Origin of the sequence: Moorella sp. E306M, from assembly GCF_006538385.1 — a bacterium.
In the GTDB taxonomy this organism is placed as follows: Bacteria; Bacillota; DSM-521; order Neomoorellales; family Neomoorellaceae; genus Neomoorella.
Genome location: NZ_BJKO01000001.1, coordinates 1,730,197 through 1,960,882 on the forward strand (window position 1 = coordinate 1,730,197; position 230,686 = coordinate 1,960,882).

The window sequence follows — 230,686 nt, forward strand, 5'->3', positions numbered from 1 at the left end:
CTGCTCAGAACTTAGCTGGTAAAGTGGCTATTTCTGGCCAGGATGCGGACCTTGCTGCCTGCCAGCGTATTGTTGAAGGAACACAATCTATGACTGTTTATAAACCTATTACGGCTCTGGCCACCCGGGCCGCGGAGGTTGCGGTAGCTCTGGCCAAGGGTGAGGATGTTAAACCTAATAGTAAAGTAAACAATGGGAAGATAGATGTGCCGTCCATTTTGCTGACACCCATTATGGTAGACAAAGATAATATGGTCCAGACCGTAATTAAAGATGGTTTCCACAAACTTGAGGATGTTTACAAAAACATCCCCAAAGAAAAGTGGCCGAAGCAATAGACAATCAAGAATACAGATGGGCAAGAGGCCACTATGGCCTCTTGCCTGTTAAATTTAAACGGCTGATTCTATTGGGAAAGAAGGGGTCTATTATGGACCACTATATCCTGGAGATGCGGGAAATTACAAAGCAATTTCCCGGCGTCAGGGCACTAGACAAAGTTGATTTTAAGGCCAGGAAAGGTGAAATACATGCTTTATGTGGCGAAAACGGGGCTGGTAAATCTACCTTAATGAAAGTCTTAAGCGGTGTATATCCTTATGGCACCTACCAGGGAGAAATTTTGCTTAACGGTCAACCCCAAAAGTTCTATACCATTAAGGATTCAGAAAGAGCCGGAATAGCTATTATTTACCAGGAACTGGCTTTAGTTAGCGAATTATCTGTAGCGGAGAACATTTTTCTGGGCAATGAGCCTGTGCATCATTACTTGATTGATTGGGAGAAAATGTATATGGAGGCGGCGAAATGGCTCAAAGAGGTGGGCCTGGAGGTAAGCCCGGGAACTAAGATTAAAAACCTGGGGGTAGGGCAACAGCAGCTGGTCGAGATAGCCAAAGCTTTAGCGAAGAACGCCAGTATTCTTGTTCTAGATGAACCTACCGCCGCTTTGACGGATAGTGAAGTAGAAATTCTGATGGGTATTTTACGCCAGCTAAAAAGTAAAGGAGTCACTTGTATTTATATTTCCCACAAGCTAAATGAAGTCTTTGCAATTGCCGATAATATTACCGTCCTTCGTGATGGGAGAACCATTGGTACCGTGAAAAAAGACGAAACGAACCAGGATAAGATCATATCAATGATGGTTGGCCGGGAACTGAACAGCCTTTTCCCCTCTACAAAGCATAGTCCTGGAGCAATTACTTTGGAGGTTCGTAATTTTAGCGTCTACAGTCCAGATAACCCCCGCAAAAAAATAGTAAAAGATGTCAGCTTTTATGTCCGCCGGGGAGAAATCTTAGGTATTGCCGGACTTATTGGCTCGGGCCGCACGGAATTAGTTACCAGCATTTATGGCGGTTATCCAGGTAAAAATGAAGGAGAAATATGGCTGGATGGGAAAAAGGTAAAAATAAAGAATTGTGAAGACGCCCTTTCGAATAGGATAGCTCTCGTGCCTGAAGATCGCCGGCGTCAAGGGCTGGTACTGGATATGGATATCCGCAGAAATATAACCCTTGCCAGCTTAAAAAGATCATATAATATTATGCTTAATGAAAGCGCGGAAATCAGAGATGCGGAATTCTATGTTGATAAATTGAAAATAAAGACCCCCTCCGTAGAAGCTTGTGTAGGAAACTTGAGTGGTGGCAATCAACAAAAAGTAGTCCTGGCTAAAGCCATGATGACTAAACCCAGGGTCCTAATTCTTGATGAGCCAACCCGGGGTATTGATGTGGGGGCTAAATATGAAATATATAATCTCATTAATAGTTTAGTTAGTCAGGGTGTAGCCATTGTTATGGTGTCATCCGAGTTACCTGAGATATTGGGTATGAGCGATCGTATCCTGGTGTTATGTGAAGGAAGAATAACAGGCGAGTTTTCCCGTGAAGAAGCCACAGAAGAAAAAATAATGGCCTGTGCAACTGGAGGTAAGGCAAGTGCTTAAAGTACAATCTAACCCTAAAGCAGGCGGGTTTTTAAGTAGAATAGATGTGCGCGCTTATACAATGATATTAGCCTTGCTGGGTATATGGGCTATTTTCACTTATACTACCCAGGGTGCTTTTTTAACTTCCCGTAATCTATCAAACCTCTTCAGGCAGATGTCAATGACTTCTATTTTAGCGATTGGTATGGTCTTTGTTATAGTCGCCGGTCATATTGACCTTTCCGTAGGTTCGCTCATGGGACTGACCGGAGGGGTAGCGGCAATTTTACAGGTCTGGTACGGGTGGCAGACCATTCCCGCCATTTTGGTAAGCCTTTTAATCGGCTTGCTGGCCGGCTTATGGCAGGGCTGGTGGGTAGCCTATAAAAAGGTTCCTGCTTTTATTGTCACTTTGGGCGGTATGATGATATTCCGGGGAATTCTTATAGGAATTAGCCATGGCGAAACTGTATCGCCTCTCATGGATAGTTTTAAACAGATAGGCCAATCTTATGTACCTGAAAATATAGGCTTCTTGCTAGCAGCACTCGGCATTATTTATGTGACCTATGTTACTGTAAAGCAACGGTATACTAGAATAAAGTACGGTTTTACTGTGCCTTCTTTAACTCTGGAAATAATGCGCACTACTTTTTATGCCGTTCTTATTGGCCTCTTTGTCTATCTACTGAATGATTACCAGGGTATACCTGTACCCGTCCTTATCGTAGTGGTGATGGCACTTATTTTTACGGGTTTGGCGACGAAGACACGCTTCGGGCGTTATGTCTATGCTATTGGTGGCAACAGTGAAGCAGCACGCTTATCCGGTATTAATATTCGCCGTAATGTCCTGGCTGTTTTTGCTCTCAGTGGGTTAATGGCTGCCCTGGGCGGCATCCTGTTAACAGCAAGATTGAACGCTGCTTCAGTAGCTGCGGGTCAAATGGCTGAGCTTGATGCTATTGCAGCGTGCGTTATTGGTGGTACAAGCCTCATGGGCGGCACAGGTAGTATTGGTGGGGCGATTATAGGAGCACTTGTTATGGCCAGTTTAGATAATGGCTTGAGTATGATGAATACCCCGCCTTTCTGGCAGTTTATAGTTAAAGGCTTGATTCTCGTGCTGGCGGTATGGATCGATATTGCAACTAAAACTAGAGCTCAAAATTAAGGGAAACAGATTATATTCCTCAAAGAAAGCCGGAGCATCTCCTGGAAGAATTAAGGGCCTCAATGGCAGCTTGCTTTGAGGCCCTAATTTATATTTTTCATTCCGGTCAGGAATTAACTGCCCAAGATATCGCGGCGAGTTATCTCAAGACCGGATCATGGTCAGGACCATCTTGAAATTTGTTAGCGCCCGCAGGGCGTGGGGCTGGTTGGCGGGCATGATTACGGCCTCCCCCGTCTTTACATGGAGGGGCCTGCCGGAGATGGTAATTTCCACTTCCCCGTCCAGCACGTACACCAGGGCGTCGTAGGGCGCCGTATGTTCGCTCAGGCCCTGGCCGGCAGCGAAGGCGAAGAGGGTTACCGTACCTGTCTTTTTATCAATAATCGTCCGGCTGACGATAGAGCCCTCCTGGTAACCGACCAGCTCGCTTAAAATGGCCGCCTGGGCTTCAAGGGGCTTGCTGTCAGCCTGTTTCTTATCCGGCTCCATTTCCTTCACCTCTACTTTGTTGTGAGATTTTTACTTGTTTATTATACCACCGGGAAGGAAGGAATAAAATAACAAAATAGTGCGAACAGTGCCCGGCGCCGACCTTGGCGTGCAAGTAAAGAGGGCTTTTTTGAGTGCGAAGATGTATAACCCGGACTTTGACCGGGGAAACATTAAATATATATATAACGCGAAAAGGAGAAATGGTCGTGAGTGAACTGCTGGATGCCCGGGAAGAGCGTCAGGAAATTTTAAAGGGGATTATCCGGGATTTACATGCCGGTAAGGACCTGGAAGAGCTGAAACAACGCTTTGCTAGGCTGATTCGTAACGTCAGCCCGGGTGAAATTGCGGCCCTGGAAAGCCGGCTCATAGCCGAGGGCATGCCGGAAGAGGAGATCAAGCGCTTATGCGATGTTCACGTCGCCCTGTTTAAAGAATCCCTGGCCGAACAGCAGGTGGATACCACCCCGCCCGGCCACCCCGTCCACACCTTCCGCCTGGAGAACGAGGCCATACGCAGCGTGGTGGAGGCCCTGAAGAAGCTCCTGGGGGAAATTAAGACGGCAGATAAGGAAGGCTGGGAAGTTTTCCGGCGGCGGAAGGAAGAAATTAAAAAAGAGCTGGCCCGCCTGGCGGAAATCGACAAACATTACCTTCGCAAGGAGCACCAGCTGTTTCCACTGCTGGAACGGCGGGGAGTATACGGCCCGCCCAAGGTCATGTGGCAGCTCCACGACGACATCAGGGCTATGTTGAAAAAGGTAACCCGTGCCGTGGATGAAGATGATCTGGCTACTGTTATCAACCAGGGAAACGAACTGCTCACGGCTATAGCGGAAATGATTAATAAGGAAGAAAGCATCCTCTTCCCCATGGCCCTGGAAAAACTTACACCCTCCGACTGGGTTGAGGTACGCCGGGGTGAAGAGGAAATAGGCTACGCCCTGGTTTCTCCCGGGAACGAATGGCGGCCGCGCCAGGCGGCCGGGACCGCCCCGGATGCGCAGGAAAAAGAAGGCCCGGCAGGGGCAATCGAGTTAGCTACCGGCAAGTTGACCCCGGAACAGGTGAACCTCCTTTTAACCCATTTGCCTGTAGATATCACCTTTGTTGACGAGAATGACAACGTCCGCTATTATTCCGCCGGTAAGCACCGCATTTTTACCCGCAGCCCGGCTATCATCGGCCGTAAAGTGCAGAACTGCCACCCCCCGGTCAGCGTTCATGTGGTGGAGAAGATTCTGGCCGAATTCCGGGACGGTACCAAAGACCAAGCTGAATTCTGGCTAACCATGAACGGCCGTTTCATTCATATTCGTTATTTCGCCGTACGCGATGCTGAGGGTCGCTACCGGGGCGTGGTGGAGGTCACTCAGGACGTGACGGACATCCGCGCCCTGGAAGGAGAAAAGCGCCTGCTGGACTGGTAGGGAAGAAAAAACTCTGGCTTAGCCAGAGCTTTTCTGTGTACGCCCGGTATGGGCGTTGACTTGGTGGTGAAAGTCCGCTGCGGGCGGGGGAGCGCCAGCCTTCTAGAGATAGGCAAGGGTGCTTTTAAGCAACCAGGACCACTCCTTGCACGAGGGCCGGTTTTTGATGGCCATCTCTCCATCTAAGGAAGGATAGGCGAGGATATGGGAACTATGGTCAGCATATTTTAGGTATTTTTTACTCCGGGTTTTTGCCAAGAGCTTTTTACCGTTGATATACTGGAAAGTAGGTGTTTTTAACTTGACTATTCGTTTTAAATAATAATGATGATGAAAGGGGTGAATTGGGGATATGACAACCAAGGTGTCGGCCCAAAATATATATAAGATATTTGGACCTAACCCCGAAAAGGCTTTGAAGTTGCTGGAGCAAGGAATGAGCAAAGAGGATATTTTCCGTAAAACTGGCCACACCGTGGGGGTCAATAATGCCTCTTTCGATATTGAAGCCGGTGAAATCTTTGTTATTATGGGCCTCTCCGGAAGTGGGAAATCTACCCTCCTTCGCTGCGTCAACCGCCTTATCGAGCCAACCCGGGGTAGGATGCTCATTGATGGTGAAGATATTCTCCAGATGAACGAGGATCAACTACGTACCATCAGGCGTAAGAAGATGGGCATGGTTTTTCAACGGTTTGCCCTCTTTCCCCACCGGAATATCATTCGCAATGTAGAGTACGGGTTGGAGATACAGGGGGTTGATCCCGGCGAACGGCGTCGGCGTTCCATGGCGGCCCTGGAACTGGTGGGGCTGGCAGGGTGGGCCGAGAGCTATCCTCACGAATTGAGCGGCGGCATGCAGCAGCGGGTTGGATTAGCTCGGGCCCTGGCCAACGATCCCGACATCCTGTTGATGGATGAAGCTTTCAGCGCCCTGGATCCATTGATTCGTAAGGAGATGCAGGATGAACTGTTGGATTTGCAGGCCAAGATGAAAAAGACAATTCTTTTTATAACTCACGATTTGGATGAAGCATTAAAAATCGGCGATCGTATAGCGGTGATGAAGGACGGTGTAATTGTTCAAATCGGCAGACCGGAAGAGATATTGACAAATCCCGCTAGCGACTATGTGGCGGAATTTGTTCAAGATGTAGACCGTAGCAAAGTATTGACCGCAGGCAGTATCATGAAAAAACCCGAAGTGATGATCTCGACCAAGGACGGCCCCCATGTAGCGTTACGGAAAATGAGGGAGATGGGCCTTTCCAGCGTCTTTGTGGTAGATAAAGAACGGGAACTGCGGGGACTGGTGACGGTCGATAAGTTGATTCGCCGGGAAAACCTGGAGAAAAAAGATCTAAGTGAATTGATAGAAACAGATATTCCAACCACTTCACCGGAGACGCCGGTACGGGACCTCTTTGGGATGGCGGCTGAAACCAAAGTCCCTATTGCCGTGGTGGATGAGAAGAGGCGCCTGCTGGGTATAATTGCCAGGGTGCACATCCTGGCAGCCATGGCCGGAGAGGAGGTTGGTTCATGAGTATGATAGGTTGGGAGTTTCGTTTGCCCGTAGGCCAAGCCTTTGAAATCCTGGTTAACTGGCTGAATGCTAATTTAGATGTGGTCTTTAATCTTATTACCGTGGTTCTAAATACGCTGGTAGTGGCTTTGGAAAATGGCCTGGGGCTGATACCTGTTCCGTTGATGGTGGCTTTAATGGCGCTCCTGGCATGGCGGTTGGCCGGCCGGGGTCTGGCTATTTTTACAGTCATTGGTTTTACAGTTATAGCTGGCATGGACCTATGGACCGAAACCCTCCAAACCCTGTCCCTGGTGATTATATCGACCCTGGTGGCCCTGGGCATTGGCATACCCTTAGGCATCTGGGCCTCCCGGAGCAATTTGTTAAACAATTTGCTGCGCCCCATCCTGGATTTCATGCAAACACTGCCGGCTTTTGTTTATCTTATCCCTGCTATTCTTTTCTTTACCGTCGGCCGCGTGCCGGGAGTGATTGCCACCGTCATCTTTGCTATGCCTCCTGCTATCCGCCTTACCAACCTTGGTATTCGTCAGGTGCCGCAGGATGTCATCGAGGCGGCCCACGCCTTTGGTTCCACCAGCAACCAGCTCTTAACCAAGGTGCAGCTCCCCATGGCCCTGCCGACAATAATGGCCGGGATTAACCAGACAATTATGCTCGCCTTGTCCATGGTAGTAATTGCTTCTATGGTCGGGGCTCCTGGCTTGGGAAAGGAGGTGTTGTACGGTGTAACCCAGCTGGACATTGCCACTGGCTTTGAAGGCGGCCTGGCCGTGGTGCTGGTGGCGATGTTTTTGGATCGGGTAACCGAATCGCTGGGGAAGGGCGGCCATTCTAAAGGCAACGCCAATCAACACTAAAGGAGGTTATTTTATTGCGAGCTTTTAAAAGGAGTGTCATTTTAGTCGTTGTTTTAAGCTTAATAGCCCTGGCGGTGGCCGGGTGCAACAAGCCCGCTCAAAAGAAAAAAATTACGTTGGGGTATGTAAGCTGGGCGGAAGGGATTGCCATGACCCACTTGCTGGAGGCTATTATTGAAGATAAACTGGGGTATGAAGTAGAAACGGCCCAGGCGGATGTAGGTGTTGTATTTACTGGGGTAGCCAAAGGGGATTATGATGCCTTTGTCGACACCTGGTTGCCGGTAACTCACGAGAGCTACATGGCTAAAGTAAAAGATCAAGTGGACAACTACGGCACAGTTTACGAAGGGGCCCGTATTGGTCTGGTAGTGCCTGCTTATGTAAACATTAACTCCATCGAAGAAATGAACCCTGTGAAAGATAAGTTTAAAGGTAAAATCATAGGCATCGACGCCGGGGCAGGTATTATGAAGGCCACCAACAAAGCTATTCAGGAATATGGCCTTGATTACGAATTGGTCGCCAGCAGCGAGGCGGCCATGACAGCCAGCCTCAAAGACGCTATCGACAAAAACGAGTGGGTGGTAGTTACCGGCTGGACTCCCCACTGGATGTTTGCCCGCTGGGACCTGAAGTTTTTAGAAGACCCGAAGGGTGTCTATGGCGCAGCCGAGCGCATCGACAAGATAGCCCGCAAAGGTCTGGAGAAAGACGCCCCGGAAGTAGCCAGGCTATTAAAGAACTTTAAAATGAATGACCAGCAGCTTGGCGTACTGGAAGGTTATATTAACGAAGGCATGGAGCCGGTGGAGGCCGGTCGCCGCTGGATGAAAGAAAACGCGGACGTGGTTGAGAGCTGGTTGAAATAAACGGGGGTAAGATAAAATCTACTTCACTGGACCTACTAAAAGCTAGTAGGTCCTTTTTAATGTATGCCCGGGATAGTATTGAACCTCATGATGTGGACCCGCATGCCGGGTGGAAGGAGGGGCGGGGATAACCGCCCCGTCAAACTCGATTTTCAGGTGGGTTGAGGCCCATCTTTAGGACCTGGGCCAGCATACGGCCGGTAAACTGCTGGAATTCCGGGGTGCGAATGAGGTTCCACACTAATTGTAAGGATGAAGCCGGCAGCTGCATAGAAGTGGTGCTGGTGGTACTGGTGGCCGGAGTCAGGCCCAGTTCCTTTTCCAGGGTGCCTTTAGCGATGTTAACAATGTTACCGGTTGTCTCGATACCGGTATCAGCATACAGCAAGAAAGCCCGGATTTTTTCGATCCAGACCCGCAACTCATCCAGCAACTGGTTAACGGTGCCGTTTAAAATAGCTTCCCGGAATAGGGCCTGGCTGTGGGCGGCCAGGGTCAGGGGCTGGCCATGGCCTGGCGTTGGGCAGGGCGGCTCTTCTTCTGCGGGTGCAGGAGTACTGTCTGCCAGCTGGTTGGAGACGCTGGCATTTTTACCGCCTTCCTGGTAATCTTCTTCCAGGCCGGTCAGTGTAGCCGCGATGTCTTTCTCTTGCTGAGGAGCATTCAGGCGGAATACTTGCTTCTCTGCGTCCCTTATAAACAATTTGTTCACCTCACATATACTTTATTATCTTCTGCATTATATGCAGCACTGTCCTGGATGGAGAGAAAGAAAAGAACCGCGTAGCAGGTTTTTTATCTATCGGGGCGAATATAAGTTATGTTTAGGAGTGTGAAGATCTTGGCAGACTTTATGGCCTTGCTTAACAAGCCCCAACAAGAAGCCGTAAAGCACCGCGGTGCGCCCCTCCTGGTGCTGGCCGGTGCCGGGAGCGGCAAAACCAGGGTTTTGACCTACCGGGTAGCCTCCCTGATCCAGGAAGGGGTGGCACCGGAAAATATCCTGGCGGTGACCTTTACCAATAAAGCGGCTCAGGAAATGAAGGAACGCCTGGAGGGGCTGGTGGGTAACGCGGCCCGGCGCCTCCAGGTCAGCACCTTCCACTCGGCCTGTGTGCGCATTTTAAGGCGGGATGCCCACCTGCTAGGTTACCGGTCCAATTTCACCATTTACGACACCGATGACCAGCAGGCGCTCATTCGCGAGGTATTAAAGGAGTTAAACCTGGATGAGAAAAAGTTCCCGCCCCGCTCGGTAGCCCATGTTATCAGCAATGCTAAAAACTCCTTGCAGACACCCGAACAATACCTCGGCTGGAGTGCCACTGTAAAAGAACAGCAGCAGGGCACTATCTACCGTCGTTATCAGGAGAGGCTTAAAGCCGCCAATGCCATGGATTTTGATGACCTCATCATGCAGACGGTGGCCTTATGGCAGAATAACCCCCTGATTTTGCGTTACTATCAGCAGCGCTGGCAGCATATCCTGGTGGACGAGTACCAGGATACCAACCATGCCCAGTATGTCCTAGTGCGCTTGCTGGCCGGTAAAGGTGAAAACCTCTGCGTCGTCGGCGACCCGGACCAGGGCATTTACGGCTGGCGCGGGGCCGACATTGGTAATATCCTGGCCTTTGAAGAGGATTTTCCCAATGCCCGGGTAATCCTCCTGGAAGAGAATTACCGTTCCACCCAGCCCATCCTCAAGGCGGCCAATGCCGTTATCCAGCATAATGTGGGCCGCAAGGAAAAGCGCCTCTGGACGCGGCGGCGGGAAGGGGAACTGCTGCACCTCTACAGCGCCGCCGATGAGCGCGATGAAGGCAATTATATCGCTGCTGAAATTTACCGCCGCCACAGCCAGGAAAGCCGGCCCTTCAGCGATTTTGCCGTCCTCTACCGTACCCATGCCCAGTCGCGGGCTTTAGAAGAGGCTTTCCTCCAGGCGGGTATTCCCTATGAAATCGTCGGCGGCCTGAAATTCTACCAGCGGAAAGAGATAAAGGACATCCTGGCCTACTTGAGGGTGATAGCCAACCCCGATGACGCCACGAGCCTCTTAAGGATTATCAATGTCCCGCGGCGGGGCATCGGCGAAACTTCCCTGGCCCGCCTGGAAGCCTTTGCTGCCAGCAGGGCCTTAAGCCTTTACCGGGCTTTACAACAGCTGGAGAACATCCCCGGTATTCCCGCTAAAGGCCGGCAGGCACTCCAGGAAATGATAACCCTCCTGGATAACCTGCGCCAGCAGCAGGAAAACTTAACAATAACGGCTATGGTGACTGCCATTTTGCGGGAAACCGGTTACCAGGCGGAGTTAGAAGCGGAGAAAACGCCGGAAGCTCAGGCGCGGCTGGAAAACCTAAAGGAGTTCCTGACGGTCACCAGGAATTATGACCAGGGTAGTGAAAAACCTGAGCTCGCCGATTTTCTGGCCCAGGTGGCCCTGGTGGCCGAAAGCGATACCTACAGCGGCGGTAACGCCGTGGTCTTTATGACCATGCATACGGCCAAGGGCCTGGAGTTCCCGGTGGTCTTTCTGGCGGGCCTGGAGGAAGGGGTCTTCCCCCACTTTCGCTCCCTGGAGGACCCGGAGGAAATGGAGGAAGAACGCCGTCTCTGCTATGTGGGTATGACCAGGGCGAAAGAAGTCCTCTACCTGACCCATGCCTGGACCCGCAACCTTTACGGCAATACCATGAGCAACCCTCCTTCCCGTTTCCTGGCGGAAATACCGCCTGATTTAATCGCCAGGGATGGACAGGCGGGGCCGGCAAGTCCCGGGGGTGGTATGAACGGCAGCCAGCAGAGCCGGCACGGGAACGAGACGGCTCCCCGGGTCCAGTATGACTGGCAACTGGGGGATAAAGTCCAGCATAATAGTTTTGGCCTCGGCGTTGTTGTAAAAATCAGCGGCGAAGGCGAGGATACAGTTATCAGCGTAGCCTTTCCCGAAAAAGGTATCAAGCACCTCATGGTCCGCTACGCTCCCGTTAGGAAGGTGTAAGGGGAGGTAATACATGGATATCCAGACTGCCCGGCAGAGGGTTGAAGAACTGCGGCGCCTGATCGAAGAACACAATTACCGCTACTACGTCCTTGACCAGCCGGTGATCAGCGACCGGGAATACGACGCCCTGATGCAGGAATTAATAGCCCTGGAAGAGACCTACCCGGAACTCCTGACACCGGATTCCCCCAGCCAGCGGGTAGGCGGGGCGCCCCGGGAGGATTTCAATCCCGTCCGGCATCCGGAAGTTTTATTGAGTTTAAATGACGCCTTCAATGAGGGCGATTTGCTGGATTTCGACCGCCGCGTGCGGGAAATAACCGGCGGCGAGGTGTCCTATCTTATCGAGCCCAAAATAGACGGCCTGACGGTTGCCCTCACCTATATTGACGGGGTTTTTAGCCTGGGGGCCACCCGCGGTGACGGCCAGGTAGGGGAAGAAGTGACGGCGAATCTACGGACCATCCCGTTGCTCCCCCTGCGCTTGCGGCGACCCCTGCCCCACCTGGTAGTGCGGGGGGAAGTTTACATGCCCAAGGCAGCCTTTGCCCGCCTGAACGCCGAGCGGGAGGAGGCCGGGGAGCCCCTTTTCGCCAACCCCCGCAATGCCGCGGCCGGTTCTCTGCGCCAGCTGGATCCAAAAGTGACGGCCGGCCGCAATTTAAGCCTTTTTGTCTACCAGGTTATCAGCGTCACCGGGGCACAAGTTACTACCCAGGAAGAAGCCCTGGAATTTTTGGCCGGACTGGGCCTGCCCGTCAACCCCTACCGTTTTCTGGCCCGGGACATTCAGGCTGTGCTGGCAGAAATAAAGGCCTGGACGCCGGAGCGCCGTGCTGCCTTACCCTATGAAATCGACGGCCTGGTGATCAAGGTTAACGACCTGGCCCTGCATCCCGTCCTGGGCGCGACGGCCAAAGCGCCGCGCTGGGCCGTGGCCTATAAGTTCCCGGCCGAGCAGGCGACGACCCGGGTGGAAGGGATTATCCTCCGGGTAGGGCGCACGGGCGTCCTGACACCAACAGCTGTATTAACGCCGGTGCGCCTGGCCGGAACTACCGTCAGCCGGGCTACCTTGCATAATGAAGACTACATCCGGGAAAAGGACATTCGCATCGGCGACACGGTGGTTATCCAGAAGGCCGGCGACATCATCCCGGAAGTGGTGGAGGTTCTGCCCGAACATCGTACCGGAGCGGAAGAGGTTTTTACCATGCCGGAGAAGTGCCCGGCCTGCGGCGCGGCAGTAGTCCGCCCGCCGGGAGAAGCGGCCCACCGCTGTACCGGGGGTTTAGCCTGCCCGGCCCAGGTCCTGGAAGGGATCATCCACTTTGCCTCCAGGGGAGCCATGGACATCCAGGGCCTGGGGCCGGCCATCATTTCCCAGCTCCTGGAGGCCGGCCTCGTCCGTGATGCGGCCGACCTCTACTACCTGAAAAAGGAAGACCTGTTAAAACTGGAGCGCTTTGGCGAGCAGTCGGCCAGCAACCTCATTGCGGCCATTGCCGCAGCCAAGGACAGGCCCCTGGAACGCCTGCTTTTCGGCCTGGGCATTCGCCATGTGGGCGAGCGGGCGGCGCGGACCCTGGCCAGCCACTTCGGCTCCCTGGAGAAGCTAATCGCGGCTTCAGAGGAGGAATTGACTTCCCTGCCCGATATAGGCCCCCGTATTGCTGAGAGTATCCGGGAATTTTTTGCCGAACCAAGAAATCTGGCCGTCCTGGAGAAGCTGAAAAAAGCCGGGGTACGGATGGAAGCTGAAAGAGCGGCCGCTCCGACCGGGCCTTTAAGCGGCAAGACCTTTGTTATCACCGGCACCCTGCCGGGCATGACCCGCCAGGAGGCAGAAGAGCTCATTACCCGCGCCGGGGGCAAGGTTGTAAGCAGCGTGAGCAAAAAGACCGATTACGTGGTAGCCGGCGAAAAGCCGGGTTCCAAGTACACCCGCGCCCTGGAACTAGGGGTGCCGGTGATAGATGTTACAGAGTTAAAGGAATTATTGAAGGAGGTATAGTTGAATTAGCAGATAATGTATAATATAATGTACAAGCGAAAGAGGTGAAAAACTAATGGAACGTATGATACGTAAGCAGTTATATCTCAATGCTGAACAGAATTTTATTCTAAAACAAAAGGCCAAGGAAATGGGGATAACAGAAGCGGAACTGGTCCGCCGTGCAATTACCAGTCATATAAGTACCGCTAAATGGCAAAAAAAAGATGTTAGAGCGTGGGAGGAAGAAAAAAAATTTATCCAGCAATTAATTAAACAAGGACCGGCTAAAGGACAGCGCACATGGAAGCGGGAAGAACTGTATGAACGCTAGCATATTTGTTGATACCAATGTTATGGTATATGCCTATGATCGTTCTGAACCAGAAAAACAAGTAAAGGCCCTACAAATCCTTGATTTATTAGCGACCAGGAAGATAGGTGCCATCAGTGCGCAAGTTCTGGCAGAGTTTTTTGTTACTGTAACCCGTAAAATTAAAGAACCATTAACTTTAGAACAGGCACAAAAACGGATTCAAAATTACCTTGCTTCTTGGACCGTTTTAGATGTAACGCCGTTAATTATAATTGAAGCCGTACGGGGTGTTCGCGAATATCAACTATCATACTGGGATGCCCAGATATGGGCTACGGCCCGTCTTAATCAAATTAGTACTGTTTTTAGTGAGGATTTTGCCACTGGTTCTATTTTAGAAGGCATTTCTTTTGTTAATCCCTTTGCAGCAGATTTTGATCTCGCCTCATGGCTTTAAAACTTTTAACTCGGAGCAATTGCTCCCTGATGCTCCGTTTGTTATAATTAGGCAAAAACCTTAACTTAAAAAGGTGGTTATATTATATATGCCTATCACGACAGCCGAGGTAGAACACGTCGCCCTGCTGGCCCGCCTGAAACTCACTCCCGAAGAGAAGGCGGCCTACACCGAACAGCTAAATGCCATCCTGGAATATATGGATAAATTGAACGCCCTGGACACGAAAAATGTGGAGCCTACAGCCCACGTGTTGCCCTTGCGCAATGTATTCCGCGATGACGTAGCGCGGCCCGGGCTACCCCGGGAAAAGGCCCTGGCCGGGGCACCGGCAGCCAGTGAAGGGCAGTTTAAAGTGCCGCGGGTAGTTTAGACCGGGAGGTGTGGAAGATGGATTTACACTATTTGACCGTCCATGAGCTGGGCGATCTTTTACAGCGCCGCGAAGTGAGCGCCGTAGAGGTTACCGAAGCCATGCTCGAGCGCATCGAGGCCGTCGATGGCCGGGTGCAGGCTTATCTAACCCGGACGGCCGAAGAGGCCCTGGAGCAGGCTAAAGCCGTTGATGCGGCCCGCGCCCGGGGCGAGGACCCTGGTATTCTAGCCGGCGTGCCTATGGCCTTAAAGGACAACCTCTGCACCGAAGGAGTGCGGACGACCTGCGCTTCCCGGATGCTGGCCGAGTGGGTACCGCCCTATGACGCCACCGTGGTCCGACGCCTCAAAACGGCCGGGGCGGTAATACTGGGCAAGCTCAATATGGACGAGTTTGCCATGGGTTCCTCCACGGAAAACTCCGGCTTTTTCCCGACCCGTAATCCCTGGGACCTGGAGCGGGTGCCGGGGGGGTCCAGCGGCGGTTCGGTAGCGGCCGTGGCCGCCGGGGAGGCCTGTTATGCCCTCGGGTCCGATACCGGCGGTTCCATCCGCCAGCCAGCCTCCTTCTGCGGCGTCGTCGGTATGAAGCCGACCTATGGCCGGGTATCGCGCTACGGCCTGGTGGCCTTCGCCTCATCCCTGGACCAGATCGGCCCTATTACTCGGGATGTCACCGACTGCGCCCTGGTCCTGGGGGTCATTGCCGGTCATGATCCCTCTGATTCCACCTCGGCCGACCTGCCGGTACCTGATTACCGGGCGGCTCTGCAACCGGAAATTAAAGGCTTAAAAATAGGTGTACCGCGGGAGTATTTCGGCGCCGGCATAGAACCAGAGGTTGAGAAGGTCGTCCGCCGGGCCATTGCCAAACTTGAGGAAATGGGGGCCATTTGCGAAGAGACTTCCCTGCCCCATACGGAATACGCCCTGCCGGCCTATTACCTGGTGGCCCCGGCGGAGGCTTCCTCCAACCTGGCCCGTTATGACGGTGTCAGTTACGGCCTCCGGGTGCCGGGCAAAGACATCATTGAAATGTATATGAACACCAGGAGCCAGGGCTTTGGACCAGAGGTAAAGCGGCGTATTATGCTGGGCACCTACGCCTTGAGTTCGGGCTACTACGACGCTTATTACCTGAAAGCCCTGAAAGTAAGGACCCTTATTCGCCGGGATTTCGAAGCCGCCTTTAGCAAATACGACCTGCTGGCAACACCGACATCGCCTACAGTCGCCTTCCGTTTAGGAGAAAAAGCAGGGGATCCCCTGGCTATGTATATGTCTGACCTCTGCACTATTCCTGTTAATATGGCCGGGTTGCCGGCCCTCTCCATCCCCTGCGGCTTTAGCCAGGGGCTGCCCGTTGGCCTGCAGTTGATCGGTAAAGCCTTTGATGAGGCAACCCTGCTGCGGGTAGCTTACGCCTTTGAACAAGCTACCGAATATCACCGGCGGCGGCCGGAGCTGGGAGTGGCTTAAAGTGGAATACGAAGCAGTAATTGGCCTGGAAGTCCATGTGGAGCTGAAAACCAATGCCAAGGCTTTCTGTGGCTGTACCACGGCCTTCGGCGGTGAACCCAACACCCATGTCTGCCCCGTCTGCCTGGGTCTGCCGGGAGTGCTGCCGGTCATTAACCGGCAGGTGGTGGAGTTCGGGCTAAAGACGGCCCTGGCGCTGAACTGCCAGGTGGCAACCTTCTGCAAGTTTGATCGCAAGAATTATTATTACCCGGATCTACCCAAAAACTACCAGATATCCCAGTACGACCTGCCCCTGGCCAGGGGGGGCCATTTAAAGATTACCGTTGACGGCGAAGAACGGGTTATCGGCATCACCAGGGTGCATATGGAAGAAGACGCCGGCAAGCTAATCCACGTCGACGGTCCCGACGGGGGCTATTCCCTGGTAGATTACAACCGGACGGGGGTGCCCCTTTTAGAGATCGTTTCCGAGCCGGACCTGCGCTCACCGGCCGAAGCCCGGGCTTACATGGAAAAATTGCGAACCATCCTCCAGTACCTGGACGTGTCCGACTGCAAGATGGAGGAAGGATCGTTACGCTGTGATGCCAATGTGTCGGTACGGCCCCGGGGTAGCCAGTCCTTCGGTACCAAGACGGAAGTAAAGAATCTGAACTCTTTCCGCTCTCTGCAGCGGGCCCTGGAGTATGAGATTGAGCGCCAGATTGCCATCCTGGAAAGCGGCGGCCGGGTGGAGCAGGCCACCATGGCCTGGGATGAGAATCGCGGCGTGACGTATGTCATGCGCACCAAGGAAGAAGCCCAGGATTACCGCTATTTCCCTGACCCCGACCTGGTGCCCTTAGAGATTGATGCCGCTTGGATCGAGCGGGTGCGCCGGGAGCTTCCCGAGCTGCCCGACGCCCGCTGCCGCCGCTTGATTGACGATTATGGCCTGCCGGCCTACGATGCCGGGGTGATTACCAGCTCGCGGGATCTCGCCGATTATTTTGACCGGGTGGTGGCCCTCTATCCCGACGCCAAGACCGTCAGCAACTGGATCATGGGCGACTTCCTGCGCCTTTTAAATGCCGGCAACCTGGAACCGGGACAATCTCCCGTACCGCCGGAAGAAATGGCGAGTCTCTTGCAACTGCAAAAAGAAGGGACCATCAGCGGCAAGATTGCCAAGCAGGTCCTGGAAGAGATGTTTGCCACCGGTAAAGGGGCGCGCCAGGTAGTCGAGGAAAAGGGCCTGGTCCAGATCAGCGATGTGGCCGCCCTGACGCAGATTGTCGAGGAAGTCCTGGCCGCCAACCCGGGTGTGGTTGAGGATTACCGCAACGGTAAAGACAAGGCCCTGGGCTTCCTGGTGGGCCAGGTGATGAAGGCCACCAGGGGCAAGGCCAACCCCGGTCTGGTGAACCAGCTGCTGAAGGAACGGCTGTAAGGGGGGAGGGTTTTGTTCGCCGGCGTACTTTTTGATTTTGACGGCACCCTGGTGGATACCTCCGAACTGGTGATCAAGTCCTTCCAGCATACCCTGGCGCCATACCTGGGACGGACGGTAGCCCCGGAAGAGATTTACCCTTATTTTGGCATCCCCCTGCGGGACGGCTTGAGCGCCTTTGTACCCGGTCAACCCAATCTCGTAGAAGAGATGATCCCCATTTACCGCCGCTTCAGCGAGGAACATTTTGCCACTCTGGTACGGCCCTGCCCGGGGGTGCGGGAAGGCCTGGAAGAGCTCCGGGCGGCAGGTATCAAGCTCGGTATCGTTACTTCTCGCGTGCGGGATACCACCCTCTATGGCCTGCGCCTTTTCAACCTGGAAAAATTTTTCCCGGTAGTTGTTACCATGGAAGACGTGCGCAGCCACAAGCCGGCCCCGGAGCCGGTCCGGCGCGGTCTCGAGCTATTACAGCTTGCTCCAGCTGATGTAGCAATGATCGGCGACAGCCCCCACGATATTCTGGCAGCAAGGGCGGGTGGGGTAACGAGCGTGGCAGCAGGGTGGAGCAGGATCCCGCGGGAACGCCTGCTGGCCGCCCGTCCGGACGCTTTCGTAAATACCATGGCGGAGTTTGTAGATTTTTGCCTGGAAGGCAATTTGGCAGCGGCCGATGTTTGCGGCCGCCTCTCTCATGAAGGCTGACCATGAGCCCCCCGGTAAGCGGAAAATGTTTTGGGAGTCAGGTTAAGAGGCCTGCAAAAGTTTAGGTTGACGGAGGAAGGAGAGCAGCCATGGATAAATTGGCCTTTTTCCGGCAGCTGCTGGCGGCCCTGGAGGGTCAGCAGCCGGGGGTAGCCGCTATGGTAGTTAAAGTAGAAGCAGGCCTGCCGGGAGTGGCACCTGGCAACCGTTTCCTATGGACTCCGGAGGGTCATTACGGCAGCCTGGGATCGGTAAATCTGGAAGCCGCTGTAGCTGAACGGGCCAGGGAGGTTTTAGCCGGGCGCCGGCCCCGGTTGGAAACCATAGACCTGGATGCGGGTAGCGTAACCCTTTTCCTGGAACCGGTGCTCCCCGAACCGGAAGTTATCGTCCTGGGGGGCGGCCATGTGGGCCAGCAGGTTGCTGCGGTGGCCAAACTGGCCGGCTACCGGGTAACCGTAATTGACGACCGTCCTGACTTCGCAAATCGCGCCCTTTTCCCAACAGCCGATAGAATAATTTGTAATAACTTTACGGCGGCCCTGCAGGATATTAAGATCACTCCAGCCACTTTTATCGTTATCGTCACCCGGGGGCACCGCTATGATTATGACTGCCTGCGGGCCGTAATCGCCTCCCCGGCGGCCTATATCGGCATGATCGGCAGCCGGCGGCGCGTCCAGGGGGTTAAAGAGCGCCTGCTGGCCGAGGGTGTAAGCGAAGCGGCCCTGGAGCGAATTCATGCTCCCATCGGCCTGGACATCGGTGCTGAAACGCCGGCGGAAATCGCCGTCAGTATCCTGGCGGAGATTATCCGGGTCTACCGGCGTGGAGCTTAAATCTACCGCCCCTCTTTAAGAGCCGGCGGTTATTTTTTGGCAGCGAAAAAATAAGGATAAAGATCGCCGGCGAAGAAGGAAAAGAGTTAAATATGTTGTAATAAATACTTAATGAGTTCAGTTGCCTTAAGCGGGGGAGCCCAGAAGGTGGACCGGGAACTTATTCGAGGGGCGGTTAAATTAATAGAGCAGGGAAAGCCTTGTGCCCTGGCTACTATAATCCGGGTCAAGGGTTCGGCGCCCCGGGAAGCCGGCACCCAGATGCTGGTTACCACCGGGGGCCAAACCCTGGGAACCATCGGCGGCGGTTGTGCCGAAGCGGCCGTTCGCCAGCGGGCTTTGCTGGTCCTGGAAAAGGGGGAGCCGGAAATATATCACCTGGACCTGACGGCCGACACGGCTGCCGACGAAGGCATGGTCTGTGGCGGGATTATGGATGTATTTATCGAGCCACTGGGAGGGTAAAGAGTGCTTGGAGAGAAGATACGCAACTTACGCCGGGAGCGAGGCATGAGCCTCAAGGAGGTAGCGGAAAAAACCGGCCTTACTTCCAGTTTTTTGAGCCAGGTGGAACGGGATCTGGCCGATCCCTCTATTACCTCTTTACGCAAAATTGCCGAGGCTCTCGATATCCCTATTTTTTATTTCTTGTTAAACCATGAAGACCACAGCCCGGTAGTGCGGAAAGACCAGCGCAAGGTCCTGCGTTTTCCCCAGTCCCATTTGACCTATGAACTCTTGTCGCCGGATTTAAACCGTAAGATGGAAGTGATGATGGCCCGCCTGGAGCCGGGAGCGGCCAGCTGCGACGAGCCCCTGGCGCACCCGGGGGAAGAGTGTATTGTCGTCCTCGAGGGAATTATGGAAATCGACATCGGCGGGGAAGTATACCGGCTGGAAGCGGGGGACAGCATCTACTATTACGCCTCCATCCCCCACAAGCTGTGGAGTGTCGGCAACGAAGACCTGGTCTTTATTTCGGCCATTACGCCCCCCCAGTTTTAGAATCCCTGATGGAGGCCGGCGCCCTTAGCTGTTTATAATGCCGGTTTATTATTTATGTAAGTGTTCTTTTTGGGGGATTTTTTCGATGCGCTTATACCAGGCCCTGGGGTTGCAGGCCAGAGAGATCATTACTGTTGTCGGGGCAGGGGGTAAAACCTCGGCCCTTATTTGTCTGGCCCGCGAACTGGCAGCCGCGGGGCGCCGGGTTGTTGTTGCCCCGACCACAAAAATGCTTTTAAGCCAGCTCCGGCAGCTGGCAGAACCGGTCATTACCAGCGATACCGCCAGCCTGGCAGCAGGTGTGGCAACCGGTCTAAAGAGGGGGAATCTGGTCACCTGCGGGTCTGGGGTTACTGACCAGGGCAAGGTTAAGGGCCTGGACGCGGCAGGCGTAACTGCGCTGGCAGAACTGGATATTGATTACCTCCTCCTCGAGGGAGATGGAGCGGCGGGAGCCCTCCTCAAGGTCCCGGCGGGCCACGAGCCGGTCATCCCGCCGGTAACAACCATGGTGGTGACGGTGGCCGGCCTGCCGGTGCTGGGGCGGCCCCTGGCTGCCCCCTTTGTCCATCGCCCCCGGCTGGCAGCAGGGCTGCTGGGACGGGAAGAAGGCTTCCTGGTGACGGCGCATGATGTGGCCCGGCTCCTGGTCCATCCTCGCGGCGGGCGTAAAGGGGTGCCACCGGCAGCGCGATGGGTGGTTTTGTTAAACCAGGCTGAAGATTATGAACTGCTGCGGGCGGGCAGGTCCGTGGCCGGGGCCGTCTTCGCCGCCGGCGGCGAGAAGGTTATCCTGGGTGCGGTGGCCACCCCGGCGCCGGTGCGCCAGGTAATACTGCGACAGGCAACGAGAACGCCCGCGCCGGTGGGATTAGTTGTCCTGGCCGCCGGGGCCGGGGAGCGCTTTGGCGGCGGCAAGCAACTATTGTCAATAGCCGGCCAGCCTATGGTACGACGGGTGGTAGCCACGGCCCTGGCAGCTTTACCGGGGAATGTTGTCGTGGTCCTGGGTCACGAGGCCGGCAGGGTGGTAGCGGCCCTGGAAGGCTTACGGGTAAATCTGGCTTACAACCCCGGCTACCGCCAGGGCCTCAGCACCTCCCTGCAGACCGGGCTGGCCGCCCTCGGGCCGGAAAGCCGGGCCGCCCTTTTTGTCCTGGCCGACCAGCCGGGAGTCACGCCGGAAGTCATCACCCGGTTGTGTGACGCTTACCGGCAGGGAGGGAAAAAGATTATTGTCCCCGTTTACCAGGGACGGCGGGGCAATCCGGTTCTCATCGACCGCGCTCTCTGGCCGGAAATTATGGCCCAGCAGGGAGATGTGGGGGCCAGGGAGATTATCCGGGTTCATCCGGAGGAAGTGCTGGCGGTAGAAGTGGACTGCCCCGGAGTGGTGCAGGATATCGATACCCCGGCTGATTACCAGGACTGGCTGGGGAGGCAATAACTTTTGCCAAAAAGCGGGTCGATGTTTCTACCAACACCTCTGATTTCTAATTTACAGGGGGCAGGAAAGTGCGGCATCTGGTGGTTATCAAAGGGGCGGGGGACCTGGCCAGCGGGGTGGCCCACCGTCTCCATCAAGCCGGTTTTCCGGTAATCATGACGGAGATACCCCGGCCAACGGTAATCCGCCGGGCCGTGGCCTTTGCGGAAGCGGTTTATTCCGGCGCCGTTACTGTAGAGGGAGTTACGGCCCGCCTGGTGACCGGCCCGGAGGAGGCCCTGACGAAAGCCACGCGGGGAGAAATTGCCGTGCTGGTGGATCCCCGGGCCGGGGTTATTGCGACCCTCCGGCCGGAAATTGTCGTAGATGCCATCATGGCCAAGACCAACCTGGGGACAAGTATGGAGCAGGCTCCCATTGTTATCGCCCTGGGGCCTGGCTTTACGGCCGGCCGGGACGCCCACGCGGTAGTGGAGACCAGGCGCGGTCATTATCTCGGCCGGGTCATTTGGCAGGGCGAAGCCCTTCCTAATACCGGTATCCCGGGTGAAGTCATGGGCTATACCGAAGAAAGGGTCTTGAGGGCGCCGGCAGATGGAATATTTATGGGTTGCAAGGCAATCGGTGACTTGGTAACCACCGGCGAAACAGTGGCCATGGTTGGCGAAGTGCCCTTGCCGGCGCGGATCAGCGGCGTGCTGCGGGGTATCCTCCACGACGGCCTGGAAGTCACCAGAGGAATGAAGGTCGGCGACATCGACCCCCGCGGTGAACGGGACTACTGCTTCACCATTTCCGATAAAGCCCGGGCCATCGCCGGGGGTGTGCTGGAGGCTATTTTGCACCTGCGGGAAAAGCTGCGGTAAAAATAATGAATTTATGTTATAATAGGGTTACTTCTTATAACGAGGGGGGACAGGAGTAGTGAGTGTGGCACAGCCGAAGGAAAATCAATATGCCAGTTCCCTGCTGCTCAAGCAGCTGGCCATAACCTGGATGGAACGGCGGGGGGTATCGCTGGAAGATATCGCCTGCCTGGTATATGAAGTCCAGCAAAAATATATTCCTAACCTTACCATGGCCGCCTGTCGCGAAAGCGTTGAGCGGGTGCTGGAAAAGCGGGAGGTCCAGAACGCCGTTTTTACCGGCATAGCCATTGATGAGCTGGCCGAAAAAGGGCAACTGGCCGAACCCCTGGCCACCATGCTAAAGAGTGACGACGGCCTTTACGGCATTGACGAGGTGTTGGCCCTGAGCATCATCAATATTTACGGTTCCATCGGTTTTACCAACTTCGGTTACCTGGACAAGGTCAAGCCGGGCATCATCGGCGTGGTCAACAGCAAGAAAAACGAGAAGGTCAACACTTTCCTCGATGACCTGGTGGCCGCCATCGCCGCCGCCGCTTCCTCCCGCCTGGCCCACCGCGACCGGGACGGGCTGCTGAAGTGAGGATGAAAAAAACCCTCCTTTTTAGCAATAAAAGGAGGGTTTATTTTTTCCACGTCGAACTATACCATAAGTATGAGTGAAGTTTTTTGCACTCAGTAATATTACATTTAACTGGAGGGAACCATATGGCGGGTAAAATTCCCTTTGGCCCGACCTTCACGGAGATGTGCGACCCGGCGCAAATTGACCCGGCAATAAGACAGCGAGCCTTAAAAGCCCTCAAGGAGGATGAGCTGGACCCCATTAACCTGTTCAACATCACCTGGAAAGACGAAAACAACCAGGTGCGGAAAATGGTGCTGCCCCCGGAAGTAACTGGGGTGGACGCCAATATCGTTGTCCTCCTGGGCCGGGGCTTCCCATCCGGCTCCCACAAGGTGGGCCCGGCCTACGCTACCCTGATTGAAGGCTGCGTTGACGGCGTCATCAAGCCCGGTGAACATACCATCCTGGGGCCCTCAACGGGTAATTTCGGCATCGGCGTGGCCTATATCTGCAAGCTCCTGGGCTTCCGGGCGGTAGTCATCATGCCCGACAACATGAGCAAGGAACGTTATGAACGCATCCGCAAGTACGGCGGCGAGCTGGACCTCACTCCCGGCACGGAGTCCGACGTTATTTTGACCCTGCAGCGCACCTATGAGCTGAAAAAAGATCCGAAAAATTATGCTCTGGCCCAGTTTGAGCTGTTGCCCAACTACCGCTTCCACCGCCACGTTACCGGCAATGCCGCCATTGAGGCCGTCCGGGGTATCGGTAACGGCCGTATCGCCTGCTTTATTTCGGCTCCCGGTTCGGCGGGGACGCTGGGTGCCGGCGATCAGATTAAAAAGGCTTTCCCGGAATGTAAAGTGGCGGCCCTGGAGCCCTATGAGTGTTCCACCCTGTATAACGGGGGCCGCGGCCAGCATCGCATTGAGGGTATCGGCGACAAGATGTGTACCCTCATCCATAACGTCCTCAATACGGATTTTATTGTCCTCATCCACGATGAAGATACCGTCCGGGGCTTGAAGGTCTTTCAGGATGGTACCGAAGTCCTGATGAAGAATGGTGTCAAAGAAGCCGATGCCCTGGCCTTACGCGACAATTTCGGTCCTTCCGGCATTTGCAACATCCTGGGCGCCATTAAGATGGCCAAATACCTGCGTTTAGGCCCCGGCGATAATGTGGTGACCGTTGCCACCGACGGTTTTGACCGCTATCCTTCCGTGCTGGAGGATCTGGCCCGGCGGACCCTGGAAATTGAGGACTTTGTCCTGGAACGCTGGTTTAAAGATATTTTCCTCAAGGCCCATACCCATTATATTCTGGACACCCGCAGGGCGGAGGCCAAGGAACGGCTCTTCCAGCAGAAGGAGAAAGACTGGTTGCCCTTCGGGTACACCAGAGAATACCTGGACGCCATGAAGAGCCCCTCCTTCTGGGATGACGAGTACGCCAAAGTTGAATATTACGACGCGAAAATAAAAGAGATGCGTTAAAATCCCTTTTACCTGCAGGAGGGGACTGCACCTAGCAACCGGGAAACCAAGCCGAACGGGGGGAACGGCATGCGGCTGGAATTGCAGGTTAATGGCCAGCGACGGGTGGTTGATGTTCACCCGGACGCTACCTTGCTGGAAGTGTTACGGGAGGATTTACGGCTAACGGGGGCCAAAAACGGTTGTGGCGAAGGTACCTGCGGTGCCTGCACTGTACTCCTGGGGGGAAAGGCGGTTCGGGCCTGCCGGACGCTGGCCGCCAAGGCCGCCGGTCGGGAGATCATTACCATCGAGGGCTTGAGCCCGCGGGAAAAGGAGATTTATACTTTTGCCTTTACGGCGGCCGGGGCCGTGCAGTGCGGCTTTTGTACGCCGGGGATGGTCATGGAAGCCAAAGCCCTCCTCGAACGGCAGCCTTTCCCAAGCGAAGAGGAAATCCGCCAGGCCTTCAAGGCCCACCTCTGCCGTTGTACCGGTTACCAGAAGATAATTGACGCTGTACTGCTGGCCGGCCGCGCTTTAAGGGGCGAGATTGAGCCCCGGGCAGGTGAACCGGCCGGTATGGGCAAAGCCTTTTTCCGGCCCGATGCCAGGGCCAAAGTCCTGGGGGAAGCCGTCTTTGTCGACGACATGCAGGTGCCTGGCATGCTTTACGGCGCCGTTTTTCGCCTGCCCTGTGCCCGGGCGAAGGTAAAGGCCATTGATGTCACGGCGGCTAAGGAGCAGCCCGGAGTGGTGGCCGTCCTCACGGCGGACGATATCCCGGGAGAGCGCTATCAGGGGCATATCTTTAAAGACTGGCCGGCACTAGTGGCGGTAGGTGAGGAAACCCGCTATGCCGGCGATGCCCTGGCCCTGGTGGCGGCCAGAAGCTTACAGGAAGCCCGGGCGGCACTGGACTATATTAAAGTTGATTATGAAGAATTGCCCCACCTGACTTCGCCCCAAGACTCCCTGGCGCCGGGGGCGCCGGCCCTGCACCCCAAAGGTAATTTATTAAGCGAAACGGTGGTCAAAAAAGGTGACGCTGAGGCAGCCTTAAAGTCTTGCGCCCACGTGGTAACCAATACTTATACCACGCCCTTTACGGAACACGCCTTCCTGGAGCCGGAGAGTGCCCTGGCGGTACCGGAGGACGGCGGCCTGACGGTATACACTAGCACCCAGGGCGTTTACGAGATCCATACCCAGCTGGTTTCTCTCCTGAACTTACCGCCGGAAAAGGTACGGGTTGTCAACAAGTGTGTTGGCGGCGCTTTTGGCGGCAAAGAGGACCTGAGCGTCCAGCACCATGCCGCCCTGCTGGCCTGGGCAACCAAGAAACCGGTGAAGCTCACCTGGACCCGACGGGAAAGTATCCTCTGCCACCCCAAGCGCCATGCCATGACCATTACCATGACGACAGGGTGCGATGAGAAAGGTAACCTGGTGGCCCTGGTGGCCGATCTGGTGGCCGACACCGGCGCTTATGCTTCCCTGGGGGCTCAGGTGCTGGAGCGGGCTTGCACCCATGCTACCGGTCCCTACCGCATCCCCAACGTGACCATTCGCGGCCGGGCCGTCTATACCAATAACCCCCCGGCCGGGGCTTTCCGCGGTTTTGGGGTACCCCAGTCCAACTTTGCCATGGAGAGCCAGATGAACCTCCTGGCAGAAGCTGCCGGCCTATCCCCCTGGCAAATCCGCTGGCAGAACGCCCTGGAACCGGGCGACACCCTGGGCACCAGGCAGGTAGTCAGCGCCGACATCGGCTTGAAAGACACCCTGCTGGCCGTCAAGGAAGCCTTTGAAAGCAGCCCTTACGCCGGCATTGCCTGCGGTTTTAAAAATGTCGGCCTCGGTGTTGGTACTCGCGATGTGGGCCGGGCCAGGCTGGCGGTCAGCGGCGGAAGGGTAAAAATCTACTCCGGTGCGGCCTGCATGGGTCAGGGACTGGAGGCGGTCCTCATCCAGATTGTCGCCGAGACTACCGGACTGCCGGCAACGCTCATTGATTGCGTCCTTGCCGATACGGCCCGGACTCCCGACGCCGGCTGCACCACGGCTTCCCGCCAGAGCCTCTTTACCGGGGAAGCAACCCGCCGGGCGGCGGCGGACCTGGCGGCAGCCTTGAAAGGCCGAACCCTTGCCGACCTGGAAGGCCGGGTTTTCCAGGGCGAATTCTACGGCGCCACTGATCCCCTTAATTCCAACAAGGAGCACCCTGTAACCCATGTCGGCTACAGCTATGCCACCCAGGTAGCCATTCTAGATGAGGAGGGACGCGTGGCTAAAGTAGTGGCTGCCTATGATGTGGGCCGGGCCATTAACCCCTTAAACCTGGAGGGTCAGATTGAAGGGGGCATTGTCATGGGCCTGGGCTATGCCCTGACGGAAGACTTTCCGGTACAGGATGGAATACCTGTACGCCAGACTCTCGGCAGGCTGGGGCTCTTGCGGAGCCACCAGGTACCGCAGATGGAGGTGCACCTGATTGAAAAGGGCGGCACTCCCTATGCCTATGGCGCCAAGGGTATTGGCGAGCTGGCGACCATTCCCACGGCGGCGGCCGTCGCCGGCGCCTACTACCGCCGCGACGGCAAATTGCGCCTGCACCTGCCCCTGGAAGGAACACCGTATGCGCGAAATGGGAAGTAAGATTGATCAGTTATTTTCGTAGGAGATGACCTGAGGTGAGCAATATAACCCAGTTGCGCTGCATTAATTGCAGCCGGACTTATCAGCCCCGGCCCGGCTTTTATACCTGCCCCATCTGCGGATCAACTGACGGTATCTTAGACGTGGAATATGATTATGACTATATTAACAAATATATTTCTAAAGAGAGCCTGGCCGGCAACAGGGAGCCTTCTATGTGGCGCTACCGTCCTTTCCTGCCGGTGGCCCAGGAGGGACCCCTGCCGCCTTTAAGGGTAGGCTGGAGTCCTCTTTACCGGGCCGGGCGCCTGGCGGCCGAGCTGGGTTTAAAGGAGTTATATATTAAAGATGATGGGATTAATCCTACTGGCTCCCTGAAGGACCGGCCCTCGGCCGTGGCCGTGGCCCGGGCCCTGGCTGAAGGGGCGGGGGTGGTGGCCTGTTCTTCCACCGGCAATGCCGCTTCCTCCCTCGCCGGAGCGGCGGCTTCCGTGGGCCTGAAGGCCGTGATCTTTGTCCCCGGCCGGGCACCCCAGGGCAAGGTGGCCCAGCTCTTGATCTTCGGGGCTACGGTCATTAGCGTCCAGGGCTCCTATGAAGACGCCTTTCGCCTTTCGGCGGCCGCCATAGAGGAACACGGCTGGTATAACCGCAATGCAGCCATTAACCCCTACCTGGTGGAAGGCAAGAAGACCGCTTGCCTGGAGGTGGCCGAACAGCTGCAATGGGAAGTACCCGACTGGGTAGTGCTTTCAGTGGGTGATGGCTGTACCATGGCCGGGGCCTGGAAGGCCTGGGTGGACCTGAAAAAAGCTGGCTGGATTGAGAAGCTGCCACGGATGCTGGGGGTCCAGGCCGAAGGCTGCTGTCCTATTACCCGTGCCTTCCGGGAGGGCACCAGGGTGCGTCCTATGGAAGAAAATACCCTGGCAGACAGCATTGCCGTCGGCGTACCCCGCAATCCCGAAAAGGCCCTGCGGGCCGTTCGTGATTCCCGAGGGACTATGATTAATGTTAGCGATGAAGAAATACTGGCGGCCATGCGGGTCCTGGGCCGGACGAGCGGCGTTTTCGGTGAACCGGCCGGGGTGGCCGGTACGGCCGGCCTCATCAAAGCCGTCCGGGAAGGGATTATTAAGCCGGGGGAAAGGGTAGTCGTCCTGGTAACCGGCAATGGACTCAAAGACGTGGCCAATGCCATCAAGGCTGCCGGGGAGCCCGTCCGGGTGGCACCCTCCCTGGAGGCCCTTCATAAAGCACTGGGGGATTTAAAATTGCCCAATTATGGGTAGGGATATGTCCCGGAGCTTCTGAGCGGCGCAGGGTCATATCCCCACCAGAAGGTACATTTCTGGCAGAACCCTACTTTTGGGGGAGGGGTTAAAGTGGACCTCTTGCTGAAGGGCGGGTGGGTTGTCACCGCCGAACGGGTCGAGCAGGCCGACGTGGCCATTAAGGGAGAAAAGATTGCCGCCGTAGGTGCGGATTTGACTGCGGAAGGTGCGGTAGTCCGGGACGTAACCGGCAAATATATAATGCCCGGAGCCATTGATGCCCATGTCCATTACCAGATGCCCATCGGTGAGCTCATGACGGCCGACGACTGGTTTACCGGGACACGGCTGGCTGCCTGCGGTGGCGTCACTACCGTCATCGATTATGCCGAGCCGGCAAGCCCGGCGGAATCTTTGACTGCATCCCTGAACAAGCGCCTGGATGAAGCCAGGGAACAGGCCTGCGTCGATTACGGCCTGCACCAGGTGGTCCTGCCCGGCCAGGAGGAAGATGAAGCGGAACTCAAGGCTGTCGTTGACAAGGGTGTTACCAGCTTCAAGGTATTTACCACCTATGCCCAGCGCCTGAGCCTTGCCGCCATAGGCCGCCTGCTGAAAATAGCGCGCCGGCTCGGGGCCCTGGTCACGGTTCACTGTGAGGATCATGAAATAGTTACAGCTAAGAGGGAAGAGTTAATCGCCGCCGGCCGGACGGACCCGGCCTACCATGCCTTGAGCCGCCCGGCAACGGCAGAGGTCAAGGCCATCCAGGACGTTATTGCCCTGGCCGGGGAAGCCGGAGCACCTGTCTATATCGTTCACGTCTCAACCATGGGCGGCGCGGAAGCCATTGCCGCCGCCCGCAGCAAAGGCCAGCAGGTCTACGGCGAAACCTGCCCCCATTACCTGCTCCTGACCGGGGATAAATACGCCGGACCGGACAGCCGCCTTTACCTGATGTGCCCGCCTTTAAGAACAGCAGCCGATAACGAGAGCCTCTGGCGACACCTGGCCGCCGGCGCCCTCCAGGTGGTGGCTACCGATCACTGCAGCTACAGCCGGGAGCAGAAGGCCGCCGGTACGGCCTTTTATAACACTCCCTCCGGCGTACCTGGGACGGAAACTTTATTACCCCTGCTTTATTCCTTTGGGGTCCGCAACGGCTGGCTGACCCTGCCTCAGCTGGTGAGGGTGCTATCCACCAACCCGGCCCGCCTTTTCGGCCTTTACCCGCGCAAGGGAAGCCTCAGGCCGGGGAGCGACGCCGACGTGGTAATTTTTGATCCCCGCCGGCAGATTACCCTGACGGCGGCAAACCTTCATTCGGCGGCCGGTTACACTGTCTTTGAAGGTTTTAACCTTCTGGGCTACCCGGAAGCAACCTACCTGCGGGGCCGGCTTATTTATGATCACGGACGTTTCCTGGGTCAGGCCGGCCAGGGCCGCTTTATTCCCGGCCGTGTTTAAAATTTTTTCTTTACCCGGCAGGATTTTACTAAAAAAAGTTGAATTGGATTAAACGTGATTTAATTAATTAAGCAAAATTTAGCTTAACGGGGGGAACAATATGCAGACCGATTTACGCGGGAGACACCTGATTACCCTGCAGGAGTGGACCAAAGAAGAAATCGATACGGTGCTGGATATTGCCTTTGATCTAAAAAGGCGTAAAGCCTTAGGAGAAAAACACCGCCTTCTCGAGGATAAAACCTTTTATATGCTTTTTTTTGAAAACTCCACCCGTACCCGTAACGCCTTCGAAACCGGTATGACTCAACTGGGCGGGCATGCCATTTTCTTGACTCCCTCGGCAACCCAGATTGGCCATGGCGAGACGGCCAAGGATACGGTAGAAGTCTTAAGCCGCTTTGGTGATGGTCTGGGCGTACGTTACTGCACTTACAAACAAGGAAACGCCTATATCCGGGAGCTGGCCAAATATTCCCGCATCCCCGTTATCAACATGCAGTGCGATTTATACCATCCCACCCAGGCCCTGGCTGATATCATGACCATCCAGGAGAAGTTCGGTAAAAACACGCGAGGCCTCAATTTCACCATTAGCTGGACTTACGCACCTAATTATATCCGGCCCCTGTCCATGCCCCAATCCCTTATCCTCCTGATGAGCCGTTTTGGCATGAATGTCACCCTGGCCCATCCGCCCGAGTTCCATTTATTACCTGAAATTGTAGAACAGGCGAAGAAAAATGCGGAAGAAAACGGCGTCAAATTTAATATTGTCCATGACATGGACGAAGCCTGTAAAGATGCCCATATTATTTATGCCAAGAGCTGGGGCCCCATTGCCTATACCGGCAGCAGGGAGGAAGGCCTGGATCTGATTGAAAAATACAATACCTGGGTAATGGATGGCCGCCGCATGAAGCTCGGCCATAAGGATGCTATTTACATGCATTGTATGCCGGCCGACCGGGGCGTTGAAGTGACGGAAGAAGTTATGGACGGCCCGCAATCGGTAATCTACGATGAAGCCGAAAACCGTCTGCACACCATCAAGGCCCTCCTGGCGGCAACGATGAGGTAAAGGCTGCAACTACGCCGGAGCCGCCCGGTTTGCTGGCTGCGTGGCTCTTACCCGGCAGCGAGGCCGCCTTGCTTCGAGAGCGAAGCGAGGCGGCTTTTTTCTATCTAGAAAGCTGGTATGCCTACTTCATCACCTTAAAGGTTACATAATCGCCGCAGGTAAAAAATGGCTGTAAGACCTGCGGATTTTTTTGCGCCCAGCGGTAATAAAGGGAGGTAGTTGTTGTTAAGAAATACTGGCTGTCCCAGGCTTGCAGTTGGGCCAGCATGTCCGCTTCCGAAGTAGCAATGACGCGGTAGACCCGGTTTTCCAGGCGGGGGCCAAACAGCAGGTAGGGGAAGGCTGTTTCCGTAAAAGCGATGCGCGAACCAGGAGGCACCCGATCAACCCAGGCCAACTCATCACCCCAGGGTGTGATCTGGAAAAAGGTACGTTGCTCCGGGGGCAGGGCCAGGAAGCGGGCTATTACCTGGGGGGTGAAATAACCGTGGGTTAAGCTGCCGGCCAGGGAGATGAGAACCAGGGCCAGGGTAGCGGCCCGCAAGGGCTGCGCCCAAAAACGGGGCAACCTCTCCTCCAGGTAAGCCAGGCTCAAAGTCCCGGCGGCGACAATGAAGATGGTATAACGTGTCCACCAGCTGGACGGCTGGAGCGAGAACAGCAGGGTCAGAGGCAGGAGGATGAGCAGGAGGCGCCGCTGCCTCTCGACCAGCGCCAGGATAAGGGTCACAAGCAGGGCCGGCGCTTCCAGGTAGAGCCACTGAGGGCCGAAGCCTCCCAGGCGCTGGTCAAAGGTGTAGGGACCACTGGTTTCCTGCCAGGAACGCAATAACTGCTGCCAGAAAGGCAGGCCTGCCAGTTCCGGAGGCGTATTTTTTACCATAACCAGGTCGGTTACGCTGCCCTGGCCTGGCCAGAGGGTATACCCCAGCACTTTAAACGTAAAGGGGAAAAAGGGGTTGCCGTACGCCAGCCAGTTACGCAGGTACCAGAAACTGCCCCACACGAGCAGGGCTCCGGCAAAGATAACCAGGGAAAGGAGCAGGTTTTGCCTGTAAGGCTGGTTGGCTGCCCGCCTGGCCGCCCGGTTGCCCGCGATGATAAAGAGAAAAACTACCGCCACATAGGGAGCGGCGGAAGCCTTTATCCCGAAAGTCAGGCCGCCGGCCAGGGCGGCCAGGAGTAAATAGGCGCGCCGCGGGTCATGGTAATAGCGGTAAGCAAAGTAAAAGGCCACCAAGAACATGCCCGCAAAGGCGACATCCACATAGCAGGTCTTGCTCTGGACCAGGACAATGGGCGTCAGGAAAAAAAGGCAGGCTGCTACGGCGCTGTTGGTCTGTCGCAAACCGGTTGCGCGCCCCAGGGCATAGACGGCCACTCCTCCGGCCAGGGCAAAGGGCAGCTGGGTCAGGTCAACCAGAAGGTCGCTGCCGGCAAGCAGCATGTTCCAGGCAAAGATAAGCTCGGTATTCATGGGATACACGTTGGCCCAGATGGTATAGGGGCTTAAAACAATCCGACCGGCCTTTAGCCAGGTGGCCACTGCCGTCAGGTGATAATAGAGGCTGTCCCAGGCATAGGGGGGAAACAGGTATCCCAGGAATACGAGCCAGATGGTTTCCAGCAAGGCCAGGAAAAGTAAAAGCCTGGCCCAGAAATTATGGCGCCAGCAGGCATAAAGCCGGAATTGGTAAGGATACCGGGGGCCAGGGAAGAGGCGCTCCATGAGGATTGCAGCGGCAAGCAGAATTAAATTTAACACCAGCAGGTTGGCAGTTGTCAGGCGCAATACGGTACCGGCCAGGAGCATGGTGAATACGATTTGCCCTGCAGCCAGGGTAAAAATAGCCAGAAACTTTTCAGCGGGGGCCAGACTCCGGCGACGGGTCAAGAAAAAGGCCGTGAGAAGAACTATTAAATTGCCGCTAGTAAAGGCCATCCAGTTCAAATACCAACCCTCCGGTTGCCGCTCGCTGCTGCTGTTTTTATTTTAGGTATCAGAGGCTTCACAACCTTATAACCAGTACAGGATGACAAAGCAGCTGGCCGCCCAGAGGAGGATGGTGGCTGCCAGGGGCTTATCTTTGAGGACCAGGCTTTCCGGCTCGCCGCCGCCCTGGCGGTGGTAGGTCAGGTACAGGTAGCGGCAGATGCCAAAGAGAACCAGGGGTACGGTATACATTAGCTGGGGCCGGGCAGCGCCGATAAAGGTGTAAATGGCATAGACGACAACGGTGGCCGAGGTAACTGTGGCGATAAGCTGGTCCAAGAGTACCAGGGAATACTCAGCCAGGATTCGCCGGTGGGCGGTAGCGTTGTCCAGGAGGACTAATTCATGGCGGCGTTTACATAAAGCCAGGAAAAGGGCCAGAAGGATAACAGCAATGAGCAACCAGGCCGAAACCGGTACCATGATGGCCGCCGCGCCGGCCGTCACCCGTAGGACGAAACCAAGAGCGACGATGAAGACATCAATGAGGACCATATCCTTTAAATAAAAGGAATAGGCCAGGGTCTGGAGGGCATAGGTGAGGCTTATTAGGCCCACCTGCCAGCTCAAAGTGAAGGCCCAGGTGAGGCTACCGGCCAGGATGATGACGGCTGCCGCAGCCGCCGGTAGGGGAGCCAGCAGGCCGGCGGCAATGGGGCGGTGCTTCTTGCGGGGATGGCGGCGGTCCCTTTCCCGGTCGACCAGGTCATTAACCAGATAAGTGCCTCCGGATAGGAGGCAAAAAATGACAAACACCTGGATGGTGCGTACCAGAAGGGGAAAATCCAGCAGGTGGCGGGAAAAAAGGATGGGGGCAAAGACAAAGGCATTTTTCGTCCACTGTTTGGGACGCAGGCTTAAAAAAAGATAACGCCAGAAGTAGCGGCTCATTATAGCTTGCGCCCTGCCGGAGGTTTCCAGTAAACTCATATGTCTTTTGACCTCCACGTTACGTGCTGTGTCCCTACCTATTTTATCCTAATTTACATGGGCATAACAACACCCTTGGTATACTGCTGCCTTAAAAAACGTATCCAGTTGCCGCTGATAATAATGGAAATGAAAAGGGACAGGTGGAAACCTGTCCCCGCTATAACCTGTAAAATTAGCTCTGGCAACCCCTTATCCCAGCACTTTCTTCTTGACGTAAGGAATGATAATGGGCATGGTAATAATCATGGTCAAGATGAAAACCCATATCGTTCCGCCTATACGGGCCACAGCCGTATAGGTTCTCCCGTCAAGGAAGGTGATTACCAGGAAAAGCAGGGCCAGCGCCAGCGAGATACCGGTGTAAATTGTCGCCGCCTGCCTTGCGGCTTTCGCTTCCAGATCTTGCATCCTGTTTTACCTCCTCATTAACCCATTTGGTGGGCCAGCTGCCTATGATGTTCTGCTTTGGCGGCATCTTTCCGCAGGGAGGGCTGGAAGCGCTTTAAAAGGAGTGTATTTAGTGTAACCGAAACCGAACTTATGGCCATGAAGAACGCCGCCAGTTCGGGGCTGACAATCAGCCCGGTAAAGGGGTACAGCAGGCCGGCTGCAATGGGAATACCCGATATATTGTAGATAAAAGCCCATACCAGGTTCTCCTTGATCTTGCGCATGGTGGCGCGGCCGATTTCGAGGGCTCCCACCACATCGCGAATATCGTCTTTGATGAGGATGATGTCACCTGTTTCCTTGGCCACATCGGTTCCGGAGCCAATGGCAATCCCGACGTCAGCCTGGGCCAGGGCCGGAGCGTCGTTAATGCCGTCACCCACCATGGCCACTTTAAGACCCTGGGCCTGGAGTTTCTTTACTTCCTCGGCTTTATCCCGGGGCAAGACCTCGGCCAGGACGGTCTTGATACCGAGCTCACGGGCAATAGCCTGGGCCGTACGTCGGTTATCACCGGTAATCATGGCCACCTTAATGCCCATCCTGTGCAACCGTTCAATAGCGACTTTCGCGTTTTCCTTCAGGGTATCGGCCACGGCAATAATACCGGCGGCTTTACCGTTTACGGCTATCAGCATAGCGGTTTTGCCCTGCTCTTCAAGTTTTTCCATCTGCGCGGTCAGATCGCCCACATTGATGTTATGCTGCTGCATCAAACGGCGGTTGCCTAAAAGGATTTCCTGACCCTGGTAAGTGGCTCTGACACCATGGCCTGGAATGGCTTCAAAGTCCTGTACTTCCTCTAATCCTAAGCCTTCCTCCCCGGCGCCGCGGACAATGGCCTCGCCCAGGGGATGCTCGGAGGGTTTTTCGGCCATGGCGGCCAGCCGCAGGACCTCGCGTTTCTCAAAACCCGGGGCGGCGATCACATCGGTGACCGAAGGCTCGCCTTTAGTCAAGGTCCCCGTTTTATCAAAAACAATGGCATTCAGCTTGCTGCACGCCTCCACAGCATCGGCTCCCTTAAAGAGGATGCCGTTTTCAGCCCCCTTACCTGTACCGGCCATAATCGCACTGGGGGTGGCAAGACCTAAGGCACAGGGGCAGGATATGACCAGAGTGGTTACCGAAAGCAGAAGGGCGAAACCGAAGACGCCGATTTCAGCCAGGCTATAGGGCGAGAGGATAAAGCGGCTATCGGGCAAGAAGAAGGCGTTATAGCCAATAAAGAACCAGAACAGGAACACGATCAGGGCCAGCACGTGGACACCGGCGATAAAGTGGCCGGCCACAAAATCGGCCAGTTTTTGAATGGGAGCTTTGGAAGCCTGGGCTTCCTCCACCATCTTGATAATCTGGGCCAGGGCCGTTTCGCTCCCGACCCGGGTGGCCCGGAACTTGAAGGAACCGGTCTTGTTGATAGTCGCCCCCACGACCTGGGAACCAGGACGTTTTTCTACCGGAATACTTTCGCCGGTAATCATGGATTCGTCCACGGCCGAATAACCTTCGATGACTTCTCCGTCCACCGGGATGCTTTCACCGGGACGGACCACGACAACATCTCCTACCTCGACTTCATCGGCAGCAATCTCCATTTCCCGGCCGTCCCGGATAACCCGGGCGGTTTTGGCCTGCAGGCTCATGAGCTTGCGGATGGCCTCGGAAGTACGGCCGCGGGTAATAGCTTCCAGGTAACGGCCCAGGACGATGAAGGCGGTAAGCAATGCGGCAGACTCGAAGAAAGTGGCTCCGCGCCCCCCGAAACCGGCCTCAGGCCAGAGGGTATTGATGGTGGCGATGATATAGGCCGCACCAATACCCGTCGCATAGAGGAGGTTCATATCCGTAGTTCCACGTTTAAGGCCGTTCCAACTGTGAACGAAAAACTGCCAGCCGGGGATAAAAGTGACAGGTGTGGTTAAAGCCCACAGCACATACACGTTCCCCAGCCATTCTGGTATAAAGTAGGGGAAAATCCATACATCGCGGAACATACCGAGCATCACCAGGGTTGCCAGGGGCCAGGCAATCCACATATTGCGGCGCTGGAACCGGATCTCCCTCTCCCGGGCCTCTTTCTCCTGGTCCAGGGCGGCCTGGCCGGTGAGCTTCTCCGTAGCTTCATACCCCAGGGCGTTGATTTCCTTTTTAATGCGCCCCTTGTCCACGGCCCCGGGGTAGAACCGGACTCTGGCCGATTCTGCTGGCAGGTTCACTACTACTGAAGTTACGCCGGGCAGGGCTTTAACGGCTTTTTCCACCTTGGCCACACAGGCGGCACAACTCATTCCCCTTACTGTCAGGAGGACTTCCTCTTCCGGTACCTCATAGCCGAGGGCCTGGATGGTCTTGGCCATCTGAGGCACGCTGACCTGGTCCGGGAAATATTCCACGGTTGCCTTCCCGGCAACCAGGTTGACACGGGCGTCCACTACACCCGCCATATTTTTTAGAGCCTTTTCCACTTTGGCCACGCAGGCCGCACAGGTCATACCATGGACGGCGAAACTTACCTTGACAGGGCCAATCTTTTCACTGTTAGACACTATTTTTCACCACCGGGTAAGTGATTATAAAATATCAGATAAAATGAGTCTTGCCGGCTAGGTCAACATTTAATCTACCCCCCACCGGTATCTTTATCTTGATTATATTTTGATGGCCACATACTGTCAATGAACTTCACAAAAACTACAAAATTTTTTTGGGCGTTTTTCCCAACCGGCGTTACAATTTCCCGGGCGATTAAGTCTATTGAAATCTATTGCAAATAACACCTTCCTTTTTGGGTGATTAGCCGTCCTGTCCGGTGCATTATAAAAGCCTTCCCCTTTCTTTTAGGGAAGGGGAAGGCCGGCTCCTTGGTTTCAACTGGGCAGTTTAACGTCATGCCCGGGACTAAATTCAGCAGCCTTCTTTGCAATGGGCAACTGCCCTCAGCATCCAGCGCTTCCTGGTCAATTTTGATCCCTCCTCGTGGTGGTAGCCTATATAAAATTGTACTAGAACATGTTTTATCCTGTCTATAGTTTGCGGCATGGAGATCTTATGGTCCCAGGCTATAAAAGACTGTGAGGGACAGACCAATCAGCAAAACCAGGACTAAAAGTTGCACCGCAAGCCGGTCTTCTATAGCTGCTACCAGACCCCGAAGTTCAGCTGTGGCGTCCACCACGGGAGCGCCGGAGTTTTCCGGCGGTCTGGTACGTTTCTTCAAGATCATACTGGCCAGGGCGGCAGTAGCAATAAACACCAGGCTGGTCACATGGGCTACGGACAGGGGGCCTAACACCAGCGGGTTGTAACGTACAAACTCTACTAGTCCCCTGATGGCAGCATAGAGGATAATAAAGTGGATAAAGAGCTGGCCCTCATAGGTAATTTTCTTCCTTCGCCGCCACAGGTAGAAGAGAAGGAGGTAGTCGAGGATAAACTCATAGACCTGGGCCGGGTGGAGCAGTTGCCCGTTGACCATAACCCCCCAGGGCCAGGCGCTGCCCATTGGGCGGCCGAAAACGTCACAACCTACCCTGCCAATAGCAATTCCCAGGGCCAGTCCTGGTGCAACAATATCGGCCAACCGCCAGAAGGGTATGCGCTGGCGTCGGCAAAAGATTAGGCCCGCTAATACGCCCCCGACCAGCGCTCCCTGGATGGAAAGACCGCCAGCCTGGAGGTGGAAGAATTGCCATGGATTTTGCCAGTAATAGACGGGATCGGCAATAACTACGTAGCCGACCCGGGCGCCGATAATGCCTAAAATAAGGGCCAATAAAGTAAAATCAAGGACCTTATCTTCGTTTAATCCTTTCCGCCTGGCCTCCCGTAAAATGATAAAGACGGCTGCCAGGACGCCCAGAGCGATCATAAAACCGAAAGTGTTTATTGGCAAGGGACCTAAAGAAAAAAGTACCCGTCGCATTCGCTACCCCTCTAACTTTAGCATCTTCGTGCCGGCATCTAAATGTTTCTCCCTGTTACCTCGTTACCGGGCCACTTTCTGGTGCGATCCCTGGGGCAACTTTCGTCCTACGCCAGTTTTCTAACAGGTGATCTCTCCAGAAACGCTCCATTCAGATCGATATACTCGTTAATACCACCATGAAGAATAGCAATTCTATATCCTAACAGGGTTAGCAGAGACCCTATCAGTGAGGCTCTCTGTCCGGTATTACAGACAAGTAGCAAAGTCTTGTCTTGAGGAATGGATTTCAGGGCAACGCCAATTTGATCCCAGGGTAGATTCCAGGAATATCTTATTCTTACTGCTTGGAAGGCTTCAGCATTACGGATATCCAAGATGACCATATTTGCACACGGCCCGTTCTGCAAAAGTTCATCCAGTTCATCAGCTTCAATATAAATCCGTTGGGAAGTAATTTGTTCTAAGATTTCCATGACTTTAGCTGGTTCCACTTTGTATACCCCCATCGCTTTCGACTACCCACCACCGGTATCCTATGCCGATTATATTTATCAAGCTATCCGGTGTCAAGGAACTTCACAAAAACTACAAAATCTTAGCACATCATATCGGTCCCGCCGGGTGGGTTCATTTTAAAGGCAGGGTTAATTCCTTTTACCGTTGTAAGGAGTCTTTATACTATCTTCTATTTTACATCAAAAACATATCACAATTAGCAGCTACAATAGAGGCAACAATATTACTACAGGGGGCGGTTGAATGAGTGCAGCTAAAAACTTGGGCTTAAAATCAGCAGTAATAACCGGAATCATAGCGGCCCTCGCCTTAATGGCTTTCTATTTTTTGCTGGTTGGTATCAGCTCCCGTTCATGGCAACATAGCCTTGAACTCCTGAGGCAGGATCGCTTTTATGTTGGGGCCATTGCGGTCGGGTTTGGGATTCAGGTAGGCCTTTTTGTCTATATCCGGCAACTACAAAAACTGGTGCGGGTAGGTGGTGCAGGTGCAGTGGCTGCTTCGGGCACCGGTACCTCGACAGTTTCCATGCTGGCTTGCTGCCTGCATCACGTTGGGGACTTGTTACCTGTTATTGGTGCTTCTGGGGCGGCAATCTTTTTTGAACAGTACAGATATCCTCTTATGTGGCTGGGTATCAGTATCAATTTGCTAGGTATTTATCTTATGTTACGGATCATCGCCAGAAATAACCTCTGGCCATCACGGGTGGCGGCCAAAATTACGGTACCTCCAGTTGCCAGGTAGAGGAAGGTGGAGCACGCAATGAAAAAGCACAGAAGCCTATTATTTATAATTTTTACTAGTACCGTTATCGTGATAGCTGTCTTCCTGTCTGGCTGCGGACAGAGCAAAAAAGAAGTTAAAGAAGTACCCCGGGTTTCCCAGGAGCAGGTAAATACTGGAGGAACAAATGCCCCGGAAAATTCCCGGACAGGTCAGGCCGGAGAAGAAAAGACAGCGGCCACCGCAAGCCAGCCGAAAACTAACCCCGACCAAAATAACCAGGATAAGAGTCAAAAGCCGCCAGGTAATCGGTCGCCGCTACCCGGCAGGCCTTCTGATACCAGGTTTTATGAACGTCAGGATTTCCAGGGCGGGATTGAGGTTGAAGTTATCTGGTTAACACCTGAATATTTGCAAGCCCTTGGACAAAAATTGACTCCAGAGGAGGAGAAGGACCTGGCTACCAACTTTGTTTTTAATATAGCTTTGACAGCCCATTCCGGCAACCTGATGGAATTTAACTTTAGCGGAAACACGTCTTTAAAGGTCAACGGTCGCGATGCCGGCCAGGGCACCTGGGAATTTGTATACCAGGATTTCCATCATCCGGAAGGCATGATCCGTTTCAAAGTTCCTGCCAACGAACCTGTAAGAGAGTTAACCTTAAGTATCAATAACCTAGGTGGTGTACCAGTACGCGAGTTTAAATGGGAATTATAGGGCCAGTTGTCCTTTTAATCCGGACGGAAAAGCAGACCACCGGTTTTAAGATAACAATATTGCAGGCAATTAGCAGGCGTATTGGCAACTGCTTACGCCTGTTTTTGTTTTAATCCCGTTCTGGAATACTCGGCTCCCGCCCACAAAATAACTTTTCAGGTATACCCATTATCATACCTGCTCTCGACAAGTCGCCCCTTAAATAAAAGTGTTTTTACCGGATAACTTGACATTGGCAGGAGTGGTAAATATAATTAGTAACGTAAAGAATGAAAATCATTATCAATGAGGGGGTGCCCTTTAGGTTGAGGCTCAAGCTTTATATTTTTTCAATGAGAATGGGAATCAATATCAATCGGGTGGGCCGGCTTGACCGTGGTCGGCCGGCTTAAGGGCTCTACGGGCAATAGTAAAGAATCTTGACAGAAAGTGGGTAGGGATAATGCGTCGAGTGTTGCTAACCATTCTGGTGTTACTGATACTTATCCTGGCCTGGCAACGCACGGGCCTGGCGGCAATAGCATGGAAAAAAGTTGCACACGATATAGAGGATGTGATGCAGCATTCCCTCAATGCCTACCGGCAGGGAGATATAGAGAAGGCCAAAGGACTGGTTAACGATGCGTACTTTGACTTATTTGAAAAGGAAGGCATGGAAAGGGCGATACTATCCAACATTTCAGGTCGCCGGGCTGCCGTGCTGGAAGATGAGTTTAGCAACATTAAAAAGATGATGACTAACCAGATGCCCGTTGCCCAGGTTGAACGGGCCATCGGGGAACTGGTTGTGATGCTGCGGGAAGATGCTGCCCGGCTGGACGGTACGGAACAAAACCCATTTGAGATATTCCTTTCATCCTTTCTTATTTTAATCCGCGAAGGCTTTGAAGCTATCCTGATCATCGGTGCCATAATCGCCTACCTGATCAAATCAGGTAACGGCCACAAAGTAGGTACTATCTACTCCAGCTCCGTCCTGGCTGTGCTGGCCAGTCTCGTGACGGCCATAGCCTTACAAATAGTCTTTCGAGTCAGCAGTGCCAGCCAGGAAGTCCTGGAAGGCATAACCATGCTGCTGGCAACAGTAGTCCTTTTCTCCGTCAGCCACTGGATGGTAGGGAAGGCCGGAACAAAAGCCTGGCAACGTTATATTGAAGATAAAGTTCAGGACTCTTTGAGCAGTGGCAGCACCCTAGCCCTGGGGGCCGCTGCTTTCCTGGCCGTCTACCGTGAAGGAGCGGAAACGGTTCTCTTCTACCAGGCCTTATTAAGTAACACCGGTAGCGCTACAGGTATGATTTGGCTGGGCTTTGCCCTGGGTTGTGTGGCCCTGGTCGCCGTCTTTCTGCTGGTCCGTTACGGGAGTTTAAAGATACCCATGAAGCCTTTCTTCCTGGGCACCAGCCTCCTGCTTTACTACCTGGCTTTTGTTTTTGCCGGCGATGGCGTTAAAGAACTGCAGGAAGCCGGATTTGTAGGCGTAACGCCTGTACCGGGCGTTCCAGCAATAGACCTCCTGGGGATTTACCCCACCTGGCAGACCCTTTTCCCACAAATAATTCTCCTGGCGATGGCAATAGGCGGGGTGATGTATCAACGGCGGAATGACCGAAGCTTCTCGGCAAGGGAATAACATTATGGCTATGTATTTAACGTGAGCGGCGTGAAACTTCACGGCCGGCGTGATATATACCCGGCCAGGAGGAAAAGGTTCCTCACTGGCCGGCATTCTCCTGGGTTCAGGCCTGGCGTTAATGGCCGGCTTGGCTGTTCTCCGGGTGGCACCTGCCCTGCCGGAAAGTATATTATTAGCCGTCATTACGGCAGGCTTCATGACTTAGCAGCTTGCTCCCGGAGTTGACGGGTATTTTTGTGTATAAATTAACCTTTAAAGGGTATTCTATCTCTAGCGGAGGAGGTGATAGTAGTGCCCCGTATCAAGTGCTCGGTAGACGATTGCCTTTACCAGGAAGGAAGCGAGTGCAAGGCCTCCAGTATCCAGGTTCGCCCGACAGCTATGGATCACATGATTACTGTATCCGACGATACGGCATGTGGAACTTTTGTCCCCCGACATACTATTACCATGAAAAAGTAAGAGTTAAAGGCTCCGCCACCAGGGACGGAGCCTTTAATCTTAAAGTGCACCGGTATACCACATTACAGGCGTTCAGATATAGTATTCCAATTCTTCCTTGTGTTTCATCTGGAAGGCAGTGAAGATCTGGTCCCGCAGGTCAGCAAAATCTGAGCGGCTGCGATCCCGGGGCCGGCTGATATCAACAGGGATTATATTTTTAATCCGGCCCGGGTGGGCGGTAAAAAGTACTACCCGGTCCGCCAGGAAGACCGCCTCGTCAATATCGTGGGTGACGAAGACGATGGTCTTTTGTTTTTCCTGCCAGATACGCACCAGTTCCTCTTGCATTTGGATGCGGGTGATGGCATCCAGCGCGCCAAACGGTTCATCCATAAAAATAACATCGGGGTCTACCGCTAATGCTCTAGCGAGGGCTACCCGCTGCTGCATGCCCCCGGATAGCTGGTGCGGGTGGTGGTAAGCAAATGATTCCAGTTTTACCAGGCGAATATACTCCATAGCTGTGGCGCGCCGCTGGGGGGCGGGCACCCCTTTTACCTCCAGGCCGTATTCCACGTTGCCCAGCACCGTGCGCCATGGAAACAGGCCGTAGTTTTGAAAAATGGTGATGTAACGAGGGTTCGGTCCGGTTACCGGCCGCCCGTCAATCAGCACCTGACCCTGGTCGGACCGTTCAAACCCGGCCATGATGCTTAACAGGGTGCTTTTACCGCATCCGCTGGGACCCAGCAGGCAGAGAAATTCGCCGTCCTGCACCTGAAGTTGGATGTCAACCAGTACCGGACGGCGTTGCCCCTTACTGTCGGTGTAGGCCTTGTTTATATGCTGGACATCGATCTTTACTGCTGCCAAATCCCTTACCTCCTATCGCGCTGCGCCCCAGCGGCGGTGGGCCTTTCCCTCCAGCCAGGCAAACATCCGATCAATGGTGAGACCCAGCAGGCCGATAATTAGCATGGCGGCCACCACCAGCCCGGTTTCCATGCTGTTGCGGGCATCAATAATGAGAAAACCCAGTCCCGATCTAACCCCCATCATTTCCCCGGCTACCAGGAACACCCAGGCAGTACCCAGGGCGATGTGCAGTCCCATGGTAATGTAAGGGAAGGCGGCCGGAATGACAACCCGCCACAGGATGTGGCGCCCGGGGGCACCGAAGTTCTGGGCCACCTTCAGGTACACCGGGTCAACATTTTTGACCGCCGTTACAGTGCCCAGCAGGATGGGGTAGAAGGCGGCCATGAAAATGATGACCATAGCCGGCAGATCGCCGATACCGAACCACAGGGTGACCAGCGGCAACCAAGCGATGGGGGATATCGGTCGCAGCACCTGCACCAGCGGGTCAGTAGCAGCCCACAGCCGCCGCGACCAGCCCAGCAGGAGCCCCAGGGGCACACCTGTTGCCGCGGCGGCCAGATAGCCCCCGGAGAAACGGTACAGGCTGACACCGATATGTTCCCAAAGAGCACCGTTTTTGATTTGCTGGGACAGGCCCAGCACCACATCCGCCGGCCAGGGGAAAAGGTACCTGGGATAGATGCCGGACCAGGCCACTGCCTGCCAGATGATTATGGCGGCTGCCGGGCCGGCCAGCGGCAGCAAAAAGCGTTCGAGGCGTGTCAATCTACTTCACTCCTCCGGCGGCCTGCCGGGCAAACCGGTCGTTGACCAGCTCTTCCACTTTGATTTCAGATGGTAACAGGCGCCCCGGGTGACCGTCCCAGGGGATTTCCCGTAGGTTTTGCTGGATAAGATCCAGATCGGATACTGCCGGTAGCAAATTGTCGTAGTCGATCCACTCCAGGGATTGCTCCCAGGTCTCCTTGGATACGGGCATGTATTGCTGGGCAATGGCGATGGCGCCGGCTTTATTGGTCATGATGTAGCGGCCGGCTTCCACCAGGCGGCTTACCAGCTCCTGGACGGCGGCAGGATTATCCCGGGTCAGCCGGGGGTTGAGCACCAGCCCGCAGCAGGCCCAATCAGGGATAATGTCCTGGGCTCGTTTCAACACCCGCGCCTTTCCCGCCACCACCGACTGGGCGCCGAAGGGTTCAGCGACAATGTACGCTGCCACTTCCCCCCGGGCCAGGGCAGCTGGCATTTCCGGCGGGGCCATCTCTATCTTTTCCACGTCCTCATAAGCCAGGCCGGCCTTTTGGAGGGCTTGATGGAGGAGGATGTTGTGGCCGGACAGGCGGTGCGGGATGGCTACCTTTTTCCCTTTCAGGTCCTTAACCTCGCCAATGGACGGATCCGCTACCAGGACATCGCCGTTCCTGTGGCTTAACAGCACCACTTCGGTAGGAATACCTTTCCCTTTGCTCACCAGAGCCAGCTCCAGCATGGTGATGGCACCCTGAATCTGGCCGGAATTGAGGGCTTCGGTCAGGTCCGGCCAGGAGCCGAATTTGACCAATTCCAGTTGGAAATTTTGAAAACCGGCTTTATTCTGGGCCTCCGCTACTAAAAGTGGCAGGGAATGGGTAATGGGCAAGTAGCCTATTTTAATCGTCAGTTTTTGGCCCTGGGCCGTGTCCGGCTTGTTGCCTCCACACCCGGTCACCAGGCCGGCTACCAGTAATAATACCAGTAACAGGAGGATGATTTTTCTGCCTCCCATAATCTTCGCTCCGCTCCCTTCGTTCGTTGCAGCCGTTATATCCTCCAACTGCCGACCGGTTTATTGGCCGGTTACCGCCACCCCAGGCCCAGGCGCTGGCGACGAATTAACAATCGGATGGTCTGAGCAGCCAGCTTCGGGTAAGGCTCGGTATAAATCCGCGCCCCCACCTTTGCAAACAGGCCGTCACCGGCAAAAAAGTCGGCTACTTCGTTGCTACCGCGCTCATATTCATCGGGTGCCGCCCCCTCTTTGGGCCGCGGCTGGGGGACGGGGATAGGCCCGGGAAAGCCGATGACGTTGGATACCCCGTGGGCCAGGAAAGTAACCCCCTGCCCAACCGTCTTTTCGTTGCCGGGTTCCGGGCCGACGAAGACAAAGGGCATTTGTTTGACGGCTACACCAGCTGCTGCTGCCAGATCGATAAACAAGCGCAAAGTGCGAGTATTATCTACACACCCACCTACTGCCAGAACCGGCGGGATGCTCCTGGTACGGCATACTTCCTTGAGGCCGGCACCGGCCAGGTCTGCCGCCTCCGGGTCACAAAGTCCGGCATTTAAAAGAGCGTGAGAACAGCATCCGGTGGTGGTTACCAGGATGTCAGCCTCGATGAGGCGCCGGACCACCGTTACGTGATTATATTCATACGGGACCTTCGGGGTATTGCAGCCTACCACTGTAGCAATACCTTTAATTTTCCCTTCCCGCAGGAGGTTAAGCAAACCTGTAATACCGTCAAATGTATCGACGATGGCTTCGTAACTCCAGCCAACCATAGCTCTGCTAGTGACCCTGGGGATACGAATTTTACTGCGGTCCCGGCGGGCAAAAGCTTCTACCGCCAGCCGCGCAACTTTTAGGGCATCTTCCTCCAGAGTTTCCGGCCGCTCCGCGTCAAAGGGAATGTGCACCGCCCCGGGGATGCGGTTGGAGTTGCAGGTGGTGATCACCTGGGTGCCGAAGCAGTCGGCGATGATCTTCATGCCGGGAATAACGCATTGCATGTCCACCACCACCGCATCCACCGCCCCGGTGCCCAGGGCCAGTTCCTGGCCCATAATATTGGTTACGGTGGGGATGCCGTAGCGTGCCAGCAATTCGTCGCCGGTGCAGCACATGCCGCCAATCACGATGCCTTTGGCCCCCAGGCTCTTAGCCAAACTCTGGATTTCCGGGGTGGCTATTTTCTCCAAGATTTTTTCCACCATCACGGGGGAGTGGCCGTGCACCAAGATGTTAACGTGGTCTTCCCGCAGGATGCCGTAATTCACCGTGGCCAGTTTGGGCCGGGGGATGCCGAACAGCATCTCGGTGGCCAGAGAGCTGCCGAACAGGGTGCTGTAGCAGTATGCCAGGGCGGAGCGGAGTTCCTGTTCCGCCAGTGACATCCAATCACTGGTACCGCCCAGGGTGGTCATGTGCAGGGTTTCCATGATCTCATAGGCGGCCGAACGCGGCAGCACGCCGAGGGTTCGCCAGGTCTCCAGCCTTTCCGCCGGGGCGTAGGCTTCCAGGGTGCGCAAGGGGCCCATGGTCATCCGGCCCAGGTCGTCCAGCAGCACCTGGGCCACCTCACGGGCTACTTCCTCCGGCTTTCGCCCTTGTGTTTGAAGCCCCAGCCGCCGGGCCAGGTCCCACACCCGTTCTTCCCCTTTGAGGGGGAGGTGGGCCTTACCCTCCGCCGCCGCCATCACCGCCAGGATAACTTCATGGGCGTGCCGGCCGTGTGCCGCCATGCCGGCCACCAGTGCCCGCACCAGGTTGGCCATAATGACGGTGCTCATATCCCGGCCGCAAATGCCCCGGGGGCGTTTGTCACTGAGCCGGCAGGGACCCCACTGGCACATGCGGCAGCAGAGTCCCCGAAGGCCGAAACCGCACATGGGCTGCTGGGCCTCATAACGGTCCAGCCAGGTTTCCACCCCCTGCTGGTGCAGGTGCTGCAGCAGGTCTTTGCTGGCCGGGTTGGGGGTCAGGTTCAGGACGTCTTCCCGGTCCGGCATTTCGGCATTTAATTGGGGATACTGGTACTTCATGGACAAGACCCTTTCTGCAAAGTTTATTTAAATGTCCTGGAATAGGGAGGTTGACAGGTAGCGCTCGCCGGTATCCGGCAGCACGGCCAGAATTCTCTTGCCGGCATTTTCCGGCCGGGCCGCGAGGCTCAGTGCCGCGTAACAGGCGGCCCCGGAAGAGATGCCCACCATCATTCCTTCTTCCCGGGCCAGGCGCCGGGCTGTTTCAATGGCATCTTCATCGCTGACCTGGATGATTTCGTCGAAAACCTCGATATTCAAAACCTCCGGTACGAAACCGGCTCCGATGCCCTGAATCTTGTGTGGTCCGGCCATACCTCCGGAAAGGACCGGCGAGGCGGCCGGTTCCACCGCCACCACCCGCAACCCGGGAATGCGCTCCTTTAATACTTCACCGGCACCGGTAATGGTACCGCCGGTCCCTACCCCGCAGACCAGGACATCCAGCCGGCCGCCGGTATCGGCGTAAATTTCTTCTGCCGTAGTGCGGCGGTGGACAGCCGGGTTGGCCGGGTTTTCAAACTGCTGGGGGATAAAAGCCTTGGGATATTTGGCTGCCAGTTCTTCCGCCCGGCGGATGGCACCTTTCATGCCTTCTGCCCCCGGTGTAAGTACCAGCTCGGCGCCGTATCCCTTTAGAAGCTTGCGCCGCTCCAGGCTCATGGTCTCCGGCATGGTGAGGATTAGCTTGTACCCTTTGGCGGCCGCTACCATGGCTAGGCCAATCCCCGTATTGCCGCTGGTCGGTTCGATAATAACCGTCTCCTTATCCAGGAGTCCCCTCGCTTCGGCGTCTTCGATCATGGCCAGGGCAATCCGGTCTTTGACGCTGCCACCGGGGTTAAACAGTTCCAGTTTCACCAGCACTTCTGCCGCCGTTTGGTTAATGCGGTTGAGCCTGACCAGCGGCGTTCCTCCGATGAGGTCGATTATGTTCTGGTAAATGCGCTCCATGAAAATCCTCTCCTTAGATAAGTATTTTTCCAATCAAAATACACGGAATTAATGTCATAGTAATTTTATCATTTTAATATACTTTAGATCAAGGGGATTTTAACGCCTGCTCCAGGTCGGCCTGAAGATCCGCGGCATCCTCCAGGCCTACCGACAGGCGTACCAGGTCAGGGGTAATCCCCAGGCGCTTTTTAAATTCTTCCGGGAGGCTACCATGGGACATGGTAGCAGGCAGAGAAATGATGCTCTCTACTGCGCCCAGGCTGGAGCCGATGATCGGCAGGCGCACCTTATTGATTACCTGGCGGGCCAGCTCTGAAGTTGACAGGCGGAAGGAGAATACACCTCCGGCGCCAAGGGCCTGCCGGAAATGAACCTCCCGGCCAGGATGGCCTTCCAGGCCAGGATAATAAACGGCCTTTACTTGCGGGTGCCCGGCCAGCCATGTTGCCAGGGCCGTGGCGGTTTGCTCCTGCTGGGCCAGGCGTACTTTTAAGGTCTTAATACCGCGCAGGATTAGCCAGCATTCGTGGGGTGCCAGCACTGCTCCCAGGGTGTTCTGGAGCAAAGCCAGTTCCCGGGCAAGACCAGCATCCCTGGTGACTGTTAGGCCGGCCAGGCAGTCGCTGTGCCCGCCCAGGTATTTGGTAGCGCTGTGGACCACCACGTCAATTCCCAGTTCCAGGGGTCGCTGCAGGTAAGGCGTCATAAAGGTGTTGTCAGCTATGGTTATGAGCCCGTGCTCCCTGGCCAGGGCGGCGGCCCGGGCCAGATCGGTAATTTTCATCAGCGGATTGGAAGGGGTTTCGAGGTAAAGCCCTTTGGTAGAAGGGCGGATCTGGGCAGCTGCCTTCTCCAGGTCCGTAGTATCGACAAAAGTAATTTCCAGGCCAAAGCGTTTGAAGACCCGTGTCAGGGCACGGTAGGTGCCGCCGTAGATATCCTGGGAGACAAGGAGGTGGTCGCCGGCGGAAAAGAGGCTTAAGGCTGCCGTGATGGCCGCCATGCCGGAAGCAAAAGCAAAGCCGTAATTACCTCCTTCGAGATCGGCGATGGCTTCTTCCAGGGCCCGCCGGGTAGGATTGCCGGAACGGGTGTATTCGTATTCGCCCGGTTGCTCAAGACTCTCCTGGGCAAATACCACGCTCTGGTGGATGGGGATACTCACCCCCCCGGTGGCAGAATCCATAGATAAGCGGTGATGGACCAGTCGCGTTCCCCTCTGCATACTTTGTTTACCCCTCTTCTTTAAAGTCCTTGCTTACCTGGCGTTGATTGCCAACCGCCGCCCAGGGTAAAAAGGATTTCCTTTTCGTCCTGGCCGGCGGATTAACAGGCAAGGGCCTGCTCCAGGTCGGCCTTGAGATCGTTTAAATCTTCCAGTCCCACTGACAAACGTAATAAACGATCATTGATGCCCAGTTTAAGACGCATCTCACTAGGGATTTCGGCATGGGTCTGGCGCTCCGGAAAAGTGATCAGGCTTTCTACCCCGCCCAGGCTTTCCGCAAAGGAAATAATTTTTAAGCGGTGTAAAATCTGCTCGACCAGTTCGGCATGCTTGACCTCAAAGGAAAGCATGGCCCCAAACCCGCTGGCCTGTTTCTTACAGATTTCGTGACCGGGATGATCGGGTAGACCCGGATAATAAACCCTGGTCACCAGGGGGTGTTCGGACAGCCACCGGGCCAGCTCTAAAGTGCTGGCCTGAGCCCGCTCCAGGCGTACGGCCAGGGTTTTCAAGCCCCGGATTACCAGCCAGCAATCCTGGGGACCGGGAATCGCACCGATGGTATTTTGGATAAAGGCCAGCTTTTCGCCGAGGTCCTCCCGGGCGGTTATCGCTATCCCCATAACTACATCATTGTGGCCGCCTAAATATTTGGTGGCGCTGTGGACCACCAGGTCCGCTCCCAGTTCCAGGGGTCGCTGCAGGTAAGGGGTCATAAAAGTATTATCCACAATAGTCAGCAGGCCCCGCTGGCGGGCCAGGGCGACAACGGCGGCAATGTCGGTGATTTTCATTAAGGGATTGGTAGGGGTCTCCAGGAAGATGCCCTTCGTATTGTTTTTAATAGAAGCAGCCAGGGCAGCCAGATCAGTGGTGTCTACAAGGGAAAATTCCAGCCCCCAGGGAACCGCTACCTGGTTGAGCAGCCGGTAAGTACCGCCGTACAGATCTTCAGAGACTAGCAGGTGGTCGCCGGGCCGGAAAAGGCAGAGAACGGCGGTAATGGCGGCCATGCCGGAGGCAAAGGCCAGGGCGCGGCAGCCTCCCTCCAGCCCGGCTATGCCTTCTTCCAGGACCTGGCGGGTAGGGTTGCCCGTCCGGCTGTAGTCAAAACCGGTACTTTGACCCAGGGCCGGGTGACGGAAGGTAGCAGACTGGTAGATAGGCGTACTGATAGCTCCTGTTTTACTATCATACCCCACTCCCAGCTGGACCAGCTCTGTAGCCAGACGCATTTTATCCAACTCCCCTCATGACAAAATAAAAGCCCTTCGCAGAAGAAGAGCTTTTTTCAACTCTCATCTGCCAGGAGAAATCCTGCAGGAATTGGCACCGTACCTGGGTTCTAACAGGCCGGTTGCCGGGCTTCATTGGGCCAGTCCCTCCGCCAGCTCTTGATAAGAGTTTCCGCATATTTATTTTTTAAGTTTTTCAATCGGTTTAGTTATATTTATTATATCCTCTATATCTCAAGCGTCAAGGGGAGCTTAGAGAAACTTTTTCCGATTTCGGGGTTAACGCCGGCTTAAACGGGCGACAATCCGGTCACCTACAACCTGAATGATCTGGACCATAATGATCAATAAAACGACGGTAATAACCATAACGTCATTTTGGTAGCGCTGAAAGCCGTACTGATAAGCAAGGGTACCCAGGCCGCCGCCGCCGACTACACCGGCCATGGCGGAATAGCCAATCAAGGTAATGGTAGTTAAAACAAAACCGGATACCAGGGAGGGTGTGGCTTCCGGAAGCATCACCCGGACGATAATTTGCCATGGAGACGCTCCCATAGATTGGGCCGCCTCAATGACTCCCCAGGGTATTTCCCGCAGGGAAGTTTCCACCAGGCGGGCGACAAAGGGTATAGCGCCGACAGACAGGGGGACGATAGATGCCGTTGTACCGATAAAGGTACCAACGACCAGCCGGGTAAAGGGTATTATGGCGATTAATAAAATGATAAAAGGGAAAGAACGGCCGATATTGATTACCGTGCCCAGGATACTGTTGATTAAGGGACTGGGTTTGATATGCTTTTCACTGGTGATAAGCAAGATAACGCCCAGGGGGAGGCCAAAGAGATAAGCTATAAATACCGATACAAACACCATATAAAGGGTTTCCAGAGTTCCCATGGTTACCATGGGAATTATTTGGTCGAGCCAGTTACTCATGGTCTTTCTAACACCTCAATACTTAATTGTTTGCTCTGGAGGAAAGCGAGGGCCCTCTGCAGGGCCTCAGGCTGACCTGATAATTCCAGGGTCAGGGTACCAAAGGGGGTATCTTTAATATGGTCAATCTTACCGTAAAGGATGTTGGCCTGAACGTTGTACTCTTGAATCATGCGGGAGATGATGGGTTCACCGGCAGAGTGACCAATGAAAGAAAGCCGTACCAGCAGGCTCGTTCCGGTAGGTTTGTACCCTGCCAGCACCTGTTCCGGGACGGAGGTATCGAGGATACTCTTAATTAACTCCCTGGTAACAGGATGACGAGGAGCAGTAAAGATATCCAGTACGGAACCGGCTTCGACAATACGGCCCTGGTTAAGGACGGCCACCCGGTCGCATATTTCCTTAATTACCTGCATTTCATGGGTGATTATAATAATTGTTAGCCCCAGGTTTTTATTGATATCCCGGAGCAAACTCAGGATGGAGGCAGTCGTCTGGGGATCCAGGGCTGATGTCGGTTCGTCGCACAAAAGCAACCGGGGTTCGCTTGCTAAAGCCCGGGCAATTCCTACCCGCTGCTTTTGACCGCCCGACAGTTCCGCAGGATAATGCCCGGCCTTATCGCTCAACCCCACCAGTTCCAGGGAGCGTTTGACTTTCTCCTGGATAACCCGGCGCGGCTGGCCGGCAATTTCCAGGGGAAAGGCCACATTACCGGCGACGTTGCGGGCTGAGAACAGGTTGAATTGTTGGAAAATCATGCCTATCTGCTGGCGCGCCCGGCGGAGCTGCCTTTCAGAATAGGTAGTAAGATCCTGCCCGTCAATAATTACCCGGCCGGAGGTTGGCTTTTCCAGCATGTTGATACAGCGGACCAGGGTACTTTTTCCGGCCCCGCTACGCCCGATGATGCCAAAGATTTCCCCTTCGGCAATATCCAGGTTGATATTTTCCAGGGCCTGTATCAGTTTGCCATCTTTGGTTGTAAAAGTTTTACTAAGGTTTTCGATTTTAACCATAATATAACACCTGAAGGGGGTAATTAATAAAACACTCGTATCTTTCTTGTCGATGGTAACAAAGGGGTTGGTATAATGTCAATAAGATTGAATTCGGGAAAAAATTTTCCCTCCGAATCCCTTGACAAAAAAATCAAGTAAACCTATTATCTTAATAAGCTATTTCAAAGGGGGTTGATAGACTTTGAAAAAGATTGTTGTTCTGGCTCTCGTTTTATTAACACTGGGGGCAGTTTTAACAGGATGCGGCCAGCAACAGAAAGCATCCCCGGGGGAAGCGGCCAAAAAAGAAATTACTGTCGGTGCTACCGCTCGTCCCCATGCCGAAATCCTGGAAAGGATTAAACCGGTGTTGGCCCAAGAGGGAATCACCCTGAACATTAAAGTTTTTAATGATTATGCCCAGCTCAACCCGGCCCTGGCGGATAAGCAAATCGACGCCAATTTTTTCCAGCATATACCATACCTTGAGGATTACAACCAGAAAACAGGGAATAAACTAGTTTATATTGCCAAAGTACACATCGAACCCATGGGGATTTATTCCCAAAAAATTAAGGGTGCCGGCGAATTGACAAACGCCAGAACTATTGCCATTCCCAATGACGCCACCAACGGCGGCCGGGCTCTGATGTTACTGGCCAAGGCCGGGGTGATTAAGTTAAAGGAAGGCGCGGGCATTTTGGCAACCAAAAATGACATTGTCGAGAAACCCGCCGGGCTGACTATCAAGGAGTTGGACGCCGCCATGCTGCCGCGGGCCTTAACAGACGTCGACGCCGCGGTCATAAACGGCAACTATGCCCTGGAGGCTAACTTGAATCCAGTCAAGGATGCCCTCGTTCTCGAGGATAAAAGCTCTCCTTTTGCCAACGTCCTGGTGGTACGTCCCGAGGATAAAGACAATCCAGCTTTAAAGAAACTGGCAGAAGCGCTAAATACGCCCGAAGTCAAGAAGTTTTTAGAAGAACAATATCAGGGAGCAGTTATCCCGGCTTTTTAAGGCACCCTACGGGAAGGCCGGAGGCGGGTAATTTGAATTACAGCAAATCGGCAAAAAAGAAAGGCCCCTTTCCTGTAAAGGCAAAGGGGCCTCTTTATCCTTCCGGAACTGGGGCTCTCTCCCCGTCAGGGAAACATTTATGTAAACATAAAAATCGTCTTGACCACCCTGATGCTCCCTGATATAATCTAAAGAAAACCGATAAATTAAGTGTAGATTGGGGGGGCTAATAATGGTCTTAACCAACGAAGAAATAGAACGTTACAGCCGGCAGATTATTTTGCGCAACGTCGGCGGCCGGGGTCAGGAAAGGCTTAAAAGAGGCAAAGTATTGATCGTTGGAGCCGGCGGGTTGGGTTCCCCGGCAGCTTACTATCTGGCGGCTGCCGGTGTAGGTACAATCGGTATAGTTGACAGTGACGTAGTAGACATATCGAATTTACAGCGCCAGATCCTTCACAGTACTGAACGCCTGGGGCGGCCTAAAGTAGAATCGGCCCGCAAGACCTTGCTGGCCTTAAATCCTAACCTGACAATTAATACTTACCATTTACGTTTGGGTAAAGATAATATTCTAGACATCATCCGTGACTATGACGTGATTGTTGACGGCGTCGACAACTTTCCCACCCGTTATTTACTAAACGATGCCTGTGTCATGACCGGCAAGACCATGGTCGAGGGCGGGGTGCTGCAATGGGACGGGCTAGTCATGACCATCAAACCCGGACAGGGGCCGTGTTACCGCTGTATTTTTCCCGACCCGCCCCCGCCGGGAGCCGTACCTAGTTGCCAGGAAGCAGGGGTTATCGGTACAGTACCGGGACTTATCGGGGCAATCCAGGCCACGGAGGTAATCAAGATTTTACTTGGGGTTGGGGATACCCTGACCGGCCGGCTCCTGATTTACAATGCCCTGGAGATGCGCTTCCGGGAAGTTAAGGCCGAACGCAATAGTAATTGCCCTGTCTGCGGCGACAGCCCGCGCATTCGTGAACTGGAAGAGTATACCTTTGTCTGTGCCACAAAATGCGAAAGGTGAAACACCATGAACCTGGATTTTCATGAACTCAAAAAAGGCGGCTTTATCAAGCAGCAAGGCCGCGATCTTTTCCTGATGCGCCTGCGGACCATTGGCGGGTATTTAACCTCAAGGGATCTGGAGAATATCGCCAGGATTGCGGCTAAATATGGCCGGGGGGAGGTCCATTTGACCACCCGCCAGGGGGTGGAGATACCCGGGGTCAGGCTGGAGAAATACCAGGAGCTGATTGCCGAGATCAAGGCCTTGCACCTGCTTCCGGGGGCCTGCGGCCCGCGGGTACGATCGATTGTCGCTTGCCCGGGCAAGGAAATTTGTTCCAACGGGGTAGTTGATACCCGGGCTATTGCCGGCAAACTGGACCGGGCCTTTTTTGGCCGCGATGTCCCGGTAAAACTAAAAATTGCTGTAGCCGGGTGTTATAACGCCTGTACCAAACCCATGGAAAATGATATCGGTTTACGGGGTGTTGTTTACCCGGAATTGGCGGCCGAGCGCTGCAGCCTTTGCGGATTGTGCCAGTCCATCTGTCCGGGTGGTGCCATTAAAATAATTAATGATCGGGTAAGCATAGATAAGAAAAGATGCAACGGCGATGGTGCCTGTATAGCATCCTGCCCGAACAATGCCTGGGTAATGGCGGCTACAGGATTTGTAGTTTATGTTGGTGGAAAAATGGGCCGCAATCCTCAGCTGGGGTATAAAATGTTTGACCTGGTCCCGGAAGATGATATAGTCCCCTTGATTAATTCTATCCTGGCGGTTTATGAAGAGAAAAGGAAGGGACAGGAACGCCTGGGTGATGTTGTAAGGCGCCTGGGACCTGAAGTGTTTCGGGAATTAATCCCTTACCCCGGCCGGAAGGAGGTCGCTGCCGGTGGCGGAAATTAAAGCGACTAAACGACTGGATATTACCGGGGACTGCTGCCCCATAACCTTCGTTAAAACCAAGCTGGCCCTGGAGGAGATGCAGCCAGGGGAAATCCTGGAGGTTTTATTAACCGAAGGAGAGCCGTTAAGTAATGTGCCCCGGAGCCTGAAGGCAGAAGGCCATAAAATTCTCCAGGTAAAGAAAATCGCCGCCAATATTTATTCATTAATTGTTGAAAGGGGAGAGGATCAATGAAGATTATTTTAAACCGGCAGGAAAAAGAAGTCCAGGAAGGTATTAACGTAAGGGAATTAGTGGAGCAGCTTAATTTTGACCCCGTTGCCGTGGCGGTTGAGGTAAACGGGCGTTTGTTACTAAAAGAGGAGTATAGCAATCCCCTGCAAGAAGGTGATAAAGTAGAACTTGTCTTAAATATGGGCGGGGGAGTATAATGAAAAATGTAAATGCGCAAATCAATCGCGGAATCAAGGTGACCCCCTGTTGGTAGAAAGAGATTACTACCTGGCAGAAGCTGAAAACTTGAAACCGCAGCTGGTCGCCTGGCGGCGGCAGCTGCACCAGTACCCGGAACTGAGTTTTGAGGAAAAAGAAACAGCCGCCCTGGTGGCCGGGGTGTTAGAGCAACTGGGTTTGAAGGTCAGGACCGGTATCGGTGGTACCGGGATTATCGGAATCCTGCACGGGGCGCAAGAAGGCCCCGCCGTGGCCTTAAGGGCGGATATGGATGCCTTGCCCCTCCAGGAGGCTACGGGGGCGGAATATGCTTCCCGCTGCCCGGGCCGGATGCATGCCTGCGGCCATGATGCCCATATGGCCATCGTTTTAGGGGCGGCGACGCTGCTAGCAACCCACCGCCGGGAACTACCCGGCCCGGTGGTTTTCCTTTTTCAACCGGGGGAGGAATTACCCCCTGGCGGGGCTCGCCTGCTGATTGAAGCCGGAGCCCTGGCCGACCCGCCGGTCAAGGCTATCTTTGGCCTCCATGTAACTTCAGCCCTGCCGGCAGGTACGGTGGGCGTCAGATCGGGAGCTGCTATGGCCTCGGCCGATAACTTTACCATCAGGATCAAGGGGCGTACCAGCCACGGTGCTGCACCCCACCTGGGCGCGGATGCCATCGTCGCTGCCGCCCAAGCGATTCTGGCTTTACAGTCTATTGTCGCCCGCCGCATTGATCCGGTGCAGCCGGCTGTTCTGACCATCGGCACTATTAATGGTGGTGAGAAAGAAAATATTGTTGCTGGTGAGGTAACCATGACGGGCACTACCAGGGCCTTAAACCAGGTTACCAGGCAGCAGCTGGAAAAAGATATGCGGGAGATTTTGGCCGGGGTGGCCGCCGCCAGCGGGACGGAGATTGAACTTGATTATCTGCTGGGCTACCCGCCCCTAATAAACGATGCCAGGCTTACCGAACTGTTTCGCCGGGTAGCCGGAGAACTCCTGGGACCGGGAAAGGTATTCGAACTAGCAGCCCCTTCTATGGGTGCCGAGGATTTTGCCCGCTATGCCGAAAAGGTCCCGGCAGTATATTTTAACCTCGGGGCAGCCATCCCGGGAGAGCCTCCCTATCCCTGGCACCATCCCCGGTTTAATATCAACGAAGATTGCCTGCCCATTGGCAGTGCCCTGCTTTCCTGGCTGGCCTTCAAAGCCCTGGCCGATTTCTAACAGCTTACATCGGCCGCTGACACCCTGTACAAAAAGCGCAGCAACCTCGTGATGCGGTTGTTGCGCTTTTTGTTCATCCTGCGTTGTCACCCCCAGGCTACAGTCCTGAACACCCTTCAAACTTTCTCCTTTTTTTCTTCATGATGTCTTCACAGTTGAAAGCTAGAATGGAATGGAAATCATGTTAAGGGAACTGTAGTGAGAGGCGTTCACTCGAATAATAAAGAATTTATTAAGAAAAGAAATTGCACCTGATTTGGAAGCCAGGATAACCCCCTTGGCTTTCAACTGTTTTAACTTGAGTTTAAAGGGAGAGAAAAGATGCACAAGTTTATGAGGTTGGGAATTTCTTTATCGGCAGTGTTCGTGGTCTCAGGGGCTCTCTTTATGTACGAGGTTATCCTAACCCGGATATTCTCGGCGATAATGACCTACCATTTTGTCTTCATCGTTGCTTCGGTGGCCATTCTCGGTCTGGGTCTGGGGGCCATGGATATTTATAAAAAAGTGAAGGAATTTCCGCAAACGGATGGGCAACAAATATGGGACATAGGAATTCGATCCGTAGTTTTCTTGGGGTTTACGCTGCCGCTGCTCACGTTATTTTTTTACAAATTGCCCTTTCAACCCCTAAATTTCTTTGTTTACATTGCTTTAGCCGTACTCCCCTTCATACTGGGCGGTAGGTTTTTGTCTTGCTCGTTCAGTGTACTCAGCAAGTACTCTTACCTGCTGTATTTTGGCGATCTCGTTGGCGCCGGGCTGGCTGCCTTTGGCGTGGTTACGCTGTTGAACACTGTTAACCTCATCAGGTTGACAGTTTACCTTGGCGAAGCTATCTTATTGATTTACCTGTTGTTAAACCTTGCTATTATTAAAAAGCGCTCCCGGCGAAAGGTTTTGGCTGCTCTCGGCGGGGTTGCCCTCCTTGCCGTCCTGGCCGTATCCCCCCTACCTGAAGTACTGGCGAGGGATTTTTCCGCCTACAGGGGCATACCGAAGATGATCGGCCTTCTCAAACTCAACGGCGAGCAGCCGGTTGTTGAATATTCTTCGTGGGATGCTTTTGCCAGAACAGACGTAGTCGCCACTAAAGACCCGAACGAAAAATTGGTACTCATTGACGGCGGTGCTGCTGCTCCCATGGTACGCTTTGATGGCAACCTGGCAGGGGTCCAGCAACTGAAAAAAGAAGCCGGCTACCTCGCTTTTGTACCCGAAAAGCCGCGGCGCGTGTTAGTAATTGGCAGTGGAGGAGGCATTGACATTCTCCTTGCCCGCCTGGGGGGCAGTGAAGATATCACTGCCGTGGAGATTAATCCAGGCAGTGTCGCGGCTGCGCGTAAGTTCAGCGATTACAACGGGAGTATTTATGATTTGCCGGAAGTACGCACCTTTATCCAGAATGGCAGAACCTTTATAGATACTACCAGCGAACAGTTTGATGTAATCTATCTCTCGAAGGTCATGACCCAGGCCGCGGAAGGTACGGGATACGCCCTTTCCGAAAACTATATCTACACCCGCGAGGCCATACGTTCATACTTAAATCATCTAACACCTGGCGGCCGGCTGGCGTTCGTCCTGCACGGCCCTGATGATTTAAGCAAGGCGCTGGCAACGGTCATGGCTGTTTTAAAGGAAAGCGGGGTGGCAGATGAAGAAATAGCCAGGCAAGTCTTGATTGCCGGCACACCCGCGGAACATCATGACCAGGAAGTTAACTACCCGCTTCTCCTGGTTAAAAAGACACCATTTGCCCCGGATGAGCTGGCGGCCATCACTGCCCGGCTTAAGGAGGCGCAATTGCAGTTGGAGCAATTATTGCACTATGGGAAAGTTGGTAAGACGGCGGCAACCGTCGTCACCGATGACCGGCCCTTTTTCTATAATGTCGATAATACCATACCCTTCGAACTGTATATTCTCCTGGCCCTGGTCTTGCACCTGGGTTGGCGCTGGCTGAAGCATGCCACAGACGGCACCGTGAAGAATAAAAAATCATTACTGCTGTATTTTGGTGCACTAGGTGTGGGTTTCATGCTGCTTGAGATCGCCCTGGTGCAGAAATTCGTTTTGATCCTTGGTCATCCAACCCTTGCCTTTACAGTAGTTGCTGCTACCCTCCTCATCGGCGGTGGTCTGGGTAGTTTGCTCGGCCAGGTGGCCGCTGTTCAAAGAGTTTTAATGAGGCGAAGGTGGCTGCCGGCTTTTCTTGTGGCCGTGCTGGCTATACTGACCGGTGTTGCTGTACCCTGGATTTTTTCGACAGGCGCAGCTCTAGCGAACAGTAAAACAATCCTCACCGTCTTCACCCTTTTTCCTTTAAGCGTAACCCTGGGTTTACCATTCCCGACCGGCCTGCGTGCCTTAAGGGAGGAGGGAAGGGAGGATTTTGTACCGTTAGCCTGGGGCATAAATGGTTGGTTTTCTGTAATCGGGTCGATTATCGCCATGATGGTTGCCATTACCGCCGGCTTCCGAATGGTCCTTTTTGCCGGGGCGACAATATATGCGCTGCTTGCTTATCGCTGCCGCCGGGGATTAGTTGGTCTATAAAAGAAACGAACGACTGAACCCTGTTAAGCCAGGAGCCCTTAAATCCCGACTACTATTCGCCTTGTTATAATTATAGAAGTGATAGACGTGCAGAGTTTCGCTTAGTAATAATTCATGGGGTTTGTTGGCTCGCCGCGGAGTAAAACCATGTAATCGAGGTGGGGGCCTGTGCTCAGGCCTGTTGACCCGACCCGACCGATTACCTGACCCTTTTTCACTTCCTGGCCCTCTCGAACCAGGATTTCCGATAAATGGTTATACTGGGTTGATAACCCGCCGCCATGATCAATGACAATAAGATTACCAAAAGCGCCGCGATAGCCGGTGGCGATAACCTGGCCGTCCAAGGCGGCAATGACTTCCGTACCTGTAGGAGCCGGGATATCAACACCCATATGGAAACGCCTGGTCTTTAGCAAAGGATGGATGCGCCAACCGAAGGGGGAAGAAATCTGGGTATAACCCGGTAAGGGCCAGAGCATCCCCTTTGTTCCCTCCGGTGGTAGCTGGCGGTTGTTTTTGGCTTGGATACTCCGGATTTGAGCAGCTATTTCGCGTGCCAGAGATTCTTCTTCATCTAAAGCTTGAGCAACTCGCTTTTTTTCCTCCTCAATCTTGGCCAGGAGCCGACGCTGGCTTCCCTGGCGGGAAGCTAGCTGGACCCGCTGCTCATCCGCCTGCCGGCGGAGCATGGCAACCTTATCCCGCTCAGCTAACAGTTGGGTCTTTTTGGCGGCAATTTTTTCCCGTTCTATTTTAATTTCTTCGATCAGTTTCATATCACCCCGGGCAACCCTGGACAGCAGTTCCAGCCGCACCAGGAAGTCTTGCAGGCTAGTGGACTGGAGCAGTACCTCCAGGTAGTTGGCCTGGCCCGCAAGGTAGATATCCTTTAGTCGCGTGCGTAAAATCTGCGCACGTTTTTCCTGGGTTGCTTCCAGCTGTTTTAATTCACTGGTAACTTGTAAAATATTGCGCTGCGCTTCGGCCAGTTCCCCGTCAAGCTTGCGTATTTGTTGTTCTTTTTGCCGGATTTCTTGTTCTATTGCTTGTAATTGCTGGAGGAGGGCCTGTCCTTCATCGTTTTTCTCCTCTAAAATCCTTTTGTGCTCTTGAATATTTTGTTGTAACTGTTGTTGCTGCCTGTTCAATTGTTCCAGGGTCGCACCGTATGCGGGCATGGTACTTACAGCTAATATTAACATAAATAGAAGCAACTTAGCTCTATAACGCACAATACCACATCCATGCCAACCAAATTGTCTCTTAATATTGACAGGAGCGGCTTTTAACATGGCCGCTCTTCTCCTTATTTTTATTCTAGCTTATTCTATCTGGGTTTTTCCTGCTTGGGACTGATCGTCTTTGCTGGTAGCCTTTTGCTCCCCATGCTGACATTCACCATGATTATGACCGCGCATCATGAAAAGGTGCATCAGGGGACAAAGTAAGAATAACAACCACAACCAACCCCCACCTGCAGTGCCATCGCTTGCAGTTGCACCGCGGGTCAGTAAGAAAAATACAGCGACTATCATCAGGCCACAACCAAGAAGCATTAGCAAGCCGTGCCTTCTGTGATTCATTCCCATCTCTCCTCTTGGAAGTGAATAAGACATAAGTCTAGTCCCAGCATATTACCCTATGCGGGTATGTGTCAAGGCGGGTATGCGATCTTTCAGATTTTCTTCATATTTTCTTCATAATGTCTTCACAGCCGGTGTTGGCGGCCAGAGCCAGAAGAATGGGAGTATAAACGACAGCTAAAGCGATCGACAGAAGAGTATTTAGCGGGTAGACACGTCTCGGTACGTGAAAGGAAAGTACTTGAAAGGCGTATGCTATTCGAATACCATTATGTTAATAGCTTGCGCGTTCAGAGCAGGGGGGGGTAAACTTCAGCGGTGGAAAAAATCCTGTCGTTATGGAGCAAGGTGCGGATTCCCGATTTTTTAAACCAAATATATTTTAGGCCCCAGGGCTTCTTCTGGAACACTGCAGCAGCGATCATCGTCTTTCTGCTGTTTCTTGGCTTAAGAAATGTCTTTGCAAGACATCTGTATAGTACGATCCTTAGAATAACCCAGCGGACGGCTACTGACCTGGATGATCAAATGGTGAAGTCCCTGGAAAGGCCGTTGCAGAACTTCGTTGCGGCCCTCGGGATCTACCTGGCCTTGACCATACTACCCTTAAGCCAGGCTCAGCACCTCTGGGTCCTCAAAGTGTTCCGCTCTTACCTTATTATCCTCATCGCTTGGGTGCTCTATATTCTGTCTGGCCCGGATTCGGTCGTCTCCCGGGAGGTCAGGAAGAAGTTTGATATCAATAATATTTTAGTGCCCTTCTTGTCCAAAGCCATAAGGTTTATTGTGTGCGCCTTGGCCCTTATGGTCGTCGCTGTCGAATGGAATTATAACATCAATGGCCTTATAACAGGCCTGGGCCTGGGCGGACTGGCCTTTTCTCTGGCGGCCAAGGATACGTTGGCTAACATGTTTGGAGGTATGGTTATTTTTCTCGACAAACCCTTTACCATAGGAGATTGGATAAGTACTCCCAGCGTGGAGGGAACGGTGGAAGATATAACTTTTCGCAGTACGAAAATACGCACCTTTGCGCATGCTCTGGTCACGGTCCCCAACGCGACCCTGGCCAACGAGCCCATCACCAACTGGTCGCGGATGGGAAAACGCCGTATAACATTTCACCTGGGGGTTACTTACACTACCAGCCGGTCTAAACTGGAGAAGTGCGTTCAAGCTATAAGGGCCATGTTGGAAGAGCACCCAGGAATTCATAAAGAAACGATATTTGTCTATTTCGAGAGGTTTAATGAGAGCAGCCTGGACATCTTTCTCTACTTTTTTACCAATACGACCGACTGGAAGGAATATCTAAGCATACGGGAAGATGTAAACTTTAAAATCATGCAGATTTTGGAACAGGAAGGAGTTTCCGTGGCCTTCCCCAGCCGGAGCATATATATTGAGAAGGTCGACGGGCAATCGGAAAAAGCCGAAAAATAACCGCGCTTGCACCATGACAAATGGTAGGAAGCTTTATCTAAGGCTGCAGAGCTGCTTTCTAGAGACGGATATTACTTTACAACCGGCCCCAAATCATAACAAAATGGAATATATATTATAAAGGATATTCAAGATAAAAAGCGAAAATATACCAGGCAAAAATTACTTGGAGGAGCTGATCCCTTTGAGCGATGCTTGCCGGGAAATGTGGCGGGATTTAGGGCTGGACCTGGAAAGGCATGATGCTTTTTTAGCGGCATTGCCCGAAGCCTTTAGCGAGGTTTTTTTACAACAAGATAACCGGCCGGCGGGTATGGCCTATTTTGATAACCTTTTAGGCGAGGCCCATGGCAGGAGGGTCGAAGAAATTTTGGCCCATAAAAGAGCCGGGCGGCTGGTGGCCGGTACCTTTTGTGTTTTTGTGCCGGAAGAACTTATCTTTGCCGTCGATGGTGTTAGTGTGGGGCTCTGTGCGGGAACCCACTTTACCGTTCCTGCCGGGGAACAAATTTTACCGCGTAACCTGTGCCCCTTGATTAAGTCTCTGGTTGGCTTTAAACTGGAGCGGATTTGCCCTTACTTTCAGGTCGTCGATTTTCTTGTTGGCGAAACTACCTGTGATGGGAAAAAGAAGACCTGGGAAATTCTGAATGATTATGTTCCTACTTACGTAATGGAATTGCCCCAGCGTAAGGAAGCGGCCGACCTGGCCCTCTGGGAAGGGGAAATTTACCGATTTAAAGAAGAAATTGAACGACGGTCGGGACAAAAAATCGATAGCGAGAAATTAAATGTCGCTATCAAGAAGGCCAATGCCCGCCGTGCGGCCCTGCAGCGCCTGTATCAAGCCCGCCAGGCCGACCCGGCTCCTATCAGCGGAAAAGACGCCCTGCTGATTTCGCAACTGGCTTTCTTTGATGACCCGGAACGTTTTACTGCTCAAGTTAATGCCCTTTGCGAAGAACTTGAGGAAAGGATTGCCCGGGGTGAAGGTGTTACCAGTAAAGGAGCACCGCGCCTCCTGGTAACCGGGACACCTATGCCTTTACCTTACTGGAAGTTACACCACCTGGTAGAGAAGTCAGGGGCGGTGATTATCGGTGAAGAAACATGTACCGGCAGCCGTTATTTCGCCGGGATAGTGCCTGAAGACGGTGAAACCTTATCCCAGCAGGTAAAAAATTTGGCCCGGCGATTGCTGGGCATCAACTGTGCCTGCTTTACTCCCAATACGTCCCGGGTGGAGGACATCCTGCGCCTGGCCAGGGAAGGAAAGGCCGACGGGGTGATTTATTATTCCCTCCAGTTCTGCCAGACTTATGCCCTCGAAGCCCGGCAGGTAGAAAAAGCCCTCCGGGAAGCGGGGCTACCGGTTTTATGCCTGGAAAGTGATTTTAGTGAAAAAGACGCAGCCCAGCTGCAGACCCGGATTGAGGCTTTTTTGGAGATGGTTGCCTCTTAAAGGTGGTTTAATATGTTACGGAAATCCTGGTTGAAAACGCTCCTGCCTTCCGGGAGGGGCAGAGTACCTTTTTAGAACGGGGAAGGGAAGGCGCCCGGCCTTCCCTTCCCCGTTTCTGGCAACTATTTTTCCGGATGCAGCCGCAGGAGCCGCATGCCGTTCAGGGTTACCAGCAATGAGGCTCCCATATCGGCCAGAATGGCGAGCCAGAGGGTGAGCCACCCGGGGAACACGGCGGCCACAGCCATGGCCTTAATGGCCAGGGAAAAGCCGATGTTCTGCCGGATCACCCCGAGGGCCGCCCGGCTGAGGCGGATGGTGAAGGGTAACCTGGTCAGGTCATCGGCCATGAGGGCAATGTCCGCTGTTTCCAACGCTGTATCCGTCCCTGCCCCGCCCATGGCGATCCCAACCGTAGCCGTAGCCAGGGCCGGGGCATCATTAATACCATCACCTACCATGGCCACCTTGCCGTATTGCTGCAGCAGTTCCTGAACGGCTTTAACCTTGTCCTGGGGCAGCAGTTCAGCGCGAAATTCATCCACCCCGACCCGGCTCGCAATGGTGCGGGCTGTCGCCTCGTTATCCCCCGTCAGCATGACTGTGCGGCGGATGCCGGTTCGCTTCAAGGCGGCAATTGCCGTTGCACTTGTTTCCCGGACCTCATCGGCCACGGCGATGATTCCCAGAAAATCTTCAGCCGTGGCCACGACTATGGCTGTCTTGCCTTCCTCTTGCAGCAGGCGGATCCGGCCGGCCACCGCCTTGGTCTCCATACCCAGCTCAGTAAAAAGGCGAAGGTTACCTATATAGACGGTCCGGCCGCTCACGACCCCTCGCGCCCCGCGGCCGGTAAGGGCACTGAAATCCTCCGCAGGTTTTATTGCTAGCCCGCGGGCTTCCGCCGCCTTAACAACAGCTTGCGCCAGGGGGTGCTCGGAACGTGTCTCGAGGCTGGCGGCAATTTGGAGCAGTTCCTCCTCGGTCAGACGTCCCAGGGGAATAATGTCGGTAATGGTGGATTCGCCTTTTGTCAGGGTTCCGGTCTTGTCAAAAGCGACAGCAGTGAGGGCACCGGCCTGTTCCAGGTAGACCCCGCCCTTGATCAGGACCCCGTTGCGGGCGGCGTTACCAATGGCACTGACAATGGCTACCGGAGTCGATACCACCAGGGCGCAGGGACAAGCAACTACCAGCAGAGCCAGCCCCCGGTAGATCCATGGACTCCACGGGTAGCCCAGGAGCAGGGGCGGTACCAGGACAATGCCGGCGGCCAGGGCCAGAACAATGGGGGTATAAATGGCAGCGAAGCGTTCTACAAAGGCCTGGGATGGCGCCCGCCGGGCCTGCGCCTCTTCCACCAGGTGAATGATCCTGGCGATGGTGGTATCCCGGACCAGCTTGGTGACCTCGACCTCCAGGGAACCATGGGTGTTGAGGGTACCGGCATAAACTTCGGCCCCGGGGCCTTTTTCCACGGGTACGGCTTCACCCGTGATGGCGGCTTCGTTGACGGCCGACTCGCCTTTGATGATACGCCCGTCCATGGCGATCTTCTCGCCAGGGTGGACGATCATCACGTCACCCACCTGGATCTCTTCGACCGGGACTTCTATTTCTTCCCCCGCCTGGCGGCGGATTCTGGCCACCCTGGGGGCGATATCCATGAGCGCGCGGATAGACCGGCGCACCCGTTCCATAGTCCAGGACTCTAGCATCTCGGACACGGAATACAGGAAGGCCACAACGGCTCCTTCCTCCCATTCACCAATGGCCACGGCCCCGATAACGGCTATGGTCATCAGCACGCTCATATTAAAGTCCAGGCGCGGCAGGGAGTACCAGGCCTTGCGGGCGTTACCCCATCCGCCGGCTATTATAGCTATTAAGTATAGCGAGATGAATAAGGTAGCTGCTCCACCAGCCCGTTCTACGATATAGGCAGCCAGCAAGGCGCCGGCAGCGATCACCGTGCGCAACAATTCCCAATTAACCATGGGCCTGGCCGGTTTTACCTCGTCTTGCCTGGCGGGGAAGATAGCATAGTTTTCCTTCCTGCCTTCCCGCCGGATGGCTTCCAAATCGGCTGCGCCTTCAACAACTAGCTTACCGGTGGTAGCGTTTAAACTGGCCCTGGTTACACCAGGGAGCGCCGCGACATTTTTTTCAAACTTGGCGGCGCAATCCAGTCAAGTAATCCCTTCAACTCGGAAGTCTGCAGTCTTGCCGGGCCTACCCGGGCTTTCAGCCTGTGCCATTTGCTATCACCCTTCATGTGTACGGTCTTATGCGATGGGGGGTCATATGACAATCTGGTTATCGTCCCGATGTCCTGGCCAGGTGCTGCAGGACCTCCCGCACCAGGTTGCCGATATGCGGGTCAGCCAGGCGGTAGTATACTAGCTTGCCGGCTTTGCGATACCTGGTCAGCCCTATATGGTACAGCAAGCGCAAGTGATAGGAAGCAGTCGCCTTGCTGCTGCCGATTAGTGCCGCTACATCACAGACGCAAAGCTCGGCCTCGCTGAGGGCGTAGATTATCTTCACCCGGGTATCATCGGCCAGGGCCTTGAAGATAGTAGCGACGCCCTCTGTACGATCCACCTGGGGCTTGAGCCGCTTCACCTTCTCCTCGTTGACGCAATTGACCTGACAAACGGGGGGATCTCGTTCCAGTTGGCTTGCCATGGGCTGTAACTTCACTTTCGGCCGGCTCCTCATTCAAATAATCAAAAATACTTTTGACTATAAGTTTATGCCAACTTCCTGAGAGTGTCAACCCCGGAAGTCGTGCAAAAAGTATTTAGCGGGCAGAACCGCTCCGGGGCCTGGCGTCCCCTAAACCCAGATTAGCAGGGGTTGGCGGAAAACGTGCCTTTCTAAAAACACCGGTACGGTACCAGCCTAAAACCAGACAACCGGAACAGAGGTAGATTAGGATAAAATGTCCCCCTGGCGAAAGGAAACCCGGATTAAAGCAGAACCTGCTATTCGCGCAAAGATAAAATTTTTTAGCAGGATTTAAGTTGCCTTTGCCGAATATAAATTTAATGAACTCGTATAGCCCCGGCGATGGGGCCGGGGGTTTCTACCAGGTGACCGGAATCACCCGACTACGAGGAGGGCCGTCAGCTGGTTTCTTTTATATATTACTGCGATGAAACTACCAGGGGGTAGGCAAGATGCCCGGTTTGAAACTTAAAGTCAACGGCCAGGAGTACCAGGTTGAGGCCCCGGCAGATATTACCTTGCTGGAACTCTTACGGGAAAATTTAGGCCTCACCGGTACCAAGGAGGGGTGCGGCAAGGGGGAATGCGGCGCCTGTACGGTACTCATGGATGGCCGGGCGGTCAACTCCTGCCTGATTCCCGCCGCTAAGGCCGATGGGGCCGAGATTCTCACTATTGAAGGCCTGGCCTCACCTGAAGGCAGGCTCCATCCTTTACAGGAAGCCTTTATCAGCGAGGGGGCTGTCCAGTGCGGTTTCTGTACCCCCGGGATGATCATGAGCGCTAAAGCCCTGCTGGACCAGAACCCCCACCCAACACGGGAGGAAATTAAGATCGCCCTGTCGGGCAATTTATGCCGCTGCACCGGTTATGCCAAAATTATCACCGCCGTAGAAAAGGCGGCCGCTGTCATGAAGACGGGGGGTGGAAAGGAAGAAGGGTAGCCGCCGTCCCTGTCCAGGGAAGAAGGCTGTGGCGATATTCTTAGGGCCGGGTCTTGCGGAGCGGGTATCTCCACTAGAAACGGAGGGGGTAAAATGGCTTCTACAGTAGTGGGAAAAAGCATAAGCCGTGTTGATGCTGTTGCCAAAGTTACCGGGAAAGCAAAGTATACCGCAGACTTTTTTACAAGAGATATGCTGGTAGGAAAAATATTAAGAAGCCCTTATGCTCACGCCCTGGTTAAAAACATTGATGCCAGCAGGGCTAAAGCTTTACCTGGTGTTGAAGCGGTTCTGACTTATAAAGACGTCCCGCAAATTAAATTTGCCACTGCAGGGCATCCCTATGCCCTTGACCCGAAGCACAGGGATAGAGAAGACCGGACTATTTTAACCGACAAAGCACGCTTTGTGGGGGATGCTGTTGCGGCAGTAGTGGCCACAGACGAGTTGACCGCCGCAGAAGCCCTGAAATTAATTGAGGTAGATTATGAAGTATTAGAACCCCTGCTCACCCCGGAGGCGGCAATGAGGGAAGGGGCGCCTTTAATCCACGACGACTGTGAAAGAAACATCCTTAGTTCTCAGGGTTATGAAATTGGCGATGTTGAAGAGGCTTTTCAAGAAGCTGACTATATATTTGAGGACGAGTTGGAAACAAGTATTGTCCAGCACTGCCAGCTTGAAAACCATGTATCCTACGCCTATGTTGACAGTGACGGCCGCATTGTGATTGTAACCTCCACGCAGATCCCGCACATTATAAGGAGAATCGTCGGACAAGCGCTGGGTATCCCCTGGGGAAGGGTACGGGTAATCAAGCCTTACGTCGGCGGCGGCTTTGGCAGCAAACAGGATGCTTGCCTGGAACCTCTAAATGCCGCAATGACCCTGGCCGTAGGCGGCAGGCCGGTAAAGTTAGAATTATCCAGGGAAGAATGCATGATCGATACGCGGACCCGTCATGCTATCAAATACAAAATTAAAACGGGTGTTTCTAAAGACGGAAAATTAATTGGCATGCATATAACGGCCATCTCCAACACCGGGGCCTATGCTTCCCACGGTCATTCCATCGCTATGGCTGCGGGCTCGAAGTTCAGGGCCCTGTACCCCATGAAGGCCTTAAAATACGAACCCTTAACTGTGTATACCAACCTGCCTGTCGCCGGTGCCATGAGGGGTTATGGTTCGCCCCAGTTAACCTTTGCCGTGGAAAGCCATCTGGAAAATATTGCAAAAAAATTAAATATCGACCCTATTGAATTCCGCCTGAAAAACCTGGTTAAAGCAGGCTATGTCGATCCCTTGAACGGCAATACGGTGAGGAGCTGCGGCATTCGCGAGTGCATTGCCAAAGGTAAAGAATTAATCAAATGGGATGAGAAAAAAGCGCGGTATAAGAATCAAACAGGCACAAAACGCAGAGGGTTAGGAATGGCGTGCTTTAGCTACGCCTCCGGCACCCATCCGGTAGGGCTGGAAATGGCGGGAGCGAGAATTGTTTTAAATCAGGACGGCTCCGTCCAGCTGCAAATCGGCGCTACCGAAATAGGGCAGGGAAGCGATACAGTTTTTGCCCAGATGGTAGCCGAAGTGCTGGGTATTCCTGTAGACATGGTGCATGTCATTTCCACCCAGGATACCGATATTACACCTTTTGACACTGGTGCCTATGCTTCCAGGCAGACTTATATTACCGGCATGGCGGTGGCCAAAGCGGCATTAGAAGTAAAAGAAAAAATCCTGGATTTTGTCTGGGGTATGACCGACATACCCTCCCACGCCTTAGATATTAAGGATCAAAATATTGTCTACAAACACTCGGGAGAGGTGGTCATGCCCTTAGCCGAAGTGGCATTGCACACTTATTATGATACCGTTTTTGCCAGACCGATAACAAGCGATACGTCCAACAATGCCAGGATCAATGCCTTTGTTTTTGGTGTTACTTTTGCAGAAGTTGAAGTAGACCTTAAAACCGGAAAAATAGAGGTCCTGGAAATATATAATGTGCATGATTCAGGTAAAATTATCAACCCCCAATTAGCAGAAGGACAGGTGCATGGCGGCGTAGGCATGGGAATTGGCTATGCGCTTACAGAACAGATGCTGTTTGACGAAAAAACCGGCAAACCCCTGAATAATAATTTGCTGGACTATAAAATGCCAACGATAATGGATATCCCGGATATTGGTGTGGCTTTTGTCGAAACCTTTGAGCCCACCAGCCCCTTTGGTTGCAAGGCTTTAGGAGAGCCGCCGACTATTCCCGTGGCACCGGCCATTCGCAATGCCGTTTTCGACGCGACCGGCGTGGCCTTTAACAGGCTACCCATGAACCCCCAGCGGGTCTTTGAAAAGTTCAAGAAAACCGGCTTAATATAGGAAGGTGGTGAAGTATGGTGTACAACATCCAGGGTTATTTTGAGGTGGAGTCCGTAAATGAAGCTACTGCGCTGCTGGCGGCTGCCCCTCACCTGCTCGTCATTGCCGGCGGGACTGATGTTTTGATTAAAATGCATCATGGCCAAATAGAGAAAGCAGAGTTGCTGAGCATTCGCAAAATAAAATCCCTCCAAGGTGTTGTTAAACTTGAGGATGGTACTATTCTAATCGGGTCGTTGACAACTTTCACGCAGATTGCTAACGATCCTGTAATCAAAGAAAATATCCCCGTCTTAGCGGAAGCGGCCCTCACCATGGGGGGACCGCAGATCCGCAACGTTGCCACTATCGGCGGCAACATTTGCAACGGCGCCACCTCGGCCGACAGCGCTTCCACCTTGTTTGCCCTTGATGCCAGATTAAAATTACAGAGCAATCAAGGTGAGCGGGTTGTTCCCATCCAGGAGTTTTACCTTGGACCCGGAAAGGTTGATTTAAAACCTGGTGAACTCCTTACTCAGATTATCATTTCTCCGGAGAATTACCGGGGCTATGGTGGGCACTATATAAAATTTTCCATGCGCAAGGCCATGGATATTGCTACTTTAGGTGTGGCGGTGATTTGTAAAGTAAAACAAGGCAACATTTTGGAAGACGTCAGGATTGGACTTGGAGTTGCCGGGCCAACGCCTCTAAGATGTCCCGAAGCAGAAGCCTTTGCGAGAGGCAAAACCATTTCTCCTGAAACCATTGCGGAAATTGGGAAATTAGCGGTTAAAGCGACGCAGGCGAGAACTTCCTGGCGCGCTTCCAAAGAATACAGGGAGCACCTGGTGGAGGAACTTACCCAGAGGGCCCTGAAAGCGGCCATTGTCAAGGCTGGGGGTGAGGCAATTGCTTAAAAAAATATCCTTTACCGTAAACGGGATCCAGGTAAGTATGGAAGTAGACATTCGCGAATCGTTGCTTGACGTTTTGCGCGACCGCCTGGGATATACGGGTGTTAAAAAAGGGTGTGGCGTCGGTGAATGCGGCGCCTGCACTGTTCTCATCGATGGAACTCCCATTGACTCGTGCATTTACCTGGCTGTCTGGGCCGACGGCAAAGATATAGTCACGATAGAAGGTATAGCTAAAAACGGGGAGCTTTCCAAGGTGCAAAAAGCCTTTATTGAAGAGGGAGCCATCCAGTGCGGTTTCTGTACACCGGGTTATGTTCTCACGGCAACGGCTATGGTAGAAAGCGGCAAAAAATATACGCGGGAGGAGATTAAAAGAGAATTGTCCGGTCATCTCTGCCGCTGCACCGGTTACCAGAACATCATTAAAGCGGTGGAAAAAGCCCTGGCAGATTAGTTAAATCCTGTAAAGAAACATTTTGGAGGTATAATTATGCTCCTTATTGGTAACGGCCGCCTGTTGTCCCTGGTGCCGGAAAATCCCTACCAGGAAAATGGAGCGGTGGCTATTGACGGCGACCGGATTGTCGCCGTCGGACCTACAGCTGAATTAAAGCGGCGCTACCCGGAAGCTGAATGGCTTGACGCCCGGGGCATGGTGATTATGCCCGGGATGATTAACACCCACATGCACCTTTACAGCACCTTCGCCCGGGGCATGGCCCTGAAAGACGCGCCGCCGGGCAACTTTCTGGAAATATTGCAGCGCCTCTGGTGGCGCCTGGACAAGGCCCTTACCCTGGAGGACGTCTATTACAGCGCCTTGATTCCCCTCATTGACTGCATCAAGAGCGGTACCACCACCATCCTGGACCACCACGCCAGCCCCCGCGCCGTTCGCGGCAGCCTGGAGATGATCGCCCGGGCGGCTGTCGAAACCGGTGTCCGTACCTGCCTGGCCTATGAGGTTTCCGATCGTGACGGGGAGACCATTATGCGGGAAGGTATTGAAGAGAACATTGCCACCATCAAAAAATACCGCGGCCAGGAAGGTTTGGTTAGCGCTACCTTCGGCCTCCATGCCTCCTTTACCCTTTCCGATGCCACTTTGGCCGCCTGCCGGGAGGCAGCGGCCGAGGTTGGCAGCGGCTTCCACATCCACGTGGCGGAAGGCATCCAGGACGTAGAAGATGCCCTGGAACGCGAGGGTAAGCGGGTGGTGGAACGTTTGGCTGACCACGGTATCCTGGGCCCCAGAACTATCGCCGCCCACTGTGTCCATGTGACCGAAAGGGAAATAGCCATCCTCAAGGAAACCGGCACCCTGGTGGTCCATAACCCGGAATCCAACATGGGCAATGCCGTCGGCTGCGCACCGGTAGGGGATATGCTGGCGGCGGGAGTGGTGGTCGGCCTGGGGACGGACGGCTATACCGGTGATATGTTTGAATCCCTCAAGGTGGCCAATGTTTTGCGCAAGTTTGTCTCCGGCGACCCCAACGCTGGCTGGGCGGAAGTCCCGGCCATGGTTTTTGCCAATAACTCTCGCATAGCAGGGCAGTTCTTCGCCCATCCCGTGGGGCGTTTGCAGGAAGGGGCCTATGCCGACATTATACTGGTGAATTATCATGCGCCGACCCCTATAACGACGGCCAACTGGTTTGGCCACCTCCTCTTCGGCTTTAACGCCGGGCTGGTGGACACGACCATTATTGGCGGCAAAGTCCTCATGCGGGAACGGCGGCTCCTGCACCTGGATGAGGCGGCCATTGCCGCCAGAGCAAGGGAACTGGCGGTTAAAGTGTGGGAGAGGTTTTAGGGTTAAGGAGAGATAACATGCCCCAGCAGTACCTTTTTGCCACCTCGGCGGCCGAGTGCCTTACCATGCTGGCCACCCACCCGGGGGCGCGCCTCATTGCCGGGGGCACCGACCTGGTAATCGACCTTAAAGAAGAAAAACTCCAGGTCAATACCCTGATCGATATTACCCGTATTCCAGAACTAAAGATAATTGCGGAAGAAAACGGCAAGATAATACTAGGCGGGGCCGTCACCCACAGCCGGGTGGCAACGTCAGAACTTATCCGGGAGAAGCTGCCGGCCCTGGCGGCAGCCGCTGCAGCCGTCGGCTCGCCCCAGATACGCAATGTCGGCACCCTGGGCGGCAACGTAGTAAACGCCCAGCCGGCGGCCGACACGGCTGTGGCCCTGGTGGCCCTGGGAGCCGTAGCCACCATCCTGGGGCCGGAAGGTGAACGCCAGGCACCGGTCGCAGACCTTTACGAAGGCGTCGGCCGTTCCAGGGTAAACGCCGGCCGTGAGATCTTAACTCGCTTTACCGTTGACCTGTGGGGAGAAGGCGAAGGGTCGGCCTTTGCCCGCCTTTCACCACGGCGGGCCCTTTCCCTGCCCATGCTCAATGTTGCCGTCCGGGTCCAGGTGGTAGAGGGAAAGTGCACCAGGGCGCGTATCTGTATCGCCCCGGTGGCACCCCGGCCTTTCCTGTGTGAGGAAGCGGCCAGGGTCCTTATTGACCAGGAGCCTGGCGCGGGCGTGATCGCCAGGGCCGCGGCGGCGGCCAGAGAAGCAGCCCGGCCCCGGGACAGCCTTCTCCGGGGTTCCGGCGCCTATCGCAAAGATATGACGGCCGTCCTGGTTACCCGGGCTTTGACCGCAGCTTTTTTCCGGGCCACCGGCAGGAAAATAGAGATTGACGTCGAATAGTAAAATTCCCAGAGGCGAAGACGTCTACAGGGGGGTTAACAAACCCTCAGGTAGACGTTTTTTTAAGGCCTCAAAAACCCCGGCCTTTATCTATAGCTCTTTGACAACAGCGGCAATTTATCCAGGGCCTTTTCGATGTTCTCCACCTTGTTTAACCCGGTCATTTAATCCCAGCAGGATTTTAAAAAATTGCGGCGAACTTAATTATATAAGCTTAATTATATAAGTTGGAGCCTTCTCCTATAGTCTTTGCATAGTTGCGGTAGTGGGACCGGGAGTATATACCAGGTGACCGGAATTTCTTGGCTACAAAGGTGATTACCAATTGTCGCGCTGCGGGAGCCTGGTTTTTAATTTGCCCCAAAACCTGGAGGTAGCCCGGTCCGAGAGAGTTCCCGGGGGATTAGCCGTCCCGGGAGTTACAGTACAAGGGGGTGGGAGTTATAGCAGGAAAAAGTAAAGCAGCAACGGCCTCAATGAAAAAACATCAAAAAGGAGGTGACGTCCATAGTTTGCTGGACAAGCTATGGACACATGATGCGTAAAGGATGGCGTTTCATACCAGTGCTGCTCCTGGTCCTGGCGGTAGCTGTATTTGCCGCCGGCTGCGGCGGCCAGAAAGAGGCCGGGAACAGCCAGAGCGGGGAGAAGTCGGCGGCCGGCGAACAGGCTGCAGACGAGAAAATGAAGGTCGCCTTTATTTATGTGGGACCGATTGGTGATGCCGGCTGGACCTGGGCCCATGAGCAGGGACGCCAGTACCTGGCAGAAAAATTGCCCTGGGTAGAAGCCTCTTATGTAGAAAACGTCCCCGAAGGGGCCGATGTGGAACGGGTATTAACGGAACTGGCAGAAAAGGGTAATAAGGTCATATTTGCTACCAGCTTCGGTTATATGGATTATGTAATTAAAGTGGCCGAAAAATATCCCGACGTTGTCTTTATGCACTGCTCCGGCTATAAGACGGCCAAAAACGTCGGGACCTACTTTGGGGCCATGGAAGAACCTCGTTACCTTTCAGGTATGGTAGCCGGCAAAATGACCAAATCCAATATTCTGGGTTATGTCGCCGCCCATCCCATTCCGGAAGTAATCCGCGGCATCAACGCCTTTACCTTGGGGGCGCGTTCAGTTAACCCCGATGTCAAGGTTAAGGTGGTCTGGACCAATACCTGGTACGACCCGGCGGCCGAAAAGCAGGCAGCTTTGAGCCTCTTAGATGCCGGGGCCGACGTCATTGCCCAGCACCAGGATACGCCGGGGCCCCAGCAGGCCGCCCAGGAGCGGGGCAAGTATGGTATCGGATATAACAGCGATATGCGTCAGTTCGCTCCCGATGCCAACCTGACCTCGCCAGTCTGGAACTGGGGGCCGTACTATGTTAAAACAGTAGAAGCCGTCAAGAACGGGACATGGAAATCAGAAGACTACTACGGAACCATGAAGGATGGTGTTGTTGACCTCGGGCCCTTCAGCGACAAGGTACCCCAGGAGGTCCGCGACCTGGTAAACGAGAAGAAGCAGGAAATTATTGACGGCAAGTTCTACGTCTTCCAGGGACCCATCAAGGACCAGAGCGGTAAAGTGCGGGTACAGGAAGGACAAAAGATGAGCCACGAAGAAGTTCTTGGTTTTAACTGGTTTGTAGAAGGGGTAGAAGGCGAGATCCCCAAATAAAATAAAACGAGTTGACAGGAGGCCGTGGGATTTATTTCCACGGCCTTAACTATAAGTTGGAAGTTAAATAGTATAGTATTTAGAAGGTCAAAATTTAATTAAAATTATATTATGGGGAAGGAATTTTATCTCGGGGTAGCGAATCATTTAACGATAAATTTATAGCCAAACGAAGGGGGGCATTTTTTATGGCAGTACCCCTGGTAGAGATGCGGGGAATAACGAAGGTTTTCCCCGGCGTGGTGGCCAACGACGGGGTTAATTTATCCATCCAAGCGGGGGAAATTCATGCCCTGCTCGGGGAAAACGGTGCCGGTAAGAGTACCCTCATGAGTATCCTTACCGGGCTGTACCGGCCCGATGGCGGGGAAATCTATATTGATGGGCAAAGGGTGAATTTCCGTTCACCCCGGGATGCCATTGCGGCGGGAATCGGTATGGTCCACCAGCATTTCCGCCTGGTGGCGCCCTTTACGGTGACGGAAAACGTGGCCTTAGGTCTTAAGGGGGGCCTCAGACTCAACCTGAACAAGCTGGCCGGGGAGATAGCCGCCCTTTCTAAAGAATACGGTCTCCAGGTAGATCCCCAGGCGCGTATCTGGCAGCTGTCGGTAGGCGAACAGCAGCGGGTGGAGATTATCAAACTCTTATACCGCCACGCCCGGGTGTTGATTCTGGATGAGCCGACGGCGGTTTTGACTCCCCAGGAAGCACGGGACCTGTACCAGACGTTGAAAAAGATGGCCGCCCGGGGTTGCGCCGTAATCTTTATTACCCATAAACTGCAGGAGGTGATGGATGCCGCCGACACCATTACCATTTTACGGGGCGGGAAAACCGTGGCTACTGTCAAAAAAAGCGAAACAAACGAGAAGGAACTGGCCCGGATGATGGTGGGCCGGGAAATCCTGTGGCAGGTTAGTAAACCTGCGGGCCGGAAAGGCGATAAAGTCCTGGAGATAAAGAATTTAAAGGCTTTAAACGATAAGGGACTGCCGGCCTTAAAGGGCATAAACCTGGCGGTTTATGCCGGGGAGATCCTTGGCATAGCCGGGGTGGCCGGTAATGGCCAGCGGGAACTGGCGGAGGTTATTGCCGGCTTAAGACCCTGTCAGGAGGGGACTATCACCGTCGCCGGACAGGAGCTGGGCCAGTGCGACCCCTGCCGGGTAATTAACGCCGGGGTGGGTTATATACCCGAAGATCGCCTGGGTATGGGTCTGGTACCCAACCTGGGCGCTGTCGATAACCTGCTCCTGAAAGAATACCGCCACCCTCGCTGGGGGCGGGCCTTTCTCAACAGGCAGGCGGCGCGCGAGTGGGCCAGAGAGCTGGTAGAACGTTTTCAGGTTAAGACGGCGGGTCTGAATGCCCCGGTGAAGATGATGTCCGGCGGTAACCTGCAACGGTTGCTCCTGGCCCGGGAAATTTCCAATCGGCCCCGCCTTCTGGTAGCCGTTTACCCGGCCCGGGGCCTGGATGTCGGCGCTACTGAAACCGTACACCGGTTGCTCCTGGAGCAAAGGGCAGCCGGGACGGCTATCCTCTTAATCTCCGAAGACCTGGAAGAGCTTTTCCGCCTGGCCGACCGTATTGCTGTCATGTATGAAGGAGAAATTACGGGCCTGATGGCCGCCGGAGAGGCCAGGATTGAGGAGTTAGGCCTGATGATGGCCGGGGCGAAAAGAATGGAGGTTAGTGCCTGATGTTTGGATCATCCTTATCGGGCCAGGTACCCTTTATTACCTGGGAAAAGCGGCTGGAACCTTCGCGGGTGATGGCTATTATAGTTCCTGTTGCTGCTGTCATCCTGGCCCTGGGCGTAGGTGCCATTTTTTTAGCCGCAACCGGTTATAATCCTTTAAAAGTTTATCAAAATATGCTGGAAGGCGTGATCGGTTCCAAATACGGCCTTTCGGAAACCGTCGTTAAGGCCATTCCTCTGATGCTGGCGGGCCTGGGCGTTTCCGTAGCCTTCCGCATGCTCCTCTGGAATATCGGGGCGGAGGGGCAATTCTACATGGGGGCTTTTGGGGCGAGTTGGGTAGCCCTGACCTTTCCCCATTTACCTGCCTATATCATGCTGCCGGCCATGTTTGTAGCCGGTATCGCTATGGGCGGCCTCTGGGCCGTGTTGCCGGCATTGCCCAAAGCCAAGTGGGGTGTTAATGAAGTTATTACTACCCTGATGTTAAACTATGTAGCCATCCTCTGGGTAGATTACCTGGTTTACGGCCCCTGGAAGGACCCCAAAGGATTTAATTTTCCCCTGACCGCACCCTTTAGCGAGGCGGCAACCCTGCCGACCATTGCCGGCACCCGCGTCCACTTGGGCCTTATTTTCGCCTTGCTGGCCGCTGTTATGCTGACAATTATTCTCTGGCGTACTCGCTGGGGATATGAAATCCGGGTTATTGGTGAAAGTCCCCGGGCCGCCCGCTACGCCGGGATTAAAATTGAAAGGAATATTATCCTGGTGATGCTGTTGAGCGGCGCCCTGGCCGGATTGGCGGGCATGAGCGAAGTGGCGGGCATTACCCACCGCCTGCAACATGGTATTTCCCCGGGATATGGTTATACGGCAATTATAATTGCCTGGCTGGCCAAACTTCACCCTGCGACCATCATCCTGGTATCATTTCTTTTTAGCGGCCTCATTGTTGGTGGATACAGCGTTCAGACGTCCGGCGTGCCAGCGGCGACGGTATCCATGCTCCAGGGTGCCATCCTTTTCTTTGTCCTCGGTGGCGAGATTTTAACCCGTTACCGCCTGCACATTGGCCGCAGGGAGGTGAAATAGTATGGAAAACTCTGTCTGGATTGCCACCCTGGCGGCAGCCATAACTGCCGGTACGCCCATCCTTTATGCCGCCCTGGGAGAAATCCTGGCCGAGCGGGCCGGGGTTTTAAACCTGGGGGTGGAAGGCATGATGCTGGTGGGTGCCGTGACCGGTTTCATGGTAGCGGTACGCACGGGTAACCCCTGGCTGGGCTTTTTTGTGGCCCTGCTGGCGGCAGGGTTGATGGCAGCCGTCTTTGCTTTTTTAACTATCACTTTGCGCGCCAACCAGGTGGTGACCGGCCTGGCCCTGACCATATTTGGCACCGGTTTAAGCGGCTTTCTGGGCAAACCCTATGTTGGTGTTCCCCTGCCCTTGAGCTTTAAACCGGCAGCCGTACCCATCCTGGCGGATATTCCCATTATTGGTCCGGTTTTTTTCAACCATGACCCCCTGGTTTACCTGACCTATATCCTGGTGCCTTTACTCTGGTACTATTTTTACCGTACCCGGCCTGGCCTGAACTTACGGGCCATAGGAGAAAACCCGGCGGCGGCCGATGCCCTGGGGGTCAATGTCTTTGCCCTGCGCTATATTTATGTCATCATTGGCGGCATGCTGGCCGGTGCCGGCGGCGCCTTCCTTTCCCTGGCCTATGCCCCCAGCTGGCTGGAGAATATGACGGCCGGACGGGGCTGGATTGCCGTTGCCCTGGTGATCTTTGCCGTTTGGGACCCCGTTAAAGCGCTCCTCGGTTCCTATCTCTTTGGCGGCGTGGATGCCCTGACTTATACTCTCCAGGCAGCCACCAAAATCGCCATTCCCTCCTTTTTCTTAAAAATGTTGCCCTACATTCTGACCCTGGTGGTCCTGATCATTGCCACCCGCCAGACCCTGGTCAAGCACATCGGGGCCCCCGGAGCCCTGGCCATTCCCTATGACCGAGAGGAAAGGTAGGGTCGTGATCCGGTGAGCAGTTTTTTCATGAGGACCTGGATTGCATTTTCACATGGGGGGATAGCCAATGGGTAGCGTAATGCGTCCAATACCGTTCAGGAAACTTTTATCCTGGATACTTGAGGAGAGGGAAAAATACAGTAGCGTTTTTGGCATATCGCAAGTAAAATTTTTTAAGAAGAAAACTGATGCCTCCCTGCAGTTATTCGGCGAATATCTCGATACTCCTATCGGGCCGGCTGCCGGTCCCCATACGCAGCTGGCCCAGAATATAGTCGCTTCCTACCTCTGCGGGGGCAGGTTTTTTGAGCTGAAAACGGTTCAAGTTCTGGACCAGTTAGAGATACCCAAGCCCTGTATTGACGCCGGGGATGAATGCTATAATGTGGAATGGTCAACCGAACTAACCGTTGAGGAAGCCTTTGCCGAGTATGTCAAGGCATGGTTTTTATTACACATTTTACAAAAGGAACTGTGGGATTTGGAGCAGCGGGGCTTCATATTCAATATGAGCGTTGGCTATGACCTAAAAGGAATAAAATCCCCCAAGGTTGATAAATTCATCGAGGGGCTTAAAGACGCCTCACAGACCAGTATATTCCAGGAATGCAAAACAGTTGTAAAAGAAGAAATTAAAAGGTTTACCCGGGTGGATGAAAGATTTATTGACAGTATTTCGCCAAATATATGCAACTCCGTCACCCTTTCGACTATGCACGGTTGCCCTCCGGCGGAAATAGAAACAATTTGCCGGTATCTCCTGGCGGAGAAAAAACTGCATACCTTTGTCAAGCTGAATCCGACCCTGCTGGGCTATGCATTTGTAAAAGATGCCCTGGCCGGGATGGGATACAATTACATCTGCCTGCAAGAGGAGTCTTTCAGCCACGACCTGCAATATGACGACGGCCTCGCCTTGTTAAAGAGGCTACAAGGGTTTGCCCGGGAACACGGAAGGGGTTTCGGCGTCAAGCTTTCCAATACCCTGCCGGTGAAAAACACAAAAGGCGAATTGCCTGGCGAAGAAATGTATCTCTCAGGCAGGGCTCTGTACCCGCTGACCATCAATCTTGCCGCCAGGCTGGCGGCCGAATTCGCCGGCCGGCTGCAAATTTCCTATGCCGGCGGCGGGGATGCTTTTAACGTTCCGCACATTTTTGCGACGGGAATATGGCCTATTACCATGGCTACGACGCTCTTAAAACCCGGCGGCTACTTGCGGTTAAAGCAAATAGCCGAGGAACTGGAGCCGCACCTGCAGGACATGACCACAGATACTGTAGATGTGGAAAAGCTCACCGCCCTTGCGGCCGGTGCCTTTAAAGATTCCGCTTACCTGAAGGAAAAAAGGGGGCTCAAGAGCCGGAAGCTGGGCAAGAAATTACCCTTAACGGATTGCTTTATAGCGCCCTGTACCGCTGGCTGCCCCATCGGCCAGGATATCCCGGAGTACATCAGGCTGGTGGGAGAGAAGAGGTATCGCGAAGCGTATGAACTTATAGTTGCTAAAAACCCGCTGCCCTTTATCACGGGGTCTATTTGCCCCCGGTATTGTACCGCCAAATGTACTCGTTTAGACTATGATGAGCCGGTATGCATTCGCGAAATCAAGAGGATGGCTGCCGAAAATGGCTACCGGGCTTACCTGCAAAAGAGGGGAAAAACAGAGGGAAAAAGTCCTGTCAGGGTGGCAGTTATCGGCGCGGGGCCCGCGGGCCTGGCTGCGGGTTATTTTCTTGCCAGGGCCGGTCTGGGTGTCACTATCTTTGACAAAAGGGAAAAACCCGGCGGTACCGTTCAATATATTATTCCCCCATTCCGCATTGCCGGGGAAGCAATTGCCAGGGATCTGGAGCTGATTAAGGGGGCGGGCGTCGAATTTAAGCTGGGTGCCAATCCGGACTTTTCCGTCGAGGAGCTGAAAAGGGACGGCTATAAATACATCTACCTGGCCATAGGGGCAGGAAAATCTAAAGCCCTGGATCTAAAGAGCGGCGCAGAAAAAGTATTGAGCGCTATTGAATTCCTGGAGAGGTTTAAAGCGGACAGGAATACTGTGCAACTCGGCAAAAAAGTGGCCGTCATCGGCGGCGGGGACGTGGCTATGGATGCCGCCAGGGCGGCCCTGAGGGTGGAAGGGGTTGAAAAAGTTTATATAATCTACAGGAGAACCAAAGAGTATATGCCGGCGAGGAGGGAAGAGCTAAAAGCTGCCCTGGCGGAGGGCATAGTCTTGAAAGAGCTTTTGTCTCCCCATTCCTGGTCCGGTGGTGTATTGCAGTGTCAAAAGATTAAACTTGGTGAACCGGATGCCTCCGGAAGGCGTAGTGTAGTTCCGCTAGAGGGTGAGTTTGAAAATATCGCAGTTGATGCCGTTATCTCAGCCACCGGCCAGGGTGTGGACTATAGTATTCTGCAGAAGAACGGTATAGAAGTTAACGCGCAAGGGGACATTGCTATTAATCCCGCTACCAATGAAACAAATGTGGAAAATGTATTTCTCGGCGGCGATGCCCTGCACGGCCCGGCGACAATAGTGGAGGCCATTGCCGATGGCAGTAAGGTTGCCAGGGCCATTCTGGCGCGGGAAGGTATTGATTTCCCAAACTGCACAGATGTTTCCTTTGAAAAGGCAAAGAGGCTGCAGCAAATTAACCTGAAAAAAGGTACACTCCAGGCTGCTGCCCCCGATCTGGAAAAAGAACATGAGAGATGCCTGGAGTGCGGCTTTGCCTGCAATATTTGTACGGAAGTATGCCCTAACAGGGCCAACATTGCTGTTGAGGTAGCCAGCAGCAGTTTGCAGCAGATAAATCAGGTTATCCATGTAGACGGCATGTGCAATGAATGCGGCAACTGCGCGACATTTTGTCCCTATGACGGCGCTCCTTATAAGGAAAAGTTAACCCTATTCTGGAGGGAGGATGATTTTACCAGTAGCCGGAACAGCGGTTTTCTCCTGCTGGCAGGCGGGGAGAAACCTGTTTTCAGGGTCCGAGTTGGCGGCAGGGTACGGGAGGTAACTTTTGATACTTCTGGAAAAGCTGATGTTGATTTAGAAAAGAGCATTTTAGACATTATATGGGCTGCCTATAAGGGTTATAAGTATTTGTTTTAAAAGCTAAAGAGAACGACGCCTGGGACGGTGGAGTTTAGCAGGGGTGGTAAAACCACCCCGTTTTAATTTTACTTAAAATCTATTAAAACCGGCAGGAATAAATAAATCTATATTGAATAAATAAAGAGTGATAAAACAGGAGGGAGTATGATGCCCCAGACCGTAGTCATGGCCTTTGGTGGCAATGCCATTACCCGCCCGGGGGAAAAGGGGACCTTTGCTGAGCAAAAGGCCAATGTTACTGTCACCTGCCGGCAACTGGTTGACCTTGTCCGTAACGGTTACCGCCTGGTCTTAACCCATGGCAACGGGCCCCAGGTAGGGAATTTGTTAATTAAAAATGAACTGGCCAAGGACATCGTTCCGGCAATGCCCCTGGATGTGCTGGTATCCAACACCCAGGGTTCCATAGGGTATGCCATCCAGCAGGTCCTGGGCTATGAACTTGCCCGGCAGGGCCTCCATGTGCCGGTGGCTGCGGTCATTACCCAGGTAGTAGTTGCCGAAGATGACCCGGCCTTTCAAAATCCCACCAAGCCCATAGGCCCCTTTTACTCCCTGGAAGAAGCCAAAAAATTGATGCAGGAACGAGGTTACCAGATGGTGGAAGACAGTAACCGGGGCTGGCGCCGGGTGGTACCATCACCAATCCCCCTGGAGATTATCGAGAAAGATGCCATCAAGGCATTAACTATGGCTGGAGTTATTGTTGTCGCCGCGGGCGGTGGAGGCATTCCGGTGGTGCGCCGTCCCGACGGCAGCCTGCAAGGGGTAGAGGCTGTCATTGATAAGGACCGGGCGGCCACAATTCTGGCCAGCCAGGTGGGGGCTAATGTCCTTTTCTTGCTGACGGATGTCGAGCGGGTTTGTCTGGATTACGGCAAGGCAACCCAGCGAGAGGTCGAGGAAATGACCGTCAGCGAAGCCCGCCGTTATCTTGCCGAAGGCCAGTTCCCACCGGGTAGTATGGGGCCAAAAATTGAAGCTGCTATAGCCTTCGTTGAGGCGGGTGGTGAGAAGGCTATAATTGGTTCCCTGGCCAGGGCCGCCGAGGCTGTAGCCGGCCGTTCGGGGACCAGGATTATCGCAGGGTAGCCAAGGTAGGAGCAGGTTATAATACTAAGGAGTGGCGGTCGATGGATGCCTTTCAAATTATCGGCCCGGTAATGATCGGTCCTTCCAGTTCCCATACGGCCGGGGCTGTCCGTATAGGTCGCCTGGCCCGGGCCATCCTGGGTGAAGTGCCCTGCCGGGCGGAAATTTTGCTCCATGGTTCCTTTGCCCGTACTTACCGCGGCCACGGCACCGACCGCGCCCTGGTGGCCGGCCTTCTGGGATTTAATGTCGCTGATGAACGGGTGCGGGAGGCCTTGGAACTGGCGCCCCGTCAAGGGCTGGAAGTAAGCTTTAGCGAAAAGGACCTGGGGGATGTTCACCCCAATTCCGTGCAGCTAAACTTAAAAGGAAAAGAACGGGCCGTCCAGGTGTTAGCCTCTTCCCTGGGTGGCGGCCAGGTCGTAATAAAAAAAATCGATGCTTTTACCGTAGAGATGAACTGCGAGTTGCCGACCCTGGTGGCGGCCTACCCGGACCGTCCGGGGGTGATAGCCACCGTTACGGCCCTGCTGGCCGGGGCCGGGGTGAATATCGCCGGCATGCGGGTTTCCCGCCAGGCTGCCGGCCAAGAGGCGTTGATGGTCGTGGAAACGGATCAGCCGGTTCCGCCGGGACTGGTAGCGGCTATGCGGTCTTTACCAATTATTGAGCGGGTGATATGCATTGACCCGGTATAGCTTTCGCAACATGGCCGAACTCCTGGAACTGGCCAGGACTGAAAAATTAACCCTGGCCGGGGTTGTTATCCGTTATCAGGAGGAGCTGGAAGGCAAACCCCGGGAAGAGGTCCGCAGCATGATGGCCGATCGGCTCCAGGTCATGCGGGCTGCGGCCCGGAAGGGATTGACGGAGGATAACCGCTCCCCCAGCGGCCTGGTAGGCGGGGGCGGAAAACTTCTGGAGGAGTGGCGCCATAATGGTAAGAGTCTTTCCGGTACCACCACCGCCCGGGCTGTAGCCATAGCTATGGCCATAGCCGAAGTCAATGCCGCCATGGGCCGGGTGGTGGCGGCGCCTACGGCCGGCTCCTGCGGGATACTACCGGGGGTGCTCCTAGCCCTGGAAGCCGAAAAAGGCCTGACAGAAGACCAGCTGGTGGACGGTTTATTTACAGCCGCCGGCATCGGTATGGTAGCGTCCCGGCAGGCCTCCCTTTCCGGGGCGGCCCTGGGCTGCCAGGCGGAATGCGGGGTAGCTACGGCCATGGCGGCGGCTGCAGCCGTAGAAATGGCCGGTGGGGAACCGGAACAGGCTGCTGCCGCCGCCGGCGTGGCCCTCCAGGGCCTGATGGGCCTGGTCTGTGACCCGGTGGGTGGCCTAGTGGAGATCCCCTGTGTCATGCGCAACGCCATCGGGGCGGCCCATGCCCTGGCGGCAGCCGACATTGCCCTGGCTGGCGTTCAGTGCTATCTACCCTTTGACGAGATAATAGCCGCCATGGTCCAGGTGGGCCGCGCCCTGCCGGCATCATTACGGGAAACCGGTACCGGCGGGGTAGCTGCCTGCCCTACCGCCCGGAGGCTGGTGGAGCAAGCCTTCCGCCAGGGAGAGATTTGTGATTGCTAATGTGCGCTTATATCTTACATCACCGGTGTCAGGGTAAAATTACCTGAAAAATGTTGCTAGGCAGCAGGATTTTATACCGGCAAAGCGAATATATTTCTTAAAAGAAAATTGCATAACGGGTGGATGAAGGGAGTGGAAGAGACCCTTTTCCAGGGCGCCGAAGGAGCAATTTCCCCCGGTTGGGTGACGGGGGAAGGAAACTCTCAGGCAAAAGTACTACTCCCGGACCCAACTCTGGAGAGTTCCTTTAAAGCCGGTATTGAAACTGCTGGGGTCTTCAGGCAAGCACCTGGCAGCCGGGTCTGGAAACAGCAGCCAGCTTTAAGGGACACCAAAGGGGAAGGCAGGTAGCTGCCTAATCTCTCAGGTATCAGGACAGAGGCCATCACCGCATAATGCGGCGATGGCTTTTTTTATGGACATACTAACAAAGCGAGGTGGATTAGGTGGCGGAGTTAAAAAAGACACCTTTGTATGCAGAACATATAGCTGCCGGAGCCAGGATAGTGGAATTCGGCGGTTGGTTGATGCCCGTCCAGTACACCGGCATTATCGAAGAACACCAGCAGGTGCGTAACTGTGCCGGTCTCTTCGATGTATCCCACATGGGGGAGATTGTCATTAAAGGACCGGATGCCTTTAACCTGGTGCAAAAATTAATCACCAACGATGCCGCCCGGGCTACCGGCAACAGGGTGGTTTACAGTCCCATGTGTTACCCGGACGGCGGTATTGTCGATGATCTCCTGGTCTATCCCCAGGGAGAAGGCGAGTACCTGCTGGTGGTCAATGCCGGGAATATCGATAAAGACTTTGCCTGGATCCGGGAGAACGCTGCCGGCCTGGCAGTGGAGGTAAGCGATATCTCAGCGGCTACGGCCCAGCTGGCCCTGCAGGGTCCCCGGGCCTTAGGGATCCTCCAGCCCCTTACGGATGTGGAGCTTGCTCCCCTGGGCTACTACCGCTGGACGAAGGGCCGGGTCCTGGGGGTGGATTGCCTGATTTCGCGCACCGGTTATACGGGGGAAGACGGTTTTGAGATCTATTTTGCGGCGGCTGACGCCCCCGCCATGTGGCGCCAGCTCCTGGTTGCAGGCCAAGAGGCGGACCTGGTTCCCGCCGGGCTGGGGGCGCGGGATACCCTGCGCCTCGAAGCAGCCCTGCCCCTGTACGGCCATGAGCTGGGTCCGACCATTAGCCCCCTGGAGGCGGGCCTGGGCCGCTTTGTCTGCCTGGAGAAGGGCGAATTCAACGGCCGGGCAGCCCTGGCGGCGCAAAAAGAAGCCGGTATAAAACGCCGGCTGGTGGGCTTGGCCATGGTTGACCGGGGCATCCCGCGGCCGGAGTACCCCGTCCTGGCGGGTGGCCGGGAAATAGGTTATGTTACTTCCGGTTCCTTTGCCCCCACTTTAGGGAAAAATATTGCCCTGGCCCTGGTGGCAGCAGGAACTGTTAGCGCCGGCGCCGAAGTAGAGGTGAGCATCCGCAGCCGTTTGCACCGCGCCGTGGTGGTGGATCTCCCCTTCTACCGCCGGCCTAGAAAGTAAGAAGGAGGAATGGGAAAATGGAATTCCCTGCAAACCTGTATTACAGCAAGGATCATGAATGGGTGGAAGTAGAGGGCAACCGCGCCCGCATCGGCATTACCGACTACGCCCAGGAATCTTTGGGGGATATCGTCTTTGTCGAGTTACCCCAGGTAGGCGACGAGCTGGCTGCCGGTGACAGCTTTGGCGTCGTCGAGTCCGTCAAGTCGGCCTCCGACGTCTACGCACCGGTAGGCGGCAAAGTCGTCGCCGTCAATGAAGCCCTCCTGGATTCACCCCAGGACATCAACGCCGACCCTTACGGCAAGGGCTGGATGATTGAACTGGAAATGAGTGACCCGGATGAAATAGAAGACTTGATGGATGCCGGCGCTTACCGGCAACTGGTGAAGGAGGAGAAGGGGGAGTAAGGGGATGACGTACATTCCCACCACGGCAGCGGAACGGCAGCAGATGCTGGCGACCTGCGGTGCCAACCGGATGGAAGAGCTTTTTAACGACATACCGGCGACTGTCCGCCTGGGCCGGGAACTTGATCTTCCCCGGCCCATGGCGGAAGCCGAGTTGTGGCGCCACCTGGAGGAACTGGCCGGGAAGAATAAAAGACTGATCTCCTTCCTGGGCGCCGGTGCCTATGAGCACTACATTCCCAGCGTTGTTGGTAACCTCCTGGCGAGATCGGAGTTTTATACCGCCTACACGCCCTACCAGCCGGAGATTAGCCAGGGGACTTTACAGGCCATTTTTGAATTTCAATCATTAATGTGCGAGCTGACAGGCCTGGATGTAGCCACGGCGTCCCATTACGACGGGGCTACGGCCACGGCCGAGGCAGCCCTGGTGACCTGCAACGCCACCCGGCGCCAGAAGATTTTAGTTTCCCGGGCCGTCAATCCCCAGTACCGGGCTGTCCTGGCTACCTATACAAAAGGCCAGGGAGTAGAGCTGGTGGAGATACCCATGGCTAATGGCCAGACGGACCTGGCTGCCCTGGAAAAAATGGCCGGGAAGGACGTTGCCGGGGTTATTCTGCAGAATCCCAATTTCTTTGGTCAAATTGAACCAATGGCTGCCGCGACGCAACTGGCCCATAAGGCCGGGGCTTTAAGCATTGCCGTCGTGGATCCCATTTCCCTGGGGCTCCTGGCGGCACCGGGGGAATATGGGGCCGACCTGGCCGTAGGCGAGGGCCAGGGCCTGGGTAATCCCCTGAACTTCGGCGGCCCTTATCTGGGCTTTATCGTCGCCAGGGAGAAACTGGTACGGCGGTTGCCGGGGCGCATCGTCGGCCAGACCACGGATGTTGAAGGTAAACGGGCCTTTGTCCTGACCCTCCAGGCGCGGGAGCAGCATATCCGCCGCGAGAAAGCTACTTCCAATATTTGCTCCAATGAAGCCCTCTGCGCCCTGGCAGCCACCATATATCTCGCGGCCCTGGGTAAGGAGGGCCTGAAAGAAGTGGCCCGCCAGTGCCTGCTTAAGGCCCATTACGCTTTCAACAGGCTGGCCGCCCTGCCGGGGGTGACGCCGGTCTTTAATGGCCCCTTCTTCTGCGAGTTTGTCCTGAGGACGAAACTCACGCCCGGCCAAGTGGCGCAGAGCCTGGCAGCTAAAGGTTTTGCCGCCGGTTTTGACTTAAATCCTTTCTACCCGGAACTCGAAGGCGCCATGCTCTTTACTGTCACGGAAGTGCGGACCAGGGCCGAAATTGACGCTTTTGTGACGGCCATGGGAGGGATACTGGCATGAGGACGGAACCGTTGCTTTTTGAACTGGGGGGTCCCGGCCGGCGGGGTTATACCCTGCCGGAGTGCGACGTGCCGGGGAAGGTAGAAGACTACCTCCCGGAAGCGGCCCGCCGCCGGGCTGATGCCGCCTTGCCGGAGCTGAGCGAAGTGGAAGTCGTCCGCCATTTTACCCACCTGTCGAGCATGAACTATGGGGTGGATACCGGCTTTTACCCCCTGGGCTCCTGCACTATGAAGTACAACCCTAAGGTCAATGAAGCGGCCGCCAGTTTACCCGGGTTCACCAGCCTGCACCCCCTGGTGTCGGTTGAGGCGGCCCAGGGCGCCCTGGAACTCATGTACAACCTGCAGGAGTATCTCGCGGAAATCACCGGTATGGACGCCGTTACCCTGCAGCCGGCCGCCGGGGCCCACGGCGAGTATACCGGTCTGGCCATTATTGCCGCCTATCATCAGAGCCGCGGCGACCTGGAACGCCGCCAGGTGCTGGTGCCGGATTCCGCCCATGGGACCAATCCGGCCAGCGCCGCCATGGCCGGCCTGGAGGTAGTCCAGATACCCTCGGACGAGCGGGGCCTGGTAGACCTGGAAGCATTGCAGGCAGCCGTCGGCCCCCGGACGGCGGCCCTTATGCTGACCAATCCCAACACTTTGGGCCTTTTTGAAAGCGATATTGAAGCTATGGCCGCCCTTATCCACGCGGCCGGCGGGCTCCTCTATTACGACGGCGCCAATCTGAACGCCATTATGGGTATTACCCGGCCGGGGGATATGGGCTTTGATGTGGTGCATTTGAATCTCCATAAGACCTTCTCCGCCCCCCACGGCGGCGGCGGACCCGGCAGCGGCCCGGTGGGGGTGAAAAAGCACCTGGCGCCCTTCCTGCCGGTACCGGTGGTGGCCCGGGATGATGCCGGTCGGTATTACCTGGATTACGACCGGCCGCAGACCATCGGCCGGGTACGTTCTTTCTATGGCAATTTCGGCGTCATGGTCAGGGCCTATGCCTATATCCGTACCCTGGGAGCTTCCGGCCTGAAAGAAGCCAGCGAGCAAGCCGTTTTAAACGCCAACTACATGCTGGCGCGGCTCAGGCCCTACTTCAAGGTGCCCTTCGACCGGGTGTGCAAGCATGAGTTTGTCATCGCCCCGCTCAAAGAGGTAAATGACGCCGGCGTTCATACCCTGGATATCGCCAAACGCCTCCTGGACTACGGCTTCCACGCGCCGACCATCTATTTTCCCCTGATTGTCCATGAGGCCATGATGATTGAGCCGACGGAAACAGAGCCCAAGGAAACCCTGGATGCCTTCTGTGATGCTTTGATAGCTATCAGCAAAGAGGCAGTCGCCAATCCGGACCTCCTCCACAGCGCGCCCCATAACACCCCGGTGCGGCGCCTGGACGAGGTGGGCGCGGCCAGGAACCCGGTTTTACGCTGGCAGGGAAAATAGTTGTCCCTGGCGAAAGATAAACAAAGCCGGCAGCTCAAGACTTGCCGGCTTTGCTTCCCTATACCTTATTAAACCATCGGATACCGGGACGTTCACTAATTGCTGTTCGCGCGGGAAGTACATAGCAAGGCTAGAGTGGGATGGCGTTTTTTAAAAGTTCCCTGGCAAACCGGCTGTTTTTAAGCTCTTCGGGAGTATATACAAAAAGGTCCAGCCCCACGGGAAATTTGCCGGGCAAATAATCCGGCACTCTCTCCCAGGGTTTTCTATCGTCATTTGTAATCAGGATCAAAAGGTCGATGTCGCTGTAAGGGGTGTAGTTCCCCCTGGCCCAGGAGCCGCAAAGGTAAACGGCCAACACCTCCGGCCTTGACTTCAACCTTGCCGCCAGGTCTTCCAGGGCATTTCTGACAACTTTCTCCTCAACGGAGATGATTCTTACAGAATTCAATGATTTCACCTGCAATCTTGATGGCGGTGTCGGCCTCCCCGGCAGTGTAAAAGTCGGTGGGCGCTCCGATTTCGAAACCGTTCGGATAGCGGGCCGGGATATAATGCTTGTCGATAACCTTAGCTTTATCAATCAAATCTTCAGGAACGGCAATTTCTGCCGGTAGATTTGCCAGTAAAATGGATACGGTATGCCCCCAGGCGTCGAGGTGCAACTTTTGAAATAATGCTTTTACTGCTTTTTCCGCCGCCTGCTGGGCGGCAAAACAGGTCCATTCAAAATCCCCGGCGTTAAACGAATTAATGGCATGCCTTAAGTCTGCTTCTGCTTGCCGCAGCCAGTCGCTGCTTCTTTCAGGCATTTTCAACACCTGCAATATTATTACATATTTTCCCATCTGTTTACAGGATAGCATTACATGAGTGGTATGTCAATATCGGGGTAATTGTAGGGGGGATATATATGCCAGTTGAAACCTGGCGGCTGTTAGATACCGGCGTGGCTGACCCTTACACCAACATGGCCGTGGACGAGGCCATCCTGCTGGAGCACCGGGAAGGCAAAACACCGCCGACCTTACGTTTTTACGCCTGGTCGCCGCCAACCATTTCCCTGGGGTATTTCCAGCAGTTAGAAAAAGAAATTGACCTGGAGGCCGTGAAAGAACGGCGCCTGGGGTTGGTGCGCCGCTTAACCGGCGGCCGGGCCGTACTTCATGATAATGAAGTCACTTACAGCGTGGTTGCCCGGGAGGACCACCCCCTCATGACCGGCGGGATTCGCCCTTCTTACTTACGCCTGGCAGAGGCCCTGGCCCTGGGGTTAAAGGAACTGGGAGCGCCGGTGGAGATTGCTTCCGGCCGCAAAGGAGCCCAGGATGAGCATACTTCGGCCGCCTGCTTTGATGCCCCCTCCTGGTATGAGATAACCAGCGGCGGGCGCAAAGTCGTAGGCAGTGCCCAGACCCGCAAAGGGGGCGTCGTCCTCCAGCACGGATCTATAGTCATCGCCTTAAATGTTGACGACCTTTTTGCCGTCCTGAAGATGCCTTCGGAAGCCGTACGCCAGCGCCTCAAGGATAAATTTTACCACCAGGCCTGCGGCCTGGAGGAAATTTTAGGCCGCAGGGTTGAAGCAGGGGAAATAAAGGCCGGCATTGTCCGGGCCTTTACCCGGCTCTACGGCTTAGAGTTTATACGGGGAGAGCTTACAGATGGCGAAAAAGGGCGCCTGGAGGAGTTAAGGGCGAAATATGCCAGTAGGGAATGGTTGGAACGGCGTTAGGAGAAATCCTGGCGGGTTTATAGAGGCCTTAAGAAGGGATTATGTTTGTGGGGTGGTAGAGATACGGCTGGTGCAGTCATCAGGGCGGCAGTAAGGTATAGCCCGGCCTTTTCCCAGAGAAACTAATTTTAGCAACTTCTCCTGGGGAGGTAATAAATGTTGGGTGATAAAAACCGCAGCCGTTTTGTGAGTGATGAGCGGACGCGCCTGCAACAGATGCGGGCGGCTGAATATCCCGGCGGGGTGGTGGTAGACCCGGTACCCATTACCGCCGGCGACGAAGTAACCATCCTTTACCACGGCCTCCTGGATGCCTGCGGCGCCGACCAGGTATGGCTGCATACCGGTTACGGTGACGCCAATAACTGGCAAAATATCTATGATTACCGCATGGAGCGTACCGGCTACGGCTGGGTCAAAAACATCCGGGTGGAAGACGGCAGCCGCCTGAACATCTGCTTCAAGGACAGCGCCAACAACTGGGACAACAACAACGGTCTCAACTGGAGCTTTGAAATCCACAAGGGCAATCTGCCGGGACGCAGGTAAAAGAGTATAATCTAGCGGCCCCTGGACTTAACCGGGGCCTTTTAATTTAGGAGACAGTTTGGTTGAAGCAGGAATTATCAAATAAATAGAGAATAGTTGTATAAACGACAAATGTTCGCTGGAATACGGTATTGCTTCCCGGCGTCCTGACATTGGAAAAACGGGCCCGGGCTTAAGATATACCAGCTACTCTTAGCTATAACTGATCGAGGTGATTAAAATATGGCTATAGACAAAAGCTCTTTTGTACCTCCTTACTACCAGCTGGCACAGATCCTGGAACGCCAGATCAGATTAGGAGAATACCGTCCGGGCGAGGCTTTACCCTCCGAAGCGGAGCTGAGTGAAAAATACGGGTTAAGCCGCATGACCGTCCGCCGCAGCCTGAGCCAGCTGGCCAGGGCCGGTCTCATTCGCACTGAACGAGGGAAAGGTACTTTTGTCTCCCGCCCCGAGCTGGATCGCGCTGTTTTTGTCATGGAAGAATTTCACAAGGAGGTGGCTGCACGGGGTTTGACCTCCAGTGTCCGGCTGCTGGAAGCCCGGCTGGTTCCCGCACCGGAAAAAGCGGCCGGGAAATTACAAGTTCCGGCAGGGACGAAGGTGCTCTATATCCGCCGCTCCCTTTTGGCTGGCGGGGAGCCCCTCGCCTATGACCGGAAATACCTTCGCTACGACCGGGGGCGACCCATCCTAGAGAACGAGCTCCAGTACCAGGCGCTTCCGGACATGGTGGAGAAACATGCTGAAGCCCTGCCCGTAAGCAGCAAGATGATCTTGCAGGTTACATCCCTGAATGATGAAGAGGCCCGCGCTTTACGTGTGGCACCGGGTTCGCCGGCCTTCTTGCTGGAGCAGGTACTTCTGGCCGGGGATGGCCGGCCGGTGGGGTGGGGATGGTGTTTATACCGTGGCGACAGGTATCAATTAACCTCCGTCTCCGCGACAATTTAGATCTGATTAACAATCCTGCTACCAGTCTAACAAAAAAAAGAGGTGGTTTGTGTTGGGGCCCTTAACGATGGCTATGGCAGAATTAGAAGAAAAGAAGGTCCTTGAACTGGTCGGACAAGCCCTCCGCGAGCAGAAACCACCCCTGGAAATTGTAGAAGAATGCCGGCAGGGACTTAAAATCGTAGGGGAACGTTATGCGAGTGGAGAATATTTCTTAAGTGACCTGGTAATGTCGGCAGAAATATTTCAGGAGGCTCTCCGGGTTCTAGAACCCTTTCTGTCTATTTCAGCAATCTCTCAGGAGCAGCCGGGCAAAGCCGATATCGTTTTTGGTACGGTAGAGGGTGACATCCATGACATCGGCAAGAACATAACTATCTCCCTGCTTCGATGTGAAGGATTTCGCGTCTACGATGCGGGGGTGGACATTCCACCGGACATTTTTTTGAATATTATCCGGGAAACAGGCGCCCGGGTTTTGGGGTTATCTGCTTTGCTGACTTCTTCTTTTGAATCCATGCGCCGCACCGTCCAATTGGTCCGCATGCTGGCTCCTAAGCCTGCGGTTAAAGTTCTTATAGGAGGTCTGGTCAATGAGCGTGTCTGCCAGTATGTAGGTGCCGACGCCTGGGTGCGGGAGGCGGGGGAAGGAGTGGCCATCTGCCGGCGCTGGCTGGGGATGAGGGTTTTAATTTCGAAGGAATGATAAAGAGGAGAAGTCAATGAAACCGGAAGAAAGGCAAGAGCAAATGTTCTTTTCGTGGCTTTCTGGTCAAGGCATCGAATTTGCGAGTCCGGAAGCAGAAAAGTCGTATAAAGAGCGAGTAATGCGTCTAAAAGACGCTATTCAATTAAGAAAGGTACCTGACCGGGTACCGGTTTGTCCTATAACGGGACTTTTTCCGGTTTATTACTCAGGTATAACCGTTCAAGATGCGATGTATGATTATGACAAAACTGCGGTTGCTTGGAAGAAATACGTTTTAGATTTTGAGCCCGATGCATATCTAGGAACAACTTTTGTTCCGCCAGGTAGATTTTTTGAAATTCTTGACTACAAACTGTATAGGTGGCCAGGTCATGGTGTCCCGCCGGATACCTCATACCAATGCCTTGAGGCGGAGTATATGAAGGCCGATGAGTACGACGCTTTGATCCACGATCCTTCTGACTTCTGGATAAGATTATATTTCCCCCGCATTTTCGGTGCACTTAAACCCTTCGCAAAACTGGCTCCTCTTACCGACGTTCTGGAAATTGTAATGACTTGTGGTAGTTTTATTCCCTTCGGTTTTCCCGAAGTACAGGCCGCCTTCAAGGCCGTTTTCGAAGCGGGAGATGAAGTTCACCGTTGGGCCAGTATGGTTCGCGCAGTGGACCGGGCACTTCAAGGGAATGGATACCCCTCCTTCGTTGGAGGAGTAAGCAAAGCACCTTTTGATATCATCGGCGACACTCTCAGGGGTACCCATGGAATCATTATTGATATGTATAGACAGCCAGAAAAACTGCTGGAAGCCCTGGAGGCGGTTGCCCCCCTGGCCATAAGGATGGGGGTATCTTCCGCCAAGACCGCCGGCCACCCGCTAGTATTTATGCCCCTGCATAAGGGAGCTGACGGTTTCCTGTCAGGCAAACAGTTTAAGACCTTCTATTGGCCGACGCTAAGAAAAGTTATTACTGGTTTAATTGAAGAAGGATTGGTTCCTTTCTTATTTGCTGAAGGAGGCTATAATTCCCGGTTAGAAGTCATTCGTGACCTGCCCAAGGGCACGACGGTATGGCTTTTTGACCAGACCGATATGGCTAAAGCTAAAGAGGTACTGGGGGATATAGCTTGCATTGCCGGCAACGTGCCCATTACTCTGTTGACCTTTGGGACACCGGAAGAAATAAAGGATTACTGTAAACAACTTATCAAAATTGCCGGTAAAAATGGTGGGTTTATTTTGAGCTCCGGGGCGGTAATCGATGACATAAGACCTGAAAACATGCACGCCCTGATAGCATCCGCAAGGGAATACGGCACCTACCGGTAAAAGCAGATTACCAAGGCAAGAAGATATTTTTTCTATGCTTTGCGGGGATCATGAGAACATCTGTTATTGCAGGTGCCTGTCAGGACGCAGGCAAAAAGCCCCCTCTTTTCCCGACCGGGGAATGAGGGGGCTTTAATTTTTTTGCAAGAGAACCACCTCATGGAGGTTCATGATAAAATGGCAACCCCGCCCCGAGAAGAGTCATATCAGGCTACCAGCTGGGAATAATACTTTTGCTACCGGAAGTGGTGGATAATAAAAACTCCTGCTCCTGATGCCACGATGATAGGAGATTTGTTGGCCGTGACAGGATTACAGATCCGCCTGCTGCACCGGCTAGCCCGGTTATACGGCGTGGAAACTGCCTTTTACGATAATGCTGGTCGCCGGCGTCTGGCTTCGCCGCAATCGTTGCTGGCGGTACTGCAGGTCCTGGGAGCACCGGTAGAGCGTCTCGCCGACGTTTCCAGTGCCCTGCGGGAAGGCATCCAGAAGCAATGGCGGCGTTGTTGTGAACCGGCGGCCGTAGCTTGGAATAGGGAACCTGTTCGTCTCCAACTGCGCCTGCCTGCGGAACTTACGGGAGGTATTGCTGATTGCCGGTTGGAACTAGAAAACGGCAAAGTATGGCGCTGGAGCTGCCATTTAGCCCGTTTACCCGTACTCCAGGCAGTTGTCGTGGAAGGCATGAACTATGAGGTCAGGCAGCTTAAACTGCCGTCCGGGTTACCGTTGGGATACCACTGGTTGACAATAACCTTGCCGGCTCGTCACCATAAAATCTTGCTTATTTCTGCCCCGCGCCAGGCCTATGGCCCAGTTACCAGTACGAAACGCCTCTGGGGGATCTTCGTACCCCTCTACGCCCTTCATTCCGGGCGAAGCTGGGGTGCGGGGGATCTTACCGACCTTGAGACCCTATTAGGTTGGGTCCACGAGCAGGGAGGCGATCTGGTTGGTACGCTACCGCTTCTGGCGAGCTTTTTAGACGAACCTTTTATCCCGAGCCCCTACGAACCAGTCACTCGCTTGTTCTGGAATGAATTTTACCTTGATGTTACCCGCGTGGAGGAATTAAAAAGGTGCCGTGAGGCAAGGGAGTTACTAAATTCCCCGGCGTTCCGGCAAGAGATAGCGGCCCTGCAGGCCGCACCACTGGTGGACTACCGCCGCGGGATGGCAGTGAAACGCCGGATACTCGAACTCTGCGCCCGCCACTTCTTTGCTGGAAATTCCGGGCGGCAGGCCGCCTTCCGGGACTGGGTGAAAAAGAACCCGGTGGTGCAGGATTATGCCCGTTTTCGGGCTACCGTCGAGAAACGGCGCACCAGCTGGCAGGTATGGCCTGGCCGGCTGCGGGACGGCATCCTTCGGGAAGGGGACTATGATCCGAGGGTCGAGGGTTATCACCTTTATGTCCAGTGGCTGGCCCATCGCCAGTTCCAGGACCTCGCCGCCCGGGCCCGGCAAAACGGGCAAAGGTTATATCTTGATCTGCCGCTGGGAGTTCATCGCGATGGGTACGATGTCTGGCGCGAGCGCTCCGTCTTTGCCCTGGAAGCCAATAGTGGCGCCCCGCCTGATGCGTTTTACAGCCGGGGACAGGACTGGGGGTTTCCTCCCCTCCATCCAGAGGGAATCCGGGAACAGGGTTATCGCTACTATATCGCCGTCGTGCGCCACCACCTCCAACATGCCGGCATCTTACGCCTCGACCACGTAATGGGGCTGCACCGTCTCTACTGGATTCCCCGGGGTCTATCCGCGCGCGAGGGGGTTTATGTGCGCTACCGCGCCGAGGAGTTCTATGCCATTTTAGCCCTTGAATCCCAGCGCTACCGGGCACTACTCGTGGGCGAGGACCTTGGTAACGTACCCGGTTCCGTTCGCAGCGCCATGAAGGGGCATAATATCAACCGGATGTATGTGCTGCCCTTCGAATATACCGGTAATACCCGGAGGGTACTGCGCCCTATCCCCGCCAGGGCCCTGGTATGCTTAAATACCCATGATATGCCACCCTTCGCAGCCTTCTGGTTAGGAAAAGACGCCAGTGAACGGGTGGCTTTGCCCGTCTTTCTTTACCACCAGGGTCGGCTGGCGCTACCCACCAATAAAACCGGGGACGTCACCCGCGCTTGCCTGGCTCACCTGGCCGCCAGCCGGGCCCGGATTCTCCTGGTTAACCTGGAGGATTTGTGGTTAGAGACTGCTCCGCAAAATATCCCCGGGACAGTCGATGCCTATCCCAACTGGCGGCGCAAGGCGCGCTACACCGTGGAAGAGTTTAGTCAGAAGCCGGAAGTGCTGCAAGTACTAAAGGAGATCAGTTATCTAAGGAATACTAACATCTGCGGCCCTCTTATCTGCAAAGGCGAGGTGGCAAACCATGACCTATAATGTTAGCCTGGGGGCCACTTACTTGGGGGATGGCCGCTGCCGCTTCCACCTCTGGGCACCCCTGGCCGAAAGTGTGGCGGTACAGATCGTGGCACCTGAAGAAAGACTTGAACCTTTAACCCGGAAAGAACGTGGGTACTTTCAAGGCGAGGTAGAGGGGGTCGAACCTGGTAGTCTCTATTACTACCTTCTGGACGGAAGGCAGTTCCCTGACCCGGCTTCGCGCTACCAGCCACACGGTGTCCACGGCCCTTCCCAGGTTGTAGATCCCCAGGCTTTCGTCTGGTCGGACGACTCCTGGGTGGGCTGCACCCGAGAGGAGCTAATCTTCTATGAACTGCATGTAGGGACTTTCACCCCGGAGGGCACTTTTGACGCCATCATCGCCCACCTGGACGATTTGCGCACCCTGGGGGTTACCGCCATTGAATTAATGCCCGTGGCCCAGTTCCCGGGAAGCCGCAATTGGGGGTACGACGGCGTTTTCCCCTTTGCCGTCCAGAACTCTTACGGTGGACCGGAGGGGCTCAGGCGGCTGGTGGATACCTGCCACAAGTACGGCCTCGCCGTATTTCTCGATGTGGTCTACAACCACCTGGGCCCGGAAGGAAACTACCTGGCCAAATTCGGGCCTTATTTTACCGACCGTTACCATACCCCCTGGGGACAGGCCCTCAACTTTGATGGACCCGGTAGCGACGAAGTCCGGCGCTTCTTTATCGAAAACGCCCTTTACTGGTTAACCGAGTTTCACCTGGATGGCTTGCGGCTGGACGCCATCCATGCCATTATGGACAGGTCTGCTTTACCTTTCCTGGAGGAACTGGCCGCTGCCGTGAAGCTTCAGGCCGAACGGCTGGGACGCCGGGTTTATATTGTTGCCGAGAGTGACCTGAACGACCCCCGGGTAATCCGGCCGCAAGAATTGGGGGGATATGGCCTTGATGCCCAGTGGTGCGACGACTTTCACCACGCCCTGCATGCGCTGCTGACGGGGGAAAGAAACGGCTACTACCGTGACTTCGGCACCCTCGGCAACCTGGCCCGGGCCTTCCGGGAAGGTTATGTTTACACCGGTCAGTACTCTGCCTACCGGCAGCGGCGGCACGGCCGGCGGCCGCATCCGTGCAAGGGTAACCAGTTCGTGGTTTTTACCCAGAACCATGATCAAGTAGGCAACCGGGCCCGGGGTGAAAGGTTAAGCACCCTGGTTCCCTTCGTCAAACTCAAACTGGCCGCCGCCGTAGTGCTCCTCTCCCCCTTCGTACCGCTGCTCTTCATGGGCGAGGAATACGGTGAAACGGCACCCTTTCAATACTTTACCAGCCATTCCGATCCCGGGCTCATCGCAGCGGTACGCCGGGGGCGGCGGGAAGAATTCGCCGGCCACAACTGGACAGGCGAGGTGCCTGATCCCCAGGATGAGGCTACCTTCCGACGTTCCTGTCTTAACCACGGCCTCAGCCTTCAGGGAGAGCACCGGGTACTCCGGGACTTCTACCGGCAGCTAATCCAGTTGCGCCGGGAACTACCCGCCCTGGCGGATCTAAACCTGGAAAATATGGAGGTTATCACCTGCGAGGAGGACCTGGTCCTGTTCGTGCATCGCTGGAGCAATGATAGTGAGGCGGGCATCATCTTTTCCTTTAGCGATGCCGAATCAACCCCCACCCTGCCCCTGCCGGCAGGGCGCTGGCGCAAACGATTGGATGCCGCTGAAGAGCGCTGGTTGGGCAACGGTAGTACCATACCTGCCCTGCTTGTATCTCAGGGAAAAATGCAGATGCCTTTAACCCCGGGAGCATGTCTGTTGTTTGAAAGAATAAAGGAGGCTCAGGCTGACTAATGGAACGGTACATTTGCATCCACGGCCATTTTTACCAGCCACCACGGGAAAACCCCTGGCTGGAGGACATCGAGCTCCAGGACTCGGCTTACCCCTACCACGACTGGGATGAACGGATTACCGCTGAATGCTACGAACCTAACACCGCCTCGCGCATTCTTGATGGTGACGGGTGGATCAGGAAAATCGTCAACAACTATAGCAAAATCAGTTTCAACTTTGGTCCCACCCTCCTTTCCTGGATGGAAACCAATGCCCCGGAGGTTTACCGGGCGATAATTGAAGCTGATCGGGAAAGCCAGCGGCGCTTTTCGGGGCACGGTTCAGCCCTGGCCCAGGCCTATAACCACATGATCATGCCCCTGGCCAACACGCGTGATAAATACACCCAGATAATCTGGGGGATTAAAGATTTTGAGCACCGCTTTGGCCGGCGGCCGGAAGGAATGTGGTTACCGGAGACCGCCGTTGATCTGGAAACTCTTGCCATGATGGCACAACAGGGCATCCGTTTCACCATCCTGGCCCACTGGCAGGCGCGTCGCATCCGACCCCTGGGTAGCGATAACTGGCAGGAGGTCCACGGTGGCCTCGATACCACCATGCCTTATCAGGTTCGCCTGCCCAATACGGACCGGACGATCAATGTCTTCTTTTATAATGGCGAAGTCGCCCGCGCCGTAGCCTTCGAGAAACTGCTCGATAACGGTGAACGCTTTGCCAAACGTCTACTGAGTGTCTTTAACGAGGGACGCAACGCGCCCCAGCTTGTCAATATTGCTACCGACGGCGAGACCTACGGCCACCACCACCGCCACGGGGATATGGCCCTGGCCTACGCCCTGGATTATATTGAAGCCAATAAACTGGCACGTCTAACCAACTACGGCGAATACCTGGAAAAACACCCACCCACCCATGAGGTGGAGATAAATAATAATAGCTCCTGGAGCTGTGCCCATGGAGTGGAAAGGTGGCGGACTAATTGTGGCTGTAACACGGGTATGCATCCAGGGTGGAGCCAGGCCTGGCGGGCACCCCTGCGCGATAGCCTCAACTGGCTGCGGAACACCCTGGCACCCAAGTTTGAGGGAAGGGCGCGCCAGTTTCTAAAAGATCCCTGGGCCGCGCGTAATGACTACATCGCGGTCATCCTCGACCGTTCACCGGAAAACTTCGACCGCTTCCTCGGACAACATGCCACCCGTATACTAAACCAGGAAGAAAAAATCACGGTGTTGAAGCTGTTGGAGCTCCAGCGACACGCCATGTTAATGTTCACCAGCTGCGGCTGGTTCTTTGACGAAATCTCAGGCATTGAGACAGTGCAGGTTATTAAATACGCCGGCCGTGTGATTCAATTAGCCCAGGAATTATTTAACGAGTCGCCAGAGCCCCGTTTTATGGAGATGCTGGCCCAGGCCAAGAGCAACATCCCTGAACACCGTGACGGAGCCCATATCTATGAAAAATTCGTCAAGCCGGCAACGGTCGATTTGCTCAAGGTTGGAGGCCATTATGCCCTGTGTTCTTTATACGAAACCTATGACCAGCATTCCCGCATCTTTTGCTACGATGTCTACCGGGAAGACAGTCAGAATCGTTTAGCAGGTACAGCCAGGTTAGCTGTAGGCCGGGCGCAGGTCACCTCCCAGATTACCCAGGAGTCGATGAAGATTAGTTATGGCGCCGTTACTTTAGGTAACCATAATGTTAGTGGCGGTGTCCGGGTTTACGAGAATGACGAGTCCTACCAGCGAATGGTACAGGAATTAACCGGTGCCTTCGACCGGGCCGATTTCAGTGAGGTCATCAGGCTCCTGGATCAGCACTTTGAAGGGGCCACCTATTCTTTAAGGCAGCTTTTCCGGGACAAACAGCGGATGGTGCTGGATATCATCCTGGAGTCCACCCTGGCGGAAGCGGCGGAAGATTACCGGCGCATTTACGATCGTCATGCCCCCTTAATGCGTTTCTTAAAGGATTTAAATATCCCCCAGCCCCGGGCACTGCAGGCCGCTGCCGAGTTCGTCTTGAACACCAGCCTCCGCCAGGCTTTCGCAGGTGACAATCTGGACCTGGAACGCATCAAAGCGCTCCTAAGTGAAGCCGAGATGGCCGGTGTTCCCCTCGACGGCGAAGTTCTGGGGTATGTTCTGGAACAGACCCTGAAACAAATGGCTGAGAAACTACTGGGCCAACCTGACGACCAGGCCTTCATCGGGCATCTGGACGCGGTAATCAGCCTGGTGCGCTCGTTGCCCTTTGAAGTAAACCTCTGGAAAGTACAAAACGTTTATTACCGCTTATTGCAGACAGTTTACCCTGGATACCGGGAGAAGGCCCGCCAGGGGGATGGGAAAGCCAAGGCGTGGCTTGACCTGTTTAACTCCCTGGGGGACAAACTACAGGTGCGGAGGTAAAAATGGTCAGGTCGCGCATCCCCACCGCTACTTACAGGTTGCAGTTTAACCGGCAGTTTAGCTTTATCGAAGCGCGCGAAGTGGTACCGTACCTGCAGGCGCTGGGGGTTACCGATATTTATGCCTCCCCCCTGCTGAAAGCGAGGAAAGATAGCCCCCACGGGTACGACGTGACTGATCCGGGGCAGTTAAACCCGGAACTGGGAAGCAGGGAGGATTTTACCGCCCTGACTGATACCCTGAAGCAGCAGGGGATGGGGCTGTTACTGGACGTCGTGCCCAACCATATGGCAGCCAGCGTTGAAAATCCGTGGTGGCAGGACGTCCTCAGCCACGGGCGCGCTTCTACTTACGCAACTTACTTCGATATTGACTGGCAACCCGCCAGGCCGGGGCTGGCAAACAAAGTACTGCTGCCAGTCCTGGGTGAACCCTTTGGTAAGGTGCTGGAAAACCAGCAACTGGCCCTGCAGCTGGCGGAAGATGGTTTCCGGGTCTGCTACTATGAAAAGCAATTCCCCCTTAGCCCCCCTTCCTCCCGCCGGATTCTCGACGGCTGGGCGCAAATACTGGCCGGGGATGGTGGCGCTGCCGAACAGGCGCTATCACAATTGCTGGATCTGCTTGCCTCCCTCACAGCATCCCCTCTTACCGGGGCAGGCGAGCCGTCGACTGCCTGGCAACAGGCTTGGAAAAGCCTCTGGTATCTATACAATACTAACCCCGCGGTAAAAGCATTTATTGACAGGAACCTGTGCAAATTAAATGGTAATAAAGGTGAGCCGCAAAGTTTCAATCAACTGGAGCATATCCTGGCGGAACAGGCCTACCGGCTCGCCTACTGGCGGGTGGCCAATGAGGAAATCAATTACCGGCGCTTCTTTGACGTTAGCGACCTGGTAACAATCCGCATGGAAGAAAAAAAAGTTTTTGAGGCGGTGCACGCCCTGATTTTTCAACTGGTCGGGGCTGGGCAAGTTACCGGCCTCAGAATCGACCATATTGATGGCCTGTATGACCCCCAGGAGTACCTCGAACGGCTGCAGGAACACCTTTCTGCAGCAGGAAGTTCCTCCGGTTTTTACGTGGTCGTAGAGAAAATACTAAGCAACGGGGAGGAACTGCCGGCGGCCTGGCCTACTTATGGAACAACGGGCTACGACTTTTTAAATTCGTTGAACGGACTCTTCGTTGACGAAGAAGGGCTCGCCGTCCTGGAAGAGTTATATGCCAGGTACAGCGGCGCCGAAACCGACTTTACCAGGGTGGTCTATAACCAGAAGAAGCTGGTAATGACCAGGTTGTTCGCCAGCGAGGTGCGCAGCCTGGTAGGGGAGCTGGGACGCCTGGCTGAAGGGGATCGCCTGGGCCACGACCTCACCCTGGCAGAACTGGAAGAGGCCCTGGTCGCAGTCACTGCCAGCCTGGGTATCTACCGGACCTATATCCGCGACTTCACGGTAGCGCCGCAGGACCGGCATTACATCGAAACTGCCATAGCCGCGGCCGTCCGGAGGTGCCCGGCCGCCGGCCCGGCCTGCCGTTTCCTGCGCCAGGTGCTGTTGCTGGATTTTCCCGTCTCCCTGCCCCCCGAACAACGGCAGGCCTGGCTGCGTTTCGTAATGCGCTGGCAACAGTTTACGGGACCGGTTATGGCCAAGGGTTACGAGGATACCTCCCTCTACATCTACAACCCTTTGGTTTCCCTCAATGAGGTAGGTAGCAGTCCCCGGACCAGGTGCATATCGGTGGCTGAGTTCCACCGCCGCAATAAAACCCGGCAGGAGCGCTGGCCCCATACCCTTAACGCCACGTCCACCCATGATACCAAGCGCAGTGAGGATGTCCGGGCGCGGATCAATGTTCTAACGGAAATCCCTGACGCCTGGGGAGAGAGGGTCGAGCGCTGGCATCGCTGGAACGGGACCAAAAAGTTAAATATAAAAGGTGAGCCTGTACCCGATGGCAATATGGAGCTATTTATCTACCAGACGCTAATCGGCGCCTGGCCGCTTCTAGAAGAAGAAATACCCGCTTTTAAGGAACGGCTCCGGGCTTATCTGGTCAAAGCGGCCCGGGAGGCCAAAACCCGGACCAGCTGGCTTGACCCTGATAACGCTTACGAGAAAGCCCTGGTAGAGTTTGCCCTCTCTATTTTAACGCCGGAGCCAGAGAACCGGTTTCTGCCGGACTTCCTTCGCTTCCAAAAAGTCGTTGCTTTTTATGGTGCCTGGAACTCGTTAGCCCAGGTACTGCTCAAAATAACCAGCCCGGGGGTGCCTGATTTTTATCAGGGAACAGAGCTATGGAATTTCAGCCTTGTTGATCCCGACAACCGGCGTCCGGTTGACTTTAAAACCCAAGCCAGGCTTTTAAAAAGGCTCAAAGAAGAAGAGACAAAAGGTCAACAGGCTTTAGTAACAAACCTCCTTACCCACTGGCAGGATGGCCGGGTAAAGCTCTACCTGACTTATAAATCCCTCCACTTCCGTCGCGATCACCGGGAAATGTTTGTCACCGGTGAGTATATCCCCGTGGCAGTCACCGGGTCCAGGTCGAGACACGTCTGCGCCTTCGCCCGTCATTTCGGCGGGAAGTGGGCTCTGGTGATTGTACCTCGCCTGCTGGCGCGGCTGCTGGCGGGCCAGGTAATACCAACAGATGGTATGCCGCCAGCCGTTGGCTTCCTCCCTGGGGAAACCGTATGGCAAGAAACAGCCATTGTTTTACCTGAACCAGCTCCAAGCAACTGGCATAATATTTTGACAGGAGAGGTTATGTTAGCCACCTCTTCGACTAAAGGAAGAGTTCTTACCCTTGCCGACACGTTACGTAGTTTTCCAGTTGCTTTACTAGCCGGTGACGAATAGACCGTTCTTTTTATCGTTTTAATACAGATAAAGGAAGGAAGTCCCAAATGCTTCGCCGTGTGAGCCTTAAAGATTATGAAAGCGTAACCGGAAGCGCCCTTATTGACGAAATCCGGTCCCTGGGAGAAAATTTACAGGGCTACAGTGTCTGGCATATCAACTCTACCACCATCGGTGGTGGGGTGGCAGAAATTTTAAGCTCACTGGTGCCTCTGATGGAGGAGGCAGGGCTGACCGTCAGTTGGAAGGTGCTTAGCGGTAGCCCGGAATTTTTCAATACTACCAAGCAATTTCATAATGGCATGCATGGCCAGCAGGTGAATGTCACCGGTGAGATGCTGGAGAGTTATCTCGCCACAGCACAAAAAAACAAAGACCTTGTGACGGGAGAGGCCGACCTGGTGGTAATCCATGACCAGCAGCCCCTGGGACTGACTACCTTCCGCGCTGAGAACAGCGGCCGGTGGCTCTGGTACTGTCACGTTGACCCGCGTTATGCCGTACCACCGGTCTGGTATTTTCTGGCGCCCATGATTGCCACCTGCGATGCAGCCGTATTTCACCTGCCGGAATACGCCCGCGACCTGCCGGTACTCCAGTACTTCATGCCCCCGGCTATCGACCCTCTATCTGACAAAAACAGGGATGTATCTCCCGCTGAATACGGGGCGGTGCTCGAGAAGCTGGGCATAGACCCGGCAGGCCCGCCAATAATCCTCCAGGTATCCCGTTTCGACCGGCTCAAGGATCCTACCGGTGTAATCGAGGCTTTTAAACTGGTAAGGGAAAATATGGCCTGCCGCCTGATCCTGGCCGGAGGTAGCGCCGATGACGACCCGGAGGGTGCTGCAGTCCTGGACGAGGTGCGGGCATCGGTTAAGGGCGACCCGGACATTACCGTACTTTCCTTGGACCCCGACGCTAACCTGGAAATAAACGTCTTACAGCGGCGCGCCGATGTGATAGTGCAAAAGTCGCTGCGTGAGGGTTTTGGTTTAACTGCCACCGAGGCCCTCTGGAAAGGCAAACCCCTGGTAGCCACCCCTACCGGCGGCCTGGCCCACCAAGTACTGGACGGCGAAACAGGACTGACTGCCCGGACGGCGGAAGAAATGGCCAAACAGGTCGAACGCCTGCTGCTCAACCCCGCCCTTGGAAGGCGTTTGGGCGCGGCCGGACGGGAGCACGTGCGCCAGCGCTTTATCCTGCCGGTGTATCTATACAATTGGCTAAGACTGATAAACTTGCTTGACGGGCGGCGCAATAGCTAGCTATTTTATCATCCCACAGCAGCCAGAGACCCCGGAGATTGCTCCTGGGCCTCTGGCTTTATTTTTTCCGCTAACGCACCGCCACCCGGTATTCCCGCAGCCAGGTGTCGACCTGGGCAAGATAAGCGAAAAGCTGGGGGGCGCTCATGAGCTGGCCGAACCAGGGCAGGTCGAAGGGCTCTTCCTTCTCCGCCAGGGCACGGACGGCCGGCACGTCGATAAAGGGCAGCAGGGGCGAACCGGGGTCGTTCAAAATCTTTAGCATCCAGGTGCGGACGGCCTCCAGGTAAGCCGGGTTGTAGGTCTTGGGGTAGGGGCTCTTGCGCCGCTGCAGGACCTCCTCCGGCAGTATCCCGCGTAAAGCCCGGCGTAAGATTCCCTTTTCCATCTGGCCCTGGAATTTCATCTCCCAGGGGATGTTCCAGACATACTCTACCAGGCGGTGGTCGCAGTAGGGCACCCGGACTTCCAGGCCCGCGGCCATGCTCATGCGGTCCTTGCGGTCCAGGAGTACCGGCATAAAACGGGTCAGGGTAAGGTAAGAAAATTCCCGCAACCGGGCGCTCCGGGGGTCCTCTCCCAGCAGGCGGGGTACTTCCTTCAGGGCCTCATGGTAGCGCCTGGCCACGTATTCCTCCGGCCGGACCATTGCTTTAAGTTCGGAGGAAAGGAGGCGTATCCTCTCCTGGCCGGCCCGCGTCCAGGGGAAAGTAGCCATGGCCATGGCCTTTTCGCTCCTGAACCAGGGGTAACCGCCGAAGACCTCGTCGGCAGCCTCGCCGGACAGGGCGACAGTGGCTTCTTTTTTAATTTCCCGGCTGAAGAGATACAGGGAAGAATCCACATCAGCCATCCCCGGCAGGTCCCGGGCGCGCATGGCCGCAGTCAGGGAGGCTACCAGTTCGGGGGTGTCGATAAAGACGTAGTGGTGCCTGGTACCCAGGTGGCGGGAAACCAAATCCACCCAAGGGGCGTCGCTATGGGGCTGGAAATGGCTGGGCCGGAAATAACGGTCATTGTCGACGTAGTCTACCGACCAGGTATGGATGGGCCCCAGCCCCCGCTCCTGAAAGGCCCGGGCGGCAAAGGCGGTAACAGCGCTGGAATCCAGCCCCCCGGAGAGCAGGGTGCAGACGGGCACGTCGGCTACCAGCTGCCGCTCCACCGTATCCTGTAAAAGCTCGCGGACCTTAGCAGTAGTTGTCTCCAGGTCATCCGGGTGGGGACGGCTTACCAGGCGCCAGTACTGGTGCTGGTGGATGCCCTGGCGGTCATATATCAGGTAGCAGCCGGGTTTCAATTCAGCTATGTTGCGAAATACTCCGTGTCCCGGCGTCCGGGCCGGCCCCAGGACAAAGACTTCGGCCAGCCCTTCGGCGTCCACCTCCGCTTCCACCGCCGGGTGCGCCAGCAGGGCTTTCAATTCCGAACCGAAGAGGAAGGCACTGCCCCTTTGCGTATAAAAGAGGGGTTTGACGCCCAGGCGGTCCCGGGCCAGGAACAGGCATTGCCTGGAATCATCCCAGATGGCAAAGGCAAAGATGCCATTGAAACGCTCGACGCAGGCCGGCCCCCATTCCATATAGGCCGTCAGCAGCGCTTCCGTATCTGAGTGCCCCTGGAAGGTATAGCCCCGCGCTTCCAGCTCCCGGTGCAGGTCGGGTGTGTTGTAGAGTTCACCGTTATAGGATATGACAAAGGTTTGGCTGCCGCGGCGGCGTACCATGGGCTGGCCGCCGCCGGCAGGATCAACGACAATCAGGCGGCGGTGGCCCAGGGCCGCCCGGGAGGAAAGCCATACCCCGGAGGCATCCGGCCCGCGGCAGGCCAGGGTGGCCGTCATGGCCTCCAGGACAGACTGTTGCCGGGTCAGATCCACCTCCCAGTCCACCCAGCCGGTGATTCCACACATAAATAAATCCCTCCCCAGCAGGCTGTTAAAAACGCCCTTAAATTGAAACCCTTCCTCTGGACGCCGTTGCCCACCGGGGTCACGGCCTTGCAACCCCAAACGGGTTCCATGATGATCTTATGCAGGGAGGGGGAAAAAGTGCGGGAAAAATATCTGCCCGGGAACTGATCCCGGGCAGGCGGAGCTGATATTTCCCCGGCGTTTGCAACGTAAGCGCCGGTAATAGTTCTCCTTACCCCACTTTAACCTGGGTAGCCATCCTCTTCTGGAGGGCTTCCCGGTACATATCTTCGTATTGACCGGCCGAGGCGTTCCAGGAAAAGTCGGCGGCCATGCCCCGCCGGACCAGATTACGCCACTCCTCCGGCTCGTTCCGGTAAACGTGGAGGGCGCGATTAATGGTATCCAGGAGGGCCTGGGGCTGGTAATCGCGGAAGGAAAAGCCATTGCCGCTTCCCGGGTACTGGTGGAAGTCCTTGATGGTATCCTCCAGGCCGCCCGTGGCCCGGACCACCGGTACGGTGCCGTAGCGCAGGCTGATCATCTGGCCCAGGCCGCAGGGTTCAAAGCGTGAGGGCATGAGGAAGATATCGCAGCCGGCATAAATCCGCTGGGCGAGTACCGGGTCAAAGCCGATTTTGACGGCCATTTTATCCCGGTATTTGACCTTGTAACGGGAGAAAAGCTGCTGGTAATAATCCTCGCCGCTACCCAGGAGGACGAACTGCAGGTCCTGCTGCAGCAGAGGGTCGAGAATGGCGGCCAGCAGATCCAGCCCTTTTTGATTAACCAGGCGGGAAATGAGGCCCAGGAGGGGTACATCCTTGACCGGCAGTTCCATTTCCCTTTGCAGGGCCGCCTTGTTTTCTTTTTTCTTTTCAAGGTGCTCGGCGTCGTAATTGACGGCCAGGCGCCGGTCAGTGGCCGGGTTGAACTCCTGGTAGTCAATGCCGTTCAAAATTCCCCGTAGATCTGCGGCGCGTTTCCTTAACAGGCCGTCCAGGCGCTCCCCGTATTCGGGGGTCTGGATTTCCAGGGCGTATTTCTTGCTGACGGTGTTGATTAAATCAGCGTACAGGATCCCGGCCTTCATGAAACTGACCTGGCCGTAAAACTCCAGGCGCTCGGGGGTAAAAAATTCTTCACCCAGGGCCATAATCTTCAAGGTTTGGCGGGGGAAGGTCCCCTGGTACTGGAGGTTGTGGATGGTGTAGATGGTTGCCGTTTGCCGGTAAAAGGGGTTATCCTCGTGCTTGACTTTGAGGAAAAGGGGGATGGGGCCCGTCTGCCAGTCATTGCAATGGATAATATCCGGCTGGAACTCCAACCAGGGCAGCATGGACAGGACGGCCTTGCAGAAAAAATTAAAACGGGCCGCGTCGTCGGCATAGCAGTACATACCGTCCCGCCAGAAAAACTTGTAATTATCAATGAGATAGACCGGCACGGGTGGATCCCCTGCCAGCTGCGCCCGGCGGATAATGGCCGTCTCCAAGCTGCCATCCATTTCCACGGGCAGGTCGGTGAGGTAATCGACATTCTTTACCTGGCGGTAACGGGGCATAGCCACCCGCACTTCATGTCCCCGGGCGGCCAGGGCTTTGGGAAGGCTGCCGGCCACGTCGGCCAGGCCCCCGGTCTTGGCCAGGGGGGCTACTTCAGGCGAGACAAACAGGATTTTTAAGGGTTCAGGCATTAACCTTCCTCCTCGGCGTTTATGTTTACTTCACTCAGCGACTGGGCCGCGATTTCCGGCGGTGTGGGATTGATGTACATATCCGTCCCCCACTCAAAGCCGGCAACAATGGTCAGCCTGGGTAGGAGTTGGAAGTGCCAGTGGTAGATACTCTCCTCCTGGCGCAGGGGCGCCGTATGCAGGACCAGGTTAAAGGGCGGGTCATTAGCGGCCTGTTTCAACCGGCTTAAGGTATCCTGGAGGATGGTGGCCAGTTGTTCCAGCTGTTCGTCTTTGCAGGCGCCGAAACTTGCCTGGTGCCGCCGGGGCATGATCCACATTTCCATGGGGAAACGGGAGGCAAAGGGGCAGAAGGCCAGGAATTCTTTATTAAAGGCGACTACCCTGGCTCCTGTTTCTAGTTCCGTTTCCATAAGATCACAGAAAAGGCAGCTTTCTTTTTCCTGCCAGTAGTCTTTAATCCTGGCCATTTCCTGGTTAACGGCAGCGGGCACCAGGGGGGTGGCAATAAGCTGACTGTGGGGGTGTTCCAGAGAAGCCCCGGCGGTAGGGCCGTGGTTTTTAAAGAGCTGGATGTATTGCAGCCTTTTGTCCTGCTTAAGCTGCAGGTAACGCTGTCGCCAGGCCTTGAGAACCTGGACGGCATGCTCGGGTGCCAGATCGGCGAATAAGGTATCATGATCGGGACCCTCGATGATAACCTCATGCACACCGGTAGCGGACATAGTCCGGTACATCCCTTTACTTTCGCTGGATACTTCCCCGTCGGCCACCAGGGCGGCAAACTTGTTGGGCACCACCCGTACCTGCCAGCCTGGGGTATCGGGTTCAGTATTGGCGTCACGAAAGGCCAGCACCTCCGGCGGTGTTTCCTTTTCGTGGCCGGGACAGAAAGGGCAGCTGGCGTTACCCTTCTTTTCTTTATGAAGAGGCTTGAAGTCCGAAGGACGTTTGGCGCGTTCGGTGGCAATTATTACCCAGCGCTCGCTAACTGGGTCCTGGCGTAATTCGGGCATACTGGAACCTCCAAATCATCAACTTGCTACTAGGTTTTATCTATCCAAGGTAAATTATGCGGTATAAGATTGGTCGAGACTGCCAAAATAAATTCAAGGTAGAAATTTAATGAAGGTGATAGATTAATGCGTATCCTGATGCTTTCCTGGGAATATCCGCCCCAGAGTGTCGGTGGCCTGGCCCGGCATGTTGAGGACCTGGCTATTTCCTTGGCGCGATTGCGCCATGATGTACATGTACTTACTATCGGCCGCCCGGGGCAGGCTACTGAAAGCCGGGAGAACGGCTTAACCGTCCACCGGGTGGAAGCCTACCCCGTTCATGCCCCCGATTTTCTCATCTGGGTGCTGCAGCTCAATGCCCGCTTCCTGGAAGAAGCCATGATCATCATGCGCAAATACGGTCCTTTCCAGATTATCCATGCCCATGACTGGCTGGTGGCCTTTACCGGCCGGGCTTTAAAACACGCCCACCGCTTGCCCCTCATTGCCACTATTCATGCTACCGAAGCCGGTCGGAATCGCGGCTTATATAATGACATGCAGCGCTACATTAACAACGTTGAATGGTGGCTGACCTACGAGGCCTGGCGGGTAATCGTCTGCAGCCAGCATATGCGCCAGGAAGTCCAGGGATTATTCCAGCTGCCGGCCGATAAAATTACTATTATCCCCAACGGGGTTTACAGCCAGAATTTCCGGACCGGGGCCGTTGACCCAACGGTGCGGCAGCGTTATGCCGCCCCCCATGAAAAGATTATCTTCTTCGTGGGCCGCCTGGTAATCGAAAAGGGGGTCCAGGTCCTCCTGGAAGCTATGCCCAAGATCTTATCCGCGTGCCCGGAGGCCAAGCTGGTAGTGGCCGGCCAGGGGCCCATGGAAGGCCAACTCCAGAACCGGGCCCGGGAGCTCGGCATCAGCCACAAGGTTTATTTTGCCGGCTACATTGACGATCATACCCGTAACCAGCTCTACCGGGCCGCCAGGGTGGCGGTGTTTCCCAGCCTCTATGAGCCCTTTGGCATTGTGGCTTTGGAGGCCATGGCGGCCGGGACACCGGTGGTGGCCAGCGAGACGGGGGGCCTAACGGAGATCATCACCCATGGCGTTGACGGTATGCGCGCCTTCCCAGGCAATGCCGTTTCCCTGGCCGATAACATTCTGGCAGTTTTAAGGGATGACGCCCTGGCGGAGAGATTGAGAACCAACGGTCATCGCCTGGTAAAGGATGTTTATGATTGGGAAAATATTGCCCGCCGGACGGTCGATGTTTACCAGGAGGTTTACAGCCAGTACCGGCGCACCTCCTGGCCAGAGCGGCCTTCAGTGGTCGCCCGCTTCTGGCGCTTTACACCCTCTACGGCGGCAGAACCGCCCCGGGAACAGCCGTTACCCCTGGTAGGTCGCTATGACCTGCCCCAGCGCCGGGCCGCCCTTGTGAACCAGCGCCGAGGTAGGGGGGAAGGGTAAAGTTCTGCAAATGGGAACTTTTTCCCTTGCCCTACGTCTATATAATCAGGAAGGACGGAATCACCGGGGGAGGGAAACCGGGGAAGGGGGAAATGCCTATGACCTAAAGGGACATATAAATTTAACCCTAAGACGTATACCAAGAAGGAGCTAAAGGAGGAAGAGCAGGTGGTAACAATTTGGCAACGCTTGCTGGCCTGGGGCCTGGTGGTCCTGTTGCTGGTGTCCTTCTTTCCCGCCATAGCCGTGGCGAGGGATACACCAGCTGTTTCTCTGGAAGAGGCTATTCGCACGGTTAAAGACAACTTTAATATTCCTAAAGAGTATAACATTTTTACCTCTAGTTACAACAGCTACGATAACCGCCAGACCTGGTCCCTGCACTGGAATGCTCCCGGCGAGCCGGGTGGCAGTTTTAACGCCGATGTGGATGCCAGGACAGGTGAAATCTTAAATATGAATACCTGGAAACCGGAAAAACGGTCCGAACCGGGCCTGCGGCTGCCGGCTATTTCCGCCGCCGAGGCCCGCCAGGTGGCGGTTGAACTGTTAAACCGCCTGGCTGCCAGGCATATCCAGGAACTGCAACCGCTGCCCGATGAGAATTCGCCCCTTTCCTTAACCGGTTATGGACCGGTTACCTATACCTTCCGCTGGCAGCGGGTAGTCAATGGCATTCCCTTCCCGGCCAATGGCGTGACCATAACCGTCCGCGGCGATAACGGTCAGGTAACGAACTACAACCTCAACTGGACGAAAGCCGATTTCCCTGCGGCTACAAATGCCATTTCTCCGGAAAAGGCGCGGCAGGTATTTGCCAGCACCGGCATGCTGGAACTGCAGTATTACCTGCAACCCCCTGTCAGGCCCCTGGCCGCCGGGGAGAAACGCCCGGTGCTGCTAGTTTACCGGCTCAGCCATCCTTCCCGAGGGTTGATTGATGCCCTGAGCGGCAAACCACTAGATTTGGGAAACGGCGGGTGGTTTGATAAAGGCGGCGCCGGGGGGATGGGAGATGCTTCTCTGGAGATGGCCCGTAAGGCCGCGGCTTTACTGGATGGCATCCAGTCCAAACCCTTAAGCCCTGAAGAAATGAAGGAAATCGAAAAAACGGCCAAATTGATCAGCCAGGAAGAAGCTATTGCCGCCGTTAAGAAGTGGGTGGATATCCCGGCCGGCCTTACCTTACACAGCGCCAACCTCTACGCCGACTGGCAGGACCCGGAAATCCGCAGCTGGAATCTGAGCTGGAGCAGCGATAAACCCGAGCCGGGAAAACCCGGTTATATGAGCGCCAGGGTCAATGCCAGCAATGGCGAACTGCTGGGATTTGACCTGCCCTCTGCCCCCTCCGGCAATGACAGGGACGGCAAACTGGACCGCAAAGCAGCGCAGCGCCTGGTCGAGGACTTCCTGCAAAAGGTACAACCGCAACGCTTCAAGGAAGTACAGCTGGATTATAGCAGCCGACCCGTGTGGGAGCCGGTAATCATGGAGGACGGCAAGAACCCGGCAGTCCAGTACTTTTACTACCACCGCCTGGTCAACGGCATCCCCTTCCCCGGCAACGGCATCAACGTGACGGTGGACGCGGTGGCCGGGCGCATCACCAACTACAACCTTAACTGGGGCAATTTTGATTTTCCGGCGGCCGCGAAAATCATCGATAGGCAGCAGGCAGTAGAAACCTTCCTGAAAAACCGCCCCCTGACCCTGAGCTATACCCGCATCTACAGCCCGGGCGGTCCGAGTCAGGGTGAGATACGTTTGGTCTACCAGCCCCTGGGTGATTCCAGCAGTGCCGCCTCGGACATGATGGATGCCAGGACCGGTCAATTCCTTGATTGGGAGGGCAAACCTATTGCCCAGCAACCCCGGCCCTACCGTTTTAACGATATAGCGGGCAATTTTGCCGAAAAGGAAATCAACCTCCTGGGCCAGGCCGGGCTTTTCGGGGAATACGGCGACGCTTTCCGTCCTGATGAAAACATCACTGTTGTTTCTATGCTGCGGGCGATGTTTATGGCCAGGAACGGCGTCTGGGGATATAAAGACATGAAGGATGAGGAGATTCTGAAGCGGGCCCGGGATGAGAAGTGGCTGCAGGAAGACCTGCAGGCCGGAGCTACCGTCAGCCGGGAACTTCTGGCGAAGTTCTTGATCCGCTTTTTAAACCTGGAGCGCGCCGCCCGGGTGGAGGGGATCTATAAGGTTCCTTACAGCGATGCTGCGTCCTTAAGACCCGGTTCCCTGGGCTATGTGGCCCTGGCGTGGGGCTTGGGTATACTGAAGGCCAATGGCTCTACCTTCGAACCGGAGCATACTGTGACCAGGGCCGAAGCCGCTGCCGCCCTGGTACGGTCCCTGCAGGCAAATCAGTAAATACTATTCTTTTAGACTGGTAGCCGGGCGCTCCATAGAGAATCACGGGCTTTAATGACATTCGGGGCGGGGCAGGGGATACGACGCGGCCGGCCCTTGAGTTAAACCTGCCCTGCTCCTTTTTTTATATGCCAGATCTGTAAAAAGCTCCGGTAAGCATTCCTGTTTTGTTTTACCGGCCTCATCAGGAGGGAGGAATTGCAAAGAGGATGTCGAAATACACCTAAGCAGAATTTACCAGGGAGAGGGGCCTGCCATAATGCAAAAACGTCACGGGGTTCGACGTTTTTTCGTTACTTTTAGTTTGTTCCTGATAATTATTTCGCTCAGCCACCCGGCCCTGGCGGCTACAAGCTTTCTGGACGTTACCGACGCCCACTGGGCGGCAAGGTATATTAGCAGGATGAATGCCATGGGGATAGTCGGCGGTTATACGGACGGTACTTTCCGGCCAGACCAGGCTGTCACCGAGTTGGAGGCAGTGCTTATGGCCATCCGGTGCATGGGGGGTAATGCCAGCTCTGCGGCCACGGTTCCCTTTGTAGTTCCAGACTGGGCCAGGCAGGATGTAGCCCGGGCCCTGGACCTGGGCCTGCTTAAAAGCTACGAAGACTTCTATCCCGAGGCTGCCGCCACCCGAGCCTGGGTGACTAGGTTGCTGGTACGCATGATTGGCAAGGAAGAGGAAGCCATAAATAGCTACGAGCTCCCTGCTTTTACGGACAGCTACTTGATTCCGTCTTGGGCCACCGGCTATGTGCAGGTAGCGCAAGCCAGTAAACTGGTGAGCGGTTATCCGGATAACACCTTCCGCCCCGACGCGGCCGTGACCAGGGCGGAAATGGCGACCTTTCTGGGGCGGGCGCAGGATATGCTGCCGGATTCTGGCGGGCTTATTAAAGGCAGGGTGCTGGAAGTAAGTTTGAACCAGCTGACCATTAGCACCTCTGACGGGAAAACGCGCACCTTCCAGGTTACCTATGATTTACCGGCCTACGATGAGAGTGGGCCCATTTCCCTCCTGGCCTTGCAGCGCCTGGACAAGGTTTCCCTGGTAACCGACGGTGATAGGGTAAAATACCTGGAAAAACTGCCCGCCGAACCGGTCGGCGCTGTGGTGAACGGGAGCATCCGCAAGGTCTACCAGGAAATGCGGGCTTTAGTGGTGGAAGTGGCCGGTGGTGAATATCGCACCTTTTATCTGCCTGCTGACGGCGATATCCCGGTGAGTGGGGCCGGCGCCGGGGGAGTGGCGGCCCTCCAGCCCGGTGACGAAGTGGAGATTATCCTGGATGCGGCCAATTACGTGACGAGCATTACGGTAATTTCCCGCCAGCAGAGAGACATTAATGAAGGCATCGTCTACGACCTGGACCCGGATGCCAAGCTGATTACCCTGCAGGCCGACAGCGGCAGCCTTGTCTCCTATCGCCTGGCGGATGAGGTAAATGTGGTCATGGAGGGACAGCGTTTCCCGGCGGTGAAGGACATTCACCAGGGTGACCGGGTACGGCTGACGGTAGAAAACTACGCTGTTACAACCATTGAAGTACTGGAGGTATACTCGCTCCTGGATGTTACCGGGACAGTGATAACAGTTGCACCTGCCGACGGCGTCCTGACCTTGCAGGTGGAGGGTCAGCCCAGGGCTTTTTGGGTCGCTGATGATGCCAGAGCCGTCCTGGCGGAAGTAGTCAGTGGCGACCAGGTACAGGCCCGGGTGGAGAAGGGAGTTATAACCGGGCTGGAGATTAAAGGTCGCCGGATTGAGGATAGGCTTACCGGTACCGTGGTGGGTATAGACACTGGTAACAGGATATTGACCCTGATGGATGAAAAAAATACCCTCCAGGCGTATAAAGTAAAAGACAATGCCCGCATAGTTATCGACGGCGAAGACGGGACTTTAAGCGCTGTTAAAAAGGACATGCAGGCCACTATCCGGTTGCTCGATCAGGAAATAATCTTTTTAGAAGTGGACAATTCCCGGGCCGGTACGGTCGTTTCCCTGGATGATACCGGCCTGCTCCTGGTGCTCCAGGATGAGGCCGGCCAACGGGAAACCTATGTTCTTGCTAAAAACGTCGATGTGGAGAGCAGGGATGACCGTGACGAGCTGGATGAAATCAGGCGCGGTGATTTTGTCGAGATTACCCTGGACGGCGACACCGTTACCGATATAATGCTGCGCACAGAATTAATCCTGCGCGTTGAAGATATCCGGGAATACTGGGACCGTATTGATGCTGAGGATGAAGACGGCGACACTTACAAGCTCTATATCCGCGATGGGGTAGAGCTGGTGGTACCGGGTGTTGATTACCCGGATGTAGAAGACGTTCGCGAGGGCGATACGGTCAGGGCCACCTACATGGGCGAGGACTTGAAAAAGGTGGAGGTCTTGCAACCGCAGCGTGGGAAGGTCACGGCAGTTAACACCTATACCCGCACCGTTGCCCTGACCTGTTTCGACGGCACTACCGCTACCCTGGAGTTCCGCGAGGGAAGCGAAGTCATTGCCGGCAGCAAAAAGTATGACAGCCTGAGCAGACTTGCTGTGGGTGATCGTGTAGAAGTGGTGGAGAACGTTAAGGGCGGTTATACTTTCAAAGTGATGCAGGAGGTAGCCGGCACCCTGGTCGCCGACGTAGATGTCTATCTCTTACACGAAGACGGTCTTACCCTGCAACCGGCCAGCAGTCCCTGGCGCCAGGAATCCTATGATGTCGCTGAGTATGTATATGTACATGAGGCTGGGAGCTCTGTATCCGCAAGCAACCTGAAAAAAGGCCGGCAGGTGCAGGTATACCTGCTGGATGATGTGGTGTATGAAATAGAAGTGTTATAAGGGCATAAAGTAGAGGTATAAAGCGAGGGTCGCCCGTGGGGGCGACCTTTTTGTTACGGGCACTGTCTGCGGTATAAGAGCTTACCAGCTTTGCAATAGCACATCTGGAAAAAGGCTGCCGGGAATTTTTTACGGGGAGAAGGGGTAAAATGCTAAAAAGTGCTAATCTGGATCTTGCAGGAGGTTAGATATGAAAGCGATTATCATGGCCGGCGGGGAGGGGTCGAGGCTCAGGCCCCTGACCTGCAAGCGGCCCAAACCCCTGGTGCCGGTGGCCAACCGGCCGGTAATGGAATACTGCCTAGACCTGTTACGTGACCTGGGTATCAAAGAAGTAGGGGTGACCCTGCAGTACCTGCCGGCATTGATCCAGGAATACTTCGGTGACGGTAGTGACTTTGGCCTGCACCTTCATTATTTTGTAGAGGATAAGCCCCTGGGTACCGCCGGCAGCGTTAAAAACGCGGCTTCCTTTTTAGATGAAACCTTTGTGGTGGTAAGCGGTGACGCCCTGACGGATTTTGACCTGCGGCCCGCTATTGCCCGGCACAAGGAAAGCGGCGCCCTGGCCACCCTGGTGCTGGCGACAGTTGACAACCCCCTGGAGTACGGGGTGGTGATTACCAATCCGGACGGCAGTATCCGCTCCTTCCTGGAAAAGCCCAGCTGGGGCGAGGTTTTCAGCGACCGGGTCAATACCGGGATCTATATCCTGGAGCCTGAGGTCCTGGAACTGGTGCCGGAGGGGCAATCCTTTGATTTCAGCAAAGATCTTTTCCCCCGGCTGCTAAAGGAAAAACGGCCCCTTTTTGGGGTGACCCTCTCCGGCTACTGGTGCGATATTGGTAATTTGACGCAATACAGGCAGGCCCAGGAGGATATCTTGAGCGGTAAAGTTAAAGTCCGGGTGGTGGGTGAAGACCGGGGTAAGGGTGTGGTGGCCGGCGCAGAGGTGGAGATTGATCCCACGGCCAGGATTGAAGGTCCGGTTCTGATAGGCAGCTATTGCCGTATCGGCCCCGGGGCTGCGGTCGGGCCTTTTACCGTCCTGGGGCCATACACCCGGGTGGAAGAAGGGGCCAGCGTCAAGCGGTCGACCCTATGGGATAATGTGTATGTCGGGCAAGGGGCAGGCTTAAGGGGGGCAGTGGTCTGCAGCCGGGCCAGCCTGCAGCGGCAGGTGCGGATTTATGAAGGCGCGGTTATCGGCGACGGCAGCCGGGTAGACACCGGAGCCGAGGTGCGGCCGGAGGTAAAGATCTGGCCTGAGAAAATTTTAAGCCGGGAGACGGTGGTGCATGAAAGCCTCATCTGGGGCCAGGGAACGGGCCGGCCCCTCTTTGTTGGCAGCCAGGCACCGGGCTATTTAAAAGGAGATTTAACTCCTTTCCAGGTTACCCGCATGGGGCTGGCCTATGGTGCCAGTTTTAAACCGGGAGCCCTGGTGGGCCTGAGCACCTTTGCCGGCGGAGCCGGGGAAATGCTCTTCAAGGCTATGGCCGCCGGCCTGATGGCTGCTGGGGTCAAGGTGGCCGACCTGGGCCGGTTACCAACCCCGGTCCATCGTTTTGCCGTCCGTACTTTAAGGCTGGCCGGTGGCTGTCATCTTAAACAGGATGCTACCAACCGGGATAAGATCTGGTTGCACCTGGTCAATGAGCGCGGTCACGATTTAGCCCCCGGAGCGGTGCGTAAAATTGAAAACTTGTACTGGCGGGAAGACGGCCGCCAGGTGAAAGAGGTACAGGCCACTACCTATTTCCCGGCCCTGAAGGAAACTTACCGTGATTGGTTATTGTCGACCCTGGGGGACGAAGGGATAAAAAGTAGGCCGGTACGGATAGCCCTGGGGTGCCAGGGAGAAATAGCCGCCCTGGCCAGTGAAGTTTTACAGCGGGCCGGGGCCGAAGTGGTCCGGCTGGATTTCGATCCTGCCAAGAGCTGGGGGGCCATACAGGAGGATATACCCTTTTTCGCTTCAGAAATCGAGCGCTATGGAGCAGTCCTGGGAGCAGCCATTGACCAGAATGGTGAGGAATTAATCCTTTTTACCGGCGAGGGCCGCCGGTTAACACCCTCCCAGCAGCAGGCCCTTCTGGCCCGGGTCTACCTGGAGGCAAACCGGGGGGCAATACTGGTCCTGCCGGTGACAGCTTCCAAGGCAGCGGAACTGGTGGCCGGGTACATGGGGGGAATGATAGAGCGGGTGAAGAGCCATCCCGGTATCCACCAGGAAGCCATGGCCCGGGTGGATGGAGAAGCCGCCCTGGCGCAGCAGCACCTGCAACTGGATGCCCTGGGAGCCCTCCTTTATATCCTGGACTGGCTGGCCCGGCGGGATGAGAGCCTGGCTGAAGCGGTGGCCGGCCTGCCCGCCATCCATACCGTCACCCGGACCGTACCCTGCCCATGGGAAGCCAAGGGCCGGGTTATGCGGACCTTGATCAGCGAGGAACCGGCCGAAAGGGTGGAACTGCTGGACGGAGTCCAGATACGCCATAAAGATGGCTGGTCCCTGGTATTCCCCGACGGGGAAACACCCCATTACCGCATTTACAGCGAAGCTTTTTCCCAGGAGATGGCTGAAGAGCTGGCCGGTTTTTATGAGCAGCGCTTAAGGGAATTAATCGCCCGGGAGAAGGATTGGGAGTAAGGGCCACCTGACCAAGGTGGTCTTTTTTATTGACAAATATTACTTGCTACTGATATTACCTGGTGGTAGAATATAAAGGTAGGGGGTAGAAAAATGTTACAGATTCGCTGGCATGGTCGTGGCGGCCAGGGCGCCGTTACTGCGGCGCGCATCTTTGGCCTGGCGGCAGCCGTCTATGGGGACTGGTATGCCCAGTCTTTTCCTTCCTTTGGCACGGAACGGCGGGGAGCGCCGGTGACGGCCTTTACCCGCCTGGATGACCGGCCTATTCGCGACCGCAGCCAGATCTATAACCCTGATTATGTGGTGGTACTGGATGCCACCTTGCTGGAGAGCACTGATGTTTTTGCCGGTCTGGCAACCGGGGGGACGGTCCTCATCAATGCCGACCGGGAGAAGGCGGCTGTACGGGCGTTGGACCGCGCCCAGGTCTATTACCTTGACGCCACCCGCCTGGCCCGGGAGGTCCTGGGCGTTCCAATAGTCAATACAACCATGGTGGCAGCCCTGGCCGGGGCGACCGGCCTCCTCTCCCTGGAGGCGGTAGAAAAAGCCATCGCTGCCGTCCTGCCACAAGGGCTGGCTGCCCAAAACATTGCCGTGGCCCGGCAAGCCTATGATCTGGCAAAGGTTCTCGGCGGTAAGGAGGCAATAGCCAGTGGCAGCCGGGTTAAGAGGGAGGCGTTAGTGAGTGCTGACTGAAGGTGATTTAAGGAAGGGGCCCAACCTGGCAACACCCTTATTGAGTACGACTACCGGTTCCTGGCGATTGGTGCGGCCGGTTCTAAATCCCGAACGCTGTAATAATTGCCTCACCTGCTGGCTCTTTTGCCCGGAAGGCTGCTTTACCAGGGGCGAAAGGATAGTTAGCCTTAATCTAGATTTTTGCAAGGGTTGTGGCATCTGTGTGGCCGAGTGCCCGCGGGAAGCCCTGGCCCTGGTGGAAGAAGGTAGTAACGATGCGCGCGTATCTCAACGGTAACGAGGCGGTAGCGGCGGCCGTGAAGCTCGCCCGGACGGAAGTGGTGGCCGCCTATCCCATTACTCCCCAGTCGACCATTGTGGAGAAAATAGCAGAATACATAGCCGGCGGTTCCATGGAAGCGGACTATATAAGGGTAGAATCCGAACATGCCGCCCTGGCGGCCTGCTACGGGGCGGCGGTTACGGGAACGCGGGTCTTTACGGCCACCTCTTCCCAGGGGCTGGCCTACATGTTTGAAATGCTCCATTATGTCAGCGGCTGCCGCGTACCCATGGTCATGGCTGTGGCCAACCGCGGCCTGGCGGCTCCCTGGACCATCTGGGCCGATCACCAGGACGCCATTGCCTGCCGCGATACGGGCTGGATCCAGCTCTACGTGGAAACGGCCCAGGAAGCCCTGGACACCTGCCTGCAGGCCTATAAAATTGCGGCCCATCCGGAGGTGCTGACGCCGGTTATGGTCTGCCTGGACGGCTATGTCCTGTCCCATACGGAAGAAATTGTGGACTTACCGGACCAGGAGGCCGTGGACCGCTTCCTGCCGCCATACCGGCCGGAGTATAGCGTGGACACGCAGCGGCCCTATGTCTTTGGCGTTGGCGCGGGGCCGGACCTGTATCCTGCCTTTAAGTATTTCCAGCAGCAGGCCATGCTGAAAGCGAAAGAGGTTATTAAAGAAGTAGACCGGGAGTTTCAGGCCCACTTCCAGCGCAGCTACGGCGGCCTGGTGGACCCTTATTGCTGTAATGACGCTGAGGTGGTGCTGGTCGTCATGGGCGCCACCGCCGGAACGGCCCGGGAAGTGGTGGACTGTTTACGCCGGCAGGGCGAAGCGGTAGGCCTCTTGCGCCTGCGGAGTTTCCGGCCTTTCCCGGTGGAAGACCTCCAGGCGGCCCTCGCCAGAGCCAGGGTGGTGGCCGTTCTGGACCGCGACTGCTCTTTCGGTTATGAAGGGGTGCTGGCCACGGAAGTAAAGGCGGCCCTGGCTGATCTACCGGCACAGCCGCAGGTGGCTGGCTTCATCGGCGGCCTGGGCGGCCGCGATATCAGCCAGGAGGAACTGGCAGGTATTTTCCGCCATTGCCTGGAGGCGGTACGGCGCCAGGACAGGGGTGAAGAACAGGTTGTTAGTGGCGGCTGGCAGAAGTAAAAGCCTGGAGGTAGGTACCAATGGTTAAAATAAAAGAATTACCTGATGCAGAACTGGTGCAGGGTTCTTACGCCTGCGCCGGCTGCGGCGGGATACTCGCCGTCCGTCTGGCCCTGAAGGTCTTGGGGCCGGAAACGGTCATCGTCACCACACCGAGCTGCCTGCTGGGGGTAACCACATTTTATCCCCAGCTGGCCTTCAAAGTTCCCTGCGTCAATGTCACCTTCCCCAGCACAGCGGCGGCCGTTTCCGGAGTGGTGGCCGGTTTGAGGCGCCGGGGGAAGAAAGGGGTCAAAGTCGTGGGCCTGGCCGGCGACGGCGGTACCGTCGACATCGGGCTCCAGGCTTTATCCGGCGCCCTGGAGCGGGGCGACAATTTTATCTTCATCTGCTATGACAACGAAGCCTACATGAATACCGGGGTACAGCGGAGCGGGGCCACACCTTTAGGGGCGCGGACCACGACGACGCCGGTGGGCAGCGTGGGCCGGGGCGAAGAAAGGCCCAAAAAGGATATGTTGCGTATTGTAGCGGCCCACGGTGTCCCCTATGCGGCAACAGCCAGCATCGGCTACCCCCAGGATTACCTGACCAAGGTGCAAAAGGCCATGCAGGTGGAAGGCCCGGCATACATTCAGGTTCTTTCCCCCTGCCCACCGGGCTGGGGCTACCGCAGCGACCTGACGGTGAAGCTAGCCCGCCTGGCCGTCCAGACGGGCCAGTGGCCCCTGGCCGAATACGTAAATGGAGAGCTTACGGTAAAAGAGATTCCCAATCCCAGACCCTTGCGCGAATACCTGGCGCCCCAGGCACGTTTTGCCCATATGCTGGGTTAATACCTTAAAATTGCTCCCCTTAGCCTGACTCTGCTAGAGTCAGACGGGTCTTCGGCGATGCGCCCCCGCGTGGAACTGGACCGTAACCGGCCGCGTCCGAGGGGCGAGGTGATTGTGGAATAAAGGCTGTTTATTATAACTGGATCTAACAGGTCGGCCCTGGAGAACTCGAAAGGAAGATTTTCTTCTTGTAAATTAGCTTGGAGATGCCCACAATAATCTTTTAAGCGGGATACCAAAAAATTAACCTCAGCGGTATATCTGGGTGCTCCATAGGCAGCAACAGCATAGCCACCAATAAGGCAGTAGGGCATATCTATTTTTTCCAGTATAGCGCTAACCTTAATTATCGGGTCGCCCATTTTTCCTGGCCCTCTTTATTCCCAGCTTTAGCCTCTCCGCATACCGCCCCAGTTGTGGCACCATCTTCATCTTTTGTTCGGGCGTTAGCTGTTTAAAGTATTTAATAAGGAACTCTCTTTTTATACCAATAGTATCTACTCCTGGATTGATTAAGGTAGCCAGGCCAGGATGGCCAGTAGGGAAGCGATAACCCCCCCCAGACCAACAATAGTAGTTACTATACTGGCGATAGACCATCTATGGATGCTACGTATTTCCTGTTGCCCTGACTTGATTTCCTGCCGTAATATCGCAATTTCCTGCTGTAACCGGGCATCATTTTCCTGCATTTCCTGGCGCAAAGCATTTATCTGGGTATCAATTTTACTGTCAAGTTTATCAATCCGGGTGTCAAGTTTATCGATCCTCGTTTCAATCCGGTCAAAGCGCGCTTCATAACGAGCGTCCATGTTAGTCAGCTGCTGGATGATATAGCCAAACAGGTCGAAACCACGAGGAAATAACCCTTGCTCATCTGTTCCGGCCGCTATTTCTTTTCTGGCTTCCTCTGGCATGGTGGCTCCCCCCTTTGGCTAAATCATACCATTATTTTTCCAGGCGGGCAATGGAAATCCTTTTATTCCCAAAAACTAGCCCCGCTTAACCCGGAATTGTCAGCATCAGCTACCTGTTAGCAGTACCCTATCGTCGGCAAAGGCGCTGCCGCCGGCCGGTTCAAACATTTTCAAGAGGTCGGCTACCGTGGTTCCGGCCGCTGCGACCGGGCAGGTCCAGGATAATACGCCGCGGTAAAGCAGGACAAGGACCAGGGCCACCACCAGAATATGGAGGAGTATGTCAATAGTTTTCGCTGTCATTCTGCCCTTCCCAACAACAAGCTTAAAATTAACATAGCTAACACATAAGTAGTAATCAGTACATAAGGGCGGTCGCGATCAGAGATAAAGGCGATAATCGATGCGGCGACGCGGAAAATGGGAGTGGCGATGAGCAGTAAAAGCCCCAGGTCAATAATGGCAAAGGACTTAAAATGCACCACATCCCTGAGTACCTGGAGGGGGCTGGTGGGGAAGAAACCGGCCGGGTAGCCGCTGTCGCCGGTGAGTAAATAAAGTACCAGACCGACAGCAATTATTATGGCGCTGATAACTACTCCCCAGCGTAAAGACTGGCTGATGAAATCTTCCACAACGATGGCATGGGATTCTTGAGGAGTATCTTTTGGCAAGTTATTTTCCATATCATTCACCTTACTTAAATTTAATACTTATCAAGAACCAACCTTCACCCTTTTAGGCCTTTCAAGAGCATCTGCAGGGAAATATAAAGCAATACCGGCACAAAGATCTTTCTTAAGGTAGTGTTGCGCAGGCGAACCATGAGGCGGGTGCCCAGGGTGGCTCCGATAACGACGCCCAGGGCTACGGGAGCGGCAATGGCGGGGTGGATATCACCCCGGGCGAAATATATACCGGCACTGGCGGCCGCGGTGACACCAATCATGAAATTGCTGGTAGCGGTAGACACCTTCATGGGCAATTTCATGAACATGTCCATAGCCATGACTTTAAAGATCCCATTGCCAATACCCAGCAGGCCGGAAATAACGCCAGCCCCGTACATAATGCCAAAACCCTCGTAAACCCCTGTTGATGTGTATTCTACCTGCCGGTTCAGGACCTGGTCGTAGTAACTTCCCTCTAATTTCAATTTTTTCGCCAGGGGATGGGCGACGACTCCTTCCGGAAGCTCAAGGTTGCGCCGTTTAAACATGGCCAGGGTAGAATAGCCCAGGACAACGGCAAAAATGATATAAAGGTAGTGGGGGCTAATTAGACCGCCTAAATAAGCTCCGGTAATAGCCCCGGTGGTAGTGGCCATTTCCAGGAACATACCGATGCGGATATTGGTAATGCGGTCACGAATATAGGCCGCCGCCGCACCGCTGGAAGTAGCGATAACGGAGACGATGCTGGCGCCAATGGCATAGCGGATGTCAATATTGAGGAGCAGGGTCAGCACAGGGATGATGATAATCCCGCCACCCAGCCCCAGCAGGGCCCCCACTATACCGGCAAGAATTGAACCGGTAAAAATCAATATTGCCATGGAAAGACTGACCAAAATAAGGACCTCCCGGAAAACCTGGTTTTAAGTGTTTATTTACCAACATCGAAATTTAGCGCCAGGTTGGCGCTGATGGCTTGAGGCAAAATGATGGGATTGGTTCCCATACCCGGCCCATAGTGAAAAGTTCGGGGCAAACCCAAAACCATAATATCAAATTTATCTTTAATGTACAGATAGAGATTGGTGCGGCGTTCGGCCAGCTGCTTGCTGGCTTCCTGTACTTCTTTGGACGGCAGCGAGCTTATTTTTGACCATGGCCGGGCGGCCTATGCTGTGGCCGGTTTCCCCGACGAATGGCAGCGCCATCACCAGGGGGGCCATTGGCTACGCGCCCCGGGAATACCGGGCCGGGGAAGGTGGCGGAGAAACTGCCCGATTCCTCCCGTACAAGTTTGTAATTTTTAACCATCAAGTATATAATGATCCTAAAGACACATTTAGGAGTGATTCTAATGCATATAGTAAACGTAACAGACGTTAGGAGAAATATCCGTGAGATCCTGGCAGAAATCGCCAGGACAAAAGCTCCGGCGGTCATTGTCCAGCGGTCAAAGCCTGTCGCGTATCTGGTTGATGCAGACACGTTTGAGAGGATGCGAAAATACGATGCCGTGGATATTTTATCCCAGGCCAGGAGAGAAAGCCTGGACAGGATGCTCCGGTTAAGGGCGAGGGTTGCCAGGAAAACAGAGGCCCGGGGAGATTCCGTGGCAGTGATCCGCGAACTGCGGGAAAGGTTGGGCAGGCATGAGTAGCTATATCTGCCTGGATACTTCCGTTCTAATGAAAGTGCTTGTCGAGGAAGAAGACAGCGATAAAGCCACGGCGCTGATGCGAAGGATAATTGAAGAACGTAAAATAATTGTCCTTCCTGCGTTTGCCTGGGCCGAAGTAGGAAGCGTTTTGCGGCAAAAATGCAAGAGAGGAGAATTGAGCACTCCGGATGCCGATGATTTATGGGCGGAGTTCCAGCAGTTTCCCGGGGTCGAATACCTGAACGACAATATGGTGATGGGACGGGCCTGGGAGCTCGGTAAGCATTTTGATATGCCTACGCTGTATGATGCAGTTTTCATGGCCGTCGCGGAAATAGTAACCGAAAATACGGGCGAAACCTGTGAATATTGGACAGCTGACGAAAGGCTTGTCAAAATAGTGAGCGAGCAAAAAGAATATGTAAAATGGCTGAAAGCGCTGCCACAGGCAGGTGAGTGTGTTGGGCTAAAAAAGTAAGCCCCGGGTTACCCTAAGCAAAGAATAGTACTTCAAGGGGGACCTTTATGACTGATTATCCTGGGTATATCGATAGCTCCAGGAGCGGCAGGCTAAAGGACCTGGCTGCCGGTCTCATGGAACGCCTTAAAGATTGCACTGTTTGTCCCCACCATTGCCATGTCAACCGGCAAAAAGGGGAATTGGGCTTTTGCCGGGCGAGCTGGGAGGTGGAAATCGGCGGCTACGGTCCCCACTTTGGCGAGGAGCCACCCCTGGTAGGGCGAGGTGGCTCCGGGACCATTTTCTTCAGCCACTGCAACTTAGCCTGCGTTTTTTGCCAGAACTTCGATATCAGCCGCGGTCAACATGGCGAAAAGGTTTCCCTGGAGACGCTGGCCCGCATAATGCTATCGTTGCAGGACCGGGGCTGCCATAATATTAATCTGGTAACGCCGTCCCACTATGTCCCCCAGATTATCGCCGCCCTGGCCATTGCCGCCGAAAAAGGTTTGCGGTTACCTCTGGTCTATAACTGCGGCGGCTATGAAGAAAAGGCGACCCTGGAGGAGATTGCCGGCCTCATAGACATCTACATGCCGGACTTCAAGTATGCCGATCCTGAGGTTGGCAGACGCCTTTCCCATGTACCGGATTATCCCCGGGTGGCAAAGATAGCCATTAAAGAAATGCAGCGCCAGGTGGGCGACCTGCAGGTGGATGACGAGGGAATAGCAAGGCGAGGGTTAATTATCCGTCACCTGGTCCTACCGGAGGGCCTGGCCGGAACCGGGGAGGTCATGGAGTTTATCGCCCGGGAAATCTCACCCCATGCCTATATCAACGTCATGAACCAGTATTACCCGGCCTGCGAGGCCTATCGCTACGGCCCTTTGAGCCGGCGGATTACCCGAGAGGAGTTTAAAGAGGCTTTAGAGGCGGCCCACCGGGCCAGCCCCCATTTCCGGCTGGCGGAGTAGCTTTTTTATGGACGGCGCATAAGCTATAAAGAAACAACTTCCAGGGAGGATATAATATGGAAGAAGCACAAAACTTCTGGTTATCTCCTCCCGTGCCTCCCGGCGAGCACCGGTTGCCGCCTTTACCTTATCCTTATGATGCCCTGGAACCGGTCATCAGCGAGAGGCAGTTGCGCCTCCACCACGACCGCCACCATCTGGCCTATGTTGAGGGGCTCAACAAAGCGGAATTAAAACTGGTTGAGGCCCGGCAGAAGGGCGACTTTGCCCTGGTAAAGCACTGGGAGCGGGAGCTGGCCTTTCACGGGTCCGGGCATATCCTGCACAGCATCTACTGGACGGTAATGGCTCCCTGGAGCGGGAGCGGGCCGGGGAGTTTATTGCGGGAGAAAATAAACAGCTATTTTGGTAGCCAAGCTGCCTTCCAGGAACAGTTTAGCCGGGCGGCTGTAGATGTGGAGGGCTCCGGCTGGGCCATCCTGGCCTGGCAGCCGGCCTGGGGCCGCCTGGAAATCCTGACGGCAGAAAAGCACCAGGATTTGACCCAGTGGGGGGCCATTCCCATCCTGGTCCTCGATGTCTGGGAACACGCCTATTACCTGGACTACCAGAACCGGCGCGCCGATTATGTTAAGGACTGGTGGCAGCTGGTCAACTGGCCGGAGGTAGAGCGGCGACTGCAACTCGCATTGCCGGCCCTGGTACCCTTAAGCCTGGCTGGTTATCTGCCCTGATACAGTCCGGAGGACCTTATCTGCTGGCAAAAACCCTATAGTTTATATCCGGAAAGATATTATTAGCGTCCTCCAGGGCCTGGACCTTTTCAGGGTCCAGGTCGTTATTTTTTACTGACCGGGTGAGATCCCAGAAATTCAGCAGGTGTTTTTTCGTCCGCTGGACGGCGTAATCTACCATGGTCCCGGTTTTCATGATGAAGGCCCAGTCACTGCTCTGGGCCACCAGGAGTTCCCGGGCGGCCTGGTTTAAGGCGCGCAGCAGCAGGCCCGTGGCCTCCGGGTGCTGGTTGGACAGTCGGATCATCTCGTCAGCAGCGTGGTGGAGATGGCGGTAAATCCAGTCGTTGGAACCCTCCAGCCAGACCTCGTTATAACCGTTATTCCCCCAGCTGGACATGCAGGGCGTGGCCGGCTGGTTGACGGGGAAACGCTCCAGGTACTCGCTTGGCGTGATAAAGGTAAAGGGTTGATGGGCGAGCCCCGCCACCTGGCGGAAGAGCGATTCCAGGAACTGGGGTCCTTCGAACCACCAGTGCCCGAAGAGCTCGGCGTCATAGGGGCAGACAATGAGGGGCGGCCGGTCCATGTAATCGGCCAGGTAGTTAATCTGGTGTTCCCTGTTAAACAGGAAGTTGCCGGCGTGGGTGTGGGCTTTGAAACTAGCCCATTCCGGTACATAGGGCTCCTTATAGTTGGACTTACCGGTGATGCGGTAGTATTTCATACCCGTATCCAATCGCAGGCCGGAAGGATGGATATAGGGCTTAATATATTCAAAGTCCAGGTCATAGCCGATATCCCGGTAAAACTCCCGGTAATCGAAGTCCCCCGGGTAGCCTTCCTGGGCACTCCACACCTGCTCCGAAGACTCCAGGTCGCGGCCGAAGGCAGCAACTCCTGCCGGGGTGTAGACGGGGGCAAAAATGCTGTAGCGGGGCCGCGGTGTGGCGTAAAGGAGGCCGTGGGCATCGACGAAGAAGTATTTAATGCCGTAATCCCTTAAAATGGCGTCATCTCCAGGGTTATAGGCACATTCGGGCAGCCACAGGCCCATCGGCGGCCGGCCGAAGAGGCGGCGGTGGTTATTGACTGCCACTTCTACCTGAGCACGGACTACTTCTCGCTGCAGGCCGATTAAAGGCAGGTAGCCGTGGGTGGCGGCGCAGGTTATTATTTCCACGTTGCCGCTGTCCTGGAGTTCCCGGAAGGCACTGATCAGGTTGCCTCCGTATGCCAGGTAAGTGCGGTAGATGCTTTCAAAAAGGTCCTGGTACATGCGGGCCACCAGGTGAAAGCGCGGATCGTTCCTGGTACGCCAGACCTCCCGGGCGGCCAGCTCCCGCAGGCGTTCCAGGTAACGGCGGTAATGCTCCTGGACCAGGTTATCGGCCATCATAGCAGTCAAAGGGGGGCTTAAAGAGAGGGTCAATTTATAGGGTATCCGGTCCCGATTCAGGCGCTGGCAGACATGGATCAAGGGGATATAGGTTTCGGTGACAGCTTCGTGGAACCATTTTTCGGCCAGGGAAAATTCGTCTTCCGTATCACGGACATACGGTAAATGAGCGTGTAATACCAGGGCGACATAACCACGGGGCATAAGTTTCTTCCTTTCTTGTTGCTGGCTGGAGTTGGTCCGGACCAATTGCATGAAAGCCTTTTATGTAAATGATATAGGGACGGGTCTTATTTCTAGGAGGCCCGCCCTTATTTTTGTGTTTTTACCAGCTGGATAGAGCTGAAACCTTTTGCTTTACCGTAACGTTCCACCGCCTGCCAGCAGGCTTCCAGGGGCGGCCATAAGGGGTCAATAACGCTGCTGGGTTTATCGGCCGGGGTAGTGACGATATTGGACCGGGCTATGGTAACAAAACCATATTCCGGAAACCAGCGTCCCAGGTCAACGCAAAAGGTGCTGGAGGATTTACCGGTGTGGATATACCAGTTGTCGGCCATGTCCGTAATGGCTATTTCAAAAAAGGGTGCCTGGAGAAAATCATAGGGGTGGTTGGTAAGGTCGTAAACCCTGAGTAAAGGACGGGACTTTTCCCAGGCACCCGGGCCAAAGCGACGCTTAAGTTCCTCCTTTTTGGCATCGCTTAATTCCCAGTAGGCATAGAGCCAGTAGGGGTCCTTGACCATGAGGACAACTTCATCTTTACCATATTTTGCCGGCAACTCCCGGCCTGCCGGTGCTGGGACTGGCAAGGGTTTGGCAGCCGGTTGGGCGGCCTGCCGGCGCCGGTACCAGAAGAGCGCCCCGGCCAGGATGGCTATGATTAACAGGGCAATAAAGGTTATCATGCAATAATCCCCGCTCTCTGGTGGAATAATGCTAAAGGACCGTTAAACTCATCGCTTAGTATATCCACTTACCTTTACTTTATTGCCGTTAAGATGAGGAAAGTGAAGGGGTGAGAACCATGCCGCGAGAACTGACCCTGGGGAACGGGCGTTTGTTGATTAATTTTGATGCTGAATTTAATATGCGTGACTTATATTACCCTTATGTTGGCTGGCCCAATCACATCGGCGGGGAAAGGAATCGCCTGGGCTGCTGGGTGGATGGCCATTTTAGCTGGCTGGGAAGCCGGGAGTGGGAGCGGGAGGTAGGGTATGAAGCGGATACCCTGGTAGGCCATTGCCGGGCCAGGAATAATGGAATGGAACTGGAAATAATTATCAACAACGCCGTTCATTTTCAAGAAGATATTTACCTGGCTCGAATCACGGTTCACAACATGGCCGGTCGCTCCCGGGAAGTGCGGCTGTTTTTTTATCATGATTTTACTTTAAATGAATCCCCCATCGGTGATACAGTGACTTACCTGCCGGACCAGAAGGTTTTACTTCATTATAAAAGGGGGCTCTACCTTTTAATCAATGGCCGCGCCGGGGCCAATATTTTTTTCCAGTATGCCACCGGTAACAAGCGTTTTCGCGGTGCCGAGGGCACCTGGCGGGATGCCGAGGACGGCTGGCTGGAAGGCCATCCCATCCACCACGGTTCGGTAGACAGTACCTTTAGCTTTCGCCTGCAGCTGGCCGCGGGAGAGAGGGGAGAGATTACCTACTGGATTGTGGCTGCCGAGAACTTTACGGTTGCCGGAGAGCTAAATAACCGGGTGCTGTCCCAGGGGGTAAAAAACTTGCTGGCAGCCACGGCGGCCTACTGGCGGGGCTGGGTCTATAAAAATGGACGCGACTTTGCCGATTTACCCCCGGCGGTAGTTGCCCTCTACCACCGCAGCCTCCTGGTCGTGCGCACCCAGATTGATACTAGGGGGGCGATCCTGGCGGCTACCGATAGCGACATCCTGGCGGAAGCCCGGGATCACTACGGCTATTGCTGGCCCCGAGATGGGGCCCTGGTAGCCAATGCCCTGGACCAAGCCGGCTATGGCGAGTTAACGGCCAGCTTTTTTTATTATTGCTCCCGGGTGCTGGAGCAGGACGGCTTTTTTTATCAAAAATACAATCCCGACGGCAGCCTGGGATCCAGCTGGTTACCGCCGGTGCACCGGGGTGAGCGCATTTTGCCCATCCAGGAAGATGAAACAGCCCTGGTCCTATGGGCCCTGGGCCAGTCCTTCCGCCTGGGGCGGAACTGGGGTCTCATCCACGACCTCTACCCGGCCCTGGTACGGCCGGCAGCCGATTTCCTGGTGGATTACCGCGATCCAGACCTGGGCCTGCCCCTGCCGAGCTATGACCTCTGGGAAGAGCGGCGAGGCATCTTTGCCTTTACTGCTGCCGCCGTCTACGCCGGGTTGATTGCCGCTGCCCATATGGCGCGCCTGGCTGGTGACGTAGGCCGGGAAGACCGTTACCGGCGGGCGGCGGTGGAGGTCGGTGTGGGTATTAGCGAACACCTCTATTCCCCGGACCTGGGGCGTTTCATCCGGGGTATTTACCGGGAAGATGACGGCCGCCTGGTGCCTGATTTTACCCTGGATGCCAGCCTCACGGCCCTAGCCCTGCTGGAAGCGGTACCCCTGGCTGACCCGCGCCTGACCAGGACTATAGCGGCAGTGGAGGAAGGACTGCAGGTCAAGACGGAAATAGGAGGAGTGGCCCGCTATACCGGGGATTACTACTTCCGTAAAAGCGATAACCTCCAGGTGGCCCCGGGTAACCCATGGTTTATCTGTACCCTGTGGCTGGCCGAGTGGCACGCTTTACGGGCGCAAAATTTAAATGACCTGGCCGCGGCTCGCGGTATTCTTACCTGGGCGGCAGAACGGGCAACGCCGGCGGGGATGCTCCCGGAGCAACTGGACCCCTTTACCGGCGAACCCCTGTCGGTTTCTCCTTTAACCTGGTCCCATGCCACCTTTGTGAGCGCCGTAGAAAAATACCTCGGCCGGAGGCGGCAGTTGCTGGCATAATTTCTATAGAGGCTTTTCAAACATCCGGGGTTGTTATATATTTAGGCCATAAGGCCTGTTTAGTTAAAGGTTTAATGAGGTGGAATTTATGACAGGAGAAACGGAGAAAATACCCTGGAATTTACGGCAGTGTCTTTTGGTATTACTGGGGATGCTGGCGGCAGGTTATGGTACGGCGTTAATGGTCCGATTCTTTGCTTCCTGGTTACCCCTGGCCTACCGTTACCTGTTGGTGGGCCTGGCCCAGGGAGCGGCCGTCCTGGGGGGACTGCATTATTTCGTGCGCAAGAAAAACGGCCTGGGATTGGAAGCTGTGGGTTTAAAAGCCGCTTCTTTGGTCCGGGCCATAGCTTCAGGCCTGGGAGGCGGCCTGGTTTTATTTTTACTGGTAGTTATTGTCGGCAGTCTGTTACAGTTCTTTTTACCCGACCAGGCCCCCCAGCCCTTTACCGAACTGGTCATCAACGCCCGGCAGCCCCGTGACCTGGCTATACCGCTATTTCTCGGTGCTTTTCTGGCTCCCGTTACGGAAGAACTCTATTTCCGGGGGTTTCTCTTCCCGGCCCTCAAAGCCCGCTACGGCTTCGGCAGGGGCCTTCTGGGGAGCGGCCTGATCTTCGCCCTCCTGCACCTGGACCTGGTGCGTTTCTTGCCGCTTGCACTCGGCGGCATGGGCCTGGCTTACCTTTATGAGCGGACAGGAAATATCTTCACCCCCATAGTTGCCCATGCTACCTGGAATACCGTTATGATTCTCCTCCTTTATTTTACCCTGCGGTGGGTTTGAAGATATGGAAAAGGTTGACATTACCGGGTTAACCCATGAAGGGGCTGGCGTGGGGCGCTTGCAGGACGGCCTGGCTGTTTTTGTACCAGGGGCCCTGCCGGGGGAAAGGGTAAAAATAGAACTGGTAGCCAGGAAGAAGAATTATGCCCTGGCCCGGCTGCTGGAGATCGAAAAAGCCTCCCCGGACCGGGTGTTGCCTCCCTGTCCAGAGGCGCACCATTGCGGCGGCTGCCACCTGCAGCACCTGGACTACCGGGCCCAGCTGCTGTGGAAACGGCGTCTGGTTGTAGAAGCCTTGCAGCGCCTGGGAGGTTTGCGGGACATCCGGGTCTTGCCGGTTGTGGGAATGGCCAATCCTTGGGGCTACCGCAATAAGGTACGGCTCCATGTGGCGAGAGGCCGGCTGGGCTTTTATCGGCCGGGAAGCCATGAAGTAGTACCCTCTTCTCATTGCCCCCTCTTACCTGCCGGTCTCCTGGAACTGGCCCGGGAGATGGCCCGGCTGCTACCGGGGCTGGCTCCGGGCCTCAAGCACGTGACCCTGCGCCAGGGCCGGGCTACAGGGGAGTTGCTGGTAGCCCTGGAGGTTGAGGCGGGCTGGCCGGGCGGCAAGGAGTTAGCGGTGAAACTGGCCGGCCGCTTCCTGGAGCTGGTGGGAGTGGTAGCCTTGCCTTTTAATAACAGCAGGGAGGCGGTTGAGGAAACTATCCTCTACGGCCGGGATTACCTGGAGGAGCGTCTGGGAGAACTACGCTTCCATATCTCTGCTACTACCTTCTTTCAGGTTAACACCGTCCAGGCTGAGACCCTCTACAACCAGGCAGCAGCCTTTACCAGCCTGCAGGGCGGCGAAGAGGTCCTCGATGCCTACTGCGGCAGCGGGGCCATTGCCTTGTGGTTGAGCCGGCAGGCGGGAAGGGTTACCGGGGTAGAAGTGGTAGCGGAGGCCATTGCGTACGCCCGGCGCAATGCTGCTTTAAATAACATTACCAATACGAGGTTCCGTGCCGGGGCCGCCGAGGTAGTATTACCCCGCCTGGCCGGGGCAGGCTACCGGCCGGAAGTTGTTATCCTGGACCCGCCCCGGGCCGGCTGCGACCGCCGGGTACTGGCGGCAGTGGCGGCCATGGCACCCGGGCGGGTTGTCTACGTTTCCTGTAACCCGGCAACTTTAGCCCGGGACCTGGCCTACCTGCGAGAAGCCGGCTTCACCCCGGGCCCGGTGCAGCCGGTGGACTTGTTTCCCCACACCCGTCATGTTGAGTGCGTGGTTCTGATGCAAAATGTAAAGAACGGATAAAGGCTTGAAAAACGGCTTAAATACAGGGCTTTCCGGTGTTTTACTATCTGCCGAAAGAGTGTCGGCGGGTGGTAAGGATGCCGGGAAGCCCTGCTTTTTTTGTCTATGTGATTGTTCGCGGAAACATGTCTACTGTGATTTTAGAAAGAGGTTTAAATCTCTTGTTTTCATCATATTATCCCGTCAATATTGATACAATGCTGACCCGCGAAAAAGTCCAGAAAGACCGGGCTTTTTCGCGCTTTATTAAGAAAAATTGATGAAAGCTTTAATTAGGTATAGGTAGATCTTCTATATCAAAATTACACCAACCGGACAAGATTAGATTTTAATGTTATATCATAAGCTTTCAATAAGTTCGTTAAATATACTTGACTTAGGTTTGAAATGTGATATATTTATAACATGGAGTTATAAATATATCATACAAGGGAGAGATACCATTGAAAAACAAATTGGGTTATTTAAGTCTTCTTGCAGTATTAGGTACACTGGGTTTTTTAACGGATAATAAGGCATACCTAGGATTTTGGGGTTTTCTGTACTACATTCGGTATTTTTTTGTTATACCGGATGAATTGTTTAAAGCCAATGTTCAAAAAGCGGCAACACCCGCATTCTTTACTGGACTTGCATCATCGGCGGTTACGATTATGCTGAGGGTGTTGATGAATAATGATGCATTACCGACGCTTGGAATGGGGCTTGGAATGGCGTTGTCCATCTTCGTGTTCACCGTCATACTGATGGTGTGTGAGATAAGAGAAAGCGGTAGCAGTTTATGATGATCAAAACCAAAATCAAGGAATACAGAGCCAAATACAATATGAAGCAGGAAGAATTGGCGGCTTTGGTCGGCGTAAGGCGTGAAACGATCGGCCATTTGGAAAACGGTAAATACAATCCGTCCTTAAAACTGGCGCTTGACATAGCAAAGGTTTTTCATACAACAGTCGAAGATATTTTTGAAATTACAGAAGAGTGACGTGGGGTGGCTAAGATATGCACAGGTTTGTAAATATTCTGGCAAAATTTAAATGGATCGGCTTAATTGGGCTATTGGGCAGCATCACCGGCAATGCTTACCTTAAGCTTTTCTGGCTGTTCTTTTTGCTTGGGTTTATTGAGATATTCAGCAATCTGCCGGCATTCTACCAGAGTATTCAACAGCTTCTCTCTTATCCTTTGATATTATTCCGCCATCGTTTTCGTCTGCCGTCAAAAGATAATTATGTCGGTATGACGGAATACATATTGCCCTTTAAGGGACAGTGGTACGTCGCAAACGGCGGCGTAGACAAGAGAACCTCCCATTCCTGGGGCGTGTGGCCGCAGCGCTATGCCTATGATTTTGTTATAGTTGATGAAAGTGGAAAAACCTGCTCCGGCAGCGGCAAGCAGCTGCAGGATTATTACTGCTACGGGAAAGACATTCTAGCGCCTGCCGACGGTGAAATTGTTAGTATGGCCGACGGGCATCCTGAAAGCAAGGTATATGGTGACGGCAGGGCTGAATGCAGGGCGAAAGATATCCGCGGAAATTTTATTACGCTCAAACATAATGAAAAAGAGTTCAGCACCATCGCTCACCTCATGCCCAACAGCATAACCGTTACATTAGGTCAGAAGGTTGTCCGGGGGCAAGTAATTGCCAGATGCGGCAACTCCGGGAATACCAGCGAACCCCATGTTCATTTTCAATTGAATGACGGGAGAAGCTTTTTTGCTTCCGCGGGACTGCCTGTTAAGTTTAAAAATGTGTTGGCAAAAGAAAACGGGAAAACAGGTCTCGCAGATTATATCGTTAAAGGTCAATCCGTAGAAAACAGGTTGTGAAGAAGCTTATGAATACTCTATTGCCTTGTAAAGGAGGGGTAATGATAAGTAAAGGTGTAATCAATATTATTTATTGCTTATACAAATCATCCATTCCCCGTCCCTCAGAAGTTCGACCTTCTGCACATCATACCCTTGATTTTTAGCCAGGTCAGGTACGTCCTTTGTTGCGGAAGGACAGTCGACTAAAAGGTTTAAAAAGCTGGCCGGCGGTAGTTTTTCCAGGAGGGTTGCAACGGCGTACTTGGGATACGGGCACATCCACCCGCGCATATCAACCTGATAATGGTTATCGTTTACCTTAACCGCATTAAGCTCTTTCATGCTTTCCAGCCTCCACCCAGAGGATAAATAAGTAGAACAGCAGCAAGAAGCCGTAGATAAAAGCCAGAGCCCCTCCCCAGCCCCATAATTGAGGCAGGTATACCGGTTTCCCGTATAGCCATCCCTGTCCCACCTTCTGGCCATAAATGTGTACCCAGGCACCAGAGGTTAACATGGCGGTTAAAATCGCCACCCAGGAACGCGTGTAGCCTTCACCGCTCCGCGCCAGGATACCCACACCGCATCCTCCGGCCAGGACCATGCCGATACCAAAAATGAAGCCACCCCCGATATTATGCCATCCTGCGGGAAAAACCATATGCGCAGGCTGATAGCCCTGGGCCTTGAGGATGGCGAAACCCATGGCTCCCACAGCCATTCCCAGCAATAGCCACTTCATAACCTTACCGTCACGGCTGACCAAAATTTCACGGAAGGCAGCTACAAAGCAGAGACGCGAACGCTGGATAATCAGCCCAAAAAGAATCCCAAATAAAAAGAGACCTGTATTTTTGGGCATGCCTGCAATGTAATAAATGACAGCGATGAGAAGTGAAAGGGAAAATACCAGGACTCCCCATTGGGGTTGACGGGATAAAACTTCTGCCGCTTTCGTTTCTCCCTTTGGCGCCGTGGTGAAATCAAGCTTTTGCAGGGCTTTACGCATTTGATATTGTAAAATTTTGCCTCCAACATAAGCACCCAGCAAAAGACCTACAGCAGACAGGGGACCGCTTAAAGAAAAGGCCATGGTAGCTACCCAGAATCCTCCTATATTACATGGAGGCATCAGGACAGTACCCAAACCCATCAGTATGCCCCCAGCAGCGCCCCAGAGATAACCCTGCCAGTCTTCTTTACGAATTTTAAATTCACGGGCCAACAGAGAAGCCCCAAGGGTACCAGCTATGATACCTATGTCAATCAAGCTATGCATATCCAGATAAATAGGCTTTACAGGGTAAGGGATAAATGGGCTTTCAGTTTTAATCCCCACCAGATTATAAAGCCAGCTCCCCCACATGGCCATTTGGGGAAAGACGCCCAGGGCCCGGGCATACATGAACATAAATAAGTTGGTAATGGTTAGAGCAAAGACACCTACTCCAATAGGCCAGGGTTCGGTAAATATCCTTAACCAACCACCTTTTATAGATTGCCATACATAACTTCCTTTGCTCGCATCACTCAAAACCGTTTTGCTGGTCAAGGTATCTTCTCACTCCTTTAGCAGTGATATGCCTTTGAGATTCGTCGCCATTTTATAAAGTCCTGCTATGCTTTATATTCCTTTTTGGAATGATTGTACGGTTTATTAAGAGATCCTGCGGTTTTTAGTGGAATGCCTGGCCGGGTTGCAGTCAGGGGAACGAAATGTTAACATAATGAAAGAACAAGGCTGACCATACAGGGAGGGGAGAATAATGGCCGGGACTGCCAGGGATTTCTGGGGAGAAACCTTTAATGCGCTGCAGCAGGGAATGATCTATGTCGACGCCGTCGGTCACATCCTGGTGGCCAACTCCCTGGCTGCCGCCATCCTGGGGCTGGCCGGCCGGGATTTAAAGGGCCGGCGACTGACGGAGGTCTTTCCGGAGACGCGCCTGGCCGAGGTCTTTACCCACCGGCGCCCCCTCCAGGGAACCTGTTTTGCCGCCGGGGGTAAAAACTACCGCGTCGATTATTTCCCCGACGGCCAGGGGGGAGTCCTCGTTCTTTTTACGGAAGAACAGCCGGACGCAGCCTACCTTCAGGCCATTAATGAACTCTACGCCGCCCTCCTCGATGATTTTCCCCTCTACCTGGTGGTGGTTAATCGCCAGGGGGTAATCGTCAGTATCAACCAGATGTATGCCGAACTCCTGGGCCAGAGGGCTGATGTCCTTACAGGCCGGGAGATAGGAGATGTTTTAACCTTCAGCCGCCTGCCGGAGGTACTGGCTACTGGCCGGCCGGTAGTCGGCTTTGAGGTCCAGTATGCCGGCAAGAAATTGTTATTGTCGGAAATGCCTGTCAAAGATGCCGCCGGCAACCTTCTGGGTGCCGTAGGCAAGGCCATGGCAGTTGAAGACCTGGCTGCTGCAGGCCTAAAAGATATTTCCCGGCGCCTGCAGGTTTTAGAGGGCAAGGTCCTCTTTTACCAGCAGGAACTCGCGTCCCTCCATGGGGAACAGGACGCCTGGCAGGGGATACTGGGGACGAGCCCGGCCATGGTGCAGCTGAAAAAACGGGCAGCCCGGGTGGCCCGGGGCGAGGCTAACGTTTTAATTACCGGTGAGAGCGGTACCGGGAAGGAATTGCTGGCCCAGGCCATCCACAGGGCCAGTTCCCGCCGCAATGAACCTTTGATCAAAATCAACTGTGCGGCCATCCCGGAAAACCTGCTGGAAGCCGAGCTCTTTGGCTACGAGGAAGGGGCCTTTACCGGGGCGGCCCGGGGCGGCAAGCCCGGCAAGTTTGAGCTGGCCGATGGCGGCACCATATTCCTGGATGAAATCGGTGACCTGCCTTTGAGTATGCAGCCGAAGCTCCTCAGGGCTTTGCAGGAACGTTCCTTTGAGCGGGTCGGGGGACGTAAGACTATCAAGGTAGATGTGAGGATTATTGCTGCCACCAACCAGGATCTCCTGGCCCTGGAGGCGGCCGGCAAGTTTCGCCGCGACCTTTATTACCGCCTGGCGGTAGTGACCCTCAATATACCGCCCCTGCGGGAGCGGCCGGAAGATATCGAGGTTTTGACGGCGGTCATTATCCGGCGCCTCAATAACCGCTATGGGATGGCCGTCAGGGGCCTCGCCCCGGGGGTGCAGGAGCTATTTTACCGCTATACCTGGCCGGGCAATGTCCGCGAACTGGAGAATGTCCTGGAGCACGCCTTTAATTTCTTAGAGCCGGGGGAAGACATCATCCGCCGGGAACACCTGCCGCCGGCTATGCAACAGGTGAGGGACAACGAGGCCGGCCTGGAATTGAAGGAGGCCGTTGCAGAAGCGGAAAAGGCGGCTATCCAGAGGGCCCTGGCGGCTGCCGGGGGGAATAAGCAGGAGGCGGCAAGGCTTTTGGGCATTCATCCGTCCGGCCTCTACCAGAAATTGAAGCGCTACAGTATCAACTGAAGTATTTGGAACTGGCATGGAAATTATTCTAACCCATGGCTGGTAATAAATGAGGGAGCGCTAATGGCACTGGCGGAGCTGCAACAAGGAATATTTAGCTTGTTCCAGGATCAGGAGGAAATAGCTGTAGACCGCTGGGTGGCTACCACCTGCGGTTATTGCGGTACCGGCTGCGGCCTTTTCCTGGGGGTTAAAGACGGCCGGGCAGTGGCCGTCAAACCTGATACCGCCGCGCCGGTAAATAAAGGCCACCTGTGCCTCAAGGGCCTTTACGAGTGGAAAACCCTGCACCACCCGGAGCGGGCGACGGTACCCTTTCGTCGCCGGGGCGGGGAAATGCATCCTGTGACCTGGGAAAAAGCCCTGGCCGAGGTGGCGCAGCGTTTCCGGGAAGCCCTGGCAAGCGGCGGCCCGGAAGCCGTCGGCATTTATCACGGCGGGCAGCTGACCCTGGAGGAATACTACGCCATCCACAAGCTGGCTAAAGGCGTGCTGGGTACGCCCAATATTGATGCCAATACCCGGCTCTGTATGGCCTCCACGGTAAGCGGCTATATCCGCTCTTTTGGCGTGGACGCCCCACCGGGCTGCTACGAAGACCTGGATGTGAGCAGCCTCATCTTTATCTTTGGCGCCAACCCGGCGGAGATGCACCCCCAGCTCTGGCAGCGGATTTTACGCAACCGTAAACTTAACGGGGCCAGAATCATGGTGGCCGACCCGCGTCTTACCCTGCCGGCCCGGGTGGCCGATCTCCACCTGCGCCTGCGCTGCGGCAGCAACATCCCCCTCCTCTACGGTTTGATTAATATTATAGTTAAGGAAGGTCTGCTGGATCGGGACTTTATCCGGCGGTCAACGACAGGCTTTGAAGAACTGGCCCGTGCCGCCGCCGCCTACCCGCCGGAGCGGGTGGCCGCTCTCACCGGCGTGCCGGGGGCGGATATTGTGGCCGCCGCCCGCCTCTTCGGCCAATCCCCCAGCGCCGTCACCGTTTTTTGTCAGGGGGTTAACCAGAGCAGCCAGGCGGTTGATACGGTAACTCTGATTAACTCCCTGCACCTCATCACCGGCAAAATCGGCCGGCCGGGTTCGGCGCCCTTTTCCCTTACCGGCCAGGCCTCGGCCATGAGCATGCGGGAGATCGGCGGGGGCGGCGGCCTCCCTGGCTTCCGCAACCCCGAGAATCCCGAGCATCGCCGCCAGGTGGCCAACTACTGGGGTATCCCGGAAGACCGGTTGCCCCGCCGGGTCAATGATATCAACTACATGCTGGAGCTAATTGCTGCCGGCAGGCTCAAGGTCCTGTGGGTCATAGGCACCAACCCGGCCGTTTCCCTGCCCGACCAGGGGTTTAGCCGTCGCCAGCTAGAAAAGGTCTTTTTAATTGTCCAGGACGTCTTTTATCCCATGGAGACGGCGGCCTTCGCCGACATCTTCCTTCCCGGCGCCGGGTGGGGGGAAAAGGACGGGATAATTACCAATTCCGAGCGGCGGCTGAATCTCGTCCGCCGCGCTGTGAATCCACCAGGAGAGGCGCGGGACGACCTGGCCATCGTCAGCCAGGTGGCCCGCTACCTGGGTGCAGGGAGCCTCTTTGCCTGGCAGGGGCCGGCGGCGGCCTTTGAGGAGTTAAGGGAGCTTACCCGCCACCGGCCCAATGACCTGACAGGCGTGGACTACACCCTGCTTGAACGCCAGGGGGGCATCCAGTGGCCCTGCCCGGAGGGCGGCCGGGGAACACCGCGGCTCTACACCGCCGGCGTTTTTCCCACGCTGCCAGAAGAAGCCCAGGGTTATGGCGAGTTTAATCACCCGGAGGGCAGGGCGCGTCTCTGGGCTGTTCCTTATACACCGCCGCCAGAAGTACCTGACGGAGAATTTCCCTTCTGGCTCAATACCGGCCGGATTATTGAACATTACCATACCCGGACCAAGACCAAGCGCATACCGGAACTCCAGGCCCTGGTACCCGGGGCCTATGTGGAAATTAACCCGCAAGACGCGGCACGTTTAAAGGTGGCTGAGGGCGAGGTGGTTCGGGTGGTGTCCCGCCGAGGCTGGGTTGAGGTGCCGGCCAGGATTACAGAGGTGGTAGCGCCGGGGGAGGTCTTTGTCCCCTTCCACTTTGGTGATCTGGACCCCAGCGAGAGGGAAAGGCGCCAGGCGGCCAACCACCTCACCGGCCGGAACGTCGATCCCCTTTCCGGTCAGCCCCTGGCCAAGGCCGGAGCCTGCCGGATAGAGAGGCTAAACTCTCTATAATTCTAGAGATGGGTTATAAAATTTTAGAGAGCCCTTATACCCTTGCAGGGCAGAAAAGCCCCGGATAACAGAGACCGGGGCTTTTTACTTTGCTGGCATGAAACTTGCTATAAAAGGCATGTATAAATATGTTACTTTCACAAGTTGGGGGAGGGGAATATATGACCAGAAATACTACCAGTTGGCAGTTTTATTACGGGGTATAGTTGGCCCCATAACACCAAGAATATTATTTTAGAAAAGTGCGACGGAACTCGTAAATGAATAACCAGTTCCCAGCACCACGGGATACCGGGGTCTGGTCCCTAAATGCCGCTTGGAGGTGACCTTAATGAAGAAGAAAGAGAAGCGAGAATTCAGGCTCAGTCGGCGCCAGTTTTTAAAGGCGTCGGCAGCAACGGCCGTCCTGGCGGGTACGGCGGGGCCTACGCGATATTTTATCCCGAAAGCCGGGGCAGAGAATACGTCCCCATTAAAAGAAGTTAAATACGTGCGCAGTACCTGTTCACCCAACTGTACCTTGGCCTGCGGTATTAAGGCCATGGTGGTGGACGGGCAGATCAAGGCCCTTTTACCGTCCAACGACTACCCCGAGCCCGAATATGGACCCCGGGGATGCCTGCGGGGGCTCTCCTTTATCAACCTAATCTACGGTCCTGACCGTATAAAAAAACCATTGATCCGTACCGGGGAACGCGGTGCGGGGGAGTTCCGGGAGGTATCCTGGGAAGAAGCCCTGGACTATACGGCAAAACGCCTTAAGGAGATTGCCGCCAAATACGGGCCGGAATCCATCGGCTTTATTTTCCAGGTCGGCGGGACCGGCCACGTCCAGAAGGGAGCCTGGCTTGCCCTGGCTACTATGGCGGGGTGGAGCCTGATCCACCCTTACGACCAGAACGGCGATCTGCCTATGTTCTGGCCCATGACCTTCGGCGTCCAGACGGAAGAGCTGGAACCCCTGGAATGGCTTAATTCCCGCTATATAGCCATATTTGGTTCTAACATTATGGTTACCCGCCTTATTGACTCTGACTTCCTGATTAAAGCCAGGAATAATGGTACAAAGGTGGTTGTTTTTGACCCCAACTACAGCCCGACGGCCGCCAAGGCCGACGAATGGGTCCAGCTTAAACCCAGCAGCGATGCGGCCCTGGCCCTGGGGATGGCCAGGGTAATCATTGAAGAAAAACTCTATGACGAGGCATTCATCAAAACCTACAGCGATATGCCCCTTCTGGTTCGTCTTGATAACGGGCGGCGCCTGAAAGCGGATGAGGTAAAGGGCCTGACCAGACCGGACGGACTACCGCCCTACCGGGAGGCCTTTGTCGCTTACAACGGGCAGTTCCTGGCCGTGCACCCGGAAAAGCTGGAGCTTCCTCTGGATGTAATCCTAGAGGGCGAAGTAGATATCGAATTAAAGGACGGCCGGCGGGTTAAGGCCAAACCGGTCTTCCAGCTGTTAAAAGAACATTTAGCCAGCTATACACCGGCCTATGTAGAGCAGGAGACTGGCGTTCCCGGGGATACGGTGGTCCGCCTGGCCCGGGAGATGGCGACAACGAAACCGCTCCATGTCATCTATGGTGCCAGCAACTACCAGTGGTATCACGGCGACTTGAAGGGCCGCGCCCTGGCTCTGTTGCCGGTGCTGACCGGCAATCTCGGCAAGCCGGGTGCGGGTATTTCCACCTATGCCGGCCAGTACAAGATCCGGTTCAATGTCAAAGAATGGTGGTTTCCCAGGCCGCCCAGATGGCTTCCCTGGCTTTATATCCTCCATGGCCCGACCCCCGGTATGAAAGCCAGGTGGCCCAAGAACGGGGTCAAAGCCCTGATCTTTGGCTGGGGCAACCCCTTCGACCAGCATAATATGGCCGACCGCCTGCGGCAGATGGCAGTAAAGGGCGAACTGGAATTCATCGCCGGCCTGGATTTTTCCCTGACCACCAGCTGCCGTTACAGCGATGTCGTTTTCCCGGCTGCCACCTGGTATGAAAAGACCGAACTGGTAACCACTCCTTTGCACCCCTACATGCAGCTGCAGCAGCCGGCTATCAGGCCTCTTTATGAAGCCAGGTCCGAACTATGGATGGCCAGGGAACTAGCTAAAAGGCTCAATCCCGACTTTGCAAAACACTTTTTCCCCGATCTGGATGAGAACACGGCGGCGGAAAAAGCCATTGAACTTCTCCTTGCCACCGGCGGCCAGCCTGTGGCCGGGATTACCCTGGAGCAACTAAAAAAGGGGCCGGTGCGGCTGAAATCGGAGGTGCCGGGAAATCGCCAGATTCCCTTTTATGAACAGGTACAGTTTAAAAAGCCCTTCCCGCCTGTCAGCCGGCCGGCGGCATTGGAAGCGACGGCAAAATTTGTCAGGAGTGGTCGGATCGAGTTTTATAAGGAAGAGGAAACCTTTATCCAGCTGGGTGAGACTTTGCCCGTGCACAAGCCGCCCTTTGAGGATAGCGAGTATGCCTTGAATCCGGAAGTTAAAGGCAAGTACCAGTTTGCCTATATCACTCGTAATTCCCTTTACCGGGTCCACTCCACCCATTCCAATAATCTCTGGATGAACGAGCTGCAGGATAATAAGCCGAAGGTTTTCTTGAACCCCCAGGACGCTGCCGCAAAGGGTATTAAAGAAGGCGACTTGGTCGAAGTTTACAATGACCGCGGCCGGGTGCGTGGTTATGCCGTCCTGGACCCGGGCCTGGGGAGAAAAATAGTCGTCTTTGAGCAGGGCTGGTGGAGCCGCTATCTTAACGGTGACTCTTATAACTCCCTGACCTATCCTTTTATCAAGCCCACCCATGAGGTCTACTTCGTACCGGGGATATGGGCCCCCAATACAGCCTGGAACGAAGCCCTCTGCGATGTAAGAAAGGCAGGTGAGGTATAGTGAGACTGGGAATGGTCATCGACCTGGACCGCTGCATCGGCTGCCGTACCTGCGCGGTGGTTTGCAAAGGGCACAACTCCCAGCCGCCGGGTATGTGGTGGAACCGGGTCTTTACTCCTGGAAGTCCTGAACACCAGCTTCCCGTAGCGAAAAACGGGGAAGTGGAGATGTCTTTTTTACCCGTATCCTGCCAGATGTGTGAAAACGCGCCCTGTGAAAAGGTCTGCCCGGTGGGGGCGACCTACACCGACGACCGGGGCCGGGTGCTGGTTGACTACGAGCGCTGTATCGGTTGCCGTTACTGCATGGCCGCCTGTCCCTACGGCGTGCGCCAGTTCAACTGGGAGGACCAGCAAAAGGCCAAAGCAAAGGCGGGTTATATGCCGGGGTATGATTACGGCTATCCTTTCGAGCATCGCGACCGGAACAGCCGCCTGGTCTACATGCCGGATCGTCCCAAAGGAATAGTGGAAAAATGTACCTTCTGCGTGCAGTATACCGATAAAGGGGAATTACCGGTTTGTGTCCAGGCCTGTCCGGCCGGGGCGCGCTTCTTTGGCGACCTCGATGACCCCAAGTCGGAAGTAAGCCGCCTGGTGCGGGAGCGGCAGGCTTTAAGGCTAAAAGAAGAACTGGGTACAAAGCCCAAAGTCTTTTACCTGCCGCCAGCAGGACCGCGGAAGTAAAAGGAGGGAGATCTTGTGAGGAAACTAAATGTGGCTTTTACCATAGGCCTGGTTCTTTTGCTGGTAAGTTTATTTACCTGGGGCTACCAGCTTAAAAGCGGTCTGATTGTGACCGGCATGCGCAATCCCTTTAGCTGGGGCCTGTATATTGCCACCTTCGCCTTCTTTGTGGGGATTGCCGCCGGGGGGCTAATCGTTTCTTCTTCGGTTTACCTCTTCAATCTTGAGCAGTTGAAGCCCTTTACCCGCATTGCTTCCCTGTCTGCCTTTGCCAGCATTATGGCCGCGGCGGTAATCATCCTGCCGGATCTGGGGCGGGTAGACAGGATTTACAACTTGCTGCTGCACCCCAATTTCCGGTCGCCTTTAATCTGGGACGTAATAGTTGTTTCCGCCTATACCGTCTTAACTTTCTTGAGCGTTTATTTTCAGCTTTTACCGGACTGGAAAAAGGAAGGACGCGGCTTTCTCAACGGTTGGACAAGGAAGCTTTCCCAGGAGGAGGTAGAAAGCATTGCTGCCAGGTGGTCCCGGCGGGTAGCCATGGTGGGGCTCCCGGTGGCGATTCTAATTCACACCATCACGGCCTTGATTTTTGCCACCCAGGCTTCGCGCGGCTGGTGGTATACGGCCATCTTACCCCCGGATTTCATCGCCGTGGCGGTGGCTTCCGGGACGGCCCTGGTGCTGGTGATTGCCATCCTGGTGGTCGGGAAAGATGGGTTTAACCAGTATGCAGGCGCCTTTAATACCCTGGCCCGGATTATAGCCGGTGCCCTGGCCGTCCACTTCTTTTTCGTAGCCATGGATATCTTAATTCACTGGTGGTGGGGCAGCCCCGAAGCCTTAAGCACCCTGGGCCTGGTTTTCAAGCGTTATGGCCCGGTCTACCTGGTGGAAATCGCCCTGCCGGCCCTGGTCATGGTTTACTTCTTCAGCGAAAAAGGCGGTCGGTCGGCCGGTTCCCTCTTGCTGGGATGCGCCCTGCTTTTTACCGGCGTATTTGCCCACCGGCTGATGTTAATGTTCCCGGCCTTTAACCAGTTCCCTTTAAGCCTCTCTATCCCTGGAATGGAAATTGAAGGCTGGAATTATCCCATAGCAGTTGGCGTATTTAAGGCAGGAGCGCCGGTATTTGCCGGCTCCTGGCCCTACGTGCCCACCTTATTTGAAGTTGCCGTTGATCTTTTACCCTTTGGCCTGGCCTTGTTGATTATTACCTTGATGGTAGGTTCGTATAATTTCTTGCCGGATAAACGTTAAGCCGGGACGACGGTCCCGGCTTTATAGTTTTCTTCTTCGGTTTCCCCGGCATGTTCTGCTTGCAGCAGCGACCGGACCAGGCTGGTTTCACCCTTTAACGCTCCGTACAACCGCAAGAAGGGTTTTTCCTTCAGGGGGACCAGTACCAGCTTCCCCTCGGCCACCTGCACCTCAAACTTGTCCCCTTGCTTAATAGCATATTTTTTTCGGATGTCAGCGGGGATAATTAGCTGCCCTTTTGAAGATATCGTCACTACCGGCACTGCCTTACTCCCTCCTCAAACTTACATTATAAAGGTAAGGCTGAGGAGAATCAACGTATACGAAAGCCCATCTGGCTATTAACAGGATTTTCCGTGGGAAGAAAGACCATTCGCATCCATCCAGGTTACCTCCATGGGGATTTCTCCCAGTAGTTGCACCTAAATCTTCCGCCAAAAAGAAGTAAACAAAAATGTTTTGCCAGTGTGATCCTTATCACATGTTTACACCCTTGACAGGGAAGTTATTACCAGTCATAATGTAAGTAAATATTTACTTATAAAGGAGGGCGGCGATGAAACGGAAGCATTCACTCCAGCACTGGCGCCTGGTGGTGCAAATCCTTGCGTTTCTGTTGTTCATTTACTTGTTAATAAGCGGTAAAAACAAGCTCTGGATGCTAATCATGATGGCTTTCCTGCTCATAACTCCCTTTTGGGGGCGCCTCTACTGCGGTTGGCTCTGCCCCCTTAATACCCTCTTGCGCCCCGTCAACTGGCTGGTGAGTAAAAAGGCCCGTTGGTTGGCAAAAGACATACCATCTGTAGGCAAGAGCCCATGGTTGCGGGCTGTAATTTTTATCCTTTTCCTCCTTGTTTTCTTGATGACGCTGCGGGGTATTATCAAAATAAACCTCATTGTGCTCCTTGCCCCCTTCGCCATTTTGACCACTATCTTTTTCACCGAGTCTGCCTGGCATCGTTACCTTTGTCCCTTTGGTGTACTCTTTAGCTTGCCCGCAGGCGTTAGCCGCTGGAGATTCCATATTAACCCGGATCACTGTCTGGCCTGCGGCCGCTGCCGGCGGGTATGCCCGGCGGGGGCCATCGCTGTCAATAAAGACCCGGAAAAAAGCTACCGCATACTGCCCCGTTACTGCCTTTTTTGCTTCGCCTGCCTGGAGGTTTGCCCGCGCAGCAGCATTGAACTAACTGCCGCCAGGCCGGCTAGCTCCAGGGAGAAAATGACGAGAAGCCTTTGAGGCTACCAGCAGTGGAGGTGACAGCATGACTGTGAAAGAGACCAGCGCCATCAGGCAACAACAAATAATAGCCGCTGCGCTGGATATTATAGCTAAGCGCGGGCTGGCCAATCTTACCACCGCCGCCATCGCCCAGGAGGTAGGGTTCAGCGAGGGGGCTATTTTCAAGCATTTTCCCGGTAAAGAGGCCATCCTGGCAGCGGCCGTTAAGAGTGTCGGCGGCCGTTTGGCCAGCCAGGCTGCAGCCATAGCCGGCCGCAAGGACGTGCCGCCTGGGGAGAAATTGCAATTAATTTTAGACCTGCACCTGTCCCTGGCGGCAACCAGCCCGGCGATGCCGCGCATTCTCTTTTCCGACGAATTATATACCAGTTATGCGAGTCTGAAGGAAATCATCAAGGGGATTATTGCCGGCTATACCCGGACCCTGGAAGCGATTTTTAACGAGGGGATGGAAACGGGTGAATTTAAGCGTTTTTTCCCGGCCCATACCCTGGCCTTTATCTTTATTGGCCTGATTCAGAGCACCATAATTCGTTGGCGGCTTGACGATGGCATTGATCCCCGGCAGCAGGGCCAGCACATCTACCGGGCTATCATGTTTATGGTCGGACGGTAGCCAGGTCAAGGCCGGCCATAGCTGGTTTCTTACAGGATTACAATCTAAAGTAAGTAATCTAAACCTCCCGCGTACGCGGTCATATTCAAAAGATCCTCAGGCCGTTCGATCATTGCTCTAAAGCTTGCTGGAGAAAATCCTTAATCCTTTGACCTCGTGAAAGGGTGCGCTAAGTAAGTGTAGATGCATGTTCCAGGTTAATAATGTCAAGTACATTCTAATTGTAAAGGGGGCAACGCGATATTATGGAGAGCAAATTAAAGTTGACCGGCCTGCTCAGGAAGGGAGTGACATTTTTACTTATTGGCCTGGTGATCTATACCGGCGGCAGGTTGACCTATAACCGGGTGACAGCCTTGCGCAGCTCACCACCCGTGACCGAGGCGGCAGGGCTGCCGGTAAAAACGGCCCGCGTGACTTCCGGACCAATCCAGGAAACCATCACCTATGTGGGAACAGTACGTTCTGACCATGAGGTGTTTTTGGCTGCCAGGATAACGGCTACAATCCTCAGGCAGGAAGCCCGGGAAGGAGACTTTGTCCGGGCGGGTACGCCCCTGGTGATCCTCGACGATAAAGAGCTGGTAGCCAGCACCAATACCTTAAAGCAAAAGGTAGCCAACGCCCAGGAGAACGTGACCTACTGGCAGAAAGAAGTGGCCAGGAATAAATCTCTTTATGAACAGGGTGCTATACCAGCTAAACAATATGAAGATACCAGGTATGCCCTGGAACAAGCAGAAGGTAATCTCAAAGTGGCCGAGGCTATGCTGGAAGAATCTTTGACTAATTTACGTAACGTAACCCTGAGCACACCGGTAGATGGAGTTGTTACAGATGTAGCAGCCTATGCGGGTGATCTTGCTGTTCCAGGCAAACCGCTGGTAACCATTGCCGACGTCAAGCGGCTTAAAGTAGAAGTCAAACTGGCGGAAGTAGACCTGCCCAAAGTCCAGGTAGGCACCAAAGTCATGTTGCAGATGCGTACTGGCTCGGTGAAACCAATTATTTCCCAAATAAGCAAAATCCATCCGGCTACCGATCCGGTCTCCCGGACTACTGTAGTGGAAATCCCTTTACCAGGGGAAGTTGGCAAGGACCTGAGGCCAGGTAATAGTATGGACGCAATCTTTATCCTTAAAGAAAAAAAGGATGCCATCCTGGTTCCCCGCCAGGCCGTAATTGAGGATGGTGATAAAACCTATATCTTCGTCGTCGCTGACGGTAAGGCACAGCGCCGGGAAATTAAGAAAGGGATCGTCAATAATGACTATGTAGAAGCCCTTGGCGGCGTGGACAAAAATACAGTGGTAGCGATCACTAATTTAACGGAATTATATGATGGCCGTACCGTTTACCTCTACGACAGGGGGCAGGAGCAATGAACTGGGCAGCCTACATACTTAAGCACCGGTACACCATTTTTGCCCTGGTTATTGCTGTAATAATTTTTGGTATCTTCGCCAGGAACTCACTGAAAATAGAACTATTCCCGGAAACGGCGCCGCCGCTGGTAAATGTAGTTACCGCTTATCCAGGTGTAGCCGCCGAAGATGTTGCCAGAAATGTGAGTAAACCGCTGGAAGAAGAGATGGCCACCCTGGAAGGCGTAAAGAAAATATCTTCTACCTCCCAGGACGGTCTTTCCATAGTCCAGGTCGAATTTCAGTACGGCAAGGATGTCGATGTAGCGGCCGTTGATGTGCAAAATGCAATTAACCGTATTAAGAGGAGTTTACCGGGCGAGATTCAGGAACCCCAGGTGATGAAGTTCAGCTCGTCGGATAAACCTGTTGTCACCTACAGCGTCAGCAGTACCAGAGTCCCTATGACCGCCGTACGCACCCTGCTGGAAAACGATATTAAAAATGAAATCCAGATGGTCGACGGGGTGGCTGCCGTTGATATCTTTGGCGGTTATAAGCGCCAGATCAACGTTTTTCTGGACCGCAGCAGGCTCGAGGCCTTACAGATACCTCTGGAAAAAGTGATTACCGCTCTCGGTACCCAGAATATAGCTGCTCCCGGCGGCCACATTATCCAAAAGGAGAAAGAATATCTAATCCGCATTGTCAATGAGTTTGAAGGGGCCGCCGATATTGGCCGTACCGTTATAGAAAACCGCAATGGCAACCTTATTTACCTGAAAGATATTGCCCGGGTGGAGGACGGCCAGGCCGAAAATCGCAGTGAGTTTCGCTTTGAAGGCAAGCCGGCTCTATCCCTCCAGGTTATCAAGAAAAAGGACGCCAATACTGTGGCTGTAGTAGACGGGGTCAAGGAAAAAGTAGCGGAGTTACAACAGAAATATCCCTTTTTGGATTTCGTGATAGCCAGTGAAGATGCTTCTTTTACCCGTTCGGTTGTCGACAATATGAGCAGCAGTATCGGTACTGCCCTTCTGTTTACAACTTTAATTATCTGGTTCTTTATTGTCAGCCTGAAAGAGAGCCTGATCGTGGCCCTTTCCATGCCCCTCTCGTTTTTAATGACTTTCGCTTTGATGAAGGTGACCGGGCTGGATCTGAACCTGATTACCCTTTCTTCATTGATCCTGGCCATCGGCATGGTAGTAGATAATGCTATCGTGGTAGTGGAGAATATCACCAGGCACCGGGTGGAGCTAGGCAAAGATGCCCTGGCGGCGGCCATTGATGGGACCGGTGAAATATTTCTCGGGGTACTGGCCGGTACTACTACAACTCTCATCGTCATGGTCCCCCTCCTGTTTATCCCTGGTTTTGTGGGGCGGGTTTTTGGTCCAATGGCTTTGACCCTGATCCTGGCCCTGGGTTCGTCATTTATTGTAGCTGTGACCATGATTCCCTTATTTACAGTGCTGTTGCAAGGATTACGGTTTACCTGGCTTGAAAAATTCCTCGGTTTTTTAGCCTGGCCCTTTGTCCGCTTGATGGATGCGACCCGGGATATTTATCTTGCCATATTACGGCGCGCGCTGGGGTTTCGCTGGTTAACCCTGGGGGTGGCCATTGCCCTGCTAATTATAGGCATCCGGATCCTGGCACTGATCGGTATGGAGGTTTTGCCAAAACTGGACGCCGGCTCCTTCTTTATCACCTTGGAAACCTCACCTGGGACTTCATTAGCAGGGACCAGTGCTATTGTAAGGCAGGTAGAAGAGTTTCTGGCAGCAGAGCCTAGCGTTGTTACATATCATAGTAGTATTGGCTATGAGGTAGGGACCCATTACCTGGGCGACAGCGGCGCCCAGGGTGTTACCCGGGCTTACATAACGGTCACCCTGACCAGCAGGAAAGAGCGCACGGAAGACATCTGGACTATTGAAGAAAGGTTGCGGGCCAAAATCGCCCGGCTGCCAGGAGTGCAGACATTTGTCGTCAAAGAAAGCGGTGGTACGGCGATATCAACCACCAGGGCACCAATTGATGTCCGCATAACGGGTAAGGACCCTGAGGTTTTAAATCACCTGGCGGAGGAGATTGCCACTGCCCTGCAACAGGTACCCGGGGCTGTCAATATTTATCGGAGCTGGACCTTGAACACTCCGGAAATTGACTTAAAAATTGATGCTAAACGGGCGGCAGAACTGGGCCTGACACCGCAGATGGTATCCCGGCAGGTATTTGCGAGCATTGAAGGAACCCGGGCCTCGACTTTAAAAATGCCCAATCAGAAAGACACGGACATTCAGGTGCGTTATGCCCAGGAAAATCGTGATTCCCTGGAAGAACTTTTGAATCTCCGCCTGACCACGCCGGCAGGGGTACAGGTGCCCTTAAGGGATGTAGCCAGTATAAATTTAACCCGGGGAGCAAATGTAGTCACCCGGGAAAATCTCAACCAGACCGTCGATGTCCTGGGATTTACCTACGGCAGGCCCTTTAGTCATGTCATCGGCGACATTGAACGCGTTTTAAAAAACATAAAGGTGCCGGACGGTTATGAAGTGGCGATAACCGGTGAACAGGCCGATCTGCAGGCATCCGGTGCAGACCTGCGCTTCGCCCTGCTGCTGGCCGTGGTGGCGGTGTACCTGCTGCTGGTGGCCCAGTTCAGGTCCTTCCTGCACCCGCTGACGATCATGATTTCCATCCCTTTTATTGTTATCGGGGTCGCCCTGGCACTGCTGTACAGCGGCAAACCTGTTTCCCTGCCGGTCATGTTTGGCTTTATCTTACTTGCGGGTACGGTAGTTAACAATGCCATTCTCCTGGTGGACTACATCCTGCGTGCCCGTGAACAAGGGGCTGACCGGGAGACGGCTGTTATCCAGTCCGTTAAAACCCGCTTTCGCCCCATTATGATGACCGCCCTGTCTGACGTTGTCGGGATGCTGCCCCTAGCCCTGGAATGGGCCCTGGGGTCGGAACGTTTTTCACCTCTGGCCACCACCGTCATAGGTGGTATTTTAGCGGCAACCCTCCTGACCATGGTCGTAGTTCCCGTCATCTACTCCCTGTTTGATGATCTGGGAGACCTGTTTGTCAGGAAAAAACAACACCCTGTACCTGCTGTCACCCAAGCTTAACAGTTTTGAGGCACTGTGGAGAATGTACTCGAATACAGTAAGTATGTACTTCGAACCGTTTAACGCAAAAATAAAAAAAGTACCATAGTCCGCTCTCCGTGCAGTTGGCGCATAGCTTCCGGGCCTAAGAAAGAGGAGGTAGGTCAGGGAGGGCATGCGCCAGCTGGTGGACAGCATCAACCGCTTCCTGGGGCCTTTTTCTGAGGCTACGCAAAAAAGGGGAGAAGATGCGCGGGTTTTTCCGCGTCTTCTCCCTTCGCGTCTACTCCCTTTATTTCGCCGGGGACAAAAGCTTTAGGCCGGTGCCTGTTCCTGCTGCGCCGGGAGGGTATTGTTCCCGGCCGCGGGGCGGCCAGTTGAAACTAGCCGCTTTTAGCCAAATTTTTCGGGTTGGGTGTCTTAATGACCAGGACGCTGAAATGGGTGCCGGCATTGGCGGCCAGGGCGTGGGGGATACCAGCCGGGCTGACTACTATCTCCCCGGCGTTGACTTTAGCCGTTTCCGGGCCGACAGTCACCGAACCCTCGCCTTCAATGATATGGAAGAGAACGTCTACCGGGGTGGTGTGGGACGGCACTTCGTCACCCGGCGCCAGGGTCAGGTTCATGATATTGATGTAGGGCACGTCCAATACGGCCCGCGCCTTGACACCCCTGGGGGTTACCTGCTGCGGCCGTTCATTAATGCGGATAATCTCCATGGTTTTTAAGCCTCCCCGGCGGCCTTGCGGCCGCCCTGTATTTTTATCTATAATTGTAGGCTTCCCTCTAGGGAAAGCAGTGATGTTGCGCACATAATCCAGAGTAAAATTTCACAGGTTAGCTTTACTGTAGGACCTGTTAGTAGGCAACCAGTTTTCCCGCCAGGACGGGCCAGGATAAATCAGCATTATACGCTAAAGAACTTTTACCGCCGGGCAAGGATCAATAAGAAAAGAGCGAAATAAAGATGTTGGGTTCAAAGGTTACACCCGGTACTCATGCCGGGCGGGGATTTACGTCAGTAATGTAGAAATAAACCGGGCTTTGACAGTATATGGAATTGATGTTAGAATAGTTTCAGAGAAAAGGGGCACCCCGGAATGTCTGTTAGCAAAGAGTTACTTGAGACCTTAATTCGTTTAGAGCCAGCCCAAGAACCTAATGAAAGTTTACGGAAATTGCTCCGGCAAAAAGTACTGAGTGATATCCGTAAATATGAAGTAATAAGCACTACTTTCCAAAAAAAAATATGGTACCGATTTTATGACCTTCCGACAATCATTACCACAAGGAGATTGGGAAGTTGAGCAGGATTATTTTGACTGGGAACTGGCTGAAACGAGGTTAGGGGAACTACGTAGTGAACTGGCTAGGCTGAGTAAACATGAATAATTGGATGGCTTTGCTTCAGGAAGCGGAGACTATTGCTAGAACACGCGCAATTAGCAAACTAATCATTATGGAGCGGGGTTACCAGGTATATAAAAAGGGGCCAGGGAAGTGAGCTTGACAGAGTTCTGGGATGAAGTTGAAGCCATTATCCAGAATTTAGGGTTGTCTTCAATGTAATAAGCGCCACCCCCGCCATAACATATAGTGGGGGTGTTTTTATGGAAGCTGTTATCCGCCAGGAGGTCGGCTGGATCCTCGCCCAGCAACTTCCCAGCGGGGCAGTGGTTACTGCTTATCCTGGCCGGCCGAAGATTGTCCCCTATTTTGCCAACCTGGCCCTCTACGGCCTGGCGGCCTGGGGCTTGAGTCTACCGCGGGTGCGAGCCTACCTGGACTGGTACCTGGCCCACATGGAAAGGCCAGATCGCTATGGCGTGACGGGTACAGTTTACGACTATTATTTAGAACGAAAAAGTATAGGGGAGGGGGTAGGGGACGCGGCCAGTACGGAAGTGCCTGCTTACAGCTACGATTCCTCCGACTCTTACGCCGCTACCTTTCTCACCCTGGTGCGGTGCTATTGTGAAGCCAGCGGCGACAGGGAGTGGGTCGCGCACCACCTGCCGGAGCTTGAACTGGTAGCCGGGGCGATGCTGGCAACCTTGCAAAAGGATAACCTTACTCTGGCGCGGCCGGATTGGAAGGTTAAATACCTGATGGACAACTGTGAGGTCTATCAGGGGTTAAAAGATTACGCCTGGCTGCTGGCGCGCGTAAGGGGGTACGCCGGAGAAGCACGGATGCCAAACGGACACCTGGAGGCGGAGGGGGAGAAAAAGGTCAGTAAGTACGCCCAAGAAGCCGGTAGATATGCAGCCCTGGCCGCAAGAGTAAAAGATGCCATCCAGGCTAAGATGCTTCTCGATGGCGGCTACTGCCCGGCTATTTACCGCGCCGGCCTGCGCCGGCGGCCCAACTGGAAAAAGTGGTATCCGGATGCCCTGGCGCAGCTCTTTCCCATTATAACCGGCGTCCTCACGCCCCGGGAAGAGGCTGCCAGGCGCCTGTACGCCAATTTCCTGCGGAATTATCCCCATTGGTACCGGCAGACGGCGCCGGAGAATTTTATCACCACGCTGGTAGTCTATACCGCCGCCCTCATGGAAGACCGCTGGCGGGTGCGCCAGTATGTGGAAGGGCTGGAGGAGAATATTATCGCCCGGGGTCACCCCTGGCCCTACCACGCCGCCGAGGCCGGCATTCTGCTCCTGGCCCTAAAAACTTATCTGGCTGGGGGTGTAAAGGTATAAAAGAGTGCTTATATGTAAGCCCTTCATAGCTGTGAGATTTCAACTAGTTACTTACTTACTTATCAGATATAAAAAGGCCGGTACGGCATTTTTATACCTTGGCAGGATTTTGTACCCGCAGGGAGAACATAAAAACGAGGGGAACAGGGAGGTGTTAATCGATGACGGACTTGACCCGTTCCTACCAAGTTGCCATCCCTCCTACACCCCGCATCTTAATAGAGGAAGGTGATACAAGATGCCCTTACCACCCTTTATTGAAGCCCTATCGGAGCGGGATCCGGAGTTTTACCGGGCTGTTAAAGCTGTAGCGGAAACGGCCATGGCCCCCGGCGCCCTGGACGCCAAGACCAAGACCCTCATCACCCTGGCCCTGGACGCCGCCCACGGCGCCGGCGAAGGGGTAGCCGTCCTGGCTAAACAGGCCCGGGAGCTCGGCGCCAGCGAAGAGGAGATCCGGGAAGCCCTGCGCCTGGCCTACTTTGTCGCCGGCAACGGCGTCCTGGCGGCCGGCAGGGCGGCTTATCGGTAAAAATATTGCGACCATAGCAGGGGCAACAGCAGTGCCCCGGATTCGCGTTAAAGGTGTACAGTATACATGCATTGATTCTGTTGACCTTCCTTCAGCCCCTGTGGTATATTGCTAAAGATTATAGAGGGAGAAGGAAGGGAGAGTTTATGGGCAGTACTTATGGTTTAGAGCGATTAGGCCTCATTAATCCCGGTACTGTTTACCGCAACCTGCCGGTGGCCCGGCTGGTTGAAATAGCCCTGGCGCGGGGAGAGGGCATCCTGGCTCCCAGCGGGGCATTAAGCGTGAATACAGGCAAGTATACCGGCCGTTCCCCTAACGACAGGTTTATCGTGGACACACCCGCCGTTCACGACAGCATCAGCTGGGGTGGCGTCAACCAGCCTGTGAGCGAAGCGACCTTTGAGCGCCTTTACAGTCGCCTGACGGCCTACCTCCAGGGAAAGGAACTCTTTGTTTTTGACGGCTTTGTCGGGGCTGATCCTGCCTACCGCATGCCCATCAGGATCGTCAACCAGTATGCCTGGCAGAACTTGTTCGTCCACCAGCTTTTTATCCGGCCGGCGGCGGATGAACTCACCGGGCATGAACCCCAGTTTACCGTTATCTGTGCCCCGGGCTTTAAGGCCATCCCGGAACTTGACGGCACCCGCTCCGAGGCCTTTATTGTCCTCAATTTTGACCGTCGTGTGATAATCATCGGCGGTACCTCCTATGCCGGTGAGATGAAAAAATCCATCTTTACCGTTATGAACTATTTGCTGCCGGAGCAAGGAGTTTGTCCCATGCACTGCTCGGCCAACATGGGGCCGGCAGGCGATACGGCCCTGTTTTTCGGCCTTTCCGGCACCGGCAAGACTACCCTGTCGGCCGATCCGGAACGCTACCTCATTGGCGACGATGAGCATGGCTGGTCGGATAAAGGGATTTTTAACTTTGAAGGCGGTTGCTACGCCAAGTGCATCAAGCTCTCCGCCGAGCATGAACCCCAGATCTGGAACGCTATCCGTTTCGGCAGCGTCCTGGAGAATGTTGTTGTAGACCCCGAGTGCCGGACCATTGATTACGACAGCGATGCCCTGACGGAAAACACCCGCGCTGCCTATCCGGTAGATTTCATCCCCAACGCCGTAATCCCAGGGGTGGGCGGCCATCCCCGGTCGATAGTTTTCCTCACCGCTGACGCCTTTGGCGTTATGCCGCCCATAGCCAAACTGACCCGGGAACAGGCCATGTACCATTTCCTGTCCGGTTATACCAGCAAGCTGGCCGGCACCGAGCGGGGTATCACCGACCCCCAGGCCACCTTTTCCACCTGTTTCGGGGCGCCCTTCCTGCCCCGGTCGCCCATGGTTTACGCCAACCTCCTGGGGGAAAGGATAGCCAAGCACAACGCCAGCGTTTACCTGGTCAATACCGGCTGGACAGGGGGACCCTACGGCACCGGCCGGCGCATGAGCCTGCCCCATACCCGCGCCATGGTCCGGGCGGCTTTAAACGGCGAACTGGATGAGGTGGAATTTACCCCCGACCCGGTCTTCGGCTTCCTTGTACCTAAAGCCTGCCCCGGAGTTCCGGCGGAAATCCTCAATCCCCGCAACACCTGGGCGGAACCGGAAAAATATGATGCCATGGCCCGCAAGCTGGCCGGCCTCTTTAAAGAGAATTTTGCCAAATTCAAGGACGTACCGACCGGCATCCTGGAGGCCGGGCCTGTCAGTAAATAGCAATGACCCTGCTGAGCATATCAAAAAGCCGGCTGTATATGATATACACCGGCTTTTTGATTCCGGAAAGGGAGTTCAGCCTTTACGGGCCGCATTGGAAAGGGTAACGACCATGCTGACCTCGCCTGCCGAACTGGCCCGGTCGAAAAGGGAACGGATACCGGCCCAGACCTGTTCTTCCTTACCGTGGATTTCGGTACTGATGGGGCCGACATTGTAGCTAACGCCCTGCTGGGCCAGGGACTGGAGGGAGTCGTTGATAATCTCACTGGCCCGGGCTGTCTTTTGCGGGTAAAGGCTTACTTCCGCGCTGAGCATGGCAGCTTCCTCCTTTCGTTTGTAACTATTTTTTATCAAGGAGTAAGTGGTTATGCAAAAGGGTAGAGTAGAAGCAATTCTCAAGGCTTTACGAGCCGCTTACCCGGGGGCGCGGTCGCGCCTTAAATACAGAAATCCCTTTGAACTCCTGGTGGCGGCCATTCTCTCGGCCCAAACCACCGATGACCAGGTAAACAAGGTGACAGCGGAGCTTTTCCGGCGTTATCCCACCCCGGCGGCCCTGGCGGCGGCAGACCCGGAAGAGGTTGCTGCCTGTATTAAAAGCCTGGGCCTGTACCGGATGAAGGCCGCCCACCTGGTGGCTGCCTGCCGGACCCTGGTCAGGGAGTATGGCGGCCGGGTTCCGGATAAACTTGAGGACCTCCTGCGCCTCCCCGGGGTAGGGCGGAAGGTGGCCAATGTGGTCCTGAGCAACGCCTATGGCCGGGATGTCATCGCCGTCGACACCCATGTTTTCCGGGTGGCCAACCGCCTGGGTCTGGCACGTGCCGGTAATGTCCTGGAAACAGAAAAGCAGCTTATGGCTATTCTGCCCCCCGGTACCCGCGGTGAAGCCCACCACTTGCTAATCCACCACGGCCGGGCGGTCTGCAGGGCCAGGCGTCCCGAGTGCCGGCAGTGTGTGGTTAGTAGTTACTGTAGTGATGCGGATCACAAGAGCCTGGGTAAGGCATCACAATGAGCTTTGCTTAAAGGAGATAAAATATAGGTAAGCAAAGCAGCTTGATAAAAATCTAAGTCTTCCAAGAAGGTGATCTTATGAAACGCAAGATTGTCCGTATAGACGAAGAGAAATGCACCGGCTGCGGCCTGTGCGTATCGCCCTGCGCCGAGGGAGCCATTGAGATTATTGACGGTAAGGCCAGGGTTCTGCGGGAGGAACTGTGTGATGGTGCCGGCGTTTGCCTGAACGTATGTCCCACCGGGGCCCTGACTATTGAGGAGCGAGAGGCGCCGGCCTTTGATCCCATTGCGGCCGAAGAGAATCTGGCTGCCAAAAGGGCAGAGGGTACGGCTCCCCGTTGCCTGCGTTGCGGTGTCGATGAAACCAGGGCTGTCCTTCTCTTTGCCCGCCACCACGGCGAAAGCACATGGGTTTGCACCCGCTGCCTGCCGGTACTGATCCACGGGTAAAGCTTTTAGGGAATAAATTGCCGGCCTGAAAGAAAGAGGGACCTTTAATATTAGGTCTCTCTTTTTATGTTAAATTTTACGCTATCATTTTCCAGGAGATGAAGCAGGCAATAGAGGCGCAGTTTCATACAAAGAATAAGGCTAGACCGGTAAAATACTACCAGGTCTAGCCCCATTAACCGTTAAATGTCACCGGGGTATTTACTTCGCTGCCTGTTGCCTGGTGTAATTTAATAGCCCGCCGGCTAAAATGATTGCCTGCTGGCGGGGGGAAAGGCCGTGGCGTACTTTAAAGGTAAAGCCCCTGGTAACGTTGGTAACGGCGATTTCATCCTGCTCCAGGCCGGCGTGCAAATCAATGATCAGCCTATCACCCGCTTCAATGCGGTCATAATCGGCCGGGTCGGCAAAGGTTAGGGGCAGGATGCCGAAATTCACCAGGTTACTGCGGTGGATCCGGGCAAAGGATTTGGCGATGACGGCCTTGATGCCCAGGTACATGGGGCAGAGGGCGGCATGCTCGCGGCTGGAACCCTGGCCGTAGTTTTGCCCGCCGAGAATAATTCCCCGCCCGGCTTCCCTGGCCCGCCGGGCAAAGGTGGGGTCCACCCCTTCGAAAGCGTGCTCGGCCAGAGCGGGAATATTGGAACGCAGGGGCAGGTATTTGGCCCCGGCCGGTGAAATATGGTCAGTGGTAATATTATCGCCCGTCTTTAAGATTACCGGCGCTTCGATCATCGGGTCCGGCGGCTGGGGTAAGGGCAGCGGTTTGATGTTGGGCCCGCGCCGGATCTCCACCTGCGCACCATCCTCCGGCGGGAAGATAAACATGCCGTCGTCGACGGGGAAGCTCGCCGGTAAAGTTATATTGATGGGGTCACCCAGTTCCCGGGGATCGCTTAAGTAGCCGTTGATAGCCGTCGCGGCAGCAACCTCCGGGCTGGCCAGGTAGACTAATGCGTCAGCAGTACCGCTGCGACCCTGGAAGTTGCGGTTGAAGGTACGCACCGAAACGCCGCCCGAAGGAGGGGCCTGTCCCATACCAATACAGGGGCCGCAGGCGCACTCAAGGATCCGGGCACCCGCCGTGACCAGGTCGGCCAGGGCGCCGTTCTGCGCCAGCATACGCAAGACCTGGCGGGAACCGGGGGCAATGACCAGGCTGACATCCGGGTGGACGCGCTTGCCTTTAAGGATGGCCGCCACGCGCATGAGATCGGTATAAGAAGAATTGGTGCAGCTGCCTATGGCCACCTGGCTGACTTTAATGGGGCCAACTTCCCGGACGGTGGCCACGTTATCCGGCATGTGGGGCCTGGCCACCAGGGGTTCCAGGCTTCCCAGGTCGATGTCAATGACCTGCTCGTAAGTAGCATCGGCATCCGGCAGCAATTCCACCCAGTCATCAGGCCGTCCCTGGGCGGCCAGGAAGGACCGGGTAACCTCGTCGCTGGGAAAGATGGAGGTGGTGGCGCCCAGTTCGGCGCCCATATTGGTAATGGTGGCGCGTTCCGGTACGGAAAGGGTGGCGACACCATCCCCGCCGTATTCGATGATTTTACCTACCCCGCCTTTGACCGTCAGGCGACGCAAAACCTCCAGGATAATATCCTTGGCGCTGACCCAGGGGGACAAACGGCCGTGTAAATTGACACGGATCACGGCCGGCATGTTAAAATAAAAAGGTCCCCCGGCCATGGCCACGGCGACATCCAGGCCGCCGGCACCTATAGCCAGGGCGCCCACCCCGCCGGCGGTAGGGGTATGGCTGTCGGAGCCCAGGAGGGTTGTCCCCGGGACGGCAAAGCGCTCCAGGTGAACCTGATGGCAGATGCCGTTACCGGGGCGGGAAAAGATAATGCCGTATTTAGCGGCTATGCTCTGCAGGAAAAGGTGGTCATCGGCGTTTTCAAAGCCGGTCTGGAGGGTATTATGGTCGACATAGCTGACAGAAAGTTTGGTCCGCACCCGGGGGATGCCCATGGCTTCCAGCTGCAGGTAGGCCATGGTGCCGGTGGCATCCTGGGTCAGGGTCTGGTCGATGCGGATGGCGACTTCCTCCCCCGGCACCATCCTGCCGGCCACCAGGTGCTGGCTGATTATTTTCTGGGCTAAATTCTGGCCCACGGTATTTCCTCCTTTCCCAAAGGCTATAATCCATTATAATATAACAGAAGCAGGCCGGAATGTGAACCCGGGGAAGGGGATGAACCCTGATGGTAATTGGGGTAAGCCAGGCAACCTTGCGTATTGCCGGGGCAAGGAGTTTAAAGGATAAACGGCGGGTATTAAAGAGTTTACTCACACGTTTGCACAACCGCTTTAACGTCGCCGCCGCCGAAGTAGGGCGTCACGACAGCCACCAGGAGGCCGAGGTGGGCATTGCCTGCGTCAGCACCGCCGGCAGCCATGCCGACCAGGTCATGGCCGCGATCCTGGACTTTTTGGAGGCGCAAGGGGAAATCGAATTGGTGGATTATCATACGGAGTTACTTTAGTTTGGAAGCCAATAAAAGACCATTTTCAAAGGAGTAAGAAATTACCTTGCCGCTGCACGTTGTCCTCTACCAGCCGGAAATCCCCCAGAATACCGGCAATATTGCCCGTACCTGCGCGGCTACGGGGACGGTTTTGCACTTAATCCATCCTCTGGGTTTTCGCCTGGATGAGAAGCACTTGAAACGCGCCGGTCTGGATTACTGGGATGAAGTAACTATCCATGAACATAACAGCTGGCAGTCTTTCCTGGAAACCTACCCCCAGGCCACCTGTTACTACCTGTCGACCAGGGGCCATCGTTATTATACGGATGTCAATTATCGTCCGGGGGACTTTCTCGTTTTTGGCCCCGAAACCCGGGGCCTGCCGGCCTCCATCCTGGAGTCGGCGGGGGAGAGGGTATTGCGTATCCCCATGCGCCCGGGGCTTCGCTCCCTTAATCTAGCCAATACCGTCGCCCTGGTCCTCTACGAAGCCCTGCGCCAGCTTGCTTTCCCCGGCCTGGTGTAACAAAAGGGCCGGGTTGACCCGGCCCCGGACTAAAATTTAATTGTTTAATTGTCACCAAAGAACAGCAGGATGAGGATCAGGAAAAGGATGAAAGCAAAACGTCTATCCAGGGTGAGGCCGCCCATGTAACTTCCCCTCCTTGATTGGTTTCAATATATCCTATGTCGGCCGCCTCAAATAGTGATGACCTAAAGATAAAAGGCCCATCTCTTGATGAGATAGGCCTTTTATCTTTCGAAAACAATGGTCGGGATGACTGGATTCGAACCAGCGACCTCACGGTCCCGAACCGTGCGCTCTAAGCCAAGCTGAGCTACATCCCGGCAGCAAAATTTATTATAACCCAAAAACCGGGTGAAGTCAATGCAGCTTTTTTCTTTACGCTGGAAAATATCCATATGACTTCTCGGTAGTTTGCTATAACTTTTCTTTAACTTTCTAAAACAGGTATCGCTGAGCTTTCCAGGTTATATTTTACTGTTTTTCCAGGCAAGATAAAGATAGCATTTAAAGGAGGAGAAATCCTGGTGGCTAATAAATCCTGGCGTTACCTGGGACATAGGAATAAGGCCGTTCCCCTGGTCGATGAAGGGCAAGCGGCAGCACTGCCGTTGCAATATAGTTTGGCGGTTAATCTAGAAACTTTACAAGCCATTTTTGCCGACTGCCAGGATGTTGTCTTCAGGCGGATGCGAATTGGCGGGGTTATGGGGCATCAGGCGGCTCTTGTTTATGTCGACGGGCTGGTAAATAATGATCTAGTCAATGATCAGATTATGAAGTCAATCCTCCTGGAAGGGCCCCAGGCGATGCCAGTATTGACGGGGGCACCTTATGAACTCTACCGCCAGGTCAGGGACTCCCTTTTAACTGTAGCCAATGTGCGGGAAATCCTTGAATTCCGGGAAGCGGCACGCTGTATCCTGAGCGGCTTTGCTTTATTTTTCCTGGATGGTATCAAACGGGCCCTGGCTATTGAGGTTTGTGGGTGGGAACACCGGGGGGTGGAAGAGCCGCCTACCGAAGCCTTGATCAGGGGTTCCCGGGAGGGTTTTTCTGATTGCCTGCGGACCAATACGGCCCTCTTGCGGCGCCGCCTGCGGGACCCCCAGCTTAAATTAAAGACTTATTTTTTAGGCCGGCGCAGCCAGACGACAGTTGGTTTAATGTACATTGAGGGTATAGCTAACCCCGGGTTGATCACTGAAGTGGAGCAGCGCCTCAACGTAATCGATATCGATGGTATCCTTGAAAGCGCCTATATCGAGCAGTTTATCGAGGATAAATGGTATTCCCCCTTTGCCCAGATCCAGAACACCGAAAGGCCCGATGAAGCTGCCGCCGCCCTTCTGGAAGGGCGGGTAGTTATTCTAACCGATAATACACCTTTTGCCCTGATTATACCTGCGACTTTCAACTCCTTAATGCATAGCCCGGAAGATCATTACCACCGCTGGTTTATTGCCGTCCTGATTCGCACCTTGCGTTTTGTCGGCTCTTTCCTGGCCCTGCTGCTACCGTCCTTCTACATTGCCATGGTATCCTTTACGCCGGAAATGATCCCTACCTCCCTGGCCATTTCCATCGGCGCCGGTCGTGAAGGTCTACCTTTTCCAACTATTATCGAGGCCTTTATCATGGAAAGCGTCCTGGAACTGTTGCGGGAAGCGGGTATCCGCCTGCCGGGTCCTCTGGGGGAAACCCTGGGTGTTGTAGGGGCGCTTATTTTGGGCCAGGCGGCGGTCCAGGCGGGTATTGTCAGCTCGGCCATGGTAATTGTTGTGGCGCTGACAGCTATAGCCGGGTTTGTCGTTCCCAGTTATGACGCCGCTATCTCCTTACGGATCTTGCGTTTCTTTTTAATGATCATGGCGGCAATTTTTGGCCTTTATGGTGTTATTTTAGGGTTAATGCTAATCCTTACCCACATGGTTTCTTTAAAAAGCTTCGGTGTGCCTTATCTTAAACCCTGGGCACCCTGGACAGCAGCGGATCTTAAAGATAGTATTTACCGGGCCGCCCTTTTCAGGGAGCGCCTCCGCCCGGTTTATCACAAGCCTTTGGAAGCCAGGCGCATAGGTAGAGGTAATAAAAAGCGATGAACCGGAGGAACCTGTACCGGGCTGTTTTCCTTCTATCATTAATAATATTTACCGCCGGCTGCTGGGATAACAAAGACCTGGAACGCCGGGCCCTGGTGCTGGGGGCGGCAGTTGACCTGGCTGCTGCCGGTGGTGATTTGGCGGTGACGGAACTTTGGAAAATTACCCTGGAAATGCCGATCCTGCGCCGCATGGTTACCAGGGGTGGGGGCGGTGGTGGCGGCGGCGAAGGGCAAGATGAGAATACCATGCCGACCTGGCGTCTGGCTTTGACGGGGACTACCTTTGCCGAGGCCATAAATAAAGCGGCTACCCGTTCGGAACGGACCCTTTTCTTTGGCCACCAAAAAATACTGCTCATAGGCGAAGAACTGGCCCGCCGGGGTGATTTAAAGTCGGTATTAGATTGGTGGGCCCGCAACCGGGAAAGCTATCTAGCTATTAATGTCCTGCTGGCCGAGGGGCCTGCCGGGGGTATAATGGAAGCCCGGCCTAAATTTGCCCGGAGTGTCAGCATGTTTTTACATGAACAGATGCAGCAAGTCATTAAGACTTCCCGTTTTGTCAAGCATTCATTGGCTGAAGTGCTGGCCGCCCTGAACGCCGGCCAAGATATCTTACTTTCAAGGGTAAAGATGGTTCCAGGGCAAAAATTAGAAGTCAGCGGTGCCGGTGTAATTCGCGAAGGACGGCTGGTGGGGTGGCTCACTCCCCAAGAAACCCAGGCCGCCCTCTGGATCACCGGGGAAACTAAAGGTTGCGACATTCTGGTAGTACCGGTACCGGAGTTACAGCAAACATTAAGTGTAGAATTTAATAAGCTCCACGCGCAAGTAAAGCCTGTAATAGAAGAAGATAAATTAAGTTTTACTATAAAAATAAAGGTTGAAGGTAAAATAGCTGAAAAAATGGGCAATCCCAGGTTGTTTGCAGCTGGCGACCTGCAGCAAGTGGAAAACAGGGCGGCCAGACTAATGGAGGAGCGTATCAGGGAGGTACTGGGCAAGTTACAGCAACAGTACCAGGCTGATGTACTGGGCTTTGGTCGCAAGGTGGAAAAAGTTAGGCCGCACCAGTGGGAAGCTATGAAAGGGCAGTGGCGGCAAATATACCCCAGTCTACCGGTTACTGTACAGGTAAAGGTAAGCATCAGGGGTACAGGAATGGTGAGCTAAATGCTATCGCAAGAAAGAATTGGTACCAGCGAGGCCTTCTTTTTAACTGTAGCCGCAATGATCGAAGTTGGGACCTTAATCGGCGCCAGGGACATAGCCGATCAGGTGGGGGTGGACATGTGGCTGGTTTCACCCCTGGAGACTTTTTTCAGCCTGGGAGCAATATACATTCTTACCCGCCTGGCCATGAAGTTTCCCCGGCAGGATTTTTTCGGCTTCAGCCGGCAAATTGCCGGCCGCTGGGTGGCCTGGCCCCTGAGTTTAGGTTTACTTTTTTACTGGCTTGCTTTGACGGCCCACGTTACGCGGGTTACTACTGATGTAATCAAAAATTCCCTGCTGGCGCGTACGCCGGCCGAAGTTATCATTTTATCTTTACTTATTGCGGCAGCCTACCTAGCCAGCCGGGGCCTGGAACCCCTGGCGCGCGCCTGCATTATTATCATCATAGTCACTTTACCGTTGATTATGATCCTTTTTTTACTGGTCCTGCCCCATCTTCGCTTTGACAATTTCTTACCAATATTACCCAGAGGACCCTGGCCGGTCCTGCGCCTGGCCTTCTGGCGCATTAGCAATGCCGAAGAAATGAGCTTGTTTCTAATCCTGGTGCCATTCTTGCAGCAACCCCGGGAAGCCTGGCAGGCTGCCAGCCGGGGTTACCTGGTGGTAATGGTCGTCGTAATCACTGTCCTGACCACCTGCCAGGGAGTTTTAGGAATTGAGCTCCTTAAGTATGCTTTAATTCCGGGGTTAAGTGTCACCCAGCTGGCCGAGTTTGCCGGCACCTTTATTGAACGCACCAGCCTGGTTTTTATCTCCCTGTGGATTATTCTGGCGTTTCCTACGGTCGCAGCTCTTCTCTGGGCCAGCGCTTACCTGGCCGGGCGCATGTTCGATTTAAAAGACTATCGCCTGCTGGCTTTTTACCAGTTGCCTCTGGTCTATTTTCTGGCCCGGCATCCAGGGAACAACCTGGAAGTGAAAAGCTTTTTTTTCTTCCTCCAACCCCTGGGCTTTGCTTACTTGCTGATTATACCAGCAATCCTCTATCTTATTGCTAGCATACGTTTTCCTCCCGCCGGATCTTCCTGATAGCACCGGACGGCAAATCCAGGCAAAAAGCCGGGGAATATTCCCCGGCTTTAAGTGTGTACGCCCTTTTCAGTAATGCAGCCCTATTTACTTGAAGTAGCGATTAAGCAGGCCTTCCAGGGCCAGGGCGTGGCGGCCTTCGTCCCGGGAGGACTCGTCAAAGAAGTCGTGGGCATGGTCGATATTGTTTTCCTTGGCCTTGACAGCGGCTTCGCGCTTGCCTTTGTTGGCTCCCAGCTCGCCGGCCAGCATCTTTTCCAGGTTTTCCTTGGTGCTGGCGCTAATTTTGCCATTCAGTTCGGCAAAGTGGGCGGCGTGCTCGGCTTCTTCCCAGGCGATTTTTTCCAGGACCAGGGCCACCTCGGGATAGCCTTCCCGCATGGCCTGGCGGGCCATGGCCAGATACAGGCCAACCTCCATGGTTTCCCCTTTGAAATTGGCCTCGACGGCATCCTCGACTACCGTGCCCTTGGTTACACCCAGTTTGACATCATTGACCAGTTCTGCCATTGCTAATTTCCTCCTTCAATAATAGTAATGGTTACTGTTAATGTTTACGGTTTTATTATATATATTGTACCCATTCCTGTCAACCTATTAATCAAAAAAATACCAGGGTAAAAGGTTAATGTTAAAGCTGGCTAATGACCGTGATAAGTTTTATGTATTTTACACCATACCCTCCCCCATGCTATCCTGGATTTAAAATTGACCAAAAGGGGAGGAAGAGCATGTCTACCAAAAGCCTTATAGCCACAGGCGGCAATCAGGGCCTGGGGCTTATCCAGGGGCTGAGCCTGACTATAACTCTGGCCCTGGTAGCCAGGCAACTGGCCGCCCTGCCCGTATTAAACATCATGGGCAGCATGGTACTGGCTATTCTGTTAGGTATTGCCTGGCGTTCCTTCATGGCCGTCCCGGAAACGGCCGAGGTGGGTATAAATTACGCCGGCAAAAAAATTCTCCGTTACGGTATCATCCTTATGGGACTGCGCCTGGATATACCTAAAATTGTTGCTGCCGGCCCGCAGGTGATTTTTCTTGATGTCCTTGCCATTTTCCTGGCTATGGTCGTTATTACTTTTTTGGGGCAGAAGGTGGGGCTTAATAAAAAATTAGCCACCCTCATAGCCGCCGGTACCGGCATTTGTGGGGCGGCAGCCATTGCCGCCATTGCCCCGGTAGTCAGGTCCCGGGACGATGAAACTGCCGTGGCGGTGGCTATTATCGCCTTGCTTGGTACACTGTTTACAATAATTTACACTCTTCTCTATCCAGCAATTAATTTAACATCTTATCAGTACGGTTTATTTTCCGGCAGCAGCCTCCATGAACTGGCCCACGTCATTGCGGCAGCCCAGGTCGGCGGCAACGCCAGTACAGATATCGCTATCCTGGTAAAGCTGGGACGAGTGGCCCTCCTGGTGCCGGTAGTTCTATTGCTGGGTATAATTTTTGCCCCCCGGGATAAAACAGGCGCCGGTTGGAACTGGCGCCAGCTGCAGGTACCATGGTTTATTTTCGGTTTCCTGGCCTTAAGTGGCCTCAATACCATGGCCATTCTGCCGGTTTCCCTGACAGCGACCCTGATCCAGGGCGGGGTTTTTCTCCTTACCATGGCCATGGCCGGCTTGGGCCTCAACGTCAGCCTGGAGATGATTAAAAGGGTTGGCACCAGGGGCCTGGTAACCGGCCTGGTGGGTTCAGTTGTACTTAGTTTAACTCTTTTGCTGGTTATTGCCAGCTTGATAAGTTAAAAAGGACGGCTGGAGCGCAAAAGCTCAAGGAAGGCTTCGGTTGCGGCGCTGCGAAATTTATGACGGTTATAGGCGAGATGGAAGGTACGCCGGAAATCAGCCCCCTGTATTCTTACTTCCCGGAGCAGGTTATGCCTGCTCTCTTTTCTTATTGCCAGCCGGGAGATAATGGCTACCCCCAGCCCGGCTTCCACAGCTTCTTTAATGGCCTGGGTACTGCCCAATTCCATTATTACTTTAAGGCTGGAGGGTTCTAATCCTGCTTGCCTTAAACCTGCTTCGGCTACCTGCCTGGTTCCGGACCCCTCTTCCCGCAGGATAAGGGGTTCCTCCTTCAATTCTCCTGGCCGGACTTCCCCGCGGCTACCCCAGGGGTGTCCCGGGGGAACGATGAGCACCAGTTCGTCCTGGAAGAGATCTTCCTGGATTAAGTTGGGGTGCTCAACCTGGCCTTCAATGACGCTTAAATCCAGATCACCAGCTAAAACCCGGCGGATGATTTCCTGGGTATTGGCAATTTGTAAGGTTATTTCTACCTCGGGGTATTGCTGTTTAAATTGCCCGGTAAAACGGGGTAAAAAGTACTCGCCGATGGTAAGGGTAGCTCCCACAACCAGGTGTCCTTTCACTTTCCCGCTGACCTCGGCCAGGGCTTTTTGGGCTTCGTCATATAGTTTGCTCAGTTCCAGGGCGTAATTATAGAGGACCCGGCCTGCCTCGGTGAGGGTAACCTGGCGGTTGTTGCGATTCAGGAGGCGGGTGCCAAAATATTCTTCCAGGGACTGGATGTGCAGGCTGATGGCCGGCTGGGTCAGGTGCAATACCCGGGCGGCCCGGGAAAAACTCTTTTGTTCGGCTACAGCTTTGAAAACGAGCAGCTGGGTATCGAGCAAGAGGCATCACCCATAAAAACTATAACAGCTTTTTAGCCCCCGGTCTATCCCCTTAATAACCATACCGTATTTGCGAAAGGATGGCCATATTATGGGGGAGTTCTGCTTTTACCAGTTTATTCGCGGCCCGGTTAAGGCATAATAAACTTACCATGGCTAAACAATATTCGACCTGGCAGATCGCCGCAACCTATATCGGCACCGTTGTAGGGGCCGGTTTTGCCTCCGGCCAGGAGGTGCTGCAGTTTTTTGGCTACTTCGGACTGCGGGGGGTATTCGGCCTTATCCTGGCTACGGCCCTGTTTATCTTTTTTGGCTACACCGTCCTGCGCCTGGGACATCAACTGGCAGCCGCATCCCACCTGGAGGTGATGCACCGGGCCGCCGGCCCCTGGATAGGCCGGGCGGTAGATATTATTACGACTTTCTTCCTTTTTGGTGCCCTGGCCGTCATGGCGGCCGGTGCCGGGGCCATTTTCAGCCAGGAATTTCACCTGCCCGGTTTATTGGGCAGCAGCTTGATGGTGATTATCACCTTAATCACCGTGCTGGCAGGCATCAACAAGGTAATCGGTTCCATTAGCCTGGTAGCACCGGTCTTAGTAGCCTCTGTCTTGGGAATAAGCATACTAACGGTAACTAAAAATCTACCTGCTCTCCTGGCCAACCTTTCCTGGAGTCAGGTTCCCAGAGCTGCTGTGCCCTTCTGGCCCCTGGCGGCCCTGTTGTATGCTTCCTATAACCTGATCCTATCCATAGCAGTCCTGGCCCCCCTGGGAGCCCTGGGCCGGCCGGAGCATCTCCTGCCGGGAGCGACCCTGGGCGGCCTGGGCCTGGGGCTGGGGGCCATGGCCATTACCCTGGCGCTGATAACTACCGCCCCGGCAGTAACGGCCCTGGAAGTACCCATGCTGCATATAGCCGGCAGTTTCACCCCTCTTTTACGTACCGTTTACAGCGCCGTTTTGCTGGCAGAGATTTATACTACCGCCGTCAGCAGCCTCTATGGCTTTACCGCCCGTATAGCGCGGCCGGGAGGAAACGGTTTTCGCTGGCTGGCAATCGGAGCCAGCATTGTGGCCCTGGTAGCCTCGCAATTCGGCTTTTCCCGCCTGGTGGCCACCCTTTTCCCCCTGGTTGGTTACGCCGGGCTCTTGCTTCTGGGAGCGCTGGCCTATTCCACCTTAAGAGAAATCGGGCTGACTTTGCAGAGAGCGCCTGTAAGGCGCCTGGCCCCGGTCCCGGCCCGCAAACTTCTTAAAGAAGCGTATAGATGGGAGAGAAGGAACGGGCGGGAGCAGCAGTAGGGAAGACGATTTAGAGTGCAGGTGATTCATATGAGTAAAAAAAGGGAAGATCCGGAAGCTCAGGCTTTAAAACTGGAAGTGGCCGCCGAACTGGGCCTGCTGGACAAAATAGAAAAGGAGGGCTGGGGGGCCTTGAGCGCGGCGGAAAGCGGTAAAATTGGCGGGTTACTGGCAAAGATGAAGATTGGCTCCGCCTATATGGCTACGGTGGCGGGACAACCGGCCATCAGGGATACGGCTGAGGACGAAGAAGAAGGCAGCCCCTGAGCCTGGACGTGGACAATTACCTTATCGCTGATCAAGAGCAGGGTAACTTTAAGTTTAAACTGGCGGCCGTTTACCTTGACGGTACGGCCGTCAATCATAGCGGGGACAAGGGCCGGATTTAAACGGCGCACTTCCTGGCCCTTAAGGGGAGCCAGGATGTCCTGGATTTCCCGGGTAAGGGATTGGGTAACGGCCCGGCCTTCTACTGCCGGAGGCCTGTCGCCGCTAAAAGTAATTACCGGTTCGATGGCCACAATTACCTGGCGGCTTTCCCGGTCCAGGTTTTCTTTTAATTGGGCCAGTTCTTCACTGGCTGCCGCCAGGCGCTGTTCCAGTTCCGCCCGGGCCAGGTGGAGTTGCTCCTGCTGGCGGGCCAGGAGGAGATTGGTCAGGCTGGCGCCCAGGAGAAAACCAAGGATAAAGAAGGCCAGGTAGCGCATTACTTACCTCCGGCCAGGTTTTGAATGAGCCAGTAACCAACCTGGGCGCCGATAAAGGCCATAATGATAAATAATAGTTGTTTGGCCAGGACGCGGAACTGGCCTTCCAGGAGACCCTGGCCCAGGATTTCGATAGCGCTGAAGGTACCGCCCATGGCGGCGGCAATGGCCCAGATCTTTATTTCCAGGGCCAGGCGGGTCATGGTCCTTAAAGGTGGCTGCCCGACGATGACGGCCGCGAGGGAGCCGACTACTGCGGCTCCCAGGACGACTCCCATGGCGGTAAAAAAGATGAGCAGCAACCTGGGGAAAAAACCATCCACTGGGATTATACCTCCGGTTTTGTTGGCTTTATTTACGCTCGCTCTCCGTCTTTTACGGAGCGGCCTGCGGCTCTGCGGCTCAGCCAGCGGCAACTTCGCCGTTCGGTAGAAGCTCGCGCATTCCAGGCGTCTTGCTCTTATTTATACGGGCGTCGAGGCTGGCCTATGCCAGATAAAAGTAAGAGGAATCTGGGCCTGGATGTAGAAATTACTCCCCATGAATTCCTTTGTCCACCTCCATGTCCACAGTGAATACAGCCTCCTGGACGGGGCCGGCCGCATTAAGGATCTGGTCAGGGCTGCTAGGGAGATGGGCATGCCCGCCCTGGCCCTGACGGACCATGGTGTTATGTACGGGGCCGTGGAATTTTACAAAGCAGCCAGGGAAGAAGGGATCAAACCTATTATTGGCTGCGAGGTTTATGTGGCTCCCCGTTCCCGCCATGACCGGGAACCCCACCGGGACGACTACCAGTACCACCTGGTCCTCCTGGCTGCCGATGCTAACGGTTACCGGAATCTGGCGGCCCTTGTTTCGGCCGCCTACCTGGAGGGCTTTTATTATAAACCCCGGGTGGACAGGGAACTTTTGAGCCGCCATAGCCAGGGCCTCATTGCTTTAAGTGCCTGCCTGGCCGGCGAGGTACCGGGGTGGCTTTTAAAGGACCAGGAAGATAAGGCTTATGAAGCTGCTGCCTGGCTAAAGGAGGTCTTTGGCCGCGAGAATTTCTACTTGGAACTCCAGGACCAGGGCCTGGCGGAACAGCGCAAAATAAATCGCCGTCTCATTGAACTGGGGCGGAGATTAAATTTACCCCTGGTCGCCACCAATGATGTTCATTACGTCTTCCAGGACCAGGCCCGCGTCCATGATATCCTCCTCTGTATCCAGACTGGTAAAACCCTTAACGATCCCAACCGCCTCCGCTTTCCCAACACCCAGTTTTATTTAAAAAGCCCTGGAGAAATGGCGGCCCTTTTTACCGAAGTACCATCTGCTTTGACCAATACCCTGGCCATTGCCGAACGTTGTAACTTCGACTTCACCTTTGGCCAGCTGCACCTGCCGGCCTACCGGGTACCGGCGGGAGAGGATACAGCCAGTTACCTGCGCCGCCTCTGCTATGAGGGTTTTAACAGGCGTTACCCCCGGGATGACGGTACGGCGCGGCAGCGCCTGGACTATGAGCTGGCCATTATTGAACAAATGGGTTACCCGGGCTATTTCCTGATTGTCTGGGATATAGTCAATTTTGCCCGCCGGCGGGGTATCCCGGTAGGGCCGGGAAGGGGCTCGGCTGCCGGCAGCCTGGTGGCCTACTGCCTGGGGATAACCGCCGTAGACCCCCTGCGCTATAACCTCCTCTTTGAGCGCTTTCTCAACCCGGAGCGGGTTAGTATGCCCGATATAGATATTGACTTTTGCTTTGAGCGCCGGGACGAGGTTATCCAGTATGTTCAGGAAAAATACGGCAGGGAGCACGTGGCCCAGATTATTACCTTTGGCACCATGGCCGCCCGGGGTGCTGTCAGGGATGTTGGCCGGGTCCTGGGGATGCCCTTGAGTGAAGTCGACCGGATTGCCAGGTTGGTCCCCCTGGAGCTGGGCATTACCCTGGACCGGGCCCTGGCAACAACGCCAGAATTGAAGGAAAGCTATGAAAGCAGTACGGCCGTACGGGAACTCCTGGATACGGCCCGGGCCCTGGAGGGTATGCCCCGCCATGCCTCTACCCATGCGGCCGGGATTGTTATTACCCAGGAACCTCTAACCCACTACCTGCCCTTGCAAAAAAACGGCGAGGCCGTGACGACCCAGTTTCCTATGCAAGTAGTAGAAGAACTGGGTCTTTTAAAAATGGATATCCTGGGTCTCCGCACCCTGACGGTCATCGACCGGGCCTGCCGGGCTATCCGTATGAACTATGGCCGCGACCTGGATCTGGAAAACCTGCCCCTTGATGATGAGGCTACCTACCGGCTCCTGGCAAGTGGAGAAACCAGCGGCATCTTCCAGCTGGAAAGCAGCGGCATGCGGGCCATTTTAAAGGAATTAAAACCGGAACGCTTTGAGGATATTATCGCCCTTGTGGCCCTGTACCGGCCCGGCCCTCTGGGTAGCGGCATGGTAGAGGATTTTATAGAGCGCAAGCACGGCCTAAAGCCCATTACTTACCTCCACCCGGCCCTGGAACCTATCCTGAAGGATACCTACGGTGTCATCCTTTACCAGGAGCAGGTCATGCGCATTGCCAGCGAGCTGGCCGGCTTTACCCTGGGCCAGGCTGATATATTGCGCCGGGCCATGGGCAAAAAGAAGCCGGAAGTCCTGGCGGCCCAGCGTGAGCATTTCCTGGCGGGGGCTGTCAAAAAAGGCCTTCCTGAGGAGATTGCCCTCAAAATCTTTGAACTCATGGAATACTTTGCCGGGTACGGTTTTAATGCCAGCCACTCGGCGGCCTATGCCCTGGTTGCTTACCAAACGGCCTATCTCAAGGCCCATTACCCGGCGGAACTGATGGGCGCCCTGCTGTCCAGTGTGGCCGAACACCTGGACAAAATGGGGCCTTATCTTGCCGAATGTCAACGTTTGGGGATCAAGGTCCTGCCACCTGATGTCAACGAATCTGGTGTGGATTTCACCATCGCCGGCGGGCACATCCGCTTCGGCCTGGCAGCTGTCAAAAATGTCGGCCGTGCCGCCGTGGAGGCCATCATTGCCGCCCGGGAGGCCGGGGGTCCCTTTACTTCCCTCCTGGACTTCTGTCGCCGGGTGGACTCAAGGCTTGCCAACAAAAGGGTGGTGGAGAGCCTCATCCGTTGCGGCGCCTTCAACTCCCTGCACCCCAACCGGCGGCAGCTGCTGGCTATCCTGGATTCCTGTTTTGAGCTGGCGGCCCAGCGCCAGGAGGAACGCCGCAGCGGCCAGATATCTTTACTGGATATGGTACCGGAAGAAGTTAACGAACCCCCCCTGCCGGATCTGGCCGATTTTTCCCGGGCCGATATCCTGGATATGGAAAAGGAACTCCTGGGCTTCTACTTAAGCGGTCACCCCCTGGAACCCTATGCAGCAGCCTTGCAGCAGTTCGTTTCCCATACCCTGGCTGATCTCGCCGAAATACCCGACGGCAGCCAGGTTGTCCTTGGCGGTCTGGTAAGCGGTTTGCGCCGCCTGGTCACCCGCAAGGGTGAGCCCATGGCCATCCTCACCCTGGAGGACTTCAGCGGCCAGGGGGAAGTCGTCCTTTTCCCCCGTGTCTACAGCCAGGGCCGCGCCTGGCTCGCCCCCGACCGAGCGGTTATTGTTTATGGCCATACTGATAAACAGGAGGAAGGGGTCCAGGTCCTGGCCGACCAGGTTAAACCGGTAAGGGTAGGCCCCGGCGAGGCAGGAACACCGGCCGGCGGTCTTCCGGTCGAGACGTCGTCGACCGGAGCAGTGAGCCGGGAGCGGGCATACGGCCAGGAGGCAGTGGCAGCGCCGCCTGCCCATACCGGCACCGGGAAGGCGGGGGAGCGCAGGTCTGGTCGGCGCCTGTATCTGAAGTTGACGGGAAAAGAGCAGGGGGCAGCACTGCAGGATATTTTGACGGCTTTTCCAGGTGACTGCCCGGTGTACCTGCACTTGAGCAGCGAGGGGCGGACCCTTATTCTCCACCGCCGGCTATGGGTTGAACCGGTTCCGGCCCTGCTGGCAAGTTTGGCCCGCCTGTTAGGTGGGCAAGATAAAGTTAAATTAGTACCGGAAAAATAGATAATTTAAAGTCTCCTTAGCAGGAATATCAATGGAGGAGTGGAATTAGCTAAAATTAAGGAGAAAAGGGGGTGAGAGCCATTGAGGGTGGCTGTATATCCAGGTACCTTTGATCCTATCACCAACGGGCACCTGGATATCATCCGGCGGGCCATCGGGATCTTTGACCGGGTGATTGTAGGCGTTGCTGCTGATAATTATAAAGAAACCCTGTTTTCCCTTGAGGAAAGGGTAAAATTAATAAAGGCTGTTACCAGAGATTGGCCTGCGGTTACGGTCAAAGCCTTCTCCGGGCTGCTGGTTGATTTTGCCCACCAGGAAGGGGCTGTGGCCATCGTCAGGGGTCTAAGGGCTGTTTCCGACTTTGAATATGAGTTCCAGATGTCCATCATGAATAAAAAACTGGCCGGCGACCTGGAGACTATATTTTTAATGACAGCTACCGAATACTCCTTCATTAGTTCAAGCATTATTCGCCAGGCAGCCTCCCTGGGAGGGTGCATCCGCGGCCTGGTACCGCCGGAAGTAGAACGTGCTTTATTACAACGCTACGGATTTTTGTAAAAGGAGGTGGAGGCTATAAATGGAGGTTAGGGACAATGTGACCGCTGCCGATTTTATTGCCATTAAAGCCCTGGAGAACGGGGTAACCATCATTGGCTTGACGCGGGGCAAGGATACTAAGTTTCATCACTCCGAAAAACTAGATAAAGGAGAAATCATGATTGCCCAGTTTACCGAGCATACCTCTGCTATGAAAATCCGCGGCCGGGCGCTGGTGCTCACCAAATACGGGAGTTTAGAAGCGGGGGAGTGAGCGGTATGTGGACTGTGATCTACATTGCGTCCAACCGGAAACAGGCCTTGCGCCTGAAAGAGATATTGACCGGGGAGGGTATCATGGTAAACTTGCGGCCCATTGGCTCCTGCCAGATGGAAGACCTGGCGGGGTATGAGCTCCTGGTCCCCGAATCGGAAGCTGAAGAAGCCAATGAAATATTAAATACAGCCCTGGTACGATAAAAAGTGACGGGGATATATACCCCCGCGAAAACCATTTAGTTTTTAGGAGGGAACTTGTTGCGGACCATAGGAGTACTGACCAGCGGTGGTGATGCCCCGGGAATGAATGCGGCCATCAGGGCGGTAGTCCGCCAGGCTGCCGCCCTGGACATGGAGGTAATCGGCATTGCCCGGGGTTACGCAGGATTAATCCAGGGTGACTTTCGCCGCCTCAATACCGGTTCGGTGGCTGACATTATCCACCGGGGCGGTACTATTTTATTAACGGCCCGGTCAGAGGAATTTCGCACGGAAGCAGGTCGGGCCATAGCCCTGGACAACCTCAGGCGGGAAGGTATTGAAGGCCTGGTGGTCATCGGTGGCGATGGTTCATTCCGTGGCGCTGTCCACCTGGCAAAAAAAGGAGTACCGGTAGTTGGTATTCCCGGTACCATCGACAACGACATAGCAGGTACCGATCATACCATTGGCTTCGATACGGCGGTCAATACGGCCGTGGAAGCCATCAACCGCATCCGGGATACGGCAACATCCCACGAACGAATTTTTATCATTGAAGTTATGGGGCGCCATTCAGGCCAGATTGCCCTGGCAGCCGGCATTGCCGGGGGCGCCGAGTCCATCCTGATACCGGAATATCCCGTCGATTATGACCAGGTGGTCGAACGCATTGAGCGGGGCCGCCACCGGGGCAAGCTCCACAGCATTATTGTGGTAGCTGAGGGTGTGGGTAGTGCCCTTGAAGTTAGTCAGGAAATCGGCAAGCGCACCAAATTGGAAAGCCGGGTAACAATACTCGGCCATATCCAGCGGGGAGGAGCGCCAACGGCCTTTGACTGCCTGCTGGCTAGCCGCCTGGGTGCCTATGCGGTAGAACTGCTAGCTTCCGGTGCCAGCAGCCGTATGGTTGGTATCGCGGCCAATGAACTGGTAAACCGGGATCTGGAAACAGTCATCCAGGAAAAAAAGACCATCAATCCTGATTTATACCGCCTGGCCGAAGTGCTGGCTTTGTAAGGAAGTTAAGGAGGCAACCATGCGCCACACCAAAATTGTATGCACCTTGGGCCCGGCGAGTTCCCGGGTTGATATTATCAAAGAAATGATCCGGGCGGGCATGAATGTAGCCCGTTTCAATTTTTCCCACGGCAGCCATGCCGAGCACGGCGCGCGGATGGCTGCCGTCCGCCAGGCAGCGGCGGAACTTGGTGTCAGGGTGGCCCTGCTGCTGGACAATAAAGGCCCGGAAATCCGCCTGGGAGAAATCAAAGGCGAGGTAACCCTCAAGGATGGGGACGAAGTTATACTCACCACGGAACCCATTATCGGCGATGCCCGCCGCCTGCCGGTAAGCTTTGCCGGCCTGCCCGGGGACGTCCGGCCCGGCCAGACAATATTATTAGATGATGGCTTAATTGAGCTGGAAGTACTGGATACCACCGGCACCGAAATTCGCTGCCGGGTTCGCCATGGAGATGTTATTTCCAGCCATAAAGGTGTTAACGTTCCCGGAGCCGAGATAAGCCTGCCGGCCCTAACGGAACAGGACATTAAAGACCTGGAGTTTGGCCTGGAGCAGGGGATAGATTTTATCGCCCTTTCCTTTGTCCGTACGGCTGCCGACGTCATGGCGGCGCGCAAAGAGCTGGAGAAACGCGGCGCCAGGGTGGCGCTTATCGCCAAGATCGAAAACCGGGCCGGTGTAAACAACCTGGAGGAAATACTCCAGGTGGCCGACGGGATCATGGTGGCCCGGGGTGATCTGGGAGTAGAAATCCCGGTAGAAGAAGTACCCCTGGTCCAGAAAAAGATTATTGAGGCCTGTAACCGGGCCGGCAAGCCGGTAATAACGGCCACCCAGATGCTGGAGTCCATGATCCATAACCCGCGGCCGACCAGGGCCGAGGCCAGCGATGTAGCCAACGCCATTTTCGACGGCACCGATGCCATCATGCTTTCCGGGGAAACGGCCATGGGCCGTTATCCGGTAGAGGCGGTGGCCACCATGGCGCGCATTGCCCGCCGGGCGGAAAAGGAATTGCCCTACCGTGACCTTTTGCTGAAAAAGGGACTGGCCGCCGAACGGACGGCAACCGATGCCATCAGCCATGCCAGCTGTACCATCGCCTATGAGCTGGGCGCAGCAGCCATCATTACCCCAACAGCTTCCGGGTCTACGGCCCGGCGGGTGGCCAAATACCGCCCCCAGGCCCCCATCCTGGCTACCAGCCCAGATGAAAGGGTGCTGAACCAGCTCTGCCTGGTCTGGGGCGTCGAACCCCTGCTTGTCGAGCCCACCAGCGGTACCGATGAAATGGTCAACGCGGCCGTAGCAGCAGCTATACTTTCGGGCCGGGTCAAACAGGGCGACCTGGTCGTCATTACCGCCGGTGTACCTGCCGGGGTGCCCGGCACGACCAACCTGCTCAAAGTACATATCGTGGGCGAGGTGCTAGTGCGGGGCCGGGGGATCGGCAGGGAGGTGACCAGCGGCCCGGTGCGCCTGGTGAAGACGGCGGCCGAGGCCATAGCGAGGGTCCAAAAGGGCGATATCTTGGTTACGGCAGAAACCGGACCCGATTTCCTGCCGGCTATGGAAAGGGCAGCAGCCATTATCACCGAGGCCGCAGGCTTGACTTCCCACGCAGCCGTCAATGGATTCAGCCTGGGAATCCCTGTCGTGGTGGGAGCTAAAGGTGCAACCCAAAAGCTGGCCGACGGTATGATTGTAACTGTTGATGTTGTCCGGGGCCTGGTCTACCGCGGCCAGACGCGGGTGTTATAATGTAAGAAGCTAATTTCGCGAGAGGAGGAAGCTTATGCCCCGGAGGGTGGGTATAACAGATACAACCCTGCGGGATGGCCACCAGTCGTTACTGGCCACCCGACTCAAAACAGAGGATATGCTCCCCATAGCGGCCCAGATGGATGCTATCGGGTTTCATTCCCTGGAGGTATGGGGTGGTGCCACTTTTGATGCTTGTATGCGTTTTTTAAATGAAGACCCGTGGGAACGACTGCGGGCCTTACGCCAGGCCATGCCCCGTACCAGGTTGCAGATGCTTCTCCGTGGGCAGAACCTCCTGGGTTATCGCCATTATGCCGACGACGTTGTTACCGAATTTGTAAAAATGAGTATAAAAAACGGCATCGATATCTTACGCATCTTCGATGCCCTGAATGATGTCCGCAATATGGCCCTGGCTATGAAGGTAGCCAAGGAAGAAGGCGGCCATGTCCAGGCTACTATCTGCTATACCCTGGGACCCGTTTATGACGATGAGTATTATTTACGCCTGGCCCGCAAGCTGGCCGACCTGGGCGCCGATTCCTTGTGCCTGAAAGATATGGCCGGCCTCCTCACCCCGGCGGATGCCTACCGGCTGGTGCAGAAAATTAAGGCCGAAGTAGACCTGCCCCTCCAGCTTCACTGCCACTATACCAGCGGCATGGCGGCCATGACTTATCTCAAAGCCGTCGAAGCCGGCGTCGATGTCCTGGATACGGCCATGTCTCCCCTGGCCCTGGGTACTTCCCAGCCGGCTACCGAGACCATGGTGGCCGCCCTGGCCGGAACTCCATGGGATACCGGCCTCGAACTGGATAAGCTGGTCGAAATAGCCGCATATTTTCGCCAGGTTCGCAAGAAGTACCGGGAATTTGACGTAAGCGACGGTACTGTTGACGCCAACGTATTGCGCTACCAGATCCCGGGCGGAATGCTTTCCAATTTTATATCCCAGCTGGCCCGGCAGAATGCCCTGGAACGCCTGCCGGAAGTGCTGGCCGAAGTACCGCGGGTAAGGGCCGATCTCGGCTACCCGCCCCTGGTTACCCCTTCCAGCCAGATGGTTGGTGCCCAGGCAGTATTGAATGTCCTGGCCGGGGAACGCTACAAGATGGTCACCCGGGAAGTGAAGGATTACATGCGGGGTCTCTATGGCCAGCCACCGGTACCGGTCAATGAAGAGGTCCGCCGTAAAATCATTGGTGATGAAGAACCTATTACCTGCCGCCCCGCCGACCTGCTGGAACCCCAGCTGTCAGCGGCCCGCAAGGAAATAGCGCCCTACATGGAGAAGGAAGAAGACGTCCTCTCTTACGCCATTTTTCCGGCAGTAGCTAAACAATTCCTGGCCGAGCGCCTGGCCGCAAGTACCAGGGTGGATTACGAACTGGTAGCTGCAGCCAGGGAAGCATATTACCCGGCATAAATTAAAAAGGAGGAGAAACCATGGCCGATTTAGACAAAACCACTATGGCCAGAAGGTTGACTGAAGTCCTGCGCCTGGACACGGGTATCGTTGGAGTAAAGCTCTATAAAAATAGAAAGGACCTGCCCCGGCGGCCGTACAACTGGAAGATCAACATCTGCCAGCAGGTGGCGGCGGCCCGCTACCAGGGCCGGGCCAGTGCCGGTACGCCGGACCTGATGGTCTGCGCCATTGGCGCGGCCTGCACCGGCCTCATCAAGACCCCGGAGCGCTTCACCAGCGGTAAAGCCCCCCTGGGCCGCTATGTAGCCGATCTCGAAGCCGGCCGGCGCTTTATGGCCAATACGTATAAACTGGGGGATGCCGGTAAAATATACGACGGTATTTTTGTGGCCCCGGTAGAAGGCTTTACCCAAGAAGACCCCGATGTGGTGGTCATTTACGCCAACCCGGCGCAGGTTATGCGCCTGGTTCATTGCTGCCTACATGAAACCGGGGAACCGGTCAAGGCTGATACGGTAGCTGAAGCGGCTCTCTGTTCTTCCATTGCCTTTGCCCTGAAAGAACAAAAGCCTATCATTGGCTTCCCCTGTGCCGGCGACCGCACCTTCGGGGGCACCCAGAAGGATGAGCTGGTTTTCGCAGCGCCTTACAGTTTGCTGGAAACAATAGTCGAAAATATGGAGAGCCTGCTCATGGGCCACGGTCAGCTCTACCCCATCGCACCCTTTAACAATTACACACCAACTATGGTACCGGCCTATACCATGCAGCCGGAAGACCTGGAAGACAAGTAAAATTCAATTACGGGGAGCTTTACGGTTTAAATATGGTTCAACGATAATTTTGTCACCAACAAGGCGGGCTATCTCCGGATAGGCCCTCCTTATTTTTTCTTCGGGGGAGCGGGCGAGTATCCCGGCGATACTGAGTTGCTCCGGGACCAGCCGGTGGGCAACAATAACGGCTGCCCTGTTACCTGAGACTCCGGCATGGGCGCTGCCCAGGAGCGTTCCCATGACCAGGATGTTGCCGCCGGCTTTAATGGTGGCGCCCTGATGGACGTTACCCACCAGCACCACATGGCCGTTATAAGTTAGTTCCTGGCCGTTACGGAGATTCCCTTCTTCCAGCAGGGTAGAGAGTTCAGCTGCGTCGGCTACGGCAGGAGCAGGCGCTACCTCGTCATAATTGACCCCTGCTACATTAGTGGCAGGGGCGGGTCTTTCCCGCTTTATGTGGGGCCGGTAGCGGTCCGGCAAAGGTATATTTTTTCCCGGAACCAGGCCGTGTGCCCGGCAGATAGCTTCCAGTTCGGCTGTTTCCCGGCTGCTTAAAGGGGAGGTTGGTACCAGGGCAAAGGAAGCGCCCTGAAAGAAGCCCCGGGCTGCGGCGAATTTAGCGGCGAGGTTAGCCCGCAGTTCATTAAAATCCCGGCTGGCATCCAGCAAAATCAGCAGGCCGCCGCGGGTCCCTTTAAAGGTGATACAATCCTGCGCCATGTGGCTGCTCCTTTCCGGGGAAGGAAAGTCTTCGCTAGTAAATTACATCTTCCTGGAAAGATTCGCCTTGAAAAACCATTTTTCCTGCTGCAGGTAAAAAAGTTGCCGCTATTTGTTGCCGGGACCAATGCGGGTAAAATAGATGTAAAGCCTTGTCGATGTTTTAAAGGCAAAAAAGGATTCACATCTCTTCAGGTGAATAATAAGCTATTAATCTTTGGTTAACTTTCCTGGCAGGGGCAAAAGCAGGATGGTTAAAATTAAATTACGGCGTTATTTTTTAAGCTTAACAGCGTTTTTACTCTTGCCCATAGCGGCGAGTACCGGATGGTTGCAACCAAAAGCGGCAACCCATCAGGTACGGGCGGGGCTCTTAATTACGACGCCGGGGACAGATCAGGGCACCCTGGCGGCTTATGCGGCGGTCTTAAAGGAAGAAGGTTTTCCCTGGGTGGAAATTGGCCCTGGGGACCTGAACCTTCCTCCCGGGGAACTGGTAGCGCGCTACCCGGCCATGATTTTGCCGGAAGGGTTAAACCAGGTTTTACCGTCGCCGCTACCCCGGGTATTAACCGACTATGTCCTATCCGGAGGCAAGGTTTTACTGGTCTATGACCCGGGTACCAGGGGGGCCGGCGGGGAAAGGCTACCCGAGCCGGTCCTGGCTGGCCTTGCCGGGGTAAATTACGGCCCGGCCCCGGGTGGGGACCAGAAAACCTATGATGACGGCTACTGGCAGTTCCCCACGCCCCGGCTGGCGGTATCCTGGGGGATCACACCCGGTAAGCTTGACCGGGACAATGCTGTCAGCAGCTATGGGTACGGGCGGTTACGTTACCGCCATAACCGGGCAAGGCTTCTGGATGCCCGGCTGATAGCCTATGACAGCCGGGCAGGCTTAAATCCCGTTATCACTGAAAAATCTTACCCCTCCGGGGGCGTGGTGATTTTTGTTAACATACCCCTGGGTTTTTACAAGCAAATGTCCGACGACCTTCCCTTACGTTCCGTTCTCCGGACATTTTTAATCAAATATGCCCACCTGCCCCGCCTGGTCAATACTCCCCAGGGTAAAGGCGGGTTGGTAGTCAACTTTCACCTGGACAGCAATGCCCATATCGGACCGTTGCGGGCCATGATCCAGCGGGGGGTCTTCCGGCCCGACCTCCAGTATTCCATTCACATCACCGCCGGCCCGGATACATACCGGCCAGGAGATGGCTACGGCTTTGATGCCGCCTCGCCCTTCAAAGGCCGGCCCTGGGTGGAACTGATGCAGAAATACGGGGCCATCGGTTCCCACGGCGGCTGGATCCATAATTATTTTGCGGCCAACCTTAAAAAAATGCCGCGCCAGGAGGTCTGGCGCTACCTGGCCTTGAATTGCGATACCTTGACCAGGATTACCGGCCGGCCGGTGCTGGAATACAGCGCTCCCTCAGGGAATCATCCTCCCTTTGTCAATGAGTGGCTACAGCAACATGGCGTCCTGGCTTACTACAGCCCCGGGGATACCGGCTCCAGCCCTACCCGGAGCATTTTTCACGGCCGCCAGGTGAGCGGCAACTTGTGGTCATTTCCAATCACTCCTTACCAGGAGTATGCCGCCCTGGAGGAATTAATGACCGCCGGTGTACCCCTGGCGGAGGTTAAAGGCTGGTTCGATGACCTCCTTAATTTTATTGAAGAAGAACACGTCATCCGCTTGATTTATACCCACGCCAACAAAAAGGAGTATGCCCTGGAGGCCCTGGCTCACCTCGCCAACCGGGCGGCCCGGGATCAGGAAGAAGAACGCTTGCTGGTCTGGCCTATGAGCCGGTTTGCTGCCTTTTTAAACCGCCATGAACAAACAGAAGCCACCTTTAACCAGGAACCAGCAGGCTGGGTAATAAAGCTTCGGAATAAGGCCGGCCTGGCCGACCTGACGGTAGCCGTCTACACTGGCGGTCACCCTTATCGCGTGATCGGCCATCATCTGACGTGGCGGCAGGAAAGAGAATGGCTGTATATAACCACGACTGCCGGTATAGTTGAGAACGATATTTATTTGCGCCGGCTAAAATAAAAACTTGCCTGCCTTTTCAACACGTAACGACCTGGAGGTACATGCACTCCTGCCTGGGAAACAGAAAAACAAGAAAAGTGGCGTAAATTAACGCCACCTTTTAGAACGGTAGGGTCCTTTGAAGTTTATCAGGCCAGGGCCAGCTCGTCGAAACGGGCTTGATGTTGAATTGCAGTCGCTAACCGATCTATTATTTCCCGGACCATGCCCAGAGGCTTACCGTGGACTTGAGCACCAATAGTTGCCCCGGTTTCCCGGGCATAAGCCACCTTTACCGCCACATCTCTGGCTATCACGCCAGGAGCAATATCGACTGTTAGCATTTCTCTAGCCGTTTCCGGGTTCGTTCTTTGAATGAGACCCACGGAGCCAAAGGCATGATCGCCAATGGTGACAGAGAACTTCTCTAAAGCTATTTCCCTGGGGCGCTTGAGGGCGAAGAGATTGGCGGCGGCCACGCGGGCCTCGCGGCCGCCTTCTATAGCCCGTCTGGCATTAGCGCCCCCGGGACCGGAAAGAGAGCATTTCGCGGCACAATCGCCAACGGCAAAGATATCTCCATCACTGGTGCGCATATACTCATCAACGAGGATGCCAGCGTGTTCGTCGGTTGCCAGACCGGCCTCTCGGGCCAACCTGGTATTGGGCACGACACCTGTGGCCAGAATAACCGTATCAGCAGGTAAAGTCCGGCCGCTGGTGAGCTTCACCTGTTCAATCCGTTTATTGCCCTGCAATTCTTCTACTCCGGTTGCGGTTATAATGTTGATACCTCGCAGCCGGAGGTTTTCCTCCACCAGGGTGCAAATTTCATCGTCAAAAGCCCAGGCCAGGCAGTGGGGGAGAAGTTCTATCATGGTGATGTTTAACTGCCGGTTGGCGGTGCATGCCTCGGCAAACTCTATACCGGCGGGTCCGGCACCCACAATGACCAGGGACCTGGCAGAAGCCAGAGAAGCGCGAATGTTTTCCAGGTAGGGGAACTCTTTTTTTAAGGCAAACACGCCTTGCAGGTCGGCGCCTTTAAAAAAAGCCGTTGCCGGGAGGGAACCGGTAGCCAGAATTAATTTATCATAAATAATATCTTCAGCAAAGGCGGTGGTGACGCATTTGCCCTGGCGGTCAATGGCTGTCACTTCATCGATTACCAGTTCAATTCCCTCATCATAAAGACGGTCGTCCCGCAAGACATTGTTATAGAGCGTACCTTTGGCGCAATTGTAAGCAAGGCACCACGGAATTAAAGCCCGGACTTCTTTACGCACCAGGGTGATCTTTTTGCCGCCATAGTACCGCCTGGCAGCCAGCGCTGCCGTATACCCGCAAATACCCCCGCCCACAACCAGCACATCCGTCCGTTTCATAGCTGCACCCCTTTCCGGTTTTTAACCCAGGCAACTGGCCAGGCGCCCGTTATCCGGCATTGGTGGAGGGAGACGCAGAACCTTTACCGTTTCTTCGTCAATCCCGATTTCACCCAGTATCTTCTTGACACGGCGCCAGGCCTGCTCCTGGCAAAGCATAGGGTCGGGTCCAGAGCGCTGGCTGCCGAAGGCCCTGGCCGGCCGGAAGTGGCACTGGCCTTCAATGCAGCCCGTCAGCCAAATCTTCTGCGCGCCGGCTTCAATGGCCTTAAGCACCTCCAGGGTGCCAATCCGGCTTAAACACGGTACCTGCAATACAAAAACGTCATTCTGGCACTCCAGGCCAGCAGCATTTTCAAAGCTGGCATAAGCGCAGTAGCTGCAGGTGAAGATAACGGTAGGCAGCACCTTCCCTGGCTCATCTGGCAGGGCCTTGAGTTCAGCTTCCATTTCAGTATGACTGTAACCTGTAAGGGTAATGGCTTGCGCCGGGCATGCCGCCACGCAAGCGCCGCATCCCTGGCAGAGCAGGGGATCGATATAGGAACGGTGTTCCTTAATTGCAGGGGCACCATGGGGACAAACACGCACACAGGTAAGACAGGCCGCGCAGGCGCCTTCTACCCGGGCTACCCGTTCGGGAAGGGTTTGGCGCTCTTGCACCAGGAGGGCGGCCGCCTTTACGGCCGCGGCCTGCGCTGAAGCTATGGCTTCCTCGAGATTTTTAGGCCCTTCTGCCAGCCCGCAGGTGAAGATGCCTGGCACCGGCGTCTCAACAGTTTTTAATTTGGGATGGCTGGTAGCAAAGAAACCATTCTCGTCCAGGGGGATGTGGCATAAAGACGCCAGGCACCAATTCTCCGCCCGTGGCTCCATCCCGGTCGCCAGCACCAGGAGATCGGCATCAATGACAATTTCTTCGCCCAGAATGGGATCGTAAACCCGGACTTGTATTTTGCCCTCTGGTCCTGCTTTCTTTGCGGGCACCGTTACTTCCGGCGGCACTTCCAGGTTATAACGCAGGAACAGGATGCCCTGGGAGCGGGCGGTCTCGTACCACTGTTCCTGTAGGCCGTAGGTCATAATATCCCGGTTGAGCACGTATACATCAACTTCCGGGTTGATTTTCTTGAGTTCCAGGGCATTTTTTAAAGTTTCGCTGCAGCAGATCCGGCTGCAGTAAGGATGAGAGTCATCGCGGGAATCTACGCATTGAATAAAGACAACCTTTTGCAGGCTCTCCAGCCGCCGGCTCCGGGTTTTAAGCAGGTCTTCTAACTCCAGGCCGGTAATTGCTGCCGGGTGCTGGCCATACAAGTGCTGCCGCGGCTTCTTTTCTGCAGCACCGGTGGCAATAATAATTACGCCGTGCCGGATGTTTTCCTTTCGCCCGCCTGTGTCTTCTATCTCTGTAGTAAAACTTCCCAGCCGGCCGGTTATGGTCCTGGCTTGAGCGTTCAGGTGGATATGGATGCGGGGGTGTTTGCTGAGACGCTGGCTTAGCCTGGCCAGATATGCCTCAACGTCGGCGCCCTGTAAGGTGTACTGCAGGCGAAGGGCATTACCACCCAGTCGTCCCTCCTTTTCTACCAGGTGGACTTCCAAATCTAGATCGGCCAGGGTAAGGGCGGCAACCATGCCGGCCACCCCACCCCCGATTACCAGGGCGGCGGGTGTTATTGACCATTCCTCCACCATGCCGGCAGGAGCAGTCAATGCCCTGGCCGCTGCCATCCGCACCAGGTCCCTGGCTTTTCTGGTAGCGCGATCTTTCCTGCCACTGTAAATCCGGACCGCATGATCCAGGACATTAACCACCTTTGCTACATGGCCCGGCAGGCCGGCCTGCCGCAGATAAGTTTTTACCAGGGGTTCCAGAGCACGCGCGCTGCAGGCAGCTACTACAATACGGTTTAAGCTATGTTCCTTTATGGCCTGGCGTAATTGTTCGCCTGCCCCCCCGGCGCAAAGGAATAATCTTTCCACCCAGGCAACCCCAGGCAAGGAGCGGCTATATTCTTCCAGCTCCTTTAAATCCAGGCCGGCAGACAACTGGTCACACCCGCAGACAAAGACGCCGGTCCGCGGCGGGATACTATTGCCGCCAGGAAGTGAAACCAATTGTATTTTAGGGGGCAGGGAACTCCTATAAAATAAACCTGCTTCTTTTAGCCAGGAAGCGCAGGCAGCGGCAGCGGCCGAGCCCTGGGTGACGGCATCGATTACGTCGCAGGGGCCGCTAAAGGCGCCGGCGACAAATACTCCTTCCCGTGTGGTGGCCAAGGGAGAAAGGGTAGGGGACTGGCAGAAACCATAGGTATCGACCTTAATGTCCAGCTTGGCGGCGAGGTCCCGGGCGCCATCCGGCGGTCGCAAGCCGGTAGCCAGTACTGCCAGGTCAAATTCTTCGACGTTGATCTGGCCGTTTTCCCGGGCATAGCGAATGACCAGCCGGGGTTCTCCTGGAGACTGGATAATGCTGTGAATGCGGGAACGAACAAGCCTTAATCCGTATTCCCGCCGGGCCTTCTCCAGATATTCCTGGTAAGTTTTGCTGTAGGTACGCAGGTCCATGTAAAACAGGGTTATTTGCGGTAAAGGGAGTTTCAAATTAGCAGCGGTCTCATAAAGCATCAGGGCCTCCTTCAGGGCATACATACAGCAGACGGCCGAGCAGTAAGCCACTCCGTTGGCGGGATCGCGGGAGCCGGCACACTGGATGAAAGCCACCCGTTGCACCGGCTCTTTGCCCGGGGGACGGTGCGGGTACCCACTGTTAGCCAGCTGTTGCTCCAGCTCCAGGCCCGTCAAGACACCGCTATAACGGCCATAACCGTAACGGGCGTTTAAACTAGGGGGTAAATATTCCTCATAACCGGGACAAAGGATGATGGCAGCCACATTGATGGTTTCTTCCCGGCCCTGCCGGTTAAGATGGAGACAAAAATGGCCTGCTTTCCCGGTTAAGTTTTTAACTTCAGCACCGGTCAAGAGTACGATTTTATCTTCCCCGGCCAGCCTGATAAAGTGCGGGGAGCGTATACAGAAGAAACCATTCCAGGGCGTCATAGCGCAGGCGCTGCAGTCGTTGGTGGGAAAGGTCTTGGGTAAAATAGCCAGCTTGCCGCCCGGCCGGGCAGCGCGTTCTACCAGGATTACCTGGTAGCCGAGGCAGGCCAGGTCTAGAGCCGCCTGGACCCCGGCGATACCTGCTCCCAGTACGGCTACCGGCAACGAACCATTTTTAACCATCAATACCTCACTCCTTGCCATTAATTACGAGAGCGTCGGCTACCAGCTCGACTATGTTTTTCGCCTTAACATCGAGGTGATAATGACGGCATAAATCGTTCAATTGGTCAACGCAGTTATGGCAGGGAGTGGCGATAATCTTTGCTCCCGTGCGCCGGATCTGTTCTATTTTCACCTTTCCTTTAGCCATGCGTTCCTGGCCAAACTCGCTCAAAGAGAGCAGGCCGCCACCGCCGCCGCAGCAGTAGTTATTCTCACGGTTGGGTGTCATCTCCCGGAAATCTGCTACCGCCGCCCGGAGTATCTGCCGCGGTTCTTCAAAAATGCCCTCCTTGCGGCCTAGATTGCAGGGATCGTGATAGGTTACCGGTTCGCTGTTGCGGGAGGGGTCAAGGCGGATGCGGCCGTCTTGCAGGTATTCGGCCATGAGCTGGACGATACTGCGCACGCTGAAGGGGAGTTTGTACCCCAGCCACTGCTCCGGCCCCCAGCGAATGGCGCGGAAGGCATGGCCGCACTCGGTCATGATCAACTCCTGGCAGCCCAGGCGCTCCACCTCATCGGCCAGGCGTTGCACCAGGATAGCGCCGGCTTTGTCGTCCCCGGAGAAAAGGGCGTAGTTGGTCGCGTCCCAGTAGCGGCTGGAAAGGGTCCAGCTTTCGCCGGCGGCATGGAACACTTTGGCCGCCGCTAGAATGGAGAGGGGGAAGAACTTCGCTTCCCGCGGGTTGATAACGTACAATATCCTGGCGTCCTTCTTATCAACGGGTATTTCCGCCTCACTGCCGAACTCCGCCTGGAGCTCTTCCTGCATCCAGTCCAGGGTGTCGAGGTAATCCTCCTGGCTGATCCCCATATTATTGCCAGACTCTAGAGCCAGGTCTACCACTTTCTGCAGGTTTACGGGGACGCGGCCTTCTGCCGCCAGTTCCGACCGCATGGCCCGGACCAGGTCGCCCATATTCACGCCCACCGGGCAGTAGACTGTACAGCGGCCGCACATGGTGCAGAGCCAGATCATATCTGACGCCAGGAGCCGGTCTTCCATCCCCAAAAGGAGCAGGCGCACCATTTTACGGGGGTCTACGGGGGCGCCGATGTCGCCGGTAGGGCAGCCGCCGGTGCACACGCCGCAGGCCAGGCAGGTCTGCAGGCTGGCTCCGCCCATGGCCCGGGAGATTTTTGCAAGGCCAGGCGCTTCTGTAGCCAGCAAAATGGACATAAACAACACTCCTGGATAAAATTTAATGAATGGTGCTAGAAGTTAAAAAACGGATATTTCCTTGCCTTGTAACCCTGACTATACTTTCCGGTGGAACTGGTAGCCACAATACCAGTTTTTCTTTTGCCAGCAGGGACGCGCCCCTTCCTTTGGCTCTTCTAAAGGGGTGCTTATGCATTTGCCATCCTGCCAGCAGGGGTAAAAGGCGAGGTAATTAGGGAGGTTTGCGAGCCGGCAATGTTTGCCATCAAGGAGGCGTTTAATAAACATTAACCGTTGTAAGTCCAGTTCCGAATAGCAGCGCCGGCCGTTTTTCCTCATGGGAACAACCAGTCCCTTTCGTTCCCAGCGACGCAGGCGGTGGGGAGAAATATCTAAGACCTGGATAACCATACCGATGGGATACACCGGCCTTCTTCGCCCCGCTTACTATTGATCTTACTTATATCATATTTGTTGAACAAACCCATGTCAATAAACTTATAAAAAATCTTACAACAAAGTTATTTAGATATAGCAAAATTATGTTTTCAGATAGGAGAAAAGCGATACTTGATCTGGGATGATAAGTTAACGTAAAATAAAACTGCCAATAATTTATAAACTGATTGTTAAGCGAGGCGGCTTTTAATGCCTGAACAAATGTTATATACCATCAGCGTGGTCGCCGATTTACTGGGCATACAGCCGGGCACCCTGCGGGTCTGGGAAAGACATAAACTCATCCAGCCCGCACGCAAGAACGGGCGGCGCCTTTACTCAAATAATGACTTGAAACGGCTGCGCTTCATTCAAAAGCTCATCGATAAAGGCTTCAATTTAAACTCCATCAAACACTACCTGGCCTTCTATCCTTGCTGGTTATACGAGGACTGCCCGGCCTGCTCCCGGAAGACTGAACGCATAGGGTGCGCCAAGCCATGCTGGAAGGAGGAAGGGACTTACTGCCAGATCTCCTTTGACGATCCCTCCCTTTGTAATACCTGCCCCCATAGAAAACAGGAAACAAAGTAATTCCAGCAAGGAAAAATAGCCCCAGGTGAATAAAAACAGTGCTTAACCGGGGGATGAGAAGGTTATATAGCGGCAGGATTTTGCCTCATCTTTGTCGAAGATTACTGTGTTGAACATTACCAGAAAAGGATTCTCGCGGGTGCCAGGGAAGCCGGTGCAAGTCCGGCGCGGTGCCGCCACTGTGAGGGGGAGTACCTGCTAAAGGAGCCACTGGTCCAGCACTCAGCAAGATATTTACAGCTACGGGTTAATTTCTTATAGTATTAAGAAGTACCCGGAGTAGTGCATCTAAAGGAGCTGAGTGCTGGACTGGGAAGGCAGCAGGGAGCGTTGAACCCGAGCCAGGAGACCTGCCCGTGAGATTTCACCGTTAAACCACGGCCATGGTGAAGGTGAGGTAAGGGAGGATTTACCCCAGCTACGCAGGCGTGGTTGGGGTTTTTCATTCAGGCAGGCGAAAGGAGATTTAAATTTTATCATGATACCCAAGAAGATCATCAAGCGCGACGGCCGGGTAGTGGACTTTGACGAGGAGAGGATAATCAATGCTATTTACAAAGCGGCCCAGGCTGTCGGGGGCCAGGACCGCCGCCAGGCCAGCCAGCTGGCCAACCAGGTGACGGCCCTTCTGGCGGAAAAATTTGCCGACAGGCTGCCTACCGTCGAAGACGTGCAGGACCTGGTGGAAAAAGTATTGATTGAGAATGGCCATGCCCGGACGGCCAAGGCTTATATCCTTTACCGGCAACAACATGCGGAATGGCGGGATTTCCGCCACCTTCTGGTCAACGTGCAGGAAATGGTCCAGGGCTACCTGGACGGCCAGGACTGGCGGATTAATGAGAACAGCAACATGAATTATTCCCTCCAGGGCCTCAACAACCATATCATCGCCGCCGTCAGTTCCAGGTATTGGCTGGAAAAGGTCTACCCGCCGGCTATCCGCGAGGCCCATGAAAGGGGCGATATCCATATCCACGACCTGGGGTTGTTGGCGCCCTATTGCTGTGGCTGGGACCTGGCCGATTTACTGGAAAGCGGCTTTGCCGGCGTGGGGCAGAAGGTAGAAAGCGCGCCGCCCAGGCATTTCCGGACGGCCCTGGGGCAGATAGCCAATTTCTTTTATACTTTGCAGGGAGAAGCTGCCGGTGCCCAGGCCTTTTCCAACTTCGATACTTACCTCGCCCCTTTTATCCGTTACGACGGCCTGGACTACCGGGAAGTCAAGCAGGCCCTGCAGGAATTCATCTTTAACCTCAATGTACCCACCAGGGTGGGATTCCAGACGCCCTTTGTCAACCTGACCATGGATGTGGTTGTGCCGCAGATTTTAGCTAACGAGCCGGTGATTATCGGCGGCGAGCGCAGGAAAGAATGTTACGGCGACTTCCAGCAGGAGATGGACTGGCTGAATACGGCCTTCTGCGAGGTGATGATGGAGGGAGACGCCCGGGGCCGCATTTTTACCTTCCCCATACCTACCTACAATATCACACCGGATTTTCCCTGGGAAAGCCCGGTGGTAGAAAAAATCCTGGCCATGACGGCCAAATACGGCATCCCCTACTTCGCCAATTTTATCAATTCCGATTTAAAGCCCGAAGACGTGCGGAGTATGTGCTGTCGCCTGCGTCTGGATAACCGGGAACTCAAGAAACGCGGCGGCGGTCTCTTTGGGGCCAACCCCCTCACCGGGTCGATAGGTGTAGTCACCATAAATTTGCCCCGACTGGGTTATCTTTCTAAAACGAAGGAAGAATTTTTCACCGGCCTCAAAGCGAAGATGGACCTGGCCAAAGAGAGCTTGCTTCTCAAACGCAATATCCTGGAAAAATTTACTGAGCAAGGGCTTTATCCTTACTCCCGGTTCTATTTGCGGCAGGTTAAAGAACGCTTCGGCAGGTACTGGGAGAACCATTTTAACACCATCGGTATCGTGGGCATGCACGAGGCCCTCCTGAATTTTATAGGGAAAGGTATTAATACCCGCGAGGGAAGGGGTCTGGCTTTAGAAATCCTGGACTTCATGCGTTCTGTCCTGGCCACCTACCAGGTAGAAACCGGCCAGCTCTTCAACCTGGAAGCCACGCCGGCGGAGGGGACGTCCTACCGTCTGGCGCGGCTGGACAAACGCAATTATCCCGACATCTTCACTTCCGGAACAGAGGAGCCGTATTATACCAATTCCACCCATCTGCCGGTCGGCTACACCGACGACGTGTTTACCGCCCTGGAGCACCAGGACGAGCTGCAGCTAAAATATACCGGAGGTACGGTCTTTCACGCCTACCTGGGGGAAAGGGTGACAGATACAGCAACCTGCCGGCGTTTTCTGCAGACGGTGATGGATAATTTCCGCCTGCCGTATTTCACCATTACTCCTACCTTCAGCATCTGCCCCGAGCACGGGTATCTTTCCGGCGAGCAGTGGACATGCCCGGCCTGCGGCCGGGAAACGGAGGTCTGGAGCCGGATCGTCGGCTATTACCGGCCGGTGAAGAACTGGAATAAAGGCAAGCAGGAGGAGTTCCGGGAGCGGCGTGGCTTCCGTCCTGTCTCCTGCGACGACGAACAAACACGCCAGGCGGCAGTTTAGGAAAGGCTGGATAATATGACGGCCATTGCCTGTTTTAAGGAAATGATCCCTATCGCCATTAGAGGCATCCAGCAAACGAGCCTGGTGGACTTCCCCGGCGAGGTTTGCACTACCGTCTTTTTGGGCGGGTGCAATTTCCGCTGCCCTTGGTGCCACAATGCCGACCTGGTGCTGCGCCCTGCTACTTTGCCGGAAGTCAGCCCGGCGGAGGTTTTAAACCTGTTGCTTCGGCGCCGCTCCTGGGTGCAGGCCGTTTGTATAACCGGGGGTGAGCCAACCCTGGCGCCGGGCCTGGAGGAATTTATCCGGTCACTGAAATCCCACGGTTTTAAAGTCAAACTGGATACCAACGGTTCACAGCCTGATGTTATAGCCAGGCTGCTGGCCGGTGACCTCCTGGACTATGTGGCCATGGACATAAAAGCGCCGCCGGAGAAGTATGACCTTTTAACCGGCACCAGGGCGAACCTGGAGGCTGTAAAGGAAAGTATTGCTCTCATTAAAAACAGCCGGGTTGCTTATGAATTTCGTACCACGGTAGTTCCCGGCCTGTTAATGGAGGAAGATTTCCTGGCCATAGGCCGGCTGCTGCGTGGAGCACGGCGTTACGTACTACAGCAGTACCAGCCCGCCGGAACGTTACTGGATGCAGATTTCCAGGCGCTCCGGCCTTATCCAGGGGCAACCTTGCAGAGCATGGCGCAAAAATTGCATCCATTTATTCACAAGGTAGATGTTAGAAATTAGAACTAAACGGGAAAAATAATTGACAATAGCTTCTACCTTAAGTTATAGTAGATAGTAGTAACAATCACAAAGTAGGGTGGGAGTAATATGACATACTTTCCAAACCTTTTTTCGGAAGGTAAAATAGGAAACCTGGTAATCCGGAACCGCATTGTCATGCCACCGATGGCCACAAATCTTGCCAATGAGGACGGATCAGTAAGCCAGAGGCTTATTGACTATTACGTAGCACGTGCGAGGGGTGGGGTAGGACTTATAATCTTAGAAAATGTACAGATAGATTACCCCCGGGGCAAAAATATTGCTTGTCAGTTGCGGCTCGATGATGATAAGTACATGACCGGATTTTTTGAGCTGGCAGAAGCTGTCCACAACTATGGTGCTAAAATCTTTATGCAGATACACCATGCTGGTCGTCAGACCACTCCTGGTATAACAGAGGGGCTTCAACCGGTAGCTCCCTCTCCGGTTCCTTGTTCATTTCTTGGTACTCAACCGCGGGAGCTTACAATCAACGAAATCGAAGAGTTAATCCAGAAATTCGTTAATACGGCTGTGAGAGCTAAAGGAGCCATGTTTGACGGGATAGAACTGCATGGCGCCCATGGGTATCTTATTGGACAGTTCATGTCACCGCGGACAAACCGGCGAGTCGACAAATATGGCGGTAGCTTTGAGAGAAGGATGCGCTTCCCGTTGGAGATAATCAGAAGGATTAAGGAAGCTGTGGGAGAAGACTACCCGATCAGTTTCCGCTTCAGCGCTGACGAATTTGTCGAGGACGGCAATACTTTAGAAGAGGGCAAACAAATAGCTAAGATGCTAGAGGATGCAGGCGTCCATGTATTACATGTAAGTTCGGGCATATATGAATCAATGCCTACACTTCTGGAGACTTCGAGGTTCGAACAGGGATGGCGAGTATATCTGGCAGAAGAAATCAAGAAGGTAGTCAGTATCCCGGTAATTACAGTGGGCGTGATTCGTGAACCGGAGTTTGCTGAAAAAGTCATTGCTGAAGGAAGAGCGGATTTTGTAGCTATTGGTCGTGGCTTGATCGCTGATCCGGAATGGGCTCAGAAAGCTAAAGAGGGACGGCACAATGAGATACGAAAGTGTATTTCTTGCAACATTGGGTGTATAGGCGGTCGAGTGTTCCATAATCTCCGCCTCCGTTGTACGGTTAACCCAGTGACGGGCCACGAGGGTGTATACAGTGAGATTAAGCAAGCCCCTGTAAAGAAGAAAGTGGTAGTTGTCGGTGGAGGCCCGGCAGGTATGCAGGCAGCTATTACGGCAGCCAAACGAGGTCACCAGGTTATCCTCTATGAAAAAAGGGAACAACTGGGGGGGCAGCTGGGGATTGCTTCGGCGGCGCCAGGGAAAGCTAAAATTAATTGGTTCCGTGATTGGCTTGAGGCGGAGCTTTCAAGGGCGGGCGTAGAAATCAGAAGCGGTGTTGCTGCCGATGCTGAGACTATTGCAGCGCTTTCCCCGGACTATGTGATCCTTGCTACGGGGTCTGAACCTGTAGTACCCAGGATTAAAGGTGCGGAGAGTGAAAGTACGTTTGTCGTCCAGGCATGGGATGTACTTGCCGGGAAGCTATCTTTCGAAAAAGATGAAGAAGTTGTTGTCGTTGGTGGGGGATTAGTAGGTTGCGAAACTGCCCATTATCTGGCTGAAAAAGGAGCCAAAGTTACTGTGGTTGAAATGTTACCCGATGTAGCTATAGATATGGAGCCGATCAGCCGCTTTGATATAATGCAGCAACTCACCAGGCTCGGTATCACAATAAGGACAAGCAATATGGTTACTGAGATCACTCCTGAAGGTGTATCTGTAGTTGGTAAAGAAGGAAAACAGGACTTCATACGCGGCCGTAGGGTTGTATTAGCTATTGGACAGTCACCTGTAGGAAAAGAACTTAATAAAGCTTTGGAGGATAAAGGTATTCCTGTAAGAGTGATTGGAGACGCTGGGAATGTTGGTAAAATCATTGATGCGGTTTCCAGCGGTTTCCAGGCAGCCTGGCAAGTATAGTCTTTATTCACGTATAGTTAAAGCCTCGCATAGAGAGATAAAACCTCTTATGCGAGGCATTTTTTGATTCACCCGGTACTGGGGCATTAAACGTTTTTCACCGGCGGTGCCGTGACGGCGGGGGCATCAGCACAAATGAGGGAAAGGGCCGTTTTTTGCTGTTCAGAAGCCTCCAAAGGAGGAATTTTTAAACCAGTGACGAATATAACTAACGGGTAAATTACCTGGCAGGTAGCCAGGGTAAAAAGAGAACCATGGAGGTTCTTCGCCGGCGCGGAGCTGCTTCCATGGTTTTTTGTTTGCCAGGAATAGGCTCCGGGCCAGAACTGCATTCCAAAGTTTTGGGAGGTCGATATTATGTTTTCCTCAAGAAATATGGCTCGTTTCATGGCCAATATCGTTTTACTGTTCCTTTTGCTATTTGTTGTTACTGGTTGTAATTCCCGGCAGACGAGTAATAAGCTTAAGGTAGTAACCGGCACCTCTCTTTTGATGACTGCTGTGCAGGAAGTAGGTAAGGACAAGGTGGAAGTAAAGAATATTATCCCGCCGGCTTCCTGCCCCGGACACTTCGACATCAAGCCTTCCGATGTAGCCGTACTTAGCCAGGCCCGGGTTTTCCTGATGCATGACTGGCAGGGTAAACTTTTTACCAAAGAATTGGTGGCTTCCGCCAATAATCCCCAGTTAGAAGTAGTTCCGGTGGCAGTAAAGGGTAACTGGATGGCACCACCGGTATGGCAGCAGGCGTTACAGGCAGTAGCCAGTATACTCGCAGAGAAAGACCCGGCTAATAAAGATTACTATAAGGCTAAGGCCCAGGAAGCTGTTGACCAGGCAGCCAGGGTGGGACAAGAAACGCAGGCCCGCCTGCAGGCAGCGGGCGCGGGGAACTTGAAAGTTCTTTGCTCCGACCAGCAAGAGGACTTTGTTCGCTGGGCCGGTTTCCAGGTTATAGGTACTTATGGCCGTCCGGAAGAACTTACACCGCAGCGGGTAAAGGAACTGGTAGATAAGGGCCGGCAGGCAGGTGTGCAATTAATAATTGATAATCTCCAGAGCGGGCCGGATGCCGGCGCCGGTATTGCTAAGGAACTGGGAATACCCAGGGTTACTATTTCCAACTTTCCCGGCGGCCTCCCTGGAACAGATAAATGGGACCAGGCTTTACAAAAAAACGTCGAATTGCTGCTGGCGGCCCTCCCCAAATAGGGAAGAAAAGCAATGGTACCAGTAGTTATTAAAATTAAAAATGCCGTGGTGTCCTATCGTGAAGATGTAGCGCTGCGTGGCGTGTCGCTAGAAGTTAAAGCAGGGGAACTAATAGGGATCATTGGTCCCAATGGGGCCGGGAAAACGACACTGCTAACTCTGGTCAATGGCCTGGGACATTTGCTCCAGGGAGAAGTGTGGGTGCTGGGCCATAACCTGGCTCGTGGCTGCCCGGCGGCCCTGCGCAGTAAAATCGGCTACGTCCCCCAGTTGCCGGCCATCGATCCCCGGATGCCGGTAACGGCCAGGGAAGTAGTCATGATGGGGCGTTACGGACGGCTGGGCTTTTTCCGCCGGCCGGGACCCGGCGATTGGCAGGTAGTAGACCGCATGCTGGAGCTGGTAGGTATGACGGCTTTGGCCGGGCGTCCCATCGGCCATCTTTCCGGCGGCGAACAACAGCGGGTAGCCATCGCCCGCGCCCTGGCCCAGGAACCGTCAATTCTCCTGCTGGATGAACCCACCGCTTCCCTGGACCGGCGGGCGCAGCAGCAGATATTACAGCTGGTACAACGTATTCATAAGGAACGCAACTTAACTACTTTAATGGTTACCCATTCCCTGACAGGGTTGACTGAATTGTGCGACCGCCTGGTGCTCATGAAAAAAGGGCGTATTTGGAAAACAGGAAACCCGGAAGAGCTTCTCCAGGACAGGGTGCTGGAGCAGCTATTTTAACTTGCTTGAAAATAGCAACTGCCATTTTCATCCTCTCGTAGTGCCGCCTGCCGGCCTGGGTGTTTCAAATTAATTTTAGGAAGAAGCAGGAAATGTGTATTTTAAGCTACAAGTTTATGCAGGAGGCCTTGCTGGCCGGCCTGCTGGCCGGCGTAGCCTGCTCCTTAATCGGCGTTTTTGTCGTTACTATGCACCTTTCTTTTATTGGGGTTTCCCTTTCCCATGCCGCCTTTGCCGGGGCCCTCTTTGCTACCTGGCTGGGCTTTGAACCATTGCTGGGAGCCATACTCTTCAGCCTGATAGGGGCGGCTGTCATCGGGCCCCTGGCCGACCGGGGCGAATTTAACCTCGATACGCCCATCGGCATCATATTTTCCATAACTATGGGTCTGGCTTTCCTTTTTATGGGCCTATTGCCCGGTCCCAAAACCCAGGCCTTAGAACTCCTATGGGGCAGTATCCTGACGGTCACGACAGCGGATCTCTGGCTACTGGCCGTGGTGACGATCATAGTTACCGGGCTGGTTGTCATGTTTTTTAAAGAGATCCAGGCGGTTATCTTTCACCGGGAAATGGCCCGGGCGGTAGGCATACCTGCCGACGCCATCTTTTACAGTATCCTTTTTCTTACCGGAGCAACGGTAACCGCTTCCCTGCGCAGCATTGGCGGGCTGTTAATTTTTAATCTGATTTTAAATCCGGCAGCCGCTGCTTACCAACTCACCTATAGCTTGAAACGCATGTTCTTCCTGGCGGCGCTTTTTGGTGTCCTTTCCTGCTGGGCCGGGCTTGGTGTTTCATATATCCTGGATGTTCCCAGCGGGGCGGCGATAGTCCTTACTTCGGCGGTTATTTTTGTCCTGGCAACAATTTTCTCCCCGAAACGCAAGGTAAAACAGTGGCAAGAAAATGAGTGATTGCGGGTTAAAACAATATGCGAGCGCAGGAGGGAGTTATATGCTTACCCACCGCGAGTATTTTAACAGCAAGGCTGATATTTGGGACAGCCTGTGTGCGCCGGAAGAAAAAGCCAAGCTGGAAACAATTATTAAAGGATTGAACATTGCTCCCGGCAGCACGGTGTTAGATGTGGGTTGCGGCACAGGGATATTAATTCCCTATTTACTGGCTGCCGTAGGCCCTGCTGGCCGGATAGTGGCCCTGGATATAGCCGAGGCCATGCTGGAACGGGCGCAAAGTAAAGGGTTCCCCGCTAATGTGGAGTTCATTTGCGCCGACGTTGTTTCCATACCCTATCCGGATGCTACTTTCGACGAGGTTATCTGCAACTCGGCTTTCCCCCATTTTCCCCATAAACTTAAGGCCTTAAAAGAGATGGCCCGGGTGTTGAAACCAGGCGGGCGGGTGGTTATCTGCCATACGAAAGCAAGGGAAACCATAAATAATTTGCATAGATCCCTGGGGGGCGTTATAGCCGGGGACCAGATCCCGCCGGGCAACGAAATGATGGGTATGCTGGTAGCTGCCGGGTTAACGGAAATAGAGATTGACGAGGGTCTTGATTATTACCTGGCATCTGGGTTCAAGGCGAGGTATGAGTAATCGCTAAACTACCAGCAGGATTTTTTGTACGGTTCAGAGACCCTTTTAGAGTTTGTTTAAAAGGTCTCTGAACCATTTTTTATTTTTAGAGCTCTGTTTTGTTTCATAGGTATAACAAAAAGTCATATAAAATATGAAGGAATATCCTTCCGGCGGATAGAAATGGTTATAGACAAGTGACCAATATACCGATCGAATAAAAGGAGGCAAGGGGGGGTGGCAAATCCTTTAATCATTTTATATTTATCCCTATTAATTTTATAACCGGAGGTGTTTTAAATAAATGAATAGGGTTTTTTCACCAAAAAACTTCATGATTATGGCAGGGTTTGTTGGCGGTGCCCTGGCAGCCTTTATGAGCTACCTTGGCAATCCCGCCAATATGGGCATTTGTATCGCCTGTTTCTACCGGGACATTGCCGGCGCCCTGGGTCTGCACCGGGCAGCGATAGTCCAGTATTTGCGGCCGGAAATTATGGGGATCGCTTTAGGGGCCTTCCTGTCCGCCATTGTTTTCGGTGAATTCCGGGCCCGCGGTGGCTCAGCACCCCTGGTGCGGTTCTTTTTGGGCGCCTTTTTCATGATAGGTGCCCTGGTGTTTTTAGGATGCCCGGTAAGGGCTGTATTGCGCCTTGCCGGCGGTGACTTGAACGCTGTCGCCGGCTTGGCGGGGGTAGTGGCAGGCGCCCTGGTGGGCATTTATTTTCTTAAGAAAGGTTTCAACTTGGGCCGCTGGCAATCTACCTATACAGCGGCCGGCTGGTTGATGCCGCTCTTTATGCTGGGGTTGCTCCTTCTTGCTATTGCCAAACCCTCATTTATTTTCTTCAGCAAGGAAGGCCCCGGCGCTGCCCATGCCCTGTTGGGAGTATCCCTGGCGGCAGGTTTAATTATCGGTTTTTTAGCCCAGAGAACCAGGATGTGTTTTGTCGGCGGCTGGCGCGATCTTTTCCTGGTAAAGGATACCTACCTCTTCAGTGGCATCGCGGCCTTTTTTGCGGGGGCTCTTGTAGTTAACGCCATCCTTGGTAAAATTAACATAGGTTTTGCGGGCCAGCCCGTGGCCCATACAAATCAATTATGGAATTTTTTAGGAATGGCCCTGGCCGGACTTACCGCTACCTTGCTGGGCGGCTGTCCATTACGGCAAACAGTTCTCGCCGGTGAAGGTGACACCGACGCGGGAGTGGTTATAATGGGCATGCTGGCAGGGGCTGCCTTTGCCCACAATTTCCAAATTGCCTCTAGCCCCCAGGGCCCCGGCCCCTTCGGGCCCACAGCTGTAATAATAGGTCTGGTTTTCGCCGCCGGCGTCGGGTTCTTTATGCGGGAGAGTCTAGATTAACGTAATAAGCGGGGGAATGCCAAATGGTTTTAAGCTGGCTGAAAAAAAGCTTAGAGGCCCGGGCCGGAACTGCTGACGCCAGGGGTTTGGTGATTTTCACTACGGTGGAGGAAGCTATGAAAGCCGAAAAGGTGTTGAAAAAAGCCGGCTTCGACTGCAAACTGGTAGCGCCCCCGCCCGATATGCGCAAAGGCTGCGACCTGGCCCTGGAAATCGACCTGGTCGAGCAAACGGCAGTAGCCAGGACCCTTACCGGCAGGGTGTCCTTCATGGGTATTTATCCCTTCAAGGGCGAGATGGAACCCCTACAGGTAGAAAAAGTAACCCGGTTTGCCGAGCACATTATGATAAAGTTAGGTAATATGAAACTTGTTTTTGATATAAAGACAGGTGTGATAGTTAATATTTCCGGTGGAGGGTGTCCCGATATCCCCTATCTTTATACCAGGCTGGTGGGCACCCACCTGGCTGCAGCCCCCCGGCCCAAGGACGAAGGCCGTACCCTGTGCGCCCTGATGCTCGACCGCGCCCTGGAAAAGGCTTTAGAAATTTGGAAAGGGGTAGCGCTCAATTGATGCTTATTGCCGGGACCGTCCCAGTAACAGACATGCCCCTGATCCTTGGCCGGGTGGAAAAGGAAGGAGAAAAACTTCGGGTCGACGGCCATTATTTGCCCTGTACCCAGGGGACAATGGCCATGGTAAGTGCGGCTCTGGCCACTACCTGTCACCTCGGGCTGGAACCGCCCCGGGTATTGCTGGCAGGCGATATTGGCACAGGAAAAGGAAGCAGGTTGATTTATCAGTATCTAATAGAACATATAGAGGAGCTGGCGCCCAGGGTTTTAGCTCTCCATTATTGTCTACCCATCGTTACGTTAATGCAAAAGCTCTATACCGCAGTAGAAAAATGCCGCCCCCGGCCGGTGCTAATTGCCGATGCCGGCTCCATGTATGCGGCAAAGGCGGCAGGTGTAGCGCCCCACTTTGATATTTTCACCCCGGACCCCAGTGAAATTGCTTTCCTGGCCGACCCGGAAGCCGTTCACCCGGCTTATATCAGCCGTCATCTGTTCGAGGATGCCTTCGCCCGCGTACCCGAACTAATTAAACACGCTTATGCTAACGGGGGTGCGGCCAAATGCCTCCTGGTTAAAGGAGCTGTCGATTATATAGTAAAAGATGGGGTTATCGTTGATGAGATTAAAGAGCCGGATATCCCCCAAATGGAGTGCATAGGCGGCACGGGAGATACCATCACCGGTATGGTCACTGCTTTTGCTTATGCTGAACTGGATCCGGACCAGGCGGCCAGCATCAGCGCAAAAGCCAACCGGGTAGCAGGCCAGAGGGCAAACCCGACGCCTGCCACCAGTGTTGCTGAAATCATCGACCAGTTGCCAGTCGTTTTCAGGGAAAATCTCTGCAGCTGGAGCGGTATTTGCACGAGGTAACTTCAGAATAAAAGGAGGAGATGTTTTTATGGTGGAAGTTGATGTGCGCGGGCTTTCCTGTCCCATACCTGTTGTAAAGACGAAAAAGGCCATGGAACAAAACCCGGGCCAAACCCTGGCAGTATTGACCGATAACGAGACCACCAAAGAAAACGTATCCCGCCTGGCAGAAAACCGGGGTTATCAGGTCCAGGTGGAAAAGGTGGCCGGTGGCTACCGGCTATTGTTGACCCCCAATAAAAGCTAAATTGGCTTCCTTCAATATGAAATCCCTGGTATAGAATAGATGCCAGGGGTTATTTTTTACTCTGTTTGCCACCTCCCACAGCAGCACCAGGGAATCTGTTTTAGGCGGTATTATAAAATTAGAACTACCGGCAGGAATTTGCTATCTTACAGCGAATAATATAAAGAACATATGCTTAAATATTTACATCCTCCGAGCCATCCTGCCTAAAGGAACAACCCATGGCAGGTTGGCCTGGACCGCTGGTCCACGGGGTGTACCGGGAAACGGGTATGCCTTCCAGGTATTGAAAAGGAGGGGGTTGGCTATAAGAGAGCTCTCGCTTTTTAAGTTAAACCCCGCTCCGCCGTGGAGACGGGGTTTTTAATTTATTGCTGATTAACAGGAAAGGAGATAGCTTCGATGCATTTCTTAGAAGGCATCAGAGAAAAATTTTACAGGCTGGTAAAAGACAGGCACCTGAGCGGTGAGGAAGAAATCCAGGTGGTCAGCGCCCGACCCCTCACGCCTGAAGAAGCCATCGGCCGGCCGGAACGCCAGGACTTCCCTCTCTTGAAAGGTAAAGAAGTGATGCTCCAGGCCACCTTTGCTGGCGCGGTGGGGCAGGCATATACCGATATGCCGGGGAATTACCAGGGCACCCTGAAGGATGTCCTTTCCCTACCACTGCGTAACAACTACGAACGGGCCATATTTATAGCCACCCTGAACGCCGTGATGCGGCATTTCAAGCTGGTAGACAAGACCATCCACTGCCGTGATCAAGAACCGGGGCTGTGTGCTGCCCGCCTGGTAGAATATGTCCGGGAGCGTTTCGGCAACCCCCGGATTGCTTTTATCGGCCTGCAGCCGGCCATGGTGGCCAGCCTGGCCGGTCATTTTCCCATCCGGGTAACCGACCTGGACCCGGATAATGTCGGTCAGCGCAAAAACGGGGTTATGATAGAAGACGCCCGGTATACAGAGGAAATTATTGAATGGAGCGACCTGGTACTGGCGACCGGTACGACAGCGGTAAATGATACCCTGACAGCGATAGTGGGCCGGAAACCGGTTATCTTTTACGGGGTAACCATCAGCGGTATTGCCCGCCTGGCCGGTTACGAGCAGTATTGTTCTTTTGGGCATTGATTGTTGGAATGGAGGAGGAAACAACAGTGAGGCTTGCAAAATCTGTAACATTATTATTGGGCTTACTATTATTTGGGTTGCTGGTGCTGGCCGGCTGCGGTAAAAGCCAAAGCCAGCTGGGAGGTAATAATAAGGAGGCGGACAACGCTGCCGGGCGCTCCCTTTTAGTCTATAGCGGCGCCGGCCTCAAAAACCCGGTCGAGGAAATTGGTGCCGCCTTTCAAGCCAAAGCAGGGATAAAGGTTACCTATACCTTTGGCGGCGCGGCCCAGCTCAACAACCAGATCCTGTTAACCGGGCAGGGAGACGTCTACCTGCCGGGGGATATAGCGGAATTAAAGCCTATTAAAGAGAAAAACCTGGTAGCATGGGAAAAGAATGTTGTTTATCACATCCCGGTGCTGGCGGTACCGAAGGGCAACCCTGCCGGCATCCACAAATTAGCCGATCTGGGGCGGCCGGGAGTGAAAGTAGCCCTGGGTGATCCCCAGGCCAATCCTATCGGCAAGCTGGCCGACCAGCTCTTGCAAAAGCACGGCCTTCTGGAGGCAGTCAATAAAAATGTGGTGGTCAGGACGCCGACGGTAAACGAACTGGTGGTATATTTAAGCACCAAACAAGCCGACGCCGCCGTCATCTGGGAGGAAAATTACCAGGGGGCAAAAGACAGGCTCGATCTGGTGCCAGTACCCGAACTAAAGGATTACGTCAAAACAGTACCTGTGGCAGTGCTGAATTGTTCTGAAGACAAGGAGCTGGCCCAACAGCTGGCCGAATTTATAACTTCACCACCGGCCTACCAGATTTGGCAAAAATGGGGTTACAAGCCGGTTAACCCGTGAGGTTTCAGGGGGGAAAACCTTGGGGGCAAAACTTTTTAAAATGGTTAACGTGTTGATAACTTCAATGGTAGTGCTCTTTATTTTAGCAGCCGTAAGTACTGTGCTGATAAGGGGTATTCCTTACATTCCTGCCTCTCTGAAGGCGCCGGAACTGGTCTTCGCCATCAGGCTCAGCCTGATAACATCTATAGTTTCAACAACCGCCTGCCTGCTGGTAGCTATGCCGGTGGCCTATACCCTGGCCCGCTACAACCTGCCGGGCCAGGGTATAGCAGCCAATCTTTTAAGAATCCCTTTAACCCTGCCGCCAGTTGTCTCCGGCGTTTGCCTGCTCCTGCTTTTTGGCACTACGACCTTTGGCGAAATCCTAACCAGGATGGGTTTACGTTTTGTGTTTACCGTACCCGGGATTATCCTGGCCCAATTTTTCGTCAATCTTCCTTCCCTGATTACCGTTCTAAAGGCTGCTATCGAGGCCGTGGATATCCGCCTGGAATATGTGGCCAGGACCCTGGGCTGTACCCCGTCCCGGGCTTTTCTGAAGGTGACGTTACCGTTAATACGTAATAATATCCTTGCCGGCCTGGTTCTTACCTGGGGTAAAGCCCTGGGGGAATTTGGGGCGGTGCTTATGCTGGCCGGCGCCACCAGGTTTAAAACGGAAACCCTGCCCATCTCCCTTTACTTAAATATGGCTACCGGCGACATGGAGGCCCTGATGGCTTCGGCTGCCATCCTGATCCTGATCGCCGTGATTTCCCTGGCCGTTTTTGAACGGGCAGGAGTAAAGCTGTACGAGCGGGTGCCGGGCCTGTGAAAGAACGATTGTCTGGGCGTTCGCTGCGGCTATTCCGGATAACTAAAAAGATAGGCGAGTTTCAACTCCGGGATATATCTCTAGAAGTCTTTCCGGAAGAATACTTCGTTATCCTGGGGCCGACGGGTGCCGGCAAAACCGTTCTCCTGGAGGTTATTGCCGGCATGCACGCGCCGGATGCCGGCGAGATATGGCTGGGGGAAGAAAATATAACCGCCTGGCCGCCGGAAAAGAGGCGCTTTGGTTTTGTTTACCAGGATTATGCCTTATTCCCCCATATAAACGTCAGGGAAAATATTGTCTTCGGGCTCAAAAACAAAAAATTACCTCCGGGCGAGATAAAAAGGGAATTAGAAGCCGTGGCGTCCCTGCTTGGTATCGCCCACCTTCTCCGGCGTCTTCCATATACTTTAAGCGGCGGCGAGCAGCAGCGGGTGGCCCTGGCCCGGGCTTTAATAATGAAGCCCCGGGTCCTTTTACTGGATGAACCCCTATCAGCCCTGGACCCCTGTACAAAGGAGACGCTTCAGCAGGAGCTAAAGCGCCTGCACCGGTTTACCGGTACCCTGATTGTTCATGTAACCCACGATTTTGAAGAAGCCTTATACCTGGGCGACCGCATCGGGGTTCTCATGGGAGGCGGTTTGCTCCAGGTGGGCTCACCGGAGGAAATTTTTACTCGGCCGCGGACGGCGGCGGTTGCCCGCTTTGTCGGGGTGGAAAATATTTATTATAGCGATATTATCCTGCGCGGCGGCCGGAAATACGTCACCCTTGGAGGGGCGCTGCTGCAGGTAGAGACGCAATTAACCGGCCGGGCGGGTTTTTCCGTCAGGCCGGAACATATCCTGGTGAGCAGTTTGCCGCGGCCCGGGAACTGCCTGCCGGGAAAGGTGCTCGCGGTTTACCCACGGGGCTTACTGACCAGGGTAATAATCGATGCCGGCGAAAGGCTTGTCGCACTGGTTGTTGCCAGGGAAGATAAAGGTTGTTCCCTGTCGCCGGGCAGCACAGTTTACTGCACTATCCCGCCGGCCGCCATTAATGTTTTCCCGCATTATTGACATGTAAGTATTTGCATACTAGAATACTTATATGAGGTGATTAAACATGCGCACTACCATTGAAATCAGCAATGAAACCCGGGCTAAACTTATGGCCCTGGCGGCCAGGCGAGGTTTACGGGGTTATTCAGAAATAGTAAATGAAGCCCTTGAGGAATATTTAGCAAGGGCGGAGAACCGGGAAAAAGAGATTAACGAGATTCTAAAACTTGCCGGTAGTTTAAGCGAAGAAGAAGGCCCAAAATATGCAGCCAGGGTGAAGGAGTTCTGGTCGCGGTGGGAGTCGTAACCGATACTTCGATAATTATTGGCTTTTTGAAGGGTCACCAGCCGGAAGTTGATTATGTCGAGCATGCTTTAAGAAATGGTACGCTTACCATAACAGCTATAACAGTTTTTGAACTCCAGGTAGGTCTTGCTGCCAACAGTAAAAGGGAAAGGCTGCTGGCTAAATTTTTTCAGCAGGTTACCATCTTGCCCTTTGATGGCCAGGCAGCCATGGCAGCGGCTATGATCGAAAATAGATTGCGGTCTGGCGGGGAGGTAATTGGGGTGCCTGATACCCTCATTGCCGGCATCTGTCTGGCGCGCAACCTGCCCCTGTTTACATTAAACGTAGAACATTTCAAACGGGTACCCGGGCTAGAAGTGCTTACCCCCGCCTCCCTCTCGTCGTCGCAGGTGTAGCTCGAAAACAGAAGATCTCTGGAAGGGTCTTCTCCGGTGATTAGTCTTTAATCATTACCACCAGGGAAGGGCCGCTGGTGCTCTTAGGCTGCGGTTTTAATAAGGACAGTCAACAACAATTCCAGGGATAAAATCAAAATGCTTTTTATTCTTTGTGGCGAGAACAGCGTCCAGATGTAATGCTGTTGCCGCTATCCCATTTAAGCCCTCGAACAGCCGGGCCATTTTTTCTTGCTGTTCAGCCGTAATATGCGGCGCGGCATATAATTCCATAACGGTTATGGAACTGATCCATCGTTTTCTCCAATCTCTTTTGTGCGGCTAAACGGAGTTCCTCGACATACTTTGAGTCTACATGTGGCCATATTCCTGCTGTTTCTTCAAGTATCTGCTGCCAATCTTCTTTTTTGGATTTATTAAGTGGTTCAATTACAACTTTATCGCCCACCAGGTTAACAATTAAAATATCACCTTTTTTTATACATGCTTTTTCCTTAATTTGGCAGGTAACACAATCTGGCCTTTGCTGGATACTTTTATCATACCCTGCAATTTTACTACACCTCCACAAAAGTAAGTCGCGTCTTACCATAATTATATCCCAAGTTATAGCTAGTCAATATTGCACATTATTTGCGCCAGATAGGAGGTGTGCGGCATTACCGGGCGAGGGCTTGACAATTTATTTACCTGTGTGGTATTTTTTTATTAACCTAATGAGAATGAATGTCATTATCTTTTAATGAAAATTAAGCAACCTTAATTTGCTTAAAGAAGGAAAGGAGGCTGTTGTCATGGAGGCTTTAGAAACCATTAGCACACGGGCCTTAAGCGAACTGGGGAAGGGCTCTCGCGGCAGGGTGATTAAAATTACCGCTACCGGCGAACTCCGCCGCCGGCTCTTGGACATGGGAGTAGTTCCTGGTACTGAAGTGGCTGTCGCAGGAGCAGCTCCTCTGGGCGACCCTATAGAAGTAAAAGTAAAGGGTTACCATTTGAGCTTACGCAAAAAAGAAGCAGCCGCTATTTTTGTCGAGCAACTCAATTAATGTTAAGAGGTGTTCAGTTATGGGCAGCAGGTTATTACCCCTGGAATTTTTAAATACAGGCCGGGAGGCAGTTATTAAAGAAGTCGCTGGCGGCATAAGTTTGCGTCGCCGGCTAACAGAGCTGGGCCTGGTACGCGGGTCAACCATTAAGATTATCCGCAATGATAACTTTGGACCCATAATTGTTTCGCTAGGGAATGGTTCAGGGGGCGGCCGCCTGGCAATCGGGAGAGGTATGGCCCATAAGATTATGGTAGAAGAAGTAGGTTGAGGGCAGGGGTAATTTTTTTGCAGGCAGGGAGTGTATGTCAGCAAGATGATGTAAGTTGATGTTAGGCATACTTAACACTTTTCGTTGGGAACTGGCATTTTAAGGAGGGGAACCCATGGAGGCAGTAGCAATGGCTAAACCTGAAAGGGAAAAGGTTATCGCCCTGGTCGGCAATCCCAATTCAGGTAAGACCAGTATTTTTAATGATCTGACTGGCGCCCGCCAGCATGTTGGCAACTGGCCAGGCGTGACGGTGGAGAAAAAAGAAGGGAAGCTTAGCTATCAAGGACAAACTTTCAATATTGTTGATTTGCCTGGGACTTACAGCCTTGGTGCTTACAGTGAGGACGAGCTTATCGCCCGCAATTTTATCCTCTTTGATAAACCTGAGGCCGTTATCAATGTCGTCGACGCCTCCAACCTGGAACGCAACTTGTACTTGACTACCCAATTGCTGGAGATGGGGGCCAACGTCGTCGTCGCCTTAAATATGGTTGATGAGGCCCGGGCACGCAAGATCGAAATCAATATCCCCCGCCTGGCGCAAGCTCTAGGAGTGCCGGTGGTGCCGACCGTAGCCACACGTAACGAGGGTATAAAAGAACTTGTGGCTACGGTTGCGAAGAGGGTCCAGGAGACAATATGCCAGCCGCTAAAAGTTAACTACGGACGGGAAATTGAAAACGAACTAGATAAATTAGAACAAATCATTAAGCAGGACGCTAAGCTGGCAGCGAAATACCCTCCCCGGTGGCTGGCGATAAAACTCTTAGAAGACGATGAGCGCTTAGAGGCAGAGCTGCAAAAAGAAGGGGCCAGGCAGGTCCTTGATGCGGCAACTAAAAGCAAAAAACAACTGCATGAGATTTTAGGAGAAGAAGTAGAAGCCATTATTGCCGATCGGCGCTATGGTTTTATCAACGGCCTGGTAAAAGAGGCTGTTACCAGGCGCCAGACCCTGGAAGAAAGGCTTACTTTATCTGATAAGATTGACAACATAGTAACTAATCGATACCTGGGGTTGCCGATTTTTCTCCTGACTATGTGGGCTGTCTTTCAATTTACCTTTAAGCTGGGTGACCCCATGATTGGCTGGGTGGAAAGCGCCTTTGAGGGGTTAACCGGCCTTGCTACCGGCTGGCTGGAAGCCCTGGGTGCCCCGCAACTCCTGACTTCCTTCATAGCTGATGGGATAATCGGCGGTCTGGGTTCGGTGCTTGTCTTTATACCCCCCATCTTCTTGCTCTTCCTGGCCATTTCTCTCCTGGAGGACAGCGGTTATATGGCCCGCGCTGCTTATATCATGGACCGTCTGATGCACGCCCTGGGCCTGCACGGCAAATCCTTTGTCCCGCTTTTAATCGGCTTTGGCTGCAACGTCCCGGGCATCATGGCTACCAGAACCCTGGAAAGCCGGCAGGACCGCTTGATTACTATCCTTATTAATCCTTTGATGTCCTGCACGGCCCGCTTACCGGTATACGTCCTCTTCACCGGCGCCTTCTTTACGGCTAAACAGGGATGGGTAATCTTTTCCCTGTACCTTTTAGGTATTGTGTTGGCTATTATCATGGGAAAAATCTTTAAGACCTTTCTTTTTAAAGGAGAAACAGCTCCCTTTGTCATGGAACTGCCGCCTTACCGGGTACCGACACTTAAAGGCACGATGATTCACATGTGGGAGCGAGGCAGTTCCTTTGTCCGTAAAGCCGGTACCGTTATTGTCGGTGTCGTGGTGCTTATCTGGGTACTTTCCAACTTACCACTGGGTGTGGAATACGCCAGCCAGGAGAGCCTGATCGGGAGATTGGGAACTATACTGGCGCCGGTCTTTAAACCGGCCGGTTTTGGCACCTGGGAAGCGGCGGTAGCCCTGGTATTTGGCATCCTGGCTAAAGAAGTGGTCGTCGGCACCCTGGGCGTCCTCTACGGCGTAGAGGAAGACGGCTTGACAGCGGCCATCGCTCAATCCTGGACGCCCCTTTCAGCGTACGCATTTATGGTTATGACCCTGATTTACATCCCCTGCGTGGCGGCCATTGGCGCCATCCGCCGGGAAACCAATTCCTGGGGCTGGACTGCCTTTACCATCGGCTACAGTTTGCTGCTGGGCTGGGTGATGGCGGTGCTGGTCTTCCAGGTAGGCAGGCTCCTCGGGCTTGGCTAAAACGGGCACCCGGAATGTTTAAGCATGGTTAAAAGAGACGGAAAGCGATGGAGATAACCATTTTAGCCGGAGCAGGTATTATAGCAGGTGCCATCCTGGCGCGTCATCTGTTGGAAACTGCCAGAGGGGCAGGCTGCCCACGTTGTGATCAAGTTTGTAACGGTGGTCAAGGAGCCAGATCGGGAAGACAATATAACCCGTAGCCTTTACAGTCTGAAGGGGACCTCAGGAGGGAAGCCTGAACTGCCAACCTTCTCTGCTGAGGAAATTAACCCCTTATTTTAACAGGAACAAATGAGAAAAATTATCAACTTAGACAAAGGGGGACATGGCTTTGTCTATTTTAATCGTTGGCGGTGACCGTTTGGGGAACATCCCTGATAACCTCAAAAGCCTGGGTTTCACTGAAATCGAACACTTAAGCGGGCGTAAAATTGGCCATATAGCTGTAGATTTGCCCCACGAGATTGATGTCGTGCTGGTGTTTACTGACTATGTCAACCATGGGCTGGCCGCAAAGATCAAAAAGGATGCCCGGAAAAAGGGGGTTAGAACTATTTTTGCCCGGCGTTCTTGGGCCTATATAGCTAAAGCCTGGAAGGGCTTTATAAACGGCTAAAATAGCGGCGACGGGGAAGGGGAACCGGGATGCTTTCCTGGATATGCGGGCATACCCTGCATGGGGTCTACCATGACATTATTGAATGTTTAACGGCTGCCCTGGAAGCCAGGGATCATTATAGTGAAGACCATTCGCAACGCGTGGCTGATATGGCCTTTGACCTAGCCAGGAGAGTTGGGATTAAGGGCGCAGAACTCGAGAATATACATATGGCTGCCCATTTGCATGATATCGGGAAAATTGGCGTCCCGGACCAGATTTTGCGCAAACCGGGCCGCCTTTTACCTCACGAATGGGCAATGATCAAGCGCCATCCCGAGATAGGCTATAAAATCTTGAACAAATCGCGGCGATTGAGCTCGATAGCTCGATTGGTCCTTTACCATCACGAACGCTGGGACGGTAAGGGTTACCCGGCTGGTTTAAAAGGCGAGGCCATCCCTTTAGGCTCACGGATTATTGCCTTATGCGATGCCATTGATGCCATGACCTCAGAAAGGCCTTACCGCCCGGCCCTTACCTGGCACCACTGCTGGGAAGAAGTTGTTGCCAACAAAGCCATCCAGTTCGATGCTGTGCTGGTGGAGGCGGCGGAGGCATTGTGGCCCATGTGGGAGAATAGGTGGTCCTTGACAAAGGTTAGAGTGTAGCTATAAATTTAAAACCGATTATACTAACGGAGATTTTTTCTCTATCTATTATTGACATATGACCTAATAAATACTATGCTATTTAAAAAACTAAGTTCTAGTATTAACAAAAAACATGGAAAGGGGCGGCTGGTTTGAAGGGTACGGATGTACTAGTTATCGGCGGGAGTGCGGCGGGCCTTACGGCAGCTATTACTGCCAAAATGTATTTTAAGGACAAAAAGGTAACCGTGGTACGTAAAGAAGAAAAGGTTTTGGTACCCTGCGGTATCCCTTACATTTTCGGTACTGTGGGGAGCCCCGACAAGAACCTCATCCCGGACGCCACACTGGTTAATAACGGCATAGAACTGGTGATCGATGAAGTTATAGGGATTGACCGCCAAAGCAAGGCTGTTTCTACGGTGAACTCTGGTAGCATAGCTTATGACAAACTCGTCCTGGCTACCGGGTCGTCTCCTGTTGTTCCACCGGTAAAAGGGGCTGACCTGGAAGGTGTTTTCGTCGTCAAAAAAGACGTAGCCTATCTTGAGAATCTCAAAAATGCCCTGGATAAAGCGAAAAATCTGGTGATCGTCGGTGGAGGGTTTATAGGAGTTGAGTTTGCCGATGAGTGCCGGAAGGGGCGGGAGTTGAATGTTACCGTCGTCGAACTTTTGCCCCATTGCCTGGCCCTGGCATTTGATGATGAGGTCTGCACCCTGGCGGAGGATAAGCTGCGCTCACAGGGAATAAACATTATTACTGGAACGAAAGTAGAAGAGTTTCTGGGAGACGGTAAAGTAGAACAGGTGAGACTTGCCAACGGCGAAACCCTGCCTGCTGACGTTGTTATCTTTGGCATCGGCGTGGCGCCCAATATTGAACTGGCCCAAAAGGCGGGACTGAAAGTTAACAATCGCTTCGGCATCTGGGTTGATGATTATATGCGTACCAGTGACCCAAGTATTTTTGCCATTGGCGATTGCGCCGAAAAAAGCTCATTTTTCGGGCACGGGCCATCCCTCATCAAACTAGCTTCCGTAGCCACCCATGAAGCCCGCGTAGCGGGGGCCAACCTGTTCGGCCTCAGGCGGGCCAGGGGGGCGGCAGTAGGAGTGTTTTCGACGATTGTCGGCGACCTGGCCCTGGGGTCGGTAGGCCTGACGGAAAGGGCGGCCCGGGAAGCGGGTATTGAGGTCGTAAATGGTAACGCCAAGGCGCCTGACAGGCATCCGGGGAGTATGCCGGGGACCAGAGAGCTGGGCGTAAAGTTGATCTTTACTAAAGATACTGGTGTAATTGTAGGCGGGCAGGCTTACGGCGGTACTGCGGTGGGCGAGCTGACCAACCTGCTGGCGGCTGCCGTGCAGCATAAGATGCGGGCTGACGAGCTGGAAACCATGCAGGTAGGGACCCACCCGGCCCTTACCGCCTCGCCTATTGCCTATCAGGTAACCAATGCCGCCGAGGATGCCGTGCTAAAGTTAAGGAGCTAATTCCAGCCTATCAAACTTTCCTTCAGGGAGCACGATTTTTCAGGGATACAATTTTTGTGATAGCCCCCCTCTTTTTTGGCAGGGGGGCTTTTTTACAACACAATATTGACGTATGTTCTTTATAGATTTATACTGGAAACGGTTAGGGATGATATAGCAAAGTTATATGCCATCCTGAATTTAGAATGTGATCCGGGAAGGAAGTGGGAAGTTGTATAAATGGAAAGTTAATTATTTTGTCGATTTAGCCCTTTTCCTGAGTGCCCTGGGGGTAGCCCTTTCTGGTTTTATCCCGTGGCTAATTCTCCCGGCAGGGAGATATGGCCGACAAGCTTTTGCTCCCACTTTTATTTTTAGCCGCCAGGAATGGGGAGCGATACACCGCTGGCTGGCGATAGTGACGGTGGTCCTGGTTTTAGTTCATCTTTACTTGCACTGGGACTGGATTGCAGGTATGACCAGGCGTGTTTTCGGCGGCAGGGATAAGTTGCGCTAATGCTAAAAAGGGGGAGAGGGAAAATGAGTTATGTTTTTGGCCCTGTCCCGTCACGGCGGCTGGGGTGGTCCCTGGGTATCGACCTTGTTCCCTTTAAAACCTGCAGCTATGATTGCATTTACTGCCAGTTGGGCCGAACCACATTACATACCGTCCAACGCAAGGAATATGTACCGGTAGCGGCTGTGCTACAGGAAATAGAGACAAAACTTAAAGGAAATCACCGACCGGACTATGTAACAGTTTCTGGCTCCGGTGAGCCCACCCTTAATGCAGGGCTCGGCCGGGTAATCCGGGGTTTAAAAAAATTAACGTCCATACCGGTGGCCGTGCTAACCAATGGATCACTCCTGCATGATCAGAATATACGGGAAGAGTTAGCGACGGCAGATGTGGTGATACCTTCCCTCGATGCGGCTACAGTTCCGGCCTTTAAGCGAGTCAACCGACCCTGCGATCAGATTAGTTTAGAGCAGGTTATCAAAGGGTTGCAAGATTTCGCAGACATGTTCAGGGGCCGCCTTTGGATAGAAGTGATGCTGGTCCGCGGGCTCAATGATGGGGAAGAAGAGATTGCTGCCCTCGCTGCCGTTTTAAAAGATCTGCCGGCAGAGAAGATCCAGCTTAATACCGTTAGTCGCCCCCCGGCGGAGGCATTTGCCAGGCCCCTGGAACGGGAGCAAATGGAAAGAATAGCTGCCCGACTGGGTAATAGGACAGAGATTATTGGCCATTTTGCCGGCAAGGTGTACGGGGACGGGAGCCAGCAGGATATCGAAAGGGAGATTGTGACCCTTTTGGGGCGGCGCCCCTGTACCTTGACGGAAATTGCTTTTTTAACCGGCTTACATCAGGCGGAGGTTACAAAATATATTGGCCGGTTGGTAGAAACTGGCCTTATCCAAGCGGTTTACAAGGAAGAGGTTTATTATAGAGTTCGACAGTAAAGACGACAACTGTTAGAACGTGTTTATGAGATGATGCGCTGGTTCCCGGCCGCCTGTCCATAGGCCAGAAGCGGTGGAGGAGGGAGACGTAGAAGCGCTGTTGCAGGCGTTTGGAAGGAAATGGGACGCTGCTGGAAAAACTGAGGAGGCGAGGTATGTCATGTGGCGAAATACCAGGTTTCTGACTACGACCGCCCTGCTTTTGGCGCTGACGGTCGCAGTTCAGATGGTCGGGCTCCCACAGCCGGGGACAGGCCCGCTAGTAAACGCGATGCTGTTCCTCGCGACTTTAACCGTAGGCATGGGGGGCGGTGTCGTCATAGGCGCCCTGACGCCGTGGATCGCTCTCATGCGGGGCATCGTGCCCCCGCTCGCCCAGCCCATAACGCCGTTCATAATGGCAGCCAACGCTACGCTGGTGATAGTCTTCGGCCTGCTGGTAAGATTTAACCCTGGGTCGGCGTCATTGCCGCCGCGGTATGCAAGTATGGGGTCTTCGTGTTAGCGCTGAAATTCATTCTGGTCTTGCCCCCCAAGCTGGCGCAGGCTTTCCAGATTCCCCAATTGCTCACGGCCCTGGCAGGAGGGGTTATAGCGGTTATAGTGTATAAAGCCTTGCCAGAGATGGGAAAGAACCGTTAAATCTTTGGACGGCTCATTAAATTGCAAGGGGTTCTTTTCATGTTTAACGTCCTCATCACCTGCCTCACTAGCCTGCTGACTGATATTTTCACGGAGATGGTTTATCCTTTGTTACCCCTTTACCTGACCACGGCCCTGGGGGGCCAGCCCTGCTATCGTCGGTATTATTGAAGGATTGGCCGAAAGCCTGGCCAGCATCCTCAAGGTTTTTTCCGGCGCTATTTCCGATCGTCTGGGACGCAGAAAAACCTTGGCTATCGGCGGCTACGGCTTTTCAGCCCTGGGCAAGGTCTTTCTCGTCCTGGCGACCTCTTGGGGCTGGGTGTTGGCCGGCTGTTTGGCCGACCGCTTTGGCAAAGGGGTGCGCACTGCTCCCAGAGACGCCATTATCGCTGAAGCTGCCGCGGCGGGGCAGCGCGGGGCCGCCTTTGGCTTGCACCGGCTCATGGATACCCTAGGGGCCAGCCTGGGGGTGGTGCTGGCTTATTATTTCTTGACAGGCTACCGAGGGGATTACCGGGCGGTTTTCTTGTACTCCCTTATCCCCGCCGTTTTAGGGGTTGCCGTCCTGTTGCTGGTACGGGAAAGGGGCTTCGCCGGCCTCCAGGCGAAGAAAATATCCTTTAACTGGCGGGTCCTTGACCCACGCTTACGATCCCTCCTGGTGGTTGTTTTCCTCTTTACCCTGGGTAACTCCTCCAACCAATTTTTGCTGTTGCGGGCCGAGAATCTGGGATTTGCCCCGGAAACGGTCATACTCTTATACTTCGTTTATAACCTCGTCTACAGCCTGGTTTCTTACCCCGCCGGTCGCCTGCAGGACCGCATCGGCCGGCGGACGTTGCTGGTCCTCGGTTACCTGGTTTATGGCCTGGTATATCTAAGTTTTGCGGTGGCTCAGAACCCGTCGGCTATGTGTTGGCTCTTTGCCATATACGGCCTCTATAACGGTTTTACCGAAGGTGTAGAAAAGGCTCTGGTGGCGGATATAGCGCCTCCGGAGCAGAAGGCAACCCTTATCGGCCTCCACGCCACCGTAGTGGGCATAGGCCTTCTGCCGGCTTCCACCCTGGCCGGCTTTTTGTGGGATACCTTCGGTCCCCAGGCGCCCTTCTACTTCGGAGGCGTAGCAGGTATGCTGGCCTCCTTGGGCATGTGGTGGATCTTTCGACCGGGTATAACGGACTATCAACACAAGTAAGGAGGCTTTTTAAAAAATGCGCTGTGATCAAGGTGGAGTTTATGCCTGTAGGACTGGGGAACTGCAGCGATTACCGGCTAATTGTCCCATGCAGGAGAACGACACCATTTATCAGGAAGCCAGGGCTGAATACCAAAAGCCGGAGATAAAAAATTGCTTTGAACGCCGCTCGAACAGAGGCTGCCGGCTACGGCGTCTGGACACGGTTGGAAGAAATCATGGAGTTTTCACCCTTTAAAATCTACGAACCTTAGAACCCTGCTAATTTTTAATTTGTAAAGGTGAGGCAGAGAGTATGTCGACAGGCAAAGTTATCGGTGTTAATCTTAGTGCGCGGAGAGGAATAAAGAAAATTAACGTTGGTTCAGGTTATTTGCTGGCTGATTACGGTTTGCAAGGGGACGCCCATGCGGGAACAAGCCGGCAGGTGAGCGTTTTTATGGCTGAAAGGGCTGAAGAAATGGCCGAGGCCTTAGGCCTTCCCTTTCAACCGGGTGATTTTGCCGAAAACATTACCGTCCAGGGCATTAATTTAGAGGGAGTTGGGGTAGGGGCTAGACTTTTAGTAGGAGAAGCAATGGTTGAGGTTACACAAATCGGTAAGCAGGAAGATGAACCTTCAAGCCTCTTTTTTCCGGGGCCGGCGCCTTTGAAGACCGAAGGTATTTATTGCCGGGTGATAAAAAGCGGTTGGGTAAAAACAGGTGACCGGGTAACCATAATTACGTAAACTTAAAACGAAAGGGGAATAAATATGCCAGGCGGTTGGAGTGCAGGAATGGGGAGCGGATGGGGAAGGGTTACAGGTGGCGGCAGAGGGAGAAGAATGGGAGGAGGCAGGGGTAGGGGCCAAGGCATCTCATCCACAGGCGGGAAGGGCCAGAGCTCTTGGGCCGGAAATTGCGTTTGTCCTCAGTGTGGCCTGCAGGTGCCGCACCAACTGGGGAAGCCCTGTGTTGACACAATCTGCGCCCAATGTGGGGCAAGAATGATTAAGGGGAATTGAAGGAGTATAATTTTCCCGGTAGCCCCCTTGTGTGGCAAGGGGGCTTTTTTGCAACACAATATTGACATATGTTCTTTATAGATTTATACTAGAGTCAAGCGGGGGTGAACAGTAAATGCCGGAATTTGAATTCAAATGCAGCGATTGCGGGGCTATAAGTACATTTAGCAAGCGAGAAGATGCGGATATTTGTCCTAACTGCGGCAGTACGAGATTAGTAAGGATATTCTCGGCGCCGCATATAGTAAAAAGCCGTCCCGAGGCGGGTGGCAAAACCCTGTGCTGCGGGAGGGATTCCCGGCCGGAAGGCTGCACGCCCGGCGGTTGCTGCCACGGTTAAAAGGGGAGGGTAAATAAGAATGGCCGGAACCATTGAAATTATCAACCTGGTAGACAATACGGTCACCTCCAGGGGCTTGATAGCCGAGCATGGCCTGGCTTTCCTGGTACGAACCGGGAAAAGGACCATCCTTTTCGATACCGGGGCCGGGGGTGCCGTTGTCCAGAACATGTTGAGCCTGGGCCTCGATCCGCGGGAAATTACAGCTATTGCCCTGAGTCACGGCCATGACGACCATACCGGAAGCCTGAAAAAGATCTGCGAGATTACTGGCCCCCTTCCCGTATACGCCCACCCCGATATCTTCGTGGCTAAATACCGCCTCCGGGAAGGGGAGGAAGCCAGGTATATCGGCATCCCCTGGTCGCGGGCAGAATTAGAGGCAAGCGGTGCGGTATTTCACCTCTCCCGGCAACCCGTCGAGCTGGGGGAAGGAATTTTTTTAACCGGCGAAATCCGTCGTCGACAGGCTTTTGAAGCTATAAGCCGGGAATTTCGCCTCCTTGCCGGTGGCGAATACCTCCAGGACAGCCTCTGGGACGACCAGTCTTTAATCATCACTACCAGGGAAGGGCCGCTGGTGCTCCTGGGCTGCGCCCACTCCGGCTTGATCAGTACCCTGGAGCACGTCCTGGACATTACCGGTGCCAGCCGCATCTTCGCCGTCATCGGCGGTACCCACTTGAAGGACGCCGGCCCGGAGCGGCTAGAGGAGACGATAAAGACTCTACCGCGGTTTGGTCTCCAGTACCTGGTAGCCTGCCACTGTACCGGTTTTCGGGCCAGTGCCGCCCTCTACCAGGCCCTGGGAGATAAGTTTATTTACAATGAAGCAGGACGTACCTTCAGGTTCGATTGTTAACTACATACAGGACATGCGAGGCTCATATTACAAGTCTCAAGCGATTGCTTACTAATATTAGCCGCTTGGCAGATATCAAACAAAAGCGAGGTAGCCCTTTACCCAAAATTATCTGTTCTTACCTGATGACCAGGAAAAATTTACTTGAACTCCCGGCCTTCATAGAACTTGCGGCCAGCGCCGGGGCTGATGAAGTGGTGGCCACCAACCTGGATCTCACCCTTTCCCCGGAGATGGAAGAGTTAAGGGTGTTTGCTTGTCCGGGAGAAGCACTTCCTGGAGACTACCTTTTTGCTGTTCAGGCTGCCGAAGAGCAGGCCGGGCGTCTGGGCCTTAATTTAAGAGTTTATCCACTGCAGTTTAATCTTGACGTCATGGTCTGCGATGCCTGGCCCTTAAAACATATTTTCATCAATAGCCACGGCGAGGTAGCCCCTTGTGTTTACCTTGGACTGCCCTATAAAGGTGTAGCACCCCGTTACTTTTGCCGGCAGGAAGCGCCCTTTACTCCTTTTAATTATGGCAAAATTACTGAAAGCTTGACCAGGGTGATTAAAAATAAAGCCGCCCGGGAATTTAAACAGCCCTTTCGTTACCGGCTGGACCTGACCAACCCTTTTCTCCTGGATAATCCGGAAGTACCGGCGCCTCCCCCGCCGTGTACCAACTGCTACAAGCTCTTTGGCTTGTAGCGCTATACGAAATAATGCGCTGCGATTGCCTTGAACGCCGCTCGAACTGAGGCTGCCGGCTACGGCGTCAAGGCCTTTAATATTTATTGACATGGGGCCATAAGGCGGATATAATAATAATGAACAAATGTCCAAAAGCAAGTTGAAGCTGATTCTCAGGGGGCTAGAGATAATGTACGGCGAACTGCTTCTCGATCATTTTATAAACCCGCGTAATGTAGGCGTCATAAAAGATGCGGATGGCATTGGCACTATAGGCGACCCTGACTGCGGCGACTATCTCTGTATTTATATAAAAGTAAAGGATAACCGGCTGGCAGACGTTAAATTTCAGGTTTACGGTTGCCCGGCGGCCATAGCTACCAGCAGCATTCTTACGGAAATGGCCAGAGGTAAGACATTGGAAGAAGGCCTTAAAATTACCGACGCCGATGTGGCGGCGGCAATTGGCGGTCTGCCGGAAGTTAAGCTACACTGTTCCAACCTGGGAGCCAGCGCCCTGCATGAAGCAATTCGCGATTATCAAAGAAAGTTTAAGGAAGGGGGTTAGGAAATGCCTGTCATTACCTCTTTACACCTGGAAAAATTTCAAGAAAGCGATCGGCGTTTAACCCCCCAGCGGCAGGCGGTTCTAAAGGCCTTTATGGAACTGTCCCGGGAACACCCTACGGCAGAAACCATTTACCATGCGGCGCGCCGGTACTGCCCGACGGTTGGAAGGGCGACCGTTTATCGGACATTGGATTTATTTACCCAGATGGGGATTATTGTTAAGGCTCCGACCCTTAACGGTTCGGCCAGATATGAGATGAATAGAAGCCCCCACAGCCACTTTGTCTGCTTAAAGTGCAGTCGTACCTACGAGTTTCAGAGAATGCAAGAGCCTCTAGGGAAATATACAAATGAGGAAGGGTTTGAAGTCCTAAGCACCTCTACAATCTTTTTCGGTTACTGCCCGGCCTGCCGCGAATAAAATTCATTGACATTTTTTAAGAGAAAAGTTATATAATTATAATGCAAATGCAAATCGATTGCAGGAGGCCGGGAGGTTAAATGAAAGTCGGTTACAAATCGCGGGGCATCGTCTTAAAATTACTGGTTATCGCCCTCATTTTTTTTATTGCAGGTTGTCGGGAAAAGGAAGGTCTAGTGCCGGCGGAAAGCGGCCCTTTAAAAATTTATACTACCTTTTATCCCCTTTATGATTTCACTAAAAAGATAGTTGGGGATAGAGCCGTGGTAGAGAATCTACAACCTGCAGGTGTCGAACCCCATGATTATGAGCCTTCGCCCCGGCAGATTGCTTCGATTTACAGCGGGAAATTATTTATTTTTTTAGGTGAACCCATGGATGCCTGGGCAAAGAAAATTGAGGGCCAGCTGCAGGAGAAGGGAGTCGTGACCTTGGAAGCGGGCCAAGGTCTGATAGAAAACAATGACCCCCACATATGGCTGGATCCACTCCTTGCCCGGGAGATAGCCAGGAGGATATTTGAAGCAGTGGCGACGGTAGACGGCGATAATAAAAGTTATTATGAAAAAAATTACCATGAATTGGATAAAAAATTTGCCATGCTGGACCGTGAGTACCGGGATACCCTGAACGCCGTTACTAGAAGAGATATCGTAACCTCCCATGCCGCCTTCGGTTATCTTGCCAGGCGTTACGGCCTCAACCAGATTCCTATCAGCGGGCTTTCACCCCAGCAGGAACCGTCGGCCCAGCAGATGGCGGAGCTCATAACCCTTTGCCGCAGCAAAGGCGTAAAATATATCTTTTTTGAAACCCTGGCCAGTCCTAAACTGGCCGAAGCCCTGGCACGGGAGGCGGGAGCGGGGACTTTGGTTTTAAATCCTATCGGCGGATTGACTAAGGAAGAGATGGAGGCCAGCGAAGACTACTTTTCCATTATGGCAAAAAATCTGGCGGCCCTCAAAAAAGCCCTGGAGTAGAAAGGAAAATCATTATGGACCGTTGCCTTGAATGTGGAGAAGTAGTTCGCATGAACGATGTCACCTTTGCTTATAACGGCATCCCCGTCCTTGAAGGGGTCAATCTAAAGGTGAACTGCGGCGATTTTCTTGCCCTTATCGGGCGCAACGGCGCCGCCAAGTCCACCCTGCTTAAAATAATGGTGGGTCTTCTTAGGCCGAAGGTCGGGGAAGTAAGGCTATTTGGCAGGGACATTAGGAACTTTCGGGATTGGGGCTTGATAGGTTACATTTCCCAGAATGCCGGCGATATCAATGCTTCTTTTCCCGCAACAGTGGCCGAGGTAGTGGCTTCCGGGTATTACGGGGGCTTGAAAGGGTTTTTGGATAGACGCGCCAGAAAAGATAATATAGACGAAGCCATGGAATTGGTGGGTATTAGAGATTTGGCGGGTCGCCTCATTGGCGAACTTTCCGGCGGCCAGCGCCAGAAGGTTTTTCTCGCGCGGGCCCTGGCCAAAAAGCCGGCGGCTCTGTTCCTTGACGAGCCTACCACCGGCATAGATGCCGCCGCACGGGAAGATTTTTATCGCCTTCTCGCCCATCTAAACCGGGAAAGGGGCATGACGATAGTTATCGTAACCCATGATATAGGGGCGGCTTTTACTAGGGCCCAAAAAATTGGCTGTGTTCGCGATCGACACGTCTACATTCATGAGCAAATAAATGAAGTGGACCAGAACCACATCGCCGACGTTCTCGGTTACCGTATAGGTGATGATTATGTGGATCTTTAGCTTTGATTTCATGCAGCGGGCCTTGATAGCCGGTATGATTACCGCCGTTCTGGCCGCCACCCTGGGTGTCTTTATTGTACTTAGAAGGTTATCCCTGGTGGGTGACAGTCTGGCCCATGCCAGCCTGGCCGGCGTCGCCGGAGGGATGCTCTTGGGTTTTTATCCTTTTTACGGCGCCCTACTTGCGGCGGCCGGCGCCGCTTTAATCATCGAGTTTATCCGCCGGGCCTTTCCTCGCTATGCCGAAGTAGCCCTGGCGGTAGTCATGTCCGGCGGCATGGCCCTGGCTGTGATAATGATCAGCTTAAAAAAGGTCTTTAACGCCGATCTCTTTTCATATTTGTTCGGCAGCCTGGTGGCCGTATCCCCAAGGGATGTGGCGGTCATTGCCGGTGCCGGCATATTTATCCTTATGTCCGTAACGCTTCTACATCGCGAGCTTTTTGCCATTACCTTTGACGAAGAGGCGGCGCGCCTGGCGGGAATACCGGTCACTGCCGTGAGCATTTATTTTACCTTGCTCACTGCCCTGACCGTCGCCCTGGCGGTAAGGGTGGTGGGGACCCTTTTGGTGTCGGCCTTAATGGTAATACCGCCGGCGGTGAGCCTGCAGGTTGCCCGCAGTTTCAAAGAAACTTTCGTTATAGCCATCCTGGCGGCCCTTATTTCGGTGACTTGCGGCCTGTACGCTTCGTTTATTTTCGATCTGGCCCCCGGGGGGACTATTGTGCTTATTGCGGCGGGGTTGCTGGTGGCAGTTATGGTTGGGAAAGGAGTAATAAAAAAGTGGATGTAGAAGAACTGTTAAGGCAAAACGACCTCAGGGTAACTCCCCAGCGAAAGGCCATCCTGGCGGTCCTTAAAAACACCCGCTCTTTTTTAAGCGCTCAAGATCTGTTCCAAAAGGTCATTGAAATTCTTCCCGGAACAAATTTTTCTACCGTTTACCGCAACATAGATTTATTGCTCGAAAAAGGGCTTTTATGCCGCGTTTCTTCCCAGACAGGTGCCGATTTATACGAACTGCGGCGGGAGGAAGGACACCATCATCACGCCGTGTGTAAAATGTGCGGCGCTTATTTTGCCGTTGACTTTTGTCCCATGGAAGAATTAATACAGGAATTGGACCGCAAAGGGTTCTTGCCGACGGAACATTGTTTTGAAGTTTACGGCTTGTGCGCGAAGTGCCGGGAGGGAAAAAGAAAAATTGAATAACCTTGGGAAGGGGAAAATTATATTTAATAACATCGCCTGGCAGGTAATAATTGATGGTTAGACGCGAAAAAGAATTGCATCTTTTGTACCAACTTGCTGCCTATATGGCGTAGAGCCCGCCTATCGCGATGGTGAGGGTAACCTCCAGACGGCTGAACCGGAAACGTTGCTGGCGGTTTTACAGGCCCTGGGAGCGCCGGTGGCTAATATGGCCGACGTCTTAAGGGCCGTGCGGGAGCGACGTCAGGAGCGCTGGCGTAAATTTTGTGAGCCGGTAACCGTGGTTTGGTCCGGTAGTAGTCCCTGCTTAGAACTCCGCCTGCCTGCGGCAAAGATTGCTAGCCGCCTGGAATGCAAACTACATTTAGAAGGAGGCGGGTTGTGGCGGTATAGCATGTACCCTCTTCCCTCCCCCTAACCCGGGCAGCCGTGGTGGAAGGAGCTGTTTATGAAGCCCGGCTGTTGCGGCTGCCTATAAAATTACCCTGGGGCTATCACCGCTTGTCTTTAAGTTTTGCCGGGGACGATAAAGAGGTAATGCTGATTTCCGCCCCTTTTCAGGCATGGAACCTGCCGAAAGGCCGGGAAAAAATATGGGGCTGCTTTGTGCCCCTATATGCCCTTCATTCGCAGCGCAGCCTGGGATCCGGTGATTTCGGAGACCTGGAGGCCTTTTCTAATTGGGTGGAACGGCTGGGCGGCAGTTTTGTCGCCACTCTACCCTTCCTGGCTGCTTTTCTGGATGAACCCATGGAGCCCAGTCCCTATCAGCCCGTAAGCCGCCTTTTTTGGAATGAGTTTTATTTGGACGTTTCTCAGCTGGAAGAAGTGCAGAAATCCCGAGAGGCCCGGGATTTCTTAAACTCGAAGGAATTCCAGGACGAAGCGGCTTTTTTACGGAAAACATCTTTTGTCGATTATCGACGGGTAATGGCTCTCAAGAGAAAAGTCTTTGCAATCTGTGCCCGTGAATTTTATAACAGTAACGTAAAAGGACAGGCGGAATTAGCCACCTGGGTGGCCGGCAAAAGGGAAGTTCTAGATTACGCCCGGTTTCTGGCCGCCGTGGAAAAAAGGCGTGCCGGCTGGACGGCGTGGCCGGCACGAATGCGGGACGGTTTTCTAAAAGAGGGCGATTATGATCGGGAAGTCGCGGCGTATCATTTGTATGTCCAATGGCAGGCCCATCGCCAGTTCCAATCCCTGGCCAAAGGCAATTTGTATCTCGATTTGCCCCTGGGAGTCCACCGCGAGGGATACGACGTCTGGCGCTACCGCCGGAATTTTTGCCTGGCGGCCAGCAGCGGGGCGCCGCCCGATGCTTTTTTTCGCGAGGGACAGGACTGGGGATTTCCTCCCCTGCACCCGGAAGGAATACGGGAAGACGGCTACCGCTATTATATAGCCTGCCTGCGCCATCACCTGCGCCATGCAGGTATTTTGCGCCTGGATCACGTCATGGGTTTGCACCACCTTTTTTGGATACCGAAAGGGCTTACAGCCGCGGAAGGAGTTTACGTTCGCTATCACGCTGAGGAATTTTACGCAATTTTGGCCTTAGAATCCCGGCGCCATAAAGCATTACTTGTCGGTGAAGACCTGGGTACGGTGCCGGGTTACGTCCGCCGTGCCATGGAGCGGCACAAGGTCAACCGCATGTATATCCTGGCCACCGAATACACCGGAAAGCCGAGCCGGGCCCTGGCACCGGTGCGTGCCGGGTGTTTGGCCGGCCTGAGTACCCACGACATGCCGCCCTTTGCTTCTTTTTGGCGGACAAGGCGGCCGTCTAAAGGCGGCTCTCCCCCTTTTCCTGTATCATCAAGGTTTTTTGTCAGTAGCCACGACGGAGGCTGGCAGCCTTTTACGTGGTTGCCTAGCCTATCTAGCCGCAAGCCTGGCGCAGCTTCTTCTCGTCAACCTTGAGGATCTATGGTTGGAAAGAGAGCCCCAGAATGTCCCGGGTACGGGAAACCGTTACCCCAACTGGCGGCGGAAAACGCGCTACAGCCTGGAGGAATTCAGCGGGATGTCGCAAATAGTGTCCCTGTTTAAAGAAGTCAACCGCCTGCGGGATGGGGATTAAGCGGCAGGATTTTAGCTTTGCATGGCGAATAAAATATTTAACAACCATGGAGGTTGTAAGATGTAACCACGGAGGGTATGTGCCCCAGAAGGGGCGCCTGAAGTGGTTATTTTTATTTTCTAGATGGGAGAAAAGGAGAGATTTAAATCATGGAACAAATTACCAACGATTGGGAAAGGGCCGTGGCCTTTCACGGGCATAGCTGCCCGGGCCTGGCCATTGGCTACAGGGCGGCAAAAATAGCCCTGCGGGAACTGGCTGCCGGCCGGGCAGGGGATGAAGAGCTGGTGGCCATTGTAGAAACCGATGCCTGCGGGGTGGATGCCATCCAGGTGCTTACCGGCTGCACGCTGGGAAAAGGCAATCTCCTTTACCGGGACTACGGCAAGCATGTATTTACTATTGGTGATAGGAAGACTGGTGCTGCCGTCCGGGTAGCCTTAAAAAGTGGAGCATGGCAGGAAGACGAGAATTACCGGAACTTGCGGGAGAGGGTTTTTAACGGCCAGGCCACACCGGCGGAAAAGGAGCTCTTTGACCGTTACCAGGAACAGCGCTTGCAATTTATCCTGGACGCGCCGGAGGAGGAAATATTTAAAACAGAGCATGTGAAGCTCGCCATGCCAGCGAAAGCCCGCCTTTTTAACTCCGTGACCTGCGCTTATTGCGGGGAGCTGGTGGCAGAAGTCCGAGCCAGGGTAAAGGAGGGGCGGTATGCCTGCATCCCCTGCGCTGAAAATTACAGCCGCGGCTGGGGGGTAAAGTAACCTTTCCGGTAGTTGTGATTGTGGACGAAGTGGTTTCTTTTCTGGGCATTATCGGCTGCTTTATCGGCCTGGTAGGGCCGCACCTATTGCGGCGGGTGATTGACGGCGACCACCGCTTTTTAATCCCGGCCGCCAACGTGATGGGCGGGTTTTTGCTGCCGGCCTCCGAAACCCTGGACAGGACTGTCATTGCGCCGGTTGTTTTGCACCGTGATGGTCAATTAGTTATAGTTGGGAATGAGGTCTACCCGCATCGGCAAAAATAACGTAGAGTTGTAATTGGACATTCTTTCCTTATGGTTGACATAAGTCCACATTGAGGTTATGATAAGGTAAAGTAAAGCTTGAAAGCGGGGGACCATCATGCCGAGGCCACCCAAGTGCCGGCGGGTAGAATTTATACCAGGGATTACTTATTTTAAACCGGCAGCCGTACCTTTACGCCAACTGGAAGAAGTTGTCCTGGCAGTGGAAGAACTGGAAGCCATTCGCCTGAAGGATATAGAAGGCCTGGAGCAGGAGGAATGCGCGGCCAGGATGAGGGTCTCACGGCCTACCTTTTTCCGTATCCTCGGCGCAGCCCGGAGTAAGGTGGCCGACGCCCTGATTAATGGCAAAGCTATCCGGGTAGAAGGCGGGGTTTACCGCCTGGCAGGGGCAAAGGCCCGCTGTGAAGAATGTGGTTATGAATGGGAACCGGAAACTGAGGAGACTGGAACCTGCCCCCATTGCGGCAGTACAGATATCGCCGGCCCGGGCAGGGGCCGTTGCCGGCGTCACGGCTGGCAGGAAAGGAGGCGCACTTCAGAACCTTCCTGACCCAAGGCTCCTTTGGCCCATCTCCTGGTGGCCGGCCCGGCCGAGGGGATAGTTACCGGCCTGGTGGTCCGCTACCTTGAACGGGCTAACCCCGGCTTACTGCAACTTTACCCGGAGGCCAGGCCGGCAGCTCCGGCCGGGGCCGGCGCCCCTGGCCTCAAGGGACTGGCTACAGGGCTGGGTATCCTGATCCTGCTGTCACCTCTGGGAATCTTGGCTAGCAGTACGGCCTGGGGCGAATGGGCACCGGAAGAGTTACAGCAGATGCTGGGCTTTGTCCCGGCCGGGATGGTTAAACTGGCCGCCAGCTGGTCCCATACCCTCTTCCCGGATTATACCGTTCCTGGGCTGGCAGGCAGTTTTGGGGCCAAGGCCCTGGGTTATATTCTGTCAGCCCTGGTGGGACTGGGGATAATTATAGCTATTTTCCTGAAGCTTTTAATGCAGGGCAACCTTATTGACGCAGCCTTTCATGAGCACCACCACCAGGGCTATTTTCACCTGCACGCCCATTAACTAGGTTATAGGAAATTACGGAAAATGCCAGCAGCTGCTCCCGGCTACTGGCATTTTTCTATATCTATATAAAGAAAAATACCAAGGCTCTCACGCCTTGGTATTATTGGTGCCGAAGGCGGGGGTCGAACCCGCACGGCCTCGCGGCCACCGGATTTTGAGTCCGGCGCGTCTGCCAGTTCCACCACTTCGGCTTGTGTGCTTTTAATTTTAACATAGACTTTACGTTCCTGCAAGGGCCTAAAAGGATAAAGTAAGGGAGATGGCGAATAGGAAAAAAGCTGGAAGGTGGTGGGCAGCTGTGGTCCCTGATGAGGAATTGCTGGCCCGGAGTCAAAAGGGCGATATGGAGGCTTTTACCCTCCTGGTAGAGCGTTACCAGAAGATGCTCTACACCATTGCCTACCGCTTCCTGGGCAATGCCGAAGATGCTGGTGATGCCGCCCAGGAGGCCCTGGTGCGCGCTTTTAAAAACCTGCCAGGCTTCCGGGGACAGTGTTCCTTTAAAACCTGGCTGCAGCATATCATTGCCAATGTCTGCCGCGATGCCTTGCGCCGCCTCAGCCGGCGGCCCACCCTTTCCCTGGAGGGCTTGCAGGAAACAGAGGGGGTACCCTGGGAGCTGGCCACTTGGGGAGGTGTCCCTTCACCGGAAGAAATTTTCCTGGCCAGGGAAGGGGAGGACTATATACATAAATTAATCCAGGTTCTGACGCCGGAATATCGCATGGTAATAATCATGCGTGATTTGCAGGGTTTTAGCTATGGAGAGATAGCGACTATCCTGGGTTGTTCCGTAGGGACGGTGAAATCCCGCTTGAGCCGGGCACGGCAGTTTTTGCGACAGCACCTGATAAAGGAACGGGAACATTTTTTGGGGCAAAACGTCTATATAAGCAAAGGGGGTGAGGGGCGGTGAACTGTAACCATTACCGGGAACTCCTGTCATCATATCTGGACGGTGTCCTGACGGCAACCCAACGGCGGGCCGTGGAGAAACATCTGCGCCTGTGTAACTCCTGCCGGGAAGAACTGGAGGCCCTGCGTCAGACGGTGAACATTCTCCAGGCATGGTCGGAAGAAGAACTGGAACTGCCGGCCGGTTTTGAAGAGCGTTTGCGGTCGCGGCTTGAGGCGGCCTGCCGACCCTGGTACCAGCGCCTGCCGCAGTGGCTCTCCCTGGCGGCAGCGGCGGCCATCACAGTTGTGGTGGCTATTACTGCTTCTGCTGGCTATTTTCCCTCCCCTCTCCCATTCCAGGCCGGACAAGCAACGCCTGCGTCTATGCAGGGCGAACAAGAACAGGTGAAAGCTTTGCAAGCTCCGAGGGGTCCAGCGCCGGCAGGGGATCTCTCCACGATAGTTACAGACCAAGAAAACAAAACACCAGCACCAGCAATAACCCCTTCATGGGAAGAAACCCGGCCAGCACAGCCTCTGAGGCGACAACCGGCGAAGTCTACCAAACCCCAGCCAGTTTTCAACAGCGGGGAGAGAAATCCGATTGTCCAGGCCAGGACCAATGTTAGCTCCCGGAGACAAAACCCCAATCCGGCATCAGAACAGAACCATCAAGTAGGAGAGGGACAAAAATTACCTGGTGAACATATAACTGGCCCCCAGGACCAGACGTCCCCGGAGCAAATTATTCCAGGGGATAACAGGCTACAAATAAATAAGGATGAAGGAGAAATTTCTGCAACCGGTAAACAAACTGGGACGGGAACAACTTCACCGCCGCCTACCCCGCCTGATAACCTAACCGGGGAAAAGAATAGGGCCACCCCTGATGCCAGGATGTCCTCGCCAATTAATATTGATTCAGCAGATATATACCAGTCTTTGACGGTACCTGAAAAGGTATATAAGGAGGAGGCGCCCTCCAGACCACCCTCAAGTTAAGGGTGGTTTTTTGGTGTGAAGGGGAAAAGAATTGCCACCGGAAACAGAAAAAGATAAAATAGAAGCAGCGTTTTTAATAAAGAAGGGTGACGAATGCCTATAAAAAAAGGCAGATTGCTCCTGGTGGACGGCAACAGCATTATTCACCGGGCCTTTCATGCCCTGCCGCCGCTTCAGACAAGTGAAGGCCTTCAAACCAATGCCGTTTATGGCTTTGCCACCATGCTGCAAAAGGCCTTTGACCTGGTGGCGCCGGACTATGTAATTGTGGCCTTTGATTACAGCAGGGTAACCTTTCGCCACAACCTGTATGAGGAATATAAAGGAACGCGTCCGGAGACCGATCCGGAACTCAG

At 54.4% G+C, this 230,686-nt stretch carries 213 protein-coding genes, 2 tRNA genes, 2 pseudogenes and 5 riboswitches (2 of these 222 running past the window's edge); of the genes and pseudogenes, 166 read left to right on the top strand and 51 right to left on the bottom strand.

Annotated features, from left to right (window positions below; all coding sequences use genetic code 11):
• The 3 genes from xylF to FLZ89_RS09070 all read left to right on the top strand — a co-directional run.
• Positions 1-338, top strand: partial view of a D-xylose ABC transporter substrate-binding protein gene (xylF, locus tag FLZ89_RS09060; RefSeq protein WP_141304827.1) — the 3' portion only. Its footprint begins 703 nt before the window's first position; 338 of the gene's 1,041 nt are visible here — the last part of the coding sequence; the start codon falls outside the window, past its left edge; the stop codon is at positions 336-338.
• Between the two features lie 92 nt (positions 339-430).
• Positions 431-1,954, top strand: a complete 1,524-nt coding sequence (locus FLZ89_RS09065) for a xylose ABC transporter ATP-binding protein (protein ID WP_141304828.1) — start codon at positions 431-433, stop codon at positions 1,952-1,954.
• 61 nt (positions 1,955-2,015) lie between these two features.
• Positions 2,016-3,110: a sugar ABC transporter permease gene (locus FLZ89_RS09070; protein ID WP_253256548.1), complete on the top strand. Its 1,095-nt coding sequence runs from the start codon at positions 2,016-2,018 to the stop codon at positions 3,108-3,110.
• A gap of 144 nt (positions 3,111-3,254) precedes the next feature.
• On the opposite strand, the gene FLZ89_RS09075 is transcribed toward FLZ89_RS09070, so the two are convergent.
• Entirely contained in the window at positions 3,255-3,602 is a 348-nt protein-coding gene (locus FLZ89_RS09075; protein WP_141304829.1) for a cupin domain-containing protein, read from the bottom strand.
• A 209-nt stretch (positions 3,603-3,811) separates the two neighbouring features.
• On the opposite strand from FLZ89_RS09075, the gene FLZ89_RS09080 reads away from it, so the two are divergent.
• The 4 genes from FLZ89_RS09080 (at position 3,812) to FLZ89_RS09095 (ending at position 8,316) form a co-directional block, all read left to right on the top strand.
• On the top strand, positions 3,812-5,035 hold the full coding sequence (locus FLZ89_RS09080; protein ID WP_172613528.1) for a DUF438 domain-containing protein: 1,224 nt from the start codon (positions 3,812-3,814) through the stop codon (positions 5,033-5,035).
• A 352-nt stretch (positions 5,036-5,387) separates the two neighbouring features.
• The gene (locus FLZ89_RS09085) at positions 5,388-6,581 is read left to right on the top strand and encodes a quaternary amine ABC transporter ATP-binding protein (RefSeq protein ID WP_141262828.1); all 1,194 of its coding nucleotides are present in this window, start codon (positions 5,388-5,390) and stop codon (positions 6,579-6,581) included.
• A gap of 2 nt (positions 6,582-6,583) precedes the next feature.
• Positions 6,584-7,444, top strand: a complete 861-nt coding sequence (locus FLZ89_RS09090; RefSeq protein ID WP_141264057.1) for an ABC transporter permease — start codon at positions 6,584-6,586, stop codon at positions 7,442-7,444.
• A gap of 8 nt (positions 7,445-7,452) precedes the next feature.
• Complete coding sequence (locus FLZ89_RS09095; RefSeq protein ID WP_141262827.1) at positions 7,453-8,316, top strand: glycine betaine ABC transporter substrate-binding protein; 864 nt, start codon at positions 7,453-7,455, stop codon at positions 8,314-8,316.
• Positions 8,317-8,455: 139 nt separating this feature from the next.
• Here FLZ89_RS09095 and FLZ89_RS09100 read toward each other — a convergent pair whose 3' ends face one another.
• Positions 8,456-9,019 (bottom strand): hypothetical protein, encoded by a 564-nt coding sequence (locus FLZ89_RS09100; protein ID WP_141262826.1) that lies wholly within the window; start codon positions 9,017-9,019, stop codon positions 8,456-8,458.
• Positions 9,020-9,136: 117 nt separating this feature from the next.
• Here FLZ89_RS09100 and pcrA point away from each other — a divergent pair, with 117 nt between their 5' ends.
• The 19 genes from pcrA (at position 9,137) to argF (ending at position 30,769) form a co-directional block, all read left to right on the top strand.
• Positions 9,137-11,323, top strand: coding sequence for a DNA helicase PcrA (gene pcrA / locus FLZ89_RS09105; protein WP_172613529.1), 2,187 nt, complete (start codon positions 9,137-9,139; stop codon positions 11,321-11,323).
• Between the two features lie 13 nt (positions 11,324-11,336).
• Complete coding sequence (gene ligA / locus FLZ89_RS09110) at positions 11,337-13,340, top strand: NAD-dependent DNA ligase LigA (protein ID WP_141304833.1); 2,004 nt, start codon at positions 11,337-11,339, stop codon at positions 13,338-13,340.
• A 55-nt stretch (positions 13,341-13,395) separates the two neighbouring features.
• Positions 13,396-13,653, top strand: a complete 258-nt coding sequence (locus FLZ89_RS09115; protein ID WP_141304834.1) for a CopG family transcriptional regulator — start codon at positions 13,396-13,398, stop codon at positions 13,651-13,653.
• Positions 13,643-14,092 (top strand): PIN domain-containing protein, encoded by a 450-nt coding sequence (locus FLZ89_RS09120; protein ID WP_141262822.1) that lies wholly within the window; start codon positions 13,643-13,645, stop codon positions 14,090-14,092. Before FLZ89_RS09115 ends, FLZ89_RS09120 begins: the two co-directional genes overlap by 11 nt.
• An 88-nt stretch (positions 14,093-14,180) precedes the next feature.
• The gene (gene gatC / locus FLZ89_RS09125) at positions 14,181-14,465 is read left to right on the top strand and encodes an Asp-tRNA(Asn)/Glu-tRNA(Gln) amidotransferase subunit GatC (RefSeq protein WP_141304835.1); all 285 of its coding nucleotides are present in this window, start codon (positions 14,181-14,183) and stop codon (positions 14,463-14,465) included.
• 17 nt (positions 14,466-14,482) lie between these two features.
• Positions 14,483-15,946 carry an Asp-tRNA(Asn)/Glu-tRNA(Gln) amidotransferase subunit GatA gene (gene gatA / locus FLZ89_RS09130; protein WP_141262820.1) on the top strand — a complete coding sequence of 488 codons (1,464 nt, stop codon included), beginning with the start codon at positions 14,483-14,485 and terminating at the stop codon, positions 15,944-15,946.
• A 1-nt stretch (position 15,947) separates the two neighbouring features.
• Positions 15,948-17,378 carry an Asp-tRNA(Asn)/Glu-tRNA(Gln) amidotransferase subunit GatB gene (gene gatB, locus FLZ89_RS09135; protein WP_141262819.1) on the top strand — a complete coding sequence of 477 codons (1,431 nt, stop codon included), beginning with the start codon at positions 15,948-15,950 and terminating at the stop codon, positions 17,376-17,378.
• A gap of 12 nt (positions 17,379-17,390) precedes the next feature.
• Positions 17,391-18,083 carry an HAD family hydrolase gene (locus FLZ89_RS09140; protein ID WP_141262818.1) on the top strand — a complete coding sequence of 231 codons (693 nt, stop codon included), beginning with the start codon at positions 17,391-17,393 and terminating at the stop codon, positions 18,081-18,083.
• A gap of 89 nt (positions 18,084-18,172) precedes the next feature.
• Positions 18,173-18,922, top strand: a complete 750-nt coding sequence (locus FLZ89_RS09145; RefSeq protein WP_141304836.1) for an XdhC family protein — start codon at positions 18,173-18,175, stop codon at positions 18,920-18,922.
• 111 nt (positions 18,923-19,033) lie between these two features.
• The gene (locus tag FLZ89_RS09150; RefSeq protein ID WP_253256443.1) at positions 19,034-19,387 is read left to right on the top strand and encodes an XdhC family protein; all 354 of its coding nucleotides are present in this window, start codon (positions 19,034-19,036) and stop codon (positions 19,385-19,387) included.
• A gap of 3 nt (positions 19,388-19,390) precedes the next feature.
• Positions 19,391-19,927 (top strand): cupin domain-containing protein, encoded by a 537-nt coding sequence (locus FLZ89_RS09155; RefSeq protein WP_141262815.1) that lies wholly within the window; start codon positions 19,391-19,393, stop codon positions 19,925-19,927.
• 85 nt (positions 19,928-20,012) lie between these two features.
• Positions 20,013-21,374, top strand: a complete 1,362-nt coding sequence (yqeC, locus tag FLZ89_RS09160; protein ID WP_141262814.1) for a selenium cofactor biosynthesis protein YqeC — start codon at positions 20,013-20,015, stop codon at positions 21,372-21,374.
• 68 nt (positions 21,375-21,442) lie between these two features.
• Entirely contained in the window at positions 21,443-22,240 is a 798-nt protein-coding gene (gene yqeB / locus FLZ89_RS09165; RefSeq protein WP_141262813.1) for a selenium-dependent molybdenum cofactor biosynthesis protein YqeB, read from the top strand.
• A gap of 130 nt (positions 22,241-22,370) precedes the next feature.
• Positions 22,371-22,826, top strand: coding sequence for a phosphatidylglycerophosphatase A family protein (locus FLZ89_RS09170; protein WP_172613709.1), 456 nt, complete (start codon positions 22,371-22,373; stop codon positions 22,824-22,826).
• Between the two features lie 125 nt (positions 22,827-22,951).
• Positions 22,952-24,310, top strand: coding sequence for a PLP-dependent cysteine synthase family protein (locus tag FLZ89_RS09175; RefSeq protein ID WP_141304837.1), 1,359 nt, complete (start codon positions 22,952-22,954; stop codon positions 24,308-24,310).
• 69 nt (positions 24,311-24,379) lie between these two features.
• Positions 24,380-26,947, top strand: a complete 2,568-nt coding sequence (gene xdh / locus FLZ89_RS09180) for a selenium-dependent xanthine dehydrogenase (RefSeq protein ID WP_141304838.1) — start codon at positions 24,380-24,382, stop codon at positions 26,945-26,947.
• Positions 26,948-26,982: 35 nt separating this feature from the next.
• A complete protein-coding gene (locus tag FLZ89_RS09185; RefSeq protein ID WP_141304839.1) occupies positions 26,983-28,239 on the top strand; it encodes a threonine synthase in 1,257 nt (418 codons plus the stop codon).
• Positions 28,240-28,332: 93 nt separating this feature from the next.
• Positions 28,333-29,688: a dihydropyrimidinase gene (gene hydA / locus FLZ89_RS09190; RefSeq protein ID WP_141304840.1), complete on the top strand. Its 1,356-nt coding sequence runs from the start codon at positions 28,333-28,335 to the stop codon at positions 29,686-29,688.
• 100 nt (positions 29,689-29,788) lie between these two features.
• A complete protein-coding gene (argF, locus tag FLZ89_RS09195) occupies positions 29,789-30,769 on the top strand; it encodes an ornithine carbamoyltransferase (RefSeq protein WP_141262807.1) in 981 nt (326 codons plus the stop codon).
• Positions 30,770-30,890: 121 nt separating this feature from the next.
• Here argF and FLZ89_RS09200 read toward each other — a convergent pair whose 3' ends face one another.
• From FLZ89_RS09200 to FLZ89_RS09225, 7 genes are all read right to left on the bottom strand, one after another.
• Complete coding sequence (locus tag FLZ89_RS09200) at positions 30,891-32,720, bottom strand: glycosyltransferase family 39 protein (protein ID WP_141304841.1); 1,830 nt, start codon at positions 32,718-32,720, stop codon at positions 30,891-30,893.
• Between the two features lie 66 nt (positions 32,721-32,786).
• Positions 32,787-33,692 (bottom strand): decaprenyl-phosphate phosphoribosyltransferase, encoded by a 906-nt coding sequence (locus FLZ89_RS09205; RefSeq protein ID WP_141304842.1) that lies wholly within the window; start codon positions 33,690-33,692, stop codon positions 32,787-32,789.
• 53 nt (positions 33,693-33,745) lie between these two features.
• Positions 33,746-33,880, bottom strand: a complete 135-nt coding sequence (locus tag FLZ89_RS16315) for a hypothetical protein (RefSeq protein ID WP_256369507.1) — start codon at positions 33,878-33,880, stop codon at positions 33,746-33,748.
• Positions 33,881-33,884: 4 nt separating this feature from the next.
• On the bottom strand, positions 33,885-34,103 hold the full coding sequence (locus FLZ89_RS09210) for a hypothetical protein (protein WP_141262804.1): 219 nt from the start codon (positions 34,101-34,103) through the stop codon (positions 33,885-33,887).
• A 17-nt stretch (positions 34,104-34,120) separates the two neighbouring features.
• On the bottom strand, positions 34,121-36,694 hold the full coding sequence (locus FLZ89_RS09215; RefSeq protein ID WP_256369508.1) for a heavy metal translocating P-type ATPase: 2,574 nt from the start codon (positions 36,692-36,694) through the stop codon (positions 34,121-34,123).
• Between the two features lie 500 nt (positions 36,695-37,194).
• Positions 37,195-38,070: a prolipoprotein diacylglyceryl transferase gene (gene lgt / locus FLZ89_RS09220; RefSeq protein WP_141304843.1), complete on the bottom strand. Its 876-nt coding sequence runs from the start codon at positions 38,068-38,070 to the stop codon at positions 37,195-37,197.
• 107 nt (positions 38,071-38,177) lie between these two features.
• Positions 38,178-38,546 (bottom strand): rhodanese-like domain-containing protein, encoded by a 369-nt coding sequence (locus tag FLZ89_RS09225; protein ID WP_172613530.1) that lies wholly within the window; start codon positions 38,544-38,546, stop codon positions 38,178-38,180.
• Positions 38,547-38,832: 286 nt separating this feature from the next.
• On the opposite strand from FLZ89_RS09225, the gene FLZ89_RS09230 reads away from it, so the two are divergent.
• From FLZ89_RS09230 to FLZ89_RS09245, 5 genes are all read left to right on the top strand, one after another.
• Positions 38,833-39,336 carry a hypothetical protein gene (locus FLZ89_RS09230; RefSeq protein WP_172613531.1) on the top strand — a complete coding sequence of 168 codons (504 nt, stop codon included), beginning with the start codon at positions 38,833-38,835 and terminating at the stop codon, positions 39,334-39,336.
• A gap of 18 nt (positions 39,337-39,354) precedes the next feature.
• On the top strand, positions 39,355-40,035 hold the full coding sequence (locus tag FLZ89_RS09235) for a hypothetical protein (RefSeq protein WP_141304844.1): 681 nt from the start codon (positions 39,355-39,357) through the stop codon (positions 40,033-40,035).
• Between the two features lie 442 nt (positions 40,036-40,477).
• Positions 40,478-41,668: an FTR1 family iron permease gene (locus FLZ89_RS09240; protein WP_141304845.1), complete on the top strand. Its 1,191-nt coding sequence runs from the start codon at positions 40,478-40,480 to the stop codon at positions 41,666-41,668.
• Positions 41,669-41,717: 49 nt separating this feature from the next.
• Positions 41,718-41,876, top strand: coding sequence for a hypothetical protein (locus tag FLZ89_RS15710; RefSeq protein ID WP_172613532.1), 159 nt, complete (start codon positions 41,718-41,720; stop codon positions 41,874-41,876).
• Between the two features lie 86 nt (positions 41,877-41,962).
• On the top strand, positions 41,963-42,133 hold the full coding sequence (locus FLZ89_RS09245; protein ID WP_141262799.1) for a DUF1540 domain-containing protein: 171 nt from the start codon (positions 41,963-41,965) through the stop codon (positions 42,131-42,133).
• A 72-nt stretch (positions 42,134-42,205) separates the two neighbouring features.
• Here the strand turns inward: FLZ89_RS09245 and FLZ89_RS09250 are convergent, their stop codons facing one another.
• The 9 genes from FLZ89_RS09250 to FLZ89_RS09290 form a co-directional block, all read right to left on the bottom strand.
• Complete coding sequence (locus FLZ89_RS09250; RefSeq protein ID WP_141262798.1) at positions 42,206-42,988, bottom strand: ABC transporter ATP-binding protein; 783 nt, start codon at positions 42,986-42,988, stop codon at positions 42,206-42,208.
• Between the two features lie 12 nt (positions 42,989-43,000).
• The gene (locus FLZ89_RS09255; RefSeq protein WP_141304846.1) at positions 43,001-43,762 is read right to left on the bottom strand and encodes an ABC transporter permease; all 762 of its coding nucleotides are present in this window, start codon (positions 43,760-43,762) and stop codon (positions 43,001-43,003) included.
• A gap of 1 nt (position 43,763) precedes the next feature.
• Complete coding sequence (locus tag FLZ89_RS09260) at positions 43,764-44,810, bottom strand: ABC transporter substrate-binding protein (RefSeq protein WP_172613533.1); 1,047 nt, start codon at positions 44,808-44,810, stop codon at positions 43,764-43,766.
• Positions 44,811-44,833: 23 nt separating this feature from the next.
• Complete coding sequence (cooS, locus tag FLZ89_RS09265; RefSeq protein WP_141304847.1) at positions 44,834-46,801, bottom strand: anaerobic carbon-monoxide dehydrogenase catalytic subunit; 1,968 nt, start codon at positions 46,799-46,801, stop codon at positions 44,834-44,836.
• 27 nt (positions 46,802-46,828) lie between these two features.
• Complete coding sequence (gene cysK / locus FLZ89_RS09270; protein ID WP_141304848.1) at positions 46,829-47,755, bottom strand: cysteine synthase A; 927 nt, start codon at positions 47,753-47,755, stop codon at positions 46,829-46,831.
• Between the two features lie 88 nt (positions 47,756-47,843).
• Positions 47,844-48,983 carry a trans-sulfuration enzyme family protein gene (locus FLZ89_RS09275; protein ID WP_141304849.1) on the bottom strand — a complete coding sequence of 380 codons (1,140 nt, stop codon included), beginning with the start codon at positions 48,981-48,983 and terminating at the stop codon, positions 47,844-47,846.
• Between the two features lie 101 nt (positions 48,984-49,084).
• The gene (locus FLZ89_RS09280) at positions 49,085-50,221 is read right to left on the bottom strand and encodes a trans-sulfuration enzyme family protein (protein ID WP_141304850.1); all 1,137 of its coding nucleotides are present in this window, start codon (positions 50,219-50,221) and stop codon (positions 49,085-49,087) included.
• A 60-nt stretch (positions 50,222-50,281) separates the two neighbouring features.
• Positions 50,282-50,390, bottom strand: a riboswitch (SAM riboswitch).
• A gap of 110 nt (positions 50,391-50,500) precedes the next feature.
• Entirely contained in the window at positions 50,501-51,163 is a 663-nt protein-coding gene (locus FLZ89_RS09285) for a methionine ABC transporter permease (protein ID WP_141262791.1), read from the bottom strand.
• The gene (locus FLZ89_RS09290) at positions 51,160-52,185 is read right to left on the bottom strand and encodes a methionine ABC transporter ATP-binding protein (protein WP_141262790.1); all 1,026 of its coding nucleotides are present in this window, start codon (positions 52,183-52,185) and stop codon (positions 51,160-51,162) included. The genes FLZ89_RS09285 and FLZ89_RS09290 overlap by 4 nt, the downstream gene beginning before the upstream one ends.
• Positions 52,186-52,369: 184 nt before the next feature.
• On the opposite strand from FLZ89_RS09290, the gene FLZ89_RS09295 reads away from it, so the two are divergent.
• From FLZ89_RS09295 to FLZ89_RS09325, 7 genes are all read left to right on the top strand, one after another.
• Positions 52,370-53,188 carry a MetQ/NlpA family ABC transporter substrate-binding protein gene (locus tag FLZ89_RS09295; protein ID WP_141304851.1) on the top strand — a complete coding sequence of 273 codons (819 nt, stop codon included), beginning with the start codon at positions 52,370-52,372 and terminating at the stop codon, positions 53,186-53,188.
• A gap of 232 nt (positions 53,189-53,420) precedes the next feature.
• Entirely contained in the window at positions 53,421-54,230 is an 810-nt protein-coding gene (locus FLZ89_RS09300; RefSeq protein WP_141262788.1) for a HesA/MoeB/ThiF family protein, read from the top strand.
• Positions 54,231-54,236: 6 nt separating this feature from the next.
• Positions 54,237-55,121 carry a 4Fe-4S binding protein gene (locus tag FLZ89_RS09305; protein ID WP_141262787.1) on the top strand — a complete coding sequence of 295 codons (885 nt, stop codon included), beginning with the start codon at positions 54,237-54,239 and terminating at the stop codon, positions 55,119-55,121.
• A complete protein-coding gene (locus FLZ89_RS09310) occupies positions 55,108-55,356 on the top strand; it encodes a sulfurtransferase TusA family protein (RefSeq protein ID WP_071522708.1) in 249 nt (82 codons plus the stop codon). Before FLZ89_RS09305 ends, FLZ89_RS09310 begins: the two co-directional genes overlap by 14 nt.
• A complete protein-coding gene (gene thiS, locus FLZ89_RS09315; RefSeq protein WP_071522709.1) occupies positions 55,353-55,553 on the top strand; it encodes a sulfur carrier protein ThiS in 201 nt (66 codons plus the stop codon). Before FLZ89_RS09310 ends, thiS begins: the two co-directional genes overlap by 4 nt.
• 49 nt (positions 55,554-55,602) lie before the next feature.
• The gene (locus FLZ89_RS09320; RefSeq protein WP_141262786.1) at positions 55,603-56,793 is read left to right on the top strand and encodes a M20 metallopeptidase family protein; all 1,191 of its coding nucleotides are present in this window, start codon (positions 55,603-55,605) and stop codon (positions 56,791-56,793) included.
• Positions 56,794-57,483: 690 nt separating this feature from the next.
• Positions 57,484-59,352 carry a hypothetical protein gene (locus tag FLZ89_RS09325; protein WP_141304852.1) on the top strand — a complete coding sequence of 623 codons (1,869 nt, stop codon included), beginning with the start codon at positions 57,484-57,486 and terminating at the stop codon, positions 59,350-59,352.
• Between the two features lie 101 nt (positions 59,353-59,453).
• On the opposite strand, the gene FLZ89_RS16410 is transcribed toward FLZ89_RS09325, so the two are convergent.
• Together FLZ89_RS16410 and FLZ89_RS09335 are read right to left on the bottom strand one after the other, a co-directional pair.
• Positions 59,454-60,533 (bottom strand): murein hydrolase activator EnvC family protein, encoded by a 1,080-nt coding sequence (locus tag FLZ89_RS16410; protein ID WP_277997557.1) that lies wholly within the window; start codon positions 60,531-60,533, stop codon positions 59,454-59,456.
• A gap of 144 nt (positions 60,534-60,677) precedes the next feature.
• The gene (locus tag FLZ89_RS09335) at positions 60,678-60,938 is read right to left on the bottom strand and encodes a DUF2933 domain-containing protein (RefSeq protein ID WP_172613535.1); all 261 of its coding nucleotides are present in this window, start codon (positions 60,936-60,938) and stop codon (positions 60,678-60,680) included.
• Between the two features lie 318 nt (positions 60,939-61,256).
• Here FLZ89_RS09335 and FLZ89_RS09340 point away from each other — a divergent pair, with 318 nt between their 5' ends.
• Positions 61,257-62,381, top strand: a complete 1,125-nt coding sequence (locus FLZ89_RS09340; RefSeq protein WP_216363870.1) for a mechanosensitive ion channel family protein — start codon at positions 61,257-61,259, stop codon at positions 62,379-62,381.
• Positions 62,382-62,586: 205 nt separating this feature from the next.
• Positions 62,587-63,843, top strand: a complete 1,257-nt coding sequence (locus FLZ89_RS09345) for a double-cubane-cluster-containing anaerobic reductase (protein ID WP_141305313.1) — start codon at positions 62,587-62,589, stop codon at positions 63,841-63,843.
• A gap of 122 nt (positions 63,844-63,965) precedes the next feature.
• Here FLZ89_RS09345 and FLZ89_RS09350 read toward each other — a convergent pair whose 3' ends face one another.
• Positions 63,966-66,101, bottom strand: a complete 2,136-nt coding sequence (locus FLZ89_RS09350) for a heavy metal translocating P-type ATPase (protein WP_141304855.1) — start codon at positions 66,099-66,101, stop codon at positions 63,966-63,968.
• Positions 66,102-66,159: 58 nt separating this feature from the next.
• A complete protein-coding gene (locus FLZ89_RS09355; protein WP_141304856.1) occupies positions 66,160-66,531 on the bottom strand; it encodes an ArsR/SmtB family transcription factor in 372 nt (123 codons plus the stop codon).
• Between the two features lie 348 nt (positions 66,532-66,879).
• Positions 66,880-66,979: riboswitch (purine riboswitch) on the top strand.
• 46 nt (positions 66,980-67,025) lie between these two features.
• On the opposite strand from FLZ89_RS09355, the gene FLZ89_RS09360 reads away from it, so the two are divergent.
• From FLZ89_RS09360 to gcvPB, 18 genes are all read left to right on the top strand, one after another.
• A complete protein-coding gene (locus FLZ89_RS09360) occupies positions 67,026-67,517 on the top strand; it encodes a (2Fe-2S)-binding protein (RefSeq protein ID WP_141262782.1) in 492 nt (163 codons plus the stop codon).
• A gap of 93 nt (positions 67,518-67,610) precedes the next feature.
• Positions 67,611-69,902 (top strand): xanthine dehydrogenase molybdenum-binding subunit XdhA, encoded by a 2,292-nt coding sequence (gene xdhA / locus FLZ89_RS09365; protein WP_141304857.1) that lies wholly within the window; start codon positions 67,611-67,613, stop codon positions 69,900-69,902.
• A 17-nt stretch (positions 69,903-69,919) separates the two neighbouring features.
• On the top strand, positions 69,920-70,804 hold the full coding sequence (gene xdhB, locus FLZ89_RS09370) for a xanthine dehydrogenase FAD-binding subunit XdhB (RefSeq protein ID WP_141305314.1): 885 nt from the start codon (positions 69,920-69,922) through the stop codon (positions 70,802-70,804).
• Positions 70,797-71,258: a xanthine dehydrogenase subunit XdhC gene (gene xdhC / locus FLZ89_RS09375; protein ID WP_141262780.1), complete on the top strand. Its 462-nt coding sequence runs from the start codon at positions 70,797-70,799 to the stop codon at positions 71,256-71,258. The genes xdhB and xdhC overlap by 8 nt, the downstream gene beginning before the upstream one ends.
• A 36-nt stretch (positions 71,259-71,294) precedes the next feature.
• Entirely contained in the window at positions 71,295-72,620 is a 1,326-nt protein-coding gene (gene ssnA, locus FLZ89_RS09380; RefSeq protein ID WP_141304858.1) for a putative aminohydrolase SsnA, read from the top strand.
• A 17-nt stretch (positions 72,621-72,637) separates the two neighbouring features.
• Positions 72,638-73,525 (top strand): FAD binding domain-containing protein, encoded by an 888-nt coding sequence (locus FLZ89_RS09385; protein ID WP_141262778.1) that lies wholly within the window; start codon positions 72,638-72,640, stop codon positions 73,523-73,525.
• Between the two features lie 534 nt (positions 73,526-74,059).
• The gene (locus tag FLZ89_RS09390) at positions 74,060-75,202 is read left to right on the top strand and encodes a BMP family ABC transporter substrate-binding protein (RefSeq protein ID WP_253256448.1); all 1,143 of its coding nucleotides are present in this window, start codon (positions 74,060-74,062) and stop codon (positions 75,200-75,202) included.
• 188 nt (positions 75,203-75,390) lie between these two features.
• Positions 75,391-76,908 carry an ABC transporter ATP-binding protein gene (locus FLZ89_RS09395; RefSeq protein WP_141304859.1) on the top strand — a complete coding sequence of 506 codons (1,518 nt, stop codon included), beginning with the start codon at positions 75,391-75,393 and terminating at the stop codon, positions 76,906-76,908.
• Positions 76,908-78,002 carry an ABC transporter permease gene (locus FLZ89_RS09400; RefSeq protein ID WP_141304860.1) on the top strand — a complete coding sequence of 365 codons (1,095 nt, stop codon included), beginning with the start codon at positions 76,908-76,910 and terminating at the stop codon, positions 78,000-78,002. The genes FLZ89_RS09395 and FLZ89_RS09400 overlap by 1 nt, the downstream gene beginning before the upstream one ends.
• Before the next feature lies 1 nt (position 78,003).
• The gene (locus FLZ89_RS09405) at positions 78,004-78,939 is read left to right on the top strand and encodes an ABC transporter permease (RefSeq protein ID WP_141262775.1); all 936 of its coding nucleotides are present in this window, start codon (positions 78,004-78,006) and stop codon (positions 78,937-78,939) included.
• A gap of 67 nt (positions 78,940-79,006) precedes the next feature.
• A complete protein-coding gene (gene ygfK, locus FLZ89_RS09410; protein ID WP_141304861.1) occupies positions 79,007-82,057 on the top strand; it encodes a putative selenate reductase subunit YgfK in 3,051 nt (1,016 codons plus the stop codon).
• A gap of 150 nt (positions 82,058-82,207) precedes the next feature.
• Positions 82,208-83,152, top strand: coding sequence for a carbamate kinase (arcC, locus tag FLZ89_RS09415; RefSeq protein ID WP_141264049.1), 945 nt, complete (start codon positions 82,208-82,210; stop codon positions 83,150-83,152).
• Positions 83,153-83,193: 41 nt separating this feature from the next.
• Entirely contained in the window at positions 83,194-83,850 is a 657-nt protein-coding gene (gene sdaAB / locus FLZ89_RS09420) for an L-serine ammonia-lyase, iron-sulfur-dependent subunit beta (protein ID WP_141304862.1), read from the top strand.
• Positions 83,837-84,739: an L-serine ammonia-lyase, iron-sulfur-dependent, subunit alpha gene (gene sdaAA / locus FLZ89_RS09425; protein ID WP_141304863.1), complete on the top strand. Its 903-nt coding sequence runs from the start codon at positions 83,837-83,839 to the stop codon at positions 84,737-84,739. Before sdaAB ends, sdaAA begins: the two co-directional genes overlap by 14 nt.
• A 123-nt stretch (positions 84,740-84,862) precedes the next feature.
• A riboswitch (glycine riboswitch) is annotated at positions 84,863-84,968 on the top strand.
• Positions 84,969-85,185: 217 nt separating this feature from the next.
• On the top strand, positions 85,186-86,286 hold the full coding sequence (gcvT, locus tag FLZ89_RS09430) for a glycine cleavage system aminomethyltransferase GcvT (RefSeq protein ID WP_141304864.1): 1,101 nt from the start codon (positions 85,186-85,188) through the stop codon (positions 86,284-86,286).
• 17 nt (positions 86,287-86,303) lie between these two features.
• Positions 86,304-86,696, top strand: coding sequence for a glycine cleavage system protein GcvH (gene gcvH / locus FLZ89_RS09435; protein ID WP_141262770.1), 393 nt, complete (start codon positions 86,304-86,306; stop codon positions 86,694-86,696).
• A gap of 4 nt (positions 86,697-86,700) precedes the next feature.
• Positions 86,701-88,035 carry an aminomethyl-transferring glycine dehydrogenase subunit GcvPA gene (gene gcvPA / locus FLZ89_RS09440; protein WP_141304865.1) on the top strand — a complete coding sequence of 445 codons (1,335 nt, stop codon included), beginning with the start codon at positions 86,701-86,703 and terminating at the stop codon, positions 88,033-88,035.
• Entirely contained in the window at positions 88,032-89,489 is a 1,458-nt protein-coding gene (gcvPB, locus tag FLZ89_RS09445) for an aminomethyl-transferring glycine dehydrogenase subunit GcvPB (protein WP_141304866.1), read from the top strand. Before gcvPA ends, gcvPB begins: the two co-directional genes overlap by 4 nt.
• Positions 89,490-89,619: 130 nt before the next feature.
• Here gcvPB and FLZ89_RS09450 read toward each other — a convergent pair whose 3' ends face one another.
• Both FLZ89_RS09450 and FLZ89_RS09455 read right to left on the bottom strand, forming a co-directional pair.
• A complete protein-coding gene (locus FLZ89_RS09450) occupies positions 89,620-89,940 on the bottom strand; it encodes a nucleotidyltransferase domain-containing protein (RefSeq protein ID WP_172613536.1) in 321 nt (106 codons plus the stop codon).
• Positions 89,912-90,301 carry a HEPN domain-containing protein gene (locus tag FLZ89_RS09455; protein WP_172613789.1) on the bottom strand — a complete coding sequence of 130 codons (390 nt, stop codon included), beginning with the start codon at positions 90,299-90,301 and terminating at the stop codon, positions 89,912-89,914. The genes FLZ89_RS09450 and FLZ89_RS09455 overlap by 29 nt, the downstream gene beginning before the upstream one ends.
• Positions 90,302-90,402: 101 nt before the next feature.
• Here FLZ89_RS09455 and FLZ89_RS09460 point away from each other — a divergent pair, with 101 nt between their 5' ends.
• The 10 genes from FLZ89_RS09460 (at position 90,403) to FLZ89_RS09505 (ending at position 105,576) form a co-directional block, all read left to right on the top strand.
• Positions 90,403-91,224: a lipoate--protein ligase family protein gene (locus FLZ89_RS09460; protein ID WP_141262765.1), complete on the top strand. Its 822-nt coding sequence runs from the start codon at positions 90,403-90,405 to the stop codon at positions 91,222-91,224.
• A gap of 156 nt (positions 91,225-91,380) precedes the next feature.
• Complete coding sequence (locus FLZ89_RS09465) at positions 91,381-91,773, top strand: carbohydrate-binding protein (protein WP_172613538.1); 393 nt, start codon at positions 91,381-91,383, stop codon at positions 91,771-91,773.
• 222 nt (positions 91,774-91,995) lie between these two features.
• The gene (locus tag FLZ89_RS09470) at positions 91,996-92,727 is read left to right on the top strand and encodes a GntR family transcriptional regulator (protein ID WP_141262764.1); all 732 of its coding nucleotides are present in this window, start codon (positions 91,996-91,998) and stop codon (positions 92,725-92,727) included.
• 67 nt (positions 92,728-92,794) lie between these two features.
• The gene (locus FLZ89_RS09475; RefSeq protein ID WP_141262763.1) at positions 92,795-93,433 is read left to right on the top strand and encodes a cobalamin B12-binding domain-containing protein; all 639 of its coding nucleotides are present in this window, start codon (positions 92,795-92,797) and stop codon (positions 93,431-93,433) included.
• A 16-nt stretch (positions 93,434-93,449) separates the two neighbouring features.
• Complete coding sequence (locus tag FLZ89_RS09480) at positions 93,450-94,766, top strand: uroporphyrinogen decarboxylase family protein (protein ID WP_141262762.1); 1,317 nt, start codon at positions 93,450-93,452, stop codon at positions 94,764-94,766.
• Positions 94,767-95,069: 303 nt separating this feature from the next.
• On the top strand, positions 95,070-97,166 hold the full coding sequence (gene malQ / locus FLZ89_RS09485) for a 4-alpha-glucanotransferase (protein WP_253256449.1): 2,097 nt from the start codon (positions 95,070-95,072) through the stop codon (positions 97,164-97,166).
• Positions 97,156-99,012, top strand: a complete 1,857-nt coding sequence (treZ, locus tag FLZ89_RS09490) for a malto-oligosyltrehalose trehalohydrolase (protein ID WP_141262760.1) — start codon at positions 97,156-97,158, stop codon at positions 99,010-99,012. The genes malQ (FLZ89_RS09485) and treZ overlap by 11 nt, the downstream gene beginning before the upstream one ends.
• Positions 99,012-101,435, top strand: a complete 2,424-nt coding sequence (locus FLZ89_RS09495; RefSeq protein WP_141262759.1) for a DUF3536 domain-containing protein — start codon at positions 99,012-99,014, stop codon at positions 101,433-101,435. Before treZ ends, FLZ89_RS09495 begins: the two co-directional genes overlap by 1 nt.
• A 2-nt stretch (positions 101,436-101,437) precedes the next feature.
• A complete protein-coding gene (treY, locus tag FLZ89_RS09500) occupies positions 101,438-104,305 on the top strand; it encodes a malto-oligosyltrehalose synthase (RefSeq protein WP_141304867.1) in 2,868 nt (955 codons plus the stop codon).
• A 47-nt stretch (positions 104,306-104,352) separates the two neighbouring features.
• Positions 104,353-105,576 (top strand): glycosyltransferase, encoded by a 1,224-nt coding sequence (locus FLZ89_RS09505; RefSeq protein ID WP_141262757.1) that lies wholly within the window; start codon positions 104,353-104,355, stop codon positions 105,574-105,576.
• Between the two features lie 70 nt (positions 105,577-105,646).
• On the opposite strand, the gene asnB is transcribed toward FLZ89_RS09505, so the two are convergent.
• The 3 genes from asnB to galT form a co-directional block, all read right to left on the bottom strand.
• Positions 105,647-107,488 (bottom strand): asparagine synthase (glutamine-hydrolyzing), encoded by a 1,842-nt coding sequence (gene asnB, locus FLZ89_RS09510; protein WP_141262756.1) that lies wholly within the window; start codon positions 107,486-107,488, stop codon positions 105,647-105,649.
• Positions 107,489-107,720: 232 nt separating this feature from the next.
• Positions 107,721-109,184, bottom strand: coding sequence for a glycogen synthase GlgA (glgA, locus tag FLZ89_RS09515; protein WP_141262755.1), 1,464 nt, complete (start codon positions 109,182-109,184; stop codon positions 107,721-107,723).
• Positions 109,184-110,200, bottom strand: a complete 1,017-nt coding sequence (gene galT / locus FLZ89_RS09520; RefSeq protein ID WP_141304868.1) for a galactose-1-phosphate uridylyltransferase — start codon at positions 110,198-110,200, stop codon at positions 109,184-109,186. The genes glgA and galT overlap by 1 nt, the downstream gene beginning before the upstream one ends.
• A gap of 126 nt (positions 110,201-110,326) precedes the next feature.
• On the opposite strand from galT, the gene FLZ89_RS09525 reads away from it, so the two are divergent.
• From FLZ89_RS09525 to FLZ89_RS09560, 8 genes are all read left to right on the top strand, one after another.
• Positions 110,327-111,670 carry a glycosyltransferase family 4 protein gene (locus tag FLZ89_RS09525; RefSeq protein WP_141304869.1) on the top strand — a complete coding sequence of 448 codons (1,344 nt, stop codon included), beginning with the start codon at positions 110,327-110,329 and terminating at the stop codon, positions 111,668-111,670.
• Between the two features lie 168 nt (positions 111,671-111,838).
• Positions 111,839-114,052 (top strand): YcdB/YcdC domain-containing protein, encoded by a 2,214-nt coding sequence (locus FLZ89_RS09530; RefSeq protein WP_141304870.1) that lies wholly within the window; start codon positions 111,839-111,841, stop codon positions 114,050-114,052.
• Positions 114,053-114,311: 259 nt separating this feature from the next.
• Positions 114,312-116,900, top strand: a complete 2,589-nt coding sequence (locus FLZ89_RS09535) for an S-layer homology domain-containing protein (RefSeq protein WP_141262751.1) — start codon at positions 114,312-114,314, stop codon at positions 116,898-116,900.
• A 190-nt stretch (positions 116,901-117,090) separates the two neighbouring features.
• Positions 117,091-119,553: a sugar phosphate nucleotidyltransferase gene (locus FLZ89_RS09540; RefSeq protein WP_141262750.1), complete on the top strand. Its 2,463-nt coding sequence runs from the start codon at positions 117,091-117,093 to the stop codon at positions 119,551-119,553.
• 93 nt (positions 119,554-119,646) lie between these two features.
• A complete protein-coding gene (locus FLZ89_RS09545; protein ID WP_141304871.1) occupies positions 119,647-120,255 on the top strand; it encodes a pyruvate ferredoxin oxidoreductase subunit gamma in 609 nt (202 codons plus the stop codon).
• Positions 120,245-120,535, top strand: coding sequence for a 4Fe-4S binding protein (locus FLZ89_RS09550; RefSeq protein WP_141304872.1), 291 nt, complete (start codon positions 120,245-120,247; stop codon positions 120,533-120,535). The genes FLZ89_RS09545 and FLZ89_RS09550 overlap by 11 nt, the downstream gene beginning before the upstream one ends.
• A complete protein-coding gene (gene porA / locus FLZ89_RS09555) occupies positions 120,513-121,688 on the top strand; it encodes a pyruvate ferredoxin oxidoreductase (RefSeq protein ID WP_141262747.1) in 1,176 nt (391 codons plus the stop codon). Before FLZ89_RS09550 ends, porA begins: the two co-directional genes overlap by 23 nt.
• Positions 121,689-121,708: 20 nt before the next feature.
• A complete protein-coding gene (locus tag FLZ89_RS09560; RefSeq protein ID WP_141262746.1) occupies positions 121,709-122,524 on the top strand; it encodes a thiamine pyrophosphate-dependent enzyme in 816 nt (271 codons plus the stop codon).
• Positions 122,525-123,036: 512 nt separating this feature from the next.
• Here the strand turns inward: FLZ89_RS09560 and FLZ89_RS09565 are convergent.
• The 4 genes from FLZ89_RS09565 to FLZ89_RS09580 all read right to left on the bottom strand — a co-directional run bounded on the left by FLZ89_RS09565 (position 123,037) and on the right by FLZ89_RS09580 (position 124,996).
• Positions 123,037-123,441, bottom strand: coding sequence for a hypothetical protein (locus FLZ89_RS09565; protein WP_141262745.1), 405 nt, complete (start codon positions 123,439-123,441; stop codon positions 123,037-123,039).
• Between the two features lie 105 nt (positions 123,442-123,546).
• Entirely contained in the window at positions 123,547-123,744 is a 198-nt protein-coding gene (locus FLZ89_RS15960; protein ID WP_216363871.1) for a hypothetical protein, read from the bottom strand.
• Positions 123,741-124,127 carry a DUF1634 domain-containing protein gene (locus FLZ89_RS09575; RefSeq protein ID WP_141262744.1) on the bottom strand — a complete coding sequence of 129 codons (387 nt, stop codon included), beginning with the start codon at positions 124,125-124,127 and terminating at the stop codon, positions 123,741-123,743. The genes FLZ89_RS15960 and FLZ89_RS09575 overlap by 4 nt, the downstream gene beginning before the upstream one ends.
• A gap of 44 nt (positions 124,128-124,171) precedes the next feature.
• Complete coding sequence (locus tag FLZ89_RS09580) at positions 124,172-124,996, bottom strand: sulfite exporter TauE/SafE family protein (protein ID WP_141264047.1); 825 nt, start codon at positions 124,994-124,996, stop codon at positions 124,172-124,174.
• A gap of 473 nt (positions 124,997-125,469) precedes the next feature.
• Here FLZ89_RS09580 and FLZ89_RS09590 point away from each other — a divergent pair, with 473 nt between their 5' ends.
• Genes FLZ89_RS09590 through FLZ89_RS09605 form a run of 4 tightly spaced genes read left to right on the top strand, consistent with a single transcriptional unit; the run spans position 125,470 to position 127,943 of the window.
• Positions 125,470-125,772 carry a type II toxin-antitoxin system Phd/YefM family antitoxin gene (locus FLZ89_RS09590; RefSeq protein WP_141262743.1) on the top strand — a complete coding sequence of 101 codons (303 nt, stop codon included), beginning with the start codon at positions 125,470-125,472 and terminating at the stop codon, positions 125,770-125,772.
• The gene (locus tag FLZ89_RS09595; RefSeq protein ID WP_141262742.1) at positions 125,765-126,250 is read left to right on the top strand and encodes a type II toxin-antitoxin system VapC family toxin; all 486 of its coding nucleotides are present in this window, start codon (positions 125,765-125,767) and stop codon (positions 126,248-126,250) included. Before FLZ89_RS09590 ends, FLZ89_RS09595 begins: the two co-directional genes overlap by 8 nt.
• Positions 126,251-126,297: 47 nt before the next feature.
• Entirely contained in the window at positions 126,298-127,209 is a 912-nt protein-coding gene (locus tag FLZ89_RS09600) for a radical SAM protein (RefSeq protein ID WP_141262741.1), read from the top strand.
• A 56-nt stretch (positions 127,210-127,265) separates the two neighbouring features.
• Positions 127,266-127,943: a superoxide dismutase gene (locus tag FLZ89_RS09605; RefSeq protein ID WP_141304874.1), complete on the top strand. Its 678-nt coding sequence runs from the start codon at positions 127,266-127,268 to the stop codon at positions 127,941-127,943.
• Between the two features lie 16 nt (positions 127,944-127,959).
• On the opposite strand, the gene FLZ89_RS09610 is transcribed toward FLZ89_RS09605, so the two are convergent.
• On the bottom strand, positions 127,960-129,546 hold the full coding sequence (locus FLZ89_RS09610) for a glycoside hydrolase family 57 protein (RefSeq protein ID WP_141262739.1): 1,587 nt from the start codon (positions 129,544-129,546) through the stop codon (positions 127,960-127,962).
• A gap of 107 nt (positions 129,547-129,653) precedes the next feature.
• Positions 129,654-130,250, bottom strand: a complete 597-nt coding sequence (locus tag FLZ89_RS09615) for a DUF4912 domain-containing protein (RefSeq protein WP_172613539.1) — start codon at positions 130,248-130,250, stop codon at positions 129,654-129,656.
• 119 nt (positions 130,251-130,369) lie between these two features.
• Between FLZ89_RS09615 and FLZ89_RS09620 the strand changes: the two genes are divergently transcribed.
• The 7 genes from FLZ89_RS09620 (at position 130,370) to FLZ89_RS09650 (ending at position 136,257) form a co-directional block, all read left to right on the top strand.
• Positions 130,370-132,334, top strand: coding sequence for a glycoside hydrolase family 15 protein (locus tag FLZ89_RS09620; RefSeq protein WP_141304875.1), 1,965 nt, complete (start codon positions 130,370-130,372; stop codon positions 132,332-132,334).
• Between the two features lie 88 nt (positions 132,335-132,422).
• Positions 132,423-133,121: a CPBP family intramembrane glutamic endopeptidase gene (locus tag FLZ89_RS09625; protein WP_141304876.1), complete on the top strand. Its 699-nt coding sequence runs from the start codon at positions 132,423-132,425 to the stop codon at positions 133,119-133,121.
• A gap of 4 nt (positions 133,122-133,125) precedes the next feature.
• The gene (gene rlmD / locus FLZ89_RS09630) at positions 133,126-134,421 is read left to right on the top strand and encodes a 23S rRNA (uracil(1939)-C(5))-methyltransferase RlmD (protein WP_141262736.1); all 1,296 of its coding nucleotides are present in this window, start codon (positions 133,126-133,128) and stop codon (positions 134,419-134,421) included.
• A gap of 35 nt (positions 134,422-134,456) precedes the next feature.
• Positions 134,457-134,681, top strand: coding sequence for a hypothetical protein (locus FLZ89_RS09635; RefSeq protein ID WP_141304877.1), 225 nt, complete (start codon positions 134,457-134,459; stop codon positions 134,679-134,681).
• Positions 134,682-134,864: 183 nt separating this feature from the next.
• The gene (locus tag FLZ89_RS09640) at positions 134,865-135,206 is read left to right on the top strand and encodes a DUF3796 domain-containing protein (protein ID WP_141262734.1); all 342 of its coding nucleotides are present in this window, start codon (positions 134,865-134,867) and stop codon (positions 135,204-135,206) included.
• Positions 135,203-135,406: a helix-turn-helix transcriptional regulator gene (locus tag FLZ89_RS09645; protein WP_172613540.1), complete on the top strand. Its 204-nt coding sequence runs from the start codon at positions 135,203-135,205 to the stop codon at positions 135,404-135,406. The genes FLZ89_RS09640 and FLZ89_RS09645 overlap by 4 nt, the downstream gene beginning before the upstream one ends.
• Positions 135,407-135,423: 17 nt before the next feature.
• On the top strand, positions 135,424-136,257 hold the full coding sequence (locus tag FLZ89_RS09650) for a M23 family metallopeptidase (RefSeq protein WP_141262733.1): 834 nt from the start codon (positions 135,424-135,426) through the stop codon (positions 136,255-136,257).
• 66 nt (positions 136,258-136,323) lie between these two features.
• Here the strand turns inward: FLZ89_RS09650 and FLZ89_RS09655 are convergent, their stop codons facing one another.
• Both FLZ89_RS09655 and FLZ89_RS09660 read right to left on the bottom strand, forming a co-directional pair.
• Positions 136,324-136,581: a sulfurtransferase TusA family protein gene (locus FLZ89_RS09655; protein WP_141262732.1), complete on the bottom strand. Its 258-nt coding sequence runs from the start codon at positions 136,579-136,581 to the stop codon at positions 136,324-136,326.
• Positions 136,568-137,791, bottom strand: coding sequence for a YeeE/YedE thiosulfate transporter family protein (locus FLZ89_RS09660; RefSeq protein WP_141262731.1), 1,224 nt, complete (start codon positions 137,789-137,791; stop codon positions 136,568-136,570). Before FLZ89_RS09660 ends, FLZ89_RS09655 begins: the two co-directional genes overlap by 14 nt.
• Before the next feature lie 214 nt (positions 137,792-138,005).
• Between FLZ89_RS09660 and FLZ89_RS09665 the strand changes: the two genes are divergently transcribed.
• The 5 genes from FLZ89_RS09665 (at position 138,006) to nrfD (ending at position 146,816) form a co-directional block, all read left to right on the top strand.
• On the top strand, positions 138,006-139,697 hold the full coding sequence (locus FLZ89_RS09665) for a sigma 54-interacting transcriptional regulator (protein ID WP_141304878.1): 1,692 nt from the start codon (positions 138,006-138,008) through the stop codon (positions 139,695-139,697).
• A gap of 63 nt (positions 139,698-139,760) precedes the next feature.
• Positions 139,761-141,962 carry a molybdopterin oxidoreductase family protein gene (locus tag FLZ89_RS09670; RefSeq protein WP_253256450.1) on the top strand — a complete coding sequence of 734 codons (2,202 nt, stop codon included), beginning with the start codon at positions 139,761-139,763 and terminating at the stop codon, positions 141,960-141,962.
• A gap of 331 nt (positions 141,963-142,293) precedes the next feature.
• Positions 142,294-144,867 carry a molybdopterin-dependent oxidoreductase gene (locus tag FLZ89_RS09675; protein WP_141304879.1) on the top strand — a complete coding sequence of 858 codons (2,574 nt, stop codon included), beginning with the start codon at positions 142,294-142,296 and terminating at the stop codon, positions 144,865-144,867.
• A complete protein-coding gene (locus FLZ89_RS09680) occupies positions 144,867-145,553 on the top strand; it encodes a 4Fe-4S dicluster domain-containing protein (protein WP_141304880.1) in 687 nt (228 codons plus the stop codon). The genes FLZ89_RS09675 and FLZ89_RS09680 overlap by 1 nt, the downstream gene beginning before the upstream one ends.
• A gap of 15 nt (positions 145,554-145,568) precedes the next feature.
• A complete protein-coding gene (gene nrfD, locus FLZ89_RS09685; RefSeq protein ID WP_253256451.1) occupies positions 145,569-146,816 on the top strand; it encodes an NrfD/PsrC family molybdoenzyme membrane anchor subunit in 1,248 nt (415 codons plus the stop codon).
• On the opposite strand, the gene FLZ89_RS09690 is transcribed toward nrfD, so the two are convergent.
• Positions 146,813-147,079: an AbrB/MazE/SpoVT family DNA-binding domain-containing protein gene (locus FLZ89_RS09690; protein ID WP_141304881.1), complete on the bottom strand. Its 267-nt coding sequence runs from the start codon at positions 147,077-147,079 to the stop codon at positions 146,813-146,815. The two genes, nrfD and FLZ89_RS09690, sit on opposite strands and share 4 nt — an antisense overlap.
• A gap of 293 nt (positions 147,080-147,372) precedes the next feature.
• Between FLZ89_RS09690 and FLZ89_RS09695 the strand changes: the two genes are divergently transcribed.
• From FLZ89_RS09695 to FLZ89_RS09710, 4 genes are all read left to right on the top strand, one after another.
• Positions 147,373-148,059, top strand: coding sequence for a 4Fe-4S binding protein (locus FLZ89_RS09695; protein ID WP_141304882.1), 687 nt, complete (start codon positions 147,373-147,375; stop codon positions 148,057-148,059).
• 25 nt (positions 148,060-148,084) lie between these two features.
• On the top strand, positions 148,085-148,678 hold the full coding sequence (locus tag FLZ89_RS09700; protein ID WP_141304883.1) for a TetR/AcrR family transcriptional regulator: 594 nt from the start codon (positions 148,085-148,087) through the stop codon (positions 148,676-148,678).
• Between the two features lie 245 nt (positions 148,679-148,923).
• Positions 148,924-150,063 (top strand): efflux RND transporter periplasmic adaptor subunit, encoded by a 1,140-nt coding sequence (locus tag FLZ89_RS09705; RefSeq protein ID WP_141304884.1) that lies wholly within the window; start codon positions 148,924-148,926, stop codon positions 150,061-150,063.
• A complete protein-coding gene (locus FLZ89_RS09710) occupies positions 150,060-153,188 on the top strand; it encodes an efflux RND transporter permease subunit (protein ID WP_141304885.1) in 3,129 nt (1,042 codons plus the stop codon). The genes FLZ89_RS09705 and FLZ89_RS09710 overlap by 4 nt, the downstream gene beginning before the upstream one ends.
• A 362-nt stretch (positions 153,189-153,550) precedes the next feature.
• Here the strand turns inward: FLZ89_RS09710 and FLZ89_RS09715 are convergent, their stop codons facing one another.
• Positions 153,551-153,889 (bottom strand): cupin domain-containing protein, encoded by a 339-nt coding sequence (locus tag FLZ89_RS09715; RefSeq protein WP_141304886.1) that lies wholly within the window; start codon positions 153,887-153,889, stop codon positions 153,551-153,553.
• An 891-nt stretch (positions 153,890-154,780) separates the two neighbouring features.
• Here FLZ89_RS09715 and FLZ89_RS09720 point away from each other — a divergent pair.
• From FLZ89_RS09720 to pckA, 3 genes are all read left to right on the top strand, one after another.
• Entirely contained in the window at positions 154,781-155,872 is a 1,092-nt protein-coding gene (locus tag FLZ89_RS09720; protein WP_141304887.1) for a hypothetical protein, read from the top strand.
• 238 nt (positions 155,873-156,110) lie between these two features.
• Entirely contained in the window at positions 156,111-156,404 is a 294-nt protein-coding gene (locus FLZ89_RS09725; protein WP_141262726.1) for a carboxymuconolactone decarboxylase family protein, read from the top strand.
• 146 nt (positions 156,405-156,550) lie between these two features.
• Positions 156,551-158,131 (top strand): phosphoenolpyruvate carboxykinase (ATP), encoded by a 1,581-nt coding sequence (pckA, locus tag FLZ89_RS09730; protein WP_141304888.1) that lies wholly within the window; start codon positions 156,551-156,553, stop codon positions 158,129-158,131.
• 75 nt (positions 158,132-158,206) lie between these two features.
• Here pckA and FLZ89_RS09735 read toward each other — a convergent pair whose 3' ends face one another.
• On the bottom strand, positions 158,207-158,449 hold the full coding sequence (locus tag FLZ89_RS09735; RefSeq protein ID WP_141262724.1) for a YkoF family thiamine/hydroxymethylpyrimidine-binding protein: 243 nt from the start codon (positions 158,447-158,449) through the stop codon (positions 158,207-158,209).
• Positions 158,450-158,501: 52 nt separating this feature from the next.
• Here FLZ89_RS09735 and nth point away from each other — a divergent pair, with 52 nt between their 5' ends.
• Positions 158,502-159,152 (top strand): endonuclease III, encoded by a 651-nt coding sequence (gene nth, locus FLZ89_RS09740; protein WP_141262723.1) that lies wholly within the window; start codon positions 158,502-158,504, stop codon positions 159,150-159,152.
• A gap of 77 nt (positions 159,153-159,229) precedes the next feature.
• Positions 159,230-159,604 (top strand): ATP-binding protein, encoded by a 375-nt coding sequence (locus FLZ89_RS09745; RefSeq protein ID WP_141304889.1) that lies wholly within the window; start codon positions 159,230-159,232, stop codon positions 159,602-159,604.
• Positions 159,605-159,805: 201 nt separating this feature from the next.
• Here the strand turns inward: FLZ89_RS09745 and FLZ89_RS09750 are convergent, their stop codons facing one another.
• A complete protein-coding gene (locus FLZ89_RS09750) occupies positions 159,806-161,731 on the bottom strand; it encodes an aconitate hydratase (protein ID WP_141304890.1) in 1,926 nt (641 codons plus the stop codon).
• 89 nt (positions 161,732-161,820) lie between these two features.
• Here FLZ89_RS09750 and FLZ89_RS09755 point away from each other — a divergent pair, with 89 nt between their 5' ends.
• A complete protein-coding gene (locus tag FLZ89_RS09755; protein ID WP_141304891.1) occupies positions 161,821-162,102 on the top strand; it encodes a DUF503 domain-containing protein in 282 nt (93 codons plus the stop codon).
• A gap of 46 nt (positions 162,103-162,148) precedes the next feature.
• The gene (gene trmL / locus FLZ89_RS09760) at positions 162,149-162,613 is read left to right on the top strand and encodes a tRNA (uridine(34)/cytosine(34)/5-carboxymethylaminomethyluridine(34)-2'-O)-methyltransferase TrmL (protein WP_141304892.1); all 465 of its coding nucleotides are present in this window, start codon (positions 162,149-162,151) and stop codon (positions 162,611-162,613) included.
• 244 nt (positions 162,614-162,857) lie between these two features.
• Here trmL and FLZ89_RS09765 read toward each other — a convergent pair.
• Positions 162,858-162,936 (bottom strand) — tRNA-Pro (locus FLZ89_RS09765).
• Between the two features lie 204 nt (positions 162,937-163,140).
• Between FLZ89_RS09765 and FLZ89_RS09770 the strand changes: the two genes are divergently transcribed.
• Genes FLZ89_RS09770 through FLZ89_RS09780 form a run of 3 tightly spaced genes read left to right on the top strand, consistent with a single transcriptional unit; the run spans position 163,141 to position 166,985 of the window.
• Positions 163,141-164,715: a spore germination protein gene (locus tag FLZ89_RS09770; protein WP_253256452.1), complete on the top strand. Its 1,575-nt coding sequence runs from the start codon at positions 163,141-163,143 to the stop codon at positions 164,713-164,715.
• Positions 164,712-165,890, top strand: a complete 1,179-nt coding sequence (locus tag FLZ89_RS09775) for a Ger(x)C family spore germination protein (RefSeq protein WP_141304894.1) — start codon at positions 164,712-164,714, stop codon at positions 165,888-165,890. Before FLZ89_RS09770 ends, FLZ89_RS09775 begins: the two co-directional genes overlap by 4 nt.
• Positions 165,891-166,985, top strand: a complete 1,095-nt coding sequence (locus FLZ89_RS09780; RefSeq protein ID WP_141262717.1) for a GerAB/ArcD/ProY family transporter — start codon at positions 165,891-165,893, stop codon at positions 166,983-166,985. It begins immediately after the preceding gene.
• A gap of 87 nt (positions 166,986-167,072) precedes the next feature.
• On the opposite strand, the gene FLZ89_RS09785 is transcribed toward FLZ89_RS09780, so the two are convergent.
• Positions 167,073-167,495, bottom strand: a complete 423-nt coding sequence (locus FLZ89_RS09785; protein WP_141262716.1) for a ferritin-like domain-containing protein — start codon at positions 167,493-167,495, stop codon at positions 167,073-167,075.
• A 221-nt stretch (positions 167,496-167,716) separates the two neighbouring features.
• On the opposite strand from FLZ89_RS09785, the gene FLZ89_RS09790 reads away from it, so the two are divergent.
• A complete protein-coding gene (locus FLZ89_RS09790; RefSeq protein WP_141262715.1) occupies positions 167,717-168,742 on the top strand; it encodes a YeiH family protein in 1,026 nt (341 codons plus the stop codon).
• On the opposite strand, the gene FLZ89_RS09795 is transcribed toward FLZ89_RS09790, so the two are convergent.
• Positions 168,739-169,635, bottom strand: a complete 897-nt coding sequence (locus tag FLZ89_RS09795) for a selenium metabolism-associated LysR family transcriptional regulator (protein ID WP_141262714.1) — start codon at positions 169,633-169,635, stop codon at positions 168,739-168,741. The two genes, FLZ89_RS09790 and FLZ89_RS09795, sit on opposite strands and share 4 nt — an antisense overlap.
• Before the next feature lie 152 nt (positions 169,636-169,787).
• Here FLZ89_RS09795 and FLZ89_RS09800 point away from each other — a divergent pair, with 152 nt between their 5' ends.
• Complete coding sequence (locus tag FLZ89_RS09800) at positions 169,788-170,942, top strand: YkvI family membrane protein (RefSeq protein ID WP_141262713.1); 1,155 nt, start codon at positions 169,788-169,790, stop codon at positions 170,940-170,942.
• A 30-nt stretch (positions 170,943-170,972) separates the two neighbouring features.
• The gene (locus tag FLZ89_RS09805) at positions 170,973-171,209 is read left to right on the top strand and encodes a small, acid-soluble spore protein, alpha/beta type (protein ID WP_141262712.1); all 237 of its coding nucleotides are present in this window, start codon (positions 170,973-170,975) and stop codon (positions 171,207-171,209) included.
• On the opposite strand, the gene FLZ89_RS09810 is transcribed toward FLZ89_RS09805, so the two are convergent.
• Together FLZ89_RS09810 and FLZ89_RS09815 are read right to left on the bottom strand one after the other, a co-directional pair.
• Positions 171,137-171,649 (bottom strand): hypothetical protein, encoded by a 513-nt coding sequence (locus FLZ89_RS09810; protein ID WP_141262711.1) that lies wholly within the window; start codon positions 171,647-171,649, stop codon positions 171,137-171,139. The genes FLZ89_RS09805 and FLZ89_RS09810 overlap by 73 nt on opposite strands.
• On the bottom strand, positions 171,649-171,972 hold the full coding sequence (locus tag FLZ89_RS09815; RefSeq protein WP_141262710.1) for a YtrH family sporulation protein: 324 nt from the start codon (positions 171,970-171,972) through the stop codon (positions 171,649-171,651). The genes FLZ89_RS09810 and FLZ89_RS09815 overlap by 1 nt, the downstream gene beginning before the upstream one ends.
• Positions 171,973-172,189: 217 nt before the next feature.
• On the opposite strand from FLZ89_RS09815, the gene FLZ89_RS09820 reads away from it, so the two are divergent.
• From FLZ89_RS09820 to FLZ89_RS09855, 8 genes are all read left to right on the top strand, one after another.
• Complete coding sequence (locus FLZ89_RS09820; RefSeq protein WP_141262709.1) at positions 172,190-175,729, top strand: DNA polymerase III subunit alpha; 3,540 nt, start codon at positions 172,190-172,192, stop codon at positions 175,727-175,729.
• 81 nt (positions 175,730-175,810) lie between these two features.
• Positions 175,811-176,293 (top strand): pantetheine-phosphate adenylyltransferase, encoded by a 483-nt coding sequence (gene coaD / locus FLZ89_RS09825; protein ID WP_141262708.1) that lies wholly within the window; start codon positions 175,811-175,813, stop codon positions 176,291-176,293.
• A 19-nt stretch (positions 176,294-176,312) separates the two neighbouring features.
• A complete protein-coding gene (gene mtrB / locus FLZ89_RS09830; protein ID WP_141262707.1) occupies positions 176,313-176,546 on the top strand; it encodes a trp RNA-binding attenuation protein MtrB in 234 nt (77 codons plus the stop codon).
• A 5-nt stretch (positions 176,547-176,551) separates the two neighbouring features.
• Positions 176,552-176,752, top strand: a complete 201-nt coding sequence (locus tag FLZ89_RS09835) for a glutamate decarboxylase (RefSeq protein WP_141262706.1) — start codon at positions 176,552-176,554, stop codon at positions 176,750-176,752.
• A gap of 57 nt (positions 176,753-176,809) precedes the next feature.
• Positions 176,810-177,769 (top strand): 6-phosphofructokinase, encoded by a 960-nt coding sequence (gene pfkA, locus FLZ89_RS09840; protein WP_141262705.1) that lies wholly within the window; start codon positions 176,810-176,812, stop codon positions 177,767-177,769.
• 19 nt (positions 177,770-177,788) lie between these two features.
• Complete coding sequence (gene pyk, locus FLZ89_RS09845) at positions 177,789-179,537, top strand: pyruvate kinase (RefSeq protein WP_141262704.1); 1,749 nt, start codon at positions 177,789-177,791, stop codon at positions 179,535-179,537.
• Between the two features lie 34 nt (positions 179,538-179,571).
• Entirely contained in the window at positions 179,572-180,966 is a 1,395-nt protein-coding gene (locus tag FLZ89_RS09850; protein WP_141262703.1) for an oxaloacetate decarboxylase subunit alpha, read from the top strand.
• A gap of 20 nt (positions 180,967-180,986) precedes the next feature.
• On the top strand, positions 180,987-181,763 hold the full coding sequence (locus FLZ89_RS09855) for a DUF169 domain-containing protein (RefSeq protein WP_141262702.1): 777 nt from the start codon (positions 180,987-180,989) through the stop codon (positions 181,761-181,763).
• Positions 181,764-181,766: 3 nt separating this feature from the next.
• Here the strand turns inward: FLZ89_RS09855 and minC are convergent, their stop codons facing one another.
• Positions 181,767-182,468, bottom strand: coding sequence for a septum site-determining protein MinC (gene minC / locus FLZ89_RS09860; RefSeq protein ID WP_141262701.1), 702 nt, complete (start codon positions 182,466-182,468; stop codon positions 181,767-181,769).
• Positions 182,469-182,718: 250 nt separating this feature from the next.
• Here minC and FLZ89_RS09865 point away from each other — a divergent pair, with 250 nt between their 5' ends.
• A complete protein-coding gene (locus FLZ89_RS09865; protein WP_141262700.1) occupies positions 182,719-184,536 on the top strand; it encodes a hypothetical protein in 1,818 nt (605 codons plus the stop codon).
• A 128-nt stretch (positions 184,537-184,664) separates the two neighbouring features.
• On the opposite strand, the gene FLZ89_RS09870 is transcribed toward FLZ89_RS09865, so the two are convergent.
• The 4 genes from FLZ89_RS09870 to FLZ89_RS09885 all read right to left on the bottom strand — a co-directional run bounded on the left by FLZ89_RS09870 (position 184,665) and on the right by FLZ89_RS09885 (position 190,767).
• Positions 184,665-185,900, bottom strand: coding sequence for an NAD(P)/FAD-dependent oxidoreductase (locus FLZ89_RS09870; protein ID WP_141262699.1), 1,236 nt, complete (start codon positions 185,898-185,900; stop codon positions 184,665-184,667).
• 21 nt (positions 185,901-185,921) lie between these two features.
• A complete protein-coding gene (locus FLZ89_RS09875) occupies positions 185,922-189,152 on the bottom strand; it encodes an FAD-dependent oxidoreductase (RefSeq protein ID WP_141304895.1) in 3,231 nt (1,076 codons plus the stop codon).
• Between the two features lie 7 nt (positions 189,153-189,159).
• On the bottom strand, positions 189,160-190,374 hold the full coding sequence (locus tag FLZ89_RS09880; protein WP_141262697.1) for a (Fe-S)-binding protein: 1,215 nt from the start codon (positions 190,372-190,374) through the stop codon (positions 189,160-189,162).
• A 78-nt stretch (positions 190,375-190,452) separates the two neighbouring features.
• Entirely contained in the window at positions 190,453-190,767 is a 315-nt protein-coding gene (locus tag FLZ89_RS09885; RefSeq protein WP_141304896.1) for a MerR family transcriptional regulator, read from the bottom strand.
• Between the two features lie 237 nt (positions 190,768-191,004).
• Here FLZ89_RS09885 and FLZ89_RS09890 point away from each other — a divergent pair, with 237 nt between their 5' ends.
• From FLZ89_RS09890 to FLZ89_RS09975, 18 genes are all read left to right on the top strand, one after another.
• Complete coding sequence (locus FLZ89_RS09890) at positions 191,005-191,388, top strand: MerR family transcriptional regulator (RefSeq protein ID WP_141262695.1); 384 nt, start codon at positions 191,005-191,007, stop codon at positions 191,386-191,388.
• Positions 191,389-191,508: 120 nt separating this feature from the next.
• A riboswitch (cobalamin riboswitch) is annotated at positions 191,509-191,760 on the top strand.
• Between the two features lie 106 nt (positions 191,761-191,866).
• A complete protein-coding gene (locus tag FLZ89_RS09895) occupies positions 191,867-193,984 on the top strand; it encodes a ribonucleoside triphosphate reductase (RefSeq protein ID WP_141262694.1) in 2,118 nt (705 codons plus the stop codon).
• 15 nt (positions 193,985-193,999) lie between these two features.
• Positions 194,000-194,731, top strand: coding sequence for an anaerobic ribonucleoside-triphosphate reductase activating protein (locus FLZ89_RS09900; protein WP_253256454.1), 732 nt, complete (start codon positions 194,000-194,002; stop codon positions 194,729-194,731).
• Between the two features lie 87 nt (positions 194,732-194,818).
• A complete protein-coding gene (locus FLZ89_RS09905) occupies positions 194,819-196,774 on the top strand; it encodes an NAD(P)/FAD-dependent oxidoreductase (RefSeq protein WP_141304897.1) in 1,956 nt (651 codons plus the stop codon).
• Positions 196,775-197,131: 357 nt separating this feature from the next.
• On the top strand, positions 197,132-197,986 hold the full coding sequence (locus tag FLZ89_RS09910) for a metal ABC transporter substrate-binding protein (RefSeq protein WP_216363873.1): 855 nt from the start codon (positions 197,132-197,134) through the stop codon (positions 197,984-197,986).
• A gap of 12 nt (positions 197,987-197,998) precedes the next feature.
• Positions 197,999-198,724: a metal ABC transporter ATP-binding protein gene (locus FLZ89_RS09915; RefSeq protein ID WP_141262692.1), complete on the top strand. Its 726-nt coding sequence runs from the start codon at positions 197,999-198,001 to the stop codon at positions 198,722-198,724.
• 92 nt (positions 198,725-198,816) lie between these two features.
• The gene (locus FLZ89_RS09920; protein ID WP_172613541.1) at positions 198,817-199,641 is read left to right on the top strand and encodes a metal ABC transporter permease; all 825 of its coding nucleotides are present in this window, start codon (positions 198,817-198,819) and stop codon (positions 199,639-199,641) included.
• Between the two features lie 40 nt (positions 199,642-199,681).
• On the top strand, positions 199,682-200,287 hold the full coding sequence (locus tag FLZ89_RS09925) for a class I SAM-dependent methyltransferase (protein WP_141262691.1): 606 nt from the start codon (positions 199,682-199,684) through the stop codon (positions 200,285-200,287).
• Positions 200,288-200,570: 283 nt separating this feature from the next.
• Positions 200,571-201,632: a YedE family putative selenium transporter gene (yedE, locus tag FLZ89_RS09930; RefSeq protein ID WP_141262690.1), complete on the top strand. Its 1,062-nt coding sequence runs from the start codon at positions 200,571-200,573 to the stop codon at positions 201,630-201,632.
• Positions 201,633-201,655: 23 nt separating this feature from the next.
• Positions 201,656-202,207, top strand: coding sequence for a DUF3343 domain-containing protein (locus FLZ89_RS09935; protein ID WP_172613542.1), 552 nt, complete (start codon positions 201,656-201,658; stop codon positions 202,205-202,207).
• A complete protein-coding gene (locus FLZ89_RS09940; RefSeq protein ID WP_141264039.1) occupies positions 202,207-203,085 on the top strand; it encodes an NAD(P)H-hydrate dehydratase in 879 nt (292 codons plus the stop codon). Before FLZ89_RS09935 ends, FLZ89_RS09940 begins: the two co-directional genes overlap by 1 nt.
• Positions 203,086-203,113: 28 nt before the next feature.
• Positions 203,114-203,332, top strand: coding sequence for a sulfurtransferase TusA family protein (locus FLZ89_RS09945; RefSeq protein ID WP_141304898.1), 219 nt, complete (start codon positions 203,114-203,116; stop codon positions 203,330-203,332).
• A 178-nt stretch (positions 203,333-203,510) separates the two neighbouring features.
• Positions 203,511-203,646, top strand: a riboswitch (molybdenum cofactor riboswitch).
• Positions 203,647-203,734: 88 nt separating this feature from the next.
• Complete coding sequence (locus FLZ89_RS09950; protein ID WP_141262688.1) at positions 203,735-204,463, top strand: Rossmann-like domain-containing protein; 729 nt, start codon at positions 203,735-203,737, stop codon at positions 204,461-204,463.
• Positions 204,464-204,489: 26 nt separating this feature from the next.
• Positions 204,490-205,305 carry a molybdate ABC transporter substrate-binding protein gene (gene modA, locus FLZ89_RS09955; protein WP_172613543.1) on the top strand — a complete coding sequence of 272 codons (816 nt, stop codon included), beginning with the start codon at positions 204,490-204,492 and terminating at the stop codon, positions 205,303-205,305.
• Between the two features lie 19 nt (positions 205,306-205,324).
• Positions 205,325-206,122, top strand: a complete 798-nt coding sequence (locus tag FLZ89_RS09960) for an ABC transporter permease (protein ID WP_141262686.1) — start codon at positions 205,325-205,327, stop codon at positions 206,120-206,122.
• The gene (locus tag FLZ89_RS09965) at positions 206,119-207,186 is read left to right on the top strand and encodes an ABC transporter ATP-binding protein (RefSeq protein WP_141262685.1); all 1,068 of its coding nucleotides are present in this window, start codon (positions 206,119-206,121) and stop codon (positions 207,184-207,186) included. The genes FLZ89_RS09960 and FLZ89_RS09965 overlap by 4 nt, the downstream gene beginning before the upstream one ends.
• 46 nt (positions 207,187-207,232) lie before the next feature.
• Complete coding sequence (locus FLZ89_RS15715) at positions 207,233-207,475, top strand: CopG family ribbon-helix-helix protein (RefSeq protein ID WP_172613544.1); 243 nt, start codon at positions 207,233-207,235, stop codon at positions 207,473-207,475.
• Positions 207,463-207,873, top strand: a complete 411-nt coding sequence (locus FLZ89_RS09975; protein WP_172613545.1) for a type II toxin-antitoxin system VapC family toxin — start codon at positions 207,463-207,465, stop codon at positions 207,871-207,873. The genes FLZ89_RS15715 and FLZ89_RS09975 overlap by 13 nt, the downstream gene beginning before the upstream one ends.
• Before the next feature lie 238 nt (positions 207,874-208,111).
• Here FLZ89_RS09975 and FLZ89_RS09985 read toward each other — a convergent pair whose 3' ends face one another.
• The gene (locus tag FLZ89_RS09985) at positions 208,112-208,465 is read right to left on the bottom strand and encodes a hypothetical protein (protein ID WP_141262684.1); all 354 of its coding nucleotides are present in this window, start codon (positions 208,463-208,465) and stop codon (positions 208,112-208,114) included.
• 202 nt (positions 208,466-208,667) lie between these two features.
• Here FLZ89_RS09985 and FLZ89_RS09990 point away from each other — a divergent pair, with 202 nt between their 5' ends.
• From FLZ89_RS09990 to FLZ89_RS10115, 27 genes and pseudogenes are all read left to right on the top strand, one after another.
• Complete coding sequence (locus FLZ89_RS09990) at positions 208,668-208,922, top strand: FeoA family protein (RefSeq protein ID WP_141262683.1); 255 nt, start codon at positions 208,668-208,670, stop codon at positions 208,920-208,922.
• A gap of 19 nt (positions 208,923-208,941) precedes the next feature.
• The gene (locus FLZ89_RS09995) at positions 208,942-209,193 is read left to right on the top strand and encodes a FeoA family protein (protein ID WP_141262682.1); all 252 of its coding nucleotides are present in this window, start codon (positions 208,942-208,944) and stop codon (positions 209,191-209,193) included.
• Between the two features lie 115 nt (positions 209,194-209,308).
• Complete coding sequence (gene feoB / locus FLZ89_RS10000) at positions 209,309-211,360, top strand: ferrous iron transport protein B (RefSeq protein WP_141262681.1); 2,052 nt, start codon at positions 209,309-209,311, stop codon at positions 211,358-211,360.
• 334 nt (positions 211,361-211,694) lie between these two features.
• On the top strand, positions 211,695-211,979 hold the full coding sequence (locus FLZ89_RS10005; protein ID WP_075516063.1) for a DUF2325 domain-containing protein: 285 nt from the start codon (positions 211,695-211,697) through the stop codon (positions 211,977-211,979).
• Between the two features lie 29 nt (positions 211,980-212,008).
• Complete coding sequence (locus tag FLZ89_RS10010) at positions 212,009-212,632, top strand: HD-GYP domain-containing protein (protein ID WP_141262680.1); 624 nt, start codon at positions 212,009-212,011, stop codon at positions 212,630-212,632.
• Between the two features lie 134 nt (positions 212,633-212,766).
• Entirely contained in the window at positions 212,767-214,110 is a 1,344-nt protein-coding gene (locus FLZ89_RS10015) for an NAD(P)/FAD-dependent oxidoreductase (RefSeq protein ID WP_141262679.1), read from the top strand.
• A 211-nt stretch (positions 214,111-214,321) separates the two neighbouring features.
• Positions 214,322-214,606: a DUF4405 domain-containing protein gene (locus FLZ89_RS10020; protein ID WP_141262678.1), complete on the top strand. Its 285-nt coding sequence runs from the start codon at positions 214,322-214,324 to the stop codon at positions 214,604-214,606.
• Between the two features lie 23 nt (positions 214,607-214,629).
• Positions 214,630-215,553 carry a radical SAM protein gene (locus FLZ89_RS10025; RefSeq protein WP_172613546.1) on the top strand — a complete coding sequence of 308 codons (924 nt, stop codon included), beginning with the start codon at positions 214,630-214,632 and terminating at the stop codon, positions 215,551-215,553.
• A gap of 73 nt (positions 215,554-215,626) precedes the next feature.
• A complete protein-coding gene (locus tag FLZ89_RS10030) occupies positions 215,627-216,058 on the top strand; it encodes a hypothetical protein (RefSeq protein ID WP_216363874.1) in 432 nt (143 codons plus the stop codon).
• Positions 216,059-216,234: 176 nt separating this feature from the next.
• Positions 216,235-217,396: pseudogene (locus FLZ89_RS10035) on the top strand (MFS transporter).
• A gap of 295 nt (positions 217,397-217,691) precedes the next feature.
• Positions 217,692-218,126, top strand: coding sequence for an MOSC domain-containing protein (locus FLZ89_RS10040; protein WP_141262676.1), 435 nt, complete (start codon positions 217,692-217,694; stop codon positions 218,124-218,126).
• A 391-nt stretch (positions 218,127-218,517) separates the two neighbouring features.
• Positions 218,518-218,742 carry an FmdB family zinc ribbon protein gene (locus FLZ89_RS16575; RefSeq protein WP_141262674.1) on the top strand — a complete coding sequence of 75 codons (225 nt, stop codon included), beginning with the start codon at positions 218,518-218,520 and terminating at the stop codon, positions 218,740-218,742.
• A 19-nt stretch (positions 218,743-218,761) separates the two neighbouring features.
• Positions 218,762-219,604, top strand: coding sequence for an MBL fold metallo-hydrolase (locus FLZ89_RS10055; protein WP_141262673.1), 843 nt, complete (start codon positions 218,762-218,764; stop codon positions 219,602-219,604).
• A gap of 44 nt (positions 219,605-219,648) precedes the next feature.
• Positions 219,649-220,296, top strand: a complete 648-nt coding sequence (locus tag FLZ89_RS10060; protein WP_141304900.1) for an SPASM domain-containing protein — start codon at positions 219,649-219,651, stop codon at positions 220,294-220,296.
• Between the two features lie 172 nt (positions 220,297-220,468).
• Positions 220,469-220,846 (top strand): iron-sulfur cluster assembly scaffold protein, encoded by a 378-nt coding sequence (locus FLZ89_RS10065; protein WP_141262671.1) that lies wholly within the window; start codon positions 220,469-220,471, stop codon positions 220,844-220,846.
• Between the two features lie 3 nt (positions 220,847-220,849).
• Entirely contained in the window at positions 220,850-221,269 is a 420-nt protein-coding gene (locus FLZ89_RS10070; protein WP_141262670.1) for a Fur family transcriptional regulator, read from the top strand.
• 80 nt (positions 221,270-221,349) lie between these two features.
• On the top strand, positions 221,350-222,249 hold the full coding sequence (locus FLZ89_RS10075; protein WP_141262669.1) for a metal ABC transporter solute-binding protein, Zn/Mn family: 900 nt from the start codon (positions 221,350-221,352) through the stop codon (positions 222,247-222,249).
• Positions 222,250-222,299: 50 nt separating this feature from the next.
• Positions 222,300-223,025 (top strand): metal ABC transporter ATP-binding protein, encoded by a 726-nt coding sequence (locus tag FLZ89_RS10080; protein WP_216363875.1) that lies wholly within the window; start codon positions 222,300-222,302, stop codon positions 223,023-223,025.
• Positions 223,012-223,821 (top strand): metal ABC transporter permease, encoded by an 810-nt coding sequence (locus FLZ89_RS10085; RefSeq protein ID WP_373995619.1) that lies wholly within the window; start codon positions 223,012-223,014, stop codon positions 223,819-223,821. Before FLZ89_RS10080 ends, FLZ89_RS10085 begins: the two co-directional genes overlap by 14 nt.
• Positions 223,812-224,240: a Fur family transcriptional regulator gene (locus FLZ89_RS10090; RefSeq protein WP_141262667.1), complete on the top strand. Its 429-nt coding sequence runs from the start codon at positions 223,812-223,814 to the stop codon at positions 224,238-224,240. Before FLZ89_RS10085 ends, FLZ89_RS10090 begins: the two co-directional genes overlap by 10 nt.
• Before the next feature lie 166 nt (positions 224,241-224,406).
• Positions 224,407-224,658: a hypothetical protein gene (locus tag FLZ89_RS16175; RefSeq protein ID WP_253256456.1), complete on the top strand. Its 252-nt coding sequence runs from the start codon at positions 224,407-224,409 to the stop codon at positions 224,656-224,658.
• Between the two features lie 44 nt (positions 224,659-224,702).
• Positions 224,703-226,166, top strand: coding sequence for a 4-alpha-glucanotransferase (gene malQ / locus FLZ89_RS10095; protein WP_253256457.1), 1,464 nt, complete (start codon positions 224,703-224,705; stop codon positions 226,164-226,166).
• Positions 226,072-226,326, top strand: coding sequence for a 4-alpha-glucanotransferase (locus tag FLZ89_RS16180; RefSeq protein ID WP_253256458.1), 255 nt, complete (start codon positions 226,072-226,074; stop codon positions 226,324-226,326). The genes malQ (FLZ89_RS10095) and FLZ89_RS16180 overlap by 95 nt, the downstream gene beginning before the upstream one ends.
• A 149-nt stretch (positions 226,327-226,475) precedes the next feature.
• Positions 226,476-227,093, top strand: coding sequence for an FmdE family protein (locus FLZ89_RS10100; RefSeq protein WP_141304901.1), 618 nt, complete (start codon positions 226,476-226,478; stop codon positions 227,091-227,093).
• Between the two features lie 35 nt (positions 227,094-227,128).
• Positions 227,129-227,299: pseudogene (locus FLZ89_RS10105) on the top strand (iron chelate uptake ABC transporter family permease subunit); the annotation flags it as partial.
• 157 nt (positions 227,300-227,456) lie between these two features.
• Positions 227,457-227,912 carry a DUF134 domain-containing protein gene (locus FLZ89_RS10110; protein WP_141262665.1) on the top strand — a complete coding sequence of 152 codons (456 nt, stop codon included), beginning with the start codon at positions 227,457-227,459 and terminating at the stop codon, positions 227,910-227,912.
• 12 nt (positions 227,913-227,924) lie between these two features.
• Positions 227,925-228,428, top strand: coding sequence for a PDGLE domain-containing protein (locus FLZ89_RS10115; protein WP_141304902.1), 504 nt, complete (start codon positions 227,925-227,927; stop codon positions 228,426-228,428).
• Positions 228,429-228,535: 107 nt separating this feature from the next.
• On the opposite strand, the gene FLZ89_RS10120 is transcribed toward FLZ89_RS10115, so the two are convergent.
• A tRNA-Leu gene (locus FLZ89_RS10120) sits at positions 228,536-228,622 on the bottom strand.
• Between the two features lie 107 nt (positions 228,623-228,729).
• Between FLZ89_RS10120 and FLZ89_RS10125 the strand changes: the two genes are divergently transcribed.
• The 3 genes from FLZ89_RS10125 to polA form a co-directional block, all read left to right on the top strand.
• Complete coding sequence (locus tag FLZ89_RS10125; protein ID WP_141265836.1) at positions 228,730-229,347, top strand: RNA polymerase sigma factor; 618 nt, start codon at positions 228,730-228,732, stop codon at positions 229,345-229,347.
• Complete coding sequence (locus tag FLZ89_RS10130) at positions 229,344-230,330, top strand: anti-sigma factor family protein (RefSeq protein ID WP_141265835.1); 987 nt, start codon at positions 229,344-229,346, stop codon at positions 230,328-230,330. Before FLZ89_RS10125 ends, FLZ89_RS10130 begins: the two co-directional genes overlap by 4 nt.
• A 93-nt stretch (positions 230,331-230,423) precedes the next feature.
• Positions 230,424-230,686: the start of a DNA polymerase I gene (gene polA / locus FLZ89_RS10135; RefSeq protein ID WP_141265834.1), read on the top strand. 2,413 nt of this gene lie beyond the right edge of the window; 263 of the gene's 2,676 nt are visible here — the first part of the coding sequence; the start codon lies at positions 230,424-230,426; its stop codon lies off the right edge, out of view.

Coding starts and splice junctions, on each gene's coding strand:
- FLZ89_RS09065 (WP_141304828.1), top strand. CDS start 431: ATGGACCACTATATCCTGGAGATGCGGGAAATTACAAAGCAATTTCCC.
- FLZ89_RS09070 (WP_253256548.1), top strand. CDS start 2,016: ATGATATTAGCCTTGCTGGGTATATGGGCTATTTTCACTTATACTACC.
- FLZ89_RS09075 (WP_141304829.1), bottom strand. CDS start 3,602: ATGGAGCCGGATAAGAAACAGGCTGACAGCAAGCCCCTTGAAGCCCAG.
- FLZ89_RS09085 (WP_141262828.1), top strand. CDS start 5,388: ATGACAACCAAGGTGTCGGCCCAAAATATATATAAGATATTTGGACCT.
- FLZ89_RS09090 (WP_141264057.1), top strand. CDS start 6,584: ATGATAGGTTGGGAGTTTCGTTTGCCCGTAGGCCAAGCCTTTGAAATC.
- pcrA (WP_172613529.1), top strand. CDS start 9,137: ATGTTTAGGAGTGTGAAGATCTTGGCAGACTTTATGGCCTTGCTTAAC.
- ligA (WP_141304833.1), top strand. CDS start 11,337: ATGGATATCCAGACTGCCCGGCAGAGGGTTGAAGAACTGCGGCGCCTG.
- FLZ89_RS09115 (WP_141304834.1), top strand. CDS start 13,396: ATGGAACGTATGATACGTAAGCAGTTATATCTCAATGCTGAACAGAAT.
- FLZ89_RS09120 (WP_141262822.1), top strand. CDS start 13,643: ATGAACGCTAGCATATTTGTTGATACCAATGTTATGGTATATGCCTAT.
- gatC (WP_141304835.1), top strand. CDS start 14,181: ATGCCTATCACGACAGCCGAGGTAGAACACGTCGCCCTGCTGGCCCGC.
- gatA (WP_141262820.1), top strand. CDS start 14,483: ATGGATTTACACTATTTGACCGTCCATGAGCTGGGCGATCTTTTACAG.
- FLZ89_RS09145 (WP_141304836.1), top strand. CDS start 18,173: ATGGATAAATTGGCCTTTTTCCGGCAGCTGCTGGCGGCCCTGGAGGGT.
- FLZ89_RS09150 (WP_253256443.1), top strand. CDS start 19,034: ATGAGTTCAGTTGCCTTAAGCGGGGGAGCCCAGAAGGTGGACCGGGAA.
- yqeC (WP_141262814.1), top strand. CDS start 20,013: ATGCGCTTATACCAGGCCCTGGGGTTGCAGGCCAGAGAGATCATTACT.
- FLZ89_RS09170 (WP_172613709.1), top strand. CDS start 22,371: ATGGAACGGCGGGGGGTATCGCTGGAAGATATCGCCTGCCTGGTATAT.
- FLZ89_RS09175 (WP_141304837.1), top strand. CDS start 22,952: ATGGCGGGTAAAATTCCCTTTGGCCCGACCTTCACGGAGATGTGCGAC.
- xdh (WP_141304838.1), top strand. CDS start 24,380: ATGCGGCTGGAATTGCAGGTTAATGGCCAGCGACGGGTGGTTGATGTT.
- argF (WP_141262807.1), top strand. CDS start 29,789: ATGCAGACCGATTTACGCGGGAGACACCTGATTACCCTGCAGGAGTGG.
- FLZ89_RS09205 (WP_141304842.1), bottom strand. CDS start 33,692: ATGAGTTTACTGGAAACCTCCGGCAGGGCGCAAGCTATAATGAGCCGC.
- FLZ89_RS09210 (WP_141262804.1), bottom strand. CDS start 34,103: ATGCAAGATCTGGAAGCGAAAGCCGCAAGGCAGGCGGCGACAATTTAC.
- lgt (WP_141304843.1), bottom strand. CDS start 38,070: ATGCGACGGGTACTTTTTTCTTTAGGTCCCTTGCCAATAAACACTTTC.
- FLZ89_RS09225 (WP_172613530.1), bottom strand. CDS start 38,546: ATGGAAATCTTAGAACAAATTACTTCCCAACGGATTTATATTGAAGCT.
- FLZ89_RS09230 (WP_172613531.1), top strand. CDS start 38,833: ATGAGTGCAGCTAAAAACTTGGGCTTAAAATCAGCAGTAATAACCGGA.
- FLZ89_RS09235 (WP_141304844.1), top strand. CDS start 39,355: ATGAAAAAGCACAGAAGCCTATTATTTATAATTTTTACTAGTACCGTT.
- FLZ89_RS09240 (WP_141304845.1), top strand. CDS start 40,478: ATGCGTCGAGTGTTGCTAACCATTCTGGTGTTACTGATACTTATCCTG.
- cooS (WP_141304847.1), bottom strand. CDS start 46,801: ATGAAGTACCAGTATCCCCAATTAAATGCCGAAATGCCGGACCGGGAA.
- cysK (WP_141304848.1), bottom strand. CDS start 47,755: ATGGAGCGCATTTACCAGAACATAATCGACCTCATCGGAGGAACGCCG.
- FLZ89_RS09275 (WP_141304849.1), bottom strand. CDS start 48,983: ATGCAGAGGGGAACGCGACTGGTCCATCACCGCTTATCTATGGATTCT.
- FLZ89_RS09280 (WP_141304850.1), bottom strand. CDS start 50,221: ATGCGTCTGGCTACAGAGCTGGTCCAGCTGGGAGTGGGGTATGATAGT.
- FLZ89_RS09285 (WP_141262791.1), bottom strand. CDS start 51,163: ATGAGTAACTGGCTCGACCAAATAATTCCCATGGTAACCATGGGAACT.
- FLZ89_RS09290 (WP_141262790.1), bottom strand. CDS start 52,185: ATGGTTAAAATCGAAAACCTTAGTAAAACTTTTACAACCAAAGATGGC.
- FLZ89_RS09300 (WP_141262788.1), top strand. CDS start 53,421: ATGGTCTTAACCAACGAAGAAATAGAACGTTACAGCCGGCAGATTATT.
- FLZ89_RS09305 (WP_141262787.1), top strand. CDS start 54,237: ATGAACCTGGATTTTCATGAACTCAAAAAAGGCGGCTTTATCAAGCAG.
- thiS (WP_071522709.1), top strand. CDS start 55,353: ATGAAGATTATTTTAAACCGGCAGGAAAAAGAAGTCCAGGAAGGTATT.
- FLZ89_RS16410 (WP_277997557.1), bottom strand. CDS start 60,533: ATGCCCGCATACGGTGCGACCCTGGAACAATTGAACAGGCAGCAACAA.
- FLZ89_RS09335 (WP_172613535.1), bottom strand. CDS start 60,938: ATGAATCACAGAAGGCACGGCTTGCTAATGCTTCTTGGTTGTGGCCTG.
- FLZ89_RS09345 (WP_141305313.1), top strand. CDS start 62,587: ATGTGGCGGGATTTAGGGCTGGACCTGGAAAGGCATGATGCTTTTTTA.
- FLZ89_RS09355 (WP_141304856.1), bottom strand. CDS start 66,531: ATGGCAAGCCAACTGGAACGAGATCCCCCCGTTTGTCAGGTCAATTGC.
- FLZ89_RS09360 (WP_141262782.1), top strand. CDS start 67,026: ATGCCCGGTTTGAAACTTAAAGTCAACGGCCAGGAGTACCAGGTTGAG.
- xdhA (WP_141304857.1), top strand. CDS start 67,611: ATGGCTTCTACAGTAGTGGGAAAAAGCATAAGCCGTGTTGATGCTGTT.
- ssnA (WP_141304858.1), top strand. CDS start 71,295: ATGCTCCTTATTGGTAACGGCCGCCTGTTGTCCCTGGTGCCGGAAAAT.
- FLZ89_RS09385 (WP_141262778.1), top strand. CDS start 72,638: ATGCCCCAGCAGTACCTTTTTGCCACCTCGGCGGCCGAGTGCCTTACC.
- FLZ89_RS09390 (WP_253256448.1), top strand. CDS start 74,060: ATGATGCGTAAAGGATGGCGTTTCATACCAGTGCTGCTCCTGGTCCTG.
- FLZ89_RS09395 (WP_141304859.1), top strand. CDS start 75,391: ATGGCAGTACCCCTGGTAGAGATGCGGGGAATAACGAAGGTTTTCCCC.
- FLZ89_RS09400 (WP_141304860.1), top strand. CDS start 76,908: ATGTTTGGATCATCCTTATCGGGCCAGGTACCCTTTATTACCTGGGAA.
- FLZ89_RS09405 (WP_141262775.1), top strand. CDS start 78,004: ATGGAAAACTCTGTCTGGATTGCCACCCTGGCGGCAGCCATAACTGCC.
- ygfK (WP_141304861.1), top strand. CDS start 79,007: ATGGGTAGCGTAATGCGTCCAATACCGTTCAGGAAACTTTTATCCTGG.
- arcC (WP_141264049.1), top strand. CDS start 82,208: ATGCCCCAGACCGTAGTCATGGCCTTTGGTGGCAATGCCATTACCCGC.
- sdaAB (WP_141304862.1), top strand. CDS start 83,194: ATGGATGCCTTTCAAATTATCGGCCCGGTAATGATCGGTCCTTCCAGT.
- gcvH (WP_141262770.1), top strand. CDS start 86,304: ATGGAATTCCCTGCAAACCTGTATTACAGCAAGGATCATGAATGGGTG.
- gcvPA (WP_141304865.1), top strand. CDS start 86,701: ATGACGTACATTCCCACCACGGCAGCGGAACGGCAGCAGATGCTGGCG.
- gcvPB (WP_141304866.1), top strand. CDS start 88,032: ATGAGGACGGAACCGTTGCTTTTTGAACTGGGGGGTCCCGGCCGGCGG.
- FLZ89_RS09455 (WP_172613789.1), bottom strand. CDS start 90,301: ATGCCTGAAAGAAGCAGCGACTGGCTGCGGCAAGCAGAAGCAGACTTA.
- FLZ89_RS09460 (WP_141262765.1), top strand. CDS start 90,403: ATGCCAGTTGAAACCTGGCGGCTGTTAGATACCGGCGTGGCTGACCCT.
- FLZ89_RS09465 (WP_172613538.1), top strand. CDS start 91,381: ATGTTGGGTGATAAAAACCGCAGCCGTTTTGTGAGTGATGAGCGGACG.
- FLZ89_RS09470 (WP_141262764.1), top strand. CDS start 91,996: ATGGCTATAGACAAAAGCTCTTTTGTACCTCCTTACTACCAGCTGGCA.
- FLZ89_RS09475 (WP_141262763.1), top strand. CDS start 92,795: ATGGCTATGGCAGAATTAGAAGAAAAGAAGGTCCTTGAACTGGTCGGA.
- FLZ89_RS09480 (WP_141262762.1), top strand. CDS start 93,450: ATGAAACCGGAAGAAAGGCAAGAGCAAATGTTCTTTTCGTGGCTTTCT.
- treZ (WP_141262760.1), top strand. CDS start 97,156: ATGACCTATAATGTTAGCCTGGGGGCCACTTACTTGGGGGATGGCCGC.
- FLZ89_RS09495 (WP_141262759.1), top strand. CDS start 99,012: ATGGAACGGTACATTTGCATCCACGGCCATTTTTACCAGCCACCACGG.
- treY (WP_141304867.1), top strand. CDS start 101,438: ATGGTCAGGTCGCGCATCCCCACCGCTACTTACAGGTTGCAGTTTAAC.
- FLZ89_RS09505 (WP_141262757.1), top strand. CDS start 104,353: ATGCTTCGCCGTGTGAGCCTTAAAGATTATGAAAGCGTAACCGGAAGC.
- asnB (WP_141262756.1), bottom strand. CDS start 107,488: ATGTGTGGAATCACCGGCTGGGTGGACTGGGAGGTGGATCTGACCCGG.
- glgA (WP_141262755.1), bottom strand. CDS start 109,184: ATGCCTGAACCCTTAAAAATCCTGTTTGTCTCGCCTGAAGTAGCCCCC.
- galT (WP_141304868.1), bottom strand. CDS start 110,200: ATGCCCGAATTACGCCAGGACCCAGTTAGCGAGCGCTGGGTAATAATT.
- FLZ89_RS09525 (WP_141304869.1), top strand. CDS start 110,327: ATGCGTATCCTGATGCTTTCCTGGGAATATCCGCCCCAGAGTGTCGGT.
- FLZ89_RS09535 (WP_141262751.1), top strand. CDS start 114,312: ATGCAAAAACGTCACGGGGTTCGACGTTTTTTCGTTACTTTTAGTTTG.
- FLZ89_RS09540 (WP_141262750.1), top strand. CDS start 117,091: ATGAAAGCGATTATCATGGCCGGCGGGGAGGGGTCGAGGCTCAGGCCC.
- FLZ89_RS09545 (WP_141304871.1), top strand. CDS start 119,647: ATGTTACAGATTCGCTGGCATGGTCGTGGCGGCCAGGGCGCCGTTACT.
- porA (WP_141262747.1), top strand. CDS start 120,513: ATGCGCGCGTATCTCAACGGTAACGAGGCGGTAGCGGCGGCCGTGAAG.
- FLZ89_RS09560 (WP_141262746.1), top strand. CDS start 121,709: ATGGTTAAAATAAAAGAATTACCTGATGCAGAACTGGTGCAGGGTTCT.
- FLZ89_RS09565 (WP_141262745.1), bottom strand. CDS start 123,441: ATGCCAGAGGAAGCCAGAAAAGAAATAGCGGCCGGAACAGATGAGCAA.
- FLZ89_RS15960 (WP_216363871.1), bottom strand. CDS start 123,744: ATGACAGCGAAAACTATTGACATACTCCTCCATATTCTGGTGGTGGCC.
- FLZ89_RS09575 (WP_141262744.1), bottom strand. CDS start 124,127: ATGGAAAATAACTTGCCAAAAGATACTCCTCAAGAATCCCATGCCATC.
- FLZ89_RS09580 (WP_141264047.1), bottom strand. CDS start 124,996: ATGGCAATATTGATTTTTACCGGTTCAATTCTTGCCGGTATAGTGGGG.
- FLZ89_RS09590 (WP_141262743.1), top strand. CDS start 125,470: ATGCATATAGTAAACGTAACAGACGTTAGGAGAAATATCCGTGAGATC.
- FLZ89_RS09595 (WP_141262742.1), top strand. CDS start 125,765: ATGAGTAGCTATATCTGCCTGGATACTTCCGTTCTAATGAAAGTGCTT.
- FLZ89_RS09600 (WP_141262741.1), top strand. CDS start 126,298: ATGACTGATTATCCTGGGTATATCGATAGCTCCAGGAGCGGCAGGCTA.
- FLZ89_RS09605 (WP_141304874.1), top strand. CDS start 127,266: ATGGAAGAAGCACAAAACTTCTGGTTATCTCCTCCCGTGCCTCCCGGC.
- FLZ89_RS09610 (WP_141262739.1), bottom strand. CDS start 129,546: ATGCCCCGTGGTTATGTCGCCCTGGTATTACACGCTCATTTACCGTAT.
- FLZ89_RS09615 (WP_172613539.1), bottom strand. CDS start 130,250: ATGATAACCTTTATTGCCCTGTTAATCATAGCCATCCTGGCCGGGGCG.
- FLZ89_RS09620 (WP_141304875.1), top strand. CDS start 130,370: ATGCCGCGAGAACTGACCCTGGGGAACGGGCGTTTGTTGATTAATTTT.
- FLZ89_RS09625 (WP_141304876.1), top strand. CDS start 132,423: ATGACAGGAGAAACGGAGAAAATACCCTGGAATTTACGGCAGTGTCTT.
- rlmD (WP_141262736.1), top strand. CDS start 133,126: ATGGAAAAGGTTGACATTACCGGGTTAACCCATGAAGGGGCTGGCGTG.
- FLZ89_RS09645 (WP_172613540.1), top strand. CDS start 135,203: ATGATGATCAAAACCAAAATCAAGGAATACAGAGCCAAATACAATATG.
- FLZ89_RS09650 (WP_141262733.1), top strand. CDS start 135,424: ATGCACAGGTTTGTAAATATTCTGGCAAAATTTAAATGGATCGGCTTA.
- FLZ89_RS09655 (WP_141262732.1), bottom strand. CDS start 136,581: ATGAAAGAGCTTAATGCGGTTAAGGTAAACGATAACCATTATCAGGTT.
- FLZ89_RS09665 (WP_141304878.1), top strand. CDS start 138,006: ATGGCCGGGACTGCCAGGGATTTCTGGGGAGAAACCTTTAATGCGCTG.
- FLZ89_RS09670 (WP_253256450.1), top strand. CDS start 139,761: ATGGCACTGGCGGAGCTGCAACAAGGAATATTTAGCTTGTTCCAGGAT.
- FLZ89_RS09675 (WP_141304879.1), top strand. CDS start 142,294: ATGAAGAAGAAAGAGAAGCGAGAATTCAGGCTCAGTCGGCGCCAGTTT.
- FLZ89_RS09695 (WP_141304882.1), top strand. CDS start 147,373: ATGAAACGGAAGCATTCACTCCAGCACTGGCGCCTGGTGGTGCAAATC.
- FLZ89_RS09700 (WP_141304883.1), top strand. CDS start 148,085: ATGACTGTGAAAGAGACCAGCGCCATCAGGCAACAACAAATAATAGCC.
- FLZ89_RS09705 (WP_141304884.1), top strand. CDS start 148,924: ATGGAGAGCAAATTAAAGTTGACCGGCCTGCTCAGGAAGGGAGTGACA.
- FLZ89_RS09710 (WP_141304885.1), top strand. CDS start 150,060: ATGAACTGGGCAGCCTACATACTTAAGCACCGGTACACCATTTTTGCC.
- FLZ89_RS09715 (WP_141304886.1), bottom strand. CDS start 153,889: ATGGAGATTATCCGCATTAATGAACGGCCGCAGCAGGTAACCCCCAGG.
- FLZ89_RS09720 (WP_141304887.1), top strand. CDS start 154,781: ATGGAAGCTGTTATCCGCCAGGAGGTCGGCTGGATCCTCGCCCAGCAA.
- FLZ89_RS09725 (WP_141262726.1), top strand. CDS start 156,111: ATGCCCTTACCACCCTTTATTGAAGCCCTATCGGAGCGGGATCCGGAG.
- pckA (WP_141304888.1), top strand. CDS start 156,551: ATGGGCAGTACTTATGGTTTAGAGCGATTAGGCCTCATTAATCCCGGT.
- FLZ89_RS09735 (WP_141262724.1), bottom strand. CDS start 158,449: ATGCTCAGCGCGGAAGTAAGCCTTTACCCGCAAAAGACAGCCCGGGCC.
- nth (WP_141262723.1), top strand. CDS start 158,502: ATGCAAAAGGGTAGAGTAGAAGCAATTCTCAAGGCTTTACGAGCCGCT.
- FLZ89_RS09745 (WP_141304889.1), top strand. CDS start 159,230: ATGAAACGCAAGATTGTCCGTATAGACGAAGAGAAATGCACCGGCTGC.
- FLZ89_RS09755 (WP_141304891.1), top strand. CDS start 161,821: ATGGTAATTGGGGTAAGCCAGGCAACCTTGCGTATTGCCGGGGCAAGG.
- FLZ89_RS09775 (WP_141304894.1), top strand. CDS start 164,712: ATGAACCGGAGGAACCTGTACCGGGCTGTTTTCCTTCTATCATTAATA.
- FLZ89_RS09780 (WP_141262717.1), top strand. CDS start 165,891: ATGCTATCGCAAGAAAGAATTGGTACCAGCGAGGCCTTCTTTTTAACT.
- FLZ89_RS09785 (WP_141262716.1), bottom strand. CDS start 167,495: ATGGCAGAACTGGTCAATGATGTCAAACTGGGTGTAACCAAGGGCACG.
- FLZ89_RS09790 (WP_141262715.1), top strand. CDS start 167,717: ATGTCTACCAAAAGCCTTATAGCCACAGGCGGCAATCAGGGCCTGGGG.
- FLZ89_RS09800 (WP_141262713.1), top strand. CDS start 169,788: ATGGCTAAACAATATTCGACCTGGCAGATCGCCGCAACCTATATCGGC.
- FLZ89_RS09805 (WP_141262712.1), top strand. CDS start 170,973: ATGAGTAAAAAAAGGGAAGATCCGGAAGCTCAGGCTTTAAAACTGGAA.
- FLZ89_RS09810 (WP_141262711.1), bottom strand. CDS start 171,649: ATGCGCTACCTGGCCTTCTTTATCCTTGGTTTTCTCCTGGGCGCCAGC.
- FLZ89_RS09820 (WP_141262709.1), top strand. CDS start 172,190: ATGAATTCCTTTGTCCACCTCCATGTCCACAGTGAATACAGCCTCCTG.
- mtrB (WP_141262707.1), top strand. CDS start 176,313: ATGGAGGTTAGGGACAATGTGACCGCTGCCGATTTTATTGCCATTAAA.
- FLZ89_RS09835 (WP_141262706.1), top strand. CDS start 176,552: ATGTGGACTGTGATCTACATTGCGTCCAACCGGAAACAGGCCTTGCGC.
- pyk (WP_141262704.1), top strand. CDS start 177,789: ATGCGCCACACCAAAATTGTATGCACCTTGGGCCCGGCGAGTTCCCGG.
- FLZ89_RS09850 (WP_141262703.1), top strand. CDS start 179,572: ATGCCCCGGAGGGTGGGTATAACAGATACAACCCTGCGGGATGGCCAC.
- FLZ89_RS09855 (WP_141262702.1), top strand. CDS start 180,987: ATGGCCGATTTAGACAAAACCACTATGGCCAGAAGGTTGACTGAAGTC.
- minC (WP_141262701.1), bottom strand. CDS start 182,468: ATGGCGCAGGATTGTATCACCTTTAAAGGGACCCGCGGCGGCCTGCTG.
- FLZ89_RS09865 (WP_141262700.1), top strand. CDS start 182,719: ATGGTTAAAATTAAATTACGGCGTTATTTTTTAAGCTTAACAGCGTTT.
- FLZ89_RS09870 (WP_141262699.1), bottom strand. CDS start 185,900: ATGAAACGGACGGATGTGCTGGTTGTGGGCGGGGGTATTTGCGGGTAT.
- FLZ89_RS09875 (WP_141304895.1), bottom strand. CDS start 189,152: ATGGTTAAAAATGGTTCGTTGCCGGTAGCCGTACTGGGAGCAGGTATC.
- FLZ89_RS09880 (WP_141262697.1), bottom strand. CDS start 190,374: ATGTCCATTTTGCTGGCTACAGAAGCGCCTGGCCTTGCAAAAATCTCC.
- FLZ89_RS09885 (WP_141304896.1), bottom strand. CDS start 190,767: ATGGTTATCCAGGTCTTAGATATTTCTCCCCACCGCCTGCGTCGCTGG.
- FLZ89_RS09890 (WP_141262695.1), top strand. CDS start 191,005: ATGCCTGAACAAATGTTATATACCATCAGCGTGGTCGCCGATTTACTG.
- FLZ89_RS09895 (WP_141262694.1), top strand. CDS start 191,867: ATGATACCCAAGAAGATCATCAAGCGCGACGGCCGGGTAGTGGACTTT.
- FLZ89_RS09900 (WP_253256454.1), top strand. CDS start 194,000: ATGACGGCCATTGCCTGTTTTAAGGAAATGATCCCTATCGCCATTAGA.
- FLZ89_RS09905 (WP_141304897.1), top strand. CDS start 194,819: ATGACATACTTTCCAAACCTTTTTTCGGAAGGTAAAATAGGAAACCTG.
- FLZ89_RS09910 (WP_216363873.1), top strand. CDS start 197,132: ATGTTTTCCTCAAGAAATATGGCTCGTTTCATGGCCAATATCGTTTTA.
- FLZ89_RS09915 (WP_141262692.1), top strand. CDS start 197,999: ATGGTACCAGTAGTTATTAAAATTAAAAATGCCGTGGTGTCCTATCGT.
- FLZ89_RS09920 (WP_172613541.1), top strand. CDS start 198,817: ATGTGTATTTTAAGCTACAAGTTTATGCAGGAGGCCTTGCTGGCCGGC.
- FLZ89_RS09925 (WP_141262691.1), top strand. CDS start 199,682: ATGCTTACCCACCGCGAGTATTTTAACAGCAAGGCTGATATTTGGGAC.
- yedE (WP_141262690.1), top strand. CDS start 200,571: ATGAATAGGGTTTTTTCACCAAAAAACTTCATGATTATGGCAGGGTTT.
- FLZ89_RS09935 (WP_172613542.1), top strand. CDS start 201,656: ATGGTTTTAAGCTGGCTGAAAAAAAGCTTAGAGGCCCGGGCCGGAACT.
- FLZ89_RS09940 (WP_141264039.1), top strand. CDS start 202,207: ATGCTTATTGCCGGGACCGTCCCAGTAACAGACATGCCCCTGATCCTT.
- FLZ89_RS09945 (WP_141304898.1), top strand. CDS start 203,114: ATGGTGGAAGTTGATGTGCGCGGGCTTTCCTGTCCCATACCTGTTGTA.
- FLZ89_RS09950 (WP_141262688.1), top strand. CDS start 203,735: ATGCATTTCTTAGAAGGCATCAGAGAAAAATTTTACAGGCTGGTAAAA.
- FLZ89_RS15715 (WP_172613544.1), top strand. CDS start 207,233: ATGCGCACTACCATTGAAATCAGCAATGAAACCCGGGCTAAACTTATG.
- FLZ89_RS09985 (WP_141262684.1), bottom strand. CDS start 208,465: ATGGTAAGACGCGACTTACTTTTGTGGAGGTGTAGTAAAATTGCAGGG.
- FLZ89_RS09990 (WP_141262683.1), top strand. CDS start 208,668: ATGGAGGCTTTAGAAACCATTAGCACACGGGCCTTAAGCGAACTGGGG.
- FLZ89_RS09995 (WP_141262682.1), top strand. CDS start 208,942: ATGGGCAGCAGGTTATTACCCCTGGAATTTTTAAATACAGGCCGGGAG.
- feoB (WP_141262681.1), top strand. CDS start 209,309: ATGGAGGCAGTAGCAATGGCTAAACCTGAAAGGGAAAAGGTTATCGCC.
- FLZ89_RS10010 (WP_141262680.1), top strand. CDS start 212,009: ATGCTTTCCTGGATATGCGGGCATACCCTGCATGGGGTCTACCATGAC.
- FLZ89_RS10025 (WP_172613546.1), top strand. CDS start 214,630: ATGAGTTATGTTTTTGGCCCTGTCCCGTCACGGCGGCTGGGGTGGTCC.
- FLZ89_RS10040 (WP_141262676.1), top strand. CDS start 217,692: ATGTCGACAGGCAAAGTTATCGGTGTTAATCTTAGTGCGCGGAGAGGA.
- FLZ89_RS16575 (WP_141262674.1), top strand. CDS start 218,518: ATGCCGGAATTTGAATTCAAATGCAGCGATTGCGGGGCTATAAGTACA.
- FLZ89_RS10055 (WP_141262673.1), top strand. CDS start 218,762: ATGGCCGGAACCATTGAAATTATCAACCTGGTAGACAATACGGTCACC.
- FLZ89_RS10065 (WP_141262671.1), top strand. CDS start 220,469: ATGTACGGCGAACTGCTTCTCGATCATTTTATAAACCCGCGTAATGTA.
- FLZ89_RS10070 (WP_141262670.1), top strand. CDS start 220,850: ATGCCTGTCATTACCTCTTTACACCTGGAAAAATTTCAAGAAAGCGAT.
- FLZ89_RS10075 (WP_141262669.1), top strand. CDS start 221,350: ATGAAAGTCGGTTACAAATCGCGGGGCATCGTCTTAAAATTACTGGTT.
- FLZ89_RS10080 (WP_216363875.1), top strand. CDS start 222,300: ATGAACGATGTCACCTTTGCTTATAACGGCATCCCCGTCCTTGAAGGG.
- FLZ89_RS10085 (WP_373995619.1), top strand. CDS start 223,012: ATGTGGATCTTTAGCTTTGATTTCATGCAGCGGGCCTTGATAGCCGGT.
- FLZ89_RS10100 (WP_141304901.1), top strand. CDS start 226,476: ATGGAACAAATTACCAACGATTGGGAAAGGGCCGTGGCCTTTCACGGG.
- FLZ89_RS10110 (WP_141262665.1), top strand. CDS start 227,457: ATGCCGAGGCCACCCAAGTGCCGGCGGGTAGAATTTATACCAGGGATT.